The organism is Mesorhizobium sp. P2_C4 (assembly GCF_056404575.1).
In genome coordinates this window covers 393092-614106 of sequence record NZ_JBFUDT010000003.1, presented here as the reverse complement: position 1 = coordinate 614106, position 221015 = coordinate 393092, and the positions used below count along the sequence as shown (strand labels likewise).

The 221015-nt window shown below is 62.0% G+C and carries 230 protein-coding genes, 5 tRNA genes and 1 pseudogene (2 of these 236 running past the window's edge); 75 read left to right on the top strand and 161 right to left on the bottom strand.

Going from position 1 to position 221015, the window contains the following annotated elements; all coding sequences use genetic code 11:
* The 3 genes from AC1DX6_RS15615 to AC1DX6_RS15605 form a co-directional block, all read right to left on the bottom strand.
* Positions 1 to 193 carry the 5' portion of a CBS domain-containing protein gene (locus AC1DX6_RS15615; protein WP_477314749.1) on the bottom strand. The gene continues 506 nt to the left of window position 1, outside the view, so the window shows 193 of its 699 coding nt (coding positions 1–193); it begins with the start codon at positions 191 to 193; its stop codon lies off the left edge, out of view.
* A gap of 131 nt (positions 194 to 324) precedes the next feature.
* Positions 325 to 792 carry a DUF2231 domain-containing protein gene (locus AC1DX6_RS15610; protein WP_477314747.1) on the bottom strand — a complete coding sequence of 156 codons (468 nt, stop codon included), beginning with the start codon at positions 790 to 792 and terminating at the stop codon, positions 325 to 327.
* A gap of 116 nt (positions 793 to 908) precedes the next feature.
* A complete protein-coding gene (locus AC1DX6_RS15605) occupies positions 909 to 1142 on the bottom strand; it encodes a hypothetical protein (RefSeq protein WP_477314745.1) in 234 nt (77 codons plus the stop codon).
* 140 nt (positions 1143 to 1282) lie between these two features.
* On the opposite strand from AC1DX6_RS15605, the gene AC1DX6_RS15600 reads away from it, so the two are divergent.
* The 3 genes from AC1DX6_RS15600 to AC1DX6_RS15590 all read left to right on the top strand — a co-directional run bounded on the left by AC1DX6_RS15600 (position 1283) and on the right by AC1DX6_RS15590 (position 3605).
* Entirely contained in the window at positions 1283 to 1597 is a 315-nt protein-coding gene (locus tag AC1DX6_RS15600) for a PepSY domain-containing protein (RefSeq protein ID WP_477314743.1), read from the top strand.
* Positions 1597 to 2262 carry a response regulator transcription factor gene (locus AC1DX6_RS15595; RefSeq protein WP_477314741.1) on the top strand — a complete coding sequence of 222 codons (666 nt, stop codon included), beginning with the start codon at positions 1597 to 1599 and terminating at the stop codon, positions 2260 to 2262. Before AC1DX6_RS15600 ends, AC1DX6_RS15595 begins: the two co-directional genes overlap by 1 nt.
* Before the next feature lie 80 nt (positions 2263 to 2342).
* A complete protein-coding gene (locus tag AC1DX6_RS15590) occupies positions 2343 to 3605 on the top strand; it encodes a sensor histidine kinase (RefSeq protein ID WP_477314739.1) in 1263 nt (420 codons plus the stop codon).
* A gap of 7 nt (positions 3606 to 3612) precedes the next feature.
* Here AC1DX6_RS15590 and AC1DX6_RS15585 read toward each other — a convergent pair whose 3' ends face one another.
* From AC1DX6_RS15585 to AC1DX6_RS15575, 3 genes are read right to left on the bottom strand one after another with little or no spacing between them, the layout of a single operon-like run.
* Complete coding sequence (locus AC1DX6_RS15585; protein ID WP_477314737.1) at positions 3613 to 5124, bottom strand: RnfABCDGE type electron transport complex subunit D; 1512 nt, start codon at positions 5122 to 5124, stop codon at positions 3613 to 3615.
* Complete coding sequence (locus AC1DX6_RS15580) at positions 5121 to 5843, bottom strand: FAD:protein FMN transferase (protein WP_477314735.1); 723 nt, start codon at positions 5841 to 5843, stop codon at positions 5121 to 5123. Before AC1DX6_RS15580 ends, AC1DX6_RS15585 begins: the two co-directional genes overlap by 4 nt.
* A 25-nt stretch (positions 5844 to 5868) precedes the next feature.
* Positions 5869 to 6639 (bottom strand): FMN-binding protein, encoded by a 771-nt coding sequence (locus tag AC1DX6_RS15575; RefSeq protein ID WP_477314733.1) that lies wholly within the window; start codon positions 6637 to 6639, stop codon positions 5869 to 5871.
* Between the two features lie 167 nt (positions 6640 to 6806).
* Between AC1DX6_RS15575 and AC1DX6_RS15570 the strand changes: the two genes are divergently transcribed.
* The 3 genes from AC1DX6_RS15570 (at position 6807) to AC1DX6_RS15560 (ending at position 8402) form a co-directional block, all read left to right on the top strand.
* Entirely contained in the window at positions 6807 to 7325 is a 519-nt protein-coding gene (locus AC1DX6_RS15570; RefSeq protein WP_477314731.1) for a cytochrome b, read from the top strand.
* A gap of 4 nt (positions 7326 to 7329) precedes the next feature.
* Positions 7330 to 8025, top strand: coding sequence for a VIT1/CCC1 transporter family protein (locus AC1DX6_RS15565; protein ID WP_477314729.1), 696 nt, complete (start codon positions 7330 to 7332; stop codon positions 8023 to 8025).
* 161 nt (positions 8026 to 8186) lie between these two features.
* Positions 8187 to 8402, top strand: coding sequence for a DUF1858 domain-containing protein (locus tag AC1DX6_RS15560; RefSeq protein ID WP_477314727.1), 216 nt, complete (start codon positions 8187 to 8189; stop codon positions 8400 to 8402).
* 3 nt (positions 8403 to 8405) lie between these two features.
* Here AC1DX6_RS15560 and AC1DX6_RS15555 read toward each other — a convergent pair whose 3' ends face one another.
* The gene (locus AC1DX6_RS15555) at positions 8406 to 9107 is read right to left on the bottom strand and encodes a Crp/Fnr family transcriptional regulator (protein ID WP_477314725.1); all 702 of its coding nucleotides are present in this window, start codon (positions 9105 to 9107) and stop codon (positions 8406 to 8408) included.
* Between the two features lie 151 nt (positions 9108 to 9258).
* On the opposite strand from AC1DX6_RS15555, the gene AC1DX6_RS15550 reads away from it, so the two are divergent.
* On the top strand, positions 9259 to 9696 hold the full coding sequence (locus tag AC1DX6_RS15550) for a pseudoazurin (protein WP_477314723.1): 438 nt from the start codon (positions 9259 to 9261) through the stop codon (positions 9694 to 9696).
* 103 nt (positions 9697 to 9799) lie between these two features.
* Positions 9800 to 10975 (top strand): NnrS family protein, encoded by a 1176-nt coding sequence (locus AC1DX6_RS15545; protein WP_477314721.1) that lies wholly within the window; start codon positions 9800 to 9802, stop codon positions 10973 to 10975.
* A gap of 51 nt (positions 10976 to 11026) precedes the next feature.
* On the opposite strand, the gene AC1DX6_RS15540 is transcribed toward AC1DX6_RS15545, so the two are convergent.
* The 10 genes from AC1DX6_RS15540 to ccoN all read right to left on the bottom strand — a co-directional run bounded on the left by AC1DX6_RS15540 (position 11027) and on the right by ccoN (position 21338).
* Complete coding sequence (locus tag AC1DX6_RS15540) at positions 11027 to 11890, bottom strand: SUMF1/EgtB/PvdO family nonheme iron enzyme (RefSeq protein WP_477314719.1); 864 nt, start codon at positions 11888 to 11890, stop codon at positions 11027 to 11029.
* Positions 11891 to 11944: 54 nt separating this feature from the next.
* Positions 11945 to 13051, bottom strand: a complete 1107-nt coding sequence (gene nirK / locus AC1DX6_RS15535; RefSeq protein ID WP_477314717.1) for a copper-containing nitrite reductase — start codon at positions 13049 to 13051, stop codon at positions 11945 to 11947.
* Positions 13052 to 13248: 197 nt separating this feature from the next.
* Positions 13249 to 13404: a cbb3-type cytochrome oxidase assembly protein CcoS gene (gene ccoS, locus AC1DX6_RS15530; RefSeq protein WP_477314715.1), complete on the bottom strand. Its 156-nt coding sequence runs from the start codon at positions 13402 to 13404 to the stop codon at positions 13249 to 13251.
* Positions 13401 to 15689, bottom strand: coding sequence for a cation-translocating P-type ATPase (locus AC1DX6_RS15525; RefSeq protein ID WP_477314713.1), 2289 nt, complete (start codon positions 15687 to 15689; stop codon positions 13401 to 13403). The genes ccoS and AC1DX6_RS15525 overlap by 4 nt, the downstream gene beginning before the upstream one ends.
* Complete coding sequence (locus AC1DX6_RS15520; RefSeq protein WP_477314711.1) at positions 15686 to 16183, bottom strand: FixH family protein; 498 nt, start codon at positions 16181 to 16183, stop codon at positions 15686 to 15688. Before AC1DX6_RS15520 ends, AC1DX6_RS15525 begins: the two co-directional genes overlap by 4 nt.
* Positions 16180 to 17745, bottom strand: a complete 1566-nt coding sequence (ccoG, locus tag AC1DX6_RS15515) for a cytochrome c oxidase accessory protein CcoG (protein WP_477314709.1) — start codon at positions 17743 to 17745, stop codon at positions 16180 to 16182. The genes AC1DX6_RS15520 and ccoG overlap by 4 nt, the downstream gene beginning before the upstream one ends.
* 211 nt (positions 17746 to 17956) lie before the next feature.
* Positions 17957 to 18820, bottom strand: a complete 864-nt coding sequence (gene ccoP, locus AC1DX6_RS15510; protein ID WP_477314707.1) for a cytochrome-c oxidase, cbb3-type subunit III — start codon at positions 18818 to 18820, stop codon at positions 17957 to 17959.
* Positions 18821 to 18822: 2 nt separating this feature from the next.
* On the bottom strand, positions 18823 to 18972 hold the full coding sequence (locus AC1DX6_RS15505; RefSeq protein ID WP_023759205.1) for a CcoQ/FixQ family Cbb3-type cytochrome c oxidase assembly chaperone: 150 nt from the start codon (positions 18970 to 18972) through the stop codon (positions 18823 to 18825).
* 12 nt (positions 18973 to 18984) lie between these two features.
* Positions 18985 to 19716, bottom strand: a complete 732-nt coding sequence (gene ccoO / locus AC1DX6_RS15500) for a cytochrome-c oxidase, cbb3-type subunit II (protein WP_477314705.1) — start codon at positions 19714 to 19716, stop codon at positions 18985 to 18987.
* Positions 19717 to 19727: 11 nt separating this feature from the next.
* A complete protein-coding gene (gene ccoN / locus AC1DX6_RS15495; protein ID WP_477314703.1) occupies positions 19728 to 21338 on the bottom strand; it encodes a cytochrome-c oxidase, cbb3-type subunit I in 1611 nt (536 codons plus the stop codon).
* A gap of 251 nt (positions 21339 to 21589) precedes the next feature.
* Between ccoN and AC1DX6_RS15490 the strand changes: the two genes are divergently transcribed.
* Entirely contained in the window at positions 21590 to 21997 is a 408-nt protein-coding gene (locus AC1DX6_RS15490) for a hemerythrin domain-containing protein (protein WP_477315123.1), read from the top strand.
* Between the two features lie 2 nt (positions 21998 to 21999).
* On the opposite strand, the gene AC1DX6_RS15485 is transcribed toward AC1DX6_RS15490, so the two are convergent.
* A complete protein-coding gene (locus AC1DX6_RS15485; RefSeq protein ID WP_477315121.1) occupies positions 22000 to 22728 on the bottom strand; it encodes a Crp/Fnr family transcriptional regulator in 729 nt (242 codons plus the stop codon).
* 155 nt (positions 22729 to 22883) lie between these two features.
* Here AC1DX6_RS15485 and hemN point away from each other — a divergent pair, with 155 nt between their 5' ends.
* Entirely contained in the window at positions 22884 to 24233 is a 1350-nt protein-coding gene (gene hemN, locus AC1DX6_RS15480; RefSeq protein ID WP_477314701.1) for an oxygen-independent coproporphyrinogen III oxidase, read from the top strand.
* Positions 24234 to 24244: 11 nt separating this feature from the next.
* On the opposite strand, the gene AC1DX6_RS15475 is transcribed toward hemN, so the two are convergent.
* The 4 genes from AC1DX6_RS15475 to AC1DX6_RS15460 all read right to left on the bottom strand — a co-directional run bounded on the left by AC1DX6_RS15475 (position 24245) and on the right by AC1DX6_RS15460 (position 25845).
* The gene (locus AC1DX6_RS15475; protein WP_477314699.1) at positions 24245 to 24676 is read right to left on the bottom strand and encodes a potassium channel family protein; all 432 of its coding nucleotides are present in this window, start codon (positions 24674 to 24676) and stop codon (positions 24245 to 24247) included.
* A gap of 308 nt (positions 24677 to 24984) precedes the next feature.
* A tRNA-Ser gene (locus AC1DX6_RS15470) sits at positions 24985 to 25074 on the bottom strand.
* A gap of 325 nt (positions 25075 to 25399) precedes the next feature.
* Entirely contained in the window at positions 25400 to 25576 is a 177-nt protein-coding gene (locus AC1DX6_RS15465; RefSeq protein WP_477314697.1) for a hypothetical protein, read from the bottom strand.
* A 14-nt stretch (positions 25577 to 25590) separates the two neighbouring features.
* Positions 25591 to 25845, bottom strand: coding sequence for a phage baseplate assembly protein V (locus AC1DX6_RS15460; protein ID WP_477315119.1), 255 nt, complete (start codon positions 25843 to 25845; stop codon positions 25591 to 25593).
* 265 nt (positions 25846 to 26110) lie between these two features.
* On the opposite strand from AC1DX6_RS15460, the gene AC1DX6_RS15455 reads away from it, so the two are divergent.
* From AC1DX6_RS15455 to AC1DX6_RS15425, 7 genes are all read left to right on the top strand, one after another.
* Positions 26111 to 27340, top strand: coding sequence for a septal ring lytic transglycosylase RlpA family protein (locus AC1DX6_RS15455; protein WP_477314695.1), 1230 nt, complete (start codon positions 26111 to 26113; stop codon positions 27338 to 27340).
* 102 nt (positions 27341 to 27442) lie between these two features.
* Positions 27443 to 28609 (top strand): D-alanyl-D-alanine carboxypeptidase family protein, encoded by a 1167-nt coding sequence (locus tag AC1DX6_RS15450; RefSeq protein WP_477314693.1) that lies wholly within the window; start codon positions 27443 to 27445, stop codon positions 28607 to 28609.
* A gap of 67 nt (positions 28610 to 28676) precedes the next feature.
* Positions 28677 to 29351, top strand: a complete 675-nt coding sequence (gene tmk / locus AC1DX6_RS15445; protein ID WP_477315117.1) for a dTMP kinase — start codon at positions 28677 to 28679, stop codon at positions 29349 to 29351.
* Positions 29348 to 30403: a DNA polymerase III subunit delta' gene (locus AC1DX6_RS15440; protein WP_477314691.1), complete on the top strand. Its 1056-nt coding sequence runs from the start codon at positions 29348 to 29350 to the stop codon at positions 30401 to 30403. The genes tmk and AC1DX6_RS15440 overlap by 4 nt, the downstream gene beginning before the upstream one ends.
* A gap of 80 nt (positions 30404 to 30483) precedes the next feature.
* Positions 30484 to 32034, top strand: coding sequence for a methionine--tRNA ligase (gene metG, locus AC1DX6_RS15435; protein WP_477314689.1), 1551 nt, complete (start codon positions 30484 to 30486; stop codon positions 32032 to 32034).
* Positions 32034 to 32822, top strand: coding sequence for a TatD family hydrolase (locus AC1DX6_RS15430; protein WP_477314687.1), 789 nt, complete (start codon positions 32034 to 32036; stop codon positions 32820 to 32822). Before metG ends, AC1DX6_RS15430 begins: the two co-directional genes overlap by 1 nt.
* 3 nt (positions 32823 to 32825) lie before the next feature.
* Positions 32826 to 33644: an MBL fold metallo-hydrolase gene (locus AC1DX6_RS15425; protein ID WP_477314685.1), complete on the top strand. Its 819-nt coding sequence runs from the start codon at positions 32826 to 32828 to the stop codon at positions 33642 to 33644.
* Positions 33645 to 33657: 13 nt separating this feature from the next.
* Here the strand turns inward: AC1DX6_RS15425 and AC1DX6_RS15420 are convergent, their stop codons facing one another.
* The 5 genes from AC1DX6_RS15420 to AC1DX6_RS15400 all read right to left on the bottom strand — a co-directional run bounded on the left by AC1DX6_RS15420 (position 33658) and on the right by AC1DX6_RS15400 (position 36488).
* A complete protein-coding gene (locus AC1DX6_RS15420; protein ID WP_477314683.1) occupies positions 33658 to 34419 on the bottom strand; it encodes a GNAT family N-acetyltransferase in 762 nt (253 codons plus the stop codon).
* A 170-nt stretch (positions 34420 to 34589) separates the two neighbouring features.
* A complete protein-coding gene (locus AC1DX6_RS15415; protein WP_477314681.1) occupies positions 34590 to 34913 on the bottom strand; it encodes a hypothetical protein in 324 nt (107 codons plus the stop codon).
* Between the two features lie 148 nt (positions 34914 to 35061).
* A complete protein-coding gene (locus AC1DX6_RS15410; protein WP_477314679.1) occupies positions 35062 to 35619 on the bottom strand; it encodes a dihydrofolate reductase family protein in 558 nt (185 codons plus the stop codon).
* A gap of 18 nt (positions 35620 to 35637) precedes the next feature.
* A complete protein-coding gene (locus AC1DX6_RS15405; protein ID WP_477314677.1) occupies positions 35638 to 36126 on the bottom strand; it encodes an SRPBCC domain-containing protein in 489 nt (162 codons plus the stop codon).
* Positions 36123 to 36488: an ArsR/SmtB family transcription factor gene (locus tag AC1DX6_RS15400; protein WP_477314676.1), complete on the bottom strand. Its 366-nt coding sequence runs from the start codon at positions 36486 to 36488 to the stop codon at positions 36123 to 36125. The genes AC1DX6_RS15405 and AC1DX6_RS15400 overlap by 4 nt, the downstream gene beginning before the upstream one ends.
* Positions 36489 to 36768: 280 nt before the next feature.
* On the opposite strand from AC1DX6_RS15400, the gene AC1DX6_RS15395 reads away from it, so the two are divergent.
* A complete protein-coding gene (locus AC1DX6_RS15395) occupies positions 36769 to 37161 on the top strand; it encodes a GFA family protein (RefSeq protein ID WP_477314674.1) in 393 nt (130 codons plus the stop codon).
* Positions 37162 to 37195: 34 nt separating this feature from the next.
* On the opposite strand, the gene AC1DX6_RS15390 is transcribed toward AC1DX6_RS15395, so the two are convergent.
* Complete coding sequence (locus AC1DX6_RS15390; protein WP_477314672.1) at positions 37196 to 38713, bottom strand: winged helix-turn-helix domain-containing tetratricopeptide repeat protein; 1518 nt, start codon at positions 38711 to 38713, stop codon at positions 37196 to 37198.
* Positions 38714 to 38848: 135 nt separating this feature from the next.
* On the opposite strand from AC1DX6_RS15390, the gene AC1DX6_RS15385 reads away from it, so the two are divergent.
* Complete coding sequence (locus AC1DX6_RS15385) at positions 38849 to 39103, top strand: DUF1127 domain-containing protein (RefSeq protein ID WP_477314670.1); 255 nt, start codon at positions 38849 to 38851, stop codon at positions 39101 to 39103.
* A 44-nt stretch (positions 39104 to 39147) separates the two neighbouring features.
* On the opposite strand, the gene AC1DX6_RS15380 is transcribed toward AC1DX6_RS15385, so the two are convergent.
* From AC1DX6_RS15380 to AC1DX6_RS15370, 3 genes are all read right to left on the bottom strand, one after another.
* Positions 39148 to 40020, bottom strand: coding sequence for an aldose 1-epimerase family protein (locus AC1DX6_RS15380; RefSeq protein WP_477315115.1), 873 nt, complete (start codon positions 40018 to 40020; stop codon positions 39148 to 39150).
* Between the two features lie 152 nt (positions 40021 to 40172).
* Positions 40173 to 40988 (bottom strand): phosphonoacetaldehyde hydrolase, encoded by an 816-nt coding sequence (gene phnX, locus AC1DX6_RS15375; RefSeq protein ID WP_477314668.1) that lies wholly within the window; start codon positions 40986 to 40988, stop codon positions 40173 to 40175.
* Positions 40985 to 42142, bottom strand: coding sequence for a TIGR03364 family FAD-dependent oxidoreductase (locus tag AC1DX6_RS15370; RefSeq protein WP_477314666.1), 1158 nt, complete (start codon positions 42140 to 42142; stop codon positions 40985 to 40987). Before AC1DX6_RS15370 ends, phnX begins: the two co-directional genes overlap by 4 nt.
* A gap of 179 nt (positions 42143 to 42321) precedes the next feature.
* On the opposite strand from AC1DX6_RS15370, the gene AC1DX6_RS15365 reads away from it, so the two are divergent.
* Complete coding sequence (locus tag AC1DX6_RS15365; RefSeq protein WP_477314664.1) at positions 42322 to 43506, top strand: amino acid aminotransferase; 1185 nt, start codon at positions 42322 to 42324, stop codon at positions 43504 to 43506.
* A gap of 80 nt (positions 43507 to 43586) precedes the next feature.
* Positions 43587 to 44411 (top strand): nucleoside triphosphate pyrophosphohydrolase, encoded by an 825-nt coding sequence (gene mazG / locus AC1DX6_RS15360; RefSeq protein WP_477314662.1) that lies wholly within the window; start codon positions 43587 to 43589, stop codon positions 44409 to 44411.
* A 6-nt stretch (positions 44412 to 44417) separates the two neighbouring features.
* On the opposite strand, the gene hflX is transcribed toward mazG, so the two are convergent.
* The 8 genes from hflX to dusB form a co-directional block, all read right to left on the bottom strand.
* The gene (gene hflX, locus AC1DX6_RS15355; RefSeq protein WP_477314660.1) at positions 44418 to 45806 is read right to left on the bottom strand and encodes a GTPase HflX; all 1389 of its coding nucleotides are present in this window, start codon (positions 45804 to 45806) and stop codon (positions 44418 to 44420) included.
* Positions 45807 to 46052 carry an RNA chaperone Hfq gene (gene hfq, locus AC1DX6_RS15350; protein ID WP_006202172.1) on the bottom strand — a complete coding sequence of 82 codons (246 nt, stop codon included), beginning with the start codon at positions 46050 to 46052 and terminating at the stop codon, positions 45807 to 45809.
* 145 nt (positions 46053 to 46197) lie between these two features.
* Positions 46198 to 47058: a D-amino-acid transaminase gene (locus tag AC1DX6_RS15345; RefSeq protein ID WP_477314658.1), complete on the bottom strand. Its 861-nt coding sequence runs from the start codon at positions 47056 to 47058 to the stop codon at positions 46198 to 46200.
* 91 nt (positions 47059 to 47149) lie between these two features.
* Positions 47150 to 48511: a nitrogen assimilation response regulator NtrX gene (ntrX, locus tag AC1DX6_RS15340; protein WP_477314656.1), complete on the bottom strand. Its 1362-nt coding sequence runs from the start codon at positions 48509 to 48511 to the stop codon at positions 47150 to 47152.
* A complete protein-coding gene (locus AC1DX6_RS15335; RefSeq protein WP_477314654.1) occupies positions 48501 to 50795 on the bottom strand; it encodes a sensor histidine kinase NtrY-like in 2295 nt (764 codons plus the stop codon). Before AC1DX6_RS15335 ends, ntrX begins: the two co-directional genes overlap by 11 nt.
* Before the next feature lie 117 nt (positions 50796 to 50912).
* Positions 50913 to 52373 (bottom strand): nitrogen regulation protein NR(I), encoded by a 1461-nt coding sequence (gene ntrC, locus AC1DX6_RS15330; protein ID WP_477314652.1) that lies wholly within the window; start codon positions 52371 to 52373, stop codon positions 50913 to 50915.
* Complete coding sequence (locus AC1DX6_RS15325; protein WP_477314650.1) at positions 52370 to 53515, bottom strand: two-component system sensor histidine kinase NtrB; 1146 nt, start codon at positions 53513 to 53515, stop codon at positions 52370 to 52372. The genes ntrC and AC1DX6_RS15325 overlap by 4 nt, the downstream gene beginning before the upstream one ends.
* Positions 53512 to 54540: a tRNA dihydrouridine synthase DusB gene (gene dusB / locus AC1DX6_RS15320; RefSeq protein WP_477314648.1), complete on the bottom strand. Its 1029-nt coding sequence runs from the start codon at positions 54538 to 54540 to the stop codon at positions 53512 to 53514. Before dusB ends, AC1DX6_RS15325 begins: the two co-directional genes overlap by 4 nt.
* A gap of 139 nt (positions 54541 to 54679) precedes the next feature.
* Between dusB and AC1DX6_RS15315 the strand changes: the two genes are divergently transcribed.
* Entirely contained in the window at positions 54680 to 55906 is a 1227-nt protein-coding gene (locus tag AC1DX6_RS15315; protein ID WP_477314646.1) for a bifunctional 2-C-methyl-D-erythritol 4-phosphate cytidylyltransferase/2-C-methyl-D-erythritol 2,4-cyclodiphosphate synthase, read from the top strand.
* Complete coding sequence (locus tag AC1DX6_RS15310; protein WP_477314644.1) at positions 55903 to 56391, top strand: CinA family protein; 489 nt, start codon at positions 55903 to 55905, stop codon at positions 56389 to 56391. Before AC1DX6_RS15315 ends, AC1DX6_RS15310 begins: the two co-directional genes overlap by 4 nt.
* On the opposite strand, the gene AC1DX6_RS15305 is transcribed toward AC1DX6_RS15310, so the two are convergent.
* The 11 genes from AC1DX6_RS15305 to eno all read right to left on the bottom strand — a co-directional run bounded on the left by AC1DX6_RS15305 (position 56388) and on the right by eno (position 66600).
* Positions 56388 to 56840 (bottom strand): type II toxin-antitoxin system RatA family toxin, encoded by a 453-nt coding sequence (locus AC1DX6_RS15305; protein ID WP_477314642.1) that lies wholly within the window; start codon positions 56838 to 56840, stop codon positions 56388 to 56390. The two genes, AC1DX6_RS15310 and AC1DX6_RS15305, sit on opposite strands and share 4 nt — an antisense overlap.
* A gap of 12 nt (positions 56841 to 56852) precedes the next feature.
* On the bottom strand, positions 56853 to 57818 hold the full coding sequence (lipA, locus tag AC1DX6_RS15300) for a lipoyl synthase (protein WP_477315113.1): 966 nt from the start codon (positions 57816 to 57818) through the stop codon (positions 56853 to 56855).
* 137 nt (positions 57819 to 57955) lie between these two features.
* Positions 57956 to 58213, bottom strand: a complete 258-nt coding sequence (locus AC1DX6_RS15295; protein ID WP_477246759.1) for a GlsB/YeaQ/YmgE family stress response membrane protein — start codon at positions 58211 to 58213, stop codon at positions 57956 to 57958.
* Between the two features lie 102 nt (positions 58214 to 58315).
* Positions 58316 to 59761, bottom strand: a complete 1446-nt coding sequence (lpdA, locus tag AC1DX6_RS15290; protein ID WP_477314640.1) for a dihydrolipoyl dehydrogenase — start codon at positions 59759 to 59761, stop codon at positions 58316 to 58318.
* A 25-nt stretch (positions 59762 to 59786) separates the two neighbouring features.
* Complete coding sequence (locus AC1DX6_RS15285; protein WP_477314638.1) at positions 59787 to 60425, bottom strand: SGNH/GDSL hydrolase family protein; 639 nt, start codon at positions 60423 to 60425, stop codon at positions 59787 to 59789.
* The gene (locus AC1DX6_RS15280) at positions 60422 to 60838 is read right to left on the bottom strand and encodes a hypothetical protein (protein ID WP_477314636.1); all 417 of its coding nucleotides are present in this window, start codon (positions 60836 to 60838) and stop codon (positions 60422 to 60424) included. The genes AC1DX6_RS15285 and AC1DX6_RS15280 overlap by 4 nt, the downstream gene beginning before the upstream one ends.
* Positions 60839 to 60852: 14 nt before the next feature.
* A complete protein-coding gene (locus AC1DX6_RS15275; protein WP_477314634.1) occupies positions 60853 to 62217 on the bottom strand; it encodes a pyruvate dehydrogenase complex dihydrolipoamide acetyltransferase in 1365 nt (454 codons plus the stop codon).
* 21 nt (positions 62218 to 62238) lie between these two features.
* Entirely contained in the window at positions 62239 to 63627 is a 1389-nt protein-coding gene (locus tag AC1DX6_RS15270) for a pyruvate dehydrogenase complex E1 component subunit beta (RefSeq protein WP_477314632.1), read from the bottom strand.
* Positions 63628 to 63642: 15 nt separating this feature from the next.
* Positions 63643 to 64674 carry a pyruvate dehydrogenase (acetyl-transferring) E1 component subunit alpha gene (gene pdhA / locus AC1DX6_RS15265; RefSeq protein ID WP_477314630.1) on the bottom strand — a complete coding sequence of 344 codons (1032 nt, stop codon included), beginning with the start codon at positions 64672 to 64674 and terminating at the stop codon, positions 63643 to 63645.
* Between the two features lie 195 nt (positions 64675 to 64869).
* A complete protein-coding gene (locus AC1DX6_RS15260) occupies positions 64870 to 65193 on the bottom strand; it encodes an FtsB family cell division protein (protein ID WP_477246744.1) in 324 nt (107 codons plus the stop codon).
* A 132-nt stretch (positions 65194 to 65325) separates the two neighbouring features.
* Positions 65326 to 66600, bottom strand: coding sequence for a phosphopyruvate hydratase (gene eno, locus AC1DX6_RS15255; RefSeq protein WP_477314629.1), 1275 nt, complete (start codon positions 66598 to 66600; stop codon positions 65326 to 65328).
* A gap of 208 nt (positions 66601 to 66808) precedes the next feature.
* Between eno and AC1DX6_RS15250 the strand changes: the two genes are divergently transcribed.
* On the top strand, positions 66809 to 66931 hold the full coding sequence (locus AC1DX6_RS15250; protein WP_477314627.1) for a hypothetical protein: 123 nt from the start codon (positions 66809 to 66811) through the stop codon (positions 66929 to 66931).
* 165 nt (positions 66932 to 67096) lie between these two features.
* Here AC1DX6_RS15250 and AC1DX6_RS15245 read toward each other — a convergent pair whose 3' ends face one another.
* Entirely contained in the window at positions 67097 to 67300 is a 204-nt protein-coding gene (locus AC1DX6_RS15245) for a dodecin family protein (protein WP_027045027.1), read from the bottom strand.
* 139 nt (positions 67301 to 67439) lie between these two features.
* Between AC1DX6_RS15245 and AC1DX6_RS15240 the strand changes: the two genes are divergently transcribed.
* Positions 67440 to 68129, top strand: coding sequence for a hypothetical protein (locus AC1DX6_RS15240; protein WP_477314625.1), 690 nt, complete (start codon positions 67440 to 67442; stop codon positions 68127 to 68129).
* 4 nt (positions 68130 to 68133) lie between these two features.
* On the opposite strand, the gene kdsA is transcribed toward AC1DX6_RS15240, so the two are convergent.
* Positions 68134 to 68967, bottom strand: a complete 834-nt coding sequence (gene kdsA / locus AC1DX6_RS15235; protein ID WP_477314623.1) for a 3-deoxy-8-phosphooctulonate synthase — start codon at positions 68965 to 68967, stop codon at positions 68134 to 68136.
* Positions 68964 to 69842, bottom strand: coding sequence for a VOC family protein (locus AC1DX6_RS15230; RefSeq protein WP_477314621.1), 879 nt, complete (start codon positions 69840 to 69842; stop codon positions 68964 to 68966). The genes kdsA and AC1DX6_RS15230 overlap by 4 nt, the downstream gene beginning before the upstream one ends.
* Positions 69843 to 70087: 245 nt before the next feature.
* On the opposite strand from AC1DX6_RS15230, the gene AC1DX6_RS15225 reads away from it, so the two are divergent.
* The 4 genes from AC1DX6_RS15225 to AC1DX6_RS15210 are packed head-to-tail and all read left to right on the top strand — an operon-like array spanning position 70088 to position 74316.
* Positions 70088 to 71383: a glycosyltransferase gene (locus tag AC1DX6_RS15225; protein ID WP_477314619.1), complete on the top strand. Its 1296-nt coding sequence runs from the start codon at positions 70088 to 70090 to the stop codon at positions 71381 to 71383.
* Entirely contained in the window at positions 71380 to 72357 is a 978-nt protein-coding gene (locus tag AC1DX6_RS15220) for a hypothetical protein (RefSeq protein ID WP_477314617.1), read from the top strand. Before AC1DX6_RS15225 ends, AC1DX6_RS15220 begins: the two co-directional genes overlap by 4 nt.
* Positions 72350 to 73363, top strand: coding sequence for a GNAT family N-acetyltransferase (locus AC1DX6_RS15215; RefSeq protein ID WP_477314616.1), 1014 nt, complete (start codon positions 72350 to 72352; stop codon positions 73361 to 73363). The genes AC1DX6_RS15220 and AC1DX6_RS15215 overlap by 8 nt, the downstream gene beginning before the upstream one ends.
* Complete coding sequence (locus AC1DX6_RS15210; RefSeq protein ID WP_477314614.1) at positions 73360 to 74316, top strand: glycosyltransferase family 2 protein; 957 nt, start codon at positions 73360 to 73362, stop codon at positions 74314 to 74316. The genes AC1DX6_RS15215 and AC1DX6_RS15210 overlap by 4 nt, the downstream gene beginning before the upstream one ends.
* Here AC1DX6_RS15210 and AC1DX6_RS15205 read toward each other — a convergent pair.
* Positions 74286 to 74576, bottom strand: a complete 291-nt coding sequence (locus tag AC1DX6_RS15205; RefSeq protein WP_477314612.1) for a Dabb family protein — start codon at positions 74574 to 74576, stop codon at positions 74286 to 74288. The genes AC1DX6_RS15210 and AC1DX6_RS15205 overlap by 31 nt on opposite strands.
* Before the next feature lie 112 nt (positions 74577 to 74688).
* Positions 74689 to 74823 carry a hypothetical protein gene (locus tag AC1DX6_RS15200; RefSeq protein WP_477314610.1) on the bottom strand — a complete coding sequence of 45 codons (135 nt, stop codon included), beginning with the start codon at positions 74821 to 74823 and terminating at the stop codon, positions 74689 to 74691.
* 291 nt (positions 74824 to 75114) lie between these two features.
* On the opposite strand from AC1DX6_RS15200, the gene AC1DX6_RS15195 reads away from it, so the two are divergent.
* Together AC1DX6_RS15195 and AC1DX6_RS15190 are read left to right on the top strand one after the other, a co-directional pair.
* Positions 75115 to 75333 (top strand): DUF1365 family protein, encoded by a 219-nt coding sequence (locus tag AC1DX6_RS15195; protein WP_477314608.1) that lies wholly within the window; start codon positions 75115 to 75117, stop codon positions 75331 to 75333.
* A 65-nt stretch (positions 75334 to 75398) separates the two neighbouring features.
* Positions 75399 to 76670, top strand: coding sequence for a class I SAM-dependent methyltransferase (locus AC1DX6_RS15190; protein ID WP_477314606.1), 1272 nt, complete (start codon positions 75399 to 75401; stop codon positions 76668 to 76670).
* An 82-nt stretch (positions 76671 to 76752) separates the two neighbouring features.
* On the opposite strand, the gene AC1DX6_RS15185 is transcribed toward AC1DX6_RS15190, so the two are convergent.
* Together AC1DX6_RS15185 and AC1DX6_RS15180 are read right to left on the bottom strand one after the other, a co-directional pair.
* Positions 76753 to 78732 carry a bifunctional 2',3'-cyclic-nucleotide 2'-phosphodiesterase/3'-nucleotidase gene (locus AC1DX6_RS15185; protein ID WP_477314604.1) on the bottom strand — a complete coding sequence of 660 codons (1980 nt, stop codon included), beginning with the start codon at positions 78730 to 78732 and terminating at the stop codon, positions 76753 to 76755.
* Between the two features lie 140 nt (positions 78733 to 78872).
* Positions 78873 to 80138, bottom strand: coding sequence for an NAD(P)/FAD-dependent oxidoreductase (locus AC1DX6_RS15180; protein WP_477314602.1), 1266 nt, complete (start codon positions 80136 to 80138; stop codon positions 78873 to 78875).
* Between the two features lie 165 nt (positions 80139 to 80303).
* Between AC1DX6_RS15180 and AC1DX6_RS15175 the strand changes: the two genes are divergently transcribed.
* Positions 80304 to 80954, top strand: coding sequence for a 5-formyltetrahydrofolate cyclo-ligase (locus AC1DX6_RS15175; RefSeq protein ID WP_477314600.1), 651 nt, complete (start codon positions 80304 to 80306; stop codon positions 80952 to 80954).
* Between the two features lie 152 nt (positions 80955 to 81106).
* Positions 81107 to 81565: a hypothetical protein gene (locus tag AC1DX6_RS15170; protein ID WP_477314598.1), complete on the top strand. Its 459-nt coding sequence runs from the start codon at positions 81107 to 81109 to the stop codon at positions 81563 to 81565.
* On the opposite strand, the gene AC1DX6_RS15165 is transcribed toward AC1DX6_RS15170, so the two are convergent.
* Complete coding sequence (locus AC1DX6_RS15165; protein ID WP_127851891.1) at positions 81562 to 82035, bottom strand: Lrp/AsnC family transcriptional regulator; 474 nt, start codon at positions 82033 to 82035, stop codon at positions 81562 to 81564. The two genes, AC1DX6_RS15170 and AC1DX6_RS15165, sit on opposite strands and share 4 nt — an antisense overlap.
* Before the next feature lie 213 nt (positions 82036 to 82248).
* Here AC1DX6_RS15165 and ald point away from each other — a divergent pair, with 213 nt between their 5' ends.
* The 3 genes from ald to AC1DX6_RS15150 all read left to right on the top strand — a co-directional run bounded on the left by ald (position 82249) and on the right by AC1DX6_RS15150 (position 85962).
* Positions 82249 to 83364, top strand: a complete 1116-nt coding sequence (gene ald / locus AC1DX6_RS15160) for an alanine dehydrogenase (protein WP_477276019.1) — start codon at positions 82249 to 82251, stop codon at positions 83362 to 83364.
* Between the two features lie 364 nt (positions 83365 to 83728).
* A complete protein-coding gene (locus AC1DX6_RS15155; RefSeq protein ID WP_477314596.1) occupies positions 83729 to 84202 on the top strand; it encodes a hypothetical protein in 474 nt (157 codons plus the stop codon).
* 65 nt (positions 84203 to 84267) lie between these two features.
* Positions 84268 to 85962 (top strand): B12-binding domain-containing radical SAM protein, encoded by a 1695-nt coding sequence (locus AC1DX6_RS15150; RefSeq protein ID WP_477314594.1) that lies wholly within the window; start codon positions 84268 to 84270, stop codon positions 85960 to 85962.
* Between the two features lie 59 nt (positions 85963 to 86021).
* Here the strand turns inward: AC1DX6_RS15150 and AC1DX6_RS15145 are convergent, their stop codons facing one another.
* From AC1DX6_RS15145 to sseA, 5 genes are all read right to left on the bottom strand, one after another.
* On the bottom strand, positions 86022 to 86492 hold the full coding sequence (locus AC1DX6_RS15145) for a DUF1203 domain-containing protein (RefSeq protein ID WP_477314592.1): 471 nt from the start codon (positions 86490 to 86492) through the stop codon (positions 86022 to 86024).
* 74 nt (positions 86493 to 86566) lie between these two features.
* On the bottom strand, positions 86567 to 87373 hold the full coding sequence (gene dapB / locus AC1DX6_RS15140) for a 4-hydroxy-tetrahydrodipicolinate reductase (protein WP_477314590.1): 807 nt from the start codon (positions 87371 to 87373) through the stop codon (positions 86567 to 86569).
* A gap of 109 nt (positions 87374 to 87482) precedes the next feature.
* Positions 87483 to 88040: an OmpA family protein gene (locus AC1DX6_RS15135; RefSeq protein ID WP_477314588.1), complete on the bottom strand. Its 558-nt coding sequence runs from the start codon at positions 88038 to 88040 to the stop codon at positions 87483 to 87485.
* 108 nt (positions 88041 to 88148) lie between these two features.
* Positions 88149 to 88712: a GNAT family N-acetyltransferase gene (locus AC1DX6_RS15130; RefSeq protein WP_477314586.1), complete on the bottom strand. Its 564-nt coding sequence runs from the start codon at positions 88710 to 88712 to the stop codon at positions 88149 to 88151.
* 5 nt (positions 88713 to 88717) lie between these two features.
* Positions 88718 to 89569: a 3-mercaptopyruvate sulfurtransferase gene (gene sseA / locus AC1DX6_RS15125; protein WP_477314584.1), complete on the bottom strand. Its 852-nt coding sequence runs from the start codon at positions 89567 to 89569 to the stop codon at positions 88718 to 88720.
* Positions 89570 to 89741: 172 nt separating this feature from the next.
* Here sseA and AC1DX6_RS15120 point away from each other — a divergent pair, with 172 nt between their 5' ends.
* The 3 genes from AC1DX6_RS15120 to AC1DX6_RS15110 are packed head-to-tail and all read left to right on the top strand — an operon-like array spanning position 89742 to position 91862.
* Positions 89742 to 90173, top strand: a complete 432-nt coding sequence (locus tag AC1DX6_RS15120) for a hypothetical protein (protein ID WP_477314582.1) — start codon at positions 89742 to 89744, stop codon at positions 90171 to 90173.
* Positions 90173 to 91039: an alpha/beta hydrolase gene (locus AC1DX6_RS15115; protein ID WP_477314580.1), complete on the top strand. Its 867-nt coding sequence runs from the start codon at positions 90173 to 90175 to the stop codon at positions 91037 to 91039. The genes AC1DX6_RS15120 and AC1DX6_RS15115 overlap by 1 nt, the downstream gene beginning before the upstream one ends.
* 13 nt (positions 91040 to 91052) lie before the next feature.
* Positions 91053 to 91862 (top strand): hypothetical protein, encoded by an 810-nt coding sequence (locus AC1DX6_RS15110; RefSeq protein ID WP_477314578.1) that lies wholly within the window; start codon positions 91053 to 91055, stop codon positions 91860 to 91862.
* Positions 91863 to 91869: 7 nt separating this feature from the next.
* Here AC1DX6_RS15110 and AC1DX6_RS15105 read toward each other — a convergent pair whose 3' ends face one another.
* The gene (locus tag AC1DX6_RS15105; RefSeq protein WP_477314576.1) at positions 91870 to 93123 is read right to left on the bottom strand and encodes a cytochrome P450; all 1254 of its coding nucleotides are present in this window, start codon (positions 93121 to 93123) and stop codon (positions 91870 to 91872) included.
* A gap of 168 nt (positions 93124 to 93291) precedes the next feature.
* On the opposite strand from AC1DX6_RS15105, the gene AC1DX6_RS15100 reads away from it, so the two are divergent.
* Together AC1DX6_RS15100 and AC1DX6_RS15095 are read left to right on the top strand one after the other, a co-directional pair.
* Positions 93292 to 94185 carry an Lpg1974 family pore-forming outer membrane protein gene (locus tag AC1DX6_RS15100; RefSeq protein ID WP_477314574.1) on the top strand — a complete coding sequence of 298 codons (894 nt, stop codon included), beginning with the start codon at positions 93292 to 93294 and terminating at the stop codon, positions 94183 to 94185.
* Positions 94186 to 94204: 19 nt separating this feature from the next.
* Positions 94205 to 95059, top strand: coding sequence for an alpha/beta fold hydrolase (locus AC1DX6_RS15095; protein ID WP_477314572.1), 855 nt, complete (start codon positions 94205 to 94207; stop codon positions 95057 to 95059).
* A 152-nt stretch (positions 95060 to 95211) separates the two neighbouring features.
* On the opposite strand, the gene AC1DX6_RS15090 is transcribed toward AC1DX6_RS15095, so the two are convergent.
* Together AC1DX6_RS15090 and AC1DX6_RS15085 are read right to left on the bottom strand one after the other, a co-directional pair.
* Entirely contained in the window at positions 95212 to 95955 is a 744-nt protein-coding gene (locus AC1DX6_RS15090; RefSeq protein WP_477314570.1) for an alanyl-tRNA editing protein, read from the bottom strand.
* Entirely contained in the window at positions 95955 to 96989 is a 1035-nt protein-coding gene (locus AC1DX6_RS15085) for a cysteine synthase A (protein ID WP_477314568.1), read from the bottom strand. Before AC1DX6_RS15085 ends, AC1DX6_RS15090 begins: the two co-directional genes overlap by 1 nt.
* A 213-nt stretch (positions 96990 to 97202) precedes the next feature.
* Between AC1DX6_RS15085 and AC1DX6_RS15080 the strand changes: the two genes are divergently transcribed.
* On the top strand, positions 97203 to 98024 hold the full coding sequence (locus AC1DX6_RS15080; RefSeq protein ID WP_477314566.1) for an SDR family oxidoreductase: 822 nt from the start codon (positions 97203 to 97205) through the stop codon (positions 98022 to 98024).
* A gap of 98 nt (positions 98025 to 98122) precedes the next feature.
* Positions 98123 to 99097, top strand: coding sequence for an alpha/beta hydrolase (locus tag AC1DX6_RS15075; RefSeq protein ID WP_477314564.1), 975 nt, complete (start codon positions 98123 to 98125; stop codon positions 99095 to 99097).
* A 120-nt stretch (positions 99098 to 99217) separates the two neighbouring features.
* On the opposite strand, the gene AC1DX6_RS15070 is transcribed toward AC1DX6_RS15075, so the two are convergent.
* Positions 99218 to 100642 (bottom strand): DEAD/DEAH box helicase, encoded by a 1425-nt coding sequence (locus AC1DX6_RS15070; protein WP_477314562.1) that lies wholly within the window; start codon positions 100640 to 100642, stop codon positions 99218 to 99220.
* Positions 100643 to 101031: 389 nt separating this feature from the next.
* Between AC1DX6_RS15070 and AC1DX6_RS15065 the strand changes: the two genes are divergently transcribed.
* A complete protein-coding gene (locus AC1DX6_RS15065; RefSeq protein WP_477314560.1) occupies positions 101032 to 102564 on the top strand; it encodes an acyl-CoA carboxylase subunit beta in 1533 nt (510 codons plus the stop codon).
* A 43-nt stretch (positions 102565 to 102607) separates the two neighbouring features.
* On the opposite strand, the gene AC1DX6_RS15060 is transcribed toward AC1DX6_RS15065, so the two are convergent.
* Positions 102608 to 104611, bottom strand: coding sequence for a hypothetical protein (locus tag AC1DX6_RS15060; protein ID WP_477314558.1), 2004 nt, complete (start codon positions 104609 to 104611; stop codon positions 102608 to 102610).
* Positions 104608 to 106119, bottom strand: a complete 1512-nt coding sequence (locus AC1DX6_RS15055; protein ID WP_477314556.1) for an NAD(P)H-hydrate dehydratase — start codon at positions 106117 to 106119, stop codon at positions 104608 to 104610. The genes AC1DX6_RS15060 and AC1DX6_RS15055 overlap by 4 nt, the downstream gene beginning before the upstream one ends.
* Positions 106120 to 106494: 375 nt before the next feature.
* Here AC1DX6_RS15055 and AC1DX6_RS15050 point away from each other — a divergent pair, with 375 nt between their 5' ends.
* Together AC1DX6_RS15050 and glnA are read left to right on the top strand one after the other, a co-directional pair.
* A complete protein-coding gene (locus AC1DX6_RS15050; protein WP_006205430.1) occupies positions 106495 to 106833 on the top strand; it encodes a P-II family nitrogen regulator in 339 nt (112 codons plus the stop codon).
* 76 nt (positions 106834 to 106909) lie between these two features.
* Positions 106910 to 108319 (top strand): type I glutamate--ammonia ligase, encoded by a 1410-nt coding sequence (glnA, locus tag AC1DX6_RS15045; protein ID WP_477281507.1) that lies wholly within the window; start codon positions 106910 to 106912, stop codon positions 108317 to 108319.
* Between the two features lie 130 nt (positions 108320 to 108449).
* Here the strand turns inward: glnA and AC1DX6_RS15040 are convergent, their stop codons facing one another.
* Positions 108450 to 109490 carry a glutamine synthetase beta-grasp domain-containing protein gene (locus AC1DX6_RS15040; RefSeq protein WP_477314554.1) on the bottom strand — a complete coding sequence of 347 codons (1041 nt, stop codon included), beginning with the start codon at positions 109488 to 109490 and terminating at the stop codon, positions 108450 to 108452.
* Between the two features lie 318 nt (positions 109491 to 109808).
* On the opposite strand from AC1DX6_RS15040, the gene AC1DX6_RS15035 reads away from it, so the two are divergent.
* Complete coding sequence (locus tag AC1DX6_RS15035; protein ID WP_477314552.1) at positions 109809 to 110006, top strand: DUF2735 domain-containing protein; 198 nt, start codon at positions 109809 to 109811, stop codon at positions 110004 to 110006.
* 83 nt (positions 110007 to 110089) lie between these two features.
* On the opposite strand, the gene AC1DX6_RS15030 is transcribed toward AC1DX6_RS15035, so the two are convergent.
* The 42 genes from AC1DX6_RS15030 to rpsL all read right to left on the bottom strand — a co-directional run bounded on the left by AC1DX6_RS15030 (position 110090) and on the right by rpsL (position 141722).
* Complete coding sequence (locus tag AC1DX6_RS15030) at positions 110090 to 111976, bottom strand: MFS transporter (protein WP_477314550.1); 1887 nt, start codon at positions 111974 to 111976, stop codon at positions 110090 to 110092.
* A gap of 191 nt (positions 111977 to 112167) precedes the next feature.
* Positions 112168 to 112959 carry an ATP12 family chaperone protein gene (locus AC1DX6_RS15025; protein ID WP_477314548.1) on the bottom strand — a complete coding sequence of 264 codons (792 nt, stop codon included), beginning with the start codon at positions 112957 to 112959 and terminating at the stop codon, positions 112168 to 112170.
* Positions 112960 to 112970: 11 nt separating this feature from the next.
* Positions 112971 to 113846 (bottom strand): DMT family transporter, encoded by an 876-nt coding sequence (locus AC1DX6_RS15020; protein ID WP_477315111.1) that lies wholly within the window; start codon positions 113844 to 113846, stop codon positions 112971 to 112973.
* A gap of 48 nt (positions 113847 to 113894) precedes the next feature.
* On the bottom strand, positions 113895 to 114875 hold the full coding sequence (locus tag AC1DX6_RS15015; protein ID WP_477314546.1) for an RluA family pseudouridine synthase: 981 nt from the start codon (positions 114873 to 114875) through the stop codon (positions 113895 to 113897).
* Between the two features lie 60 nt (positions 114876 to 114935).
* Positions 114936 to 115310, bottom strand: a complete 375-nt coding sequence (gene crcB, locus AC1DX6_RS15010; protein ID WP_477314544.1) for a fluoride efflux transporter CrcB — start codon at positions 115308 to 115310, stop codon at positions 114936 to 114938.
* Between the two features lie 32 nt (positions 115311 to 115342).
* Entirely contained in the window at positions 115343 to 115708 is a 366-nt protein-coding gene (locus tag AC1DX6_RS15005) for a DUF779 domain-containing protein (protein ID WP_477314542.1), read from the bottom strand.
* 77 nt (positions 115709 to 115785) lie between these two features.
* Positions 115786 to 117303: an aldehyde dehydrogenase gene (gene adh, locus AC1DX6_RS15000; RefSeq protein WP_477314540.1), complete on the bottom strand. Its 1518-nt coding sequence runs from the start codon at positions 117301 to 117303 to the stop codon at positions 115786 to 115788.
* Between the two features lie 139 nt (positions 117304 to 117442).
* The gene (locus tag AC1DX6_RS14995; protein ID WP_477314538.1) at positions 117443 to 118426 is read right to left on the bottom strand and encodes a GAF domain-containing protein; all 984 of its coding nucleotides are present in this window, start codon (positions 118424 to 118426) and stop codon (positions 117443 to 117445) included.
* Positions 118427 to 118585: 159 nt separating this feature from the next.
* Positions 118586 to 119416: an aspartyl/asparaginyl beta-hydroxylase domain-containing protein gene (locus tag AC1DX6_RS14990; RefSeq protein WP_477314536.1), complete on the bottom strand. Its 831-nt coding sequence runs from the start codon at positions 119414 to 119416 to the stop codon at positions 118586 to 118588.
* 259 nt (positions 119417 to 119675) lie between these two features.
* Positions 119676 to 120986 carry a replication-associated recombination protein A gene (locus AC1DX6_RS14985; RefSeq protein ID WP_477314534.1) on the bottom strand — a complete coding sequence of 437 codons (1311 nt, stop codon included), beginning with the start codon at positions 120984 to 120986 and terminating at the stop codon, positions 119676 to 119678.
* A gap of 51 nt (positions 120987 to 121037) precedes the next feature.
* The gene (locus tag AC1DX6_RS14980) at positions 121038 to 122528 is read right to left on the bottom strand and encodes a DegQ family serine endoprotease (RefSeq protein WP_477314532.1); all 1491 of its coding nucleotides are present in this window, start codon (positions 122526 to 122528) and stop codon (positions 121038 to 121040) included.
* 194 nt (positions 122529 to 122722) lie between these two features.
* The gene (gene rplQ, locus AC1DX6_RS14975; protein ID WP_477314530.1) at positions 122723 to 123154 is read right to left on the bottom strand and encodes a 50S ribosomal protein L17; all 432 of its coding nucleotides are present in this window, start codon (positions 123152 to 123154) and stop codon (positions 122723 to 122725) included.
* A gap of 104 nt (positions 123155 to 123258) precedes the next feature.
* Positions 123259 to 124269, bottom strand: coding sequence for a DNA-directed RNA polymerase subunit alpha (locus AC1DX6_RS14970; protein WP_013531438.1), 1011 nt, complete (start codon positions 124267 to 124269; stop codon positions 123259 to 123261).
* Positions 124270 to 124377: 108 nt separating this feature from the next.
* The gene (gene rpsK, locus AC1DX6_RS14965; protein ID WP_006205444.1) at positions 124378 to 124767 is read right to left on the bottom strand and encodes a 30S ribosomal protein S11; all 390 of its coding nucleotides are present in this window, start codon (positions 124765 to 124767) and stop codon (positions 124378 to 124380) included.
* 139 nt (positions 124768 to 124906) lie between these two features.
* Positions 124907 to 125275: a 30S ribosomal protein S13 gene (rpsM, locus tag AC1DX6_RS14960; protein WP_006205445.1), complete on the bottom strand. Its 369-nt coding sequence runs from the start codon at positions 125273 to 125275 to the stop codon at positions 124907 to 124909.
* 210 nt (positions 125276 to 125485) lie between these two features.
* Positions 125486 to 126082 carry an adenylate kinase gene (locus AC1DX6_RS14955; RefSeq protein ID WP_477314528.1) on the bottom strand — a complete coding sequence of 199 codons (597 nt, stop codon included), beginning with the start codon at positions 126080 to 126082 and terminating at the stop codon, positions 125486 to 125488.
* Positions 126079 to 127419, bottom strand: a complete 1341-nt coding sequence (gene secY, locus AC1DX6_RS14950; RefSeq protein WP_477314526.1) for a preprotein translocase subunit SecY — start codon at positions 127417 to 127419, stop codon at positions 126079 to 126081. The genes AC1DX6_RS14955 and secY overlap by 4 nt, the downstream gene beginning before the upstream one ends.
* A gap of 257 nt (positions 127420 to 127676) precedes the next feature.
* Complete coding sequence (gene rplO / locus AC1DX6_RS14945) at positions 127677 to 128150, bottom strand: 50S ribosomal protein L15 (RefSeq protein ID WP_477314524.1); 474 nt, start codon at positions 128148 to 128150, stop codon at positions 127677 to 127679.
* Positions 128151 to 128172: 22 nt separating this feature from the next.
* On the bottom strand, positions 128173 to 128370 hold the full coding sequence (gene rpmD / locus AC1DX6_RS14940; RefSeq protein ID WP_023736690.1) for a 50S ribosomal protein L30: 198 nt from the start codon (positions 128368 to 128370) through the stop codon (positions 128173 to 128175).
* A 25-nt stretch (positions 128371 to 128395) separates the two neighbouring features.
* Positions 128396 to 128959 carry a 30S ribosomal protein S5 gene (gene rpsE, locus AC1DX6_RS14935; RefSeq protein ID WP_006333394.1) on the bottom strand — a complete coding sequence of 188 codons (564 nt, stop codon included), beginning with the start codon at positions 128957 to 128959 and terminating at the stop codon, positions 128396 to 128398.
* Positions 128960 to 129040: 81 nt separating this feature from the next.
* Positions 129041 to 129400 carry a 50S ribosomal protein L18 gene (gene rplR, locus AC1DX6_RS14930; RefSeq protein WP_477314522.1) on the bottom strand — a complete coding sequence of 120 codons (360 nt, stop codon included), beginning with the start codon at positions 129398 to 129400 and terminating at the stop codon, positions 129041 to 129043.
* Between the two features lie 87 nt (positions 129401 to 129487).
* Entirely contained in the window at positions 129488 to 130021 is a 534-nt protein-coding gene (gene rplF, locus AC1DX6_RS14925; RefSeq protein ID WP_477314520.1) for a 50S ribosomal protein L6, read from the bottom strand.
* Between the two features lie 89 nt (positions 130022 to 130110).
* Complete coding sequence (gene rpsH, locus AC1DX6_RS14920) at positions 130111 to 130509, bottom strand: 30S ribosomal protein S8 (RefSeq protein ID WP_006205453.1); 399 nt, start codon at positions 130507 to 130509, stop codon at positions 130111 to 130113.
* A gap of 12 nt (positions 130510 to 130521) precedes the next feature.
* Positions 130522 to 130827 (bottom strand): 30S ribosomal protein S14, encoded by a 306-nt coding sequence (gene rpsN, locus AC1DX6_RS14915; protein ID WP_010909282.1) that lies wholly within the window; start codon positions 130825 to 130827, stop codon positions 130522 to 130524.
* Between the two features lie 27 nt (positions 130828 to 130854).
* Entirely contained in the window at positions 130855 to 131454 is a 600-nt protein-coding gene (rplE, locus tag AC1DX6_RS14910) for a 50S ribosomal protein L5 (RefSeq protein WP_111548980.1), read from the bottom strand.
* Positions 131447 to 131761 carry a 50S ribosomal protein L24 gene (gene rplX / locus AC1DX6_RS14905; protein ID WP_013531428.1) on the bottom strand — a complete coding sequence of 105 codons (315 nt, stop codon included), beginning with the start codon at positions 131759 to 131761 and terminating at the stop codon, positions 131447 to 131449. The genes rplE and rplX overlap by 8 nt, the downstream gene beginning before the upstream one ends.
* 12 nt (positions 131762 to 131773) lie before the next feature.
* Positions 131774 to 132142 (bottom strand): 50S ribosomal protein L14, encoded by a 369-nt coding sequence (gene rplN, locus AC1DX6_RS14900; RefSeq protein WP_006205457.1) that lies wholly within the window; start codon positions 132140 to 132142, stop codon positions 131774 to 131776.
* A 71-nt stretch (positions 132143 to 132213) separates the two neighbouring features.
* Positions 132214 to 132453 (bottom strand): 30S ribosomal protein S17, encoded by a 240-nt coding sequence (gene rpsQ, locus AC1DX6_RS14895; protein ID WP_010909280.1) that lies wholly within the window; start codon positions 132451 to 132453, stop codon positions 132214 to 132216.
* An 11-nt stretch (positions 132454 to 132464) separates the two neighbouring features.
* The gene (gene rpmC, locus AC1DX6_RS14890; RefSeq protein ID WP_006205459.1) at positions 132465 to 132665 is read right to left on the bottom strand and encodes a 50S ribosomal protein L29; all 201 of its coding nucleotides are present in this window, start codon (positions 132663 to 132665) and stop codon (positions 132465 to 132467) included.
* Positions 132666 to 132678: 13 nt separating this feature from the next.
* Positions 132679 to 133092: a 50S ribosomal protein L16 gene (rplP, locus tag AC1DX6_RS14885; RefSeq protein WP_006205460.1), complete on the bottom strand. Its 414-nt coding sequence runs from the start codon at positions 133090 to 133092 to the stop codon at positions 132679 to 132681.
* 27 nt (positions 133093 to 133119) lie between these two features.
* Positions 133120 to 133848 (bottom strand): 30S ribosomal protein S3, encoded by a 729-nt coding sequence (gene rpsC / locus AC1DX6_RS14880; RefSeq protein WP_258601606.1) that lies wholly within the window; start codon positions 133846 to 133848, stop codon positions 133120 to 133122.
* Entirely contained in the window at positions 133848 to 134237 is a 390-nt protein-coding gene (rplV, locus tag AC1DX6_RS14875) for a 50S ribosomal protein L22 (protein ID WP_006205462.1), read from the bottom strand. The genes rpsC and rplV overlap by 1 nt, the downstream gene beginning before the upstream one ends.
* A 2-nt stretch (positions 134238 to 134239) precedes the next feature.
* Complete coding sequence (gene rpsS / locus AC1DX6_RS14870) at positions 134240 to 134518, bottom strand: 30S ribosomal protein S19 (RefSeq protein ID WP_006205463.1); 279 nt, start codon at positions 134516 to 134518, stop codon at positions 134240 to 134242.
* A 16-nt stretch (positions 134519 to 134534) separates the two neighbouring features.
* Complete coding sequence (gene rplB / locus AC1DX6_RS14865) at positions 134535 to 135368, bottom strand: 50S ribosomal protein L2 (RefSeq protein ID WP_195174889.1); 834 nt, start codon at positions 135366 to 135368, stop codon at positions 134535 to 134537.
* Between the two features lie 22 nt (positions 135369 to 135390).
* Positions 135391 to 135684 (bottom strand): 50S ribosomal protein L23, encoded by a 294-nt coding sequence (locus tag AC1DX6_RS14860; protein WP_023757976.1) that lies wholly within the window; start codon positions 135682 to 135684, stop codon positions 135391 to 135393.
* On the bottom strand, positions 135681 to 136301 hold the full coding sequence (rplD, locus tag AC1DX6_RS14855; protein ID WP_477246638.1) for a 50S ribosomal protein L4: 621 nt from the start codon (positions 136299 to 136301) through the stop codon (positions 135681 to 135683). The genes AC1DX6_RS14860 and rplD overlap by 4 nt, the downstream gene beginning before the upstream one ends.
* A complete protein-coding gene (gene rplC, locus AC1DX6_RS14850; RefSeq protein ID WP_477246637.1) occupies positions 136301 to 137014 on the bottom strand; it encodes a 50S ribosomal protein L3 in 714 nt (237 codons plus the stop codon). The genes rplD and rplC overlap by 1 nt, the downstream gene beginning before the upstream one ends.
* 63 nt (positions 137015 to 137077) lie before the next feature.
* Positions 137078 to 137386: a 30S ribosomal protein S10 gene (gene rpsJ, locus AC1DX6_RS14845; RefSeq protein ID WP_010909272.1), complete on the bottom strand. Its 309-nt coding sequence runs from the start codon at positions 137384 to 137386 to the stop codon at positions 137078 to 137080.
* Positions 137387 to 137455: 69 nt separating this feature from the next.
* Positions 137456 to 138631, bottom strand: a complete 1176-nt coding sequence (gene tuf / locus AC1DX6_RS14840; protein ID WP_023723394.1) for an elongation factor Tu — start codon at positions 138629 to 138631, stop codon at positions 137456 to 137458.
* Between the two features lie 67 nt (positions 138632 to 138698).
* Positions 138699 to 140789 carry an elongation factor G gene (fusA, locus tag AC1DX6_RS14835; RefSeq protein ID WP_477249865.1) on the bottom strand — a complete coding sequence of 697 codons (2091 nt, stop codon included), beginning with the start codon at positions 140787 to 140789 and terminating at the stop codon, positions 138699 to 138701.
* A gap of 30 nt (positions 140790 to 140819) precedes the next feature.
* A complete protein-coding gene (gene rpsG / locus AC1DX6_RS14830) occupies positions 140820 to 141290 on the bottom strand; it encodes a 30S ribosomal protein S7 (protein ID WP_008875664.1) in 471 nt (156 codons plus the stop codon).
* 60 nt (positions 141291 to 141350) lie between these two features.
* Positions 141351 to 141722: a 30S ribosomal protein S12 gene (gene rpsL / locus AC1DX6_RS14825; RefSeq protein WP_006333356.1), complete on the bottom strand. Its 372-nt coding sequence runs from the start codon at positions 141720 to 141722 to the stop codon at positions 141351 to 141353.
* A gap of 480 nt (positions 141723 to 142202) precedes the next feature.
* Between rpsL and AC1DX6_RS14820 the strand changes: the two genes are divergently transcribed.
* The 3 genes from AC1DX6_RS14820 to AC1DX6_RS14810 all read left to right on the top strand — a co-directional run bounded on the left by AC1DX6_RS14820 (position 142203) and on the right by AC1DX6_RS14810 (position 144657).
* Positions 142203 to 142484, top strand: a complete 282-nt coding sequence (locus AC1DX6_RS14820) for a transcriptional regulator (RefSeq protein ID WP_477314518.1) — start codon at positions 142203 to 142205, stop codon at positions 142482 to 142484.
* Positions 142485 to 142496: 12 nt separating this feature from the next.
* Positions 142497 to 143609 carry a PLP-dependent cysteine synthase family protein gene (locus AC1DX6_RS14815; RefSeq protein ID WP_477314516.1) on the top strand — a complete coding sequence of 371 codons (1113 nt, stop codon included), beginning with the start codon at positions 142497 to 142499 and terminating at the stop codon, positions 143607 to 143609.
* Between the two features lie 112 nt (positions 143610 to 143721).
* Positions 143722 to 144657: a Gfo/Idh/MocA family protein gene (locus AC1DX6_RS14810; RefSeq protein WP_477314514.1), complete on the top strand. Its 936-nt coding sequence runs from the start codon at positions 143722 to 143724 to the stop codon at positions 144655 to 144657.
* 15 nt (positions 144658 to 144672) lie between these two features.
* Here AC1DX6_RS14810 and AC1DX6_RS14805 read toward each other — a convergent pair whose 3' ends face one another.
* Positions 144673 to 145071, bottom strand: coding sequence for a chlorophyllide reductase (locus AC1DX6_RS14805; RefSeq protein ID WP_477314512.1), 399 nt, complete (start codon positions 145069 to 145071; stop codon positions 144673 to 144675).
* 101 nt (positions 145072 to 145172) lie between these two features.
* Here AC1DX6_RS14805 and AC1DX6_RS14800 point away from each other — a divergent pair, with 101 nt between their 5' ends.
* Complete coding sequence (locus tag AC1DX6_RS14800) at positions 145173 to 145745, top strand: DUF2975 domain-containing protein (protein WP_477314510.1); 573 nt, start codon at positions 145173 to 145175, stop codon at positions 145743 to 145745.
* Positions 145746 to 145756: 11 nt separating this feature from the next.
* Positions 145757 to 145969 carry a helix-turn-helix domain-containing protein gene (locus AC1DX6_RS14795; RefSeq protein WP_477314508.1) on the top strand — a complete coding sequence of 71 codons (213 nt, stop codon included), beginning with the start codon at positions 145757 to 145759 and terminating at the stop codon, positions 145967 to 145969.
* Positions 145970 to 146553: 584 nt separating this feature from the next.
* Here the strand turns inward: AC1DX6_RS14795 and AC1DX6_RS14790 are convergent.
* The 15 genes from AC1DX6_RS14790 to tuf (AC1DX6_RS14720) form a co-directional block, all read right to left on the bottom strand.
* Positions 146554 to 147219, bottom strand: a complete 666-nt coding sequence (locus AC1DX6_RS14790) for an O-methyltransferase (protein ID WP_477314506.1) — start codon at positions 147217 to 147219, stop codon at positions 146554 to 146556.
* Between the two features lie 84 nt (positions 147220 to 147303).
* Entirely contained in the window at positions 147304 to 151500 is a 4197-nt protein-coding gene (gene rpoC, locus AC1DX6_RS14785; protein WP_477314504.1) for a DNA-directed RNA polymerase subunit beta', read from the bottom strand.
* Positions 151501 to 151638: 138 nt separating this feature from the next.
* Positions 151639 to 155775, bottom strand: a complete 4137-nt coding sequence (gene rpoB / locus AC1DX6_RS14780; protein WP_477314502.1) for a DNA-directed RNA polymerase subunit beta — start codon at positions 155773 to 155775, stop codon at positions 151639 to 151641.
* A gap of 253 nt (positions 155776 to 156028) precedes the next feature.
* Positions 156029 to 156406: a 50S ribosomal protein L7/L12 gene (gene rplL, locus AC1DX6_RS14775; RefSeq protein WP_477249876.1), complete on the bottom strand. Its 378-nt coding sequence runs from the start codon at positions 156404 to 156406 to the stop codon at positions 156029 to 156031.
* A gap of 54 nt (positions 156407 to 156460) precedes the next feature.
* Positions 156461 to 156979, bottom strand: a complete 519-nt coding sequence (gene rplJ, locus AC1DX6_RS14770; RefSeq protein ID WP_023667437.1) for a 50S ribosomal protein L10 — start codon at positions 156977 to 156979, stop codon at positions 156461 to 156463.
* A gap of 378 nt (positions 156980 to 157357) precedes the next feature.
* Positions 157358 to 158056, bottom strand: coding sequence for a 50S ribosomal protein L1 (rplA, locus tag AC1DX6_RS14765; RefSeq protein WP_477314500.1), 699 nt, complete (start codon positions 158054 to 158056; stop codon positions 157358 to 157360).
* Between the two features lie 4 nt (positions 158057 to 158060).
* Positions 158061 to 158489, bottom strand: coding sequence for a 50S ribosomal protein L11 (gene rplK / locus AC1DX6_RS14760; RefSeq protein ID WP_006333334.1), 429 nt, complete (start codon positions 158487 to 158489; stop codon positions 158061 to 158063).
* A 176-nt stretch (positions 158490 to 158665) separates the two neighbouring features.
* The gene (nusG, locus tag AC1DX6_RS14755) at positions 158666 to 159193 is read right to left on the bottom strand and encodes a transcription termination/antitermination protein NusG (RefSeq protein ID WP_006333333.1); all 528 of its coding nucleotides are present in this window, start codon (positions 159191 to 159193) and stop codon (positions 158666 to 158668) included.
* Positions 159194 to 159219: 26 nt separating this feature from the next.
* A complete protein-coding gene (gene secE / locus AC1DX6_RS14750) occupies positions 159220 to 159423 on the bottom strand; it encodes a preprotein translocase subunit SecE (RefSeq protein ID WP_477314498.1) in 204 nt (67 codons plus the stop codon).
* Between the two features lie 363 nt (positions 159424 to 159786).
* A tRNA-Trp gene (locus AC1DX6_RS14745) sits at positions 159787 to 159862 on the bottom strand.
* Between the two features lie 35 nt (positions 159863 to 159897).
* The gene (locus AC1DX6_RS14740) at positions 159898 to 160407 is read right to left on the bottom strand and encodes a metal-dependent hydrolase (RefSeq protein WP_477314496.1); all 510 of its coding nucleotides are present in this window, start codon (positions 160405 to 160407) and stop codon (positions 159898 to 159900) included.
* Between the two features lie 112 nt (positions 160408 to 160519).
* Positions 160520 to 161005, bottom strand: coding sequence for a group II truncated hemoglobin (locus AC1DX6_RS14735; RefSeq protein WP_477314494.1), 486 nt, complete (start codon positions 161003 to 161005; stop codon positions 160520 to 160522).
* A gap of 91 nt (positions 161006 to 161096) precedes the next feature.
* The gene (locus tag AC1DX6_RS14730; RefSeq protein ID WP_477314492.1) at positions 161097 to 162794 is read right to left on the bottom strand and encodes a COG3904 family protein; all 1698 of its coding nucleotides are present in this window, start codon (positions 162792 to 162794) and stop codon (positions 161097 to 161099) included.
* Positions 162795 to 162896: 102 nt separating this feature from the next.
* Positions 162897 to 164666: a COG3904 family protein gene (locus AC1DX6_RS14725; protein WP_477314490.1), complete on the bottom strand. Its 1770-nt coding sequence runs from the start codon at positions 164664 to 164666 to the stop codon at positions 162897 to 162899.
* Positions 164667 to 164826: 160 nt separating this feature from the next.
* The gene (tuf, locus tag AC1DX6_RS14720; RefSeq protein WP_477314488.1) at positions 164827 to 166002 is read right to left on the bottom strand and encodes an elongation factor Tu; all 1176 of its coding nucleotides are present in this window, start codon (positions 166000 to 166002) and stop codon (positions 164827 to 164829) included.
* A gap of 296 nt (positions 166003 to 166298) precedes the next feature.
* Between tuf (AC1DX6_RS14720) and AC1DX6_RS14715 the strand changes: the two genes are divergently transcribed.
* On the top strand, positions 166299 to 167186 hold the full coding sequence (locus AC1DX6_RS14715; RefSeq protein WP_477314486.1) for a DMT family transporter: 888 nt from the start codon (positions 166299 to 166301) through the stop codon (positions 167184 to 167186).
* Between the two features lie 50 nt (positions 167187 to 167236).
* Here the strand turns inward: AC1DX6_RS14715 and AC1DX6_RS14710 are convergent.
* Both AC1DX6_RS14710 and AC1DX6_RS14705 read right to left on the bottom strand, forming a co-directional pair.
* Positions 167237 to 167310 (bottom strand) — tRNA-Gly (locus AC1DX6_RS14710).
* Positions 167311 to 167455: 145 nt separating this feature from the next.
* Positions 167456 to 167540 (bottom strand) — tRNA-Tyr (locus AC1DX6_RS14705).
* A gap of 202 nt (positions 167541 to 167742) precedes the next feature.
* Here AC1DX6_RS14705 and AC1DX6_RS14700 point away from each other — a divergent pair.
* Complete coding sequence (locus tag AC1DX6_RS14700) at positions 167743 to 168597, top strand: TrmH family RNA methyltransferase (RefSeq protein ID WP_477314484.1); 855 nt, start codon at positions 167743 to 167745, stop codon at positions 168595 to 168597.
* 125 nt (positions 168598 to 168722) lie between these two features.
* Here the strand turns inward: AC1DX6_RS14700 and AC1DX6_RS14695 are convergent, their stop codons facing one another.
* The 3 genes from AC1DX6_RS14695 to gcl all read right to left on the bottom strand — a co-directional run bounded on the left by AC1DX6_RS14695 (position 168723) and on the right by gcl (position 172481).
* A complete protein-coding gene (locus AC1DX6_RS14695; protein ID WP_477314482.1) occupies positions 168723 to 169703 on the bottom strand; it encodes a 2-hydroxy-3-oxopropionate reductase in 981 nt (326 codons plus the stop codon).
* A gap of 171 nt (positions 169704 to 169874) precedes the next feature.
* Positions 169875 to 170672 (bottom strand): 2-oxo-tetronate isomerase, encoded by a 798-nt coding sequence (gene otnI, locus AC1DX6_RS14690; RefSeq protein WP_477314480.1) that lies wholly within the window; start codon positions 170670 to 170672, stop codon positions 169875 to 169877.
* Positions 170673 to 170699: 27 nt separating this feature from the next.
* Positions 170700 to 172481, bottom strand: a complete 1782-nt coding sequence (gene gcl / locus AC1DX6_RS14685; protein WP_477314478.1) for a glyoxylate carboligase — start codon at positions 172479 to 172481, stop codon at positions 170700 to 170702.
* A 211-nt stretch (positions 172482 to 172692) separates the two neighbouring features.
* Between gcl and bhcR the strand changes: the two genes are divergently transcribed.
* Positions 172693 to 173514, top strand: coding sequence for an HTH-type transcriptional regulator BhcR (gene bhcR, locus AC1DX6_RS14680; protein WP_477314476.1), 822 nt, complete (start codon positions 172693 to 172695; stop codon positions 173512 to 173514).
* Here the strand turns inward: bhcR and AC1DX6_RS14675 are convergent.
* The 3 genes from AC1DX6_RS14675 to AC1DX6_RS14665 all read right to left on the bottom strand — a co-directional run bounded on the left by AC1DX6_RS14675 (position 173511) and on the right by AC1DX6_RS14665 (position 175000).
* A complete protein-coding gene (locus tag AC1DX6_RS14675; protein WP_477314474.1) occupies positions 173511 to 173867 on the bottom strand; it encodes a hypothetical protein in 357 nt (118 codons plus the stop codon). The two genes, bhcR and AC1DX6_RS14675, sit on opposite strands and share 4 nt — an antisense overlap.
* A gap of 343 nt (positions 173868 to 174210) precedes the next feature.
* On the bottom strand, positions 174211 to 174516 hold the full coding sequence (locus AC1DX6_RS14670; protein WP_477314472.1) for a BA14K family protein: 306 nt from the start codon (positions 174514 to 174516) through the stop codon (positions 174211 to 174213).
* Between the two features lie 316 nt (positions 174517 to 174832).
* Positions 174833 to 175000 (bottom strand): hypothetical protein, encoded by a 168-nt coding sequence (locus AC1DX6_RS14665; RefSeq protein ID WP_477314470.1) that lies wholly within the window; start codon positions 174998 to 175000, stop codon positions 174833 to 174835.
* A gap of 157 nt (positions 175001 to 175157) precedes the next feature.
* On the opposite strand from AC1DX6_RS14665, the gene AC1DX6_RS14660 reads away from it, so the two are divergent.
* Both AC1DX6_RS14660 and AC1DX6_RS14655 read left to right on the top strand, forming a co-directional pair.
* Positions 175158 to 175233: transfer RNA gene (locus tag AC1DX6_RS14660), tRNA-Thr, on the top strand.
* Between the two features lie 315 nt (positions 175234 to 175548).
* On the top strand, positions 175549 to 176250 hold the full coding sequence (locus AC1DX6_RS14655; protein ID WP_477314468.1) for a class I SAM-dependent methyltransferase: 702 nt from the start codon (positions 175549 to 175551) through the stop codon (positions 176248 to 176250).
* 181 nt (positions 176251 to 176431) lie between these two features.
* Here AC1DX6_RS14655 and AC1DX6_RS14650 read toward each other — a convergent pair whose 3' ends face one another.
* Positions 176432 to 177046, bottom strand: coding sequence for a TetR/AcrR family transcriptional regulator (locus tag AC1DX6_RS14650; protein WP_477314466.1), 615 nt, complete (start codon positions 177044 to 177046; stop codon positions 176432 to 176434).
* Positions 177047 to 177137: 91 nt separating this feature from the next.
* Between AC1DX6_RS14650 and AC1DX6_RS14645 the strand changes: the two genes are divergently transcribed.
* Genes AC1DX6_RS14645 through AC1DX6_RS14625 form a run of 5 tightly spaced genes read left to right on the top strand, consistent with a single transcriptional unit; the run spans position 177138 to position 181698 of the window.
* Positions 177138 to 178208: a polyamine ABC transporter substrate-binding protein gene (locus AC1DX6_RS14645; RefSeq protein ID WP_477314464.1), complete on the top strand. Its 1071-nt coding sequence runs from the start codon at positions 177138 to 177140 to the stop codon at positions 178206 to 178208.
* A gap of 13 nt (positions 178209 to 178221) precedes the next feature.
* A complete protein-coding gene (locus tag AC1DX6_RS14640) occupies positions 178222 to 179088 on the top strand; it encodes an ABC transporter permease (protein WP_477314462.1) in 867 nt (288 codons plus the stop codon).
* Position 179089: 1 nt separating this feature from the next.
* Positions 179090 to 179872, top strand: a complete 783-nt coding sequence (locus AC1DX6_RS14635) for an ABC transporter permease (protein ID WP_477314460.1) — start codon at positions 179090 to 179092, stop codon at positions 179870 to 179872.
* Complete coding sequence (locus AC1DX6_RS14630) at positions 179869 to 180933, top strand: ABC transporter ATP-binding protein (RefSeq protein ID WP_477314458.1); 1065 nt, start codon at positions 179869 to 179871, stop codon at positions 180931 to 180933. Before AC1DX6_RS14635 ends, AC1DX6_RS14630 begins: the two co-directional genes overlap by 4 nt.
* Before the next feature lie 3 nt (positions 180934 to 180936).
* Positions 180937 to 181698 (top strand): MBL fold metallo-hydrolase, encoded by a 762-nt coding sequence (locus AC1DX6_RS14625; RefSeq protein WP_477314456.1) that lies wholly within the window; start codon positions 180937 to 180939, stop codon positions 181696 to 181698.
* A gap of 7 nt (positions 181699 to 181705) precedes the next feature.
* Here the strand turns inward: AC1DX6_RS14625 and AC1DX6_RS14620 are convergent, their stop codons facing one another.
* The 6 genes from AC1DX6_RS14620 to AC1DX6_RS14595 form a co-directional block, all read right to left on the bottom strand.
* Positions 181706 to 182404 carry a TetR/AcrR family transcriptional regulator gene (locus tag AC1DX6_RS14620; protein WP_477314454.1) on the bottom strand — a complete coding sequence of 233 codons (699 nt, stop codon included), beginning with the start codon at positions 182402 to 182404 and terminating at the stop codon, positions 181706 to 181708.
* A 40-nt stretch (positions 182405 to 182444) separates the two neighbouring features.
* The gene (locus tag AC1DX6_RS14615) at positions 182445 to 183872 is read right to left on the bottom strand and encodes an amidase (protein WP_477314452.1); all 1428 of its coding nucleotides are present in this window, start codon (positions 183870 to 183872) and stop codon (positions 182445 to 182447) included.
* A gap of 92 nt (positions 183873 to 183964) precedes the next feature.
* Positions 183965 to 184999 carry an extracellular solute-binding protein gene (locus tag AC1DX6_RS14610; RefSeq protein ID WP_477314450.1) on the bottom strand — a complete coding sequence of 345 codons (1035 nt, stop codon included), beginning with the start codon at positions 184997 to 184999 and terminating at the stop codon, positions 183965 to 183967.
* A 39-nt stretch (positions 185000 to 185038) separates the two neighbouring features.
* On the bottom strand, positions 185039 to 185839 hold the full coding sequence (locus AC1DX6_RS14605) for an ABC transporter permease (protein WP_477314448.1): 801 nt from the start codon (positions 185837 to 185839) through the stop codon (positions 185039 to 185041).
* Positions 185832 to 186752 (bottom strand): ABC transporter permease, encoded by a 921-nt coding sequence (locus AC1DX6_RS14600; protein WP_477314446.1) that lies wholly within the window; start codon positions 186750 to 186752, stop codon positions 185832 to 185834. Before AC1DX6_RS14600 ends, AC1DX6_RS14605 begins: the two co-directional genes overlap by 8 nt.
* A 4-nt stretch (positions 186753 to 186756) precedes the next feature.
* Positions 186757 to 187848 (bottom strand): ABC transporter ATP-binding protein, encoded by a 1092-nt coding sequence (locus AC1DX6_RS14595; protein ID WP_477314444.1) that lies wholly within the window; start codon positions 187846 to 187848, stop codon positions 186757 to 186759.
* 291 nt (positions 187849 to 188139) lie between these two features.
* Here AC1DX6_RS14595 and AC1DX6_RS14590 point away from each other — a divergent pair, with 291 nt between their 5' ends.
* Complete coding sequence (locus AC1DX6_RS14590; RefSeq protein WP_477314442.1) at positions 188140 to 191292, top strand: caspase family protein; 3153 nt, start codon at positions 188140 to 188142, stop codon at positions 191290 to 191292.
* A 27-nt stretch (positions 191293 to 191319) separates the two neighbouring features.
* On the opposite strand, the gene AC1DX6_RS14585 is transcribed toward AC1DX6_RS14590, so the two are convergent.
* The gene (locus AC1DX6_RS14585) at positions 191320 to 191484 is read right to left on the bottom strand and encodes a hypothetical protein (RefSeq protein ID WP_477315143.1); all 165 of its coding nucleotides are present in this window, start codon (positions 191482 to 191484) and stop codon (positions 191320 to 191322) included.
* A 257-nt stretch (positions 191485 to 191741) separates the two neighbouring features.
* Here AC1DX6_RS14585 and AC1DX6_RS14580 point away from each other — a divergent pair, with 257 nt between their 5' ends.
* The gene (locus tag AC1DX6_RS14580; RefSeq protein WP_477314440.1) at positions 191742 to 192515 is read left to right on the top strand and encodes an NAD kinase; all 774 of its coding nucleotides are present in this window, start codon (positions 191742 to 191744) and stop codon (positions 192513 to 192515) included.
* Positions 192516 to 192707: 192 nt separating this feature from the next.
* Positions 192708 to 194306 (top strand): DEAD/DEAH box helicase, encoded by a 1599-nt coding sequence (locus AC1DX6_RS14575; RefSeq protein WP_477314438.1) that lies wholly within the window; start codon positions 192708 to 192710, stop codon positions 194304 to 194306.
* A 65-nt stretch (positions 194307 to 194371) separates the two neighbouring features.
* Here the strand turns inward: AC1DX6_RS14575 and AC1DX6_RS14570 are convergent, their stop codons facing one another.
* The 10 genes from AC1DX6_RS14570 to AC1DX6_RS14525 form a co-directional block, all read right to left on the bottom strand.
* On the bottom strand, positions 194372 to 194980 hold the full coding sequence (locus tag AC1DX6_RS14570) for a hypothetical protein (protein ID WP_477314436.1): 609 nt from the start codon (positions 194978 to 194980) through the stop codon (positions 194372 to 194374).
* A gap of 245 nt (positions 194981 to 195225) precedes the next feature.
* Positions 195226 to 195876 (bottom strand): YiaD family glycine zipper/OmpA-like lipoprotein, encoded by a 651-nt coding sequence (locus AC1DX6_RS14565; RefSeq protein WP_477314434.1) that lies wholly within the window; start codon positions 195874 to 195876, stop codon positions 195226 to 195228.
* A gap of 115 nt (positions 195877 to 195991) precedes the next feature.
* The gene (locus tag AC1DX6_RS14560) at positions 195992 to 196276 is read right to left on the bottom strand and encodes a hypothetical protein (protein WP_477314432.1); all 285 of its coding nucleotides are present in this window, start codon (positions 196274 to 196276) and stop codon (positions 195992 to 195994) included.
* Between the two features lie 199 nt (positions 196277 to 196475).
* On the bottom strand, positions 196476 to 196844 hold the full coding sequence (locus tag AC1DX6_RS14555) for a GFA family protein (RefSeq protein ID WP_477314430.1): 369 nt from the start codon (positions 196842 to 196844) through the stop codon (positions 196476 to 196478).
* A gap of 106 nt (positions 196845 to 196950) precedes the next feature.
* Positions 196951 to 197328 (bottom strand): hypothetical protein, encoded by a 378-nt coding sequence (locus AC1DX6_RS14550; protein ID WP_477314428.1) that lies wholly within the window; start codon positions 197326 to 197328, stop codon positions 196951 to 196953.
* 270 nt (positions 197329 to 197598) lie between these two features.
* Complete coding sequence (locus AC1DX6_RS14545; RefSeq protein ID WP_477314426.1) at positions 197599 to 198006, bottom strand: GFA family protein; 408 nt, start codon at positions 198004 to 198006, stop codon at positions 197599 to 197601.
* Positions 198007 to 198092: 86 nt separating this feature from the next.
* Positions 198093 to 199224 (bottom strand): peptide chain release factor 2 gene (prfB, locus tag AC1DX6_RS14540; RefSeq protein ID WP_477314424.1). Its coding sequence is split into 2 segments (ribosomal slippage): positions 198093 to 199157 and positions 199159 to 199224, totalling 1131 coding nucleotides; the frame shifts between segments, so codons are not numbered across the junction.
* A gap of 125 nt (positions 199225 to 199349) precedes the next feature.
* Complete coding sequence (locus AC1DX6_RS14535; protein WP_477314422.1) at positions 199350 to 201806, bottom strand: penicillin-binding protein 1A; 2457 nt, start codon at positions 201804 to 201806, stop codon at positions 199350 to 199352.
* Positions 201803 to 202018 (bottom strand): hypothetical protein, encoded by a 216-nt coding sequence (locus AC1DX6_RS14530; protein ID WP_477314420.1) that lies wholly within the window; start codon positions 202016 to 202018, stop codon positions 201803 to 201805. Before AC1DX6_RS14530 ends, AC1DX6_RS14535 begins: the two co-directional genes overlap by 4 nt.
* Position 202019: 1 nt before the next feature.
* Positions 202020 to 203282: an N-acetylmuramoyl-L-alanine amidase gene (locus tag AC1DX6_RS14525; RefSeq protein ID WP_477314418.1), complete on the bottom strand. Its 1263-nt coding sequence runs from the start codon at positions 203280 to 203282 to the stop codon at positions 202020 to 202022.
* 653 nt (positions 203283 to 203935) lie between these two features.
* Between AC1DX6_RS14525 and AC1DX6_RS14520 the strand changes: the two genes are divergently transcribed.
* Positions 203936 to 206869 (top strand): Rne/Rng family ribonuclease, encoded by a 2934-nt coding sequence (locus AC1DX6_RS14520; RefSeq protein ID WP_477314416.1) that lies wholly within the window; start codon positions 203936 to 203938, stop codon positions 206867 to 206869.
* A 231-nt stretch (positions 206870 to 207100) separates the two neighbouring features.
* On the opposite strand, the gene AC1DX6_RS14515 is transcribed toward AC1DX6_RS14520, so the two are convergent.
* From AC1DX6_RS14515 to AC1DX6_RS14500, 4 genes are all read right to left on the bottom strand, one after another.
* Positions 207101 to 208030: a glutaminase gene (locus AC1DX6_RS14515; RefSeq protein WP_477314414.1), complete on the bottom strand. Its 930-nt coding sequence runs from the start codon at positions 208028 to 208030 to the stop codon at positions 207101 to 207103.
* An 11-nt stretch (positions 208031 to 208041) separates the two neighbouring features.
* Complete coding sequence (locus AC1DX6_RS14510) at positions 208042 to 209190, bottom strand: pyridoxal phosphate-dependent aminotransferase (RefSeq protein WP_477314412.1); 1149 nt, start codon at positions 209188 to 209190, stop codon at positions 208042 to 208044.
* A 336-nt stretch (positions 209191 to 209526) separates the two neighbouring features.
* Entirely contained in the window at positions 209527 to 210192 is a 666-nt protein-coding gene (locus AC1DX6_RS14505; protein ID WP_477314410.1) for an NYN domain-containing protein, read from the bottom strand.
* A gap of 236 nt (positions 210193 to 210428) precedes the next feature.
* Complete coding sequence (locus AC1DX6_RS14500; protein WP_477314408.1) at positions 210429 to 211442, bottom strand: P63C domain-containing protein; 1014 nt, start codon at positions 211440 to 211442, stop codon at positions 210429 to 210431.
* 558 nt (positions 211443 to 212000) lie between these two features.
* Between AC1DX6_RS14500 and AC1DX6_RS14495 the strand changes: the two genes are divergently transcribed.
* From AC1DX6_RS14495 to aat, 6 genes are all read left to right on the top strand, one after another.
* Positions 212001 to 213398 (top strand): M48 family metalloprotease, encoded by a 1398-nt coding sequence (locus tag AC1DX6_RS14495; protein WP_477314406.1) that lies wholly within the window; start codon positions 212001 to 212003, stop codon positions 213396 to 213398.
* 58 nt (positions 213399 to 213456) lie between these two features.
* Entirely contained in the window at positions 213457 to 214269 is an 813-nt protein-coding gene (locus AC1DX6_RS14490; protein WP_477314404.1) for a DsbA family protein, read from the top strand.
* Positions 214270 to 214413: 144 nt separating this feature from the next.
* Entirely contained in the window at positions 214414 to 214848 is a 435-nt protein-coding gene (gene aroQ / locus AC1DX6_RS14485; RefSeq protein ID WP_477314402.1) for a type II 3-dehydroquinate dehydratase, read from the top strand.
* A gap of 26 nt (positions 214849 to 214874) precedes the next feature.
* Complete coding sequence (accB, locus tag AC1DX6_RS14480; protein WP_477314400.1) at positions 214875 to 215333, top strand: acetyl-CoA carboxylase biotin carboxyl carrier protein; 459 nt, start codon at positions 214875 to 214877, stop codon at positions 215331 to 215333.
* A 7-nt stretch (positions 215334 to 215340) separates the two neighbouring features.
* Entirely contained in the window at positions 215341 to 216684 is a 1344-nt protein-coding gene (gene accC, locus AC1DX6_RS14475; RefSeq protein WP_477314398.1) for an acetyl-CoA carboxylase biotin carboxylase subunit, read from the top strand.
* 25 nt (positions 216685 to 216709) lie between these two features.
* Positions 216710 to 217327: a leucyl/phenylalanyl-tRNA--protein transferase gene (gene aat, locus AC1DX6_RS14470; RefSeq protein WP_477314396.1), complete on the top strand. Its 618-nt coding sequence runs from the start codon at positions 216710 to 216712 to the stop codon at positions 217325 to 217327.
* 12 nt (positions 217328 to 217339) lie between these two features.
* Here aat and AC1DX6_RS14465 read toward each other — a convergent pair.
* The 3 genes and pseudogenes from AC1DX6_RS14465 to AC1DX6_RS14455 form a co-directional block, all read right to left on the bottom strand.
* A pseudogene (locus AC1DX6_RS14465) lies at positions 217340 to 217725 on the bottom strand (hypothetical protein).
* Between the two features lie 71 nt (positions 217726 to 217796).
* A complete protein-coding gene (locus AC1DX6_RS14460) occupies positions 217797 to 218333 on the bottom strand; it encodes a DUF2155 domain-containing protein (RefSeq protein ID WP_477314394.1) in 537 nt (178 codons plus the stop codon).
* A gap of 113 nt (positions 218334 to 218446) precedes the next feature.
* Positions 218447 to 218845, bottom strand: a complete 399-nt coding sequence (locus AC1DX6_RS14455) for an NADH:ubiquinone oxidoreductase subunit NDUFA12 (protein WP_477314392.1) — start codon at positions 218843 to 218845, stop codon at positions 218447 to 218449.
* Positions 218846 to 219051: 206 nt separating this feature from the next.
* On the opposite strand from AC1DX6_RS14455, the gene panB reads away from it, so the two are divergent.
* From panB to AC1DX6_RS14440, 3 genes are all read left to right on the top strand, one after another.
* Positions 219052 to 219888, top strand: a complete 837-nt coding sequence (gene panB, locus AC1DX6_RS14450; RefSeq protein ID WP_477314390.1) for a 3-methyl-2-oxobutanoate hydroxymethyltransferase — start codon at positions 219052 to 219054, stop codon at positions 219886 to 219888.
* Complete coding sequence (gene panC, locus AC1DX6_RS14445; protein WP_477314388.1) at positions 219885 to 220736, top strand: pantoate--beta-alanine ligase; 852 nt, start codon at positions 219885 to 219887, stop codon at positions 220734 to 220736. The genes panB and panC overlap by 4 nt, the downstream gene beginning before the upstream one ends.
* A gap of 214 nt (positions 220737 to 220950) precedes the next feature.
* Positions 220951 to 221015, top strand: the 5' end (the start) of a protein-coding gene (locus AC1DX6_RS14440) for a helix-turn-helix transcriptional regulator (RefSeq protein ID WP_477314386.1). The gene runs 1096 nt beyond the window's last position; 65 of the gene's 1161 nt are visible here — the first part of the coding sequence; it begins with the start codon at positions 220951 to 220953; its stop codon lies beyond the right edge, outside the window.

Sequence of the window (221015 nt, the reverse complement as noted above, 5' to 3'; positions counted from 1 at the left end):
GCTTGCGCTGCGTGCCCAGTTCTCCGCGACGCAGGAAATCGCCCTCGCTGACCATCCCCACCAGGGTGCCGTCGCCGCGAATGACGGGAAAGCCGCTAATCTTTTTGAAGAGCATCAACCCGGCCGCCTCGGCGATCGATGCGGACGGGTCTATGCCGACGACCGGCTTGCTCATTATGGCTTCGGCTTGCATGTTCGCTCTCCGGAGTTTGCCAAACCTCCGGCTTCTTAGAATTCCCGTGCATCAAGCGCCTTGATCTGAATCATTTTGCCATCAAGGCAAATGGTCCAAATGTGGGGTCGCGAATGACGGGCGCCTGCCGGTCAACCAGCGATCGCGGTCTTGGCGACATTCACGCCAAGTTCGTAGACAAGCAGTCCACCGTAGTAGGCCGTCGCAGTGACCAGCACCGCTCCGCAAATTTCAATCAGAGGAATGGCGATCGATACCGTTCGAAACTCGCGATTCCGGATCCAAAGTGCGAGCCTTACAAGTCCCCAAATCAAGAAGGCAAAGGCAGTAATACCCCCCAGGCTTTCGTGGACTTCCGCGATGTCGCTGCTGAAGCCGGCCGCTTCGGCGTGATCCAGGGCCAGACCGCCGAAGAACCAGGTCCCAATGGCGAACACCCCGGCAGCAAGGGCCACAAAAGTAGAGATCGTGCCGGCGCCCGATTTCCTGGTGACGGCGTTGCCGCCAGCCAAAGCCACAAGGTCGATAGCCGCAAGCGTGTAGATCAGAACAATAGGGAAATGAACAAGAACGGGGTGGATGTGTTGAATGGGGATCACGAAGACGCTCCAGAAATTGGTAGGTACTTTGGATAATTGCTAGCCGTGCAGCGAGCCTTGGCCAACGACATTTGCGGGGCTAGGTGCTGTGGCGGGCGGCGCTGCGAGCGAGAGAGCTAATCGTTTTCGTCGGCCTCATCGCCCTGCCGGTCATCGCACGCATCGTCATCCCCCTTGATGGCTTTCGGGGTGGTTGCGTCCTGCATCGGGATGGCCTGCAGGTCGATCGGGCCGGAAGGGGCAACGGACGATGGCGCCCCACATGATCCCTCATCCGATTCGGCGGCCGCCGGCAGGGCAAAGATCGTGAGGCCCGCAAGTGCTGCAAGGGCAAACATGGAATTGCGCATGGTCTGGTATCCTTCTCGGCGCGGCCATGATTGGACGCGATAATGCCTTGATATGGACCCTCTGCTTGCTGCGGACTGAGAATGACTGACAGCAAATTGAAAGCTTCAACGTGCGACATGCCTTACCGATGAAAAGCCGATTGAAGCGTTTGGCGGTGCTGGGTCTCGCTGGACTTGTCCTGGCCATGCCTCTCGTTGCACGTGCCGATGAGGACGATGACGGCGACCATGACCGTGCACGGGATTTGTACGAACACGGCGAAATCAAGGGCCTTGCCGACATACTGGACGTTGTGCGCGCCAAAGCTCCCGGCGATGTTGTTGCGGTCGATCTCATCCGCAGGGCCAACAAATGGGTCTACCGGTTCCAGGTCGTCGGTGCCGATGGCCGGCGAAGGACCGTCGAAGTCGACGCCAGCGCCGGTGTCATCATGCGCGATGGGGAGGGTGACTGATGAAGATCCTCCTCGCAGAAGACGAACCCCGTATCGCTGCCGATATTGCGACCGCCCTCAAGGCGTCCGGAATGGCGGTCGATGTCGTGAAGGATGGTGAAGCTGCCTGGTTCGCAGGCGATGTCGAGAATTATGATGCCGCGATTCTGGATCTCGGATTGCCCAAACTCGATGGCCTCACGATCTTGAAACGCTGGCGAGCCAACGCCCGCCGGTTTCCGGTTCTCATCCTCACCGCAAGGGGGATGTGGACAGAGCGAGTGGAGGGCATCAACTCCGGTGCTGACGACTATCTTCCCAAGCCTTTTGAAATGGAAGAACTGCTCGCCCGGTTGCGCGCCATCCTGCGTCGTTCGGCAGGGCAGGCGGCACCCGTCTTGAAGTCCGGCCCGCTGCTTCTGGACACGCGCCAGATGCGCATTTCGCTTCGCGGCATTCCCGTTTCCCTGTCGCCGTTGGAGTACCGGCTCCTGGCGTTTCTGATGCACCATGCCGGGCGGGTGGTGGCGCCGACCGAACTGGCTGAGCATCTTTACGATTCAGGCAATGACCGCGATCCGAACGCAATCGAGGTCATTGTAGCGCGGCTGCGACGGAAGCTCGGCAGCGATGTCATCGAGACAAGACGCGGGTTCGGGTACCTGATGCCCGATGATCCCGCCTGATGGGCAACTCGATCCGCTTCCGACTATGGTTGGCGGCAACCATCTCGATTCTTGTCGCACTCGGCATCGCCGGCGCGGGTTTGCGCTATCTGTTCGAACTTCACGTCGAGCGGCGCGTGGTGGGCGAGCTGACCGTCGACCTCAACGAACTGATCGGTGCAACGACCTTTACAAGCGATGGCCGACTTGTCGTAACTCCAGTGCTGACCGACCCGCGGTTTGCCAATCCCCTCTCCGGTTACTACTGGCAGGTAGAGGACATCGCCACCGGCAGCCTCGAGCGTTCGCGATCCTTGTGGGACGCACAACTGCTCCTGCCTGCCCGGAGCGCAAGTGGTGGGCTGCGAACGGTCGAGGAGTTCACAGGCCCGGGCGGCGAACTCAGTATTGCGGTCGAGCGTACGATCATCGATGCCGGCGGCCGCTCCTTTCGCGCCATCGTGGCGGAAGATCATCGAACCGTTGAGGCGTCTGTAAGCGAATATGTTCGCGACCTCGCTCCGGCTCTCCTGATGCTCGCTGCAGTCCTCATGGCTGCGTTTTTCATCCAGATCACCATCGGCCTTGCGCCGCTGGTGACTTTGCGGATCGCAGTCGGAAGCGTGATTGCACAGCGAGCGGCACGGCTCGATGTGGTGGCACCAAGCGAGGTGCAGCCGCTCGCGGACGAAATCAATCGTCTTCTCGATGCGCAGGAGAAGGCTCTGGCGCGGGCGCGATCGCGCGCTACCGATCTGGCGCACGGCCTCAAGACGCCGCTGCAAGTGCTGTCGGCCGACATCCGTGCCTTGCGCAAGAAAGGTGAGACGGATCTGGCCGATGAGATCGAGAAGAGCGCGGGAGCGATCCGGCGCCATGTCGAGCGGGAGCTCGCACGCGCCCGCCTCGCACCCGGTGTCTCGGGCAAGGCAGCCTGCCTGGTGTCTGACGTAGCTGCTGGCGTCGTTGCCGTCGTCAAACGGACGCCAAGCGGCAAGCAGCTTTCTTTCACGATGGAGGTCGCGGAAGATCTTATTGCGCCGATCGATGAAGGCGACCTATCGGAAATCCTGGGTAATCTGGTCGAGAACGCCGCGCGCTATGCAGAGTCGACAGTCCGTGTCGATGCATCCGCCACCGCTGGCGAGGTGATCGTCACTGTCGCCGATGATGGCCCCGGCATACCGGATGCCGATCGGGAGTCCGCCTTGTCGCGTGGCGTCCAGCTCGACAGCAAGGGCGGCAGCGGCGGCCTTGGCCTGGCCATCGTTTCCGACATCGTCGAAGCTTATGGCGGACGCCTTGCCATGGCCAACGCCGATCCGGGTCTGGTCGTGACCATTTCCTTGCCGCGACACAGTTGAGCGTGCTTCAGGCAAAACCCGGGAAGTAGTCGACCTTTATCTTCGAGCGGCGAACACCCATGGCCAGAAGTTTCCGGCGCAGCGCCTTGACCATCGCCTGCGGGCCGGAAATGTAGAAAGTGCGCTCGAGGTAGTCGGGTATGGCCAGACGTATCAGGCGCTCGTCGATGTATCCGGGATACTGCCCGCGCTCGCCACCGCGCGCCACAGCGTGGACCGTCTTGATGCCAAGTTCCTGTCCGGCCGCGCCAAGCACGTCGCCATATGCGATGTCCTGCTGTCCCTCCGTTCCGTATAGGATGACGATCGGTCGCCGCTCCTTGCGGTCGAGGAGATATTGCAGCATCGAGCGGAACGGCGTGATGCCGATGCCTCCGGCCAGGAAGGCGATCTTGGTGTCACGTCGGGCGGGCAGCGTGAAGTTGCCCGCCAGTTGTGCGGCGTGGATCGTGCCGCCGGGCTTCATTGTCATCAATTCGCGCTTGAAGGCGCTTGATTGCGGATAGAACTTGACGCCGAGGCGGACCGTTTCCTCCGTGGGCGCCGAGGCCACCGTGAAATAACGGCGGTTGCCGCGATTGTCGGCACGATCGAGGCCAAGCGTCCATTCGAGATACTGGCCGGCCTCAAAGGCGAGCTTGCGCGGCGACCGGAAGATGAAGTCAAAGCTGTCTGCGGCCGATTGCTCGATGCGTTCGAGCGTCAGCACGAAGCGTCCCTTGGGTCCCGCCGCATAAGCAAACAGGTTGCCGGCGAGCAGCGCCAGTTCCGGGGTGAAATAGTATGAGTCGATATGGATGTTGGGAGCAAACAGAAAGCCGACGATGGCGGCAAAGGCGATCCGCGGCCATCGCATCGTCGGTGCCGTCAACGGCTCGGTCAGCATCACAAAGGCAAAGAACAGCAGAGGCGACGAACCCAGTGTCTCCGTAAGCGCGGTCCAGTGCTGCGACGGATCGCTGGTTGCCAGAATGGTCGCCAGCGCCACTGCAACAAAGGTCGAGACAAGATCAAGCCGGCGCAGTTTGCGGACAATGAGCATGCCGCCGAAGAGAACGAGCGGAAGCAACGGCAGATTGCCGCCAACCCACCAGGTGGCTGGTTGGTCGAGCAGCAGCGCGGACAGCGCCACGCCCAGCGCAGCCGGATTGAAAAGGTGCTTCCGGCCGATGGCGAGAATGAATTTGGATGAAATCGCCCAGACGGACGCGAATGCCACCGCCGCGATCCCCTTCATGTCTGTGACCGCTACCGGATCGAAGATGAGCGCTAGGATGAGCGCGGTGATGTAGACGGACTCGTTGTTGGCCGGAACCTCGAATATCCGCGCAAAAATCTTGTTGGTGAGCCAGCAGGCGGCCAGCGCCAAAGCCGTCGTGAAGGCGAACGCAATCGGATCATGTGGCACCAGCTTGGCGAAGCCGAGCACGAGCGCTACGCCGACCAGCGCCATCAGATAGTAGAGGACCAGCCGGTACATGGTCAGGTGATCGAGAAATCGGTCGATGGTTTTGATCATGGCAGGCAAAGGGCTCCGAACCCGGTTGTCGGCGTGGCGCGGCCATTGCTGTCTATGACATAGCCCTCCAAGCCAGGCGTCTGCTCGATGAAAAGAACGCCGTCCCGGCCCATGGCGAAGGCAGCAGTGGCGAAACGATCGGCTTCGAGCACATCGGCGCCGATGACGGTCAGGCTGACGATGTCATGGATCGGACAGCCAATTCCATGCGGGTTGTAGATGTGTTGACCGCGGACATAGGTTCCGGAGGTCGCCACACCGCGGCTGCGGGGATAGACGATCTTTACGATCTCTTGGGTGTTGAAGGGATTGCGGATGCCGACGCTCCAGTGCTGGCCCGAGGCATTCTTGCCGCAGGACTGCACGTCACCTCCCGCCTCGATGAAGAAATCGCTTATGCCGGCTCGCTGAACGATGGCTGCCGCGTTGCGGATGGCCCAGCCCTTGACGATGCCGGAAGGATCGAGCGACCCGTCGGGCTTGCGAATGTCGAAGTATCCGTCCGTCTCGTCTTTCGTCTGCCGCGCGAGAGCAAACACTTCCGCCATCTCACCGCTCCACTCGGCGACCGGAACGTCGCCGCGGTTGATGGCCATGATTTCGCTGTCGGCCCGGTATGTGCTGAAGCGGCGGTCGATATGCTCGAAATAGCCAAAGACCGTCTCGATCAGCTCCCCATTCGACGCGCCGCCTATGTCGACCGTAACGGGCATTCCCATCAAAATGCGCGTTTCACGCATGGACCTAGGACGACGCTTTCTTCAGCGCGCCGCGCAATGACTGAATGAAGGCCCTGCTGGTCAGCGTCGCACCCGAAATAATGTCGACATTGGCGCTTTGGGCGCGGATCGCTTCGTCGCGCAGCATGGGCAACGCCTGCCTGTTGATGTTGATGGAGGTGCGGCGGTCGGATGGGTATTTCAGAACCTTCAGCGCAGTAAGCTGCCCACCTTGGACGAGGGCTTGAATCTGGATGATGCCGTAATAGGCATCGGCGGGCGGGCCGGTGTAGACACCGTCGGCATAGCCCTGTGTGGCGACCTTCATACCCACCGGGACAAGACGTGCGGCCGCATCCGGATAAGTCGGCCTCGGCTGCGGGACTGGTATGTAGACGGCTGGAGTCACGGCGAATGAGAGGGTCGATGACGCCGGATCTGTGACAGTCGGCGCCACTGGCTGGTCCGGTGTGGCCGGCGATGGTTGTGGTGCCACCGGAACCGCTGTCTGCTTGACGGGATTATTTGGCCGCCTGGCGGCAACAGCTATGCCCGCAATAGGGAACCTTGTTCTGAGCTGGGGTGAGGGCGCCGGCAAGGTCCGGAACATCGGCGCCGGCGCGGCGGGCACCTCTGTCGCGTCGGCTGGCAGTACCGAACCAAGCACATCGTCGGCTGACTGTTTGCCGGCCTGATCCCAGACATAGGCGCCGGAGGCGGCGATCACCAAAAGTGACAGGGCAATCTGTTTCATCGGAATTGTGTTTCCACTTTGAAGCTTGCTGAGGCGACCCATCCGGTTCGCTTCGGATGCAATATTTCACGACCAAGCTGACAACTGGCTGTCAGCCGAGGTCGAACAGCAACGGCCGTGAAAGCTCTAGGGGAAATTGACTTGTCCTAGATCAAGATCGTCGCATAAGCAGCGAGGTAGGAAGGTTCTCCCAAACGAGGTGGCTGCTTATGACTGTTGCCAACGAACCGACCGGATACTCCGGAACCCAGATAGTGCTGCATTGGACAATCGCGGTGCTGATCGTCCTGCAGCTTGTAATCGGTGAGGACATCAAGCCGGCTTACCGGGCGTTCTCGCGCGGCACCGAGCCGGCAGTTGGCGACATCTTCAACGCGAACATTCATGTCTATGTCGGTTTGGCCGTTCTGGTGCTGGCGATCTGGCGGATTGCAGTCCGTCTATGGGACGGTGTGCCGGCGGCGCCGCCCGAAGAAAGCGTGCTGCTGAAACGGATTGCCGCGGCCGCCCATTTCCTGCTGTATCTTTTCATTTTCGGGATGCCGATCACCGGGGCGCTGGCATGGTACTTCAGCCTTCGAGCGATGGGGGAGATTCATGAACTCGCCAAGCCGGTGATCATCATCGTCGTCGGCCTCCATGCGGCAGCGGCGCTGTGGCAACATTTCTATGTGAAATCGGATGTGCTGGTCAGGATGCTGCGCCCTGCCGGACGGCGCGCGCGGTGATGTCATGAGCCGACTGCACAACGAAAACCACCTCGTATCCCGCGTCGGCTGGCTGCGCGCCGCCGTGCTCGGCGCCAATGACGGCATTGTCTCGACGGCCAGCCTGATCGTTGGCGTGGCGGCGGCCAATGCCGCAGCCTCCAATGTTCTGGTGGCCGGCGTTGCCGGACTGGTCGCCGGTGCGATGTCGATGGCGGCCGGCGAGTATGTCTCCGTCAGTTCGCAGTCCGATACCGAACAAGCCGACCTTGCGCGTGAAAAAGGGGAGTTGGCGACGCAGCCAGACTTCGAGCGACAGGAACTTGCGGAGATCTATGTCAAACGTGGCCTTGAGCCAACCTTGGCCTTGCAGGTCGCCGACCAATTGATGGCGAAGGACGCGCTTGGCGCCCACGCTCGTGACGAACTCGGCATATCCGAGGTGACGACAGCCCGACCGATACAGGCCGCGCTGACCTCTGCAGCTGCATTTTCGGTTGGCGCGGCCATGCCATTGGCGATGGTGTTTGTTTCGCCGTCCGCCTTGCTTGCCGCAACGGTGTCTGTTGCCTCGCTCCTGTTCCTGGCGGTTCTGGGCGCCATTGGTGCCAAGGCCGGCGGCGCCAATGTGTTGAGGGCAACTGTTCGCGTCACCTTCTGGGGCGCGCTGGCAATGGCGCTGACCGCCGGTATCGGTGCCGTCGTTGGGACTGCCATCTGATAGTCTTGCGACCTTGATCCCGGCCTTTGCCATGGGTGCTTGTCCTCCCGCGAGATAAACTCGAGAGGGCTCGGCGCCAGTTCTACGAAGTTGCGAAAGCGCAACGAAGGCGGCGCGCGCGCGATATATCACGGGGCTTCGCAAATCGCGGAGACGCTATCGTGAAGGAACTCAGTTCGATCAGTCGGGACATGGTCGTCGATGAGATCATGCGGAAATGGCCGGCAACGGTAACGGTGATGCTGAGCTACAGGATGCTTTGCGTTGGCTGCCCGATCGGCACTTTCCATACCGTGGCCGAAGCATGCCACGAACATCGGATCGATGAGACACGCTTCATTCTGGACCTGGAATCGGCTGTTCGAGGCGAACGGTGAGGATCACCCCTTGTTCCGGTTCTCGGCCAGAACCACAAGGCGATGCGCATCCTTCACGGTGACTTTCTGGCGCCCGCTGACAATTATTCCATTGTCTTCCCACTTGCTGAGCAGGCGGCTGACGGTATGCAGCGTCGTTCCCGTCATCTCGGCAATGTCCTGCCTCGAAATCGGGAAATCGATTTCGATGCCGCTTTCTGTCTTTCGGCCGGTCTGGTTTGCCAATCGCAACAAGGCATGCGCGACCCTCTGCTCCACCTGCTCCGTGGACATCTCCACCACTCGCGTCTGGGCCTCTTGCAGCCTGTTTCCGACTGTCCTGTAGGTGCTTGCTCCAAACACCGGAAACCGTCGCACCAGTTCCGGCCAAAGTGCGTTGGACCAGGCCAGCACCACGCAGTCCACCGCCGCGACAGCACTGGCGGGATAGGTCGTCCGGCCAAGTGCTGCGGCGACACCAAAAATTTCGCCTTCGCTGATGTATCTGGCGATGACCTGCTGCCCATCCGGTGTGGTGCGGACGACACGTATGTGGCCAGAGATCAGCACGAAAAACGAATGGGCCTCGGTTTCCTGCTCGAAGATCGCCGAGTCCTTGGCGTAGCGTGACGATCGAGCGCCTTTGAGAATCTCGGTTTGCTCCTCGGGCGCCATCCCCTGGAAGAGCGGCAGCTGCGATATCAGCGATCGGTCCAGTGCAACCAAGCGGATTTCCCCACAGCCCTACAGTCCGCACCAATCGTGCGGCAAACCTTTCTTATCCCGAGTTTGCGCCAGCGCAAATTGTCCCCGGCCACATCAGGCTAGATGGCATGGAACGGCGCAACGCCGCGAAGACGAAACAAAGGATAAATCGATGAAACTCTCCATCCTCGCCGCCGCAGTCTCCATCCTCGCGCTCGCCAGCGGCGCAAGTGCCGCAGAGCATGTGGTGCAAATGCTCAACAAGGGTGAAAAAGGCGCAATGGTTTTCCAGCCAGCCTTCGTTCAGGCGGCTCCTGGCGACACCGTGAAGTTCGTGCCAACCGACAAGAGCCATGACGCGGAGTCGATCAAGGGCATGCTCCCGGACGGCGCTGAAGCTTTCAAGGGAAAGCCCAACGAGGAGATCACCGTCACACTGACCCAGGAAGGTGTGTACGGCGTCAAATGCGCGCCTCACTACGGCATGGGCATGGTCGCACTCATCGTTGTGGGCAAGCCGGTCAACCTCGATGCCGCCAAGGCAGTCAAGCACGCGGGCAAGGCAAAGACGGTGTTCGCGGATCTGTTCACCCAGATTCCCGCCAACTGACCAGCAATCGACACAACCATTCCTGCCCCATGAAAGGGCAGGCGCGGGCCGGATGGACCGAGGACGGCGGTTCATCCGGCCCTGTCGTTTGAGGATGCAAATCATGGGAATTCCCCGCCTTCGGGCCTACACCGGGCCTGCATTTCTTTCCTACGGGTTCAGGCCCTTCTTCTTCCTCGGGTCGCTTTATGCCGCGCTCTCAATCCTGCTTTGGCTGCCGATGTATGCGGGCGAACTCGACGCTCATAGTGTCTTTGTTCCCGTCGACTGGCACATCCACGAGATGCTGTTCGGCTATCTGCCGGCGATCGTCACCGGGTTGCTGCTGACCGCCATTCCGAACTGGACCGGCCGGCTGCCGGTGCAAGGCCTGCCGCTGCTGGCACTGGTTGCCCTGTGGCTTGCCGGCCGCATCGCTGTCTTCTTCTCGGCGGATATCGGCTGGCAGACAGCCGCTATGATCGATGGCTCTTTTCTGCTTGCGGTCGCTGCGGCGGCGGCGCGCGAGATCGTCGCCGGGCGCAACTGGCGCAATCTCAAGGTGCTGCTGCCGCTTGCCGTACTGGCGTGCGCCAACGGCGCGTTCCATGTCGAGGCGCACCTTGAAGGAACATCCGATATCAGCCGCAGGCTCGGCATGGCCTCAGCGATCATGCTTATCTCGCTGATCGGAGGGCGCATCATTCCGAGCTTCACCCGCAACTGGCTCGTTCGCCAAAATCCTGGCAGGCTTCCCGCGCCGTTCGATCGTTTCGACATCGCGTCGCTTGTCATCTCAGCCATGGCGTTGGCAGCGTGGACGCTCGCTCCTGACCACGGCGCGTCAGGAACGCTCATGGCCGTCGCGGCAGCCTGCCAGGCGTGGCGTCTGTCGCGCTGGGCTGGCGAGCGTACATTGCGGGATCGATTGGTGCTGGTTCTCCATCTTGCCTATGCCTTCGTGCCGATCGGTCTTGCCCTGGTTTCGGCGTCGATCTTCTTTCCCGATGCTGTGCCGGCGGCGGCGGGGCTTCATGCTCTCGGGACTGGCGCGGTGGGCTCAATGACGCTTGCAGTGATGACCCGCGCGACGCTTGGGCACACCGGGCAAAAGCTCAAGGCCGGCAAAGGCGCCTTGTTCATCTTCGCCACCATCCTTCTGGCGGGAACGTTGCGAATTCTGGCTGCCTTCACCCGCTATGACGTGGTGATCGAGATGGCCGGCGCCGCATGGGTGGCAGCATTTGCCAGCTTCCTGCTGACCTACGGAACCGCGTTGATGAGGCCAAAGGCTGGGTAAAGCGGGAGAGGCGAAAGGTGGCTCGCGCCGGTCGAACGCCGTTGTTCCTTTTCAGATGGCACCCAGCCGGCCGAGGATCCGGTTTGCCCACCCTCGATGGTCCCTTACCAGCCTGAAACCCAGATTGTCGGGAGGCGTGCCAACGGCACAGCCGCCGCTCTTTCCGTCGCTGACGAAGTTCGACATGTAGGCCCTGTGAAGCCCTTCGAGGACGTGCACGCCGCAATTGTCGACTGAACTCGTCACGCCGGCGCCACCCGCAGCCAACGTGGTGCGAACATAGCAGGTCGATGTCCACTCCCAGACGTTCCCGGAAAAATCAGCGAGGCCTAGGGAATTAACACCAAAGGAGCCACGGCTCCTGGGCAAGGGGTCCGGTTTGCGATTGATGTCCACCTCGGCCTTGTAGCTGGTGAGCCATCGCCTGGCGGGATTCTTGGCATCGATCTCGACACCCTCAAATTCCCCTGCGAATCGCTCGGCCGCCGCAAACGCCCACTCATCGTCGGATGGCAGTCGCCAGTCGTCGCCAGTCGCCTTCGAGTACCATTGGGCGTAGCCTTGGGCGTCGAGATAGCTCACCCCGGTCACGGGAGCATCGGGCGGGACCGCGCGCGTCTCCTGTGCCGGCTGACAACCGCCAGCGGTCACACAGGCAGCATAGTCCGACACGCTGACCTGATAGGTCATGATTACGATGGGTTTGTTGAGCTGTCGGCTGAGCAGGGGATTTGCTTGCGGGCGTCCATTCCTCAGGAACTCGCCCGGCAGGGGATATGTGATCGAACCGGGGACCAGGGTAACTGTCGTGGCGGCTGGGTGGGGCTGCCCGTTCTGGCCGATGGCAAGCAAACCCATCGGAACCGTTGCGGCCGCCATGGCGACCGAGACAACCTTGAGGATCAAAGGAGACATGGCTTTTGTCCGTGCCCGGACAGCGCGTCGCTGCCCGGGCAAATTGGAGTGCCGTCAGTTGGTGGTGATCGGTTTAGGCGCCTCTACCTGTGTCATCAGGTCGTCGTTCCACTCGCCCTCGACCATGAAGTGCGCGGTCGCGCCGAGTTCCACGGCTTCGATCAGATTGTGGTTCACGTAGGCGTAGATGCCCGGCTGCAGGAACGTATAGAGCGCGGAGCCTGCCGAACCGCCGCGGATAAACCAGGTTTCCAGATCCTTGGCCGGCGGGTTAGCGAATTTTCCCTGCTCCCAGACATAGTCGCCATGGCCTCCGATGAGATGTGGCCGCGTATCGCGATTGGCCTGCGAATGGACGATCAGCACGGTTTCGCCTACCTTTGCTTTCATGGCGTTGTCGCCGGTCAGGGATCCGACCTTGCCGTTGAACACAACATGCGTCGGGATCAGCCCGCGCATCACCTTGACGATGTCGTCATAGCCGTCGCCGGCCGATTCGTAGCTCTTGAAGTTGCCCTTCTCGTCGCGCGGAATATAGAAATCGCTCTCGCCGATGTAGAAGATCTTGTCGTAGGTGACTGGTTCGCCCTTGTCGTTCCTGAGCCCGTCGCGCGGCAGGATCATGATTGCGCCATTCATGCCGGAGACGACATGCCACGGGATCATCGGACCGCCGGGCGCGCAGTGATAGACGAACGTTCCGGTTCGCGTCGCCTTGAACCGCAACGTCACCTGTTCGCCGGGGTTGATCAAGGTGAGGGCGCCGCCGCCCAGCGCGCCGGTCGCGGCGTGGAAGTCGATGTTATGGGCAAGCGTGTTGGTGTCGGGATTGATCAGCGTCAGTTCGACATAGTCGTCCTGGTGCACGACCATCAGCGGGCCAGGGATCGAGCCGTTGTAGGTCATCGCGTTGAGCTGTGTGCCATCGGCATCGATGACGACAGGCTTTTCCTCGATCGTCATGGTGAACTCGACGATTTTCGGTCCACCCTTGGCGACCTGATCATGCGGATGCACGAAGGGCGGTGCCACGAGCTTGATCTTCTCTCGGGCGAGCCCCTTAATGTCTGCCTTTGTCACTGTTGCCGAAAATGCCGGCAGTGCCGCCACGGCGGCAGCGCCAATGGCTGCTCCGAAAAGGGCTTCGCGTCGCGTGATCATGTCAATCTCCTGTCTGTCGACCGTTTCTGATGAGCAGAAGATAACTGACGTGACGCAGCGTTTCTTTGCGCTAGAGCAAATTGGCGGAGTTCAGATTAGAAGGTCACCGCCTCAGACACTGCAATCTTGCGTGTCACACTCTGGCGAAGAAAGGCAAGTGTTTGGGAACCAGCGCTCTGATCCCACTTCGTTCAAGATCAGCGGTCGCTCTTTTCTTCCGGATCGATGAGGATCCGCTCCGCAGCTCCATCAAGATCTTCGTACTGGCCACTTTTCAAAGCCCAAAGGAAGCCCCCCAGGCCAAGCGCGCCCAGGAAGAGGGCCACGGGTATGAGGTAGGTGAGGTTTGTCATGACGCACGGGCCAGGTCGTTGAAGTCGGATTGCCTGTTTCGGCCAACATCTTTCGCCGGTGAGTTTGGCATCGCCGCCTGCAAGCGCAGCGCATTTCCAATGACAAGCAGCGATGAGGCGGACATGGCGATGGCTGCTATCAATGGGGTGACGTGGCCAAGGATGGCGATTGGTACGGCGACAGCATTGTAGACGATGGCAATCGCGATGTTCTGGCGGATCAGGTTTCCCGCTTTGCGCGACACGTCAAGCGCCAGCGGCACAGCCAGCAGGCTTTCGCGCAGGAATACGAAATCGGCCGCGTTGCGACCAATGTCGGCGGCGGTGGCCGGTGCGATCGAGACATGGGCCGCGCGCAGCGCCGGCGTGTCGTTTAGCCCGTCTCCAACCATCAAAACCTTGTGTCCGTCTCTCGCCATGGTCTCGATGCGCTCGACCTTGCCGGAGGGCAGGAGGCACGGAACGAAGTCGCCGACGCCCAGCATTTTAGCGACTTCGGCGCAGGCGCCGGCGGTATCACCCGACAGCATTTCCACCGACACTCCGGCGTCATTCAATCGCTCGATCGTCATCCTGGCATCGGCACGCAGCGCGTCCTCGAAATCGAAGGTCGCGACAATGAACCCGTCCCTTGTCAGGACCGTTCCGCCATAGCCATGCTTGCCTTCGCCACCGGTTCGGGCCTTCCATCCAGCCCATCCGCGTCGGCCCAGCCGCCAGGTGCTTCCGGCGTCAGTGGCTTCGATTCCAAAGCCCGGGTGCTCGGTAACGGCATCGAATTTGTGTTGCCCGCCAGGAGCGGCAAAGCCGGCTATGGTCTTTGAAAACGGATGACGCGAATGCGCGGCCATGTCTGCGGCGATTGCCAACATGGCCGGATCGATCGACGACGCATTGACAAGCCGGGGTTGGCCGAGCGTGAGCGTACCGGTCTTGTCGAACACTGCCGTATCAATCGTCGCCAGGCGCTCCATGGCCGAGCCGTCCTTGACCATGATGCCATTCTCGAACAGGCGCCGCGCGGCGACCACCTGAACAATCGGCACGGCGAGGCCGAGCGCGCACGGGCACGTGATAATCAGAACTGCAATGGCAATGGTTATCGCCCGGTGCCAATCACCGGTTGCCGCCATCCAGCCAAGGAATGTCGCGAAGGCGGTGAGATGGACCACCGGAGCATAAAGCGCTGAAACGCGATCGGCGATCCGGCGATAATGCGCGCGACCACCTTCCGCCGCCTCCATCAGGCGAACCATTTCCGCCAGGAACGAATCCTTCGCGGCGGCTGTCGCCTCGATCGTCAGCGGGCCGGTAAGATTGAGGACACCGGCTTGCACGGTTTCGCCCGGCGCCACGTTTCGGGGCGTGCTCTCGCCGGAGGCCAGTGAGCAGTCCAGATCCGACGCCCCCAGAATAATCTTGCCATCGACGGGTATCCTTTCGCCGGCCGCTATCAGGAGTTGCATTCCCGGCTCGATCTCGCCAACCGGCAGATAGTCGCGAACGCCGTCGCCGCGCAGGACCATGGCGCCACGTGCGGCCAACTGCGACAGGCCTTTTACGGCGGTCCGCGCACGCTCCCGCATCACGTGATCCAGCGTGCGGCCGATCAGCAGGAAGAACAGCAGCGATACCGATGCGTCGAAATAGGCGTGATCGCCATGGTTGATCGTCTCATAGAGGCTCATGGCGTAGGCAAGCGACACCCCGACCGCGATCGGCACGTCCATGTTCATGCGACCGTGGCGCAGCGCATTCCAGGCCGAGCGGAAAAAGATGCCGCCGGCGAAGGCGAGGGCAGGGATGGCGATCAGTGCCGAGACCCAATGGAACAGGTCGCGGGTAGCACCCTCAGCGCCGGACCAGACCGAGACCGAAAGCAGCATGATGTTGCCCGCCGCAAAGCCGGAGACAGCGACAGCGCGGATCAGCTCCGAAAGTGTCTTGTCCTTGTCATCGACCTCCGGGTCGAAAAGATGCGCCTGGTAACCCAGTCGTCCCAGAACAGCGACGAAAGGCGGAACCTCATCGCCTCGCCACCTGACCGCGACCCGTTTCGTCGACAGGTTTACGCGAGCGCCCTCAACAGTGTCGAGCTTTCCCAGTGCTGCCTCGATCGCCTGGATGCAGCCCGCGCAATGAACCGTCGGCACTGAAAGGTCGGTCTGGCGAAGATCGTCGCCAAGCGATCGACTGGCCAGCCTGATCTCCTGGCTGGACGGAAGCACCGATGTGGTGCTGGCCAGACCCAGCGCCATCTCAGCGCCCGGCGCACAACAGCTCATTTCAGCGCTCCCTGGGAAATCATGATCCTGCGGACATCGCGGTATGGCTCTGCCAGGCCGGCGTCGGCGTCGACCTCGACGATCCAGACGCCGTCCTTCGGCATGTGCTGCGCGGCAAACTCCTGGTCCGAGGCGAGGGCGAGCGTAACCGCCTTGTCCTCCTTCTCGTAGGCGGGATGACGAAACAGCACCTTGACGCCATGCAAGGGAACCGGCTTGCCGGCGGCATCGGTAAGGCTATAGCGGACTTCGCCCCATGCGATGGTCAGTTTGCCGGTCCAGCCAAGGGCTGTTTGCGCCCGCCCTTCCTCGGCCTTCTTGTTGAACTGCTGGCTCGCCACATAGGTGTTTTCGACGACAAGGCCGGTCCAGCTCGTGTTGGCGAGCGTCGCCATCGTCAGGTTGACCGCGATGACCACCCCGAAGAAGGCAAGGATGATGGCCAACATGTGCCGACCGGTGAATTCCCGGGCTTTTTTTGCATTGGCGGTCATTTGGAGATCTCCGGCGCGTTGAAGGTGGCCGTGTATTCGTCCGCCTCGAAGCTCGCCTTGTCCTCGACACGGAACGTGAAGGTTTGCGCTGTGACATGGATTTGATCGGCGGGCTGGCGCACGAAGACCTTCAGCATTTTCAGGCGGTCGGGTTCGACCGCAATGGCGAAGGAGCGGCCAGCCGGGATGTCGTCGCCGATCACGCTCATTTCACCCCCTTGCAAGCCTTGCATCGTGACGACGATCGTCCGCGGCTCGGGGATCATGTTGAGAAGCTTGACGGTGTAGCCATTGCGGATCGAACCGTCGGACAGCGTGACGAATTGCGGATTGCGGTCATGCAGCACGTTGACTTCGAGCCGGTCGCGCGTCAGCAGAGAATAGAGCAGGCCAAAGCCGATCAGCGTCCACAAAGCCATGTAGACATAAGTGCGTGGCCGAAAGATCTTGCGAATATGGAAATGGGCGACGCCGTCGGAAAACAGGCCATCGGCCGTCCTGACTAGCGACGGACTAATTGCGCTGGAGCCGCCCGCGGTCGCCAGCATCATGTTGGCGTTGTAGTCGGACAGCGTCGCGTAGGAAATCAGCCCGCGCTCCCGGCCGAGCTTGTCCATGACGCCATCACAGGCGTCGATGCAAAGAGCGCAGGTGATGCACTCGAGCTGCTGGCCGTCGCGAATGTCGATCCCCATCGGGCAGACCGCGACGCAGGCATTGCAGTCGACGCAGTCGCCGACGGGCTGCCCGGCGGCAAGAACCTTCTTGGCGTGACGCGAGCGCGGTTCGCCGCGCCAATCATTGTAGGTGACGGTGAGCGAATTTTCGTCGAGCATGGCCGCCTGGATGCGCGGCCATGGGCACATATAGGTGCAGACCTGCTCACGCATCAGCCCGCCGAACGTATAGGTCGTCGCCGTCAACACGGCGACGGTGATGTAGGCGACAGGTGCCGCGGTGCCGTTGAAGAGCTCGCCAGCCAGCGTCGGCGCATCTGCGAAATAGAAGATCCAGGCGCCGCCGGTCGCCGCGCCTATGACCAACCAGATGGCGTGCTTCGATATCCGCAGCACGAGCTTGCGGGTGGTCCAGGGACCGGCATCGAGCTTCATGCGCGCGTTGCGATCGCCTTCGATGGCGCGCTCGACGACAAGGAACAGATCGACCCACACGGTCTGCGGGCATGTATAGCCGCACCAGGCACGGCCGACAGTCGACGTGATCAGGAAAAGACCGACGCCCGCCATGACCAGGAGGCCGGCCACATAGTAGAATTCCTGCGGCCAGATCTCGATGAAGAAGAAGTAGAAGCGCCTGTTGGCGAGATCGAGCAGTACCGCCTGATCCGGGGCAAACGGACCTCGGTCCCATCGCAGCCACGGCGTCAGATAGTAGATGCCCAGCGTGATCGCCATCACGATCCATTTGAACTGGCGAAAGCTTCCCGAGGCTCGCTTTGGGAAGATTTTCTTGCGCGCGGCATACATTGGCTGGCGCACTCGGGCGGAGTTGACCGCCTCGGCCTCAAGCCGTTCTACCTGGGTATCGTCTAGCACCGGCATCTCCAGTTGCGCAGCTTCTCATGTCGCCGGACAATCGGCCTGATTGCTCTCAGGCAGATGTGCGATATGCAGCATTGCGTGGACTTTGCCGCGGACTGGATTGCGCCGCGTTGATGCAGGTCAATCGCGGTGGCCGCAATGCAAGACGAGGCCCGGCAGAACCGGGCCTCGTCGCCTTGGCGGTCGAGGGCAGGAAATAGGCCTCCCGTTCCTATTCCCCACCGCCAAGCGAAAGGATGTAGACTGCCAGTTCCTTGACCTTGGTCTCGCCCAGGCGCGCGCCCCAGGCCGGCATCACGCCCTGTTTCGGCGCGCGGACCTGTGCGGCGATGGCTGTTTCGCCGGAGCCATAGAGCCAGATCGCATCGGTCAGGTCGGGGCCCCCGAGTTCCTTGTTGCCTTTTGCATTGTCGCCATGACAGGCCACGCAATTTTCGGCAAAGACCTTGGCGCCAGGTGCGATCAGACTGGCGTCCTGGACCTTGCCGGAAAGGCTGGCGATGTAGGCGCTGACCTGAGCGATCTGGTCAGCTGTGATGATGTCACCGAAGGCCGGCATTTCCGACAAGCGCGTGTCAGGGTCGGACGCGAAGCGGATGCCGTGAGTGATTGTCTGCTGGATCTGCTCAGCCTTGCCGCCCCAAAGCCAGTCGTCGTCATTAAGGTTGGGAAAGCCCTTGGAGCCCTGGGCGCCGGAGCCATGGCATTGGACGCAATTGACCTTGAAGGCGGCGCCGCCAGCAGCGACCGCGAATTCTCGCAAGGCATCGTCGGCGGCAATCTCCGAGACGGTTTTCGATGCCACCGCAGTGACATATTTGCCCTTCGCAACTTCGGCCGCTGCGAGCTCGTTCCCGACATCGTTGCGGCTGGAATAGCCGAGCACACCCTTGGTTGCCGAGTGCAGCAGCGGCCAAGCCGGGTAGGCGATGGTGTAGCCGATCGCCCAGACTATGGTGATGTAGAACGTCCATATCCACCAGCGCGGAAGCGGGTTGTTGAGTTCCCGAATGCCGTCCCATTCGTGCCCCGTGGTCGAGACGCCAGAGATTTCATCGATATGCTCGTCGCTCATGATCACTCGTCCTCAAGGGGAATCCGGGCAGCTTCATCGGCCAGCTTGCGGCTGCCGGGGCGAAGCGCGAAGGCGATTGCGCCGACAAAGAAAAGCGCCATAGCGACTAGACCCCAGCTGTCGGCAAACTCTCGCATTAGATTGTAATCCATGGATAAAACTCCTCAGCGGTAGCCGGCGGCTTCGTCGTAATTCTTGAAATCGACCAGCGTGCCAAGCATCTGCAGATAGGCGACAAGGGCATCCATTTCGGTGACCTGTTGCGGGTTGCCGTCGAAGTCGCCAATCTTGGCTTTGGGGTAGCGGGCCTCAAGGCCGGATGTGTCGGCGTTGGGATCGGCCTGCGCCATCAGGTCGGCATTGGCGTGCGCGATCATGTCGTCAGTGTAAGGGACGCCAACGCGCGCATTGGCAACCAGATGCGTCGAGAAGTCCTTCACGTCGATCGGCGCGTCTTTGAGGAACGCGTAGCTCGGCATGATCGATTCCGGCACGACCGAGCGTGGGTCGGACAGGTGGTCGACGTGCCAGACATTCGAATATCTGTCGCCAACCCGGGCGAGGTCCGGTCCGGTGCGCTTCGATCCCCACTGGAAAGGATGGTCGTACATCGACTCGGCGGCCAGGCTGTAGTGACCATAGCGTTCAACCTCGTCGCGGAACGGCCTGATCATCTGGCTGTGGCAGAGGTAGCAACCCTCGCGCACATAGATGTTGCGCCCAGCAAGTTCGAGCGGCGAGTAAGGCCGCATGCCTTCCACCTTCTCGATCGTGTTATCGAGATAGAAGAGCGGCGCGATCTCGACGATGCCGCCGACAGTGACCACCAGGAGGGAGCCGACGAGAAGAAGCGTGGCGTTCTTCTCGATCAGTGCGTGTCTGTCCATCAAGCCCATTTTCTGGCTCCTTATTCGGCAGGCTGAAGGGCGGGAACGGAGCCGGGCATCGGCTCCTTCTCGCGCTGGTATCCGAGGATTGTCATGGTGATGTTCCAGGCCATGATCAGGGCGCCGGAGAGGTACATGGCTCCGCCAATGGCGCGCATGACGTAGTAGGGGTGCATGGCGGCCACGGTTTCGGCGAAGGAGTAGACCAGGAAGCCCTGCTCGTCGTATTCGCGCCACATCAGGCCCTGCATGATGCCGGACACCCACATGACTGCCGCGTAGACAACGATGCCGAGCGTCGCCAGCCAGAAGTGCCAGGTGACGAGCCGCAGCGAGTAGAGACGATCACGGTTCCACAGCTTCGGCACCATGAAGTAGATTGCGCCGAACGAGATCAAGCCGACCCAGCCGAGCGCGCCGGAGTGCACGTGGCCAATGGTCCAGTCGGTATAGTGCGACAGCGAATTGACCGTCTTGATCGACATCATCGGACCTTCGAAGGTCGACATGCCATAGAAGGCGATCGCCACCACCATCATGCGGATGATGGGGTCGGTGCGCAGCTTGTCCCAGGCGCCCGACAGCGTCATCAGGCCGTTGATCATTCCGCCCCATGACGGCATCCAAAGCATGATCGAGAACACCATGCCGAGTGTCTGCGCCCAGTCGGGCAGGGCGGTGTAGTGGAGGTGATGCGGCCCGGCCCAGATGTAGAGAAAGATGATCGCCCAGAAATGGATGATCGACAGCCGGTAGGAATAGACCGGTCGGTTAGCTTGCTTGGGCACGAAGTAGTACATCATGCCGAGGAAGCCAGCGGTGAGGAAGAAGCCGACGGCATTGTGGCCGTACCACCATTGCGTCAGGGCGTCCTGAACCCCGGAAAATGCCGAGTAACTCTTGGAGCCGAGGAAGGAGGCCGGCATCGACAGGTTGTTGATCACATGCAGCATCGCGATGGTGACGATGAAGGAGAGGTAGAACCAGTTGGCGACGTAGATGTGCGGTTCCTTGCGCTTCAGGATCGTACCAAGGAACAGGATGAGATAGGCGACCCAGACGATGGTCAGCCAGATGTCCACATACCATTCGGGTTCCGCATATTCGCGGCTCTCGGTGATGCCGAGCAGGTAGCCGGTCGCGGCCATGACGATGAAGAGCTGGTAGCCCCAGAACACGAACCAGGCGAGATCGCCGCCGAACAGTCGAGCGCGGCAGGTGCGTTGCACGACGTATAATGACGTGCAAAGCAACGCGTTGCCGCCGAAGGCGAAGACGACGCCCGAAGTATGCAGCGGCCGCAAGCGGCCGAAGTTGAACCAGGGCTGGATGTTGAGATCGGGATAGGCAAGCTGCAACGCGATGACCACGCCGACCAGCATGCCGACGACACCCCAGAACATGGTGGCGATGGCGCCGTAGCGGACTGGCCCATCCATGTAGGCGGAAGGGTCGATTGGTGCGGGGGTTTCGAAACTCGTGTTGCGGATGAGGATGGCGACAAAACCGAGCAGCACAAAAAACAGCACCCACATATGCTGCCGGAAAGGCTCATCCACCCCGAAGCCAGCGGCCACAAGAGCTGCAAACGTGAACAGGCCCAAAGCGAAGATTTGCGTGCCGAACTTCATGAGATGTCCCCGACGTCGATTCCGATGGCGGACGCCAATCCGCGTCGACACCAATTCAGCAGTCGGCCCATCGCCGCCTTGATTTATGTCAAGGCCATTTCATTTTGGATTGGGCAGCGTCGGTCGCACAAACGATCAGGAGGCTGCCGTTGCACAGGGAAAAGGGGCTGGGATCGTCGCTGGGCGAAACAAGCCGCGAGAATTCGATACTGGCACCCCGATCTGGGAGGGAGGCGGTTCCGGCGGCGGTGATGAAACGTGCGCATCTGGAAAAGCTGCGGCTCTGCGAGGCCCTCGAAACAATCGCGGATACCTTGCCGAAGGTTGATCGTTTGAAATGCCTGAGTACGGCAAACGCGATCGTCCCCCTGTTGCGCAACATCCACCAATATGAAGAGACGGTCATCTTTCCGGCCTACGAAGCCGCTTTGACCGGCGATGCCAACCTTGCCTCAACCCGGCGATTGCGTGCCGAACACGTCGAGGACGAATGCTTTGCCGGCGAGGTGACTGAAGTTCTGTTGGCGATCGGCCATGGCGAGACGGTCGAGAATGCCGAAGCAGTCGGCTTCATGCTACGCGGCTTCTTCGAAAGCTTGCGCCGGCATATCGCTTTTGAACGCGAGCACGTCTTGCCGATGATCGGGGTCGTCGATTGATCCTAGACGCCAGAGCGTCGCTGCAGCCGTGTCAAGTCGTCGACGGTGACTTCCCGATTGTTCTCGATCCGGATCACGCCATCCGATCGCAGCCTGGTCAGCTGACGGCTCACTGTCTCGATCGTCAGACCCAAGAAATCGGCGATGTCGGCGCGGGTCAGCGGCAGATCGAAACGTGTCGACTGGGCAGCTGGATCGAGCGTTGGGTCGATATTCCTGGCGATCATCAGGAGAAAGCTCGCCACCTTTTCCGAAGCGTTCTTGCGCCCCAGCGTCACCATCCAATCGCGGGCTTCGTCCAGTTCGTTCAGTGTCTGCTTGAGCAAACGATGCTCGAGTTCCGGTGATTCTTTCATCATCCGTTCGATGGCGGCCTTTGGAAACGAACACACGGAAACGGCGGTAGCGGCTTCGGCGTTGATTGCGCTTTCCACTTTGAAAGGCCGCCCCAGAAAATCGGGAGCGAACTGGAGGCCGACAATCTGCTGGCGTCCATCCGACAGGCTCTTGGTGAGCTTCACCACGCCCGAAAGCACGTTCGAATAACTATCGACGGTCTCGGTGTCGCCTATCAGTTCTGCGCCCGGTTCAACATTATGCTTCGATGAGGTCTTGGCGAGGCCCACCAGTTGATCGGGATCGAGCGCGCCGCAGACGCCATGGTGGCGCGCTTCGCATGATTGGCAAAGCACGGGAATGCCGGCGTTGTGAACATCCTGACGCATTGTCATCATGATCGTCCGAGGACCCAAAGTGCCGGCAAGATAGCATCGGCGGCAGGAAAATCCTTGCGGCAGTTTGTCCGTAGAAGGCTTTGACCGAAATCAAGGCTGATGGCGTCGAATGTAATCAATGTCGCGCCATGGAAAGTGGAGCGGATAGAGACATGCAGCCAGGATTCGTTGCCAGACTTGGTGAAAACGTGCCGCGCTATACGAGCTACCCGACAGCGCCGCATTTTCATTCAGGTGTCGATGCTGCCGTTTGTCGTGGCTGGCTGCAGGCGCTCGACGAGGGCGACGAAATCTCGCTCTATTTGCACATCCCGTACTGCGACAAGCTTTGCTGGTTCTGTGCCTGCCATACCAAGCAGACACGCCACTACGAGCCGGTGACCACCTATCTTCGCTCACTGCATGCCGAGATCGCCACCGTCGCCGGTCTTGTCGCGGGCAAGGGCCGCGTTCGTGCCGTCCATTTCGGCGGCGGTTCGCCGACGATGCTCAAACCTAGAGATATGGTGGCGCTGGGAACCGCCCTGCGCAACAGCTTCGCCTTTCTGCCCGGCGCCAAAATCAGCGTTGAAATCGAACCCAACGACATGGACGATGCCCGTCTCGACGCGCTTGCCGAAATCGGCATGACAAGAGCGAGCCTCGGCGTCCAGGATTTCGATCCAAAGGTGCAGAAGGCAATCAACCGCGAGCAGAGCTTCCTGCAGACCAAGACGGTTGTTGACGGCGTTCGTTCGCGCGGCGTCGAATCCGTCAATCTCGATCTGCTCTACGGCTTGCCGCACCAGACCAGGCAGAGCGTCGCTTCCACGGTCGCGCAGGCACTGACCCTGGAACCGGATCGGATCGCACTTTTTGGTTATGCGCATGTGCCTTGGTTCAAGAAACATCAGACGATGATCGACGAGGCATGGCTGCCCGGTCCCGCGGAACGGTTTGCCCAATCGCAACTGGCCGCGCAGGCGATCGTGGACAATGGATACGAAGCAATCGGGCTCGACCATTTCGCCAAACCGGGTGATTCGTTAGCGATCGCGGCACGCGCCGGGACTTTGCACCGGAACTTTCAGGGCTACACCGAGGATCGCTGCGAAACTTTGATCGGCCTCGGCCCATCGTCAATCAGCCAGTTTCGGCAAGGATATGCCCAGAACATGCCATCGACCACCGAATATGGGCGCATGGTCGCAGACGGCGGACTGGCTGCTGTCCGTGGGATTGCGTTTTCCGATGACGATCGCGTTCGCGGCTGGATCATAGAGCGCCTGATGTGCGATTTCGGGTTTTCGGCGATCGAGCTGGTGGAACGCTTTGGCGAAGCCGGGCAAAGACTCCTCGCTAAAGCGAGTTCCACGGCGCTTCACGATCCTGCGCGCCTGCTCGAGCTTGACGCCGACCGTTTCGTCGTGCCGGCGGAAAGCCGGCCCTTTGTCAGGGGCATCGCGGCGAAGTTCGACAAATATTTTGAAACCGGCAAAGCCAGGCATTCGGTAGCGGTCTGAAATTGGCCAGTTCAGAAATGCTCGCCGGCCTTGAACGGGCCGATGCGGGTGCCTGCCGCAATCAGATAGGCGGTCGACCAGCCAATGAGCAGGAACCCGTTCACACCCTCTAGCGCCGCCAGGACACGCCACGCATGGGCGGGCACGATGTCGCCGTAGCCAACAGTCGAGAAGGTGATGGTAGAAAAGTAAAGGGCGGTTTCGAAATCTGCGAAGATATCAAGCAACCGGTATAGTCCTGCCCAGAGCCACACCTCCGCGGTCATGACAGCAAATAGCCCCATCACCACGCTGATCATCGCGACGATACGGCTGCGGCGCCCGTGCATGCGAAACCGGGCGACCAAGTGTCTCATCGCGTGTGTGACGGCGATCAGACCAAAGGTATGGATCAACACCGTGAGGCTTATGATGATGGTGCCGATGAGCAGATTGAGGATCATCCGCGGACCGTACCCGATGGTTATCGGTGCTTACATTGTGCAGGATCAAGTTCAATAAACTGATCTATGGATTTTTCTGACATACACCGGCGAGGGGAAGCGTGTGATCGTCAATTAACAGGCACACCCAAGCGAGCACCAGGCACGCACCTGAGCTACTCAATCGAGCTCGATCAGCTCCAAAACCGGACGCCAAAAGTGCTATTGAGAAACCAATACGCAACTGCTGAATTTATGGTGGGTCCAATGGTTGGTCCCAGATAAAGCATGAATTAAGTTACTGTTTTTAATAGATAATATTATAGACATGGCGGAGGGAGTGGGATTCGAACCCACGGTGAGCTTGCACCCACGCCGGTTTTCAAGACCGGTGCCTTAAACCGCTCGGCCATCCCTCCAACGTGACTTTTCAATCACGTCAAGCGCTCGTCTCGACCTCCGCTCTTGCCTTTCGGCGCTGCGGCATCTGGAGATCATCCGCTTGTCATTGCTCTAGTGTGCCCGGCAAAGCCCTGTCAACCGGCACGGGGCGCCTTCTGCCAGCGGCAACGCGCCAGGCCGATTTCGGCCTTGTCGAGATTTTCAGCGTTTCGCAGTGAATCCCCTGTTGGTCGTGGCAAGCTACTGCCCGCATCAATTCAAGCCGGCGAATTGACAATGAGGCACAAGGTTGGCCAACTTGCGGCGTGTTTTCAGACTTTCGGAGGGCTCCGTGAAGAAGACTTACGAGAAGCCGATTTTGACAAGGCGCGGAAAGCTGTCGGAGATGACGGCGCAGCAAGTGGTGTCGCAGACAGACTGAGCGATGTCAGGCGCCCCCATCTTGAGGGCCATGCTGATTGCCGGGCAGACATAGACCTTCAGGCCAAGCCTGATCCGCTCGGCAGCGACAGCCGACATGCCGCGCGCTCAGCCTATCGCCGGTCGAGCGCCGAAAATCCGCATCCGATCCAGACTGGTCGCATTGGGTCGCCGGCGGCGTACATTATCCAAACCTGCGATTGCTTGGGAGGAAGCGCCACTGCTTGGGTGGCGAGCTCCGCGACCGATAGGCACGCGGCAGCCCAACTGCCCTGGTCTGCGCCTATATCGGGCCTGCGGACCTTTATGCGGAACAACGCGTCGGGATCACGGTCGTCAACGACGATGGCTGGGTAGAGCCCGTACATTTTTTGCGGCGGCATTGGCGCGTCTCCGTCGTGTCGCACATCAACACATCGCGAAGTGGAAAGCCATCATCAACCGGCAGGCCGAGGCGAGGGCGCCACAATCTTGCCCGGTTCCGGACATAATCGGTTAATACGCTGATAAACAATTCCTGCGCACAAAGGGATTGGGGATCAGGGCGTTACGGCATTTGTCGGATAAGTGCTCTGGCGTCTTCCGACGCTTTAAATGCGGCCTGTGTCGAGACTGTAGGGGACTTCAGAAAAAATGCAGACCACGGCGCGCCCGCGTCTTCGTCGCGCTTCCACTTTCGTGCTGTTCGCGGCGTCGGCTGCCTTGCTGGCCGCTTGCGCTTCGCAGCCACAGCCGAAAGCCATGGTCGACAGGAAACCCCGCTCCAAGGAATTTTTTGCCGAGACCGAGTACGGCGTGAAAGCCAGTCCGCGCGTTCAATACATGCGGCGCGGCGGCGGCCGCGACCAGCTCGGCAAGCCCTATCAGGTGCGCGGCAAGTGGTATTATCCCAAGGAGGACAAGCACTACGCCAAGGTTGGTTTGGCCTCCTGGTATGGTGACGCCTTCCATGGCCGGCTGACCGCCAATGGCGAAGTCTACGACATGACGCATCTGACGGCGGCGCATCCGACCATGCCGCTGCCGAGCTATGCCCGCGTCACCAACACCGAGACCGGAAGTTCGGTCATCGTGCGCGTCAACGACCGCGGCCCCTACCATGAGGGGCGCATTATCGATGTCTCGGAACGCGCCGCCGAAATGCTTGACTATGCCAAGGTCGGCACGGCCAAGGTCAAAGTGGAATATATTGGCCGCGCGCCACTCGATGGCAATGACGACCAGTATCTGATGGCCTCCTATCACCCCGGCAACAGGGTGCCGGATCCGTCGGACGGCCTGCCGACCGGCGTCATGGTCGCCATGAACGGCCCGTCGCCAAGCCTGCCCGTAGCTGCCACGGCCGTGGCGTTTCCCGGCCAGTTGACGAACACCGGGCAGGCATTCGAGGCGCAGCCGGCTCTGTCGGGTGAGACGCCGGCGTTCAGTGATGTGACGCTGCCTGATTTCGGCCCGATCGTGCCCGAGCGTCCTGACGTCAACATGCCGCGCCAATCGCCGTTTGCCGTGGCGTCATTGGGGTATGCCGACGAGCGCGTGCATCGCGCCGCCGACGTCTTTGCTTCGCTCGATGGCGACGGCATGTCGCCCGCCGACGTGCTGCAGTCGTGGAAGCGGCAAGCCCCGCCAACCGCTTCGGCGACGGACTATGTCGCAGCCGGTTCGTTCGAGGATGCCGCGGAGGCAAAGCGCGTGGCGGCTGAGCTTGCCGGCTTCGGCAAGACCGAAATCCAGCGCTCCGAGCTCGACGGCAAGGACTGGTATTCGGTCAATCTCTATCCCGACGGCCACCGCAGCCTGGACGAGATGCTGCAGGCGGCATGGTCGCATGGTGCGCCTGACGCGCTTGTGGTGCGCAACTGATCCGAAAGCCGGCCGGTTTCCCGATCGGCGGTTGATCCCTCAGGAAAAAGCCTGATAGCCTTGCCAGGCTGGCGTCACGCCGGCTAACGGGTCGAACCTCTCATGCGATTTCGCTTGTCTCAGCCTTTCGCCGGGCTTCTGGGTCTTGGTCTTCTGCTGCTTTCGCTGGCCCCGGCCGACGCGCAGCTCTTCGAGACCAAGGCGACACAGGCCTTCATGATCGATGCCGAAACCGGCACGGTGCTGTTTGCCAAAGATGCGGACAAATTGATGCCTCCGGCGTCGATGGCCAAGCTGATGACCATGGAAGTGGTTTTCAACGCCATCAAGTCCGGGCGCATGAAGCTCGACGACACCTTCGTGGTCTCGGAGAATGCCTGGCGCAAGGGTGGCGCACCGTCCGGAACATCGACGATGTTTGCAAAGCTCAAATCCTCGATCCGGGTCGAGGACCTGATCCAGGGCATCACCGTCCAGGCCGCCAATGATGGCTGCATGGTGTTGGCCGAAGGCATGGCCGGATCGGAAGAGAATTTCGCAGCGCAGATGACCGAGCGCGCCCGTGAGATCGGCCTGCAGAAATCGACCTTCGTCAATTCGACCGGCCTGCCGGCCGACGGCCAGCAGACGACCGTGCGCGAGCTTGCGCAGCTCGCCTTGCATCTCTGGCGCGATTATCCGGACCTCTACCGTTACTATGGCCAGGCGGATTTCACCTGGAACAAGATCGCGCAGAGGAATCGCAATCCACTGCTGGCGATGGGTATCGGCGCCGACGGGCTGGCTGTCGGCATGAGCGAGGCAGGCGGCTTCGGCATCGTCGGCTCGGTCAGCCACAGTGGCTCGCGGGTGATCGCGGCATTGAGCGGACTGGCCAGCGACCGCGAGCGCTCCGAGGAAGCGCGGAAGCTGCTCGACTGGGGTGTGCGCTCCTTTGAGAAGACCGAGATTTTCGCCAAGGACGAAGTGGTTGGCGAGGCCCAGGTTTTCGGCGGCGCCAAGTCCGGCGTGGCGCTGAAGGCCAAGGGGCCGGTCGACATCTTCCTGCCCATCACCAACCGCGACAAGCTGACGGCCAAGATCGTCTATGACGGGCCGGTTGCCGCGCCGATAGAGGAGGGGCAGCCGGTTGGCGCGCTGCGCGTCTGGATCGGCGACACGCTGAGCCAGGAGACGCCGCTTTTTGCCGCCGAGTCGGTTGGCGTCGGCACGCTGCCGCAACGTGCGTTCGATGCCGCCAGGGAACTGGCCGTCGGCTGGCTGCGTTAGCAGCGGCGTAGACCTTTTCTCGGGTCCGGACTAAGACAGTCGCGCAAGCATGGACAAAGGTTTTCGATTGGCGCGCGGTTTTTTCATTACCTTCGAAGGCGGCGAAGGAGCAGGCAAGTCGACGCAGATCGAGCGGCTGGCCAAAAAAATGCGCGCCAAGAAATACGATGTCCTCGTAACCCGCGAACCGGGGGGATCGCCGGGCGCCGAGGCGGTCAGGCATGTCCTGCTTTCCGGTGCCGCCGAACCGTTCGGGCCCAAGATGGAGGCGCTGCTATTCGCCGCCGCCCGCTCCGACCATGTCGAACAGGTCATCCGGCCGGCGGTCGAGCGCGGCTCGGTCGTGCTTTGCGATCGCTTCCTGGATTCCTCGCGGGTCTACCAGGGCGTCACCGGCGATCTCGATCCGGCATTCATGAAGGCACTGGAAGAGGTCGCCATCAACGGCATGGTGCCCGACATGACGCTGATCTTCGACATCGATCCGACCGAGGGCCTGCGGCGCGCCACCGCGCGGCGCGGCGCGGACGCCGGCCCGGACCGTTTCGAAAAGGAAACGCTCGCCATCCACCAGCGCCGCCGCGAAGCCTTCCTGGCCATCGCTGCGGCCGAACCGGAGCGTTGCATCGTCGTCGATGCGTCCGCCGATCCCGATACGGTGGAGCATGTGGTCACCGCCGCCGTGTTCGCGGCGCTCGAGACAATAACGCCGGCGCACAAGAGACAGGCGGCACCGGCATGATCTTCGAACGCATCGCCCCTGAACAGCACGACACGCTGGACGGCGTGCCGGAGCCGTCGGAAACGCCGCGCCTGGTCGGCCATCTGCAGGTGGCCAACATGCTCGCCGCCGCCTATCGCTCCGGAAAACTGCCGCATGCGCTGATCTTTGCCGGGCCGGTTGGCATCGGCAAAGCGACGCTCGCCTTTCACCTGGCGCATCATCTGTTGAAGCATCCGGCGTTCGAGCACGCGCCTGACGTCCTTGCCGTTCCCGACCCCACGTCGTCGCTGTTTCGCCAGATCGCCATTGGCGCGCATCCTTCGGTGCTGCATCTGACACGGCCGGCGAACGACAAGACCAAGAGCTTCAAGACCGTCGTCACCGTCGACGAGATCCGCAAGGTCAGCCGCTTCCTGTCGCTGACCTCGCATGACGGCAGCTACCGCGTCGTGATCGTCGACCCAGCCGACGACATGAACACCAATGCCGCCAATGCCTTGCTGAAGAATCTTGAGGAGCCGCCGGCGCGCACGCTGTTCATCCTCATCGTCCATGCGCCGGGCAGTCTGCTGCCGACAATCCGGTCGCGCTGCCAGATGGTGCGGCTGACGCCGCTTGGCGCCGAGGATCTGATGACCGTTCTGGAAGGTGTCGAACCACCGCCGCCTAGGGATTCGGCGGCGCGCGCTGCACTGGCCGAGCGGGCAGGGGGCAGCGCCCGCAACGCCATCCTGTTGACGCAGTATGGTGGGCTGGAGATCGCCGGCACCCTCGACGCCCTGGTGTCGGCGAGAAAGAGCGATGTCGCCGGCGCCTATCGCCTTGCCGAGGCGGTCGCCGGCCGCGACCAGGCGATCCAGTTCGACATCTTCAACCGCCGGGCGCTCGATCTGCTTTCGACCAGCGCCAGCGAGGCTGCACTTGCCGGCGATCTGGCGCGGGCAAAAACGCTGTCGGATACTTGGCACGAGGCGCTGAACGCTATATCTGAGACCGATACCTACAATCTCGACAAGAAGCAGCACGCCTTGACCATGATCGACCGCCTGAATTCTGCGATGCGAATGTGACGGTTTCCCGGGATGGCAATCGCCGTCTCGATGCGATATCCACCGCCACACCTTCATTCAGACATTCATGACGGTCATTCATGTCACGCGAAAAATACTATCTGACGACACCGATTTTCTATCCGAACGGCAAGCCGCATATCGGCCACGCCTATACGGTCATTGCGACCGACGCGCTGGCTCGCTTCCAGCGCCTTGACGGCAAGGACGTGTTCTTCCTCACCGGCACCGACGAACACGGCCTGAAGATGCAGCAGACGGCCGAGAAGGAAGGCATCACGCCGCTGGCGCTGGCCGACCGCAATTCAGCGATCTTCCGTTCAATGACCGAGACAGTCGGCGGCTCGAACGACGAGTACATCCGCACGACCGAACCGCGCCACTACGCGTCCTGCCAGGCGATCTGGAAAGCGATGGCCGCCAATGGCGACATCTATCTCGACCGCTACAGCGGCTGGTACTCGGTGCGCCAGGAAGCCTACTTCGAAGAGGCCGAAACCACGCTCGGCGATGACGGCGTGCGCCGCGAGCCGCTAGGCTCGCCGGTCGAATGGAACGAGGAAGAAAGCTATTTCTTCCGGCTTTCCGCCTATCAGGACAAATTGCTGGCGCTGTATGAAAACCAGCCCGACTTCGTCGGTCCAGCCGAACGCCGCAACGAGGTGGCGAGCTTCGTCAAGTCCGGCCTCAAGGATATCTCGATCTCGCGCACCACCTTCAAATGGGGCGTGCCGGTACCCGGCGACGACAAGCACGTGATGTATGTCTGGGTCGATGCGTTGACCAACTACATCACCGCCGCCGGCTATCCCGACACCAAGTCCGAGCAATGGAACTACTGGCCGGCCACGCACATCATCGGCAAGGACATCGTGCGCTTCCACGCCGTCTACTGGCCGGCCTTTCTGATGTCGGCCGGCATCGAACTGCCGAAGCGTGTCTTCGCCCACGGCTTCCTGTTCAACCGCGGCGAGAAAATGTCGAAATCGGTCGGCAACGTCGTCGATCCGTTCACCATGGTCGAGCACTACGGCCTCGACCAGGTGCGTTATTTCTTCCTGCGCGAAGTGCCGTTCGGCCAGGACGGCAGCTATAGCCATGATGCGATCGTCAACCGCACCAATGCCGACCTCGCCAATGGTCTCGGCAATCTGGCGCAGCGCTCGCTGTCGATGATCGCCAAGAACTGCGGCGGCGTGGTGCCGCAGCGTGGCGAACTGACCGATGCCGACAGCGCCATCCTCGACCAGGCGGTGGACGCGCTCGGCACAGCGCGCAAGACGATGGCGGAGCAGGGCATCCATTTGGCGCTGGCGGCGATCTTCAACGTGGTGGCGGAAGCCGATCGCTACTTCGCCTCGCAGGCACCCTGGGCGCTGAAGAAGACCGACCCGGCGCGTATGGAAACGGTGCTGTGGACGACCGCCGAGCTCGTGCGGCGCGTGGCGCTGCTGTGCCAGCCCTATATTCCGGGGTCGGCAGCGAAGCTGCTCGACCTGCTGGCGGTGCCGGCCGACACGCGCCAGTTCGCGCATGTCCATGCCGACTATGCACTGGTGCCCGGCACGGCATTGCCCGCGCCGGAAGGCGTCTTTCCGCGCTATGTCGAACAGCCGGACGCGAACGCCTGATGCTGGTCGACAGTCACTGCCATCTGGACTTTCCCGACTTCGCCGAGGAGCGGGCGGCCATCGTCGCCCGCGCCTTGGCCGCCGGTGTAGGCCGCATGGTCACCATCTCGACGCGCGTGAAGCGGTTTCAGCAAGTGCTTGAGATCGCTGAAACTTTTGACGAAGTCTTTTGTTCTGTCGGCACCCACCCGCACAATGCCGCCGAAGAGTTGGATGTGACGGTCGAGGAGCTTGTGCGGCTGTCCGCGCATCCGAAAGTGGTGGCCATCGGCGAGGCCGGGCTGGATTACTTCTACGACAAAGCGCCGCGCGATGCGCAGGCGCAGGGCTTTCGCACCCACATCGCCGCCGCGCGCCAGACCGGCCTGCCGCTGGTCATCCATTCGCGCGATGCCGATGATGACATGGCCTCGATCCTCGAGGATGAAACAGGGAAGGGCGCCTTCCCCTTCATTCTGCATTGTTTTTCCTCCGGGCGCCGGTTGGCGGAAGTCGGTGTGGCGCTGGGCGGCTATGTCTCCTTCTCCGGCATCCTGACCTTCAAGAACTCGGCCGAGCTGCGTGCCATCGCCGCCGATGTGCCACATGACCGGCTGCTGGTCGAAACCGACGCGCCATATCTGGCGCCGATGCCGTTTCGCGGCAAGCGCAACGAGCCTGCCTATGTCGCCAACACCGCCAAGGTGCTGGCAGAAACGATCGGTGTCACCGAGGCCGAGATCGCCACCATCACCACCGACAATGTCTTCCGCCTGTTCAAAAAAATGCCGGATGTGCGGAGCGCCTGACGCATGAGCGACCGGCTGCGCCTTACCATTCTCGGCTGCGGCTCGTCGCCCGGCACGCCGCGCATCACCGGCGATTGGGGCAATTGCGATCCGGCCAATCCACGCAACCGGCGCATGCGCACGGCGGCACTGGTCGAACGCATCGCGGCGAACGGCGCCAAGACCACCGTCGTCATCGACACCGGACCGGATTTCCGCGAGCAGATGCTGCTGGCGTCGGTCAAGCGCATCGACGCGGTCATCTACACGCATCCGCATGCCGACCACATCCATGGCATAGACGATCTGCGCGGCTACGTGCTCGAGCAGCGCCACCTGATCGACGTCCACGCCGACCAGCCGACGATGCAGCGCCTGCGGCAAGCGTTCGGCTATTGCTTCGAGACGCCGCCAGGCAGCTCCTATCCGCCGATCGTGCGGGCGCATCTCATCGACCACGCCAGGCCGGTGGTGATCGAAGGCGAGGGCGGTGCCCTCACCCTCGAGCCGCTGCCGCAGATCCATGGCGACATCATTTCGCTGGGTTTTCGCATTGGCGGGCTGGCTTATTGCCCCGATATCAGCGACTTCCCGGATGCCACCGTCGAGCGTCTGCGCGGACTGGGCGTGCTGGTCATCGACGCGCTGCAGTACAACACCCATCCGAGCCATCTGTCGCTCGGCCAGGCGCTTGGCTGGATTGAAAAACTGACGCCGAAGAAAGCCGTGCTGACGCATATGCACGTGCCGCTCGACTACGCCACAGTGATGGCCGAGACAGCTCACAACGTCGAGCCGGCCTATGACGGCATGACGATAGAAATCCCTTATGAATCAGCATGATACAAATAGCCCTTCACAAGGACGTTCGGCTCTTCGGCCCGAATATCAGCAGCGTTCCAATCCGTTCATAGCCCATGCGGGGATAAAGCAGCGCCCCGGCATGCGTCGCCGTTAGCACCGAGCACCGCGACCCACGGACGCGGTCGTCATGCAGCATCTTAGCCATCAGCGCCTGGCCGATACCGCGACGCCGGTGCGAAGGCTCGACATACATGTCCGCGCACCAGGTGGCGCCGACGGCTTCAACGCTGCGCACACGTCCAACGATAGCGTCGCCGTCGACTGCCACATATTGGCGGAACGGCGCACCGTCGCCGAGCAGATCGTCCGCGATTGGGCGCCTGCGCATGGTCTTTCCCAGTTGCGCCGCGCGCTCGGCTGTCTGCACGCGCTCAATCGGGACCACCGCCTGCGGGCTTGGAATCTGGCGCAGTCGCTGGACGAAAAAGCCTTCGGTCCGTTGCAGCCGGTAGCCCAGAGCCTTGTAAGCGGTTCGCACCGGCTGATCCGGCTCGTCGTCCGCAATGACGACGGAAATGGCAAAACTCGGCCGCGAATGCTGCCGCACGATTGCATCGGCTGCCTCAGCAGCGACGTCATGGACGACCCATTCTTCGCCACGGTAGTCGCGCGCATTCTTGCGCGGCGCATCGCGCATCAGCCACAATGACCCGACGCGGTTGGCCTCGTATGGAAAGATACGGCTCCTGCCGATGCCGTAGCCGTGTACGAACACCTCGATCGCCGCTTCGATCTCACGCTTTGCTGTTGTCATCCGTGCAGCGTAGCGTTGGCCATCAGTTCAAGGCAACATGGATCGATCGTGCCAAGCCTATGGAAATCCGCAGCAATTCCGAGCTGCCGGCCAATGCACTAGTTCCATAATCTATCTTATGCGACTTATGGATGGGCAATCACCGGCACCGTTGTACGCGGCTGCGGTCCTCAGAAATATCCGAGAAGCCCATTGAAGGCAGCTGCGATTGCAACAGCGTGCAGGATGCCAAGCGCCAGCCATCTGATACGGCCTCCTGGAGCAGCGAATGCTCCGTAGGCGGGAAACTGCGCCACAGCCAGCCCCACGGACAGGCTGGTGATGGTGTTGTTGGTCAATAGCGTCGCCAGCATGGGTATCGGATAGAGAAGGCGCGCCAGCACATAGTCGCCATGCCCGGCTCCGGCAGAAAAGAGCGCCAGCAACAACGCGATGGGCGTAGCGCATAGGCCCAAGAGAAGCCCTGCCCGTGACGAGAATTTTGGCAGCGTCATTCCTCCAGAGGCAGCGGTGAGTTTTCACCCTTTCGCAAATCAGGCCTCAGACCCTTTGCGGTCCGACGGCAGCTCTTCTCTCATGATCGCATTCAACGCGTCGAACCAAGTCTCTGCAATGGTTTGTGCGAAGCGGGTGATACGTCTTTCAGGCGGGCTCGTAGCAGAGATAGACGTTCCCGTTTTCGAAGGTGCGCGCCAACGTGCGCTTAAGTGTCGGCTTACCGCTGACGCCTTCGAACAATGTACGACCGCTGCCGAGAACCACTGGCACGACCGCGATCTTGTATTCGTCGATCAGTTTGGCTTCGGTCAGTTGGGATACGATGGTGCCACTTCCGATAATGACGATACCCTCCCCTGGCTCCTTCTTAAGTTGCCGTACATGTCCAACCAGGTCGTCCTTGATAAGGCGAGTGTTATTCCAGGTTGCTTCGTCGAGCGTCCGTGAGAATACAATCTTTGAGAGATTGTTCATCCGTTCCGCAACGGCCGCGTTGTTCTTGGAAGCGGCAGGGGTCGGCCAATATTGAATCATCAGGTCATAGGTGACCCTACCGAAGATCATTGTACCGCCACCCTGCGCATTGCTGCGGGTGAATTCCATCCATTCCGGGTCAAATCTGTGAGCCCAGATCATGTCACCTTGCGCGTCGGTGAAATACCCGTCCAGCGACACATTGTTGAAGACGCTCAGTTTACGCATTGCACAGTTTTCCTTGTTTCATACGTCATTGAGAAAGCCCGAAAGCCGCTCAGCGAGGCGCTCAGTGCTGGCCGCGATCGGCTTTGTGAAGCCCATGCCGACCGCGAAATCGCGCGCGGTAATCGATTTGAAGCGCGTGACCATCTCCCATCCGGTCTGAGCGCCTAAATCTCTAAGTGTCACGGTTGTCACGGAGACCGGCGGCCCTCCCTGACGAAAGCCGTGATCAGCATGCTGCCAAACGAGCCGATGGGGTGGGTCGACCTCGACAAACACGAAATCCATTTCGAGCTCATTGCCGTCGGGAAAGCGCATTACGTGATGCCAGAGCCCTGAAGGTCGTACATCCATCTCACAGACTGGGTTGGTGAAGCCGGGGCCGCCCCACCATTTGGAGACGTGCTCGGCTTCGGTCATCATCTTCCATACGAGCGGCCGCGGCGCGTCGAAGGTCCGGCGCATTACGACGACCGCATCGCCAACAGGGATGTCCGTTACAATATTCATGTTCGATCCCCTGGAAGCTCAATCTGGCCATCGCGATCCTTTTGCTGAAATGCTTTCAAGTAGTCCGCGAGGCTGTCTAGGTTGCGGTCCCAGTAGCGCCGATAGTCATCTAGCCATTCGCTCACCGCCTGCAGAGGCGCGCCTTCAAGATGACAGGGACGCCACTGCGATTGGCGGCCGCGGGAGACGAGACCAGCAGCCTCCAAGACCTTCAGATGCTTGGAGATTGCGGCGAGGCTCATTTCATAGGGCTCGGCCAATTCCGTCACCATCGCATCTCCGGCCGCCAAACGAGCCAGGAGACCCCGACGAGTCGGATCTGCCAGGGCGAAAAGAGTAGCACTTAGGGCGTCGGAAGGCATTGTATTTAACCGATCAGTTGACAACTGATTGGTTAAATACCCCCGTTGAGTTCGACCTGTCAACTCCCGGCTGTTGAAGTGCGCCCGGCGGTCCATCGTTGATCAAGGGCGCGCGGTTACTAAGCTCCGCAAGTGCACCGCAGATCCAAAACAGGGTAATCAGGATGAGCCTCTGCCCCTCATGCGGAGCGAGAAGGATCTCCGCCGCAGCGGTCAATTGCAATGACAGTGCTCTTCGTCGTAGCCATTCCAACCGCTTGATTTCAGAGGAGACGCAAGCATGGAGCGATTCACCGGCGGTTGCCTGTGCGGCAACGTCCGCTTTGTGGCGTCGGGCGCCCCATACCGGGTCGGCATTTGTCACTGTCTCGACTGCCGCAAGCATCATGGCGCGCTTTTTTATGCTGCGGCGGTATTCCCTCAGGATGCGGTGACGATCGAGGGCGAAACACGCGACTATCTCGGGCGGTTTTTCTGCCCCCGTTGCGGCTCGTCCGTTTTCGCACGCAGCGCTGACGAAATCGAAGTGCACCTGGGATCCCTGGATGCGCCTGACCAACTGGTGCCAACCTACGAAAGCTGGACCGTCCGTCGCGAGTCCTGGTTGCCGCCGTTTCCGCTTGCCAAACGATACGAGCGCGGTCGTGACGCCACGGGTCGCTCTGAGGAATAGCTCGTGCGGGCAGCGCCTTCCTACCGCCGGCGCGTCACTCCGGAAGGCCAGCCTTGCGGAAGCCGTCGACGAAATGCTCGAGCATAGCGGCGTCGCGGAACGGCTCAGTCATGACCCAGTGGCGGGTCGTGAAGTGCGGGTTGCTGATCAGGAACATTTCAACCTCGGCGCGCGCCTCGTCGAGCCGCCCCAACTGGGCAAGGCTCGCCGCCAGGAAACGGCGTGAGCTTGTTCGATAGGTCTCGTCCCGGCGCAATGTCTCGATAGCGGCTTCGTAGTCGCGCGCCGCATATTGCGCCTGGCCGAGCGTCAGATAGTACCAACTCGCCGGAAACGGGTTCAGCCGGAACGCCTTGCGGATTTGCTCGAGCCCCTCCTCCACCTGCCCACCCAAGGTGGTGATGTCGGATAGCGTCGCCCAGGCGTCGGCCTCGTTGGGGTCGAGTTCGAACGCCTTGGCGAACTCGACATTCGCCTCGGCGAAGCTGCGCTCGTAGGCAAGCAGGTTGCCGAGCACCCAACGGCAGCCGGCATCGTTGGGATCGATCGCCACGGCTTTCCGCGCCAGCTCCAAGGCCACGCTGCGATTGGATTCAATGGGTTCGCCCCAATGCACCCACCCCATCCAGTGGTTCATGGCGAGCCAGCGATAGGCCTCGGCGTAATCAGGATCGAGCGCAACCGCGCGCGTCAGCATCAGATGCGCTTCGCGCGCCGTCTGCGGCGAATCGTCGATCAGCTTGCGCGCCCGCACGCAGAGATCGTAAGCCTCGAGATTCTTGGGCCGATTGCGTGGCAGTGGCGCGCGCAGCCGGCCGAGCAATGCCTCCACGATCTTGGCCGTCACCTCGTCCTGGACGGCAAAGATGTCCTCCAGGCTGCGATCGAAGCGTTCCGCCCAGAGATGTTCGCCACTCGCGGCGTCGACCAGCTGAGCGTTGATGCGCACGCGCCCGGCGGCGCGTCTGGCGCTGCCCTCCAGCAGATAGCGCACGCCAAGCTCCTCGGCGATCCCGCGCACGTCCCTCGCCTTTCCTTTGTAGGCAAAGGTCGAATTGCGGGCGATGACGAACAGGCCGCCGATCCTTGACAGGTCGGTGATCAGGTCTTCGGTCAGCCCATCCGCGAAGGCCTCCTGCTCGGGATCGTTGCTGAAATTGACGAAGGGCAGCACGGCGATCGATGGTTTGCCGGGCAGCGGCAAAGGTTTTCGTTTCGCATCACCGAGTTCTTCGATGGCCCCCGTAAAGCGATAGCCGACACGCGGAACCGTCGAAATCCACTCACCGCCGTCGGCGGGCGGGCCAAGCAGTTTGCGCAATTGCGCGATCTGGACGGTAAGATTGCCTTCCTCGACGGCCGTGCCCGGCCACGCCGCGTCCATCAGCTCGGCCTTGCCAAGGATTTCGCCAGGACGTTCAACGAGTGCCGCAAGCAGCTTCAGCCCGCGGTAGCCAGCGGCAACAGGGACATCGTTCCGAAGCAGCGTTCCCGCGGCGGAATCAAGCACGAACGGACCAAAGGCAAAGCGCGATCCCTGCATAGGGCGCATCTATAGCCGGTTTGGAACTTTTGAGAACTATTTGGCAGCGCTTAAGTACGACGCCGTCCATATCCGGCAGAGTTCAGCCTCGCTCAGGTCGAGGGCTCCAGGAGAATGAGCCGCTCAAACCATATGGAGGTTGCCATGACCAATACTTTTGCGCCGGCCCCCTGTCAGGCAGCCGGACCAGGAATGCCCGCCGCGCCGGCGTCGCGTCGATACCTGACGACCCTGCGAAGCCATATCGCCACCTGGCGCGATGGGAGCTGGCGCGAGCGGATCTACTTTCGCTGGCAACTCAGGCAAATGGCGAAGGACAATCCGCATTTGATCGACGATATCGGTCTGACGAACCGGCAGGTCGAGGCAGAGATCGCCAAGCCCTTCTGGCAAGCATAAGGCGAATGCTGCAGAGGAGCGTCCGATCGAGCCGCGTGCCGCGGTCATCGCAGATGGATTTGATAGCTCAGCACGCGCTTCTCGGCGGGCGCAATCAGCATGATGCCCGGCTTGTTGGTGAACTCGCCGTCGAAATCCACCGGGCTCGCAATGCCGTGCCAAGGTTCGATGCAAAGGAACGTCGCGCCGCCCGGCTTGGACCAGATGCCCAATTCCCTGAAGCCCTGCCACGACACTTCGATGGCCGGGCCTTGGTCAGCGGCGTAGCGCACGCTGCTGCTGGCCGGTCGATCCATGATAACGGCATCCGCGTCGAACAGCCGTTCGGACAGCGCGAGAACCTTGCCCTCGACAGGGGTCGGCTGCGCTGTCGCCATCAGCAAGCCGTCTTTCAGCCGGCGGATCGGCGCATGCTCGGCATTGGCGAAGTCCAGCCGGTAGGCTTCCTTGGCCATATCCGGCAGCAATGGCCAGTTGAACGCCGGGTGCGCCCCGATCGACGCCGGCAGCGGCTCGTCGCCGGTGTTGGTGATGTCAAAAGTCACGCAAAGTTGCTGGCGCTCGAGCGTATAGGTCACGGCAAGGCGAAAGGCGAACGGATAGCGTGCGCGGCTATCGGCGTCATCGGCGAGAACCAATGTACAGGACCGAGGCCCCCTCTCCGTCCAGTCAAACCGCTTGTCGCGCGCAAATCCGTGCTGCGTCATCGGATAGACCTGGCCCAGATGGCGCAGTTGATCTCCTTTCAGCCGGCCGACGATGGGAAACAGCACCGGCGAATGACGCCGCCAGGCCGGACCCGCCTGCCAAAGGAACTCGAACCCTTCAGTGTTTCGCAGCGAGACCAGTTCGGCGCCCTGCGCGACTATGGTCGCCGAAATGCCATCGGCCTCAAGCGTTTGACTGTCCTGTGACACTTTCCCTCGCGTGGCAGATCTGCGGGCTGGCGTGGCCGGCAGGTTAGCAAAAGCCTCGATAGACTCAAAGCTTGCTGCCTCCTGCGAGGCCTCGTGGCCAACTTCACTCCCTCGGGACGAGAGACTTTGCCCCCTCCTCCCAACACTCCAGTTCAAGGCCTTTCGCCGCGCCTGAGCCGTCCCTCGATCGCCGCGATGGCCGGCATCAGGTCGGCGACGCCATTGACGACATAGTGGGCGCCGGCGGCGGTGAGTTTGGCGGCCGCCGCGGCGCGTTTGGTCCTGAAGGCATCTGCCGCCAGCGCCTGCGTCTCGACCAGCGTATGGCCAAAGACATTGCCGGTCACCGCCACGCCGACGGTCCAGGCGCCGGCATTGGTTCCCTCGGCAATGCCGACCTCGGTGTCGTCGACCTTGACGGCGAGCCATGGCGGATAGACGCCGAGCTCGGTCAGCGCCTTCCACAGCATGAACGGCGTCGGCCTGCCGTCGGGCGTGTCGCCCGTGCAGACCAAGCAATCCGGCGAAAAGCCCTGCCCGGCGGCCACCGGCAGGATTTCGGCCATGATGTCGCGCGTGTAACCGGTGGTCGATCCAATCTTGAACCCGCGGGCGCGCAGCACGGCGACGACATCGGCAACACCGGGGATGACATCCGAGAAGCGCGCCGCAACCGCCCGGTTCTTCGGCACGAACACATCGTAGACGGCGTCGATGTCGGCATCGGTCGGCGCATGTCCGTGCTGCTTTGCCCAGGCCGCGGCGATCCTCGGCAGCGCCATCAGCGCCGCGATGTGTGGGCGCTTGGCCATCCCCATCGGCCCGCGGGCTTCATCGACGCTGATCGCCACGCCGAACTCAGCAAAGGCCTCGACGAAGACGCCCATCGGCGCCAGCGAGCCATGATCGACGACGGTGCCGGCCCAATCGAAGACAACGGCGCGGAGCAGATACTCGTTGGCCATCATGCCATCTTCCTGGCGTCTGCCATGGTTGAACCGAAAAGCTCGTCGACCACCTCTTCGGCGATCGCGAACGAGGTGCTGGCGCCGGTGCCGCTGGTGATCATCACCAGCCGCACATTTTCCTGCGGCGCGTCGGCGAACATCGTCCGCTCCGCCGCCGAGGCATAGATGCCGGTCCAGCGCTCCAGCACGCGCGGCGGCGGCCCCCCAAAAACGGCGCTGAACTCCTCAAGGATGATTTCGTCGACCCGCTCCGAAGCGAACGGATCGGGCGTCGTTGCGTAGTGATGCGAATCGCCGACCACCAGCGTGCCGTCGGCGCCCTGCACCACAATCAGATGCACGCCATTGTCGAGCGCCGGACGTTGATCGACCTCAAGCTTGCGCCGCAGGGCGGCAGCTTCGGGCAGAGCGGCATAGCCGGCATATCGGGCAAGTCCGAGATCCGACATCACGGCTGCCGGCAGCCTAAACCCGGGATCGGCCAGGCGCAGCATCTGCAATTTGCAGCGGGTGACGCCGTATTGCGCAATACGCTCGGGGTAGAGCGTTGCCAGATCGTCGCCGGGGCAGACAATCACCTTGTCGGCATGAATGGGGCCACGGCTGGTCTCGATCGCAGGTGGCTCGACCGACCGCACCGCCGTTTCACGCCGGAACTCGACCCTATGTTGTTCGGCAAGAAACGCCGCAAGCTGCGGGATCGCCTGGCGCGATTCGACGCGCACTTCGTGCGGGCTCCACAGGCCGCCAGCGAAATCTTGCCCGGCAAATTCGGGATGGCGGCTGCGAAGCGCATCCGGCTCGAGCAGCAAACAGCCCTCGCCCATTTCGGTCTGCAGGAAGGCCTCGACCACCGCGCGCGCTTCCGGGCGGCGCGCAACGACGACCACGCCGCGCTGGATGACATCGATGCCGGCCGGTCCGGCCACCTCCAGCCAGATATCGCGGGAGCGCATGGCCCGGCGCCACACCTGCCCGCGCTCCTGGCCGCTGACCGTGACAAAGCCAAAGTTGCGAACCGAAGCGCCATTGGCCTGCGCGTCGCGGTCGATGACGACGACGCGCAGGCCGCGACGGACAGCGGCGAGCGCATGCGCGAGGCCGACAATGCCGGCGCCGACAACCGCGAGATCGAACTTTTCTTGCCGGCTCATTTTTCCACGCCTGGTTCCAAGAGCGCCTATTCAAACTACGACCATGTGACAGGAACGTGTAAGACACAGATATCGGCGTCGATGGCTCCATGGTTGGAACCTTCAGCCTGGCGCACATGAAAGCGCTGGCGGAGCACGGCCGATTTGCGTATCACTCCGCCGCCAACGGAACCACACCGATGTTTGAAGACCTTCAGCCTGCCCCCACAGACAAGATCCTTGCCCTGATCGGCCTCTATCGTGCCGATCCACGCCCCGGCAAAGTCGACCTCGGCGTTGGCGTCTACAAGGATCGCGACGGCAAGACGCCGGTCATGCGCGCCGTGCGCGAGGCTGAAAAGCGGTTGCTGCAAAGCCAGGACACCAAGACCTATCTCGGCCTTGCCGGCGACACGGCTTTCAACACGGTGATGGCGAAGCTGGCCTTTGGCCCCGCGGCCGACCTGACGCGCATCCGCGCCGCGCAGGCGCCGGGCGGCTCCGGCGCGCTGCGGCTGGTGGCCGAATTGCTGAAGCGGACACGCTCCGACGCTACCATCTGGCTGTCGGATCCGACATGGCCGAACCACATGCCGGTGATGCGCGCCGCCGGCCTGCAGATCCGCGAATATCCCTATTTCGACGCCGCCTCCGGTGCTGTTCGCTTCGCCGACATGCTGGCGGCGCTGCGCACGGCAAAGCATGGCGACGTCGTGCTGCTCCACGGCTGCTGCCACAACCCGACCGGCGCCAATCTCGACATCGCACAGTGGGCCGAGATCGCCGATCTTTTGGTCGAGCGCGGCCTGTTACCCTTTGTCGACATCGCCTATCAGGGCTTTGGCGAAGGCCTCGATGCCGACGCTGCCGGCCTGCGCCTGCTGGCCGCAAAAGTTCCGGAAATGGTCGTCGCCTCGAGCTGTTCGAAGAACTTTGCCGTCTATCGCGATCGCGTCGGCGCGGCGATGGTGCTGGCCAAGGACGGCGCGCAAGCCGATGTGGCGATGAGCCAGATGCTGGCGGCGGCGCGCGCCATGTATTCGATGCCGCCGGACCATGGTGCTGCCGCGGTGCGCATCGTGCTTGAAGACGCGACGCTGCGTGCCGACTGGGAAGCGGAGCTGGAAGACATGCGCCTGCGCATGCTCAGGCTTCGCGTCCAGTTCGCCGAGGCGCTGCGGCGGCAGTCCAATTCCGACCGCTTCGATTTCGTCGCCAGCCACCGCGGCATGTTTTCCCGGCTTGGCCTGTCAGAGGCGCAGGTCGAGCGGCTGCGTGCCGAGCACGGCGTCTACATGGTCGGCGACAGCCGCATCAACGTCGCCGGCCTGCCCGAGGACGGCATGGATGAGTTGGCCAAGGCGATCGTTTCCGTACTGGATTGATATCGCGCAACTGTGGACAAGGCGCCCTTGCGGGCTGACGGCATTGGCCGCGCGACCGGGTGCAGGATAGCATCCGGCGCATGAAACCTTCGCAAGACATCTCCCGGCTGATCGAGATCATGGCAGCGCTGCGGGCGCCGAAGACCGGCTGCCCGTGGGACATCGAGCAGGATTTCTCGACCATCGCGCCCTACACGATCGAGGAGGCCTATGAAGTGGCGGACGCTATTGCGCGCGGCGATCTCGACGATCTGCGCGACGAGCTCGGCGACCTTCTGCTGCAGGTCGTCTATCACGCGCAAATGGCTGAGGAAGCTGGTGAATTTGCCTTCGGCGATGTGGTGCAAGCCATCACCACAAAAATGATCCGCCGCCATCCGCATGTCTTCGGCGACGAAGAGGCGCGCAGCGCCGGCATGGCCAAGGGCATGTGGGAAAAGATCAAGGCGCAAGAGAAGGCGGAAAAGCGAAGCGAGCGCCTCGCCCGCGGGCTCAACCCCGAAGACGCTGGTAAGGGTTTTCTCGACAGCGTGCCGGTCGCTCTGCCCGCGCTTACCCGAGCGCTAAAGCTTCAGGAGAAGGCGGCTCGCGTCGGCTTCGACTGGAGCGAAGCAGCCCCCATCCTCGACAAGATCGAGGAAGAAATCGGCGAATTGCGCGAGGCGTTGGCCAAGGGCGATACCGCCTCGATCAAGGACGAGTTCGGCGACATGCTGTTTGCCGTCGTCAATCTCGGCCGCCACCTCAAGCTCGATTCCGAAGCAGCGCTCAGCGGCACCAACGAAAAGTTCCGCTCGCGCTTCCACTATGTCGAGCGGGCGCTGGAAAGCTCCGGCAGCACGCTGGAAAAGGCGACTTTGGACGAAATGGAAGCGCTCTGGCAGCAGGCCAAGAGCGCTAGATAAAAGGCGCTAACCGTTGTTTTTACGGTGCAAACGGCTTTCGATTTCTTGCTTGGCGCTGTGCGTGGCCATGAGCGAGATAGTCGTGCTGCCATCCTCGTTGTCGGCGCGCGAAACGATGTCGCCATTGCGGTAAAGCCAGTCGACGAGCCCGAACTGCGCCGGCTTGATCGTCACCGTCAGCTCCTCCAACTCGCCCGACATCCGCGTCTCGATGATCGCCTTCAGCGCATCGATGCCCTCGCCGGTAATCGCCGATATGGCGACTGGCGGCGCCTTGGCGTCAGCACCGTCGGCAAGCAGCCTGGCACGGTTGCCTTCGTCGAGCCGGTCGATCTTGTTCCAGACTTCGATGACGCGCTTGGTGTCGCCGGCATCGACGCCGAGATCGGCCAGGATGCGCTCGACATCTTCAGCCTGGGCGGCGGTGTCCGGATCCGAGATATCGCGCAGATGGATGACGAGGTCGGCCTCGACCACCTCTTCCAGCGTTGCCCGGAAGGCGGCGACCAGATGCGTCGGCAGGTCCGAGATGAAGCCAACCGTATCCGAAAGGATGATCGGCGTGCCATGCGGCAGGCGCACGCGGCGCAGCGTCGGGTCGAGCGTGGCGAACAGCATGTCCTGCGCCGGCACGTCCGCTCCGGTCACTTTGTTGAACAGCGTCGACTTGCCGGCATTGGTGTAGCCGACAATCGCCACCACCGGGAATGGCACCTTCTTGCGCTTGGCGCGGTGCAGGTCGCGCGTGCGCCGCACCGTTTCCAGCTCTTGCTTCAGCTTGATGATCTTTTCCTGCAACTGCCGCCGGTCGGATTCGATCTGCGTTTCACCGGGGCCGCCGAGGAAGCCGGCGCCGCCGCGCTGCCGTTCCAAGTGGGTCCAGCTGCGTACCAGCCGGCCCTTCTGATAGTTCAGATGCGCAAGCTCGACCTGCAGTGTGCCTTCCTTGGTCCGCGCGCGCTCGCCAAAGATCTCCAGGATCAGCCCGGTGCGGTCCAGCACCTTGGCGTTCATCTCTTTTTCGAGATTGCGCTGCTGCACCGGCGTCAGCGGATGGTCGACAATGACCACTTCCGCGTGCCCCTCTTTGACGATCTCTGCGAACTCCGCGACCTTGCCGCTGCCGAGCAAGGTTGCCGGGCGCGGATCGTTGACGGTCACCACCGCCGTATGGATCAGATCAAGGTTGATGGCGCGCGCAAGGCCGACCGCTTCATCATGGCGCGCCTCGGCCGAACGCGTCAGCCGTGGACGGTTCGTTTCGTCGTCATTGCGCTGGTGGCGGGTAAGGACGGGCACAATGACAACGGCCCGGGTCGGGCCCTTGGCTTCCGTCCCGGGATGATGCGTTGGTTTTCCGCGAACTGTAGCGTCCGCGTCTTTCTCACGTGCCAATCAGGCGCCCTGGCTTTCCTCGCCATCGAACATCTGAACCGGCTGGCTCGGCATGATCGTGGAAATGGCGTGCTTGTAGACGAGCTGAGAATGACCGTCACGCCGTAGCAGGACACAGAAATTGTCGAACGAAGTGACCACACCGGTCAGCTTGACGCCGTTGATCAGGAAGATGGTGAGTGGGTTCTTGCTCTTGCGAACTGAGTTCAGGAACAGGTCCTGAAGGTTTTGCGATCGTTCCGCCATTGTTCTTGTCTTTCGCCGATCCCCTTCGGTTTGCAGGCCAGTGCGCCAAACTAAACGGCACATGTCAAGCGCGCAAACCCCCTCTTGCCGTCAGTAACGACAAGCAGAACGAGATATATTGATGTTCATTCCACCTGTGCGGTTATCAGGCTGGACTTTTTTCCGCAACGTCAAAAAAGGCTTGCCGCAACGAAAGTGTCACAGAACCGGGATGTCCGTTGGCGACCGGATCGCCGTCGATGGCCACGACAGGCATGGCAATTGTCGTCGCTGAACTGATAAATGCCTCGCGCGCGGCCTTGGCCTCGGCGACCGAAAAACCCCGCTCCTCGATCTTCAAGCCGAGCTTGGCCGCCACCTCGAACATGGTCGTGCGGGTGATGCCGCGCAGGATGCCATGTTCGGCCGGCCGCGTCACCAGAATGCCGTCCCGGGTAACGATCCAGGCATTCGACGAGCCGCCTTCCTTGACGTTGCCATCGGTGTCGACGAACCAGGCTTCCTGGGCGCCGGCTTCCTTAGCCTTCTGCTTGGCCAGCACATTGGGCAGCAGGCCGGTGCTCTTGATGTCGACCCGATCCCAGCGATTCTCCGGCACGGTGATGACCTTGATGCCGGTCTCGGCCCGTTTCACAGCGGCCGCCGGGTCGGCTTTTCTGGCCGTAATCACCAAAGAAGACGGCGTATCCATCGGAAAAACGAAGTCGCGGCTGGCAACGCCGCGCGTCACCTGGACATAGACCAGGCCGTTGGCGACATGGTTGCGCCGCACCACCTCGCGCAGGAGGAGCGGCAGGACGCCCTGCGTGACTGGCCAGCCGATCGACAATTCTGTCAGCGAACGGTTCAGCCGCGCAAGATGGCGCGGCATGTCGACGATGAAGCCGCGCGCCACCTCGCAGACCTCGTAGACGCCGTCGGCGAACTGATAGCCACGATCCTCGATATGCACGGCTGCGTCGGCATGGGCGACGTAGCGCCCGTTCACATAGGCAATGCGCGGCATTCAGAAACCCTCGAGAAAAGTCTCGGCTGTCTTAGGCGATTCCGCCGCTGCCGTAACCGACAATTGCGTGGGCCACGGCGAGCTGGGTCGCTTAGACACCCAGCGACTTCAGCTTGCGGTGAAGTGCGGAACGCTCCATGCCGATGAACTCGGCGGTCTTCGAGATGTTGCCGCCAAAACGGTTGATCTGGGCGATCAGATAGTCCTTCTCGAACTGTTCGCGCGCCTCGCGCAGCGGCAACGCCATGATGTGTTGATCCGACTGGTTTGGCGTGCGCGGCATGACATCGCCGATCTCGGCCGGCAAAAGGTCGGCGGTGATCGGCGCATCGACATCGTCGCCGCGCGCCAGGATCATCAGCCGCTCGACATTGTTGCGCAACTGCCGGACGTTGCCGGGCCAGTTGTGCGCCTGCAGCACGGCGAGTGCGTCGTCGCCGATGCGACGCGGCCGGATGCCGGCCTGACGCGCAATCTGCTTCATGAAATTGTCGACCAGATAGGGGATGTCCTCGCGCCGCTCTGCCAGCCCCGGCACCATGACCGGAACCACCGCTAGCCGATGATAGAGATCCTCGCGGAAACGACCGTCGGCGATCATCGCCTCCAGGTTCTGCGAAGTCGACGAAATGATGCGGACATCGACCTTGACCCGCTTGGTGCCCCCTACCCGCTCGAATTGCTGCTCGACCAGCACGCGCAGGATCTTGTTCTGCGTCTCGCGCGGCATGTCGGCCACTTCGTCGATATAGAGGATACCGCGATGCGCCTCTTCCAGCGCCCCGACCTTGCGTTCGACACCGTTGGATTCAGTGCCGAAGAGTTCGATTTCCATGCGCTCGGGCGTGATGTTGGCAGCACTCACCGTCACGAACGGTGCGCCCTTGCGCGCCGACAACGTGTGGATAGCGCGCGCGGCCAGTTCCTTGCCCGAACCGGAGGGGCCGATGATCATGACGCGGCTGTTGGTCGGCGCGACGCGCTCGATGGTCTGGCGCAGCTGGCTCATCGCCGACGACATGCCGATCAGGTCGAAGGTTTCGCCGCTGCGCTGCTTGAGATCGGAAACCTCGCGTTTCAATTTGGAGGTTTCGAGCGCCCGCTCGGCAATCAGGATCAGCCTGTCGGCCTTGAACGGCTTCTCGATGAAATCATAGGCGCCGCGGCGAATGGCGGAGACCGCCGTTTCGATGTTGCCGTGGCCGGAGATCATCACCACCGGCAAGGTCGGATGCATGGTCTTGATCTCGTCAAGCAACGCCAGGCCGTCGAGACGCGACCCCTGCAGCCAGATGTCGAGGAAAATCAACCGTGGCGCCCGGTCAGCGATCGCCGCCAGCGCGCTGTCGGCATCGAATGCCGTGCGGGTTTCATGACCTTCGTCGCTCAGAATGCCCGCGACGAGTTCACGGATGTCTTCCTCGTCATCGACGATGAGAATATCAGACGCCATTACCGACCTTTTCAGTTTCTCTTTCGTGTTCCGTCCTGCCTTCGCCGCGCGACGGCGCGGCAGGAGTGGCGGCGGCAGGCGGCAGAATGATGCTGATCATCGCGCCGCGCCCTTCGTGGAAATCCTTTGGTGCGTCATGCAGTTCCAGCCGTCCGCCATGGTCCTCCACGATCTTCTTGACGATTGCCAGACCGAGCCCGGTGCCCTTCTCGCGTGTCGTCATATAGGGCTCGAGCAGCCGTTGGCGATTCTCGCGCGGCAAACCTTTGCCATTGTCGATCACATCGATTCGGATTGCCCCATTCTGGCGCCCGGCTTGAATCCGGATTATGCCGTGCGGGCGGTCTTTTTGATCAAGTCCGTCAATGGCCTCGGCGGCGTTCTTGATGACGTTGCCGAAAGCCTGTGCCATCAGCCGGCTGTCGAAAGTGCCCTTCAGTGGCTCGTTACCGAACACGCGTTCGAAAGCGATGTCGGCACGGCTCACTTCGACCAGGAACGAAGCCTCGCGCAACGATTCGCGCAAGTCGATGGCCTTCATTTCAGGCTTCGGCATGCGGGCGAAAGCCGAGAACTCGTCGACCATGCGGCCGATATCCTCGACCTGCCGGATGATCGTGTCGGTGCACTGATCGAAAATCTCGCGGTCCTCGGTGATGACCTTGCCGAAGCGGCGTTTGATGCGCTCGGCCGAAAGCTGGATCGGCGTCAGCGGGTTCTTGATCTCGTGAGCGATGCGCCGCGCCACGTCGGCCCAGGCCGACGAACGCTGCGCCTGGACCAGGTCGGTGATGTCGTCGACCGTCACCACGTAGGATTTTTCTTCCGAACCGTCGTCACCCGCCTCGATGGTGATCTGCACGTTGAAGGTCCGCTCGGCGCCGGCGCGATAGAAGGTCACCTGCTCGCGATAGACCGGCTTGCCCGACTTGCGGCCGATTTCGAAGACACGGCCGACATGGGGCAGCACGGCGGAAAGGTTCTGCCCGAGCGCGGCCGTCGCCGATATGGCCAGCATCGTCTCGGCCGATTTGTTGACGATGGTAACGATGCCGTATGGATCGACGCCGATGACGCCGGCGGTGACGCCGGCAAGCACCGCTTCCGAAAAACGCCGGCGCTCGTCGATCAGGTCCTTGGCCGACAGGATCTCATTGCGCTGCGATTTCAGCTCCAGCAGCATCTTGTTGAACGTGTCGCCAAGCGATGCGACATCGCCGTCGGAGGGTCGAACCGGCACGGCGACGTCGAGATTGCCAGTGGCGACCTCGTCGGCAGCACCGATGAGCTGGCGGATCGGCCGCACCAGGCGGTCGGCGACCGCAATGCCGGTCCAGATGGCGGACAGGATGATGATCAGCGTCAGGGACAGATAGGGAAGCGCAAACGCCACCTGCGACGTCCGGCGATTTTCTTCCAGGCCGCGATATTCGGCGGTGTTGGACTGAACGATCTGCCGCGCCTTGATGACTTCGGGATCGACGAGGCGAATGGTGTAGAGATAGAGCCCTTCGATCTCGCGCAACTTGACGATGGCGCCCATGATGTTGCGCGTCTTCGGCTCGATCAGCACCGGCTTGCCATCGGCCGCACTGGCCACGGCGCCTTCCGGCGGCTCGGGCATGGCAAAATCGGTGTCGGTCTTGGCGCTCATGACGAACGAGCCGTCGGGCTTGATCAGCGCGGCATGGGCCAGCGTCCGTCCTACGGCTTCCTTGTTCATCAGGTCGAGAAAGCCGGTGCGATCGAGGCCGTAGAGTGAGCGCGACGCATCGAGGTCATAAGCCATCGACAATGTCGTGCCCTGCAGGTTGCGGGCGTTTTCCTGCACATAGGCATCGGCGATCGACAGCGACGAATTAACGATCGTCTTGGTGCGAATCTCGAACCAGCGGTCGAGGCCGATGTCGAGCGTGATCGAGGCGATGATGGCCACCATGATGGCGGGGATGGCGGCGACCAGCGCAAACATCGCCACGATGCGCACATGCAGCCGCGACGCCGCCTTGCCGTGCCGGCGCGCCATAGCGATGCGATGCACCTCGCGGCCGACCAGCGCAATCAGGAACAGGACGAAGGTGGCATTGAGCGCAATAAGCGCCAGCGTCGTCTTCTCGTCCGGTGTGATCGGTGTGGCGCCGACGAGAATGGCAAACGAGATCGCGGCCGTAATCAGCGCACCGACAATCGCAACCACGCCGGGCAGCGCAAGCAACCGGCGCCCATCCCTCGCGCCGGGTTCGCTGAAAAGCGGTTCGTTCAGTGTCGGAGCCTGCAGAGCCATGTCGCCGTCTGGAGCCATTGATTGCGTCGGATGTATGCAACGCATTGTGGCGATTATGCAACAAGTGTGGCCGAGACGGAAATCTTTCGGCGCTCGATCCCCGGAAAAGAGCCTGCCCTACACCTGCCGCGACGACTTGTAGACGTTGACGCCGAGTTCGCGGATCTTCTTGCGCAGCGTGTTGCGGTTCAGGCCCAGCAGTTCCGCGGCCTTGATCTGATTGCCTCGCGTTGCCGTCATCGAGGCCAGCACCAGCGGATATTCAACCTCGGAAAGAATGCGCTGGTAGAGACCGGCAGGCGGCAATTCGCCGGCGAATGACGTAAAATAGCGCTGCAGGAAATGCTCCACCGCCTGGCCGATGGACAGGTCGTCCGGGATGAGGTTGCCGCCGCCAGGAACCACCGGCCGCTCGCCGGTCTTCAGTTCGGCTTCGATGATCTCGGCCGAAATCTCGTCCTGGGAGTAGAGCGCGGCAAGCCGGCGAACCAGGTTTTCCAGTTCGCGCACATTGCCAGGCCACGGGTAGCGCTTCATCAACTCGATGCCGCCAGAGGAAATGCGCTTGGTCTGCAGGCCTTCCAGGGCGCCAAGCTTGAAGAAGTGGCGAACCAGATCGGGAACATCCTCGGACCGCTCGCGCAGCGCCGGCAGCCTCAGCGGCACGACGTTCAGGCGGTAGAAAAGATCCTCGCGAAACAGCCCCTGGTTGATCAGCGTTCGCAGGTCCTTGTTGGTGGCCGCGACAATGCGCACATCCGTCTTGATCGGCGTGCGTCCGCCGACCGTGGTGTATTCGCCCTGCTGCAGCACGCGCAGCAGCCGCGTCTGCGCTTCCATCGGCATATCGCCGATCTCGTCGAGGAACAGCGTGCCGCCTTCAGCCTGTTCGAAACGGCCGGTGGAACGGTTCTGTGCGCCGGTGAAGGCGCCCTTCTCGTGGCCGAACAGTTCCGATTCGATCAGGTCGCGTGGGATCGCCGCCATGTTGATGGCCACGAACGGGCCGCCACGGCGGCGGCCATATTCGTGCAACGCCCGGGCGACGAGTTCCTTGCCGGTGCCCGACTCGCCTGAGATCATCACCGTCAGGTCGGTCTGCATCATGCGCGCCAGCATGCGGTAGATGTCCTGCATGGCCGCCGAGCGGCCGACCAGCGGCATCGTTTCCAGCTGCTCGGCCGGTCCCGTGTCAATCTTCGGCCGCTTCGGCTCGGACAGCGCCCGGTTGACGATGTTGAGCAGCTCGGTCAGGTCGAACGGCTTCGGCAGATACTCGTAAGCGCCGGTTTCGGAGGCGCGAATCGCGGTCATAAAGGTGTTTTGGGCACTCATGACGATAACCGGCAGTTCCGGCCGTGCCTTCTTGATGCGCGGCAGCATGTCGAAGGCGTTCTCGTCGGGCATCACCACGTCGGTGATCACCAGATCGCCCTCGCCCGCCGCCACCCAGCGCCACAGCGTCGAGGCGTTGGAGGTCACGCGCACCTCATGGCCGACGCGCGACAGCGCCTGATTGAGCACGGTGCGGATGGCTGCATCGTCGTCGGCGACGAGAATATTGCCGCGAACCGTCATTTGCGGTCTCCTTCGCCTTCATCATCGGCAGCGTCGTAGGGTGTTTCTTTCCAGGCCGGCATCAGGATGCGGAAGGTGGTTCCGCGCGGCGTCGAATCGCATTCGATGATGCCGCCATGCTCGCCGACGATTTTCGCCACCAGCGCCAGGCCGAGGCCCGAACCATTCGGCTTGGTGGTTATGAACGGGTCGAACAGGATCGGCAGGATGTCTTCCGAAACACCCGAACCATTGTCGCGCACGCAGAATTCCAGCGGCAGCGAGACGCGATCCTGCGTCCCCGGCACGGAAACGCGGATGCCTGGCCGGAAAGCGGTCGACAGGATGATCTCGCCTTGCGGGTCGCTGCCGATCGCCTCGGCGGCGTTTTTGACCAGGTTGAGGAACACCTGGATCAGCTGGTCGCGATTGGCGAACACCGGAGGCAATGATGGATCATAATCCTCCAATATCTTGATTCGCTTGGCAAAACCGTTCTTGGCGATCGCCTTCACATGGTCGAGCACGACATGGATGTTGACGGGGTAGCGGTCGATCGGCCGCTCGTCGGAAAACACCTCCATGCGGTCGACCAGCGAGACGATGCGGTCAGTCTCGTCGGTAATCAGCCGGGTCAGCGCGCGATCTTCGTCGGAAGCCGAGAGTTCGAGCAGCTGGGCAGCACCGCGTATGCCCGACAGCGGGTTCTTGATCTCGTGCGCAAGCATGGCGGCAAGGCCGGTGACCGAGCGCGCCGCGCCGCGATGCGTCATTTGCCGGTCGATCTTGTCGGCCATCGACCGTTCCTGGAACATCACCACGACCGAGCCCGGGAATTCCGGCACCGGCGCAACGTAGAGGTCGACGACCTTTTCGATGCCAAGCCGTGGCGATGACACGTCCACCCGGTATTCGTTGACCGGCGCTAAGCGCTCACGCACCTGGTCGACAAGCGTCAGCAGCGGACTGCCGAAAGGAATGAGCTTGGGCAGCGTATTGCGAGCCAGCATGGTCGCGCTCGAGCGAAAGAAGTCTTCGGCATCGGCATTGGCGTAGGTGATGAAGCCTTCCGCGTCGACCATGATCACCGGCCGGCGGATGGTGTTGAGCACGATATGGGCGGCGTTCGCCTTGTCGGCACCCTGTGGCACAGTGGCGTTCATGCCGCGCTCCGCAGCTTCACCGCGTCGGCAGCGCTTGAAAACACATCGCGCAGCTCAGCGATGACACGTGCGGGTTCGAACGAGGTGAGGATCGCCTTTCGCCGGTCGTCGGCAACGCCGGCGGCGTGGCGGTCGAGATACCAGCCGAGATGCTTGCGTGCCTGACGCAGGCCGCTCTCGACGCCATAGAGGGTCAGCATGTTCTCATAGTGCGAGATGATGTAGTCGGCCATGGCTGCCGGGCTTTCCGGGATGCCGGAGGCTGGATTGCCCGCTGCCGCCGCCGCGATGCTGCCGGCCGTCCATGGCGCGCCATAGTGAGCGCGGCCGATCATCACTGCATCGGCGCCCGACTGGTCGAGGATATCGGCGGCCTCTGCCGGCGAGCCGACATCGCCATTGGCGACGACCGGGATCGACACAGCGTCCTTGATGCGGGCGATGGCGCGCCAGTCGGCCTTGCCTTGATAGAACTGGCAGCGCGTGCGGCCATGCACCGTCACCATCCTGACACCGGCCTGTTCGGCCCGGCGCGCCAGCATTGGCGCGTTGAGCGCGCTTTCGTCCCAGCCGAGCCGCATCTTGACCGTGACCGGGACCTCGACGGCGCCAACCACGGCCTCGATCAGCGACAGAGCGTGGTCGAGATCGCGCATCAGCGCCGAACCGGCATAGCCGCCCGTCACCTTCTTGGCGGGGCAGCCCATGTTGATGTCGACAATGTCGGCGCCCTCGCCGGCAGCGATTCGCGCGCCTTCAGCCATATGCGCGGCCTCGCGGCCGGCAAGCTGGACCATGTGAACCGGCAGACCGGAGTGACGGATGCGCAAGTCGCAGCCCGCCCTGCCCTTGGCAAGCTCACCACTGGCCACCATTTCGGAGACGACGAGGCCTGCGCCATGCGCATAGGCGCGCTGCCGGAAGGGTTCGTCGGTGATGCCCGACATCGGCGCAAGAAAGACGCGATTGCGGATTCTCACACCGCCCACGTCCAGTGGCGAAGCCAATTTGGTCACATCAGGCATGCACAAAAACCAAGCATGTTCAATTGCTGCACATTCTCTAGCCAGAACTGCGGCAATGTGCAACGCGGAATGACGCCACATTAAGGCGCATTTGGGAAAATGCTGGCCTTCGGCCTTGGCCACGACTAAGCGTCTCGACATGACAGATGCAAGCGAAAACCAGGCGTTGGGAGACGACAAAGTTGGCGTGGTCATCGTCGCCGCCGGCCGCGGCGCGCGAGCCGGCCAGGCCGATGGACCAAAGCAGTACCAAAGCATCGGCGGCAGCGCCGTCATTGCGCGCACGCTGGATACATTTCTCTCGCACCCGAGAACCGGCTCGGTCGTGGTCGCCATCCACGCCGACGACCGCGCGCTTTTCCGCCGCGCCGCCGGCGCAAATGCCGACCGGGTCACAGCCGTCATCGGCGGAGAATCAAGGCAGGCCTCGGTTCGGCTCGGCCTGCTTGCCCTGAGGGAACATGCGCCGAGCCGGGTTCTCGTTCATGACGCCGTGCGTCCCTTCGTCGATGCCGCCTTGATAGACCGCACGATCGAGGCGATCGGCGAGCGCCAGGGCGCCCTGCCCGCCCTGCCCGTCGCCGACACGCTGAAGCGCGAGTCGGCCGCCGGCATGATCGAAGAGACGGTTTCCAGAAATGGTCTTCATGCCGCGCAGACGCCGCAGGGTTTTCCGTTCTGGCCCATCCTGGCCGCGCACGAAAAGGCCCATCATCTGGGCAAGACGGATTTCACCGACGACGCCGCGATCGCCGAATGGGCGCATATTCCGGTAAAAATCGTTCCGGGATCACCGGAAAATGTCAAACTGACCTGGGCAAGGGATATTGCGATGGCGGATCAGCGGCTTTACAGCGAACGGCCGCGTTTTCCCGACATCCGCACCGGCAATGGCTATGACGTCCATGCCTTCGAACCCGGCGACCATGTCACGCTCTGCGGTGTTGCCATTCCGCACGGCCAGAAACTGTCCGGCCACTCAGATGCCGATGTCGGACTGCATGCCTTGACCGACGCGCTGCTCGCCACCTGTGGCGCGGGCGATATCGGCACGCATTTCCCGCCCTCCGACCCGCAATGGAAGGGCGCGGCCTCAAAAATCTTCGTGGAGCACGCGGCAAAGCTGGTGCGCGCGCGCGGCGGGCGCATAGCCAACGCCGACATCACGCTGATTTGCGAGGCGCCGCGCATCGGCCCGCACCGCGATGCCATGACAAAAGCGCTTTCTGAAATGCTGGGAATTTCCAGCGACCGCATCTCGATCAAGGCGACAACCAACGAAAAGCTCGGTTTTGTCGGCCGCGAGGAAGGCATAGCCGCGATTGCCACTGCCAGCGTGGTGTTTCCGGGCGAGGTCCCCGCATGAGCAACGCCGAACTCGCAAACGCCGTGCTCCTGGCGTGCCAACAACGCGGCATCATGCTGGCGACGGCCGAAAGCTGCACCGGCGGCCTGATCATCGCAGCGTTGACCGACATCGCCGGCTCGTCCGCGGTCGTCGATCGCGGTTTCATCACCTATTCCAACGAGGCCAAGATGGAGATGCTCGGCGTATCCGCCGCCACGCTCGACGTTCATGGTGCCGTCTCGCGCGAAACGGTGCTGGAGATGGCGGCCGGCGCGCTGGAGCATTCGCGCGCGAGCCTTTCTCTGGCCGTTACCGGCATTGCCGGCCCAAGCGGCGGCTCGGCCGACAAGCCGGTCGGTCTTGTCTGGTTCGGCCTGGCGCTCGCCGGCCAGCCGGTTGTCGCCGAGCGTCAGCTGTTTGGCCACAAGGGTCGCGAATTCATCCGCCACGAGACAGTAAGGCATGCGCTGCAACTCGGGTTGCGAGCGCTGGGCGCAAATTAGGCGGGCCTTCCATAGATGACGTCGGCGCGCTTCTCGAAAGCCTCGGCGAACATACGAAAGGCGCGATCGAACATCGTTCCCATCACCGCCCCCAGAATGCGGCTCTTGAACTCGTAGTCGATGAAGAAGCGCACGTTACAGCCGTCAGCGGCCGGCTCGAAGCGCCAGACATTGCTTAGATATTTGAACGGGCCGTCGATGTATTTGACGTCGATGGCGTTCTCGTCGGGCTTCAACAGCACCTGCGTCGTAAACGTCTCGCGGATCGCCTTGTAGCCGATGGTCATGTCGGCGACGAGAATGGTACGCCCGTCGCGCTCCTTGCGCGAACGAACCGTCAGAGCTTCGCAAAGCGGCAGAAATTGGGGATAGGTCTCGACGTCCGCGACCAGCACGAACATCTGCTCCGGCGTGTGGGAAACGCGGCGAGTGGCTTCAAATTTCGGCATGAAACCAGCGTGTTAGGCTGATTTCTTGAGCAGCGCTTCACGCGCCGCGCGCAGCCTGGCGAAATCGTCGCCGGCATGATGCGAAGAGCGCGTCAGCGGGCTCGACGCCACCAGCAGGAAACCCTTGGTTCGGCCGATCGTCTCGAAGGACTTGAACTCCTCCGGCGTCACGAAGCGGATGACCGGATGGTGCTTCTTCGACGGCTGCAGATACTGGCCAATGGTCAAGAAGTCGACATTGGCCGAACGCAGATCGTCCATCAGCTGCAGGATCTCGTTCCGCTCTTCGCCGAGCCCAACCATGATACCGGACTTGGTGAAGATCGACGGGTCGAGCTCCTTGACCCGCTGCAACAACCGGATCGAATGGAAGTAGCGCGCGCCCGGACGCACCGTCAGATAGTTCGACGGCACGGTTTCGAGATTGTGGTTGAACACGTCGGGCTTGGCCGCCACCACGATCTCCAGCGCGCCTTCCTTGCGCAGGAAGTCGGGCGTCAGGATTTCGATGGTCGTCAAAGGCGTCGCTGCGCGGATGGCGCGAATAACCTCGGCGAAATGCTGCGCACCGCCGTCGGCCAGATCGTCGCGGTCGACGGAGGTGATGACGACATGGGTCAGACCCATCTGCTTGACCGCGTGCGCGACACGCGCCGGCTCGTCGGCATCAAGCGCGGTCGGGATGCCGGTGGCGACATTGCAGAAGGCGCAGGCGCGAGTGCAAATCTCGCCCATGATCATGAAGGTGGCGTGCTTCTTCTCCCAGCACTCGCCGATGTTGGGGCAACCCGCCTCTTCGCAGACCGTGACCAGCTTGTGCGACTTCACGATTTCGCGTGTCTCGGCATAACCCTTCGACATCGGCGCCTTGACGCGGATCCAGTCGGGCTTGCGCAGCACGTCCTGATCGGGCTTGTGCGCCTTTTCAGGGTGCCGCAGGCGCGGCGCGTTGGCGATCGTGTCGAGAACAGTGACCATCTTGAACCCGGTTCGTTCGCGATCGCCTTGCCGGCTTTCGCTTTTCACAAGTCATCTAAGGCTTTTCGGCACAAAGAAAAAGGCCGTGGCGGCGCATGCCGCCACAGCCCTTTTCGCATAGCAGGTGTTGGTGCGGACTAACGGCGCACCATGCGTCCGACCGCGATCAGTAGGCAGGCGCCGATGAAGCCTGTGATCAGGAAAGCGAACCAGCCGACACCGAAGGGGCCGAAATGCAGCGCCTGCAGGATGGCATTGAGCACGATCGCCCCGACAATGCCGAGAACGATGTTCATCAGGATGCCGGTGTTGCTCTTCATGAACATCTCGGCGAACCACCCCGCCAGCCCTCCGATGATGATGGCTGCGACCCAGCCCACGCCATTCACGTCCATATGCTCTCTCCTCTGGTGACAGGTGAAAATGCATCCGGAAACGAACTACCTTGCCTTTAGGTTCCCTTGGCTCCGGCGTCTGACTCTCGCGGCACCAATTTATCATGCGTTGAGCGCGCGGCCATAGGCATCCAGCACACTCTCCTTCATCATCTCCGACAGCGTCGGATGCGGGAAGATCGTGTGCATCAGCTCTTCCTCGGTGGTTTCGAGGTTCATCGCCACGACAAAACCCTGGATCAGCTCGGTCACTTCGGCGCCGACCATATGCGCGCCGAGCAGCTGGCCGGTTTTCTTGTCAAAAATGGTCTTGATGAAACCCTGGTCCTCGCCGAGCGCGATCGCCTTGCCGTTGGCGGCGAACTGGAAGCGGCCGACGCGGATGTCCTTGCCTTCGGCCTTCGCCTTGGCTTCGGTCAGGCCGACGGAGGCGACCTGCGGGTTGCAGTAGGTGCAGCCGGGAATCTTCAGCTTGTCGATGGCGTGCACGCCGGGGACATTGGCGATCTTTTCGACGCAGATCACGCCCTCATGCTCGGCCTTGTGGGCAAGCATCGGCGGTCCGGCGACATCGCCGATGGCGTAGATGCCGGGCACATTGGTCTTGCCATAGCCGTCGACGACGACGCAGCCGCGATCGGTCTTCACGCCGAGCGTTTCCAGCCCAAGGCCCTCGATATTGCCTTGCACGCCAACGGCCGAGATCATGCGGTCGGCGGTGATCTTCTCGACCTTACCGTCCTTCATCTCGACATGCGCGGTGACCGAATTGGCTGATTTCTCGACCTTGGTTACCTTGGCTTCGAGGATGATCTTCATGCCTTGCTTCTCGAACTGCTTCTGCGCAAATTTCGAGACCTCGGCGTCCTCGACCGGCATCACCGCCGGCAGCAATTCGACCACAGTCACCTCGGCGCCCATGGTGCGGTAGAACGAGGCGAACTCGATGCCGATGGCGCCGGAGCCCATGACCAGCAGCGATTTCGGCATCTCCTTCGGCACCATCGCCTCAAAGTAGGTCCAGATAAGTTTGCCGTCCGGCTCGATGCCGGGCAACGCGCGCGGACGGGCGCCTGTTGCCAGGATGATATGCTTGGCGGTGTAGGTGCCCTCGCCCTTGACGCCCTTCGGCACCGGCGGCTGCGGCTCCATCGGCTTCTTGGCCGTCTGGGAGACGATGATTTCACCGGGCTTGGACAACTTGGCCTCACCCCAGATGACGTCGACCTTGTTCTTCTTCATCAGGAAGGAAACACCGCCATTCAGCCGCAGCGAAACCTTGCGCGAGCGGTCGACCACGGCAGCGGTGTCGACGCTGACCTTGCCGTCGAGCTTCAGCCCATAGTCCTTCAGATGATCCGAATAGTGCATGATCTCGGCCGAGCGCAGCAGCGCCTTGGTCGGAATACAACCCCAGTTGAGGCAGATGCCGCCGAGATGCTCACGCTCGACGATCGCCGTCTTGAAGCCGAGCTGCGCGGAACGCACCGCCGTGACATAGCCGCCGGGACCGGAGCCGATGATGATGACGTCGTAGGATTCAGCCACGGGTTTTCTCCCTGATTTTCTTTGCCTAGAGTTCCAGCATCACGCGCAAAAGCGGCGCCAGCGCGTTGCCGATGTTCCGCGTGTTTTCTGCGTCGAGATGCACGCCGTCGAGGGGCGTGGTCACGGCCACCGTACCGGCATCGAAGAAGCCGCAGCCGGCCTCGTCGGCAAGCGCGGAATATTGCGGCGCCAGCCGCTTTGACGCTTCGTCGCCGCCGGCAAACATTTCCCTGAATTCGGCATTATCGGTGCGGCTGACCGCGGGCGGCGCGACGATGAGGATCGGTGGCGCGGCCCAGCCGAACGGATAGTCATGGCCGCGCACGATGTCGATCAGCCGCTGGATGCCTTGCTTGGCCGCCAGCGGATTGCCGTGGATCCACGGCTTCATGTCGTTGGCGCCGAGCATGATGACGATCAGGTCGAGCGGCGCATGCGTCGTCAGGATAGTCGGCAGCACCCTTGCGCCGTTGCGGTCGGCCCCCGCCAGAAGATCGTCGAACGCCGTGGTGCGGCCGTTCAGGCCTTCGGCGATAACTTCGACTTCGCCGCCCAACGCAGCCTGCAACACGCTCGGCCAGCGATCTTCCAGCGCATGGCGGCCGAGGCTCGCCGCGTCATAGCCCCAGGTCAGCGAATCGCCGTAGCAGAGGATGGTTTTCATGCGCTTGCCTCCGCCTTCATCAGTCCGCGCTTTACCCGCCAGCGTACGAACAGCCATTGCACCACGATTGTCACCAGACCCGGCAGGCCAAGGCCGGCAACCATCGGAATATCCTTGTTCACCACCGCAGCACTGCTGTCGGCGTACAGGATCAAGGCGACCAGCAGGGCAATCAATACCGCAAAGACGATCAGCGACCACTTGCCCGTCCGTGCCACGGCCGCCACCGGATCGGTCATGAACTGCGCCACGAAGAAGACAAAGCTGACGATGCAGGTCACCAACACCGAAGCCATGAAGACGAGGATGTATTCTTCCTGCGCATTGGTGATCACGGCCAGCTCCTGAGCCACCAGCCCGCCGGCCAGGCCGGAAAGGATCAGGGCAAAAAGGCTGGTGACGAATTTCCGCACCGCCCTTTTCCTTCCTAGACCAGCATGCCCATTGGGTTTTCGATCAGGCGCTTGAAGGCGACCAGAAGTTCGGCGCCGAGCGCGCCATCGACGGCGCGGTGATCGGTCGACAGCGTCACCGACATCACGGTGGCGACCTTGATCTCGCCGTTCTTGACCACGGGGCGCTGCTCGCCGGCACCCACCGCCAGGATCGTCGCATGCGGCGGGTTGATGACGGCGGCAAAGTCCTTGATGCCGAACATGCCGAGATTGGACACCGCCGTCGTGCCGCCCTGATATTCCTCAGGCTTCAGTTTGCGGCTGCGGGCGCGGCTGGCCAGGTCCTTCATCTCATTGGAAATGACCGACAGCGTCTTTTCGTCCGCATGCCGGATGATCGGCGTGATCAGTCCGCCCGGGATCGACACGGCAACGCCGACATCGGCATGCTTGTGCTTGACCATGGCGCTGTCGGTCCAGGACGCATTGGCATCCGGCACCGCCTTCAGCGCCAGCGCCATCGCCTTGATCACCATGTCGTTGACCGACAGCTTGTAGGCGGGCACCTCGCCCTTCTCGGTCTTCTTCACCGGGGCCGCGGCATTGAGTTGCGTGCGCAGCGCCAGAAGCGCGTCGAGCTCGCAATCAAGCGTCAGGTAGAAATGCGGAATGGTGCTCTTGGCCTCGACCAGACGCCGCGCGATCGTCTTGCGCATATTGTCGTGCGGGACGAGGTCGTAGGAGCCTTCGGCAAACAGTTTCAGCACCTGTTCGTCCGACATCGCCTTGGCCGCAGGTGCCGCAGCAGCAGGCGCTGGTGCACCAGCAGGTGCTGCTTTCGCAGCCGGCGCCGCCTTGGCACCACCACCGGCAATTGCCGCCTCGACATCGGCCTTGACGACGCGACCGTGCGGGCCGGTGCCCGTCACGGCAGACACATCGACGCCGGCGTCCTTGGCGATGCGACGGGCCAGTGGCGAGGCGAAGGAGCGCTCGCCGCTTGCATGACCATTGGCGGCCGGAGCCGCCTTCGCCGGCGCAGCCGCCGCCGCAGCTTCCGGCTTCGATGCTTCAGCCTTGGGCGCATCGGCTTTCGGCGCCTCAGCCTTGGGCGCGGCACTGCCACCGCCCTTTGCCGCGGCACCGGCGTCCTCGCCTTCGCCGGCAAGAATGGCGATCAGCGCATTGACCTTGACGCCTTCGGTGCCGGCGGGGACGACGAGCTTGGCAACCGTGCCTTCATCGACGGCTTCGACTTCCATCGTCGCCTTGTCGGTCTCGATCTCGGCGATCACGTCGCCTGGCGAAACCTTGTCGCCTTCCTTGACCAACCACTTGGAAAGATTGCCTTCCTCCATCGTGGGCGACAGGGCCGGCATGGTGATGTTGATCGGCATCTTTTTGTCCTCCCGACCGGCTCAGCGATAGGTAACGGCTTTGACGGCCTCGACGACCTCGCCAATATTGGGCAAGGCCAGCTTTTCGAGGTTTGCCGCATAAGGCATCGGCACGTCCTTGCCGGCGATGGTGATCACCGGCGCATCGAGGAAATCGAAGGCGCGCTGCGACACCTGGTTGGCGATGTGGTCGCCGACCGAGCTCTGCGGATAGCCTTCTTCCACCACCACCAGGCGGTTGGTCTTCTTGACCGAGGCGATGATCGTGTCGAGGTCGAGCGGACGGATGGTCCTGAGATCGATGATCTCGACGTCGATGCCCATGGCGCGCAATTCGGCTTCCGCCTTGACCGCATAGGTCATGCCGATCCCGAACGAGACGATTGTGACGTCCTTGCCAGTCTTGTGGATGCGCGCCTTGCCGATCGGCAGCACGAAATCGTCCAGCTTCGGCACGTCGAAGGACTGGCCGTAGAGGATTTCGTTCTCGAGGAAGATGACCGGGTTGGGGTCGCGGATCGCGGCCTTCAGCAAGCCCTTGGCGTCAGCCGCCGTGTAGGGCATCACCACCTTCAGGCCAGGAATATGGCTGTACCAGGCTGCGTAGCACTGCGAATGCTGGGCGGCGACGCGGGCAGCCGCACCGTTCGGTCCACGGAAGACGATCGGCGCGCCCATCTGGCCGCCCGACATGTAAAGCGTCTTGGCGGCCGAGTTGATAATCTGGTCGATCGCCTGCATGGCGAAGTTGAAAGTCATGAACTCGACGATCGGCCGGAGACCTGCCATCGCAGCACCAACGCCGACGCCGGCAAAGCCGTGCTCGGTGATTGGCGTATCGACGACGCGCCGTGGTCCGAATTCCTGCAGCAGGCCTTGGGTGATCTTGTAGGCGCCCTGGTATTCGGCAACCTCCTCGCCCATGACGAAGACGTCGCCGTCGCGGCGCATTTCCTCGGCCATGGCGTCACGTAGCGCCTCGCGCACCGTGGTCGAGACCATTTCGGTGCCGGCAGGGATATCCGGATCGGCGGCGATTTCCGTCCTCGGCGCTGCGGCGACAGGTGCCGCAACCTCGCTTTTGGCTGCAGCGGGCGCCGGCGCAGGCGCTGCTTCAGCTTTGGCGGGCTCTTCGCCGATGCCTTCGCCAGCCTTGTCGACGTCTTCGCCTTCAACCGCAAGCACGGCGATGACTGCATTGACCTTGACGCCTTCGGTGCCGGCGGGAACCACGATCTTGGCCAGCGTGCCTTCGTCGACGGCTTCGACTTCCATCGTCGCCTTGTCGGTCTCGATCTCGGCGATCACGTCGCCGGCGACGACCTTGTCGCCTTCGTTCTTCAACCACTTGGAAAGATTGCCCTCTTCCATGGTCGGCGAGAGAGCGGGCATGAGAATTTCGATCGGCATGTCCTTGCCCTCCCGTTACAATACGATGTCCGTCCAGAGCTCGGACGGATCCGGCTCTGCGTCGTTCTGGGCAAATTCGGCGGCGTCGGCGACGATGTCGCGGACCTCCTTGTCGATGGTCTTGAGCTGGTCCTCGTCGGCCCACTTCTTGGCGATCAGGCGCGCCTTGACCTGTTCGATCGGGTCATGGTCGGAGCGCATCTTCTGCACTTCTTCCTTGGAGCGGTATTTGGCCGGATCCGACATCGAGTGGCCGCGATAGCGATAGGTCTGCATCTCGAGGATGATCGGTCCATTGCCGGCGCGGCACCATTCGGTCGCCTGATCGCCGGCGGCTTTGACCGCACGCACGTCCATGCCGTCGACCTGAATGCCGGGAATCTTGAACGAGGCGCCGCGATGCGAAAAATTGGTTTCGGCCGACGAGCGCGACACCGAAGTGCCCATGGCGTAGCGGTTGTTCTCGATGATGTAGATCACCGGCAGCTTCCACAGCGAGGCCATGTTGAAGCTTTCATAGACCTGGCCCTGATTGGCCGCGCCATCGCCGAAATAGGTCAGCGACACATTGTTGTTGTCGCGGTAGCGGTTGGCGAATGCCAGGCCCGTGCCGAGCGACACCTGCGCGCCGACAATGCCGTGGCCGCCGTAAAAATGCTTCTCCTTGGAGAACATGTGCATGGAGCCGCCCTTGCCGCGCGACAGGCCGCCACGGCGCCCGGTCAGCTCGGCCATGACGCCGCGCGGCGAAAGCTCCATCGCCAGCATGTGGCCGTGGTCGCGATAGGCGGTGATCATCTGATCGCCGTCGATTAGCGCCATCTTCATGCCGGTGACGACCGCTTCCTGGCCGATATAGAGGTGGCAGAAGCCGCCGATGAAGCCCATGCCGTAGAGCTGGCCGGCCTTTTCCTCGAAGCGGCGGATGAGCAGCATGTGCCGGTAGGCGGCAAGCTCCTCGTCCTTGCTGAAATCAGCTGGCTTGGGGGCGGAAAGCCCCGAAATTTTTGTCGATTTGGCAGGCGCTTTTCTGGCGGCGGTGGCCATGCATCACTCCCTGTTGGCGTCTCTTTGTGGACACTGGAGCAAGATGAAATCTGCTCCGGGGGAGATCAGCTCTCCCCACCGATTTGAGTGAGGCTAACACGCGGGAAAGTGTTTCGCCATGCAGAAAAATGCATGGCTGTCATGCGTCTAAGAGATTAAAATCATTGAAAATAAACACGATTAACTGAAATCGAGTTATTTGGAAGAAGCCGGCAACATGATGGTGATTTCGTCGGCCTGGGACAGATTGAGCGCCTTGCGCGCCTGCTCGTCAAGCATGTCCTTCTCAAGCGTGCCCTCATGCATCAGCTGCACGCGCCGCTCCAGATCGACCCGGCGCGCCTTGATGGCATCCAGCTTGCCCTGCAGTTCGACGGTCTGTGCTTCCAGCTGATATTTGGAGTAGATGCCGAACTCGCCATGATAGGCATGGAAGCCGAAATAGGCGAGGAACGCCACGCAAAGCGAGGGGATGATCAGCCGGCCGGTGTTTCTCTGCTTGTGCTGACGTGTCCACATGATCCCATCCTCTGCCGCCCCATCTCGCCCGATTGTGCTTAATGGACGGTTACGGACGACCGGATTTGGCGTGCCCGAAACGAAAAAGGGCGGGAATGTTCCCGCCCTCGTCATTCCTGAAATTTTCGCGGATCAGCTTTTCACAACCGACTTGCCGGCATAGCGCGCCTGCTTGCCGAGTTCTTCCTCGATGCGGATGAGCTGGTTGTATTTGGCCATGCGGTCGGAGCGCGACAGCGAACCGGTCTTGATCTGCCCGCAATTGGTGGCGACGGCGAGATCGGCGATGGTCGAATCCTCGGTTTCGCCCGAGCGGTGCGACATGACGGCGGTGTAGCCGGCCTTGTGCGCGGTCTCGACGGCGTCGAGCGTCTCGGTCAGCGAGCCGATCTGGTTGACCTTGACCAGAATCGAATTGGCGACACCCATGCGGATGCCGTCGCGCAGCCGCGCCGTGTTGGTGACAAACAGATCGTCGCCGACCAGCTGCGTCTTCTTGCCGATCAGGTCGGTCAGGTACTTCCAGCCTTCCCAGTCGTCCTCGGCCAGGCCGTCCTCGATCGAGATGATCGGATAGTCGGCGGCAAGCTTGGCCAGGTACTTGGCCTGCGCCTTCGGATCGCGGCTCTTCTTCTCGCCTTCATAGACGTAATTGCCGTCCTTGAAGAACTCGGTCGCAGCGCAGTCGAGGCCGAGCGCGATGTCCTCGCCCGGCTTGAAGCCGGCCTTCTCGATCGATTCCATGATGAAATCGAGCGCCACCGGCGCGCTCTTCAGATTGGGAGCGAAGCCGCCCTCGTCACCGACATTGGTGTTGTGGCCGGCGTCCTTCAGCTTCTTGCGCAGCGTGTGGAAGATCTCCGAGCCCCAGCGCACACCCTCGCGCAGCGTCGGCGCGCCGATCGGCATGATCATGAATTCCTGGAAATCGATCGGGTTGTCGGCATGCGCGCCGCCATTGATGATGTTCATCATCGGCACCGGCAGGATATGCGCCTTGGCGCCGCCGACATAGCGATAGAGCGGCAGTCCGGAGGCGCCCGCGGCCGCCTTGGCCACCGCCAGCGACACACCGAGAATGGCGTTGGCGCCGAGCCGGCTCTTGTTGGGCGTGCCGTCGAGCTCGATCATCGTCTGGTCGATATGGATCTGGTTTTCGGCTTCCATGCCGCCGATCGCCTCGAACAGCTCGCCATTCACGGCCTCGACGGCCCCAAGCACGCCCTTGCCGAGGTAGCGGGCGCCGCCGTCGCGAAGTTCAACGGCTTCATGGGCGCCGGTGGAGGCGCCTGACGGTACAGCTGCACGGCCCATCGAGCCGTCTTCGAGCACCACGTCGACCTCGACGGTCGGATTGCCACGGCTATCCAGGATTTCACGCCCGACAATGTCGATGATGGCGGTCATTGCGATGTCCCCGATTGATCGATTGAAAGCGTCGCGCCCCTCTTAGCCAAAGTGCTGCAAAACGCAATCGGGCACTCGCAAATATTGCCGTCACGTTTGCTCGACCGATTCACGAAGCGCAAATCGCTGTCATCATAAGTCATGCACGGCAGGCTGGTTTGTGGTCTAAGCTCGCACCTGCGCGGGGCGAAACAGGAGGAGTTTCGCCATGTCCCAGTTGAGCGGTATCGTGAGTTTGTTCCTGATCGCGGCGGCGTTCCTGACGTCGTGCGACAGTCAGCAGTCGCCGCAGGGCGCCATGCAGCTATCAACCCTCCGGGCGGCTGAGTAGAGCCCCCGCCCAGAAGAAAGGCCCCCGGTTTGCCGGGGGCCTTTTCGATTCCGGCTGGCGGTCGGTCAGCCGGTCAATGCCAGTAGGGCATGACCTTGTAGTAGTCGTAGGACCGACAATGAGGGGCGCAGGCGAAAGTTCCCGACTTTTTTAAGCGCTAAGCGCTCATTCGGCGAGGATGAACGTGACCTTCATGTTGACGCGGTAGGCGGCGATCTTGCCGTCCTCGACGACGATCTTCTGGTCCTGGATCCAGGCGCCTTCGACGTTTTTCAAAGTCTTCGAGGCGCGCGCAATTCCCTTCTCGATGGCGTCCTGAAAGCTTTTCTTGGATGACGAGGTGATCTCGGTGACGCGGGCGACAGACATGGCTTCCTCCTGCCAAGACGCTTATTTGCGAGCCAAGCGTACAGCCGGCTTTTGCCGACCACAAGCCGGCGGCAGCCATTGTCACGCCGCCACCCTGCGTGGCATTAAATGGCAGTCCGGTCGTTTCATGGGGGTGGCAATGACCAAACAGCCCGATACGCCGACCATGGCGGAGCCGCCAGTCCCGGTGGCCGACGCCAATGCGGCCAACGCCTCCAGCGGCTATTTCTTTGCCGGCGCCATGGGCCTGATCGCGGTCCTGCTCCCTTGGTATTTCGAGCTGCCGCTCAACTTCAATGTTAACGACCGCGAGTTCAATCCGCTCGTCTTCGTCCCGGTCGTGTTCGCCGTCATCGGCCTTTACGCGTTGCTGAAAGCGATCCGCGACACGCTGCGCGTCCGCAAATTCGGCGCCACGACGCTGCTTGCCGGCCCCGCCAACCCGGGAACGCGCTTCGAAGGGTTGATCCGCTCGAGCCGCGACCTGGCGCCCGACGGCGACTACTCCGTGCTGCTCCGATGCATCCGCACCTACCGCGTCGGCGGGCCGATCGCGAATGCGACGGCAGGGACCAAATCCACCTACAAGGACGAGCTCAAATGGCAGGAAAAAATCGTCGTGCCGCGCGGTTCGGTGCAATCGAGCGCCGGCATTCCTTTCACCTTTGCCATCCCGGCCGATGCGCTGCCGTCGGTGGGACCGCCGATTTTCGAACACCAGCATGGCAATGTGCGCTGGATCCTGACCGTCACCGCACCGATGCCCGGCGTGGATTACTACGCGGTCTTCGCGGTCACTATGAGAAGACCTGGCGAGGACGACGACTGAGGGCTTAGCGCCCCTTCGCCACGCGGTCGAACGCCATCAGCCTTTCGAGCAATGCCGGAAGATCCTTCAGCGGCACCATGTTGGGGCCGTCGGAAGGTGCGTTGTCAGGATCCTGATGGGTTTCGATGAAGACGCCGGCGACGCCGACCGCCACCGCCGCCCGCGCCAGCGTCTCGACAAAACGCCGATCGCCGCCGGTGGAACCGCCCTGCCCGCCGGGCTGCTGCACCGAATGCGTGGCATCGAAAATCACCGGCGCACCGATCTCGGCCATGATCGGCAGCGCGCGCATGTCAGACACCAGCGTGTTGTAGCCGAAGGACGCACCACGCTCGGTGACCAGCACATTGGCATTGCCGGAGTCGGTGACCTTGGCGACGACATTCTTCATGTCCCAGGGCGCCAGGAACTGGCCCTTCTTCACATTGACCACCTTGCCGGTCGTTGCCGCAGCGATCAGCAGATCGGTCTGGCGGCTGAGAAAGGCCGGTATCTGCAGGATGTCGACGTGCGGCGCAACAATTGCACACTGCTCCTCGGTGTGAACGTCGGTCAGGATCGGCAGCGAAAACGCTTTCCGCAAATCGTCGAAGACCGGCAGCGCAGCCTCAAGCCCAGCGCCGCGCGTGCCGCCAAGCGAGGTGCGGTTGGCCTTGTCGTAGCTTGTCTTGTAGACGAGCCCGATGCCGAGCTTTTCGGTCAGCTCCTTCAGCGCACCGGCCATGTCGAAAGCATGCTGGCGCGATTCCAGCTGGCACGGGCCGGCGATCAGCGACAGCGGCGCGCTGTTGGCGAAGACGACCTTGCCAGCACTTACGGACGGATTTGGCTTGCTCATGCGATCTCCCGGAAAATGAACCCCGTGCCCTGTCCGGGCGCCGGTGGCACGACAATCTGATTGCCGCGTATGTCGTGCGCGATGGCGCCGGCTGCAAGCAGCTTTGCAACGACGCTGATACTGCGGACCGAAAAGACCACTCCCGCAAAGCGCAGTTCTGACGGCGCGCCGGCTGAAATGCCGAACCGCGTCACGAAATCCGCCGGTTCGAGCACCGTCAAGGTCGCATTCGACAGCTCAAATGCCGTGCCGCTCCCCGCCTCGGTGCCCGCCGCGATCGAAATCAAGCGGCGTTGTTGCGCAGGAGCCGCGCTGACCGCCACGATTTCGACGATGCCGGTCACGCCATTGGCGTGGGCTTGCAGCGCCGTACGGTCGATCTTCGGCGCATTGATCCGCTCGCATGCAAACAGGAACGCATCCGTCGCCTTGCTGCCAGCGGCGAAGGCCAGTTTGAAAGATGCCGTTTCGCTCTTTCCCGTCGTATCGGTGAAGGCGCGCGAAAAGCTCAGCTCGTCGCCGGCCGACAGGCCCGCCTCGACAAAGCGCGCGTGATCCGCATCGGCATCGGCAGTCCCCAGAACCACGGCAGAAAAGCCCTCATCGCCACGATTTTCGCGATAGAGACGATCGCGCGCGACAAAGACGTTGCCCTCGGCAATGGCCTTCGCCGCTGCCGGTTCGTTGCCGACCGCGAGCGGTTCGAGATAGGTGCCATCGGCGAGGAAAACACAGCAGTTTTCCGTCCCGAAAGGATGGACGCCGGTCGGTGCAACGACAAAGCCGAGCGAGTTGAGCCGGGCTCGCGCCACATCGAGGCTCTGCGTAGGCAGCACCAGATGATCGAGCGGGCCGGCAGCTATGGTTCGGGTCATGCAGGCGCGATGTGCATCATTCCGCAAATCGGTTCAAGACTTGATCGCAATCCCTGCCGCCGGCGACAGCGCAACTACACCCGGAAATGGTCCCGATTTTCCCTTCTGCCGCCAAGCGATTTGACGTAGGGCATCCCCCGCGCGGGGGATGCCCCGAATTTCGCGTTGGATGAATGTCGTCAAAGTTGCGATTCGATTTCGAGCCGCGACCACTGCCCTTTATAGCGGCTGGAACAGAGCAACTGATGACGGGCAGCGGCATGCTCAGGATTTTGCGGATCACACCGCATTTCTATCGGCCGGGCATCTGGCCGGCCGCGTTCGACCCGGTTGGTGGATTGCAGAACCAGACCTGGACCATCGCCGAAGGCATGGACAAGGCCGGCACCATGCAGACCGTGCTCACCACCTTTATTCCTGGCAGCCCGAAGCACGCGCAACTATCCTCCCGCTTGGGCGTCAAATGCGCCGGCTTCTGGTTGCCCAGGTTCGCGGCCGGCCCCTTGCTCTGCTTCACATGGTTTCTGGCGGCGCTGCCCGAGCTTTTTCGCGCCCGCGGCCGCTATGATGTCGTTCATATCCATTTCAACCATTCCGTCTGGTGCAGGGTCATCGCCATTGTCGTCAGCCGGCTCAAAATACCGCTTGTCGTCTCGATGAACACGCCGCTGTGGTCCGGGTTGCAGGAAGCGCTGCGGCTCAAGGGCAAGCCCTATGACCTCACCCGCTGGCTGGAACGGGCAGCCTTGCGGTGCGCCGACCGGGTCGTCGCGCTGACCGAACGATATGGCAGGAACGCGGCCAGCGAGATGGGACTTGATCGTGGTCAGGTGACGGTGATTGCCGACGCGGTCGACGCAGACGCCTTTCGGCACCCGATCGCGCCTGAGATGGTCCAGGCATTTCGCGCCGAGCATGGCATTCCGGCCGGACGACCCATCGTCAGTTTCATCGGCCGCATTAGCGCTGAAAAGGGCTGGCAGGATTTGCCGGCCCTCGTCGAGCGGCTGTCCGCAAAAGGCGCCTTCCTGCTGATCTGCGGCGACGGACCCGATCGGCGTCGGCTGGAGGCAGCACTCGCCGCGATTTCGCGGCCCGACTGGTGGACCATCACCGGCTTTGTCTCGCCGGCCGAGGTCAAGAAGGCGCTCAGAATTTCCGATGTCATGATCTTGCCGTCGCGACGCGAAGTGCTGGGCAGCGTCTTGCTCGAAGCGATGGCCGCCGGCGTCCCCGCTATTGCCTATGCCGTGGGCGGTGTCGTTGACGTTGCCGGCAATCCTGAGGCGTTGGCGCTGGTGCCCGAAGGACGGCGCCAAGACATGATTGACCGCACGCTTAAACTCCTTGCCGACGGCGAGGCGTGGCGTGTCCTGATCGAGCGGGGACAGCAACGGGCGAGGGATTTCTCGCTGCGTTCGGCGGTTGCCCTCAACCTAGACCTCTACGCTTCCATTCTTTCGGGTTCACAGAGCCAATCACCAAGCCGGCCCAAGGCACTGGCGCTGCAGGAGGGCGGCGGTTCGCCGGACGCTGCTTGATCAATTTCGTCACGACCCGCAGCCACGCCTACACCGTCCGCCATCTGGTCCGTCAGTTGCGCGACGCGCGCTCATGGAGCTACGAACGCCTGTTCCGGCAGAAGGAATTGCGCTCCGGCACATGGGTCTTCACCGATCACGAGCGGCTGTCGAATTTTGAAATCGCGCTGGCCGCCAGGGTCGCCAACAAACTCGAGCAAGGCGGGGCCCGCGTGCTCAACCACCCTGCCCGCGTGCGCAGCCGCTACGACCTGCTGAAAGCCTTGAAGCAGGCCGGGATCAATCGCTTCTCGGCATGGCGCTGCGAAAACCAGCCGCAGCCGGACTCCTTCCCGGTTTTCATTCGCAATGAGTTCGACCACATCTCGTCCGATTTCGAGTTGATTGCCGACCAGCAGGCACTCGATGCAACGATCGGCCGAATGAAGGCCAACGGCATCCCGCTGGCCGGCAAGCTGGTGATCGAATATGCCGGCCAGGAGGTCAGCCCCGGCGTCTGGCAGCGTTTCGCCACCTATCGTGCCGGCTACCGCCTGATCGCGCATCACAACGTCGTCGACTTCCGCTGGGTGGCCAAGGACGTGCAGGACGAACAACGTGTGCTCGAGCATCCGATGTTTGAAACCTTCGTCGAGAATGAGCGCCGTTTCGTCGTCGACAATCTCTATGAGGGGGTGCTGCGGCAGGCTTTCGATCTCGCCGGCATAGACTATGGCCGCGCCGACTTTTCACTGGTCGACGGGCGTCCGCAGATTTTCGAGATCAACACCAACCCGGCCCACGCCTCGCACAAAACGCTCTATCGGGAGACATTCCCCGCCAGGGTCGAGACCCAGCGGTTGAGTGAAGACCGGCTGTATGGGGCGCTGCGCGCCATCGCCATGCCGACCGGCCGCCGCATCATGCTTGACGATCCGGCACTTCTGCCGCAGCAAGTGTTCAGGCGGCTTTTCCTGGGGCTGAAGCGTGCTTGATTTTGTCCGGCGAGAGATAAACGCTGCGGATAAACCGATCGCTCTCGATGCGACCGACCGCTTCGATTTCAGCTCAAGCGAATTCCACCGGCTTTTCAGCGACGCACGGGCGACCGCCTTCCAGCATCCGGACTGGCTGCTCGCCTTCTATCGTCACATCGCGCCTGCGCACGACGCCGAACCGCTGGTGGTGACGGGCCGCGACACCGACGGCCAGCTGCGCCTGGTCGTGCCACTGGTTCAGCGCAAGACGCATGAGGGATTGGACACGATCGAATACGCCTTTCTCGGCGTCACCGACTACGCTTGCCCGGTCGTCGCCGAGGGCACCTGGCTTGGCGGTGAAACCGGGCGGCGTTTTCGTGACATCCTCGGCCCCCATGTCGGGCTGAATATCGGCCCGGTTCATCATGACCATTTGCACCAGTGGCGCTCATTGCTGGGGGCTGAACCCCGGCCGCTCGGCTTCGGTGCACATACGGTGGACTATGGCTTTCCCTATCCCGAATGGCGACGCACCAATCTACGCGCCCGCCACGCGGCAGAGCTTGACGGCAAGGCGCGCAAGCTGACCGAGGCAGGCGGGCTTTGGCTGGAACTGGTGGAACCTGACGATGTGCGTGACGTCATGATTGCCGCCCGTGATTTCCGCGCCGGGCGTTTTCCGGACGATCCGCTGCAGACGGCACATGGCCTGCAATTTTACATCGACGTCGCCACCAACGGAGCGCGTTGCGGGCTGACGCGAACCTGGCGCCTCGCGTCCCGCAATGGCACCGTTGCCATCGTCTTCGGCCTGATCGACGGCGCGCGCTTCTGCTACATTTTGCTCGCCTGCGACTACGCCGCATATGCCCGATTTTCGCCAGGCCGCGTCGCGCTCGACCGTGTCATGGCGGCCTGGGCCGCCGATGGCGGCACGATGTTCGACTTCACCATCGGCGACGAGGCGTTCAAGGCAGGCTTTGGCTGTACCCGCACAAACATGTATGAGTTTGCCCTGTGACAGTCTTGCCAACCTCCTTTCCAGCCGCACAAGAGGGCTTCCCGGGCCCCAGGCTTGCCGTCGTGGTTCCGGCGAGGGATCGGCGGGAAAGCCTGCCCCGCACGCTGGCATCGGTTCTGTCCAGTTCAAGGACGGACATCGAACTGATCGTTGTCGACGACGGTTCGCTGGATGACACCGAAAGCTATCTGGCTTCGCTCGACGATCCCCGCCTGGCCTGGCGCCGCCTGTCGGCACCGGGCGGCGCCAACCGGGCGCGCAACCAAGGGGCTGCATTGAGCAGCGCGCCGCTCATTGCCTTTCTCGATTCCGACGATGCCTTCTGCCCCGGACGCATCGACAGGCTGATCGCCTTCTTCGATGCAAATCCCGACATCGCCTGCACCATCGACGGCTTCAGTGATGTTGCGAAGGAATATCGACGCCTGCACAAAATGCCCGGCCGCACACCCGAAGGAGAAAGGCTGCGGCAGCTCTTGTTCTGCCATTGTGTTCCCCTGACCAACTCGACCGTCACCGTTCGCCGGACCGCTTTTGCGTCGGTCGGCGGATACGATCCGGATCTCAATCGCCATCAGGACCGCGAGTTCCTGATAAGGCTGAGCAGGCAGCATCGTATCGCCTTCGGCAATGCGGCCGATGTCATCAAGTATCGGGAGGCCAACTCGATATCACACGCTCATGCCGGCTACATCGAAGGACTGGATGATTTTGTCGCTCGCTGCCCGGACTATCAGGCACCCGGCTACCGCTCCATTCTCAGCTACCTTACGGTTCGCGGCGTCGTGAAGGCGGTGGCTCAGGGGCATTTCGGCACGGCCCTGGCGGAAATGAAAGCCTGGCGCAAAGCCGGCAACCTGCCCGGAGGATTTGGCGTGCTGCCCGGCTATTTCGCCGGGCGCAAGCAAAGGCAGGCGCTCAGTCAGGCCGCCGACACGACATCGGCCGAATAGCGCAATTCGCGCAATGGTTTGACCTTGCTGGTCGTCTCGGCATAGAGCGGGTGGGCCTTGTAGGCGGCAAGAGCCGCGTCATCCCTGAACTCGGCATAGACAACCACGTCGATCACGTCTGAAAGCGGATCGACCTTGGTGTTGAGCGTCACTTCGAAGAGGCTGGAATGCGGGATGCTGCCCAGCGCCTGCAAGCCTGTGCGCACGGCTTCCACATCCTCTGTGCGTCGCGCGCTGAAGAAAACGATGTGCCGGATCAACCCAGCCTCCTCGATCGGTTTTGCCACGTCTTTTGTGTCAGCAAGACCGTCGCGTCAACCAGCAACGATGTCGCGCCCGGCGGCCTTCAGAGGGGTCTTCTGGATGGAAAAACTAGACCACGCCGGTGACATAGCGCACGACGCGAGACATCTCCCTGACCGTCGTGTCGAGATAGTGGCCCTGATTGTAGAGGCCGTCCCAGATCAGGAAGAAGGTGATGGCGACGATGACGATAACATAACGCATGGCTAAAACTATCGCATGGAGCCGGCGGCAACCATAGCGATTTTGACGCCGGCCGGCACCTTCCTCTGAAATCCGTTTCGTTGGCTTCAAGTCGGCTTGCGAAACACTGAGAGACATTTTTGTCGCGTGGCGCCGTGAAACTCAGCGCCGATTGCCCGTCCGGCTGGCGCGCACCAAGGTCTTCCACGTCTCGACGTTCATCGACATGGGCGCGCTGCCACTTCCACATCATGCCGCCGGGAAAGGTGGTGCGCCCGCGCATTCTCGAGACGGAAAGCGGCGAAGCGCTGCTTGTCAGCCACCTTTGCCGGCCAGGCCCAACCGCTTGGCACAGCCCGGCTCGCTGCTTGCCTCTTGAAGTTCCCGTTAATGACGTGGAAGATTGTGGCGGGAATTCACTGGGAAGCGCTGAAGCTCTGGTTAAAGGGCGAGCGTTTTCGTTCGAGCCCGCCCGCTCCCGAACCGGCCAGCACCCGGGATCAGGCAGCGGCGGCCGAACCTGGCGAATGAACTGCGAGAGGGTGTGGGAGCCGGAGGATTTTTGTGCCGGTCCCGCAGAAGTGCAGGGACGTGAAATGGCATACAAGGAACACAAGGGCGCAGCATCGGCCGGCATGGTGTTGAGCGATGCGGTCAAGCTCGACGAATTCAATTTCGCCGAGATCGTCAAAGGCCTGCCGGCCAAGGCGCGCATGGTGCTGTCGGCGGCGATGAACCTGCCACGCGGTTCGCTGAAGGTGAGAATGCCTGACGGTCGCGCCGTTCTCGTCGGCGGCAAGGGTCCCGGTCCCGACGCCGAACTGGTGCTCAAGAACTGGCGCTTGCCCGGCCGGGCCTTCACCGGCGGCACCATCGGCGTTGCCGAATCCTACATGGACGGCGACTGGGAAAGCCCTGACGTCACCAGTTTCCTGGAACTGTTCGTCATCAACTCGGCCATCGGCGAACGTGTCGCCGGCGGCGCCAGCTGGCTCATCAACACCGTCCAGCGCATCCGCCACTGGTTCAATGAAAACACCCGCACCGGCTCGCAACGCAACATCTCGGCGCATTACGATCTTGGCAACGCCTTCTACAAGGAATGGCTCGATCCGAGCATGACCTATTCGTCGGCGCTCTATGCGACCGGCGCCAATGATCTGGAAAGCGCCCAGGCTGCCAAATATCGCGCACTGGCCAAGGACACCGGCATTGGCAAGAAGGACCATGTGCTGGAGATCGGCTGCGGGTGGGGCGGCTTTGCCGAATTTGCCGCGCGCGAAATCGGCTGCCGCGTCACCGGATTGACGATCAGCCGCGAGCAGCACGATTTCGCCAAGGCCCGCATCCAGAAGGCAGGCCTTGCCGACAAGGTCGACATCAAGCTGCAGGACTATCGCGACGAGACCGGCACCTATGACCGCATCGCCTCGATCGAGATGTTCGAGGCGGTCGGCGAAAAATACTGGCCGGTGTTCTTCGCCAAGATGAAGGCCTGTCTGAAGCCCGGCGGCACTGCCGGCCTGCAGATCATCACCATCAACGAAGCTGCCTACGACACCTATCGCGCCCGGCCCGATTTCATCCAGCGCTATGTTTTCCCCGGCGGCATGCTGCCGACGCCGTCGATCCTGAAATCGCTCGGCGCCGACCACGGCCTTGCCCATCTGCGCGAGCGCGTGTTCCCTGACGACTATGCGCGCACACTCGCCGAATGGCGTCAGCGCTTCTGGGCGTCATGGGAAAAGATCGTTCCGCTCGGTTTCGACGACCGCTTCAAGAAACTCTGGGAATTCTACCTGCACTATTGCGAAGCCGGCTTTAGGGCCAGCTACATCGATGTCCGTCAGGTGGTCTACAAGGCGTAGGGGCGGCCTCAACGAAATCCCGGCAGGCGGCCTGCGCCGCCTTGCCCTTCTGCCCATTGCGCGACGTCTCGCGAACCGATTTTCAGAGGATGATGCGGTATTTCGCAAACCCCGCTTCGCCCTCGCCCGCCGGTTCGATCTTCAGCGACGTCACCTCAGCAATGAAATCCTTGGCCTTGGCGCCGGTCTCGAACACGACGCTGGTTCCAGGCAATGGCGCAAACGACCAGTTGCCGTCCGCCGAGGGATTGATGGTGCCCTCGCTGATAATGTAGCGAACGATCACATCGCGGTTGGTGTCGGGCGCCTCATAGATGATCTTCGAGGCATTGATATCAGGGAAATTGCCGCCGCCGCCGGCGCGGTAATTGTTGGTGGCGACGACAAATTTCCCCGCGGGATCAATTGGTTTACCGTCGAACATCAGGTCGACGATGCGGTTTGAACCGGCATTCGCCAGCCCGCCCTTGGCATCGTATTTGGGTGGCTGCGACAGGTCGATCCTGTAGCTGACGCCATCGATTACGTCGAAATTGTAGGACGGGAAATCGGTGTTGATGAGCGCCTGGTCGGCTTTATCAGGCTCGATCCTGTTGAAGATGCCGGCCGACATTTCCAGCCATTCCTTCACCTGCGCGCCGGTGATTTCGACGGCGCGCACGGTGTTCGGATATAGATAGAGATCGGCGACATTTTTGATCGCAATATCGCCGACCGGCACGTCGGTATAATAGTCGGCGCCGTTGCGCCCGCCCGCCTTGAAGGGAGCCGCCGCCGACAGCAGCGGCACGTCCTTCCACTGCGTATTCCTAAGGATATTCTTGAGATACCAGGTCTGCGCCTGGCTGACGATCTGCACCGACGGATCGTCAGCGACCAGCGCAAAATAGGAATAGAGCGGCGCAGAAGTCTTGCCGACGGGACGGCGCACATAGGCAAGCGTCGCCTCGTGGTCTTGCTTCAGCGCGTCGACGATGCGCTGATCGTCCTCGACCGTCGGCTTGTTCGCCTTGTCGACCCGCTCGTAAATCGGCCGCGCCTCCGAGGTCGCCGATACCACCTTCCATTTCGACCCATCGCGCTCCAGCATCAGGTCGATCAGGCCCATATGCGAACCCCAGAAGCCGCCCATGACGGCAGGCTTGCCTTGCAGCGTGCCCTTTTGCGTATCGACGGCCTCAAGCGACTGAAAGTCCTTCTTGCCGGGGAAGACCAGATGCTGGTGACCCGTAAAGACCGCGTCGATACCCTCGACTCCAGCGACGAAGAACGAGGCGTTCTCCATCATGTCGCCCTGCTTGATGTCGATGCCGGAATGCGAGAGCGCAATGACGATGTCGGCGCCCGCCTCCTTCATCTCAGGCACCCAGGCCTTGGCCGCCTCGACGATGTCGCGCGTCTTGACGTTGCCCTCCAGGTTCTTCAGGTCCCAGACCATGATTTGCGGCGGCACGAAGCCGATGATGCCTATCTTGATCGGCTGCTCGGCGCCCGACCCGTCCTTGATCTTCTTCTTCAGGATGACATACGGCTTGAGGTAAAGCTTGTCGTCGCGTGGGTTGGCGGCAAGCTCGGTGCCTCGGATCAAATTGGCGCAGACGAAGGGGAAATTGGCGCCGGCCAGCACTTTGTCCAGGAACGACAGGCCGTAGTTGAACTCATGGTTGCCGAGCGTCGAGCATTCGTAGCCGAGCAGGTTCATGCCCTTCATGATCGGATGCAGGTCGCCCTCTTTCAGCCCCTTCTCATAGGCGATGTAGTCGCCCATCGGATTGCCTTGCAGGAGGTCGCCATTGTCGATCAGCATCGCGTTGGTGGCTTCCTTGCGCACCGCTGCGATCAGCGACGCCGTCCGCGACAGCCCCATCGTGTCGTTTGGTTTGTCGGCGTAGTAATCGTAGGGCAGCACATTCACATGGATGTCGGTGGTTTCCATAATCCTGAGATGCGCCTGGTTGGCCTGCGCGCGAGCGGAGAACGGATGGAGCATGATCAGCGCGCCTGCCGCGGTGGCGCCGGCGAGAAAGCCACGGCGGGAGACGGGGTGGAGCAGTTGGGGCATTGTTTTTTCCTACTTCGACAAAGTGACAAGCCCAGACCCGAAGCAGAAACTTCGCGCCGAAATCCGGCCATGTCCACCGGGAAGTCAATCGATCAGGAAAAGGTGACGGGCGGATGAAACATCCTCACCGGAACGAAAAGTCAGCCCTTGTCGTCATCGCCTTGGGTGATCAGCCGCGCGCTGCGCTGACCCGTCAGGTAGATCCATAGCCAGCTTAGCGAGACCGCAAGCCGGTTGCGAAAGCCGATCAGGAAGTAGATGTGCGCAATTCCCCACAGCCACCAGGCGAGCCACCCGGTGAGCTTGATCCAGCCGAAATCGATGGCGGCGGCGCGCTTGCCGATCGTCGCCAGATCGCCGGCATGCCTGTAGTGGAAAGGACGCGCGGTCCTGTCACCGTTAAGCCGGGCCTTGACGGTAGCCGCAACATGTCGGCCCTCCTGCTTGGCGGAAGGCGCCACGCCGGGGACCGGCCGTCCGTCGGGCCGCAGCACAAGGGCGGCGTCGCCGATGACAAAAATCTCGGGGCTGCCGGGCACGCTGAGGTCAGGCTCGACGAGCACCCTGCCCGCCCGGTCTGCCTTCGCTCCAAGCCATTCGGCGGCGGGCGAAGCGGCAACGCCGGCTGCCCAGAGGATCGTTCGGGCCGCCAGTTGCTTGTCGCCAAACACAACACCTTCGGCGTCGCAGCGCGTCACGGCCCGGCCGAGCTCGATCGTCACGCCCAGCCGCTCGAGCGCCTCGCCAGCGTAAACGGAGAGTTTTGGCGCGAAATTGGCAAGGATGCGATCACCGGCCTCGATCAACACCACGCGCGTTTGCCGCGTATCGATGTTGCGGAACTCGCCGCGCAGCGTGTCATGCGCCAGCTCGATGATGGTGCCGGCAAGCTCCACACCGGTCGGCCCGCCGCCGACAATCGCAATGATCAGAAGCGCTTGGCGTTTGGCAGGATCGGTTTCGCGCTCGGCCTGCTCGAACGCCAGCAGAATGCGCCGCCGAATGGTGGTGGCGTCCTCCAGCGTCTTTAGCCCCGGCGCAAAAGGCTCCCATTCGTCGTGGCCGAAATAGGCGTGACGCGCGCCGGTGGCCAGCACCAGCGTGTCATAGCCGACGGCACTGCCGTCATCGAACAGCACGCGTTTGCCGGCGCGGTCGACGCCGGTGACATTGGCGAGCAGCGTCGTCACGTCCTTGCGCTTGCGTAGGAGATGGCGGACCGGCCAGGCGACTTCCGAGGTGGCCAGCGCCGTGGTCGCCACCTGGTAGAGCAGCGGCTGGAACAGATGATGGTTGCGCTTGTCGATCATGGTGATGCGCACCGGCGCGCCGGCCAGCGCGCGGGTGAATTCGAGACCGCCGAAACCCGCGCCGACAACGACGACATGATGACTGGCTTCGTTCATCTCATTCACCCTGATCTATCGAGTTGGATGTAGGTATTTTTGTGCACCGCAACAATGTCCCGTCCTGGCAATTGCCCGGGAGTCGCCGTTCGATGTCGTGAATGCACATGTCGCACACCATGGCCGGGTATAGCCTTTGCCGAAACAGCACGCCGAGGGTGAAGCATGGCCAGCGATCATGACGACGAAGCTTTGGCGCAATACGCTTCGCCGCCCTGCTTGATGCATGAACTCGATCCGGAGTTTCGTGCGCCCTTGAGCGATTGGACCGACGTAAGACGCTGGCGCAAGGCCGAGCGCGAGCGGCTCATCGCGGCCCGTCTCGCCGTTGCCGCCGACGCGCGGGCAGCGATGTCGCAGCGCATCGCCGAAGGTCTCGACACTGTCATCGGCGAGATCGCCGGCCGCATGGTCAGCCTCTACTGGCCGTTTCGCGGCGAACCGGATTTACGGCCCTGGATGGCGTCCATCAACGAACGTGGCGGCCGCACCGCCCTGCCCGTCGTCATCGAGAAAGGCCAACCGCTGGTCTTTCGCGCCTACGTGCCGGGCGACCGTTTGGAAAAGGGCGTCTGGAACATCCCGATCCCGGCGGAAGGCGACCCGGTGCTGCCCGACATCGTCATCTCGCCGATCGTCGGTATCGATCCCAGCCATTACCGCCTGGGTTACGGCGGCGGCTTCTTCGACCGCACGCTGGCGGTGATGCCGTTCAAGCCGCTGGTCATCGGCGTCGGCTACGAACTGCAGCGCATTCCCACCATCTACCCGCAGCCGCACGACATCCCAATGGATCGGATCGTCACCGAGGCCTAAGAGTACGGACCAACGTGTTTCAATCGAGCCATACGCCCGCCGTGTAGCAACGCAAATGTTACGTGACAAAAATCCGACTTGGTCGATAAATAATCTTCAAGGAGACCATGCCGCGGCGGACCGTTTCGACATCACTCTGGGCGGATCCAACAGTGTCCAGTCGCGCCTGGATTGATTGCTTCGCAACGGGTGACAAGATGATCGGACGAATTATAGCGGCGGCCCTCGCAATTGCGTTTTCCTGTTCGCCTTCGCATGCGCTACCAAAGCATCGTTTGCCCAGCGGTTATAAATGGGGCCGCTGCCTGCTTGTTGTTGACGGCCAAACTCGCATATCCGGAAGATGCTCCTATCAAATCGAGCAGGGCGGCGATTTCAATATCCAAGGGCCCCGGCAGGTTTTTGCAGGGATCGACTATCCCGATACGCATAGTGGCGCTGGTGAAATGTCCGAAGATTACTGGGCGGTTGTCTACAAGGACGAGGATGTCTGGGCGGGCTATGGGAACTCGGACATTCGCGCAACGCACGGTGATGAACGCTGGGAAGAACTTCGCCGCGAAGGCGCGTGCTATATTGGGAAAGACGTCCGCGTGTGCCTTTGGCGCTAGGCCAGTTCCGGCTTCATCCCCATCGCCGTGCGGTCGACAATCTCGCGCAAGGCGAATGACGAGTTGATCTTCGTCACATGCGGCATCGCCGACAGCCATTCCTTGTGGATGCGCTCGTAATCGACGAGATCCTTTGCCGCGATGCGCAGGATATAGTCGTATTCGCCCGACATCAGATGGCAGGACAGCACGTTCGGGCAGCGTTTGATCGCCGCCTCGAAATCCGACAGCGTCTTCTCGAACTGTCCCGACAGCGATATATGCACGATCGCCGTCATCTGGTGGCCAAGGGCGGCATTGGAAAGCCGGGCGTGGTAACCGCGAATGGTTCCGGATTTCTCCAGATTGTCGAGCCGCCGCGAACAGGCCGACTGCGACAGGCCGACCTTCTCGGCGAGCGCTGCATTGGGAATCCGGCCATCCTTCTGCAAAGTCTCGAGAATAGCGATATCAATCCTGTCGAGTGGCATTTTTCGTGATTCCTGCGACTATTCGGCTATTTCGCGCAACGATTATCGAAAACGCCCCTCTCACGCAAGCGCATTCGCAAGCACTTTCGGAACGATTCGTGGTTCACTGCCTTCAATGCATGTCGCCCAAAAGTGTGCAGCGGTTTTGGGACAACGACATGCACGAAAACAACAGGGAACGAGCCCAAAAGGGCCGGATCAGGAGATAAAAAGATGCGCGTCGGCTGCCCCCGGGAAATCAAGAACCACGAATACCGCGTTGGCCTCACACCAGGCTCGGTTCGCGAATATGTTGCTCACGGCCATGAAGTGCTGGTCGAGACCGGCGCCGGCGCCGGCATCGGCGCCGATGACAACGCCTACCGCGCCGCCGGCGCCACCATCGCCAAGACGGCCGCCGACGTGTTCGCCAAGTCCGACATGATCGTGAAGGTCAAGGAGCCGCAGCCCAACGAATGGGTGCAGCTGCGTGACGGCCAGATCCTCTACACCTATCTGCATCTCGCTCCGGATCCGGAGCAGACCAAGGGCCTGCTAGCCTCCGGCGTCACGGCAATCGCCTACGAAACCGTCACCGACGATCGCGGCGGTCTGCCACTGCTGGCGCCGATGTCGGAAGTCGCCGGCCGCCTGTCGATCCAGGCCGGCGCCACCGCGCTGCAGAAGGCCAATGGCGGCCGTGGCGTGTTGCTCGGCGGCGTGCCCGGCGTGCTGCCCGGCAAGGTCACCGTGCTCGGCGGCGGCGTCGTTGGCTTGCATGCCGCCAGAATGGCGGCCGGCCTTGGCGCCGACGTTACAATCATCGACCGCTCGATCCCGCGCCTGCGTCAGCTCGACGACCTCTTCGCCGGCCGCGTGCACACCCGCTACTCCACAGTCGAGGCGCTGGAAGAAGAGTGCTTTTCGGCCGATATCATCGTCGGCGCCGTGCTGATCCCGGGTGCTGCCGCGCCGAAACTCGTCTCGCGCGAAATGCTGTCCGGCATGAAGAAGGGCGCGGTGCTGGTCGACGTCGCCATCGACCAGGGTGGCTGCTTCGAGACCTCGCATGCCACCACCCATGCCGATCCGACCTACGAAGTCGACGGCGTCATCCACTACTGCGTCGCCAACATGCCGGGCGCGGTGCCGGTCACCTCGGCGCATGCGCTCAACAACGCGACGTTGCATTACGGCCTGCAGCTCGCCGACAAGGGCCTGAAGGCGATGATCGACGATCATCATTTGCGCAATGGTCTCAACGTCCACAGGGGCAAGATCACCAATCGCGCTGTCGCCGAAGCACTCGGCTACGAACTGGTCGAGCCCAAGGCGGTCCTGGCCGCCTGATTTCACCAAACAAGAGTTTCCTCCTATCTCGCCCGCCGGTTCGTTCCGGCGGGCTTTTTCTTGGCGCGGAAAAATGCGGGCAACAAAAAAGCGGAGCCAAAGCCCCGCTTCCTAGGTCATCGAGATTTCCCGCCGGTTCATCCGCGGTCGGCAAATCGATCGACACTCACTCTCTAGCGCGACTATGCGACGGCAGTACGACAGCCGTAACCGACTTCGGTGCGCTTGATCAATACTTGCTGCGACCGGCTGGCCGACGCCAGAGCAAGTGTGAGCGACTTCACATTCGCAATTCGAAATATGCCTAGACTGACGCTGCTCTGTGGCGGCAGAGGCCGCCTTCCCACCATTCGAGGAGACCGCAATGGTCAAGGCACCGAAGGAAATTGGGATATCCGAAATAGCAGCCAAACTGGATGACCTGCATGGCAGATTGTCCGCGATCGAGACTGGTCTTGGCCGGCGCCCCGGCGGACCCGTTACCGATCCCGCGCCCTACCCTGGCGGGGTGATCATCGATCCGGCGCCCTACCCATACCCCTATCCGTTCCCGCATCCATTTCCCTGGCCCCGGCCGCCCATCCCGTGGCCATGGCCCGGCCCCCATCCGGGTCCAAACCCGGTCGATCCGCCTCCCTTCTGGGATCTGCGCGGCCAGTTGGCTTCGATCGCAGATCTCATCGGCAAGCTGCGTGGTCCGATCTTCGACCCGCCGCCGATCGACTTCTCGCGCATGTCTAAGGAAGCGCTGCAGTCGCAACTGCACGAGATGAACGCTTCCAAGGTGCGCCTGGACGCAGCGATCGCCCAGGTCGAAAAACAGCTCGGCCAGAAGTGAGCAGCCGGATTGCGGGGGTCCGCCAGCGGACCCCCGTTCCTGCCCCAGCCAACGGAGGAACCGCAATGCTTCAAACGGTGCAGACGGTGCGGTTCGAGCCAGAGACCTATGCGTCGGCGCGGCCGGCGCGGGTTCTGCTCGTCGGCTACGAAGACCAGGACAATCTCGGCCTGCGCTATCTGATGTCGGCGCTGGCGCAAGCTGGCCATGAAGCGCAAATGGTCGAGTTCTCTGTCGATACATCGGGGCTGATTGCCGCCGCAAAGGCGTTCCATCCGGACATTGTCGGCTTCTCGCTGATTTTCCAGTACATGACCGCATCCTATATCGGCGTCATCGACGCGCTGCGCGGTTCCGGCTACCGCGGCCATGTCACGATGGGCGGGCATTACCCGAGCTTTTCCTATGCCGAGGTGCTCGACAAAGCTGCGGGTCTTGATTCGATCGTCCGTTTCGAAGGCGAATCCACGCTCTGCGCTCTGGCCGCCGCGGTCGCCGACGGCAAGGACTGGACCAGCCTCGACGGCATTGCCTGCCGCAAGGCCGGCCGCGTCCAGGCCAATTGCTTGCGCACCGTCATCGACGACCTCGACAGTCTGCCCCGGCCCGACCGCAGCACCATCCACTACAGCGACGATCCGCTGGAAACGGCCTCGGTGCTCGGCAGCCGCGGCTGCCCGTGGAAATGCAGCTTCTGTTCGATACGCCCCTTCTACGAGAAACAAGGCGGAGCACTGCGCCGGCTGCGCGACCCCGAATGCGTGGTCGACGAGCTTGAACAGCTCCATGAAACCGAAGGCGTGCGGCTGTTCCTGTTCCAGGATGACGATTTCCTGGCAACCGGAAAACGCGCCCGCGATTGGGCAACCGCCATCTCTGCCTCGGTGCGGCGCCGCGGGCTTGCCGGTCGCATCGCCTACAAGATCAGCTGCCGTTCCGACGAAATCCGCGACGACGTGCTCGCCGATCTTATCTCGGGCGGCCTGACCCACGTCTACATGGGCGTCGAATCCGGCGACGAGCACGGCCTCAAGCTGATGGAAAAGCTGATCGTGCCGGAAACCCACCTCAAGGCCGGCCGCATTCTGCGCCAGCATGATTTGTCATTCGACTTCGGCTTCATGCTGCTCGATCCCGATTCCACATTCGAGCGCATTCGCATCAACATCGACTTCCTGGAAAGTTTTATCGGCGACGGCTGGTCGGTGGCCCCCTTCTGCCGCATGCTGCCCTATGCCGGGACGCCGATCCGCGACCGGCTGCAGCGCGAGGGCCGCCTGCGCGGCACCGAATTCGAGCCTGACTACGTCTTTCTCGATCCCAAGATCGATGTGTTCTACGAGTTCATGCTGACTGCCTTTCACCGGCGCAACTTCACCAGCGATGGGCTGAGCCATCTGTTCCGCGCCATGCTGTTCGAGGCCTGGGCCAAGCTCGACGGTCTTCCGGTCTACACAGATGAGCAGAAAATGCGGCTGCGCTATCTTGCCGCCGTCTGCAATGGGCTTGCCGCCTACACGCTGCGCAGCGCCATTGCCATTATCGAAGCGACACCCCTGGAAGAGCTCTCGGCAAACATGCCGTCGCTTCGCTCGCTGGCCGAGAATGAACTCAAGCAGGAACTGTCGATCGAGCAGGAATTGCTGTCGATCTACCGCGCTTCACGAACGCCCGCGAATGTCCGTCTAGCCGGCGGCTTCGACCGCAGCTGGACCTTTGCCACCGCCACACAACCTTTAGCGGCAATGGCCGACTGCTGAAATTCGCGGACACGCTCCCCAACTGCCCGCCAGACCATCGGCGGGCTCTTTTTTTGGAGCTAGTCGGCCCGCTCGATACGGCACTGATAGCAATTGTTGCGCGCCGAGCGGACATGGACATAGGCGATGTCGACGCGTTCGAACAAGGTTTGCGCCCGCGCCGGGATGGCATCTGTCGGGATGACGCCGCCGCTGCCGTAGACGATGCGGTCATCGCTGCCATAGCCGCGCACGATGTAGTCGCTGCTCTCGAGCATTTCGGGAATCGCCTCAGCCTCGACGGCGCGCTCGCATTCATCGGCATGCAGGAAGATCGGCCCGGTCTCGGCATAGGGCTGCAGTACCGGGAACGGGCGGTAGGCCAGAACGAGATAAGGTTCACCAGCGGCAACGTTCTTCAGGCAGTGCCGGCAGGGCACGCCGTCGCCATCGGATATCTGCCGCTCCGGTGTGCGGCCGTAGGCATCAGCGGCGCGGCGCTGCAAGGCTCTCACATCTTCGGTCGGCAAGGCTTTGAACTGGATGGGCATGGCTAAATCTCCGGTGTTCGTTGACCGGAAATTATGCCGTGATCTGAGCTCGTCCCACCCGAATCCTGCCAACCTCAATCCATCAGCGCGTCGAGACCCCGCACCAGTCCGGTGATCTCTTGCACCCGCCTGATGGCAAGCAGCGTGCCGGCCACGTAGGGAGCGGCCGACGAGCCGGCGTCGTGGCGGATGGTTAGCCGCTCGTCGGGCAGGCCGAACAGCGCCTCGCAAGACAGGATGTAGGATGGCAGCCGAAGCGCATGCACCTGCACCCCCTCGCCGGCGCCGACCGCAGCACCGCGTGTTCCCGGCACGCCGGAGACCTCGGCGATTGGCCGCGCGGTCGATGCCTGGCGGATTTCGGCCAGCGCCTCCGCAAGCTCGCGTGCGGTGCCGGACGGCGCGTCAGGCTTTCTGGCGCTGGCATAGTCGATGACCTCGACATCCGGCACGTATTTCGCCGCCATCAGCGCAAAGCGCTTCATCAGCGTGGCGGTGATCGAGAAATTGCCGGCTGCGAGCACGCCGACCCGATTGGCGCGCGCCGCGGCATCGATCTCGGCATAGTCGGCGGCCCCCAGTCCGGACGTGCCGATCACCACATGGCGTCCCTTTTCGATGGCCAGCAGCGTGTGGTCCTTCACCACATCCGGCTTGGTGTAGTCGACCAGCACATCGGACGACGCTTCCAGCGCTTGCGCCAGCGAAGCGGAAACGATCACACCGTTAGCCGGCACACCAACCAGCAGGCCGCAATCCTGTCCGGCGCCGCTGCGCGAAACCGCGCCCGCCAGCGTCATGTCGGCTTGCGCCCCGATCGCCGGCACCAGCGCCTTGCCGACCCAGCCGGTCGCGCCGGCCATCACCACTCGTATCGCCATCGTCCGATCCTTCCATCGCCATGAGCTCCGAATGACCAGCGATATGGAAAGAGCCTGGCTCATTCAAGCCGGGCTCGTTTTCAGTGTCGCTCCAGGATGCTGGAACGGCCTATCGAATAAAATCGTCGAAGCGGCGAAGCGTCACCCGGCGATTGCGCCAGTTCTCGTCCTGCGTCTGCACCAGCAGAAACTCCTCGCCATAGCCGACGGTTTCGAGCGCGTAGCCCGGCACGCCGAATTCGCGCACCAGGGTCCGCTTGAGCGAGGCGGCACGCTGCTCCGACAGGATCTGGTTCGACTGGAAGGAGCCGACGGCGTCGGTGTGACCCTCGATCAGCACGCGGGCGCCGGGATCGCGGCGCAGGATGCGCTCAAGCGCATCGGCGATGTTTTCGATCTTGCCGTATTGCGTCTCGGAGATTGCCGCCGAGCCGAAGGCAAAATTGATCGACTGGATGTCGATCGAACGCGCCATGCGACGCAGATCCGGCCGCTTCTTGAATTCGCGGATGGTGACGCGCTGGTTGGGGCGCAGCTTCACCCGGGGCGCCGCCTCCAACTGGCGCTCGATCGTTGCCGCCGATGGCGTGGTCGCCTGGGCGAGAGCAAGGGTCGGCATGGAAAGGGCTGCGATCAGTGCCGCGGCAAGTGTGCGTCGGGTCAGCATGTCTTGTTCTCCTTCGGCCTCGATCCGATGGCCGCATTGGTCGTGTCGCCAACATGGCAAAACCAGTCTGAAGCGCCGATGAACGGACAGTTCAGTGTGGAGGAGAAATCAAGGTCGCATGACGCTGGCAGAGCGCTCCAGGAAAGGCAGCGGATGCACCACCTCCTTCTTTTGCGCCACCGGCGTAAAGCCGAGTTTCTGGTAGAGCGGCAAGGCTGCCGGATGATCGAGCGTACAGGTCTGCACCGTCACCCGCTTCGGCCCGTGCGACCACGCTGCAGCGATCGCCGCCCCCAGGAACCAGCGGCCGATGCCTTGCCCGGTGGCGTGTTCCATCATGCCGAAATAGGCGAGCTCGACTTCCTCCGGCAGATGCGGCTTGAGGTCGAAGAATCCGGCCGGCGCACCGTCGACATAAAGCACCCTGATGTCGCGGTCCTCGCGATGGATGCCGGCCGCAAGCTCGTCATCGTCCAGCCTGAGCACGTTGACCCAGTGCCATTTGCGCCCCACCCGATCCATCAGGTAGCGGTAGAAATGCAGCGGAATGTCCTTGGTCTTCAACAGCGCGATCTGCCTGTTGTAGGGTAGCGGCGGCGAATAGGCCGGCGGCACATGCATTTCGAGAAACGTCACCGTCACCTCGATGTCGTCCAGCGCGCCGTTTTCCATCAGAATCATTCCTTGCCCATCACCACGGGCGTATCGCCGAGCCCGCCCCATTCCGTCCATGAGCCGTCGTAGAGCCTGTTGTCCGTATGGCCAAGCGTTTCCAGCGCCAGCGTGATCGCAGCCGCCGTGATACCTGACCCGCAAGAGGTGACGACAGGCTTCGACAGGTCGATACCGGCGTCCTCGACTACCTTGCGCAAGCGGTCCCTGGACAGAAGCTCGCCATTTTCCGAGAGCGCCGATGCCGGCACGTTGCGCGCACCCGGCATATGACCGGAGCGGATACCGGCGCGGGGCTCGGGCTCGACGCCGGTAAAGCGGCCTGCTCCGCGGGCGTCGGCGATCTGGCTCTCATGCGTCTCGACGATACGGCGCATGTCGGCAAGGCTGGCGACACGTGCGGCGTCAAAATCGGCATGAAACACGTTTGGAGCGATCCTGGTCGGCTCAGCCGTCACCGGCCGACCTCCTGCTTTCCAGCGATCGAAACCGCCATCCAGAATGTAGACCTGGAAGACGCCCATCACCCTGAACATCCACCACCCCCGCGGTGCGGAGAAAAAACCCGGACCGTCATAGATGATGATGGTGTCGTCGGCCGAGATGCCCATCGCGCCGACATACTGCGCGAAATGCTGCGGCGATGGCAGCGTGTGCGGCAGCGGTGAATCCGGTTCCGAGATCGCGTCCTGATCGAGGAACCGCGCGCCCGGAATGTGCGCCGCCTCATATTCGGCGCGCGCGTCGCGCTTCTGTGCCGGCAGATACCAGGAGGCATCGACGATCGTCAGGCCGGGCTCGCCGAGACGCTTCTGCAACCAATCCGCGTCGACGGTGAAAGGACTGTCTTCGGCCATTTTTCTTCTCCTGCTCCGCCCTCGGCAAAACTTGTTTGGCTTGACAATCTGGATGCGTTCCGAGCGCGCGACATTCGCTGCCGCAGTCCGTTGATACCGATTGTTTTCGTGTTTCGTGGCGAGTACGGATTGATCGTTATGATCTGGGGTAGGCGGGGTCAATAATCTAGGCATGAGCAATCTTCTGTTTTCCCGCATTCCCAGCAATCCGGTTTCGCTCGGACTTGTCTGCAACTTCATTGCGCACTATCCGCCTTTTGACGGCTACGAGTTCGGCCTCATGGTGAAGTCGCTTCGTTACCAGCTGGATCAGCAGACACACATGATCGGCTCGATCGACGATGCCATCGTCGCTTATGTCGGCTGGATCCAGACCAGCCGCGAGATAGCCGAGGCCTGGGCAATAAATGGCGGGCCGCTTAATCCCTTCCCCGATGGCGATGCCACAGCGGTGACGGTGCTGGCGACGCGATCCTCGTCCCATATCCTGCCGCTGATCAAAAAAGCCAAACTCATCAACCTCGACAAATCGGTATTCTGGAAACGCGACTTCATCGACAACCGCGGCTCGGTCAAGCGTGCCGTCCGCAAGCGCGACGCCTGATGCAATCGGTCGAATCCGCCGAGGCGCTGACGCAGGAGATTCTCATCCGGCTGGATGACCGTTATGCCGCAATGTTCGTGCGCATCTGGCGGCCTGCCGGCACGCCGCGTGCGACAGTCTTCTGCCTGCACGGCTTCACCGGCAACGGCGCCGACTTTGACTACCTCGCCACTTTCCTGTGCCGTAACGGCTTCCTGGTGATCTGCCCGGACCTGTTGGGACGCGGGCGCAGCGCGTATCTGGGTTCAGGATACGACATCAACGTCTACTCCAAATGCATGCGTGCACTCGGTGAGTTCGCTGGTACGGAGAACCACTTCATCGGTACTTCGTGGGGCGGCACGATTTTGCTTCTGTTTATGCACATGACACGCTCCAAGGCCGCGAAAATCGTTCTCAACGACGTGCCAATGCTCGGCGGGCCGAAGGTCGACGCGATGAGAAACGAAGTCATGAAGGAAAGTACGCTGGTGTTCGAGACCCACGCAGCGGCGAAGGATTATCTGGGCGCCACCAGGGCCGTCATGGGCTCAGTCGAGGAAGCGGTATTTAACCGCTATGTCGAGAACAGGATCTCGGCCAGTCAGGATGGTTTCCGGTTGGCCTACGACCCGGCCACGACTGGAAATTTCGGGGCTATGACCGGACGCGAATATGATCTTTTTCCGATCGCGGCAAAGATCGATGCCCGCATTCTGCTGATGTACGGCCGTGACAGCCATTTCATCGACAGGCAGGCCATTGACCGCACGCGGGTGATACGGCCAGATCTGGGACTTGTCGACAATATCGGTGCGGGCAATCCGCCATCGCTGATGACACTGGACCAGGCCCTGCTCATCCTGGGTTTTCTGTCTGCCGTCTGAAACTGGATCCGTCGTGGCGGGGATGATTCCGGAAATGCAATTCGACGATTTATACAGCAAGTTCATCGCCGAGACTTACGACCGCCAAAGCTTGGTCGAAAATCCCGCCAAGATCCTGGTTTGCACGACTCCGCGAACGGCCGGGCATTCCTATTGTCGGGTCCTGCAGCAGTTCGGTCTGGGAATACCCACTGAGTATTTTCAGTGGCAGTATGCCTTGCCGTTGATGAGACGGTGGTCGATCGACGGCACAATGGACCTTGAAAAACTCAATCAGCAGGCGCCTGCCTACGGTCGCCATCTCCTGGAGAAAAGGACCGAGAACGGCGTTTTCAGCGCCAAGATCTTCTATGAGAACCTGCCATTCGCACACAGTTCAATCGGCGATGACGACGACAACTCGTTCTACGTTTTCCTCTCGAGGAGAAACAAGACAGATCAGACCATCAGTCTGCTTTCGATGCTCCACACGGGCCAGCCGTTCGACAGCCAGGAGAAGCTGCCTGGGATTCCCACGGTGACAATTTTGAGCGAGAAAGTTGCGCGGGACACCGCACAGTATATTTTCGATAGCGAAATCAGGTGGAAAAATTACCTGAACACAGTTGATCGCCGTAGGGTGGCTCATGTCTTCTACGAGGACTTTATCGCGGACCAGCAGGAAAACGCATCCGCCACAATAAGCACCTGGTTCCCGCGCTTGGCGCTGAAGTCAAAAGCCATATCGACAAGCAAGCGCTATGCGCATGATGTCGAGTTCAAGACCATGATCGGAAGGCAATTCGGGGGTTATATCCGGCGGTTCTGGCAGGAACATGCCTGACTTGGCGTCATCGACGCGAAACACCGACCGAAGCCCCCTCCGCCGGCCGTAGCGCCAACCCATAGTCGAACCGGATCACATCGTCGGCACGGCTGAAGGCGAACTGACGGATTATCGCGAGAACAGCCTCTTTGACTTCCAACCGGCCGAGACGCGCGCCACCACACATGCGCGGTCCGGTTAGGAACGGAATAAAAGCCCGTCGGTCGAAGCTGTTCTCGATGAACTCTTTCCTGCTGGCGTCGAAGGTGCGTGGGTTTTCCCAGAAGGCTGGATGCTGGTGCACGCCGATGATCGACACCATGATCAGCTGCCCGGCGCGTAGATCGCGGCCGTCGAGCGTCGTGTCGGCGGCGACTTCGCGGGTCAGAAACGGTATCGGAGGGAAATAACGCATCGTCTCGTTGATCAAGCAATCGGTGTACGGCGTGTGCGCCTCGCCTGAGAGGACCTCGGCATGGATGCGCTCCTGCACCTGCTGGTTGGCCCCCAGCCGATCGATTACCCAAAGTACGGTCGTTACCGTGGTCTCGACGCCGGCGAAGAAATTCATGACGAACTCCTCCACCGGCGAAAAGCCTTCAAGGTCGCGGGCCTCGCTTCTAAAGCGGTCCATCTCGGCCGCCGCCCGGGAATCCGCCATCAGCAGCGATGCGAAATCGGCGATCACCGCGCGGGCATCCTGGATGGCGTTCGCGCGCTCGGCGGTCGTCGGGGTCACCCAGGAATAATATTGGAGACGCCTCAACACATCGCGCACCCTGTCGAGCAGCAAGAGTGTGGCCGCCATATCGGGAACAAGGCCGAAAGCCCGGTAAAATATCGTCATCGACGCCGCGAACAGGGCTTGCTGGATCGCAGGTAGCGTCGCGTTGGTGCCGGAAAGACCGGCAGCATAGACTTCCGCCACGGGATGCTGCTGCGCCGGCCTGGCGGCCGCCAGGTAAATATCCTGGGTGATGGCGCGCCGGACAGACCAGTCCTCGTCATTGGTGTTGAAGCGGCTGAACCCGAGGGCCGAGATCAAGGAGAAGTTCTTTCGGAAGAGCTCCGGCGCCTTGACGATCAAGTCGACGGCCTCGGGATTGTCGAAGACAGTCAGATTGCCGAGATCTCGGGCCTTGCCATTCGGCCCCACCTCCCCGCTCTGAGCGAAAAGCGCATAGACAAGGTTGTTGAGCACGCTTTCGATTTGCGCTGGATTGTCCACCAAACCCCCTGTCCGCCGAGGCTCGGTCAGCCCCTGGGCGACGCTTACCACATCTGTCCACCGGCGCTACCGAGGCACCGTGGCAAAGCAGCAACACCACCCTGCAAAGTTGCTGGCCGTACTTGCTGCAATGTACCGTTAGGTTATGTCTGTAATGTTGGTTTTGGGGCAGGATTCTAGACGGGGGTAAGTATGCGGGCTCGGGCACCTGGTAAACTGTTGGCGACTGTAGCGGCGTCTGCTGCTTCGGTGACTTCCGCGGGCGTGGTTGCCGCGCACGCGGAGGATGCGAAGATCACGGACCCGTCGGTGATCGATTCACGCGTCAAGATCGCCTTTGAGGGCGCGTTTTTTCAAAACAACGTCCACCAGGACGACAAGACCGGCGGCACCGACAAGCTTGGAAACAGCAATGGTGACTTCTCAGGTTCGATCGCGTTGACCAAGCAGATTTCTTCCGACATGGACTGGCGCCTTGCAGGCGCGTTTCACCTGGGCAAGAACCGCTCCTGGGACGTGGGTGGCCAGATAAATGGCGGCACACCGGGCTTTTTGACGGTAGGCTACGGCGACGACTACAACTTCCAGGCGTTCGATTTCGATGTCGGCAAGCACGTCAAGGTTCAGGCCGCCGATATCCGCTTCTTTGGCGGTCTGCGTCTGGTGCATTCGGATGAAAGAGTTGTTTTCTCCGAAGGCTTCGTCCCGGACAATCCGGCCGACAAGGGCGGTACCTTCGACAAGATTGGATCGTCGGAATATTGGGGCATTGGCCCGCGTATTGGCGCCGAAGCATACTACCCGGTGGGCGAAACCTGGGGGCTGACAGGCGCGGTTTCCGGTTCCGTCATGTGGGGCCGTCGCGAAAACCGCGAGGGATACAGATACGACTTCACAACGGGTGCACAGGGCTCCGGCACGCTGTTCAGCGAGTCCTCCAGCCAGACAGTCACCAATGTCGACGCCTCTGCCGGCTTGAGCTGGACGCCCCTCCAGGGGGCCACCTTTACGGCCGGGTACAAGATCGAGCAGTGGCATAATCTGCTTATCAATGCGGACAGCAGCACCCAGACCTTCCACGGACCGTTCCTTCGCCTCGAAGTCAAGATGTGACGGCGGCGGCCGGCATCCGGTGAGCTTGGGGGCGGAGTTCGAATCCAGGACCGCGGTCAACGGCGGGGTCAAACTGCACTACACGGCGGCGGGCTCTGGCCCGCCGATCGTGTTTCTGCATGGCTTTCCCGATCACGGCATGGGCTGGCGTCGGCAGATGCAAGCGCTTTGCGGCCGCTATCGCGTCATCGCGCCGGACCTGCGGGGTTTCGGACAAAGCGATGCGCCGCAGGGTTACGGCAACTATGTGCTGACGCATCTGGTCAATGACGTGCTGGCCGTTCTCGCGGCTGAAAAGCTGACCCAGGCCGCGATTGTCGGCCACGACTGGGGCGGCATCATTGCATGGTGGCTGGCCATACGCGTGCCGCAGGTCGTACGCCATCTCATCTTGTTGTCGACGCCGCACCCGCGCAATCATCTGCGCGCCATTGCCGATCCGGCCAATGCCGAGATCACGGGGTACATACGCCGTTTCCAGGTCCCGGGCGCGGCCCAGATGCTGAACATAGACGAACTCGCCAGCTGGGTCACCGATCCGCACGACAGGCAGGCCTTGATAGACGCGCTCAGGCGATCCGATCCGGAAGCAATGCTGGGCTACTACAGGGCAAACATACCGCTTGGCAGAGTGCCCGATATCGGGCAGCTGCCTCTCGTCAAGGCGCCAACCCTGGTCCTGTTCGGCACCGACGATCCCTATGTTCCAGCCAGCGCCTTTGACGGCACGTTCCGCGAGGTCGACAATGTGAGCTCACTGGTGGCGTTGCCCGGCGCCGGTCACTTCATCCACCATCAGGCAGCCAAGTTCGTCACGGAGCAGATCGAAGCGTGGGTGGCGCGACCGCCTTCCAGTTTCCGCCATCTTGCCTAGAGCATGATCGCGAAAAGTGGAATTTGGTTTTCTCGGACAAAAACGGGAACCGTTTTGTCCAGAGATCATGCTCAAACAAGAAGATAGAGCCCCATCCTGATTCCATCGGGATGGAAGGCTCTAGATTGGGCGTTCGGCGAAAGGTAGCCGCCTTAGCCCGCCGGCATCGGTCCAAAGCGTATGCGGAAGCGCCGGTTCTCGCGGCCCTTCTTCTCGATCTTGCCGATATGGATTTCGCCGACTTCGCCGGTGCTTTTTACATGCGTGCCGCCGCAAGGCTGGCTGTCGATCGAAGCGTTGTCGCCGATGCAGACCAGGCGGATCTTGCCGGTACCGACAGGCGGGCGGACATTCTTGGATTTCACCAGCCCGGGATTGGCGGCCAGCTCCTCGTCGGTGATCAGCCTGACAAAGATCGGATGATCGGCCCGCACCAGTGCCATCAAACCGGCGCTCACCTCCTCTTTGGTGAAGCCGGCATCCGGAGCGTCGAAGTCGACACGGCTGTCGTCTTCGGAAACCGAGGCGCCGGTGATCGGGAACGGGCAGACGACGGTGAGCAGGTGGCAGGCTGCGTGCATGCGCATCAAAAGGTGCCGACGTTCCCAGTCGATGACGAGTTTCGCCCGCTCGCCAACGGCAGCAACCGCCTGTTCAGGCGCCGGCACGTGGATGATCTCGTCCTTGGTCTCGCCGGTGATGGTCGCGGCAATGGCGATGCGGCTGCCGTCGGCGCGCTCCAGCGTGCCCGTATCACCCGGCTGACCGCCTGAGGTGGCGTAGAAGATCGTCTTGTCGAGGATGATGCCGCCGCGATCGTTGATGGCGACGACCGTTGCCTCGGCTGTCCTCAGATAGGCGTCGTCGCGAAACAGCGCTTCGGTCTTGTGCGCCATCAGACGACCTTCTCGAACGGCACCGAAATTGTGCTGCGCTGCTCCATCCAGCCCGGCACCGGCAAGTTCTTCTCGCGCAGGAACTCCGGGTTGAACAGTTTTGACTGATAGCGCGTGCCGTAGTCGCAAAGCATGGTCACGATGGTATGGCCGGGGCCCAATTCGCGGGCCAGGCGGATGGCGCCGGCAATGTTGATGCCGGTCGAGCCGCCGACGCACAGACCTTCTTCCTGGACCAGGTCGAAGACGATCGGCAACGCATCCTCGTCGGGAATCTGGAAAGAGAAATCCGGCGTAAAGCCCTCAAGGTTGGCGGTGATCCGCCCCTGCCCGATGCCTTCGGTGATCGAGCTGCCTTCGGATTTCAGATCGCCGCTGGTGTAATAACTGTAGAGCGCGGCGCCCAGCGGGTCGGCGAGCGCAATCTTGACGTCCTTGCTCTTGGCTTTCAGCCCGAAACCGACGCCCGCCAACGTGCCGCCGGAACCGACCGCCGATACGAAACCATCGACCTTGCCACCGGTCTGGTTCCAGATTTCCTGCGCCGTGGTGCGGATATGGCCGTCGCGATTGGCGACGTTGTCGAACTGGTTGGCCCAGATCGCCCCGTTCGGCTCCGACCGCGCCATCTGCTCGGCCAGGCGTCCCGACAGTTTCACGTAGTTGTTGGGGTTCTTGTAGGGCACGGCCGGCACTTCGATCAGCTCGGCGCCGAGCAGTTTGATCGTGTCCTTCTTCTCCTGGCTCTGTGTGTCGGGAATGACGATGACGGTGCGGTATCCCAGCGCCTTGGCAACCAGCGTCAAGCCGATGCCGGTATTCCCAGCGGTTCCCTCGACGATGACGCCGCCCGGTTTCAACAGCCCGCGCTGTTCGGCGTCGCGGATGATGAACAGGCCGGCGCGGTCCTTCACCGACTGGCCCGGGTTCATGAATTCGGCCTTGCCCAGTATCTCGCAACCGGTCTCTTCCGAGGCCTTGTTGAGGCGGATCAAGGGCGTGTTGCCGATCGCTTCGATCACAGAACGGGGCATCCAGGAATCCTTATGTAGCGTGCGGCGAACCCTAGAAACCCAAGGCTTCGGTTTCAAGGCAAGAATCGACTGGCACAGTCGCATTTCGGGCACTGCAATTTTCCGAAACAGCAGTTGCGTCCCGGCATTCATTTCAACCGTGTGCCGAAAAGCGCTCTTTTCATTCAATTCCTTCGCCGCTAGAGCACTAGCAACAGTCTCGCAGGGCGCAGCATGACACTCTATCGGGCCAACCCGAAACACGGCGTCGCCTGGATCACCGGCGGCAGCAGCGGCATTGGCCGTTCGCTGGCCAAGGATCTCGCCGCGCAAGGCTATGCCGTCGCGGTGACCGCGCTTGACGACGACCCGATCGACACGCTTGTGGTCGAGACGGCGCAGATGCCGGGTCGCGTCACGGCCTATCCTTGCGACGTCACCGACGAGAAGCGCATGGCGAGGACGGTCGCGGCAATCGAGAAAGATCTCGGCCCGATCGTGCTGGCCGTGTTCAACGCCGGAAATTACATCGCGACCCCCGGCGAAGACCTCGCCATCCGCGATTTCCACCGGTCTTTCGACGTCAATTATTTCGGCATCATAAACGGCCTGGTGCCGGTCATCGAGTACATGCGCGTGCGCGCCCGCGGCCATGTCGTCCTCGTCGGTTCGGTCACCGCCTATTTCGGCTGGCCGACCACCGCCGCCTATGGCGGCACCAAGGCGGCGATCAACATCCTGGCCGAATCGCTGAAATACGATTTCGACAAGATGAACGTCCGCATCCAGGTGATGAACCCGGGCTTCATCGATACACCGCTGACGGAAAAGAACATGCTCCCGATGCCCGGACTGATGCCGGTCAACCGGGCTTCGCGGCGCATGGCCAAAGGCATCAAATCCGGCGGGTTCGAAGTCACATTTCCGCGCCGGCTGAGCTGGGGTCTGAAGTTGCTCAGCATCCTGCCGAGGCCGTTTTGCCGCTGGTTCATCAGCACCGCGATCCGCTGGCCGGCGCGACCGCTCAACTACGACCGCAAGCCACCGAGCGAATAGAGCCGTTCGTAAAATTTGGCGACCCCGTCATCGGCGGGATGCCGGTTGTCTGTTTGCAATCACAGCCATAGGCTGACAAGTCTTGCGTGGAGTCTGCGATGGGGCGACGGATCGTGCTTGCGGTACTGGGCCTGCTTGTCGTCCTCGCTTTGGCCTTCGTGCTTGGCCCGCGCGTTCCGGTCGACACGACGATCCGTTTCGATCCCAAGGGGATCGGCGACGATCCGCAGGCCTATCTCGCGCGTGAAGAAGCGGCGGTGCCCAATATCCGCGACGGGCTCGAGAAAGAGATCATCTGGGCCAATCCGATGGTTCACGCCAAAACACCGCTGGCGATCGTCTACATCCATGGGTTTTCGGCATCGAGGGGCGAAGTTCGTCCGCTGCCCGACGACGTCGCCGACCAGCTCGACGCCAATCTCTTTTACACCCGCCTCACCGGTCACGGGCAGGACGGTGCGGCGATGACGCAAGGCAGCGTCAATGCGTGGATCAACGACTACGAGGAAGCACTCGCCATCGGCCGGGCGATCGGCGACAAGGTGATCGTTATCTGCACCTCGACCGGCGGTTCGCTGGCGGTGTGGGCCGCGACGCAGCCGGGCGCGTCTAACGGCGTTGCCGCGATCGCGTTCATTTCGCCGAACTTCGGCGTCAAGGCGTCGGGCGCCGAAATCCTGACCCTGCCGTGGGGCCGGCAGATCGCCAGGCTGGTCGCCGGCAAGGAGCACAGCTTCGTGCCGCGCAATGCGTTGCACGAAAAATTCTGGACCTACCGCTACCCGATCGAAGCGACTTTGCCGATGCAGGCGCTGACCGAGCTTGCCTATGGCGCGCCGGTGGAGAAGGCGACCATCCCGGCTTTGTTCATTTTTTCGGATTCCGACAAGGTGGTGCGCGAAGATCGTACCCGAGAAATCGCCGGACGCTGGGGCGCTGCGCACGAACTGGTGCCGGTCGATGACAACGGCGATCCCGACGACCACGTCATTGCCGGCGACGCGATGTCGCCCTCGACCACGGCCTTCCTGGCGCAGCGGATCGTCGTCTGGGTCAAGGCGATTACTGAGTAGCGATCCGGCACGTCGAACGATGCGCGCCCCGCCAAACGAAAAGGGCGACCGAAGCATCGCTCCGGTCGCCCTTTTTTCTGTTCAGCAAAGCCAAGCCTGGCCAGCCGGAGCTCGTTCTGCTTACGCAGCCCGCGCCGCGGGCCGTTTGCCGCCGAAGCGGCGCTTGTTGTTGCCCTTGAAGGGCTTGGCGCCTTCCGGCTTGCGCTCGCCGGCATACGCCGGCTTGTCGCCAAAGCGCGGCTTGCCGCTGTTCTGGCCGCCGGGCCGCCTGCCGTCACGACGGCCATTGCGGTCGTTGCGATCGTTGGCCGGCTCGAAGCGCTCGTTCTTTTCAGCCGGGTTGCGCTGCGGATCGGGGCTGCCGAGATGGTCGGCAACGATCGGCAGCTTGCTGCGGATGATGCGCTCGACCTGGCGCAGCTTGCTGTTCTCGGACGGATCGCAAAGCGTGATCGCGATGCCGTCCATGCCGTTACGGCCAGTGCGGCCGATGCGGTGGACATAGCTCTCCGCTTCGTCCGGCAGGTCGAAATTCACCACATGGCTGATGCCGGGCACGTCGATGCCGCGCGCCGCGATGTCGGTCGCCACCAGAATGCGCACCGAACCCTCGCGGAAATCGTTGAGTGCCTTCTGGCGGGCGTTCTGCGACTTGTTGCCGTGAATGACGGCGGCCTTGAAGCCGTCGCGCTCGAGGTCCTTGGTCACCCGATCGGCGCCATGCTTGGTGCGCGAAAAGATGATGACGGACTTCATTGCCTCGTCGGCGAGCATCGTCGACAGCACCTGGCGCTTCTGCTTGGTGCGGGCAAACACGACGCCCTGCACGATCTCGGCCGCCGCTGTGCTTTGCGGTGCAACTTCGACGCGGATCGGGTTCTTGAGCAGGCCCTTCGCCAGTTCGGCGATTTCATTGGGCATGGTCGCCGAGAACAGCACGGTCTGACGGTCGGGCGCGGTCGCCTTGGCGATGCGCTTGACGTCGTTGATGAAGCCCATGTCAAGCATGCGGTCGCCTTCGTCCAGCACCAGCCATTTGGTGTCGGCAAGCATGAGGTCGCCTTCACGCACCAGGTCGGTCAGCCGGCCGGGCGTTGCGATCAGGATGTCGACGCCGGGAGCAACCTTCTTCACCTGGCTGAAGCGAGAGACGCCGCCAAGCACGAGCGCGGTCGAGACATGTGCACCCTTGGCGAGGATCTTGATGGTGTCCTCGATCTGCACGGCGAGTTCGCGCGTCGGCGCCAGGATCAGCGCACGCGCCGTCTTCGGCCGGCGCTTGGTGCCGAGAGCGATGATCTTCGACAGGATCGGCAGCGCGAAGGCTGCCGTCTTGCCCGAACCGGTTTGGGCGATACCGAAAATGTCACGGCCTTCCATCTGCGGCGGGATCGCCTGCATCTGGATCGGCTTCGGCTCGGTGAAGCCGGCGCCATGCGTCGCCTTGAGCAGCGCGCCGGAGATACCAAGGGCTGCGAAACCGGTGAGTTCAGCAGTGTTGCCGGTCGAAATGGTGTTACCGGCAGAAGTGTTTTCGTTGGTCAAAATAGTCTTCTTTCACGCGGCCTTAGCCGCAAACATCGATGCGGCAGGGCGCAACCTGCCGTCGAAAAAATTGATATGAAACGACAAGGCGGGCGGACGGTATCGTCCACTCGGCTGCGCTGTCGTGCCCGCAGGCATCATGCCACGGGGCTTTTCCGCCACCTTGCCGAACAACCGGAAAGAGGGAAAACAGACGCAACCAGTCTCATTTCGTCGAGAAGGCCGGAATCTCCCGGCCCAAGCGCCTATGGGCTGCATATGGCTGAGTTCGCCCCGGAATGCAAGGGGCGTTATGTTGCAGCGCAGCAAATCGACTGCGAAAGCGACGCTTGCGCTCCCTTGCGGGCATCATTACCACAAAACACAAGCTTCCGTTTTGGGGACCGACCATGAAGGACGTGCTGAAGGAACTCGAGCGCCGCCGCGAGATCGCCCGCATGGGCGGCGGTCAGGCCCGCATCGATGCCCAGCACAGCAAGGGCAAGCTCACCGCGCGCGAACGCATCGATGTCTTTCTCGACGAGGGCTCGTTCGAGGAGTTCGACATGTATGTCGAGCATCGCTCGACCGACTTCGGCATGGAGAAGACCAAGATAGCCGGCGACGGCGTCGTCACCGGCTGGGGCACCGTCAACGGCCGGCCGGTCTATCTCTTCGCCAAGGATTTTACCGTGTTCGGCGGCTCGCTGTCCGAGGCCCACGCCGAAAAGGTCATCAAGGTGCAGGAGATGGCGCTGCGCAACCGCGCGCCGATCATCGGCCTTTACGATGCCGGGGGCGCCCGCATCCAGGAGGGCGTCGCCGCACTCGGCGGCTATGCCGAGATCTTTCAGCGCAATGTGCTTGCCTCCGGCGTCATTCCGCAGATCTCGCTCATCATGGGCCCATGCGCAGGCGGCGACGTCTATTCGCCTGCCATGACCGATTTCATCTTCATGGTGCGCGACACCTCCTACATGTTCGTCACCGGGCCCGATGTGGTGAAAACCGTCACCAACGAGACGGTGACCGCCGAGAGCCTTGGCGGCGCCTCCGTGCACACGACCAAATCCTCGATCGCCGACGGTGCCTACGACAATGACGTCGAGGCGCTGCTGCAGATGCGCAGGCTGGTCGACCTGTTGCCGGCCTCCAACACGTCTGAACTGCCCGAGATCGAGTGCTATCAGTCGGTGACCGATCACGATCTGTCGCTCGACCGGCTGATCCCCGACAACGCCAACAAGCCCTATGACATCAAGGAGCTGATCCTGAAGGTCGCCGACGAAGGCGACTTCTTCGAGATCCAGCAAAACTTCGCCAAGAACATCGTCACCGGTTTTGGCCGCGTCGAGGGCCGCACCGTCGGCTTCGTCGCCAACCAGCCGATGGTGCTGGCCGGCGTGCTCGATTCCGATGCCAGCCGCAAGGCCGCGCGCTTCGTGCGCTTCTGCGACTGTTTTTCGATTCCCCTCGTCACTTTTGTGGACGTCCCCGGCTTCCTGCCCGGCACAGCGCAGGAATATGGCGGCCTGATCAAGCACGGCGCCAAGCTTTTGTTTGCCTATGCCGAGGCGACCGTACCGAAGATCACCGTCATCACCAGAAAGGCCTATGGCGGCGCCTATGACGTGATGGCCTCAAAACATCTGCGCGGCGACATGAACTATGCCTGGCCGACGGCGCAGATCGCGGTGATGGGCGCTAGGGGCGCGGTCGAGATCATCTACCGCAAGGACATTGGCGATGCCGAAAAGATCGCAGCCCATACAATGGCTTACGAGGATCGCTTCCTGTCGCCCTTCGTCGCAGCCGAGCGCGGTTATGTCGACGAGGTGATCATGCCGCATTCGACCCGCCGTCGCATCGCGCGGGCGCTCCGCATGCTGCGCAACAAGGACATGCAGAACCCCTGGAAGAAGCACGACAACATCCCGCTGTGACGCTTGCAGCACCTTGCCAGGGCGGGTGCCGCAATGGAGATGCTCACTCCTCCTCCGCCGCGCCGAAGCCCGCGCCCATGGTGGCGCCGGTAGCGCTTGCCCATGGCGTCGCATGGTTGTCGATGCGCATCTGAAAAATGAAATAGGTCGGCGAGCAGAAGCCGACGCCTTTCACTTTCGAAATGCCGGGCGTGTCGGGCGGTAGCGACTGGCACATATAATCCTCGCGGCAGAAATGCTCGGCATCGCAGGCCGGCCGGTTGCCGCGATTGACCGCGCCTCCAAGGCACTGGTCGAAATTGTTGGTCGCCACGCACGTGTCGAACTTTTTGCCGCCGACCAGCCCGCAAATCTCGTTCGGCATTGACTTGCCAGCCTTGAAGGCGGCAAAGCTGCGATCCTTGTCGTCGCAGCCGCGATAGGCAATGCCCGCCGGCACGCCGATCTTCGGCGGCCGGCAGGTATAGGCGGTGCGCGAGACATCGGTCGCGAAGGCGGCGAACTGGCCGGTGATTTTGTAGCGGTCGTTGAAAGGCTGTGTCTCATTGCTGGCAATCGAACCGGTCAGGCAGGGATGGCCGGAAAACATCTGCTTGCTGTCCTTGGGCAGCAGGCATTGCGCCAGCTTGGTCCGCACCCCGGATGCCGTCGCCAATGGCGTACAGACAGTGCCGCCGCCGCATTGCCAGGTCGCGCCAAAGCGGGCTGCGTCCTCCGGCGTCAGGCAGGGCATCGTCATCCCGGCCGGCGCGTAGTCGACCTCGCCGGCGTCCTTCCATGCGGCCGGCGGCGCGAAGGACAGCGGACGAAAACGGTTCGGCTCCTTGCCCTCGATCGTGGCACGCAGCCAGGCTTCGCGCCGCGGAATATCGGCATGCAGATGCGGCGAGATGCCTACCTCAATGCGGTTGAGCGGCGAGGTCGTCTTGTCGTCGCGGCCGATGAAATGAAAGCCGGCGGTGGAACCGGCCTGATGGCATCCTTGGCAGGCGCCATTGTCCAGCCGCTCGACCAATGCCTCCGGCGTGCGCACCAGCTTCAAGGCGGAATAGTCGAGCCCCGCGAAATCCGCGGGCTGATAGAGCGGCGTGAACGGGTGGTTGGCCTGTCTTGCGCTGCCGAAGGTCGACCAAGAGATGACCTTCCTGGCCAGGAATTCGTCGGGGATTTCGTAGACGCCGAGATCGATCGCCGCGACATTGGAGCTGACATAGGCGGCGAGTTTTGCCTTCAGCGCCGCATCGCCCGAGAGCCTTGCCACATCGGGCGTGTTTTCCAGCGGCTTTTCGCTGACCGTCTCGCCATCTATGCCGAAAATCCGCAGGAGATAGGCCGCCTGCCCGCCGAACTCGGTCTCCTGTCCGGAGGGAAAGCGCACGACCTGTGCGTTAAGCTCGAGCTGCTTGAAGGTCAGTTCCTCCGGTGCCAGAGGACCGCCGGCCAGCCAGCCGGCATCGACCTTCTCGTCGAGCTGCGGTGTCCAGCGTCCGGCAACGCCGACGCAGCCGCCATCGGCATCGGGCGCCACGCTATAGACGGCGTTGAAATTGAACGGCAGCCGCGAGGCCAGAACCTTGCCGCCCTTCTTGAAGCTGTAGGCAAGGCGGTAGATGAAACGCACCTCGCCGCAATTCTTGTCGCCGGTCAGCGCGGCGAAATCACGCCGGTCGAGCCGATTGACGACGCCGACCAGGCGAAAGCGCGCGGCATCGGTCTTCAGCCAGCGCATGTCCATGATGCGGCCGACATTGCCGTCGGTGACCTCGTAGAGCGTTCGCCCGCCGGCCTTCATCTCAGCCCGTAGTGTGGCGATATCGGCGGCGACCATTTCGGTGATCGCGAGATAGGCCGGCGCCTTGTCGTACAGCGTTTTCAGGTCGCCGCTGCCATCGATGCCGAAAATGCCGGCGAAGCCAAAACCCTTCGCGTCGAGGGTGGCGAGAACCGCCGGATCGTCGACGATGGTCACCGGCCCTTCGGCGCGTGCGGCGTGCGCCGTGAAGACGGCAGCCAAGAGCGCGGCAAGCAGCGCGAGCCAGCGGTTCATGCGACAGCTCCACGGTGACCATCGACCAGTTCGCGCAACACCGGCACCAGCGCCAGCGGCAGGTCCTCGGCGATCAGCCCAGGACCGAACCGGCTGCCGGCCTCGGCGTGGATCCAAACCGCCGCGCAGGCGGCTTCAAACGCTGGCATGCCTTGCGCCAGAAGCCCGGCAATAATGCCCGCCAGCACGTCACCCGACCCGGCGGTGGCGAGCCATGGCGCGCCATTGCTGTTGATCGCCGCCCGGCCATCGGGTGATGCGATGACCGTATCGGCGCCCTTGTAAACGAGTATGGAGCCGGCGCGCTCGGCAGCCACGCGCGCCTTGGCCAATTTGGACAGGCCTTTGGCCGCGATGTCGGGAAACAAACGGGCAAACTCGCCCTCATGCGGGGTCAACACCAGCGCCGGAGCGTTCGGTCGACGCGCCGCCTCGAACAGCGCTTGCGGCTGGTGCGCCAGCGACGTGATGGCGTCGGCATCCAGAACGACGGCGCCGTCCGTCAAGGCCGAAATCAACTGCAACGCGAAATCGCCCACCTTGGGTTTTGGTCCGAGCCCAGGCCCGAACACCAGCGCTTCGGGATGCCGCGCCGCGAGGAATTCCTGCACCTCCTCGAGCGAGCCAGCCTCGCGCAGCATGATCGAGGTCAGATGCATGGCATTCACCTGCATGGCATTCCCTGGGGACAGCACGGTCACCGCGCCTGCCCCGCTCCGGGCCGCGGCCATGGCCGACAATCGTGCCGCACCCGTCGCGCTCGGTCCGCCGGAAAAGACGCCGACGTGGCCGCGCTTGTATTTGTGGGCATCGACGGCCGGCATGGGAAAATCCTTGAGCCACAATGCCGGCGTGTTCTCGAAAGTCTGCAACGTGAGCTGCGCAATGACCCCGTCGCCGATACCGATGTCGGCCAGCACCACCTCGCCGCATCGTTCGCGTCCCGGCAACAGCAGATGGCCTGGCTTTTTTCGCGCAAACGTCACCGTAACCTGAGCCTTGAACGCATGGCCGAGAACGTCGCCGCTTTCGCCGGAGACACCCGATGGTAAATCGACGGCGACGACAGGTAGGTCCAGTTCTGTCGCAATTTCGATCGCCCTGGCGTCATCGCCGGACAGCGGTTTGGACAGCCCTGCCCCGTAAAGCGCGTCGACTATGACCGAACCGACCTCGGCGGCAAATTGCGACAGGGGCCGAGGTTTGACCGAACATTCGGCTGCGGCAAGCGCGGCATCTGTTCCCGGCCTTAGCGCGCCGGATGCCCAGATGGCCGTGTCGACGCCACTGGCTGCCAGGATACTGGCGATGACATAGCCGTCGCCGCCATTGTTGCCTGGCCCACACAGCACGTGCACGCGGCTCGCCTGGGGATAGCGTGCCAGCACCACCTCGGCGACCGCTTCGCCGGCGCGCCGCATCAGGCCGATGCCGTCGAGCGGCCCAGTGGCAATTGCCAGCCGGTCAGCCTCGGCCATTTCGGCCGGGGACAGAAGTTCGTTGCTCATGAATTGCCGATCCGCATTTCTGTTCAGGCCCCCGCCCCTTGTGCAATCGAGCATTGTCCAGTTTTCGGTTCGAAGCAAACGGCGAGCGCAACAAGTAGAGTTAGCCGCCGATCCTTTCAGGGCAGTCCGCAACTGCCTGCAAAATGCGCGATCTGCCCAATTATTGTGCGGACGCCAAGGCCGGCAATGTGTAGGCTCTAAACACCCGTGCCGCATCCAAAGCAGCGGATGACGCGAAAGTGCAGCCCTGTGCGGCATGGTGTTGAAATCGCGTGACAGCGCCTTGTTTCAGCTGAAATTGGCACAGTTCGTGCTTGATGGAGGCGCAAGCGGGGCGCACAACCCGTCTTTTTGGCAGTGGAGGCCACTTTTTACATGAAAAAGATCGAAGCGATCATCAAGCCGTTCAAGCTCGACGAAGTGAAGGAAGCGCTTCAGGAGGCCGGCCTGCAAGGCATCACCGTGACCGAAGCCAAGGGCTTTGGCCGCCAGAAGGGCCATACCGAACTCTATCGCGGCGCCGAATATGTCGTCGACTTTCTGCCCAAGGTGAAAATCGAAGTTGTGCTCGGCGACGATGCGGTCGAAGGCGCGATCGAGGCCATCCGCAAGGCGGCCCAGACCGGCCGCATCGGCGACGGCAAGATCTTCGTTTCCAACATCGAGGAAGTCGTTCGCATCCGCACCGGTGAAACGGGGATGGACGCCGTCTGAGGTTTCTGATTTCAGATATCTCGGTATCTGATTTCCGATAACTCCTCGAAACGTCATCAGACAGGGAAGAAATGACATGACGACAGCCAAAGACATCATGAAGCAGATCAAGGACAACGACGTGAAATTCGTCGACCTGCGCTTCACCGATCCGAAGGGCAAGCTGCAGCACGTGACGATGGATGTCATCGAGGTCGAGGAAGACATGTTCGCCGATGGCGTCATGTTCGACGGCTCGTCCATCGCCGGCTGGAAGGCGATCAACGAGTCCGACATGGTGCTGATGCCCGATCCTGATACCGTGCACATGGACCCGTTCTTCGCCCAGTCGACCATGGTCATCCTGTGCGACATCCTCGATCCGGTTTCGGGCGAATCCTACAACCGCGACCCGCGCGGCACCGCCAAGAAGGCCGAGGCCTACATGAAGGCTGAAGGCATCGGCGACACCATCTATGTCGGCCCGGAAGCCGAGTTCTTCGTCTTCGACGACGTCAAGTACAAGGCCGATCCCTACAACACCGGCTTCAAGCTCGACTCCACCGAATTGCCGTCCAACGACGACACCGATTACGAGACCGGCAACCTCGGCCACCGTCCGCGCGTCAAGGGCGGCTACTTCCCGGTGCCGCCGATCGACAGTGCCCAGGACATGCGCTCCGAAATGCTGACCGTGCTTGCCGAAATGGGCGTACGCGTCGAGAAGCACCACCACGAGGTGGCGGCTGCCCAGCACGAACTCGGCATAAAGTTCGACACGCTGGTGCGCAACGCCGACAAGATGCTGATCTACAAATACGTCGTGCATCAGGTTGCCAATGCCTATGGCAAGACGGCCACCTTCATGCCGAAGCCGATCTTCGGCGACAATGGCTCGGGCATGCACGTCCACCAGTCGATCTGGAAGAACGGCAAGCCGACCTTCGCCGGCAACGAATATGCCGGCCTGTCGGAGAGCTGCCTGTTCTACATCGGCGGCATCATCAAGCACGCCAAGGCCATCAACGCCTTTACCAACCCGCTGACCAACTCCTACAAGCGCCTGGTGCCGGGCTATGAAGCACCGGTGCTGCTCGCCTATTCCGCGCGCAACCGCTCGGCGTCGTGCCGCATTCCGTTCGGCTCGTCGCCGAAGGCCAAGCGCGTCGAAGTCCGCTTCCCCGATCCGGGCGCGAACCCCTACCTCGCCTTCGCCGCCATGCTGATGGCCGGCCTCGACGGCATCAAGAACAAGATCCATCCGGGACAGCCGATGGACAAGGATCTCTATGACCTGCCGCCGAAGGAGTTGAAGAAGATCCCGACCGTCTGCGGTTCGCTGCGCGAAGCCCTGCAGAGCCTCGACAAGGACCGCGGCTTCCTGAAAGCCGGCGGCGTCTTCGACGACGACCAGATCGACTCTTACATCGAGCTCAAGATGGCCGAAGTGATGCGCTTCGAAATGACCCCGCATCCGGTCGAATACGACATGTACTATTCGGTCTGAGCGGACCGTCTCAGAGACAAAGAAAAAACCCCGGCGGAAACGCCGGGGTTTTTTCTTTGACCGATGGTGGCCATCAGATTTATCAACCAGGTCGCGGCGCAGGCACTCAAGCCTACGCCGCGATAAATGCTCAGGCCGCCGCCGAAACCTGGGCGCTGGCCGGAACTTCCGCAATCGTCTTCAGGATCTGCGAAGCGATCTGGTAGGGGTCGCCCTGCGAGTTCGGACGGCGGTCCTCCAGGTAGCCCTTGTAGTCGCCCTTGATGAAGGAGTGCGGGACGCGGATCGAGGCGCCGCGATCGGCGATGCCGTAGCTGAACCGGTTCCACGGCGCGGTCTCGTGCTTGCCGGTCAGACGCTTGTCATTGTCCGGGCCGTAGACGGCGATGTGATCCATCAGGTTCTTGTCGAAAGCCGCCATCAGCGCTTCGAAATAGGCCTTGCCGCCGACTTCGCGCATATGGGTGGTCGAGAAATTGGCATGCATGCCCGAGCCGTTCCAGTCGGTGTCGCCGAGCGGCTTGCAGTGATACTCGATGTCGATCTCGTATTTTTCGGTCAGGCGCTGCAAGAGATAGCGTGCCATCCACATCTGGTCGGCGGCCTTCTTGGAGCCCTTGCCGAAAATCTGGAATTCCCACTGGCCCTTGGCCACTTCGGCGTTGATGCCTTCATGGTTGATGCCTGCGGCGAGGCACTGGTCGAGATGCTCCTCGACGATCTGGCGCGCAACCGAGCCGACATTCGAGTAGCCGACGCCGGTGTAGTACGGGCCCTGCGGCGCGGGATAACCGCTCTCAGGGAAGCCGAGCGGGCGGCCGTCCTTGTAGAAGAAATACTCCTGCTCGAAGCCGAACCACGCGCCCTCGTCGTCGAGGATGGTGGCGCGCTTGTTGGACGCATGCGGCGTGACGCCGTCGGGCATCATGACTTCGCACATCACCAGCACGCCATTGGTGCGGGCCGGATCCGAATACACGGCGACCGGCTTCAGCACGCAGTCGGAGCTGTGGCCTTCGGCCTGCTGGGTCGAGGAGCCGTCGAAGCCCCACAGCGGAAGCTGTTCGAGCGTTGGGAACTCGGCATAGTCCTTGATCTGGGTCTTGCCGCGCAGATTGGGGACCGGGGTGTATCCATCGAGCCAGATGTACTCGAGCTTGTATTTCGTCATTCTAGAGCCTCTCGTTGCTTGATCACCGAAGCTGGATAGCGCCGGCGCATGCCGAGCCATCCGGCAGGCCGGCTGCCGGTCCATAAAATGCAAGTCATGTGCCATTTCCCCTGCGCGGGGTGCGTCAAAAATGCCCATTCATCCCGGCGATGCGGCCAAGCCGTCTAAGCAATGCGGCGCGATCGATCAAAAGCCAAATCTGCTTAAATAACAGGCAAATACTGATCTTTCTTTAGGCATCTTGCCTAAACGGATTGCAGGACTTATCTTGCTGGAAAGCTGAATCGACAAGCTTCGGCAAAAGAAAGGAGCCTGACCATGGAAATCGTTTCTGCCCGTCCGTCGGCCAAAATCCTGATGTTCCCGGTGGCAGTCCGTCTTTCTGCCTCAAATTTAAGCGGAAAGGCTAAGTTCGCGGCAGAGCTTGCCTCCATGCGCGATCACCTCACGGATTTCGGTAGCGGCTGGTACCACGAGGCAGCCATCGAGGAAGCGCAACACGACCGGAAGAGCTGAACTCTTCGTTCGATTCTTGAGAAATTGGAAAGCCCGGCGTGATCGCTCGCGCCGGGCTTTTGCGTTGGTATCGGCCAATGACTCTAGGTCTTGGCGTGCAGGTCGGTTCCCAGCGTATCTTTGACGAAGATCATGCCGATGATTAGCGTCATCGCCGCGATCACGATCGGGTACCAGAGACCATAATAGATGTCGCCCTTGGCCGCGCTCAAGGCGAAGACTGTCGCCGGGAGCAGGCCGCCGAACCAGCCATTGCCGATGTGATAGGGCAGCGACATGCCGGTGTAGCGGATGCGGGTCGGGAACATCTCGACCAGAATCGCCGCGATCGGCCCGTAAACCATCGTCACGTAGAGGATCAGGATGAACAGAATGCCGACGACCTTTGTCCAGTTGACCTGCGCGGGGTCGGCAAACATCGCAAACGCGCCGGACGCTGGAATGCTGTAGACGGTCACGTCGGTGGCACCAGCGGCTTCATCGGCCGTCAGCACCTTGTCCTTGATCGCCTGGGCGGCCGGCACCGTCGCCTTCTCGCCGGCGCGAATGGCGACGGCATCGAGCTTCAGTTCAGGGTTGGCCGCGACGAAGGCATCAAGCTTCTGGTCGGCGACCTTTGAAGCGGCACGCTTCAGCGGATAGCCGCCATCCTTGAGTGCCATGTTGACCGCCTTGGTGAAGGCACCATCCTTGGCTTTGGCCTGATCGCCGGCAGCGATGGCGTCGTAGGATTCGACCGTCTCATTGCCGACCTTCACCGTTGCCGAGGTCCCAGGCGCCGCACTGGTGACGATTTCATACGGCACCGAGCTCTTGGCAAGGAACGACGTGGCGATGTCGCACGACGTGGTGAACTTCGCCGTGCCGACCGGGTTGAACTGGAACTTGCAGTCGCCGGGCGCCACGGTAACCGTCGCACGCGTGTTCTGCTGCGCTGCGGCCAGCGTTGGATTGGCCGCCCAGGTCAATGCCTTGAACAGCGGGAAGTAGGTGAAGATCGCCAGAGCCAGCCCCGCCATGATGATCGGCTTGCGGCCGATCTTGTCGGAGAGCCAGCCGAACACGACAAAGAAGATGGAGCCCAACGCCAAGGCGATGGCGATCAGGATGTTGACCGTCTGCAGGTCGACCTTGAGCACGTTCTGCAGGAAGAACAGAGCGTAGAACTGGCCGGAGTACCAGACCACAGCCTGGCCGGCGGTGAGGCCGAGAAGCGCCAGGATGGCGATCTTGGCATTCTTCCACTGACCGAAGGCTTCCGTCAGCGGAGCCTTGGAGCCCTTGCCCTCGTCCTTCATCCGCTGGAAGGTTGGCGATTCGCTGAGCGTCAGCCGAATCCAGACCGACACGCCGAGCAGGATGACGGAGACGAGAAACGGAATACGCCAGCCCCAGGCGGCGAAGTCTTCCTTGCTCAACATCGCCTGAACGCCGAGGATGATGATCAGCGACAGGAACAGGCCGAGCGTTGCCGTCGTCTGGATCCACGAGGTGTAGAAGCCACGGCGGTCGTCGGGGGCGTGTTCGGCGACATAGGTTGCCGCACCACCATACTCACCGCCGAGCGCCAGGCCCTGCAGCATGCGCAGCCCAACCAGGATGATGGGCGCCGCAATGCCCCAGCTCGCCGAGCCGGGAAGCAGGCCGACCAGGAACGTCGAACTGCCCATGATCAGGATGGTGACAAGAAACGTATATTTGCGGCCGACGAGATCGCCGATACGGCCGAACACCAGCGCGCCGAACGGGCGCACCAGGAAGCCCGCGGCGAAAGCCAGCAGGGCGAAGATGTTGCGCGTCGCTTCAGGATACTGGCTAAAGAAAGTGGCGCCGATAAAGACTGCCAGCGAACCGTAGAGATAGAAATCGTACCATTCGAAAACGGTGCCGAGCGAGGAAGCGAAGATGACTTTCTTCTCTTCCCGCGTCATGCCACCGCTTGCTCTGCCGGCGGTCGATGCCATTGCCATTTGATATGTCCTCCCTTGAGATCCCGTCTGCCTTGAGGCTGCGCGTCACCGTCCGTGTTCTCCTCCAAACACGGACTCGGCGCATGCAACGCGGGAAAAATGACAGAAAGCACCGCCCAGAGGCAGACCGACCTTGGGTTTATGACTTTGGTATTAGGTGCAGTGCGAAACGGGTCGGTAGACGTCAGCCGTCAGCCTTTGAGCGCCTCAAGCAGGCTCACAGCAGCCATCATCTCGTGCTTGCGGGCCGAGCGACGCGCGACGGCCTCCGCATCGTGGCCCCAGTGCTCGACCTGCCAATCCTCGTCGACATGGCCGGCCACCCATGCCGCATCGCCGTCGAGTTCGCCGAAATCGACTGCCAAAGCCAGCAGTGCCGATCCCGTCAGCGAGGTCATGACATGGATGGCTGCAAGCCGCAGCGGATCGTTGCGCTGGCTGAGATGGACACCGAGCACAGCGATGCTCTCGCGCGGCTGCTCGACATGGATGATGCCCTCGGCGAGGTTGAAGCGGGCGCCAAGCGTGCCGCGCGCCCAGTCGATCACCGGGTCCCAATGCTGGTTCTGCCGGTCGACCAGCCCTTGCGGCGCGTCGGCCCGGTAGCAGAGAAGATCGGATGAGGCGAAGCGCAATATGTCCTCCAGCACCGCCTGCGGGTCGCTGGCAACGCCGTCGATGGCCGTGTTGACCAGGCGCAGGACCGGCATCGTCACCGGGTTGATGGTTTCGCCTTGCGCGGCAAACTCGTCGGCGATCAGGCCGGCCGCCTTTTCGGTCGGCAACGCCAGCAGCGCCTTGCCCGGCGTGCGCACCGGCTTGCCGTCAAGATGAACGGCAAATCCATCCTCGAGCGGTGCGACCGAGACGGCCTTGTAGAAGCGTTTCGGCAGATGCGTCTTCATCTGGATCTGGGCGCGGCGCACCGGATCCGGGTCGGAAAGCTGCTTGCCCGCTTCGAGGTCGTTGAGGATATCGCGCATGCCAGAACTTTCTATCCGGGGATCTGCTTTCGCGCCGGCCGGTTGACGATGATCAGCCCGGCGGCGATGAGGCCGAGTGCCAGGAAAATACGGACGGTCAGCGGCTCGTTCAAGATCACGGCGCCGCACAGCACACCGAACACGGGCGACAGGAAGGTGAAGCTCGACAGGCCCGAAGCCGGATAGCGCCTGAGCAGCCAGAACCACAGCACATAGGTGAAGGCGACGACGTAGATGGCCTGGAAAAGCAGGGCCAATGTCGGCACGGCGGAAAAATTGCGGATGGCGGGTCCGGTGAAAGGCAGCACCAAAGCGCCTACGACGATGGCACCGGCCAGTTGATAGAGCAGCAGTTTTTCGGCGCTGGTGTCGGCCAGTTTCGACCGTTTGATGACGATGCTGGTCAACGCCCAGAGAATGCCGGCGCCGAGGCTGAGCAGGTCACCGGTCAATGCCGCGCCGTCGCCGGCGCTCATCTTGTCGGAGAACACGCAGACCAGTCCGGCGAAAGCCAGGAGAAGACCGACGATCTTGAGCGCGGTGATGCGCTCGCCCAGCAGGAAATGACCGCCGACCAGCACCCAGAACGGCATGGTGTTGACCAGAAGCGTGTTGCGGGCGACCGTCGTGTGTTCGAGCCCGACATAGAGACACAGGAACTCGACGCCAAACAGCCCGCCCACGAGAATGCCCGCGACAAGAGTTTTGTCTGGCTTGAACAGCGCAACGCCGCGCCAGCGGCACCAGCCGAGAACGCACAGGCCGCCGATGACCGAGCGTGCGATGGACAGGAAAACCGGGTCGTAGCCGGCATAGGAGATCTTGGCGGCAACGTAGTTCAGCCCCCAGGAAAACGTCAGCCCGACCATGATGAATGCTGCCGCCATGTCGACCGTATCGCGACGGTCGAGCGCATCGGTGGCGCCGCTCAAACCCTAGTCCTCCGCGCTGGCGTCGTCGAAGCCGATCAGGTTCCAGCTCTGGCGCATATGCGGCGACATCGGCGCGGTGACATCGATGACACCCTTGTCCGGGTGCGGAATGATGATGCGGCGCGCATGCAGGTGCAGGCGATTCTGCATGCCGCCCGGAAAGTCCCAATTGGTGTCAGCCTCGAAATATTTGGGGTCGCCGATGATCGGGCAGCCGATATAGGCGGCATGGACACGAAGCTGGTGGGTGCGGCCGGTGTAGGGCTCCATCTCCAGCCAGGTCATCGTCTGTGCGGCCTGCTCGATGACACGGTAGTAGGACACGGCGTGGTCGGCGCCCTTTTCGCCATGCTTGGCGACGCGCACGCGGTCGCCATCGGGCGTCGGTTCCTTGATCAGCCAGGTCGAGATCTTGTCCTCGCGCTTCGGCGGCACACCCTTGACCAGCGCCCAATAGGTCTTCTTGGTCTCGCGGGCGCGAAACGCTTCGGCGAGCTTCATGGCGGCGAGCCTCGTGCGGGCGACGACCAGCACGCCTGACGTGTCGCGGTCGAGGCGGTGCACCAGGCGCGGCTTCTCGCCCTTCTGGTTGCGCCAGGCTTCCAGCATGTCGTCGACATTGCGGGTGACGCCGGAGCCGCCCTGCACGGCCAGGCCTGCCGGCTTGTTGAAGACGAAGACTTTCGGATCCTCGTGGATCAGCATCTTGGCGAGCACATCGGCGTCGCCCTGGTTGCGGATCGAGTGACCGGTAAGCGCGCTTTCGCCTTTCTTGTCCACTTCCAGCGGTGGCACGCGAACCATCTGGCCCGGCTCGACGCGCGTATCGGCCTTGACCCGGCCGCCATCGACGCGAATCTGGCCGGAGCGCAAGAGCTTCTGCAGATGGCCGAAGCCAAGGCCCGGGAAATGGGTCTTGAACCAGCGATCGAGCCGCATGCCCGCCTCGCCGGCCTCCACCGTGATCTGTTCAACGCCTGCCATATTTTTTTCGCTTATCCGTTTCCGAGCAGGGCTCAGCCCTGCTTTTGCGCGGCAATAGCACTATGAAACGGTTCTTGCGAGCCAAAGTCCCAGAAACAGGGCGATAATTGCCCCGACAACACTGGCAAGGGCATATCCGAATGCGGGCAGCGTGGCGCCGCGCTCCCACAGCGTCGCGAAATCGAGCGAAAAGGCGGAGAAGGTGGTGAAGCCGCCAAGAATGCCGGTGGCCACGAACAGCCTGAGTTCATTCGATCCGCCGCGCCGCATCAGAATGGCGATGAACAGACCCATGGCAAAGGAGCCGACGATGTTGATGGCCATCGTGCCCCACGGGAAATTGGGGCCAACAAGGCGCAGCGCGCCGATGTTGGTGAAATGACGGATGCCGGCGCCGATACCACCACCGACGACAACGAGAAGCAGATTGAACATGGAAGTTTACTGCCCTCACAAGGGCGGTTCGGTCAATCCCGATTGTTGGCCGGGACAGCACAGACCGTTGAACGCGTCAAAAACCGTCTCTCGCGCCCATTGTCGAGCGAGAACATGCCGCCCCTGCCCGGCACGACGTCGATGATCAGATCCGTGTGCTTCCACACCTCATATTGCGAGCCGCTGATATAGACCGGCGTTTCGCCGATCTCGCCCAGCATGACGTCATTGTCGCCGACGATGAAGGCGCCTTGCGGATAGCACATCGGCGAGGAACCGTCGCAACAGCCGCCAGACTGGTGGAACAGCACCGGACCGTGATCGGCGATGATCTCGGCCAGGAACGCCACGGCTTCGGGCGTCGCGGAAACCTTGCCCATGGACACCTTGTCGAGCATCAAAATCCTCCCAGGAAGCCGGTACGGCGGCGCGGCCTGTTGGGCCGCACCGCCTGATGGTGCGCCTTTGCTGGCGATCAGAAGAAGCCGAGCTTCTTCGGGCTGTAGCTGACCAGCATATTCTTGGTTTGCTGGTAGTGGTCGAGCATCATCTTGTGCGTCTCGCGGCCGATGCCTGATTGCTTATAGCCGCCGAAGGCGGCATGCGCGGGATAGGCGTGGTAGCAGTTGGTCCAGACGCGACCGGCCTGAATGGCGCGACCGAAGCGATAGCAGCGGTTGGCGTCGCGGCTCCAGATGCCGGCACCCAGGCCATAGAGCGTGTCGTTGGCGATCGACAGCGCCTCGTCGTCATCCCTGAAGGTGGTGACCGAAACCACCGGCCCAAAGATCTCCTCCTGGAAGACGCGCATCTTGTTGTGGCCCTTGAACACGGTCGGCTTCACGTAGTAGCCGCCGGCAAGGTCGCCCGGCAGGTGGTTCTGCTCGCCACCGATCAGCACCTCGGCGCCTTCCTGGCGGCCGATGTCGAAGTAGGAGAGAATCTTCTCCAGCTGCTCGCTCGACGCCTGCGCCCCGATCATCGTTGCCGGATCGAGCGGATCACCCTGCACGATCGCCTCGACGCGCTTCAGCGCCTTTTCCATGAACCTGTCGTAGATCTTCTCATGCACCAGCGCCCGGCTGGGACACGTGCAGACCTCGCCCTGGTTGAGCGCGAACATGACAAAACCTTCGATCGCCTTGTCGAAGAAATCGTCGTCTTCGGCGGTCACGTCTTGGAAGAAGATGTTGGGCGACTTGCCGCCAAGTTCGAGCGTCACCGGGATGAGATTCTGGCTGGCATATTGCGAGATCAGGCGGCCGGTCGTGGTCTCGCCGGTGAAGGCGATCTTGGCGATGCGGTTCGACGATGCCAGCGGCTTGCCGGCTTCGAGGCCGAACCCATTGACGATGTTGAGCACGCCGTCCGGCAAGAGATCGCCGATCAGGTCCGCCCACAACATGATGGTCGCAGGCGTCTGTTCAGCCGGCTTCAAGACGACGCAGTTGCCGGCGGCGAGTGCCGGAGCCAGCTTCCACACCGCCATAAGCAGCGGGAAATTCCAGGGGATGATCAGGCCAACGACGCCGAGCGGCTCGTGGAAATGATAGGCGACGGTGTCGTGGTCGATCTCCGAAATGCCACCCTCCTGAGCGCGTACCGCCCCGGCGAAATAGCGGAAATGGTCGATGGCGAGCGGCAGGTCGGCGGCGGTCGTCTCGCGGATCGGCTTGCCATTGTCCCAGGTTTCGGCGAGGGCCAGCAGATCGAGATTGTCCTCCATGCGATCGGCGATCCGGTTCAGGATCAGCGCGCGCGCGGCGGCACTCGTCTTGCCCCAGCCATCCTTGGCCTTGTGCGCGGCGTCGAGCGCAGCCTCGATATCGCTGGCGTCGGAGCGGGCAATCTCGCCCAGCGGACGGCCGGTCACCGGCGAGATGTTCTCAAAATACCTTCCGGATTTCGGCGCCACCCACTTGCCGCCGATGAAGTTGTCGTAGCGCTTGGCAAAGGGGATCTTGGCCGTGCGAGAAAATTCAACCTTGTTCATTGTCTTCCTCCCAGGAAACGGCCGCGGGATGCGGCACGTAATGAGGAAGCTTTGCGGATGGCGGCGGGCTTGTCAGCACCGGCCAGACAGTCGCCGGCGCCGACTGTCGCAGTTCTGCGACAGGTTAGGGTCTGAAAACTCAATGCGGGCGACGGATGCCCAGTCGCGCGAGTTTTCGATGCAGCGTGGCGCGGGAAATACCGAGATTGTGCGCGGCGGCCGAGACGTTGCCTTCGGCGCGGGCGAGAGCGCGCTGGACCACGCCACGCTCGGCCTCGCCCAGTTCCTCGGTGGCTTTCGCGCAGTCGCCGAGGACATCGGCGGCCGGCAAGCCCTTGGTCAGCGTTTGTTGCGTGATGCCGAGAGCCTGTCGCGCCGAGCGTGTCGCACCGACCACGAGATCATCGGCATCGACAGCTATCAGCGCGCCGGCGCTGCGCTCGCCCACCGGCGCCAACAGAATGCGGGCGCTTGAAAAAGCCAGGCGAAAATTCTCCGCCTCGATGCGGCGAGCGGCGTCGCCGACCGCCATGGCGATCAGGTTGACGAAGTCTTCGGTCAAATCCGACCGGCAGGACGACACATCGAGCGCAGCCGCCAGGTTGCCCTCGTGATCGTAGATCGGCGCCGTCGTGCAGCTGAGCAGCGTGTTGCGCGAGAAGAAGTGCTGGTCGCGGTGAATGGTGAGGGAGCGCTGATCGGCAAGACAGGTACCGATGCCGTTGGTTCCTTCGCTGTCCTCGCTCCACACCGTGCCTGTCCAAAGGCCCCATTCGTCGAACGTATCGTCATCGGCGGAAGCACCCCGGCGCTCTAACGGAATGCCTTCACGGTCGGCAAGCATCACGCAGCAGCCGATGCCTCCGACGGCCAAATAGAGCCGATCGAGGCTCGCATCCGCGGCGCGCAGCAACGGCTCCATTCGCTGCCGCGCCTGCCTGAGCTCGCTTTCGGTCAGGCGTCTCGGCGCCTTTCGCTCGGCTGGGTCGAGCCTATGCAATGTAAGGGAACGCCGCCAGGAGGCGATCAATGCCGAGCGGGCGGCATCGCTGGTGGCGATCGCTGCCTGCACGACATCGGCATGATGGGCCGGCTGTCCGCTCACCTCATCCTCCCGGAGCATGGTGCGCTTCAATCCCCTGGCGCCGTGCTCGCATCACCGCCTTCTACGGGATCGGTGGCCGATGCCGCTATAAGACAATGGTTCAAGAGCAACCGAGATGCGCTGTGCAGGCTATTCGCCACCTGCTGAGAGGTAGAGCAATGTCGCCTGTCTGAGGGTTCAGGTCGTCTCGACCTTCTTCGCCTTGCTCGAGCCGATCATCTTCCAATTCTTGTAGAACATGGAATTGATGCGCTCGACGCTGACCGAAACGATGGCCAGAAGAGCGGAGATGAAACCGGGGAATGGCGACGGCCGGATGATGTCCATGAACACGCAGTAGCGGCGTCCATCATATTCGTTGACCGAGCGGTGCAGCAGCGTGTCGTCGAAAATGTACAGCGGATTGTCGTGCCAGTAGTTCTTGACGTTGTTGCACTCGACGAAAACCTCGGCCTTCACCGGGATCAGATTGTAGAGAATGCGCAGGCTGAGCCGCAGCGGCCCGAAATGCCAGGAGGTCGATTCCTGTCCCCTGAAAACCGATACGGCAATCGTCTTGATGTATTTGAAATCCTTGTTGAACTCGGCGACGTTGTCGATCTTGTGCTTGCCATACCATTGATAGACATACATGCCGCGCCGGCCGGTGCCGAAATTGGCGTCGATGTCGGCGATGATCTCGTCCTTGCGCGCCTTGAAGACGTCGAGAACCTCGTTGACCTCGCGTTGATAGTCGGCGGGAAACTGCTCCAGCTTCCACACGCCCGGGTTCCTGTAGCAAAGCAGGTCGACCAAAAGGTTGAAGGGCGATAGCAGCCAGGTGAAGATGCCGTTGCCAAGGAAGTAGCCGCGAAACAGCGACAAATCCTTGTTGGCGTTGCGCAGCACGTCGATCAGGCCACAGACGATGAAAATCGTCGTCAGGGTCGGAATGAAGTAGAAGCCAAGCGCAAGCAGCGGAACCGCTATGACCAGCTGGCGAAGGGTTTTGCGAAGCGTTTTTGTCATTTTTTGTTCGCGCCGGGCGCGATTCCTGTTTTGAATGATTATCGCCAAAGGTTCTGGCAGCGACCACCGCCCGATCGTGCGCCTAGATAAGGTTTTTTGTCCCCTCGCACAATGTCCATCGCATATCGGCCGATTGGCCGGCGGCCGTTGCCAACAATGTTTGGAGGACACCGCTCCACTTCAGATCAGTGCTCGGCAAAGCCGTGCCCCATGGCAATATCTCGTCCCGAAGGGTGAGGACCACCGGGCTGCGCAAAGCCTACCTTTCCCGCTCGGCGCGCAGCTTTGCCCAATAGTCCAGCCGCTTCCTGATATCGCGTTCAAAACCGCGCTCCGGAGGATCGTAGAAGGTTTGCCGGCCCATCTTTTCGGGAAAGTAGTCCTGTCCGGAAAACGCGTCGGGCTCGTCATGGTCGTAGCGGTAGCCCGAGCCGTAATCTTCCTCTTTCATCAGCTTGGTCGGCGCGTTGAGGATGTGCTTGGGCGGCAGCAGCGAGCCGAATTCCTTGGCTGCCTGCGTGGCGGCTTTGAAGGCGGTGTAGACGGCGTTGGATTTGGGCGCCGTGGCGAGATAGACTGTGGCCTCGGCGAAGGCCAGTTCACCCTCGGGCGAACCCAGATAGTCGTAGGCGTCCTTGGCGGCGTTGGCGACGACCAGCGCCTGCGGATCGGCGAGCCCGATATCCTCCATCGCCATGCGCACCAGCCGGCGGCCGAGATAGAGCGGATCCTCGCCGGCATCGAACATACGGGCAAGATAATAGAGGGCTGCATCCGGGTCGGAACCGCGCACCGATTTGTGCAGCGCCGAGATCAGATTGTAGTGGCCATCCTGGCCCTTGTCGTAGATCGGCGCGCGGCGCTGGACGATGCGCTGCAGGACATCTGTCCCGAACACCTCGCCGGGCTTGGCGGCGCGCCAGACTTCCTCGGCCAGCGTCAGCGATGCACGGCCGTCGCCGTCGCTCATGCGGACCAGCATCGCCCTCGCCTCGTCATCGAGCGGCAGCGCCCTGCCCTCCGTCTCCTCCGCCCGCGCCAGCAATTTGGCGATGCTCTCCTCGCCAAGCGAATGGAACACCAGCACCCGCGCGCGGGACAGCAGAGCGGCATTCAGCTCGAAGGACGGGTTTTCCGTCGTGGCGCCGACCAGGACGACCGTGCCGTCCTCCATGACCGGAAGAAAAGAATCCTGCTGGGCGCGGTTGAAGCGGTGGATCTCGTCGACGAACAGCAGCGTCTGACGGCCATTGGAGCGGCGCAGCTTTGCTGCCTCGAACACCTTCTTCAGGTCGGCGACACCGGAAAACACCGCCGATATCTGCTCGAAGGCAAGGCTGGTTTCGCCGGCAAGCAACCGCGCCACCGTGGTCTTGCCGGTGCCGGGCGGGCCCCAGAAGATCATCGAGCCGAGCGAGCCGGAGCCGATCAGCCGCGTCAGCGCACCATCCGGTCCGGTCAGATGCTCCTGGCCGACGACCTCGCCAAGGTTTTTCGGGCGCAGCCGGTCGGCCAACGGCCGCCCGGGCGGCGCTTTTTCCGGTTCATCGACGCTGAACAGATCGGCCATGCAGTTCTTTTGGTTGGAGCACGACCTCTTCGGAAATGCCGGAGATCGAACTCAGTAGCGCAACACCTGGCGCAGTATCTGCCCGCCGCGCTCGACGGTAAAGCGCCACCAGCGCGTATCCTGCTGGGCGAGTTGCGCCAGCGTCGCTGCCGTGTCGACGGTGGTGCCGTTCACTTCACGCACGATATCGCCTGGCTGGAAGCCAAAATCGGCGGCGGGCGAATCGCGGTTGATGTCGACCACGGTGACGCCCTTGAGGTCCGTGCGCAGGCCAAGCCGCTGGGCAAGCCGGGGCGACAGTTCCGCAACCTTGGCGCCGGAGAAGGGGCTGCGGCCATGCAGCGTCACTTCCGAGGCCTTGGCGCCCTCCGGCGCGCGCTCCAGAGGGATGTCCATCGTCGCCTGCTGGCCTTTGCTCAAGATCCCGAAGCTCGCCTTGGTGCCGATCGACAGCGTTGCCATCCGGTAGTCCAGCGCCTCGATGCTTTCGACAGGCGTGCCGTTGAGCTGCAGCACGACGTCGCCGGGCTTGAGCCCCGCCTTGGCCGCCGGCCCGGCCTCTTCGACCGACGAGACCAGCGCACCGGTCGGCTTTTCCATGGCCAGCGATTCGGCGATCTGCGGCGTCACCGCCTCGAATTCGGCGCCGATATAGGGCCGCTCGAAGAAATCGAGCCCGGCCTTGGCCGCATCGGCGAAGGCGCGCACCATGTTGGACGGAATGGCAAAGCCGATGCCGATGGAGCCGCCGCTGCGACTGTAGATCGCCGTGTTGATGCCGACCAGCTGGCCGCCCATGTTGATCAGCGCGCCGCCGGAATTGCCGGGGTTGATGGCGGCGTCCGTCTGGATGAAGTAGCCGGAATCCGAAACGCCGATATGGCTGCGGGCAAGTGCTGAAACGATGCCGCTGGTGGTGGTCTGGCCGACGCCGAACGGATTGCCGATGGCCAGCAGCAGATCGCCGACCTCGAGCGCGTCGGAATCGCCGATGGCGATCACCGGAAACGGCTTGTCCGAGGTGATTTTGAGCACGGCGAGGTCGAGCGTCTCGTCCTTGAGCATGACCTTCGAGGTGAATTCGCGTCCGTCCGCAGTCGCCACCTTCACCTCGTCGGCATCCTTGATGACGTGGTAATTGGTGACGATGACGCCACTGGGATCGACCAGCACGCCGGAGCCGAGCGAGGACTGTGCGCGCGGCTGCGCCCGGCCGAAGAACTCCTCGAAGAATGGATCGCCTTCGAAAGGCGATGTCACCTTGGCCGTCTGCGAGGCATAGACATTGACCACCGCCGGCGCCGTCTGCTTGACCAGCGGCGCGAAGGACAGCTGCACCTCTTCACGGCCGAACGGCACGCGCTTGTCGGGACCGGAGGTGGAGTTTTCGCCCTCGACGCCGTGCAGCAGGTCGGTCAGCACATCGGAGAGGCCCGGATCCGTCTTGGCGGCGTCTTCGGCCAACGCCTGCCTGGCCGCCGGCACGACTGCCAGCGCCATCACGGCGCAGAGCAGAACAAGGGACAACCGTGTGAAGCGCATTCCGAATCCTCCAGATCGGGCGCCATCTGTCCCGACGATTGTGCAAAATAAAAGGCTAAGCCGCTGAAATCCGATTATTTTGGTCGAAACCCACGCGGTTTGAAGCGCGAAATCGGCATGACCGCCCGTTGCTGCTTCCAGAACATAAAAAAGGGGCCGGCAGGCCCCTTTTGAATCGCTTGGAATAGACGGGCTTATGCAGCCGCGGCTTCCTCGTTGGTGCCTTCGGCCTCGATGCGGGCGCGGTCGCCGGCGCCCTTGGCGTCGACGTCACGGTCGACGAACTCGATGACAGCCATGGCTGCATTGTCGCCGTGGCGGAAGCCCGCCTTCATGATGCGCAGGTAGCCGCCATTGCGGTTGGCGTAGCGCGGCGCGATCGTGTCGAACAGGCGCTTGACGACGCCTTCATTGCCGATCTGGGCAATGACCTGGCGGCGGGCGTGCAGGTCGCCGCGCTTGCCGAGCGTCACCAGCTTCTCGACGATCGGACGCAAATCCTTCGCCTTCGGCAGGGTGGTGACGATCTGCTCGTGCTCGAGCAGCGACACGGCGAGGTTGGCGAACATCGACTTGCGATGGCTAATGCTTCGGGCGAAGCGGCGGCCTTTGAAACCGTGGCGCATGGCTCTTTTCCTTCTTCAGTTGTTCAAGAGGCCAAGGCCTCTGATGGTTTTCCGCATGACCGTCGGATCGAGCGGCTCACGCCGCCGATCCTTGGAATTCATGCTCAATATTGGTCTTCGTAACGCTTGGCGAGGTCTTCGATGTTTTCCGGCGGCCAGTCCGGCACTTCCATGCCGAGGTGCAGGCCCATCGCCGCGAGAACTTCCTTGATCTCGTTCAGCGACTTGCGGCCGAAGTTCGGGGTGCGCAGCATCTCGGCTTCGGTCTTCTGGATCAGGTCGCCGATGTAGACAATGTTGTCGTTCTTCAGGCAGTTGGCCGAACGCACCGAAAGCTCCAGCTCGTCGACCTTCTTGAGCAGCGCCGGGTTGAAGGCGAGCTCGGTGACGGCCTCGGCGGCGACTTCCTTCTGCGGCTCGTCGAAGTTGACGAACAGGCCAAGCTGGTCCTGCAGGATGCGGGCTGCGAAAGCCACCGCATCTTCGCCGGTGATCGAACCGTCGGTCTCGATCGTCATGGTCAGCTTGTCATAGTCGAGAACCTGGCCCTCGCGGGTGTTCTCGACCTTGTAGGAGACCTTCTTGACCGGCGAGTAGAGGCTGTCGACCGGGATCAGACCGATCGGCGCGTCTTCGGCGCGGTTGCGGTCGGCCGGCACGTAGCCCTTGCCGGTGTCGACGGTGAATTCCATGCGGATTTCAGCGCCTTCGTCCAGCGTGCAGATGACGTGGTCGGGGTTGAGGATCTCGACGTCGCCAACCGTCTGGATGTCGCCGGCGAGAACCGCACCTGGTCCCTGCTTGCGCACGACCATGCGCTTGGGGCCGTCGCCTTCCATGCGGATGGCGATTTCCTTGATGTTGAGCACGATGTCGGTCACGTCCTCGCGCACGCCGGCGATGGACGAGAATTCATGCAGAACGCCGTCGATCTGCACGGCGGTCACAGCCGCGCCACGCAGCGAAGACAGAAGCACGCGGCGCAGCGCGTTGCCGAGCGTCAGGCCAAAGCCACGCTCGAGCGGCTCGGCGACCAGCGTGGTCAGCGTCTTCTTCTTCGACGAGAATTCGATCTTGTTTGGCTTGATCAGTTCCTGCCAATTTTTCTGGATCATATGATGCTTTCCTTCCGTTGACCCGCCACCATCCAATCGTGGCGGGCGACCTGGAATGCCGTGGAGGAGCGCCCCATGGGACGCTCGCGCGGCGTTCGGTAATTCTTTTTAGACGCGGCGCTTCTTGCGCGGGCGGCAGCCATTGTGCGGGATCGGCGTCACATCACGGATCGAGGTGATGGTGAAGCCGGCCGCCTGCAGGGCGCGCAGCGCCGATTCACGACCCGAGCCAGGTCCGCAGACCTCGACTTCGAGCATGCGCATGCCGTGTTCCTGGGCCTTCTTGGCAACGTCTTCGGCAGCCATCTGGGCAGCGAACGGGGTCGACTTGCGCGAACCCTTGAAGCCCTGGGCACCGGCCGACGACCAGGCAATCGAATTGCCCTGCGCGTCGGTGATGGTGATCATCGTGTTGTTGAAGGTCGAATTGACGTGGGCAACGCCCGACGAGATATTCTTGCGTTCGCGACGGCGAACACGAGCGGCTTCCTTGGCCATGATAGTCCTTTCAGTTGATCTCTACACCGCCGTAATGCCAGCGGCTCCACCTAGGAGAAGGCAGTAGGGGAATATGGCAGTAGGGCAGTATGTCTGCCGATCCTATTGCCTTACTGCCCTACTCCCTTGCTGCCCTAAATTACTTCTTCTTGCCGGCGATCGACTTGGCCGGGCCCTTGCGGGTGCGCGCATTGGTATGCGTGCGCTGGCCGCGAACCGGCAGCGAGCGGCGGTGACGCAGGCCGCGGTAGCAGCCGAGGTCCATGAGGCGCTTGATGTTCATCGACACTTCGCGGCGCAGGTCGCCCTCGACCTGGTAGTCGCGGTCGATCGTTTCGCGGATCTGCAGCACTTCCGCGTCGGTCAGCTGGTTGACACGACGCTCGGCCGGGATGCCGACCTTGTCGACGATCTCCTGGGCGAACTTTTTGCCAATGCCGTGAATGTACTGAAGCGCAATGACGACGCGCTTGTTGGTCGGAATGTTGACGCCGGCTATACGAGCCATATTCTTCTCTTCTCCATGTGGGCCGGACAACCTTTAGAAACAAGGCAGGCCCGGCGCTGTCTAAGTTGCCCCGCGTCCGGTGGAGACCGGCCCATGCGGGAGTTTCCAGTTCAAAGCGGCTGCCTTGCCCTTGCGGACAAGCAAGCCTCATGCCTGATAGGAAGACGGGCCGCCATACCCCAGCGAGCCGCTCCCGTCAAGCGCAATCGTTTATTTCCCGTGTGCCGCCGCCGCCAGCACCGCTTCGATCTGTTGCGTCACCGCATCGATGTCGGCCATGCCGTCCACGCCTTGGAGCTTGCCCTTGGCGTAGTAGTAGCCGATCAGCGGCGAGGTCTTCTTGTAGTACTCGCGCAGGCGCTCTTCGAACACCACCGGATTGTCGTCCTTGCGCACGGGCTGGCCGGCGGCCTGGGCCTCTTCGGCGCGCTTCACGATTCGACCAACCAGCGCCTTGTCGTCGACGACAAGCTCAATGACGACGTCGAGAGCCTGACCACGATCCGCAAGCATCGATTCAACCGCATCGGCCTGCACCAGGGTGCGCGGGTATCCGTCAAGGATAAAGCCGTTTGAGCAATCGGCCTGGTCGATGCGCTCGGCCACGATGGCGTTGACGATGGCGTCGGAAACCAACTCGCCGGCATCCATCACCGCTTTGGCGCGCTTGCCGACTTCCGTGCCAGCCTGGACGGCAGCACGCAGCATGTCACCCGTGGAAAGCTGGGGTATGCCGTGTTTGTCTACCAGTCTTTGTGCTTGCGTCCCCTTGCCCGCCCCCGGCGGCCCAAGCAATATCAACCTCATCTGGCTTTCTTCCCCCCGCGCAGCTTCGACTTCTTGATCAGGCCCTCATACTGATGGGCGATCAGGTGACCCTGAATCTGCGCCACCGTATCGAGCGTTACACTGACCACGATCAGAAGCGATGTGCCACCGAGGTAGAATGGTACGCCAGTCGCTGAAATCAAGAACTCGGGCAACAGACACACCAGCACCAGATAGACGGCGCCGACGACAGTGATGCGGGTGAGAACGTAGTCGATGTAATCGGCGGTGCGCTCACCTGGACGGTAGCCCGGGATGAAGCCGGAATGCTTCTTGAGCTGATCGGCGGTGTCCTTCGGGTTGAAGACGATCGCGGTGTAGAAGAAGGCGAAGAACACGATCATCGCCGCATAGAACGCCATGTAGAGCGGCTGGCCATGGCCGAGCGAGGCAAGGATGGTGCTTGCCCAGGCCGGCATGTTGGTCGTCTGCGAGAAGCCGGCGACGGTTGCCGGCAGCAGCAGCAGCGACGAGGCGAAGATCGGCGGAATAACGCCCGAGGTGTTGAGCTTCAGCGGCAGATGCGAGGTATCGCCCTGGAACATGCGGTTGCCGACCTGGCGCTTCGGATACTGGATCAGCAGGCGGCGCTGGGCGCGCTCGAAGAACACGATGAGCGCAATGACGATGATCGCAAGCACGATGATCGCCAGGATGAGGCCCGTCGACAGCGCACCGGTGCGGCCAAGCTCCAGCGTGCCGGAGATGGCGCGCGGCAGGCCGGCGACGATGCCGGAGAAGATGATCAGCGAAATGCCGTTGCCGATGCCGCGTGCGGTGATCTGTTCGCCCAGCCACATCAGGAACATGGTGCCGCCGACCAGCGTCACGACGGTCGAAATGCGGAAGAACACGCCGGGATCGTTGACGATGCCGTTGCCGCCTTCCAGACCGACAGAAATGCCGTAGGCCTGCACCAGCGCCAGCAGCACGGTGCCGTAGCGCGTGTACTGGTTGATGATCTTGCGGCCCTGCTCGCCTTCCTTCTTCAGCGCTTCCAGTGACGGGATGACCGAGGTCATCAGCTGCATGATGATGGAGGCGGAGATGTAGGGCATGATGCCGAGCGCAAAGATCGCCATGCGCTGCACGGCGCCGCCGGCGAACATGTTGAACATGCCAAGCACGCCCTTGCTCTGCGACGAGAAGGCCTGTGCAAAAGCGTCGGGATTGATGCCGGGCAGCGGAATGTAGGTGCCGAGGCGATAGACGAGCAGCGCGCCAATGGTGAACCAGATGCGCTTCTTCAGGTCCTCCGCCTTGGCGAAGGCCGAGAAATTCAGATTCGAGGCTAGTTGTTCAGCAGCCGAAGCCATGCCTGATTCTCCGCTAGAGCATGATGCCGAAAAGTGTGAAGCGGTTTTCGGACAACATCATGCGCTACTTTTTGATTTCCATGTCACGCTCGATGCCCGCAGCTCAGGCGGCGCGTGTCACCGAAGCTCACGAGATAAGCTCCGGACTGTAAACATGCAAGCGGCCGCGTTGACGCGGCCGCCATATTGCTTGGGATGAAAGTGCGATCGAAGGCAAAAACGATAAACATCCTTGCTGATCGCGCTTCAAATTGTCGTTACTCGGCGACTGCCTTTTCCGGCAGCTTCACCGAACCGCCGGCCTTTTCGATCTTCTCGATCGCGGCCTTGGAGGCGCCGGCAACGTCAAAGGCGAGCTTTGCCTTGATCTCGCCGTCGGAGAGGATGCGCACGCCGTCCTTGACGCGGCGGATGACGCCGGCAGCGACCAGCGCTTCAGCCGTCACGGTTGCCTTGGCATCGAGCTTCTTGGCGTCGAGCGCAACCTGGATGCGAGCCAGCGACACGACCGTGAAGCTCTTCGCAAAGATGTTGTTGAAGCCGCGCTTCGGCAGACGCCTGTAGAGTGGCATCTGGCCACCCTCGAAGCCGTTGATGGCAACGCCGGAGCGCGCCTTCTGGCCCTTGACGCCGCGACCGGCGGTCTTGCCCGAGCCGGAACCGATGCCGCGGCCGAGACGCTTCTTGGAGTGCGTCGCGCCGTCCTTGTCACGCAGATCGTTGAGTTTCATCTTCGTTCTCCTGCGCTTGTGTTCAGCCCTCGTCCACGACGCGGACGAGATGCTGGACGGCAGCGATCATGCCGCGCACGGAAGGAGTGTCCTCCAGCGTGCGCTGCTTGTGCATCTTGTTGAGGCCGAGGCCGACCAGCGTTGCGCGCTGCTCCTTCGGCCGGCGGATCGGCGAACCGATCTGCTCAACGGTGACGGTCTTGGTTGCTTTCTTGGCCATGGTCAAAATCCCTGGTCAGCGTCGACTATTCTTCAGCCGCAACGGCGGTGCCGCGGCGGGCCTGAAGGGTCGAGTACTTGATGCCGCGCGCAGCAGCCACATCCTTTGGATGCATCTGGCTCTTCAGCGCGTCGAAAGTGGCGCGAACCATGTTGTACGGGTTCGACGAACCCATCGACTTGGCGACCACGTCATGCATGCCGAGCGTCTCGAAGACAGCGCGCATCGGGCCGCCAGCGATGATGCCGGTACCCTGCTTGGCAGCGCGCAGCAGCACGCGTCCCGCGCCCCAGCGTCCTTCGACGTCGTGGTGCAGCGTACGGCCCGAGCGCAGCGGCACGAAAATCATGTCGCGCTTGGCCGATTCAGTTGCCTTGCGGATCGCCTCAGGCACTTCGCGCGCCTTGCCGTGACCAAAGCCGACGCGGCCCTTCTGGTCGCCGACGACGACGAGTGCTGCAAAACCGAAGCGACGGCCGCCCTTGACGACCTTGGCGACGCGGTTGATGTGGACGAGCTTATCCACCATGCCATCGTCGCGCTCTTCGCGATCACGGCCGCGGCCGCCATCCCTACGTTCCTGTGCCATATCCTGTTCCTTGTTTTTTTCCGGAAGCACGGTTGCTGATAAGATCCGGCACCTCTGTGGGTTGGCCGGGGGCGAAAGTTTTTAGAAGCTCAGGCCACCTTCGCGGGCAGCCTCGGCCAACGCCTTGACGCGGCCGTGATAGATGTAGGCGCCGCGGTCGAAGACGACTTCCTTGACGCCGGCCTTCGCAGCCCGCTCGGCGATCAGCTTGCCGATCGCAGCGGCTGCCGCGGTGTCGGCGCCGGTCTTGAGCGAACCCTTGAGATCCTTCTCCAGCGTCGAGGCGGCAACGATGGTGTGGCCCTTGGCGTCGTCGATGACCTGCACGTAGATGTTCTTCGACGTGCGGTGAACCGAAAGACGCGGACGCTCGCCGGCGACCTTCTTGATCTGGCGACGGACGCGCTGCGCGCGGCGCTGGATGGATTCTTTGTTAGCCATGATAGTCTTCCTTGCCTTCAAAAAACGGGGGCCGCCATATGCGGTAGGCGAAAGCGCCTCCCGCGACCGCTCCCCGCGGCGTTACGATTACTTCTTCTTGCCTTCCTTGCGGACGATCTTCTCGCCGGCGTAACGGACGCCCTTGCCCTTGTAAGGCTCGGGGCCGCGGTATTCGCGAATCTCGGCGGCAACCTGGCCAACCTGCTGCTTGTCGATGCCGGCCACGGTGATTTCGGTCGGCTTCGGCACGGTGATGGTGATGCCAGCCGGCGTCTGATAGACGACGTCATGGCTGAAGCCAAGAGCCAGCTGCAGGTTCTTGCCCTGGAGTGCTGCGCGATAGCCGACGCCGGTGATCTCGAGCTTCTTCTCGAAACCGTCCTTGACACCCTGCAGGATGTTGACGATCTGCGTGCGCGACATGCCCCACTTGGAGCGGGCGGTCTTGGTCTGGTCGCGCGGCTGGACAGCAATCTCGCTGCCTTCCATCTTGACCAGCACTTCGTCGTTCACCACGAACTTCAGCTCGCCCTTGGGGCCCTTCGCCGTCACGGTCTGGCCGTTGACGGTCGCGGTCACGCCCTGCGGCAGCGAAACGGGTTTCTTACCAATACGAGACATTTTGTTGTCCTCGTCACTTCTCTTGTTTCAGGTCTCTGTCTTCGGAAACGATCCGAAGACCGGATTCCAGTTTGCGGTCAGCTGCCAGATCAGAAGATCTGGCAGAGGATCTCGCCACCGACATTCTGTTCGCGCGCTTCGTGGTCGGCCATCACGCCCTTCGGTGTCGAAAGGATGGCGATGCCGAGGCCGTTGGCGACGTGCGGGATCGACTTGGCCGAGACGTAAACGCGACGGCCCGGCTTCGAGACACGGGCGATTTCGCGCACGACCGGAGCACCGTCGAAATACTTCAGCTCGATCTCGATTTCGGACTTGCCGTTGTCGAAGTCGGTCTGGCTGTAATCGCGGATATAGCCTTCAGCCTTCAGCACGTCGAGGACGCGGGTACGCAGGCGCGAGGCCGGCGTCGAAACGCTCGACTTCTTGCGGCCATAGGCGTTGCGGATGCGGGTCAGCATATCGCCGAGAGGATCGCTCAATGACATGTTATGTCCTCCTTACCAGCTCGACTTGACCAGGCCCGGGATCTGGCCGTTATTGCCGAGATCACGAAGCGCGATGCGCGATACTTTGAGCTTGCGATAGTAGGCGCGCGGACGGCCGGTAACTTCGCAGCGGTTGCGGATGCGGATCTTGGCCGAGTTGCGCGGCAAGGCAGCAAGCTTGAGCTGAGCGCGGAAACGCTCTTCCATCGGCTTGGACTGATCCATGATGATCGCCTTGAGGGCAGCGCGCTTGGGACCGTACTGGTCGGCAAGCTTGCGGCGCCTGTTGTTCTTCTCGACTGAGCTGGTCTTTGCCATTTCAGATTTTTCCTTTTCTCGCTGCCGTTACTGGCGGAAGGGGAAGTTGAAGGCCTTGAGCAATGCCCTGGCTTCGTCGTCCGTCTTCGCAGTCGTACAAACGATGACGTCCATGCCCCAGATCTGATCAACCTTGTCGTAGTTGATCTCCGGAAACACGATGTGTTCCTTGATGCCCATGGCATAGTTGCCACGGCCATCGAAGCTCTTCGGATTCAGTCCGCGAAAATCGCGGACGCGCGGCAGCGCGATGTTCACGAGACGGTCGAGGAACTCGTACATGCGTTCCTTGCGCAGCGTGACCTTGGCGCCGATCGGCATCTTTTCGCGGACCTTGAAGCCGGCGATCGAATTGCGAGCCCGGGTGACGACGGCCTTCTGGCCGGCGATCATCGCCAGGTCTTCGGCAGCGATCGAAGGCTTCTTCGAATCGCCGGTCGCTTCGCCAACGCCCATGTTCAGCACGATCTTGTCGATGCGCGGAACCTGCATCTCGTTCTCGTAGCCGAACTGCTCCTGCAGCGCCTTGCGAATGGTCTCGTTGTAGACCTGCTTCAGACGCGGCGTGTTCTGGGCCTTGGACTGCTTGCTTTCAGCCTTGGGCTTCGTGGTTTGAGCCTTAGCCATTGATGACTTCTCCCGAGCGCTTGGCGACGCGCACCTTCTTGCCGTCCTTCTGGAAGATGAAGCCAACGCGGGTCGGCTTGCCATCCTTGGGGTCGGCCAGCGCGATGTTCGACAGCTGGATCGGCGCTTCCTTGGTGATGATCCCGCCCTCTTGGGACTGGGACTGCTTCTGGTGACGACGGATCATGTTGACGCCGCGCACCAGCGCGGTGTCTTCCTTCGGCTGTACCGAGAGGACTTCGCCCGAACGGCCCTTGTCCTTGCCGGCCAGCACGACGACCTTGTCGCCTTTTCTAATCTTCTGCATTGGTCCGGCTCCTTACAGCACTTCAGGCGCGAGCGAGATGATCTTCATGTGGTTCTTGGCGCGGAGTTCGCGCGGAACCGGTCCAAAGATACGCGTGCCGATCGGCTCTTTCTTGTTGTCGACCAGAACGGCTGCGTTCTTGTCGAAACGGATCACGCTGCCGTCCGGGCGGCGGATGTCCTTGGCCGTGCGAACCACGACCGCCTTCATCACATCGCCCTTCTTGACGCGGCCGCGCGGAATGGCTTCCTTGATCGACACCACGATGATGTCGCCCACGGAAGCGTATTTCCGCTTCGAGCCGCCCAGCACCTTGATGCACATGACACGACGGGCGCCGGAATTATCCGCGACGTCGAGGTTTGTTTGCATCTGAATCATGACTGGCCGCCTTCTTCTTTTCTAACGGGACAGGCTCAAAGCCCCTCCCCGGTCTGTCCAAAATTCGTTGTTTACGCCTGATCCGAAGATACGACGATCCAGCGCTTGTCCTTGGAAATCGGCTTCGATTCCTGGATGAACACCTGATCGCCAACCTTGTGGGCGTTGTTCTCGTCGTGCGCCTTGTACTTCTTGGTCATGCGCACGGTCTTCTTCATCACGGGATGCGTGAAGCGCCGTTCGACCTTGACGACAACCGTCTTCTCGTTCTTGTCGCTGACGACGGTGCCCTGCAGAATGCGCTTTGGCATGGTTTTCGTCCTTAAGCCTTCTTAGCCGCGGACTTTTCCGCAGCGATGGTCTTGATACGCGCAATGTCCTTACGGACCTGTCTCACGCGCGCGGTCTTCTCGAGCTGGCCGGTGGCCTTCTGGAAGCGCAGGTTGAACTGCTCCTTCTTCAGGCTGGCCAGGTCGTCGGTCAGCTGGTCCTGGGTCTTGGTCCGGATGTCTTCGGCTTTCATGATCAGCCCGTCCTTATTCTGCGATGCGCTGTACGAAGCGCGTCCTGACCGAGAGCTTGGCCGCGCCGAGACGCAGCGCCTCACGGGCGGTTTCTTCGTTGACGCCGTCGATCTCGAACATGATGCGGCCCGGCTTGACGCGAGCTGCCCAGTAATCGACCGCGCCCTTGCCCTTGCCCATGCGGACTTCGGTCGGCTTCGAGGTCACCGGCACATCCGGGAAAATACGGATCCACACGCGGCCGGCACGCTTCATCTCACGAGTGATCGCGCGGCGGGCCGCCTCGATCTCGCGCGCGGTGACGCGGTTCGGCTCAAGCGCCTTCAGCCCGAAACCACCGAAATCCAGGTTGGTGCCGCCCTTGGCGGTACCATGGATGCGGCCCTTGAACTGCTTGCGGAACTTTGTGCGCTTTGGCTGCAGCATCGTTCTAACTCCAAATTCTCAACTGTCTTAGGCGTTTTCGCGACGGCGACCGCGTTCGCGCTCGCCACCACCACCGCCATGCGCATGATCGCCCTCGGTCGCGCGACGCTCCGAAGCCATCGGGTCGTGCTCGAGGATTTCGCCCTTGAACACCCAGACCTTGACGCCGCAGATGCCGTAAGCCGTGTGCGCTTCGGCCGTGCCGTAGTCGACATCGGCGCGCAGCGTATGCAGCGGCACGCGGCCTTCGCGGTACCATTCCATGCGCGCAATCTCGGCGCCGCCGAGACGGCCGGCGCAGTTGATGCGGATGCCTTCTGCACCAAGACGCATCGCCGACTGAACGGCACGCTTCATGGCACGACGGAACGCGATACGACGCTCGAGCTGCTGGGCGATCGACTGGGCGACCAGGGTCGCGTCGATCTCCGGCTTGCGCACTTCAACGATGTTGAGGTGCGTCTCGGACTTCGTCATCTCCATCAGCTTCTTGCGAAGCTTCTCGATGTCGGCGCCCTTCTTGCCGATGATCAGACCCGGACGCGCCGCATGGATGGTGACGCGGCACTTCTTGTGCGGACGCTCGATCACGACCTTCGAGATGGCTGCCTGCTTGAGCTCCTTCTCGAGATACTTGCGGATCTTGATGTCCTCATGCAGCAGCTTGCCGTACTCGCCGGTGTTCGCGAACCAGCGCGAATCCCACGTGCGGTTGATGCCGAGGCGCAGACCGATCGGATTGACTTTCTGGCCCATTATGCGGCCTCCCCTTTTTCTTCGACTTCACGAACAACGATCGTGAGGTGCGAGAACGGCTTCTCGATACGGCTGGCGCGACCACGGCCACGGGCATGGAACCGCTTCATGACGATCGACTTGCCGACATAGGCTTCCGCCACGATCAGCGCATCGACATCGAGGTCGTGGTTGTTTTCCGCGTTGGCGATCGCCGATTCCAGCGTCTTCTTGACCGTGCCGGAAATCCGCTTGGCCGAGAATTCGAGATCGGAAAGCGCTGTCGCGACCTTCTTGCCGCGGATCAGCGCGGCAACGAGGTTCAGCTTCTGCGGGCTGATACGGATCGTGCGCAATACGGCGCGCGCTTCGTTGTCAGCAAGCCTGCGCGGAGCTTTGGCCTTGCCCATGATTATTTCCTCTTCGCCTTCTTATCCGCGCCGTGACCGTAATAGGTCCGGGTCGGAGCGAATTCACCGAACTTGTGACCGACCATGTCCTCGTTCACCGAGACGGGAACATGCTTCTGGCCGTTGTAGACACCGAAGGTGAAGCCGACGAACTGCGGCAGGATGGTGGAGCGACGGCTCCACATCTTGATCACCTCATTGCGACCACCTTCACGAACCTTGTCCACCTTCTTGAGAAGGTAGCCGTCAATGAAGGGGCCTTTCCAAATCGAACGAGTCACTTGGCGTTACCTCTTCTTAGCTCTTGCGCTGATGGCGCGAGCGCAGGATGAACTTGTCGGTCGCCTTGTTGGACCGCGTCTTCTTGCCCTTGGTCGGCTTGCCCCAGGGCGAAACCGGATGGCGGCCACCCGAAGTGCGGCCTTCGCCGCCGCCGTGCGGATGGTCGACCGGGTTCATGGTCACGCCGCGATTGTGCGGGCGCTTGCCACGCCAGACGGTGCGACCGGCCTTGCCGTCATTGATGTTGCCGTGGTCCGGATTGGACACGGCGCCGACAGTGGCCATGCACGAACCGTGCACGACACGCTGCTCGCCCGAGTTGAGGCGAAGGATCGCCATGCCCTGGTCACGACCGACCAGCTGGCCGTAGCCGCCGGCCGAACGAGCGACCTGAGCGCCCTTGCCCGGCTTCAGCTCGATGTTGTGGACGATCGTGCCGACCGGCATCGAAGCCAGCGGCATCGCATTGCCCGGCTTCACGTCGACCGATTCACCGGCAACGATCTTGTCGCCGGGAGCCAGACGCTGCGGGGCGATGATGTAGGACAGCTCGCCATCGTCGTACTTGATCAGCGCGATGAAGGCGGTGCGGTTCGGATCGTATTCGATGCGCTCGACCGTGCCGACAACGTCGAACTTGCGGCGCTTGAAGTCGATGATGCGGTACGAACGCTTGTGACCGCCGCCGATGAAGCGAGCCGTGATGCGACCGTAATTGTTGCGGCCGCCCGACTTGGTCAGGCCTTCGGTCAGGCCCTTGACGGGCTTGCCCTTGTAGAGGCCCGAGCGGTCGACGATGACCAGCTGGCGGGTGCTCGGCGTTACCGGGTTGAATTTTTTCAGTGCCATGTTTCTGTCCTCGCGGCCTTGCTCAGAGACCCGTCGCGACGTCGATCGACTGGCCATCGGCCAGCGTCACAATCGCCTTCTTGACGTCGCTCTGGCGGCCAACCGTGCCACGGAAGCGCTTGATCTTGCCCTTGCGGACAAGCGTGTTCACGGCCATCACCTTGACGCCGAACAGCGCTTCGACGGCGGCCTTGATTTCCGGCTTCGACGCCTTCTTGGCGACGTTGAAGACGACCTGGTTCTGCTCGGAGGCCATGGTCGACTTTTCGGTGATCGCCGGCGAGACGATCACGTCGTAGTGACGAAGGTCGGTCATTTGAAGCGCTCCTCGAGAGCCTCGACGGCGGCCTTCGAAAGGACCAGCGTGCCGCGGCGCAGAATGTCGTAGACGTTGATGCCCTGGATGGGCAGCACGTCGATGTTCGGGATGTTCGTCGCTGCCAGCTTGAAGTTCTTGTCAAGCTCGGCGCCGCCGATCAGCAAAGCGTTGGTCAGGCCCAGCGTCGCGAAATTCGCGATCAGCGCCTTCGTCTTGGCCTCGGTCAGCTTCAGCTCGTCGATGATGATGATCGACGCGCTCTTGGCCTTGGCTGAGAGAGCATGCTTGAGGCCGAGTGCGCGGACCTTCTTCGGCAAATCGTGCTCGTGGCTGCGAACGACCGGGCCGTGAGCCTTGCCGCCGCCGCGGAACTGCGGAGCGCGTGCCGAATGGTGACGGGCGCGGCCCGTACCCTTCTGCTTGTACATCTTGGCGCCGGTGCGCGCGATTTCGGCGCGGCCCTTGGCCTTGTGCGTGCCCTGCTGCTTCTTGGCGAGCTGCCAGCGCACGACGCGCTGCAGGATGTCTTCGCGCGGATCAAGGCCGAAAATCTCCTCGGAGAGTTTCACCTTGCCGGCGTCCTTGCCGCCCAGCGTTGTGATCTTGATGTCCATTATTCCGCTCCCTCTGTGGCCGGGGCATCGTTCTTGGCGACAGCACGGATTGCGGCAGGCTTCGGCGCATTGGCCGGCAGCGCCACCTTGGCGGCGTCGCGAACCAGGATCCAGGCGCCCTTCGAACCGGGAACCGCACCGCGGATCAGGATCAGGCCGCGATCGGCATCGGTCGAAACGATCTCGACATTCTGCGTGGTGACGCGGGTGTCGCCCATGTGGCCAGCCATATGCTTGCCCTTGAACACCTTGCCCGGATCCTGGCGCTGGCCAGTCGAACCGTGCGTACGGTGAGACACCGAGTTACCGTGCGTCGCACGGCCGCCACCCATGTGGTGGCGCTTGATGACGCCCTGGAAACCCTTGCCGATCGTCGTGCCCGTCACATCGACCTTCTGGCCGGCGACGTAATGCTCGACGGTGATCTCGGCGCCGACATCGATCATGTTGTCGGCCGAGACGCGGAACTCGGCAACCTTGGCCTTGGGCTCGACGGAAGCGGTCGCGAAATGGCCGCGCATCGCCTTCGACGTATTCTTCACCTTGGCAAGGCCAACGCCGAGCTGGACGGCGGTATAGCCGTTCTTCTCCTGCGTGCGCTGCGCCACGACCTGGCAGTTCTCCATCTGGAGAACGGTGACGGGAACATGTTCCCCGGCATCGTTGTAGATGCGGGTCATTCCCACCTTCTTTGCAATCACACCTGAACGCATCGGTTCAATTCCTTTAGAGTTCCGGGCCAGGGGCACCGCCCCTTCCTCGCTCGCTCTCGTTCCTTAGAGCTTGATCTCGACGTCGACACCGGCGGCCAGATCGAGCTTCATCAAAGCATCGACCGTCTGCGGGGTCGGATCGACGATGTCGAGCAGACGCTTGTGCGTGCGCATCTCGAACTGCTCGCGGCTCTTCTTGTCGACGTGAGGCGACCGGTTGACCGTGAACTTTTCGATCCGCGTCGGCAGCGGAATGGGGCCGCGGACGTTGGCACCGGTGCGCTTAGCCGTCGACACGATTTCCTTCGTCGAGGCGTCGAGCACGCGGTGATCAAACGCCTTCAGGCGGATGCGGATATTCTGTCCGTTCATGCGTCACTTCCTTGTTCTGGCGCGGCGCGGGCATATCCTGCGCCCGCGACAGATCGGTTTAAGTCCAAGTTACTCTTTGATGGTGACGACGATGCCGGCACCGACGGTGCGGCCGCCTTCACGGATGGCGAAGCGCAGCTTCTCTTCCATGGCGATCGGCACGATCAGCTCGACATCGACCGTGATGTTGTCGCCCGGCATCACCATCTCGGTGCCTTCCGGCAGCGACACGATGCCGGTCACATCAGTCGTGCGGAAATAGAACTGCGGACGGTAGTTGGTGAAGAACGGCGTGTGACGGCCACCTTCGTCCTTGGTCAGGATGTAGGCTTCGGCCACGAACTTCTTGTGCGGCTTGACCGTACCCGGCTTGGCCAGAACCTGGCCGCGCTCGACACCTTCACGGTCAACGCCGCGCAGCAGCGCGCCGATGTTGTCGCCGGCCTGGCCCTGATCGAGCAGCTTGCGGAACATTTCGACACCCGTGCAGGTCGTCTTGGTCGTCGGACGGATGCCGATGATCTCGAGTTCCTCGCCGACCTTGACAATGCCGCGCTCGACGCGGCCGGTGACGACCGTGCCACGGCCCGAGATCGAGAACACGTCTTCGATCGGCATCAGGAACGGCTTGTCCAGCGGACGAACAGGGGTCGGGATGTAGGCATCGACCGCCGCCATCAGCTCGCGGATCGCGTCTTCGCCGATCGTCTTGTTCGAATCTTCAAGAGCGGCAAGCGCCGAACCCTTGACGATCGGAATGTCGTCGCCGGGGAATTCGTTCTTCGACAGAAGCTCGCGCACCTCGAGCTCGACCAGTTCGAGCAGTTCCGCGTCGTCGACCTGATCGACCTTGTTCAAAAACACCACGATCGACGGCACGCCGACCTGACGGGCAAGCAGGATGTGCTCGCGGGTCTGCGGCATCGGGCCGTCGGCGGCCGAAACCACCAGGATCGCGCCGTCCATCTGCGCAGCACCGGTGATCATGTTCTTCACATAGTCGGCGTGGCCGGGGCAGTCGACATGGGCATAGTGGCGGGCAGCCGTCTCGTATTCGACGTGCGCCGTCGAGATGGTGATGCCGCGGGCCTTCTCTTCCGGCGCCGCATCGATCTGGTCGTAGCGCTTGTATTCGCCAAAATACTTGGTGATCGCCGCCGTCAGCGACGTCTTGCCATGATCGACGTGGCCAATCGTGCCAATGTTCACATGAGGCTTGTTACGCTCGAATTTACCTTTTGCCATGTGATGTCTCCATTCCTGCTCGCCCGTGCGGGCTTTGAATTTAAGTTACTGCAGCAACCCTTGCGGGTTACGCGTATTTCTTCTGAATTTCCGTCGCCACCGCCGTGGGAACCGGCTCGTAGTGATCGAACTGCATCGTGTAAGCCGCACGGCCCTGGCTCATCGAGCGCAGGTTGTCGACGTACTTGAACATGTTGGCCAGCGGCACCATCGCGTTGATAACCACCGCCACGCCGCGAGCTTCCTGGCCCTGGATCTGGCCACGACGGCCGTTCAGATCGCCAATGACGTTGCCGACGTAATCTTCCGGCGTCACGACTTCGACCTTCATGATCGGCTCGAGCAACTGCACACCAAGCTTGGGCGCCGCTTCCTTGAAGCAGGCACGACCGGCGATTTCGAAGGCGAGCACCGAGGAGTCGACATCGTGGTAGGCGCCATCGATCAGCATCGCCTTGACACCGATCATCGGGAAGCCGGCGAACGTGCCGTTCGTCATGACGCTCTTGACGCCCTTTTCGACGCCCGGGATGTATTCCTTCGGCACGGCGCCGCCAACGATCTTGGATTCAAACACGAACTCGCTGCTTTCCGGGTTCGGCTCGAAGAGGATCTTGACGCGAGCGAACTGACCGGTACCGCCGGTCTGCTTCTTGTGCGTGTAGTCCTGCTCGTGCTTGCGGGTGATCGTCTCGCGATAAGCCACCTGCGGCGCGCCGACATTGGCCTCGACCTTGAACTCGCGACGCATACGGTCGACGATGATGTCGAGGTGAAGCTCGCCCATGCCGGAAATGATCGTCTGGCCGCTTTCCTCATCGGTCTTGACGCGGAAGGACGGATCCTCGGCGGCCAAGCGGTGAAGGGCGAGGCCCATCTTTTCCTGGTCGTTCTTGGTCTTCGGCTCGATGGCGATCTGGATGACCGGATCGGGGAATTCCATACGCTCGAGGATGACCGGGTGCAGCGGATCGCTGAGCGTGTCGCCAGTGGTCGTGTCCTTGAGGCCGGCCAGAGCGACGATGTCGCCGGCAAACGCCTCTTCGACGTCGGCGCGCGAATTCGCATGCATCTGCAGCATGCGGCCGATGCGCTCTTTCTTGCCCTTGACGGTGTTGTCGAGCGAGACGCCCTTGGTCAGCTTGCCCGAATAGATGCGGGCGAAGGTCAGCGAACCGACAAACGGGTCGTTCATGATCTTGAAGGCGAGCATCGACAGCGGCTCGTTGTCATCCGCATGACGCTCGATCTCGGCATCGGTCTTGGCGTCGACACCCTTGATGGCCGGAACATCGGCCGGCGACGGCAGATATTCGACGACGGCGTCGAGCAGCGGCTGCACGCCCTTGTTCTTGAAGGCCGAGCCACAGAACATCGGGTAGAACTTGACCGCGATCGTGCCCTTGCGGATGAGCGAGCGGATCTCGTCATTCGACGGCATCTTGCCTTCGAGGTAATTCTCGAGAGCCGTCTCGTCCATTTCGACGGCGGCTTCGATCATCTTCTCGCGGTATTCTTCGGCACGGGCCTTGAGGTCGGCGGGGATCTCGACGACGTCCCAGGCAGCGCCCAGCGTCTCGTCGCGCCAGACCAGCGCGTTCATCTCGACGAGGTCGACGACACCCTTGAACTCGGTCTCGGCGCCGATCGGCAGCTGCATGACAACAGCCTGCGCACCGAGGCGCGAGCCGATCATTTCGACCGAGCGATAGAAGTCGGCGCCGATCTTGTCCATCTTGTTGCAGAAGATCATGCGCGGAACGCGGTACTTGTCAGCCTGGCGCCAGACGGTTTCCGTCTGCGGCTCGACACCGGCATTGGCATCGAGCAGCGCGATAGCGCCGTCGAGAACGCGCAGCGAACGCTCGACTTCGATGGTGAAGTCGACGTGGCCGGGAGTGTCGATGATGTTGAAGCGGTACATCTTGCCATCACGACCCTTCCAGAAGGTCGTGGTCGCGGCGGACGTGATCGTGATGCCGCGCTCCTGCTCCTGCTCCATCCAATCCATGGTGGCAGCGCCGTCGTGGACTTCGCCGATCTTGTGCGACTTGCCCGTGTAATAGAGGACGCGCTCGGTGGTCGTCGTCTTGCCGGCGTCAATATGCGCCATGATACCGAAATTGCGGTAGTCTTCGATTTTATATTCGCGGGCCATCTTGGATGCCTTCTCAGTCTCGTACGCGCTTTACCAGCGGTAGTGCGCGAAAGCGCGGTTGGCTTCTGCCATCTTGTGGGTGTCTTCACGCTTCTTGACGGCGGTGCCGCGGTTGTTGGCCGCATCCATCAGCTCGCCGGAGAGGCGGTCGACCATCGTGGTCTCGTTGCGGTTGCGCGCAGCGGCGATCAGCCAGCGGATGGCCAGGGCCTGACGGCGCTCGGGGCGCACATCGACCGGAACCTGGTAGGTGGCGCCGCCGACGCGACGCGACCGGACTTCCACATGCGGCGCGACATTGTCGAGCGCCTGATGGAAGACGGTGACCGGCTCCTGCTTGGTCTTCGACTGAACCTGGTCGAGCGCACCGTACACGATGGTCTCGGCAACCGACTTCTTGCCGTCATACATGACGGCGTTCATGAACTTGGTAACGATCAGATCGCCGAACTTGGGGTCCGGATTGATCTCACGCTTTTCTGCACTGTGACGACGGGACATGGCTTTTGTCTCTCAATCTCGTAGCCGGGCGCATTGAAAAAGCGCCGCGGCCGGAAAACCTTACTTCGGACGCTTGGCACCGTACTTCGAACGGCGCTGCTTGCGGTTCTTCACGCCCTGCGTGTCGAGCACGCCGCGGATGATGTGGTAGCGAACGCCCGGAAGATCCTTGACGCGGCCGCCGCGGATCATCACCACGGAGTGTTCCTGAAGGTTGTGGCCTTCACCGGGGATGTAACCGATCACTTCAAAACCATTGGTCAGGCGGATCTTGGCCACCTTGCGCAGCGCCGAGTTCGGCTTCTTCGGCGTCGTTGTATAGACGCGCGTGCAGACGCCCCGCTTCTGCGGGTTCTGCTGCATGGCCGGGACCTTGTTGCGCTTCACCGGCGCAATGCGCGGCTTGCGGATCAGCTGGTTGACGGTAGGCATTAAACCCTCTTGTCTCTCAATTCCGTGTCTCGCCCGGTCAGGGCCGCTCAAAGCGTCATTTCCATACGCAAATTCGGGCCATAAACCGCGCCTCGCGGTCTTGCCCGAACAAATGGCAGAGGAAGCGGAAGCCGCTTCGTGCACGCCGGAAATGTCTTTTCGCTCGTAAAACGAACCCTGTTTGAGGCAAACTCCAAAGCGTGTCGCTTCGGAAGGGAAAGCCTCACATCGGTTCTGACTGGGCGGCTTCTACTCGTAAGACCGCGAACCGTCAACCCCGGGGCGCCAAATATTGCGCGCAAACCAAGGCTTGGCAGCCATGCGAAAAACGCATGTAATTTTGTTTCGCCATTTTGCGAGGCCGAGGAAGAAAGTGACCGGCTTTTGGCTGTTGCGCGGCCATGCTTCATGCGAAAAGGCGGCATGAATGGTGAAAATCCCCTCGCCCGCCCCAATCCCTTTGCCAAAAGGAATCAGCCAGTGAACGACAATGACGAGCGCCCGGTCACCATCATCACCGGCCGGGTGTGGAAGAAAAAGGGCGGCAAACCGGAAGGCGTCCACGTCATGCTGGTGGCGCCCGACGACGATTCGGCGGTGCGCCGGACACTCGAATCGCTTGCAGCCGAAGGTTACGCAGAAGTCGAGCTCGACCAGATCGGCGACATGGACGGCGCGCCCGACGACGAGCCGCATCTGTCGGCCTTCCAGGGCGCGCTCGAAGGCGAAGTGTCGATCGTCACTTTCGACGTGCCGATCTGAAGCGGAGGCAGCATGGTCAACTCAGCAGCGGCGAAACCCGCTTCCCGCGCCTGGGCCGACCGGGCGGTCGCCGCCATCGAGGCCGATCAGCACCGCTCGGCCGACACCCATCTGTGGAAGCTCGATCTGCCGCGGCTTGCCGGCATCGACTTCTACCTCAAGGATGAATCGACGCATCCGACCGGCAGCCTGAAACACCGGCTGGCGCGCTCGCTCTTTCTCTATGCGCTGTGCAACGGCCTTGTCCGCGAGGGTGCTGCGGTGATCGAGGCCTCCTCCGGCTCGACCGCCGTGTCGGAAGCCTATTTCGCCCGCATGATCGGCGTACCGTTCTATGCGGTGATGCCGCGCTCGACCTCGCCCGAAAAGATCGCCGCCATCGAGCACTATGGCGGCAACTGTCACTTCATCGACGATGGCCGCCGCATCTATGCCGAGTCCGCCGAACTGACCGCCAGGCTCGGCGGCCATTTCATGGACCAGTTCACTCATGCCGAGCGGGCGACCGACTGGCGCGGCAACAACAACATCGCCGAATCGATTTTCGGACAGATGCGCGAGGAGCGGCATCCGATCCCGGCCTGGATCGTGATGAGCGCCGGCACCGGCGGCACTACGGCCACGATCGGCCGCTATCTGCGCTACAAGCAGCATGCGACGCGGCTGTCGGTCGCCGATGTCGAGCGCTCCGCCTTCTTCGATGGCTTTGCCTCCCATGACCCCAACAGAAGCTGCGAGCAGCCGTCGCGAATCGAAGGCATCGGCCGGCCGCGCGTCGAACCGTCTTTCGTGCCGGGCGTCATCGATCACATGCTGCGGATACCCGACGCCGTGTCACTGGCTGCCATGCGGGTCCTGTCGCGCCGCCTCGGCCGCCGTGTCGGCGGCTCGACCGGCACCAATTTTATCGCCATGTGCTTTCACGCCGCGCGCATGATCGCCGCAGGCGAGACCGGTTCGTTGATAACGCTGATCTGCGATTCCGGCGAACGCTACGCCAACACCTACTATTCCGACGACTGGCTGAAGGCGAACGGCCTTGATCCTTCGCCGTTCGAGCCGGCGATCGAGGCGTTTCTGGCGGGCAAGGAACTGGCGCTGGAGTTCGACGAGAGCTGGGGCTGACGAACCGAACAGACTTTCTATGACGGGCCTGCTGCGGCTTGCCCGGCTTCGGTTCTCTGCTAAGAACCGTTTCAGCTGACAAACAAGCGCATTTCCAATCTGCGGAGTTCCCATGTCTGTGAATAGCGGTCCCATCAAGCTCGGCATCGTCGGCGTCGGAAAGATCGTCCGCGACCAGCATTTGCCGGCCGTGGCGAAGGACCCGGAGTATCGCCTCGTCGCCGCCGCCAGCCGGCACGGCAAGGTGGAGAACATTTCGAATTTCCCAACCATCGAAGCGATGCTCGACGCCGTGCCGGAGCTTGAGGCCGTCTCGCTCTGCATGCCGCCGCAGTTCCGCTATGACGCAGCGCGGACGGCATTGATGGCGAAGAAGCATGTGTTTCTGGAAAAGCCGCCGGGCGCCACGGTCAGCGAGGTCGAGAACCTGAAGGCGCTGGCATCGGCCAACGGCGTCTCGCTCTTTGCCAGCTGGCATTCGCGCTATGCGCCGGCGGTGGAAGCCGCGCGCGCCTTTCTCGGCGCGACCACCATCAGGTCGGCGGCCATCAACTGGAAGGAAGACGTGCGCCGCTGGCACCCGAACCAGGAATGGATCTGGGCGCCAGGCGGCTTCGGCGTCTTCGATCCCGGCATCAATGCGCTGTCGATCGTGACCCACATCTTGCCCGCGATGTTCATCACTTCGGCCGTCCTCGATTTTCCCGAGAACCGCGCGGCGCCTGTCGCTGCCCACGTCGTCTTTCGCACCTCGAACGGCTTGCCGGTGACGATGGAGCTCGACTGGCTGCAGACCGGCCCGCAGAGCTGGGACATCCTCGCCGACACGGAAGCGGGACAGATGGTGCTTTCGGGCGGTGGCTCGAAGCTCGCCGTCGACGGACGCATCGTCCACGACGAGCCGGAAGCCGAATACCCCTCGCTCTACAAGCGGTTCGCCGAGATCGTGCGCGCCGGCGCCTCGGACGTCGATTTGGCGCCCCTCCAGCACGTCGCCGACGCCTTCATGCTCGGCAAGCGCAATGTCGTCGAGGCGTTTTTCGACTGATCCGGGCGGGCCTTCTCAATTCTTGACCCGGCAACCGGCGCGCTTGACCATATCGGCAATGATCAGCGGCGTGGCCGGGGTTTCGGCCCATGTGCTTTGATGCGGTGCCCCTGTTTGCAGTGCGGCGCGCACCGACCCCGTGTCCAGCTTGAACGCGGTCTTGCAGGCAAATGAGCCACCATTGCCGATGGTCTCGACCACCACGCCGGCCGCTTCGCCAACGCCGGCGACATAGGCCACCAGCGTTTGCCTGGCCACCGGGTTCGTGCCGGCCTTTTCGATCATTTCCATGACCTGTCCAACCGAGATCTGGCCTTTCGCGGTCGATGGCAGGGCGGCAGCCGCAAAAGGCTGCATGAATATGGCCGCGGCGCCGACAATGGCGAGTGCAGTCTTGCGATAAATGAAAGGCATTTCGATCTCCTGTTTCGGTGTCGTCTTGACAGGAAGCATCATTGCGCATAAATTAATTATTGTAAAACGATAATTTCATATTGAGGCAAGCGAGACTGTCCATGGTTGAATCCGTCATCGAGACCGCTGATCCGACCCGCCTGGCGAGGCTGAACCGCATCCGGCTTTTCAGCCTGGTGCTGGGAAGATGCTGTGTCGTCCTGGCCATCCTGCTGACCATTGGCTTGCTGTTCTTCTGGTTCACCGCATCTGCCGGCTCGATCGCAGCGGGCGCACAAATCCCTCAGGAATGGCTGACCAATCTCGGCGCCGGACGAAGGGCGGCCGGTTTCGTGATGAGCTTTGCGCCCCTCGCCTGCCTGATTGTGGCGCTATTGGCGGCCAGACGCTGCTTTGGCGCCTTTGCCGCCGGCAATTTCTTCGGACAAGCGGCCGTCAAAGGGCTGCGCAACTTTGCGCTTGGCCTGTTTGCATCCGCACTTGTCAAACCATTCTCGGCCGCCGCGCTGTCAGTGCTGCTGAGTTGGGACGCGCCTGCCGGCCAGCATCGGCTGATGTTTGGCTTCGGGAGTGATGGGGCACTCACGCTACTGGCGGCAGGCATCGTCGCCTTGATTGCCCTGGTGATGGCGGAGGCGTCCGCGCTTGCCGAAGAAAACGCTCAATTCATCTGAGGATCGGTTTCATGCCCATACGGGTCAGGCTAAACGTCGTCCTCGCCGAACGAAACGTGAAGTCCAAGGACCTCGCCGAATATATCGGCATTACCGAAGCCAATCTGTCCCTGCTGAAACAAGGCAAGGTCAAAGGCATCCGCTTCGAGACGCTAGAACGCATCTGCGACTATCTCGACTGTGAACCGGGTGACCTGCTCCGGTTCGAGAAACCGACCCCGTAACGACACAGACGAAAAAGCCGCCGGGTTGCCCCCACGGTCTCCTATCGCTCCGGCTTATTATTGGAGTTGGGGAATTCTCCCGGTTGCGGAGAAGAGACGCGGGGCGCTGTGGGTATCCGATTTCAAGATCGTTCAGAATATGCTGAACCGCCACTTCGAGATCGGCCTGCCCCCAGCCAAGCTCGGCAATCTCGCCGTATCGGATGAAACCTGAGTGATCAAACCCGTGTTCAAAGTCGTTGTACGAGACGACACTGCGTCCAATCAAACCAACAACCCAGACGCCTTGTTCGCTGTCTTCAAGGGAGCGATGCGTCCATTTCTCTGGACTGATCCTGATCAAATCCCAGAGCTTTTTCTGCGCAAAGTTCATGCGATCCCGGCCCGCGTTCATCAACTCCCAAAGCGCAGCCTCGTCCATCCCGGACTCCTTTGACCCACACGGCCATGAATACCAACGTCGACGGGTTCCGGTAAACGAAAAAGCCGCCGGGTTGCCCCGACGACTTCGGTGCCTGAGATATTAGTGCCGCAGCGCTTAACGCGCGGCGGCAATCATGTCGGTCGCATCGGCCGCCCGACCCTCAGTTTACGATCGCTATTGCAAAGCCGTCATAGCCCTTGGCGCCGACGGTCTGGATGGCGGTGGCCCGCAGCCGCTTGTCGCCGCCCATGAAGGAGAACGCAGCGCGTGCGCCTTCGACATTGGCATCATGGCCATCCTCGTCGAGCACCGCGCCATCGCGGATGACATTGTCGCAGATGATGACGGTTCCCGGTCGCGACAGGCGCATGGCCCAGGACAGATAGTTCGGATTGTTCGGCTTGTCGGCGTCGATGAAGATGAGGTCGAACGGTCCGGCATCCTCGGCGTTCAATGCGGCAAGCGATTGAAGCGCCGGTCCAACCCGCAGGTCCACCCGCTCGGAGACGCCTGCCCGCTCGAAATTCATCCGCGCGACCTTGGCGTGGTGCGGATCGAGCTCAAGCGTCACGATCTTGCCGCCCGCAGCCAGCGCCCGCGCCATCCAGATGGTCGAGTAACCGCCCAGCGTGCCGATTTCGAGAATTTTCTTCGCGCCCTGCATTCCTGCAAGAAGTGAAAGCAACTTGCCTTGCGCCGGCGAGACGTCGATCGCCGGCAGACCGTGGTCGTGATTGGCCGCCAGAACGGCATCGAGGACGGGATCCGCCTCGAACAGGGCGTCAACGATGTAGTCGTCGACTGCCGCCCAGGTTTTCTTGCTCATCGGTTTCTTCTCCGATCAACGGGGGAACCAAAACGCGAAAAGGGGCCACTCGGGCCCCTTTTCCTTCTTCTCGTCTTTCCGCGCTTACTGCGCGGCGGTGACCATGTCGGTCAGCATCGGTTCGGCGACCTCGACGCCCGACGCCTTGCGGCGCTCGTCGATGATCAGCTCGTCGCGCGAAGTGGCGATGCGCCGGATCTGGCTCATCGTGCCGCCGGTACCGGCCGGGATAAGCCGGCCGACGATGACGTTTTCCTTCAAGCCCTGCAGCATGTCGGTCTTGCCGGCAACCGCAGCTTCCGTCAGCACCCTGGTCGTCTCCTGGAAGGAGGCGGCCGAGATGAAGGACGGCGTCTGCAGCGAGGCCTTGGTGATGCCAAGCAGAACCGGCAGACCTTCGGCCGGCTTCTTGCCGTCCTCGACCAGGCGCTCGTTGACCTCTTCCAGCTCGATCACGTCGACGTGGTCGCCCGGAATGTAGGTCGAGTCGCCCTGCACCGTGATCTCGACCTTCTGCAGCATCTGGCGAACGATCACCTCAATGTGCTTGTCGTTGATCGACACGCCCTGCAGACGGTAGACTTCCTGGATCTCGTTGACGAGGTAGGAAGCAAGTGCCTCCACGCCCTTGATCGCCAGGATGTCGTGCGGCGCCGGATTGCCGTCGAGGATGTAGTCGCCCTTCTCGATGACGTCGCCGTCCTGGAGATGGAACGGCTTGCCCTTCGGGATCAGGTATTCGACCGGCTCAAGCGTCGAGTCATGCGGCTCGATGATGATGCGGCGCTTGTTCTTGTAGTCGCGGCCGAAGCGGATCGTGCCGTCGATCTCGGCGATGATGGCGTGATCCTTCGGACGACGTGCCTCGAACAGCTCGGCAACACGCGGCAGACCGCCGGTGATGTCCTTGGTCTTGGCGCTTTCCATCGGGATACGCGCCAAAACGTCGCCGGGGCGAACCTGTGCACCTGGCTCGACCGAAAGAATGGCCTCGACCGAGAGCAGGAAGCGGGCGTCGCCGCCCTTCGACAGCTTGCCGACCTTGCCCTTGGCGTCCTGGATGGCGATCGCCGGCTTGAGGTCGTTGCCGCGTGGCGTCGAGCGCCAGTCGATGACCTCACGCTTGGTGATGCCGGTCGACTCGTCGGCCGTTTCCTGAACGGAAATGCCGTCGACCAGATCCTCGTACGACACCTTGCCCTCGATTTCGGTGAGGACCGGGCGGGTATAGGGATCCCACTCGGCGATACGCTGGCCGCGCTTCACCTTGTCGCCATCGTCCACGAAGATACGCGAACCATAGGTGAGACGGTGCGTGGCGCGCTCCTTGCCGGCTTCGTCGAGGATCAGCACCGCCATGTTGCGGCCCATGACCATCTGCTGGCCGTCGGAGTTGCGCACCACGTTGCGGTTGCGGATCTCGACCTTGCCCTCATACGAGGCTTCAAGGAACGACGAGTCCACCACCTGCGCGGTACCGCCCATGTGGAAGGTACGCATGGTGAGCTGGGTACCTGGCTCGCCGATCGACTGCGCCGCGATGACGCCGACAGCCTCGCCCTGGTTGACAGGGGTGCCGCGGGCCAGATCGCGTCCGTAGCAGACCGCGCAGACGCCGATCCTGACTTCGCAGGTCAGTGCCGAGCGAATGCGGACCGACTGCACGCCGGCCTTTTCGATCTTCTCCACGTCACGCTCGTCCATCAGCGTTCCGGCCTTGACCAGAATCTCGCCAGACACCGGATGCGTGATGTCGTCGAGCGACGTACGGCCCAGCACGCGCTGGCCGACGGAAGCGACGACCTGGCCGGCATCGACGATCGGCTGCATGGTGAGGCCCTTGTCGGTGCCGCAATCCACGGAGTTGACGATGCAGTCCTGCGCCACGTCGACCAGACGACGGGTGAGGTAACCCGAGTTCGCCGTCTTCAAGGCGGTGTCGGCCAGACCCTTGCGGGCGCCGTGGGTCGAGTTGAAGTACTCGAGCACGGTCAGGCCTTCCTTGAAGTTCGAGATGATCGGCGTCTCGATGATTTCACCGGACGGCTTGGCCATCAGGCCACGCATGCCGGCGAGCTGGCGCATCTGGGTGGGCGAGCCACGCGCACCGGAGTGCGACATCATGTAGATCGAGTTCATCGGCTTTTGACGGCCATTGTCCTCGAACTCGACCGCCTTGATGCGGGCCATCATTTCGTCGGCGACCTTTTCCGAGCACTTGGCCCAGGCGTCGACGACCTTGTTGTACTTCTCGCCCTGGGTGATCAGGCCGTCATTGTACTGCTGCTCGTATTCCTTGGCCAAAGCCTCGGTGTCGGAGACCAGCTTGATCTTGGCGTCCGGGATCAGCATGTCGTCCTTGCCGAACGAAATGCCGGCGCGGCAGGCGTGGCTGAAGCCAAGGGCCATGATGCGATCGCAGAAAATGACCGTCTCCTTCTGACCGCAATGGCGGTAGACGGTGTCGATCATCTTGGAGATGTTCTTCTTGGTCATCTCCTGGTTTGCGGTCTCGTAGGGCACATTGACGTTCTTCGGCAGAAGTTCGCCGATGATCATGCGGCCAGGCGTGGTGTCATGGATCTTCGACACGACCTTGCCGTCGGCGTCGACCGTGCGGAAACGACCCTTGATCTTGGAGTGCAGCGTCACCGCCTTGGTCTCGAGCGCATGCTGGAGTTCGCCCATGTCGGCAAACACCATGCCTTCGCCCGGCTCGTTCTGGTTGACGATCGAGAGGTAGTAGAGACCGAGAACCATGTCCTGCGACGGAACGATGATCGGCGCGCCGGAAGCCGGATGCAGGATGTTGTTGGTCGACATCATCAGCACGCGGGCTTCAAGCTGCGCTTCCAGCGAAAGCGGCACGTGAACGGCCATCTGGTCGCCGTCGAAGTCGGCGTTGAAGGCCGTGCAGACCAGCGGATGCAGCTGGATCGCCTTGCCTTCGATCAGGATCGGCTCGAACGCCTGGATGCCGAGGCGGTGCAGCGTCGGTGCGCGGTTGAGCAACACCGGATGCTCGCGGATGACCTCGTCAAGGATGTCCCAGACTTCCGGACGCTCCTTCTCGACCAGCTTCTTCGCCTGCTTGACGGTCGAGGAGAAACCCTTGGCGTCGAGGCGGGCGTAGATGAAGGGCTTGAACAGTTCGAGCGCCATCTTCTTCGGCAGGCCGCACTGGTGCAGCTTGAGCTCCGGACCGGTGACGATGACCGAGCGGCCGGAATAGTCGACGCGCTTGCCGAGCAGGTTCTGGCGGAACCGGCCCTGCTTGCCCTTGAGCATGTCGGACAGCGACTTCAGCGGACGCTTGTTGGCGCCGGTGATGACGCGGCCGCGGCGGCCGTTGTCGAACAATGCGTCGACGGCCTCCTGCAGCATGCGCTTTTCATTGCGCACGATGATGCCTGGCGCCCGCAGCTCGATCAGCCGCTTCAGGCGGTTGTTGCGGTTGATGACGCGGCGATAGAGATCGTTCAGGTCGGACGTCGCGAAACGACCGCCGTCCAGCGGGACGAGCGGGCGCAGGTCCGGCGGGATCACCGGAACCACCTTCATGATCATCCATTCCGGACGGTTGCCGGACTCCATGAAGTTCTCGACGACCTTGAGCCGCTTCAGATACTTCTTCTGCTTCAGCTCGGACGTGGTCGAAGCCAACTCCGAACGCAGGTCGCCGGCGATCTTCTCCAGGTCCATGCCGGCCAGAAGGTCGTGGATGGCCTCGGCGCCGATCATGGCGGTGAAGCTATCCTCGCCATACTCGTCGACGGCGATCATGTACTCTTCCTCGCTGAGGAGCTGGTGCTCCTTCAGCGCGGTGAGGCCAGGCTCGGTGACGATGTAGTTCTCGAAGTAGAGAACCCGCTCGATATCCTTCAGCGTCATGTCGAGCAGCGTGCCGATGCGCGACGGCAGCGACTTCAGGAACCAGATGTGAGCGACGGGTGCCGCCAGCTCGATATGACCCATGCGCTCGCGCCGCACGCGCGACAGCGTGACTTCGACGCCGCACTTTTCGCAGATGACGCCCTTGTACTTCATGCGCTTGTACTTGCCGCACAGGCACTCATAGTCCTTGATCGGACCAAAAATGCGCGCGCAGAACAGGCCGTCACGCTCCGGCTTGAAAGTACGATAGTTGATGGTCTCCGGCTTCTTGATCTCGCCGAACGACCAGGACAGAATCTTCTCAGGGCTGGCGAGTGAGATCCGGATGGAATCGAACACCTGCGCAGGCGCCTGGGGATTGAAGAGATTCATGACCTCTTGGTTCATGCCGTTCTCCTTATCGGGGTCCTCGAAAACCCCTTGCATCTAGCGCGGGCCAAACGCCCGCCGTCTGTATCGGCCACTGGCCGTAGAATTGGTGCATCTGGTCGCGAGAGCCCTCTCCCGCGACCGGATGTCTTGTTTTTACTCGGCTGCGTCGGGCAACCGGACAGGGTTGTCGTCGAGCTTGGTGTTTTCCAGCTCGACGTTGAGGCCGAGCGACCGCATTTCCTTGACCAGCACGTTGAAGCTCTCGGGGATGCCGGCTTCGAACGTGTCGTCGCCGCGCACGATCGCCTCGTAGACCTTGGTGCGGCCGGCGACGTCGTCCGACTTCACCGTCAGCATCTCCTGCAGCGTGTAGGCGGCGCCGTACGCTTCGAGCGCCCAGACCTCCATCTCGCCGAAGCGCTGGCCGCCGAACTGCGCCTTGCCGCCCAGCGGCTGCTGGGTAACGAGCGAGTACGGTCCGATCGAACGCGCGTGGATCTTGTCGTCCACGAGATGGTGAAGCTTGAGCATATAGATGTAGCCCATCGTCACCTTGCGATCGAACGGCTCGCCAGTGCGTCCGTCATAGAGCTGCGACTGGCCGCTGGTGTGCAGGCCCGCCTGCTCCAGCATGATGTTGATGTCGGCTTCGTGAGCGCCGTCGAACACCGGGGTCGCGATGGAAACGCCGCGGCGCATCTGCTCGCTGAGGCGAACGATGCTCTCGTCGTCATAGTCGCGGACCGGCTCGTTGCGGTCGTTGGCCGGGATGAAGCTTTCGAGCGTCTTGCGCAGCGGCTTGATATCGCCGGCTGTCTTGTACGCGTCGATCAGATCACCGATCTTCCTGCCCATGCCAGCGCATGCCCAGCCCAGATGCGTTTCCAGGATCTGGCCGACATTCATGCGGCTCGGCACACCCAGCGGGTTGAGCACGATATCGGCATGCGTGCCGTCCTCGAGGAAAGGCATGTCCTCGACCGGAACGATGCGCGACACGACACCCTTGTTGCCGTGACGGCCGGCCATCTTGTCGCCCGGCTGCATCTTGCGCTTCACAGCCACGAAGACCTTGACCATCTTCATGACGCCCGGAGGCATCTCGTCGCCGCGCTGCACCTTCTCGACCTTATCCATGAAGCGCTGTTCGAGCGCCTTCTTGGAATCGTCGTACTGGCCACGCAGCGCTTCCAGTTCGCTCTGGAGCTTTTCGTTCTCCACTGCAAACTGCCACCACTGCGAACGCGGATAGTCGTCCAGCGTGTCCTTCGACAGCGTCGAGCCCTTCTTGAAGCCCTTCGGTCCGGCAATCGCTTCCTTGCCGACGAGAACGTCGGAAAGGCGCGAATAGACGTTGCGGTCGAGGATCGCCTGCTCGTCGTCGCGGTCCTTGGCGAGGCGTTCGATCTCCTCGCGTTCGATCGCCATGGCGCGCTCGTCCTTCTCGACGCCGTGGCGGTTGAAGACGCGCACTTCGACGACGGTGCCGAAGGTGCCCGGAGGCATGCGCATCGAGGTGTCGCGCACGTCCGAAGCCTTTTCACCGAAGATGGCGCGCAGCAGCTTTTCTTCCGGCGTCATCGGGCTTTCGCCCTTCGGCGTGATCTTGCCGACCAGGATGTCGCCCGGCTGCACTTCCGCGCCGATATAGACGATGCCGGCTTCGTCGAGGTTCTTCAGCGCTTCTTCCGAGACGTTCGGAATGTCACGCGTGATTTCCTCCGGTCCGAGCTTGGTGTCGCGGGCCATGACCTCGAACTCCTCGATGTGGATCGAGGTGAAGACGTCGTCGGCCACGATGCGCTCGGAGAGCAGGATCGAGTCCTCGTAGTTGTAGCCGTTCCACGGCATGAACGCGACCAGCACGTTACGGCCGAGCGCCAGATCGCCGAGCTCGGTCGACGGACCGTCGGCAATGATGTCGCCCTTGTTGACCCGGTCACCCATACGCACCAGCGGACGCTGGTTGATGCAGGTGTTCTGGTTCGAACGCTGGAACTTCATCAGCCGGTAGATATCGACGCCCGACTTGCCGGGATCGAGATCTTCAGTGGCGCGAACGACGATACGCGTGGCGTCCACCTGGTCGACGATGCCGCCGCGGCGGGCGCCGATGGCAGCGCCTGAGTCACGGGCAACGATCGGCTCCATGCCGGTGCCGACGAACGGCGCTTCGGCGCGCACCAGCGGCACGGCCTGACGCTGCATGTTCGAGCCCATCAGCGCGCGGTTGGCGTCGTCGTTCTCGAGGAACGGGATCAACGCCGCGGCCACAGACACCATCTGCTTGGGCGACACGTCCATCAGATCGACGTTTTCGCGCGGCGCCATCATCACTTCGCCGGCACTGCGGCAAATGACGAATTCGTCGACGAAGCCGCCATTCTTGTCGAGCTCGGCATTGGCCTGCGCGACGTGGTGCTTGGCCTCTTCCATCGCCGAGAGATAGACGACGTCATTGGTCAGCTTGCCGTCGACGATCTTGCGATACGGGCTCTCGATGAAGCCGTACTTGTTGACGCGCGCAAAAGTGGCCAGCGAGTTGATCAGACCGATATTCGGGCCTTCCGGCGTCTCGATCGGGCAGATGCGGCCGTAATGCGTCGGGTGCACGTCGCGCACTTCGAAGCCGGCGCGCTCGCGGGTCAGACCGCCCGGTCCAAGTGCCGACAGACGGCGCTTGTGGGTGATCTCCGACAGCGGGTTGGTCTGATCCATGAACTGCGACAGCTGCGAGGAACCGAAGAACTCACGCACGGCGGCAGCCGCAGGCTTGGCGTTGATCAGGTCCTGCGGCATCACCGTGTCGATCTCGATCGAGGACATACGTTCCTTGATCGCGCGCTCCATGCGCAGCAGGCCGACGCGGTACTGGTTTTCCATCAGCTCGCCGACAGAACGCACGCGGCGGTTGCCGAGATTGTCGATGTCGTCGATCTCGCCCTTGCCGTCGCGCAGTTCGACCAGCGTCTTGACCACGGCCAGAATGTCGTCCTTGCGCAGCACGCGCACGGTGTCCTCGGCCTTGAGCTCGAGGCGCATGTTCATCTTGACGCGGCCGACGGCCGACAGATCGTAGCGCTCGCTGTCGAAGAACAGCGAGTTGAACATGGCTTCGGCGGTCTCGAGCGTCGGCGGCTCGCCCGGGCGCATGACACGATAGATGTCGAACAGCGCGTCCTGGCGGCTCTCGTTCTTGTCGACGTTGAGCGTGTTGCGGATATAGGCGCCGACATTGACGTGGTCGATGTCGAGAACCTTGATCTCGTCCTCGCCGGTGCCAAGCAGCACTTTCAGCGTCTTTTCGTCGATCTCGTCGCCGGCTTCGAGGAAAATCTCGCCGGTGCCGTAGTTGACGATGTCCTCGGCCAGATAGTTGCCGAGCAGATCCTCGTCGGTCGCCTTGATCGCCTTGAGACCCTTTTCGCCAAGCGCCCTCGCCTGGCGGGCCGTGATCTTCTTGCCGGCTTCGACAACGACTTCGCCGGTGTCGGCGTCGACCAGGTCGCCGACAGCCTTGAGGCCGCGGAAACGCTCGACGTTGAACGGAATGCGCCAATGGTCGCCGGCGCGCTTGTAGGTGATCTTGTTGTAGAAGGTCGACAGGATCTCCTCGCCGTCCATGCCGAGCGCCATCAGCAGCGACGTCACCGGAATCTTGCGGCGGCGGTCGATACGGGCGTGCACGACGTCCTTCGAGTCGAACTCGATGTCGAGCCACGAGCCGCGATAGGGAATGACGCGCGCGGCAAACAGCAGCTTGCCGGACGAGTGCGACTTGCCCTTGTCATGGTCGAAGAAGACGCCCGGCGAACGGTGCATCTGCGAGACGATGACGCGCTCGGTGCCGTTGACGATGAAGGTGCCGTTCAAGGTCATGAGCGGCATGTCGCCCATGTAGACGTCCTGCTCCTTGATGTCCTTGATCGACTTCGCGCCGGTATCCTCGTCAATATCGAACACGATGAGGCGCAGCGTCACTTTTAGCGGCGCTGCATAAGTCAGGTCGCGCTGACGGCATTCGTCAACGTCGAATTTCGGTCCTTCGAACTCGTACTTCACGAATTCCAGCATCGAGGAGCCGGAAAAATCGGAGATCGGGAAGACCGACTTGAAAACGGCCTGCAGTCCCTCGTCCGGACGCCCACCCTTGGGCTCCGCCACCATCAGGAACTGGTCATAGGATGCCTTCTGAACCTCGATCAGGTTCGGCATCTCCGCAACTTCCGGGATCTTTCCGAAGAACTTGCGTACGCGTCTGCGGCCATTGAAAGTCTGGGTCTGGGCCATCGTCGCTCCTTAGCTCAATTCTCGGGACGAGCCTCGCCGCGGCTCGCCTTGCATTCGAGGCCACCTCGCCGGCGGCCCTCTTGTCTGTTCACCGTCGCCTGTCGGCGGTCGGCCAAAACGGGAGAAAACCCGTTTCCTGAAGGCCGGCTTTCGGCCCTCAGGAAAGAGGTTTTCGTACTCTTCGCGTTACGCAGCCTCTCTTCGCGAAAAGAGAGCGGCGGACGGCGCGAAGCCGCCCGCCGATACCAAACGCTTACTTCAGTTCAACCTTGGCGCCAGCTGCTTCCAGCACGGCCTTAAACTTCTCCGCGTCGGCCTTGGAAACGCCTTCCTTGACCGGCTTCGGAGCCGCCTCGACCAGGTCCTTGGCTTCCTTGAGGCCAAGACCGGTGATGGCGCGGACTTCCTTGATGACGTTGATCTTCTGAGCGCCTGCCTCGGTGAGGACGACGTCGAATTCCGTCTTTTCCTCGGCCGGAGCAGCAGCGGCTGCGCCACCGCCAGCGGCGGCAACAGCCACCGGAGCAGCGGCGGAAACGCCCCACTTTTCTTCCAGAAGCTTCGACAGCTCGGCCGCCTCGAGGACGGTCAGCTTCGAAAGGTCGTCTACGATCTTTGCGAGATCAGCCATTGCAATATTCCTTCATAAGGTTCGAACGTGTGTTTGTGATAGCGAGGAACGGCCTCATGCCGCCTCGTCCTTCCGGGCGTAAGCGCCGATGACGCGCGCGACCGAAGCCGCTGGCGCATTGACGATCTGGGCGATCCGGGTTGCCGGCGTGGCGATCATGCCAACCAGCCTGGCGCGCAGCTCATCGAGCGACGGAAGTGTGGCGAGTGCCTTCACACCGTCGGCGTTGAGCGAGGTTGTGCCCATTGCGCCACCGAGAATGACGAGCTTGTCATTTCCCTTGGCGAAATCGGACGCGACCTTCGGCGCCGCAATCGGATCCTCCGAATAAGCGATCAGCGTCTGTCCCTTGAACAGGTCGATGATCGATGCGGAGTCCGTGCCCTGAAGAGCGATTTTGGCGAGACGGTTCTTCGCGACTTTGACGGTGCCACCGGCAGCGCGCATTTTCGACCGAAGGTCGTTCATTTGCGCGACGGTGATACCGGCGTAGTGGGCCACGACGACTGAACCAGCGCCTGCAAAAGCACCGTTCAGGCCCGTGACGAGTTCGCGTTTTTCCGCTCTGTCCACTGCCTATCTCCAGTTGACCCCTGCCCCAATAAGGGGACAGGCGTCGGGTTGCCTTTTTGCCGGCCGGGCCATCCAGTAACGGATCTCCCGAACGACGCTCGAGGATCCTGCCCCCTTTCGCCACATCGACGGCCAAGCCGACGATGCGCAGACAAAAGGCAAACACGGTTCGAACCTTTCATTGGAGCCAAGTCGCTCCGTTGTCCGGTTTTCACCCGTCTCATGCAGGCCCAATTCAATTAAGGCTTCTGGGCCGCCTGCAATCTCGGACAGGATGTCCGGAAGCCTCTCGACTTCCGGTACCGGGCCGCCGACAAGTCGGAGGCCCGGAATTCACTTGCGGATCAGCGCTTTAGCGGCCGATCCGAATTGTTCTTATCAGGACGCTGCGAGCGTCGAGACGTCGACCTTGAGGCCAGGGCCCATCGTCGAGGTGACCGACACCTTCTTGACGTAATTGCCCTTGGCACCCGCAGGCTTCGCCTTGTTCACCGCGTCGGTGAAGGCGCGGACATTCTCTTCCAGCGCCTTGACGTCGAACGAGACCTTGCCGACGCCGGCATGAACGATACCGGCCTTCTCGACGCGGAACTCGACGGCGCCGCCCTTCGACGCCTTGACGGCGGCGGCGACATCGGTGGTCACCGTGCCGACCTTCGGGTTCGGCATCATGCCACGCGGGCCGAGCACTTTGCCCAGACGGCCGACAAGCGGCATCATGTCCGGCGTGGCGATGCAGCGATCGAAGTCGATCGTGCCCTTCTGGACGATGTCCACCAGGTCCTCGGCACCGACGATATCGGCGCCGGCGGCCCGTGCTTCATCGGCCTTGTCGCCACGAGCGAACACGGCGACGCGAACCGAGCGGCCGGTGCCGTTCGGCAGGTTGACCACGCCGCGGACCATCTGGTCGGCATGGCGCGGGTCGACACCGAGATTCATCGCAACTTCGATGGTCTCGTCGAACTTCACCGACGAACGATCCTTGAGCAGCTTGAGCGCATCACCCAGGGCATAAGCCTTGTTGGGGTCGATGCCGTCGCGGGACTTCGATACACGTTTTGCGAGTTTTGCCATGATCTCAGCCCACCACTTCCAGACCCATCGAGCGGGCGGAGCCCTCGACCATGCGCATGGCCGCTTCGACGTCGTTTGCGTTCAGATCCTTCATCTTCTGCTCGGCGATGGCGCGCACCTTGTCGCGGCCGATCGTGCCGGCCTTGATCTTGCCCGGCTCCTTCGAACCCGACGTCAGATTCGCTGCCTTCTTCAGGAAGTAGCTCACCGGCGGCGTCTTCATGACGAAGGTGAAAGACTTGTCCTGGTAGTAGGTGATGACGACCGGAATCGGCGATCCCTTTTCCATTTCCTGGGTCTGCGCGTTGAACGCCTTGCAGAATTCCATGATGTTGATGCCGCGCTGACCAAGCGCCGGGCCGATAGGCGGCGACGGCGTAGCCGATCCCGCTTTGACCTGGAGCTTGAGCTGGCCTGCAATTTTCTTAGCCATCTCTTTTCCTGCCTTTGTCTCATGCCGGCCCCACTATCGGGGAAACACCGGCGGTTGCAGTCTGGTGGTGCGGTTCCTGCGGCCGGCTAAAGCCGCATTCGCCTCCCACCGTTCTCAAAGCCGCGCGTTTCCGCGCCGCCACCCCTTGCCGGCGAACCGGCGCAGGGATTTTCGGATCAGCCCTTTTCGACCTGCCCGAATTCCAGATCGACCGGCACGGCGCGCCCGAAGATCGAAACTTCCACCTTGAGCCGCGCCCGCTCTTCGTCCACTTCCTGGACGAAGCCGTTGAACGAGGCGAACGGACCATCCGAAACCCGGATCGCCTCGCCGATCTCGAACGTGACCGAGGGCTTGGGCCGCTCGACGCCTTCCTGAACCTGGTTCAGGATGCGCTGGGCCTCGGCCTCGGTGATCGGCACCGGCTTCGAGTCACCCAGAAAGCCGGTGACCTTCGGCGTATTCTTCACCAGCGAGAACACCGCGTCGGTCAAATTGGCCTTCAGCAGCACGTAGCCCGGGAAGAACTTGCGCTCGGCGTCGACCTTGCGGCCGCGACGTATCTCGACGACCTTCTCGGTCGGCACCACGATCTGCTCGATGTCAGCGGACAGGCCCTTCTGCTTGGCCTTGTTCTCGATGTCCTCGGCGACCTTCTTTTCAAAGTTCGAATAGGCGTGGACGATGTACCACCGCGCTGTCATTTCAAGACTTCTCCGTAATCGCCGGACTAATGTCCAAGGCCAAGTAGTTTCTCGACCCCAATGCCCATAAGCACATCGGCGGTGAAGAAAAAGATCATCGCGATGACCGCAAACACAAGGACCATCACCGTCGAGATCACCGTTTCGCGACGCGACGGCCAGGTAACCTTGGCGGTCTCCGCGCGAACCTGCTGGAGAAAAACGAAAGGATTTGTGGTTTTCGAAGCCATATGCCGCTCTGTCTTCAAGACCCGTTGGCCGGGTCTCCTGGATGATCCCGCTGGCCGGGACGTGCCGCCTGGGTTTCACGTTCGCGCCGAATCAGCGCAACCATTTCGCCCATGCAAATCGGACGCGTAAAGCCGGCTTCCCAGCTCCACGCGTCGCGTGTCTGTTTCGTCTACATAAAACCGATTCTTGATCCACGCAAGTGGCAAGTGTCCGCTTTATGACCAAACGCCGCCTCGGAACCATCCAGTCGTCCCGTCCCGGCTATGAAGCCCTTATGCCTCAGTCGAGCTTATATGGCAAGTCACCCGCCGGTTTTCAAACCCCGGCCTGGGAAACTGGTCTCATGTCGCCATTTTGAAAAATGGCACGGGCAGCAGGGCTCGAACCTACGACCTGCGGTTTTGGAGACCGCCGCTCTACCAACTGAGCTATGCCCGTATCGCGGGCTGCTATTTCACAAAGCAGGCGAGAACTCAAGTGTCCTTTTGAGACGCAGCCATCTCGGGCGGCGATCGTCCCGGGGCAAGCCACAACGCCCATGCGCAGATCAGGATTTCGATCACAAAAGTCCAATGGAGAATAAAGCTCAGTACCCAACTGCCATAGGACGCTGGAACGGTCACGAGTTCGAATCGATGACGGGCAAACGGCATTAGCCACAGGATCGGCGATGCCACCGTATCCAGCACCATATGCAGCATGGCACCGGTGAAAAAGACGGCGACGGCCGCCAGATGCGGCCGACCGAACAAGCTGACGACCGACAGGCTCACCATCCCGCTTGCCAGCCAGAACAACGGCCAATGCGTGATGTAGTCGTGGTGGTGCGTGCGTCCGCCATCGACGAAGTGGAAATAGAGCATGTCGACATCGGGAATGACGCTGCCGATCAGCGCGGCAGTCATGATGCCAGGCGTGGCGCGCCGGCGCTTTTGCGCGAACCGTCCCAGAATGTAACCCGACGGCAGATGGGCAATCAGCATCACAAAAAGCCTTGATGGAGCGGACACACCACCGTCCCATTTTTTTGTGGCGCCATCTTTGCCGGAGTTTGCAGGAATTGCGCAGCTAGGCAGCGTGTTGGTGCATGGCTTTCTACGATTTCCCGGCCGGCGGCTTGTACGGCCCGCCCGGCACGCCCCAGCCCCAGGCCGGCATCGGCTCGGTCTCGGGGTCGCAGGTCTCGCCGAGATTGGAGTTCATCTTGGCCAGCCGCGATCCCCATTCGACATAGCCCATGAAGGCGGAGCGGAATTCCGGGTCGTCCGGCAGCCCAACGGCGTCGGCGGCATCGGCGAGCAGGTTGATCCAGCGGCGGCGCTGTTCCTCGCTCAAATGCTTGCCCAGGTGGTGCATCACCATCTCGCGATGACCGCCATGCTTTTCGCTATAGGTCTTCGGCCCGCCGAAAACCTCGCCGATGAAGGCCGCGACATGGGCGGGGTGGTCCGGCGACATGTTCTTGAACACCGGGCCGACGACCGGGTCCTGAAACACCTTGTCGTAGAACGTCCTGGTCAGGCGGTTGAGCGCCTCGGCGCCGCCGGCCCATTCGTAGAGTGTCGGGATATCCTGGCTCATTCTCGATCCTCCGCCGGGCGACGCCTGCCACGACGATAGCTGAGGAATCGAGCATGCCTCAACCTGCCTCGATGGCCAGTTTCTGCGATGCCTACAATTTGGCGGGCGACTCGGCCTTGGCGGTCGGCGGAAGCAAACAGTTGTCGGGCTTGGGTGAGGTTTTGCAAATAGCGGGGCCGGTTAGCGCCTCCACCGACTCCGGCCCGGTCGTCAGCCCGACTTTGAGCATCATGTCGGGCTCGAGCTGACGCTCGACCGAGCCTATCGCGGCGAACAGAGCTGGGTCCATCTCCATCTCCTCCAGGTAGGCTTTAACCAACTGCGTCTGTCCCCTCGAGGACATGCTGAGCCTCGCCTTGGGATCGACCAGCCTTTTGGCGCCGGCGGCAAGCATGAGCGCGCAGGCCGAATCGCACTCCACTCCATAATCGCTAATCAGCCCGACATAGGCACCGTTATCGGCCAAGCAGCCTGCCTCGGGCGGGTCGCAGCCGACGATAGTGGTGCGGCCGACGGCGACGTCGAGCTTCCGTTCATGGATAAGCCTTCCCGCGGCCAGAGCGCTGAACAGGCTGCCCCCCTGTGAGCTGATCACCACCGGCAGCCGCCGGTTGCCAAGGGTGTCGAGCAACTGGCGCAACTTTTGCGGAGTCTGAGGCGTCATCGCGCCTTCCGCCGAGATCCATTCCGGGCAATCGGGATTGCAGAGCGAGTCTCTGCCGCGAACGACAACGAAGCGCATATCTGGCGTCGAATTCCCTGGCGCTGCCTGGAACGGCTTGGGAGCAGGAGCCTTGGCCGGCTGAGAAAGTGGGGGGCCGGTCTTTGCCTTGATCGCAGCCACCACGGCCGGCTTGGCCGCGGGCGTTTGTCCGCCGGCTGGCTTCGCCGGCATTTCCCGGCAATTCGGTGCCAACTTATCGCGCATGCACAGGCTTGCGCTGGTAAACAGCTCTACGGTGTCCGTGCTGGTGGCTAATTTCATCGTCAGCATATCGTGGAGGGTGATTTGCCGGATATCGCTGGCCGGCGTCGCCTTCATCAAGTCCAGCACGCCCTGTCCGACACCCATCTCCCTGAGATAGGCCGAGAGCTTCCTCGCGAAAGCCTTGCTCATTTCATAGGTCTTGTAACTCTCGCCCTCGGTGACGGTTTCAGTGGTGATCTGGTATCGTTTGCCCCGTATGGTCCGATAGGTGGTTCGATAGTGCCGTGTGCTGGGGAAAAAGGTGGTGGTGATCTGATGGACACCCAGATAGGCCCAGCCACCGGCCACGCGGCGGACGCCCCCAGCAAACATCAGCGGACAGGCGGAGTTGCACATGGCGCCGCCATCAGACGCAACGCCGAAATAGGCGGTACCCTTGCCGTAACTGGCTCCACACCCCTCCGTCCCGGGCCAACAATCGGAAAACTCGGTCTTGCCGATTGCGATATCGAGCTTGTTTTTACGAATTATCCGGCCGAGCTGGAGCGCAGCGTCGACACTGCCGCCCGGGGAACTGACGATGATCGGCAGTTTGCGGCTGCCAAGCTTCTTTAAGGTAAGTTTGAGCAGAGCTGGCGTGCCGGCTGCGATGGCGCCTTCAGCCGATATCCATTCTGGACAGTTGGGCTCGCAGCCGCCTGCGCTGCTGCGCGCGATGACAAACCTCATCTCCGACAAATCATCCGAGAATATCGTCGGAGCGGTCCAAAGGACCGGATCTTCCCACTTCGGCGCAAGCGCCGGATTTTCCCATTTCCAAAGGACATCATCCGCTCTTGCCGCGAAGGCAACCATCACCATCACAAGCACCAGCACCGGCCGAACCAGCCCGCGCCACCACCTTGCCGTACTGTCTGAACCGCGCCCCGAAACCACGCTTGGCAAAAGCCCCCTCTATGCGACCTATGATAGTTGCGGCAACGACGCTTGCAATGGCCTCGAAACAACCGCGCGAGACTTATTGTGCACAGCGCAAGTACATGGCTGAACCTGCCTCGATGGCCAGCGATGCCTACAGTTTGGCGGGCGCCTCGGCCTGGGCGCTCGGCGCCGGCAGCACGCGGCAATTCTCGGGCCTCGGCGTCGATTTGCAAATGGTGGCACGGTTTGACGCCCCGTCGTCAGTCCGACTTTCAGCATCATGTCGGGCTCGAGCTGGCGATCGCTTGAGCCCGACTGCATTGCCACAAACAGGGCGGGACCGACCGCCATGTCTTCGAGATAGGTCCTGACCTTCTGCTCAAGCCCTAGCGAGTGCACGCTCAAGCGTGCTTGCGGGCCGACAAGACGCCTCACACCGCCGGCAAGCACCATCGCACAGGCCGAGTCGCATGCGCCCACCGCATCATTGGTCAGCCCGACATAGACGCCGCCCTCGGCCTTGCAATTCGCCTCCTCCGGCACGCATTCGACGAAGTCCGTCCCTGCAACCGCCACGTCGAGCTTGCGTTCGCGGATCAGCCGGCCAGTGGCCAGAGCGCCGAGCACATCGCCTCCCGGCGAACTGATCACCACGGGCAACCGCCGGTCTCCGACGGTGTCGAGCAGTTGGCGCAATCTCTCCGGCGTCCCGAGCGTAATCGTGCCTTCCGCCGAGATCCATTCCGGACAATCGGGATCGCACAGGAAGCTTCTGCCTCGAACCAGAGCGAAGCGCATATCGCCGCCACCACTCTCCTGCTTCACGGTTTCGGGTTCGACAGGTGTTACAGGATTGACTCTGGCTTCGGTGGTCACAGCATTGGCCGGCTGCTTGGTTTTCTTGCCCGGCGGCGTTACGTCCCTGCAATTCGTGGGCAGCGGATTGGCGTTGCAGATGCTTCCAGCGGTCAGCAGGTCGAGGGAATCCAGGCTGGTAACGAGCTTCATCTGAAGCATGTCTTGCGACTCAAGTTGCTGAATGTCGCTGGCAGCCGTTTCCTTCATCGCTTCGAGCACGCCCTGGCCGACGCCCATCTCATTGAGATAGGCCGCCAGCCTTTTCTCCACAGCCTTGCTCATCTCGTAGGTCTTGTAGCTGCCGGCGTTTTTTCGGCTGATGATTTTTGTGTTGAGGATCTTCTTCTTGCCGCCCACCACACGATAGGTGGTCCGGTATTGCAGCTTCGTTCGGATATAGGTCGTGGTGATCTGATGGACGCCGAGAAAGGCCCATTCACCGACCACGCGCCGGATGCCGCCAGCAAACATCAACGGACAGGCCGAATTACAGATGGCGCTGCTGGCAAAGGGATTGCCGAAATAACGAGCGCCTTTACCCTCATTGTCCCTGCAGTCCTTCTCATCGGGCTGACAGCCGATGAACCAGGTCTTGCCGACGGCGATATCGAGCTTGTTCTTGCGGATCAGCCGGCCAAGCGCGAGAGCCGCTTCGACGTTGCCGCCGGGCGAATCCACGACGATGGGCAATTTCCGGCCGCCAAGTGCCTTGAGCGTGCGTTTGAAAAGCGCCGGCGTCCCGGCTTCTATCGAGCCTTCGGCCGATATCCACTCCGGGCAGATCGGCTCGCAGCCCGGCGCATAGCTGCGAACGACGACAAACCGCATGGTCGGCCCAAGGTCCGGGGCCGCATCCGCAGCAACAGCTATGGTGCCCGTGGCAAGCAAAGCCAGCAGCCAGACCAGCGCTGGCAGCCACCATGCCCGACCAAGCCAACGGTGCCGTGCAACCATTTGAACAAGCCCCCTCGATGCAACCTATACTAGTTGAGGTCTGGGGGCTTGCAACAGGGTTCGCGCTCGATGCTGACGCGCTATGGCGTTGGGCGAAAAAGCAAAAAGGGCGGCCCGAAGACCGCCCTTTCCTTGTCGATCCGGCGGAGGCCGGGCTCGATTACTCTTTGATGGTGACGACGATGCCGGCACCGACGGTGCGGCCGCCTTCACGGATGGCGAAGCGCAGCTTCTCTTCCATGGCGATCGGCACGATCAGCTCGACATCGACCGTGATGTTGTCGCCCGGCATCACCATCTCGGTGCCTTCCGGCAGTGACACGATGCCGGTCACGTCCGTCGTGCGGAAATAGAACTGCGGACGGTAGTTGGTGAAGAACGGCGTGTGACGGCCACCTTCGTCCTTGGTCAGGATGTAGGCTTCGGCCACGAACTTCTTGTGCGGCTTCACCGTACCCGGCTTGGCCAGAACCTGGCCGCGCTCGACACCTTCACGATCAACGCCACGCAGCAGCGCGCCGATGTTGTCGCCAGCCTGGCCCTGATCGAGCAGCTTGCGGAACATTTCCACGCCCGTGCAGGTCGTCTTGGTCGTCGGACGGATGCCGATGATCTCGAGTTCCTCGCCGACCTTGACGATGCCGCGCTCGACGCGGCCGGTGACGACCGTGCCACGGCCCGAGATCGAGAACACGTCTTCGAGCGGCATCAGGAACGGCTTGTCAAGCGGACGAACCGGGGTCGGGATGTAGGCATCAACCGCCGCCATCAGCTCGCGGATCGCGTCCTCGCCGATCGTCTTGTTCGAATCTTCAAGAGCGGCCAGCGCCGAACCCTTGACGATCGGAATGTCGTCGCCGGGGAATTCGTTCTTCGACAGAAGCTCGCGAACCTCGAGCTCGACCAGTTCGAGCAGCTCGGCGTCGTCGACCTGGTCGACCTTGTTCAAGAACACCACGATCGACGGCACGCCGACCTGACGGGCAAGCAGGATGTGCTCGCGGGTCTGCGGCATCGGGCCGTCGGCGGCCGAAACCACCAGGATCGCGCCGTCCATCTGCGCCGCACCGGTGATCATGTTCTTCACATAGTCGGCGTGGCCGGGGCAGTCGACATGGGCGTAGTGGCGGGCAGCCGTCTCGTATTCGACGTGCGCCGTCGAGATGGTGATGCCGCGGGCCTTCTCTTCCGGCGCCGCATCGATCTGGTCGTAGCGCTTGTATTCGCCAAAATACTTGGTGATCGCCGCCGTCAGCGACGTCTTGCCATGATCGACGTGGCCAATCGTGCCAATGTTCACATGAGGCTTGTTACGCTCGAATTTACCTTTTGCCATAGTCTCTTTCCTTGGACGGCCTGGACCTTCAGTTCAGTCGAATGCGGGGCGATTAGCGACTACGGCTGAAAAACACAAGTGCCTTGTGGCCGGGAGTGCGCGCACTCGGTCCGAACCGATGATCCGATTTCGGGGATGTGACGCGGATATAGGAACGCGCGACAGAAAATGAAATGGCGAAGGCTCGCCTCAGTGATTGTCGGCATGTCGCCGGTCGCCCCCTGCCTGTCCCTGCCGGATTTGCCGGCGGCGGCTGGCCCATTGCCGCCGCGGTGCCAGTCTGATTTGCTCATCCCATGCATTTCATCCCGATCACCATCCGCGGCCCGCTGTTCATGATCGTTTCAACGGGGTCATACCTCGTCAACGACACCATGATGAAGCTCGCGACGACAGGGCTGCCACCTTATGAAGTGCTGTTTCTGCGCGGGGTGGCCGCCTCGCTCTGGGGCTTCCCCTTGTTGTTCCTGCTCGGCTACGCCAGGCAGGTTCCGCTGATCCTCGACAGGCGGGTGTTGCGGAGAAACCTGCTCGAGCTGGCGGCGATCCTTTGCTACGTGGTGGCGTTGGCCAACATGCAGATCGCCGATTCCACCGCGCTCGGGCAGATCACCCCTCTGCTGATGCTGGTCGGCTCCTCGATCCTGTTTGGCGAACGGATCGGCGGCGTGCGCATGGCGTTGATCGGGCTCGGCTTCATCGGCGCACTGATGGTGGCACAACCGACGATGCAAGGCATTTCCGTCTATGCCTTGCTGGCGCTCGGCAACGCCGCACTTTCCGCCGCGCGCGATCTGGCCGGGCGTAGGGTCGCGGCCGAAGTGCCCGGCATGATCGTCGCCATTTCCGCGGTCGTGGTGGTGCTGGCCGGCGCCGGCATTGCGCATCTGGTTTCCGAGCAATGGGTGATGCCGGAAACCCGTCACCTGCTGCTGATAGGCGGTGCCGGACTGTTCCTGATCTTCGGCCACTTCTTCATCTTCATGGCCTATCGTGTCGGGCCAACCAGCCTGGTGGCGCCGTTCTACTACTGCTTCACGGTCTGGGCCGTCATTTCAGGCCTGGTTGTGTTCGGGCAGTTCCCCAATGCGCTGGCCGTATGCGGCATTCTGCTGGTGGTGGCCAGCGGGCTAACCATCGTGTCGCTGGACGAGCGCAGGCGCCGGCTGACGGTCGTCGCGTAGCCGCTACAGGCAGGCCGGTATCGAAACGGAGATATTCGCGGAGATTTGACTGGAGCGGGTAGCGGGAATCGAACCCGCATATTCAGCTTGGAAGGCTGCTGCTCTACCACTGAGCTATACCCGCGCCTTTCAGTGAAGTATCGGATTCACCCGAAAACCGCCATGCATTTTTCGGTTCGATGCTTGTTAGTTAAGCATCGGAGTCGCCCGAAAACCGTTATCCACGTTTCGGTCCGATGCTTTGCGTTTCAGGGCTTCCGGGCCGGCAGTGGTGGAGAGGGTTGGATTTGAACCAACGTAGGCATAGCCAACGGATTTACAGTCCGTCCCCTTTAACCACTCGGGCACCTCTCCAGTCTGCCGCCGGAGCCATGCAACAAGGCATCGACGCGTCGGGGCCGCCTCAACAGCCCGTCCGCGAAGCGCCTTATGGCGGCACCGCCCAAAACTGTCAACCGCAACAACCAGGCAAAACGCCCTGAATTTCACATGCCGGGCAGCGGGCAGCTTTCAGGGCTGTATCCATGACCGGACGACACGTCTATAGAAGCCGGCCATGAGCAACGACAACAGTTCCAAGACCCCGAAAGACACCCACTACGCCAAGCTGCGCCGTGCGCACCGCGACGAGAAGGCTGGCGGTGCGCCTGCCTTCCGGCCGCGCCAGCCAGTGCCGCCCGGCGAGCACGCTGCGGACGGTCTGGTGCGGCTTTACGGCTTGCACACGGTGCGTGCCGCGCTCGACAACCCGCGCCGGCGGATCAAAAGAATGCTGGTGACCCGCAACGCGACCGAGCGTCTGGAAATAGCCGACCTCGCCGCCTTGCCCTTCAAGACCGAACTGGTCGAGCCCAGGGACATCGACAAGATCACCGGCTCCGACGCCGTCCATCAGGGCGTGCTGATCGAGGCCGAGCCGCTGAAACCGAAGCGCCTCGATGCGCTGGGCGATGCAAGACTGGTGCTGGTGCTCGACCAGGTCACCGACCCGCACAATGTCGGCGCCATCCTGCGCTCTGCTGTCGCCTTCGGCGCCGGCGCGCTGATCACTACCGCGCGCCACAGCCCGCAGGAATCCGGCGTGCTGGCGAAATCGGCATCGGGTGCGCTGGAGCATATCGACCAGATCGAGGTGAAGAACCTGGCCGACGCGCTCGGCCAGTTGCACGAGGCCGGATTCCAAACCATCGGGCTCGATTCGGACGGACCGGCGGAACTGGAAAAGAGCTTTTCGGGCGACAAGATCGCGCTGGTGCTCGGCGCCGAAGGCAAGGGCCTGCGCCAGAAGACGCGCGAGACGGTCACAGCGCTCGCCCGCCTCGACATGCCCGGCGCCATCCGTTCGCTCAACGTGTCGAACGCAGCGGCGGTGAGCCTTTATGCGGCACAGGCATTTTTGAAGCGCGGCTGATCCCGCAGCGGCCGTTCGCTTCCCGAGAAGCAAGACGAGAAACGGGCTCCGGCATCAACGCAGGAACCCGTTCTCCGAAAGGAAAGAGCAGGCGGCTTTGGAACGTTGCGCCGCCCTCTCCTGACCTACGCTGCTTTGCCTTTGGTTTTGGCCGCGTTGCCGCCGACCTCGAAATTGGCCATCCGCTCCAGCGCGCGAACCAGCGCCGAGTGATCCTCCTTGGCGCCGCCATTGGCCGCGCAGGAGTTGAACAATTGCTGCGTCGTAGACGTGTTGGGCAGCGACACGCCGAGCGCCTTGGCGCCTTCCAGCGCCAGGTTAAGATCCTTCTGGTGCAGTTCGATGCGGAAGCCCGGCGCAAAGGTGCGCTTGACCATGCGCTCGCCATGCACTTCGAGGATGCGCGACGCCGCCAGCCCGCCCATCAGCGCCTGCCGCACCTTGGCCGGGTCGGCACCGGCTTTCGAAGCAAAAACAAGCGCTTCGGCGACCGCCTCAATGGTCAGCGCGACGACGATCTGGTTGGCGACCTTGGTGGTCTGGCCGACACCATTGGGGCCAACGAGCGTGATGTTCTTGCCCATCTTCTCGAACACAGGTCTCGCGCGCTCAAAGGCCTTGTCCTCGCCGCCGACCATGATGGTCAGCGACGCCGCCTTGGCGCCGACCTCGCCGCCGGACACCGGCGCGTCGAGATAGTCGCAGCCGAGATCGTTGACCTTCTTGGCGAAAACCTTGGTTTCGATCGGCGAGATCGAGCTCATGTCGATGACAAGCTTGCCCTTCGACAGCCCTGACGCGACGCTGTTGTCACCGAACAGAACATCGGCCACCTGCGGCGTATCGGGCACCATGGTGATGATGATGTCGGCAGCCTTCGCCACGGCGGCATGGCCGGTGACGGTCTTAAGGCCCTTGGCGACGAGATCGGCTGAGGGTTTGCTGCGATGGTCGCTGGTGACGACCTTGTAGCCGGCGTCCAAGAGATGTCCCGCCATCGGCGCGCCCATGATGCCGAGGCCGATAAAGCCGATGGTGTCCATTGTTGTTCTCCGTCTTTTGTTAGGGCCGCGTTCTGTCGCGCCCCCCTCTGTCCTGCCGGACATCTCCCCCATCGAGGGGGGAGATTGGATGTCACCGATGCCTTCGCCAAGTTTCGAAGTCAGAAAGGTGCAAGCCGGCGCCAATGCTGCCGATCTCCCCACCTGTGGGGGAGATGGCCGGCAGGCCAGAGGGGGGCGCGAAGGAACTCGAACTCAGTAGTTTACGCCCGGCAGCTACGCTGCCGCACTGCCCTGCCCGGCGAGCTCCTTGAACCACCCGAGACCTGACTCCGTCCCCGCCTTCGGCTTGTACTCCGCCCCGATCCATCCGGCATAACCGAGGCGGTCGATGTGCTCGTAGAGGAAGGGATAATTGATCTCGCCCGTCCCCGGCTCGTGACGGCCGGGATTGTCCGCAAGCTGGATATGCGCGATGCGGCCGAGGTTTGCCTCGATGGTACGGGCGAGATCCCCCTCCATGATCTGCATGTGATAAATGTCGTATTGCAGGAACAGGTTTTTCGAGCCGATGCGGTCGATCAGCGCCAGCGCCTGGTCCGAGTAGTTGAGAAAGAAGCCCGGAATATCGCGCGTGTTGATCGGCTCGATCAGGAGGCGAATACCGGCCTGCTCCAGCTTCTCCGCCGCGAAAGCCAGGTTTTCGGCAAAGACGTTCTCCAGCACCGTGCGATCGGCGCCTTGCGGCGCGATGCCGGCGAGGCAGTTGACCTGCTCGCAGCCCAGCGCATGCGCATAGGTGATCGCCTTGGCCACGCCTTGCCGAAATTCCGGGACCCGCTCCGGCAGCACGGCAATGCCGCGCTCGCCCTTGCCCCAGTCGCCGGCCGGCAGGTTGAACAGCACCTGTGTCAGGCCGTTCTTCTTCAGTCTGGCAGCCACCACATCGGGCGCATGGTCGTAAGGGCCGATATACTCGACCCCCTTGAAGCCAGCGCGGGCGGCGGCATCAAAGCGGTCGAGAAAGTCATGCTCGCCAAAGAGCATCGAAAGATTGGCTGAAAAACGCGGCATTCTTTTTCTCCTTCTTCTCCGCCGGGCTCAATCCAAGAGAACGATCGCAGTCGGGGCGTCTTCATTGTGTTCGGCAAGCTCCTCGAATTCGGTGATCTTGTCGATCTCGGTGCCCATCGAGATGTTGGTGACCCGCTCGAGGATGAATTCGAGCACCACCGGAACCTGGTGTTCCTTCATCAGCCGCTGCGCCTCCTTGAAGGCGCCGGCGAATTCCTCGGGTTTGCGCACCCTCACCGCCTTGCAGCCCATGGCTTCGGCGACAGCAACGTGGTCGACGCCATAGCCGGCCTCGGGTTCGTTTGCGCAATTGACATTCTCGAAGGCCAGGCTGACCTCGAAATCCATGGCAAAGCCGCGCTGCGCCTGGCGGATCAGGCCGAGATAGGCGTTGTTCACGACGACATGGATGTAGGGCAATTTGTGCTGCGCCCCGGCCGCCAGTTCCTCGATCATGAACTGGAAATCATAATCGCCCGAAAGCGCCACGATGGTGCGGTTCGGGTCGGCGGCGCGAACGCCAAGTGCCGCCGGCAGCGTCCAGCCGAGCGGGCCGGCCTGGCCGCAATTGATCCAGTTGCGCGGCTTGTAGACATGCAGGAACTGGGCGCCAGCGATCTGCGACAGCCCGATCGTGGTGACATAGGTGGTGTCGCGGCCAAACGCCTTGTTCATCTCCTCATAGACGCGCTGCGGCTTCAGCGGCACCTGGTCGAAGTGCGTCTTGCGCTTCATCGTCTTCTTGCGGGCCTGGCATTCCTTGGCCCAGCCCGACCAGTCGCGCAGCTTTCCCGCCGTCTTCCATTCGGTGGCGACGTCGAGCAGGATTTTCAGCGCAGCACCCGCATCCGAGACGACGCCGAGATCAGGCGCGAAGACACGGCCAATTTGAGTTGGCTCGATATCGACATGGATGAACTTCTTGCCCTTGGTGTAGACATCGACCGAGCCGGTGTGACGGTTGGCCCAGCGGTTGCCGATGCCGAAGACGAAGTCGGCTTCGAGCATGGTCGCATTGCCGTAGCGGTGCGACGTCTGCAGCCCGCACATGCCGGCCATCAGCCGGTGGTCGTCGGGGATCGCACCCCAACCCATCAACGTTGGGATGACGGGAACGCCAGTGATTTCGGCGAATTCGATGAGCAGATCAGAGGCATCGGCATTGATGATGCCGCCGCCGGCGACAATCAGCGGCTTATCGGCCGCGTTGAGCATCGCCAAAGCCTTCTCGGCCTGGCCGCGCGTCATCGCCGGCTTGAACGGCACCATCGGCTCATAGGCATCGATATCGAACTCGATCTCGGCCAGTTGCACGTCGACCGGCAGGTCGATCAGGACCGGACCCGGCCGCGACGAGCGCATCAGATGAAACGCCTTCTGCAGCGCCATCGGCACCAGATAGGGCTCCATGACGGTGACCGCCCATTTGGCGACCGGTGCGGCAATCGCGGCGATGTCGACGGCCTGGAAATCTTCCTTGTTCAGCCGAGCGCGCGGCGCCTGGCCGGTGATGCACAGAATCGGGATGGAGTCGGCAGCCGCCGAATAGAGCCCGGTGATCATGTCGGTGCCGGCCGGGCCCGACGTGCCGATGCAAAGGCCAATATTGCCTGCCTTGGCGCGCGTATAGCCTTCGGCCATATGCGAGGCCGCCTCGACATGGCGGGCAAGGATGTGGCGAACCGTGCCCCTCGCCTTCAGCGCCGAGTAAAAGGGATTGATCGCCGCACCCGGCACGCCGAAGGCGCAGGAAATGCCTTCCTTTTCGAGAACGAGAACCGCTGCATCGACCGCGCGCATCCTGGCCATTTCAAGCCTCCACCGGAATTGTCATTGTTGGATGTCGCGATAATGCTCGCGTCCGTGCTATTTTTCAATTTTTTCAGAATATTTTTTCATTTATAGAAAACGGCCACTACGCAATGATTTCATTGATGTTTCCGTTTTCCATGATTTGGCCGCCCAAACTCGTGAAAAACTTTTTCATTGCTCATTTGGGAAAATCTGGAAGAATGGCGCTATGGAAACGACCGAAAAACGCCAGCGCGGCCGGCCGCGCTCCTTCAACGGCCCGTCCGAGGCCGCTTCGGTGCAGTCACTGGACCGGGCGCTGCGCATCCTGGCCCTTGTTGCAGAAGGCAGCGGCCTGTCGCTGAGCGAGATATCAGCGCAGAGCGGCCTTGCCGCCTCCACCGCCTACCGCATGCTGACGACGCTGCAAAACCACGGCATGGTCGAGTTCGATACGAGCGACCAGCTTTGGTCGATCGGCGTCGAGACCTATCGCATGGGCGCCGCCTTCCTGCGCCGCCGCAAGCTGGTCGACCGCGCCCGCATCGTCATGCAGGAACTGATGGAAAAGACCGGCGAAACCGCCAATCTCGGCGTCGCCGAGGATGATTGTGTCGTCTTCGTCAGCCAGGTCGAGACCCATCAGGCGATCCGCGCCTTCTTCCGGCCAGGCACGCGCAGCCCGTTTCATGCCTCCGGCATCGGCAAGGCGGTGCTGGCACATCTCGAACCGGAGCGTGTCGGCGCCATCCTGCGCAAGGCCGGGCTGGAGCGCTTCACCGGCAACACGCTGTCCGACATTTCGGCGCTGGCCCACGATCTAGTGGCGATCAAGCAGCGCGGCTGGTCGGTCGACGACGAGGAACGGCATCCCGGCATGCGCTGCGTCGCCGCTGCCATCTTCAACGAGTTCGGCGAACCGATCGGCGGCGTTTCCGTGTCCGGCCCGACCGTGCGGGTGACGCCGGAGCGGCTGTCCGAGATCGGCCCGCTGGTGCACGACGCGGCGGCGGCGGTGACCAAAATGATCGGCGGCGTCAGGCTGACCTAGCCAACAGGCAGCGCGCTCCCCGCCGAGACCTCGAAGACATCGAGCAGGATCGCCAGCCCGACGCCGCAGGCGGTCAGAATGATGCCGGCCATAAAGATGCGGTTGGCGCGCTCGTAGATCTTCCGGCGCAGCGACTCCACGTCGAGCAACAGCGACAGCGCCCGCATCTGCAGGGCGATGCCGACCAGGATCGGCACCACGGCAAGCAGATGATGGAGTTTCCAGGGTATCGGATTGGCCGCCCAATGCGTGACAAAACCCAGCGAGAACGCCAGCAGGATGCCGACGGTGGTGATCGTGCCGTTGCGGAAAACCGGCTCGATCAGCTTTTCCCCAGGATCGTGCTCGTCCAAGCGCCCCTCCTCTGCTGGCATCGGATGATCAGATTAGGGACTTTGGAAATCGCTGTACACCGCTAGACAATCGCTTGAGGTTCGCGCCGCCCCTCATTGCCCTGCCGGGCATTTCTCCCCGTAGAATGGGGCGAAAACCGCGGTCTCGGAGCCGAGGCTGGTGATTGGCGAAAGGGTCGACGAAAGCGTCCTTCTCCCCGTTCACGGGGAGAAGATGCCGGCAGGCAGATGAGGGGCAGCGCCGACATCGACAGCCGATCGATTCAAATGCGACGCAAACCACCTCACACAACGAAAAAGGGGCTGTGGGAGCCCCTTCTTCCTGTCTGAAACGGTCCTCCTCTCAGAGCCGGCAATAGTGGCGATAGCCGTCGTAGCCGACATAGGTATCCGAGTCCGGATCGTAGCTGGCGTAGCGGTTGAAGCAGCGGCGGACGTGGTATGAGCCGCCGTCTTCTTCGACATAGACGGTGCGCGGCTGCTGGGCGAGCAGGCTGCCCAGGACGAAACCGCCAACGCCGGCGGCGATGCCGATGCCGATTTCGCGGTTGTGATGGTTGTGGGCGGCCGAAGGCTGCACGGTGCCGACCAGCGAGGTGGCGGCAACAGTGGTGGCGATAAGGCCAGAAACGAGTGTGCGCTTGAACATGATGATCTCCTTGCTTCGTTGAGAGAGGCGATCCATCCGCCTCTTGACCATCAGTCGTTGCGGCGAAGAAAAAGGTTCGAAGGATTTTTCGATTCTTTTTCGAGGGCTGGAAATCCACAGGTCGGAAGGCCGTGATCGGATCGATCGGCGGCCTCCGGCGCTCAACGCAAAAGGGCGGCCGAAGCCGCCTTTTTTTGCGGATTCAGTCGCGGGCGGCGAAAGTTCGAAGGTTTTGTGAGTGAATAGTGAGTAGTCAACAGTGAGTAGGGGAGCTCGAACGCTGGCCGGAAGCTTGCCTACTCCCTACTCACTCCCTTTACCCCATCCCCGTGACATGGCGCAGCCAGAACGCCAGCGCGATGAAGCCAATGATGGTGGTCACCCCGGTCCAGTCGACATTGGCGCTCCTCACATCCTTGATGAGCTTCACCAGGAGCAGCCAGGCCACGATGACGAGCGGCAGAATGATGACAAGTCTGATCATGCGACACCCCCGTTGAGGCGATTGCACCTTCAGATCATATAGGAAGCGATTTGGCCGTTTTCAGGATGGCCACGCCGGCGCCCCGGCGCGCCCGCCGCCAACTGAAAACGGAGTTTTGTCTTTACTGGCGCAACAAATATGCTAACCGGAGCGCCGTGCCCTTGTAGCTCAGCTGGTAGAGCAGCGGTTTTGTAAACCGAAGGTCGGCGGTTCGATTCCGTCCGGGGGCACCAGTTTCCCGCCGGAACACTCCATACCCGTTGGCGGATCATCAAACCACTCCGGTTCCATCGGCTCGATGAACTTCAGCCGCTCGCTGGCGTTACGCATTGCGCTCGCTACTCCCAACCGCGATTCAAGCCAGGCAAGGCCATACGGTTCCAGGTATTTTAGCAAAACTGCATATAAGAGCTGTAAGCCCAAGGCGTTCGCGATAAGATGTTCAAAGCTACCACGGTCGACGCGAGTGGCCGAAACTCATTGACCAGGGCTCGCTGACGACCTGCACTTGACCCAAGGCCTGCCGCGCGGATGATTTGGGGGGATTTATGTCCTACGAAGGTTACCACGAGTGGAAAGGCTGGGACAAAGATCAATTCGGTAGCTACGATAAAGGAGAGGACATCTTCTATAAGCTTGAGGTTGCGACGCTGATTCCGAACTCTAGAGAAAACGTGTCGTCGATATTTGAAATTGGATTCGGCAATGGGTCTTTTCTCGGATGGGCACGCGAGAAAAAATATAACTTATTTGGGTCAGAGGTGCAGCCAGAGTTGATTGGCCGGGCTCTGGATATGGGCATCACAGTGAAAGATGGCATTGAATGCATGCCGGATAGTTCTTTAAGCGCTGTGGTGGCATTCGATGTTTTCGAGCATATCCCTTACACAGAACTAGTGAAAATATGTAGATCCGCCTTTTCTGCTCTGAAGCCGGGCGGCTATTTAATAGCTAGGTTTCCGAACGGCGATAGCCCATTCTCCCTTCCGATCCAGAATGCAGACGCAACCCATGTGCACGCCCTTGGTTCTGGTATTATACGTGAATTGATGCGTTCGGCTGGCTTTGTGATACAAGAGCTTCGCGCGCCCAAAGAAACTCCCGTAACATTGAAATCTAAAATCGCGCTGCCGATTAAAAAAGCAATGCGTTCGCTGTTCGCATACTACGCGCGGTTTGCATATTTAGGCGGTGCAACCCCATCAACATTCGCGCTGAACTATCTTCTAGTAGCTCGAAAACCGCACTAGCTGTGGACCGCTCCGTTCGATCCCGAAATAAAGTCGATGTAACCTCCTTGAGGACATCAATGCGAATGCGGTGGTTGGTGCGGACGCGTTCCATCTCAGGTGCGGCGCATCAAGGGGCTGTTGACAGCTAACTTCGGCGGTTGCTGGAAACGGCTACTTCTACTGCCTTCTTCTGACGTCCTCACACCCCAATCGCCGCCACCAATATCCGGTTCTGCCTTCGTATCGCCGCGCGCAATTCCGGTATCCTCGCTTCGTCGCGCTTCACGAACTCAATAAACATCATGTTCATGTTGTTGAACACCAGCTCGCCCAGCGCCTCCCCGTCGATATCGCGCCGCACCAGGCCGATCGCCTGCAGCCGGGCGATCAGCGCGCGGATCTGCTCGGTCAGCGAGCGGTCGAGCTCGGTATAGGCCTGGCCGAAGGGACTGTCGGGCAATTGTGTCGAGATCGCCATCGCCTGCCGCCACATCTCCTTGCTGAGGTAATGCAGCGAATGCTCGATATAGATGCCGAGCAGCGTATCCAGCGCGTCGCCGACATTGGCCGGCGGGTTGGCAACGACACCGCGTCCGGCATTGAGCACCTCGTTGACCTCCAGCGAGACGATGGCGCCAAGAATGTCGCCCTTGTTCTCGTAGTAATTGTAGATGGTGCCGACCGAGACTTCAGCCTGCGCGGCGATCGCCTCGATCTTGGCGCCTTCATAGCCGGCCTCGCGGAACAGCTCTGCCGCCGCCTCGATGATGCGGCGGTGCCGATCCGCCTTTTGCCGTGCCCGCAATCCGCTCATATCAGCCTCTTGCCACAAAAACAGAATTGACTCAATTTTAGAATTGGTTCAATTTTTTGCAAGAAGCCAAAAAGGCAAGGGAGAACACTCTATGTCCACGACCCTCACGTCCATCCTGAAAGCCCATCTGCGCGCCGCAACCGCTGTCACCGCACTGTTGCTCGCCACCGGCGCCCAGGCCGCCGATCTCAACGCCCTGATCTGGTGCGATCATGCCGACCCGGCGCTGCTGCAGCCTTTCGAGGAGGCCAATGGCGTCAAGGTCAATGTCAAGGAATTCGAGGGCACCGGCGCCGGTCTCGCCATTGTCGACCAGTCGCAGCCCGCCGACTGGGACGTGATGGTGATCGATAGCATCGACGTGCCGCGCGGGGTCGAAAAGGGCCTGTTCGAACCACTGCCGGAAGATAAATTGCCCCTCGCCGATTTGTTTCCCGAGGTGAAGATGGACAGCTCCACCGTCGTCGGCGGCAAGCGTTACGGCATCACCGAAAAATTCGGCTACAACACCATCGGCTTCAACAAGAGCAAGGTCGACCCGGCCGACATGCAGTCGATGGCCGCACTCACCGGCGACAAATACAAGGGCAAGATCGCCATCTACGACTATTATTTGCCGGTCATCGGCATGGCGGCGCTGGCGATCGGCAAGAAGACCGCGGATCTCACCGAAGCCGACCTGCCCGCCATCAAGGCCGAGCTTCTCAAGATGAAGGCCAATGCCAAGCTGGTCGGCGAAGTCACCGCCAGCCAGACCGCGCTGGCGACCGGCGAGGTCGACATTCTGGTCGGCGGCGGCGAATGGGTGACGGCGGGCCTCGCCAAGGAAAACCCGGCGCTGGACTTCTCCATCCCGAAAGAGGGTGCGGTGCTGTGGTCGCAGTCGCTGGCCATGTTCAAGGATTCCAAGAACAAGGATCTGGCGCTGAAGTTCATCCAGTACATTATGAGCCCCGAGGGACAGGCGCGGCTTGCCACCTCGTCCTGCTACTGGGGCATGCCGGCGAACACCAAAGCAGCGCTGACCGACGACCAGAAAAAGATCCTGCGTTTTGACGAGCAGCCGGCCTTCCTCGCGCGGGCCCAGTCCTACCCGGCGCCGAATGCTGATCTCGACAAGAAGATGCAGGACGTCTGGACCGAAATGCTGCAGGCGCAGTGACCGGTAGCCGGTGATGACCACTGTCACCAACAGCGGGGGTGCCCTGCCCCGGGCGGGCAATGCCCTTCCCTGGGCGCTGGTCACGCCGGCGCTCGGCTGGACCTTGCTGTTCTTCGTGCTGCCCTTCGTCGCCATGGGGCTTTCGAGTCTGACGGCGCATGAGGGCGGCGGCTTCACGCTGACGAACTACAGCCAGTTCTTCGCCAACCCTTCCTACTGGCAGGCGATGGTCAACTCATTGCAAGTGACCGCCATCGTCACCGTTATCTCGGTGCTGCTCGCCTACCCCTTCGCCTGGATCCTGGCCGAACAGGTGCCGGAGCGCTGGCAGCGGCTCGCGCTGATGCTGGCGGTGCTGCCGTTCTGGACCTCTTATGTCGTGCGCTCCTATTCCTGGCTGCTGGTGCTGGCGCAGAACGGCGTCATCAACCGCGCGCTCACCGGCTCCGGCCTGGTCGCCGAGCCGGTGCAGTTGGCCAACACGCGTTTCGCCACCGTCACTGGCTTCGTGCATTTCTTCGTCATGCTTTTGACACTGACGATCTTTGCCAATCTCAAGCAGCTCAGCCCCAGCTACCGCAAGGCAGCCGCCGATCTCGGCGCCGGACCGGTGCGCACCTTCCTGCATGTCGTGCTGCCGCTGACGCTGCCCGGCATCATGGTCGGCGCCTTCCTCACCTTCGTACTCTGCTTCGGCGACTACATCACGCCGCAGATTCTCGGCGGCAACAACGAGCTTTTGATGCCGCAACTGGTGATGATGCAGATCGGCCGCCGCGGCGACTTTCCGCTGGCCTCGGCTCTGTCGATCATCCTGATGGCGGTGGTCACCATCGCCTACCTCGCCTGCGCCCGCTGGCTGAAGATCGAGCGGGCCTGAGATGCGCCAGCTCGTCCGCATCGTCTCCTGGCTCTACGCCCTTGCCGTCTACGCCTTCATCTTCCTGCCGGTGGTCGTGCTGGTGCTGTTTTCGCTGCAGGCGACCTCGTTTCCGATCCCGCCCTTCACCGGCCCGTCGTTGCGCTGGTACGATGCGGTGCTCTCAGACACGCGGCTGACTTCGGCACTGGTCAATTCGCTGCTCGTGGCGGCCATCTCGTCGCTCGCCGCCGTAACGCTCGGCTTTCTCTCCGCCTGGGGGTTTGCGCGTTTCACGCTGCCTTCTTCGGCCCTGCTGCGCGGGCTGATCACCCTGCCCTTGACGGTCAGCTACCTCATCATCGGCATGGGGCTGCTGGTGCTGTTCAACTGGGCCGGCTTGCCGAAATCGCTGCTTGCCGCCGGCATCGGCCATGTCGTGATCAATCTGCCGCTCTGCTTTGCCATCATCTACAGCCAGATGGGCGACCACCAGATCAACATCGAGCGCGCCGCGCGCGACCTCGGCGCTCCCGAATGGAAGGTGCTGCTTTTGATCACCGTGCCGGTCATGGCGCCGGCCATCTTCGCCGGCTTCTTCCTGTCGATGACCTTCTCCTGGGACGAGTTCGTGATTTCCTTCCTGCTGACCCGTTTCGACACCACGCTGCCGGTCGAGATCTGGAACCTCCTGCGCTCCGGACTCAATCCAAAAACCAACGCCGTTGGCTCGCTGGTCTTTGCCGTCTCCATCGTCCTGGTGGTGTTTTTTGAACTGACATTGCTGCGGAGAAAGCCGTCATGACCGCCCCCCTGGTCGACATCCGCGCGGTCTCGCACCGCTTTGGCCAGCAGACGGTGCTGAAGAACGTCTCGCTGCAGATCGAACCCGGCAGCTACACCATCCTGCTCGGCCCCTCCGGCTCCGGCAAGACGACGCTGCTTTCCATTCTCGGCGGTTTCGTCAGCCCCAGCGAAGGCAAGGTGTTCATCCGGGGTGAGGACTGCACCTCGGTGCCACCGGCCAAGCGGCCGACGACGACGGTGTTTCAGGACTATGCGCTTTTTCCGCATATGAGCGTCGGCAGCAATGTCGGCTTCGGCCTGCGCATGCAGGGTGTCGATGGTGCGACGCGAGCGGTGAAGGCGCGCGAGGCGCTGGCGCTGGTCGGCCTGGCCGCCGCCTTCGACAAGAAGCCGCACCAGTTGTCCGGCGGTCAGCGGCAGCGCGTGGCGTTGGCGCGTGCGCTGGTCATCGAGCCGGCGGTGCTGCTGCTCGACGAACCGCTCGGCGCCCTCGACCTCAAATTGCGCCGGCAGATGCAGGATGAATTGAAGGCGATCCAGAAGCGCGTCGGCACCGCCTTCATCCACGTCACCCACGACCAGGAAGAAGCCATGGCGCTGGCCGACCATTGCGTGGTGATGAATGACGGCCGCATCGAGGACGAGGGCCCGCCCGAGCGCGTCTATGCCCGGCCAGCGACGCGCTTTTCCGCGACCTTCATGGGCGAAAGCACGATCCTTGCCGGCACGGTCATGGCGGCGACGGACAGGACAAGCGCTGTCGCGACGCCGGTCGGGCCGGTTTCACTGCCCGGCGCGTTGCCGCAGGGCTCAGCCGTTGCGCTGGCCATACGGCCGGAGCACCTTGTCTTCGGTGCCGCCGCGGGCAACGTCGCGCTCGGCTCTGCCAAGGTAGGCGACGTCGTCTTCCAGGGCAGCTTCAAGCGTGTGCTCGCGGTTTCCGCTGAGGCCCCCTCGCTGCACTTCATCGCCAAGCTTCCGGCCGCAGCCACCGTCCAGCCCGGCGACACGGTCGCGGTTTCGTGCAACGCTGGCGACATCATTCTTTTGACAGACTGAGCGATGAGCACGCTTCCCATCATCGACGCTCCCGACTGGTACGAAACCATCCGCATGAGCGATGGTGTGACGCTCATCCACGAACCGTGGATAAAACCGTTCTTCCGCTGCAACATGTGGCATGTGCGCGGCCGCGACCGCGACCTGCTGTTCGACACCGGCCTCGGTCATTTCAGCCTCAGGCGACACGTGCCGTTGGTAAGCGAGCGCAAGCTGACCTGCGTCGCCAGCCACACGCATTTCGACCATATCGGCTGCCATCACGAATTTCCTGACCGTTGCGTACACCAGGCCGAGGCCGAAATCCTCGCCGATCCGCGCAACGAATGGACGGTCGCCGACCGCTATGCGACCGACGAGATGTTCGACGGCATGCCCGATGGTTGGGATACGGCGCGCTACGGCATTCTGCCGGCGCCGGCCGGCCGTCTGCTGGAACAGGGCGATGTCGTCGATCTCGGCAACCGTGCCTTCGAGGTGATCCACACCCCTGGCCATTCACCCGGCGGCATCGCGCTCTACGAAAACAGGACGGGCATCCTGTTATCCGGCGACATCATCTATGACGGCCCGCTGATCGACGATGTCTACCATTCCGTTATCGATGACTATGTCGCCACGCTGCTGCGCCTGCGCGACCTCGATGTCTCGGTCGTGCATGGCGGCCATTTCCCCAGCTTCGGCAAGGTGCGTTATCGCCAGCTTGTCGACGAGTATCTGGAACAAAAGCGGCAAGCCGGCTGCCATCTGCGGCAGAGCCCGTAACCGCGCGTTAGCGCATCAGTTCGAAATGCCGCGGAAACGCCTGGTGCAGCAGGAGCAGCATGGTCTTGCGCAGCACGTTGGTGTCACGGCTGGACGGATTGAGGTGATCCCAATACCAGGCGCCATGAACCAGATAGTTCAGGCTCTCTGACAGCGTGTCGATGTCGACCCCGGTATAACCGCCGCTGCGCGAAATCTCGATCAGCAGCTCGCGTGCTTCGGCGGTGTAGGCGAGATCGCTGGGCAAGCCGATTTCATTGTAGATCTGCATGCTCTTGCGGTCGCTGGAGAACACGACGAAGACCGAAACCCAGTTCGGGTGCTGCCGGGCGAAACGCTGCGCGCAATCGACCGCGCCCAAGGCTCGCTCCACCGGCGACAGGCCGGGCGCCCGCACCAGCGTCACCCACAGGGCGTCATATTGATCGGAGAGATACTGCAGGACGGCCCGGAACAGGTTCTCCTTGCTGCGAAAGTGGAAAACCACCAGCGCGTTGGAGGAACCGACATGCTCGGCGATGCGCTGCATGGTGACGCTCGCCAGGCCTTCCTCGGCGATGAGCTCGATCGTGGCGTCGATAATACGCTGCACGCTCGCTTCGCCGCGCTCACGCCGACGGTCCTTGGGAGCGGCATCGTTCGCCACCCTGCCCTTGGTTGTTGCAGCCGTGTCTTTCTCGGCTGCGATTGCCTTGCGTTGCGCCATCTTCGTCCAGCCTTTTCGGCCTTGCGGCCTGCGTCAGATATCAAAGCGACGGGCGTGTCGCCGCACTCTCATACCATTGTCCCTGAGCCGTTTCATAGGCGAGCGCGGCCCGGAACACATCGGCATCGCAATAGGTGCGACCAACGATCTGCAGGCCCGTCGGCACGCCATTTGCCGCCCTGCCCGACGGTATGGACAGAACCGGACAACGGCTCAGCATGTTGAACGGCGTCGTCATCACCCAGCCAAGCGACGGGTTCACCTGTTTTCCATTGATCGCGAGCGTCTCCTTGGTGTGGTCGAATTCCGCCGGCACGGCGGGCAGAGCGTTCGTCGGGCAGATCAGCACGTCGTATGTTTCCAGCAGCGGCCCCAGCGTCTGGTACATCCTGGCGGCAACCTCCAGGGTGCCAACATAGTCTGTGGCTTTCGACCTTTTCCCGTCCTCGGCGAACTGCCTGGCATAGCTGGTCATGTCCTCGCCGTGCTCCTCGAGCAGTTGCGCCAGCGAAGCGCCGAAGAGATGCTCGAGATAGGCGATGCCGGCCTTCAGCACCTCATCGCCCCAGCCCAGATCGACCTCCTCGACCGTGGCGCCGAGCGAGCGGAACACATCGCAGGCGGCCAGCGTGTTCTTGCGCACGTCCGCATCGACTTCAAACGAGCCAAGGTCCATCGAGAAAGCGATCTTCCAGCCCTTGATCGGCTTGTAGTCGAGCGGCAGGCGCAATTTTGGGCGCAGCGTGGCGATGTCGAGCGGGCTCGGCCCCGCCATGACATTCTGCAGCAGGATCGCGTCCTTTACATTTCGCGCCAGCGGTCCGGTGTGGCAGTAGAAATCGAGATTGAAGGGCGGCTCGTCGGGATTGCGCCCGTAAGGCGGCTTGAAGCCGACGAGACCGCAGGCCGAGGCCGGGATGCGGATCGATCCAGCGATGTCCGAACCGGTGGCGATCGAGGACGTACCCGAAGCCAGCGTTGCCGCGGCCCCGCCGGACGAACCGCCCGGCGTGAACTCTGGGTTCCACGGATTGCGGGTGACGCCCCATCGCCTCGACCAGGTGAAGCCGGCGCAGCTGAATTCAGGCGTTGCCGTGCGCGCATGCACGATGCCGCCCGCCTTGATGACGCGCTCGTTCATCGTCGAGGTGTGGCCGCCAATGGCATCCTTGGTCAGCAGCGAGCCATGCGATGTCGGCTTGCCCTTGATGTAGCTCTCATCCTTGATGCCGATCGGCAGGCCCTCGAGCGCGCCGGTCCGGGCACCTTTGGCGTATTTCGCCTCGGCTTTTTTGGCCAGATCCATCGCCTCGTCGAAATGTTCGAAGGTAAAGCAGTTGATCGTCGCCTTCGTCGCCTCGGCGCGATCGATGGTCGCCTGCATCAGTTCGACGGGCGACAATGTCTTCGCCTTGAACTGCCGCAACGCCTCGCTGGCCGGGATATAGCAGAGGTCGAGATCGGTCATGAAAAATCTCCTGCGATCGCCAGATCGCCTTTTGGCTTGATGGTCGAGAGGCGCCGCGCCGCATGTCGCGGCGCGGAAAACAGCGGATCGGGTTATTTCTGCAGGTCGGTCCAGATCTTGGTGTAGAGCGCCTGCACGTCCGGCGGACAGGCCGCCATGAACTGGCCCTTGGCGGCGAATTCCGCGGGAACGTTCACTTCCGGCGCATCCTTCATGTCGGCCGGCATGAAGGCTTCCGAGCCCTTGATGCCGTTTGAATACCGCGCGAAGGCCGAGATCAGCGCGGCGTTCTCAGGATCCATGATAAAGTTCTGGAACAGTTTGGCATTGTCGACGTTCTTGGCGTCCTTGAGCACCGCCACATTGTCCATCCAGATCGGATACCCCTCCTTGGGGTAGCCATAGGCGATCTTGTCGTTCTGCAGCCGCTGGCGCAGCGATATGCCGTTCCAGTTGACGCCGGCCGCGATGTCGCCCTTGCCCAGTCCGTCGACGGCGCCGTAGTCGAAGGACAGCCATTTCGCCTTGGCCTCGACCAGCTTGTCGCGCACCTTCTTCAGCAGCACCTTGTCGTCGGTGCAGTACCGGCCGCCTTCGTAGGCGATGGCGAGGAACATGATGTCCCCCATTTCGGGAACGACATTGATCTTGCCGACGAGTTCGGCCGGTGGGTCAAGGAAGATGGCTGAGGTGTTGATGTCGCCGGAATAGACCGACTTGTTCACCGAAACACCGGTCGTTCCCCACTGCCAAGGAACCGTGTATTTGCGGCCCGGATCGAAAGGCACATCGACCCATTTCGGGTCCATATTTCTAAAGTTTTCCATGGTGTTGGGATCGGTCTCCAGCAGCAGTCCTTCGCTGATCCAGATCGGAACGACGCTGGCCGAAGGAACGACGATGTCGAAGCCGGCGCCGCCCTGGCGGATCTTGGCCAGTGCTGTGTCGTTGGAATCGAAATCGGTGACGGTGACCTTGACCTTGTAGGTCGCCTCGAACTTCTTGATCAGGTCCGGGCTGGTGTAGTTGCCCCAATTGTAGATGTTGAGTTCGCCATCGGCGCGGGCGACACCCGTTGCGGCCAGCAGCGACAGGCCGACAGCCGTCGCGGTCAGTTTCCAGTTCATGCACTTGCTCCCATTGTTGGGACCGGCGGCAATGCTGCCTCAGGTCCGTTTCCTGCTGACGAAAAAGAAAGCGGTGACGATGCCGATCGACAGCACCAGGAAGACTGTCGAGATGGCGTTGATTTCCGGCGTCACGCCGCGCCGGAGCTGGCCGAGCATGTAGGTGGGCAGCGTGTCCTGGCCGCCCGATTTGACGAATTCGGTGATGACGACGTCGTCCAGCGAGACGACGAAGGCCAGCATCAGCCCAGCGAGGATGCCGGGCCACAGCAGCGGCAAGGTCACATGCAGGAATGTCTGCCATTTGGTCGCATAGAGGTCGGCCGCCGCCCTTTCGAGCGATAGGTCCATGCTTTCCAGCCGCGCCCGGATCGGCAAATATGCGAAGGGGATGCAGAAGGCGGTGTGCGCGGCGATGAGGTAGCCGAGGCCCGAATAGCCGGTCCAGATCTTGATGCGCGAAAACACGATCAGCAGCGCCACTGCGGTCACGATCTCCGGCACCATCAGCGGCTGGTTGATGAAGGCGTATTTGAAGGTCAGTCCGCGATATGGCTTGGTCCGCGTCGTCGCCAGCGCCGCCATCGTCGCGCAGATGGTCGCCAGCACGGCAGCGACGGCCGCGATCTGGGCCGAGCGGATCGACGATTCGATGACCAGCGTGTTGTTCCAGGCGACATGGAACCAGCGCAGCGAAAAGCCCTTCCAGATCGCCAGCGACTCGTTGTCGTTGAAGGCGTAGACGACCAGCGTGGCAATCGGCAGATAGAGGAGGAAGAAGCACGCCATCGCCATCGAGGCGAAGCCGGTTTGCCGCCTCACGTCAAAGCGCTCAGCCATGGCTGCCATCCGATCTGCTCGTGTTGCGGACGTAAAACAGCAGCGCCACCATGACGATCGCCATCAGCGTTATCGACAGCGCCGCACCCAGCGGCCAGTTTCGGCCCTGGCCAAATTGCAGCTCGATCAGATTGCCGATCATCAGATTGGTGCCGCCGCCCAGCACGCGCGGCGTCACATAGGCGCCGAGCGACGGAATGAAGACGAGGATCGAGCCGGCGACCATGCCCGGCGTCACCAGCGGCACGATGATGCGCCGCAACACCTGGAACCGCGTCGCGTAGAGATCGTAGCCCGCCTCGACGAGGCGAAAGTCGATCTTCTCCATGCTGGCATAAAGCGGCAGCACCATCAGCGGCAGGAACACATAGACCATGCCGAGCAGCACGGCGAAATTCGTATACATCAGCTGCACCGGATGGTCGGTAATCCCAAGCCACTGCAGCACCCAGTTGATGAGGCCGTCATTGCGCAGCACCTCCTGCATGGCGAAGGTGCGGATCAGAAGGTTGGTCCAGAACGGAATGGTGATCAGGAACAGCCAGATATCGCGCCGGTGTTCCGGCCGCGTGGCGATGAAATAGGCGGTCGGAAAGCCGAAAATCAGGGTCAGGACCGTGGTCATGGCCGACAGCGACACCGAGCGCCAGAAGATCGACAGATGCGCGCCGGCAAGCGACAGCGTGTCGTCGAAAACATCGCGCTCGAAAAGCACGCTCAACCAGGCGTCGGGGGATAATTGCCATTTCACGTCGCCATAATTGCCGGGCGTCAGGAAGGAATAGACGACCACGATCAGCAGCGGCCCGACAGCCGCGAGGAAGACGATCAGCAGCGCCGGGGCGGACAGCAGCCAGCGCGACCTGATATCGTCGCGCTCAGCCTTTTCGGCGACGTCTTTCGCACTCGCCATCGGCCTAGTCCTTCAACAGCTGGGCGGCGTCGTCGCCGATCGCAATGCCGACCTTGGCCCCATTCTCGAAGCCGCAACTGGCGCTACGCGAGTTCTGCTGGCGCACGATGAAGGCTTCGCCGCCATCCAGTCGGACATGGATGTGCGTGTCGGTGCCGAAATAGACGATGGTCTCGATCGTGCCGGCGAGGTCGCCTGGGCCCTTGACGAGCTTCGCGTGTTCAGGCCGCACCATCAGTGTTGCCTTGCTGCCCGGCTGGAAATCCCGCGCGGTGGTTGCAAGCAATTTAGCGCCCGAGCGCAGCGCGACCCGCGCCTTGCCGTCGCCGCCACTTTCGACCGTGCCGCTCAGGAAATTCGTCTCGCCGATGAAATCGGCGACGAAACGCTCGGCTGGATGGTCGTAGATGTCCCATGGCGTGCCGACCTGCAGGATGTTGCCCGACGACATCACCGCGATGCGGTCCGACATGGTCAGCGCCTCGTCCTGGTCGTGGGTGACGAAGATGAAGGTAATGCCGGTCTCGTGCTGCAGCCGCTTCAACTCGATCTGCATCTCCTTGCGCAGTTTATAGTCGAGCGCCGAGAGCGGTTCGTCGAGCAGCAGCACCTTTGGCTGCGGCGCCAGCGCCCGGGCCAACGCCACGCGCTGCTGCTGGCCGCCGGAGATCTGGCTGGTGCGCCGGTTCTTCAAGTCCTGCATGTGGACCAGCTTCAGCATCGCCTCGACGCGCGCCTCGATCTCGGCCTTCGGCCTGCCCAACATCTTCAGGCCAAAGCCGATGTTTTCGGCCACCGTCATGTGCGGGAAAAGCGCATAGGACTGGAACACGGTGTTGACCGGCCTCTTGAACGGCGGCAACGGCGCGATGTCCTGGCCGTAGAGCAGGATCTCGCCATCGGTCGGATAGTCGAAGCCGGCGATCAGCCTGAGCAGCGTCGTCTTCCCGCAGCCGGACGGGCCAAGCAGCGTGAAGAACTCGTTTTCGCGGATCGAGACGGAGACATTGTCGAGCGCCTTGACGGCGTCGTGGCCGGTTCCCTGAAAGATCCTGGTGACGCCCTTCGCCTCAACGGCTGACCGGTTGGCTGTCAAAATAGTTCCCTCTCTCGGTGGCCATTCACCGGCAAACGCCGGCTGGCCAACTCGTCCTCGGCAACAGGAATAACTATGACTAACTATACAGTCAATATCTTTTTATCGAATGCGACTCGTTCGCGGTCACCCCGAAAACCCGCGCCTTGAGGGCATACTGCCGCCGTCAAAGCGGACATTCGACGCCGATGCGCCAGCGATACCGTCATGGTATGGTCACGGACGAGGCCACTGATGAATTGGGGCAAGCCTTGGCGTCATCGCCGTGGCTTGCAGGTTTGGGTCGGGTTCATGCGCCTTCTGGCGGCTGTGCTGCTGATGACCATGGCTCTCTTCTCCGCCGCGCGCGGCGAGGAGCGTATCGCACTGGTCGTCGCCAACCCGGCCTATGAGGGCGCACCGTCCATCGCCAACGCCGACCTCAGTGCCGAACTCGTCGCAACGAGCCTGCGGTCACTTGGCTTCAGCGTCCAGCAAGTGTCCGACGGCGACCGCGCCGACGTGGCGCACGCCATGTATGATTTTGCCAAGTCGCTGAGTGCTGCCGATTCCGTCGGCATCTTCTACTATGTCGGCCATACCGCTCAGGCCAACAACCGGAACTATCTGCTGACGCGCGGCGCCCGCACCGATTCAACTGAAGCGGTCGACCAGACGGCATTGCCTCTCGATCTGTTCATGCAAGCGCTTGAGGCGACGCCGACATTCAAGCTGGTTTTGCTGGATAATCCCGGCGATGCAAACAACCCGACGCCGGGCGTGACGCAAGGTCTGGCGGCGGTCGATCCGCCGTCCAGCGCCATCGTCGCCTTTTCCGCCAAGCCGGGAAGCGTCGCGTTGGACGAAACCAAACCGGTCACGGTGTTTGCCGATGCGCTCACCGCTGCGCTGACCAGGCGGGACATGAGCATCGGCGCTATGCTCGCTTCGGTCACACAGACCGTTGCCGACAATACACTCGGCGCTCAATCGCCCTGGGTGGCCTCTGGCCTCGCAGCGGATGGTCAATTGGTGCTGACGCCCGACCGGCCGGTCGCCGCCGCCCCGGCGCCGACCGAGGTGCCGCCCCTCGGGGCGCTGCCGCAATTGCCAGCGCCAGAGCCCGCGCCACCGCCGCCATCGATGCAGAGCGGGTCCAGCGGCTACGACAGCCCACCGGGCAGCACCGATTTCGGAAGTGACGGATCGAGCTTCGGCGAAAGCAGTCAGGAGCCGCCGGCGATGGACGTCGCACCGGGCTCTGGAAATCCAGACGCCTGGACGGGCAACAGCACCGATGAGGCTGCGCAATACGAGGAATACAAACGCCAGGAGCAGCAGCGCCTGCAACAGGAGCAGCAGGCGCAACAACAGCAGTATGAAGAGGAGGCGGCCAAGTCATCAGCCGCGGCACAGAACAATCTTGGCGAGGCCTATCCGAAGGACGGCGAAGCCGCCGGCGTGGAGCCCGCGCCGCCGCCGGACGCACAATCAAGCGCAGAGCCGCCGCCCGTCGATCAGGCGGAGATTGCTCCCGGCGGCGGTGATGGCGCGCCATTGCCCGCACCGCCACCGGCTGCAACCGAAGCCGAAAGCCCGACAGAAGCCGCACCGCCGGCGGACATCGAGCCCCCGCCACCACCCATCGATCAGGCGGAAATTGCGCCCGGGGACGCCGCCGGCTCGCCGCAGCCGACCCCTGCCCCGCCACCGGCGATCGAGCCCGCTTCCCCGGCCATGCCGCCGACGGCCGAGGCGCCTCCCGGCGTAGTGTCTCCACCCGTCGACAACAATGCAATTGAAGTGGTGCGCCATCCCACCATCGACGCGCCCGACGAAGTCGTCGCCGGCGAGACGGTGACCATTTCCATCGCGCTGACCGAGGAACAATTGACGGCCGAGGTGAAGGTCAAGGCGGCGCCCGGTTCGTCGGTGACAGCAGACGGCGCCCTGGCCATGGCGATGCCGGCCGGAGCCGATTCCTGGCCGATCGACATCGATCTCTTCGCCAGCGGTTTCGATCTCGCCGACGGCGGCAAATGGAGCCGGCAGACGACGCTCTATCGTGAGGGCGACAGCGATGTCGTCCGCTTTGACCTGAAGGCGCGGCCGATCGCCAAGGACAGCAAGCCAGCCCAATTCATCGCCCGCATTTACAACGCCGGCCGCTTTCTCGGCTCCGCATCGCGGCCCGTTGTCGTCAAGCGTCTGCAGCCGGCCGCACCGTCTGTCGAAGCCACCGCCGACGCTGCCCCTGCGGTCATGTTGCTGGCCTCGGCCCCGCCGCAGCCGGCGGTGACTGGCAAGGTCGAGCTCGGCGCCGGCGGCATGGATGATGTGCCCGACCTCGACGTGACCATTCTCTATGATGATCCGAGCGGTCTGGGCGCCGGGCAGATCATCATCCATTCGCCGCATCTGGCCGGCCCAATCACCGATGCGTTCTCGACCCCACCGGAAATGGCGGCGTGGCTGGACTCCGAATACCGCGTGCTGCTGCAGCTTGGATTGGGCCTGCGCGGAGCGACCTCGCTGCAACAGCCCGCCGCGAGCAGCGATCCCGACGCGCAAAAGCGTTTTGTCACACTCGCCGCCGAAGGCTTTGGCGACGCACTCTACCGGGACTATGTGCCAAAAGCCTTCAAGGACGTGTTCTGGTCGTTGCGCGACAAGGGCGAACTGCATTCGATCCAGATCACCTCGAACAGTCCGACGCTGCCATGGGAGTTGATCCGCCCGCAAAGCGAGGATGGCGCAACCCGGGACGGCTTTCTCGGCATGAGCTACCGGCTGGCCCGCTGGGCGCCGCGCAGCATTTCCTCTCAGGTCGACAATCCGCTCGACCGCATGGCCTTCACCGGCGTCGCCGCAGTCGCTCCCTCCTATGTCGACAAGCAGTCGCTGCCGTTCCAGCAGGTCGAGATCGATGCGCTGAGCAAGCTCGCCGGCTATCGCCGCTTCGACGGCGATTTCGTCTCCTTCGAAAAACTGGTCGGCGAGGTCTCGACCGGGTTCATCCATTTTTCCGGCCACGGTGAGGTCAACCAGCCGAGCAGCGGCAGCCCGGTCTTCGCCATCGACCTCGTCGACCAGTCGCTCGATCCGGACACATGGCGCGCGCTGGTCACCGCCGCACACGGCAAGGGCAACCCGTTCTACTTCTTCAACGCCTGCGACACCGGACGCTCGCAAATGCTCGGCGGCTTCGTGCAGGGCTGGGGTCCGGCGGTGCTGGCGGGTGGTGCGTCCGGCTTCATCGGCGGCATGTGGCCGCTGACCGACCGTGCGGCCGCGGCGTTCTCGACCAGCTTCTACGGCGACATTACCACCCAGCTCAAGGACGGGCCGGTCTATCTGGCCGAAGTCCTGCAAAGCGTGCGCAAGCGGTTCTACGAAACCGGCGACCCGACCTACTTGGCCTATACGTTCTACGGCAACGCCAATCTTCAGGTCGTCACGCAGTAGAAGTGGAAATGACTGGGAAAGCTCGCCTCACAGCGCCCGTTGCGGGCACGGCGTTCCGGCCGCGTCGCCGCAGCTCGAAGCAGTGGGTAGCGATCTGAAACTCGTCGCCTCGGACTGGCGCACCAGTTCGGCGAAGAGAAGGGCAAAACTTCCCAGCATCAGGACGACAATGATCAGGCGTGTCACCGGCAATAGATAGGTCTCGACTGGCTAGCCCCCCAGCCACCCATCCTCTGCCGGCTAACATGATCGCTTCGGCTTTACGAGTGTTTAAGCTCCGTCTTAACCATCACATTCGCCTCACCCGCGACACGAACCGCGAGCCGGTGGCTGGCATTTTCGCCCGGCGCTGCGTCGCCGGGCGGGACAACACCTCCCTTTGCAGAAAAGCCCGCCCATGCTACCCCGGCGCTGGCGCGGCCCAAGCAACCGGTCGCCATCCGGGAGCCATGAGCAAAGCCGCCAGCCGTTTCGCCTTCGTCTCGTCCGATACAGCCGATGCCAAGGCAGCGCTGGAAAGCCTGTCGGCGCGCTATGGCCACACATCCAACGGGGATGCCGACGTCATCGTGGCGCTCGGTGGCGACGGTTTTCTGCTGCAAACGCTGCGCGATACGATGGGTACGGGCAAGAAGGTCTACGGCATGAACCGTGGCACCATCGGCTTCCTGATGAACGAATACCGCGTCGGCGGCCTGGCCGAGCGCATCGCCGCCGCGGTCGCCGAAACGATCCGCCCGCTGGAGATGCTGGCAGTGACGCATGAGGGCGAAACGGTTTCGGCGCTGGCCATCAACGAGGTGGCGCTGTGGCGCCAGTCCTACCAGACGGCGAAGATCCGCATCACCGTGGACGATCAGGAGCGGCTGGCGGAATTGAATTGCGACGGCGTGATGATCGCCACCCCGGCGGGCTCGACCGCCTACAATCTGTCCGCGCACGGGCCGATCCTGCCGCTTGATGCGCCGCTGCTGGCGCTGACCCCGGTCAGCCCGTTCCGCCCGCGCCGCTGGCGCGGTGCGCTGCTGTCCAACAAGGCGACCGTGCGCTTCGATATACTGGAGCCGGAAAAGCGGCCGGTGAACGCCGCCGCCGACCACACCGAGGTCAAGGCGGTGGCCTCGGTCACGGTGCGGGAATCGCCGACGGCGACAGCGACGCTGCTGTTTGATCCCAACCATTCGTGGAACGAGCGCATTCTTGCCGAGCAGTTTCGGTACTGAGCCGGCGCAACGACCGGCGGCAGGATTAAGCATCGCGATTAAGGTTACAACTTCACAATCGTGCCTTTCCCGCCCGTTTCTGTTGACAAATCGCGGGCTTGCGCCTAATCGCAATACCAATCTTGCAGGCGCGTGGCGCTTGCCGCGACGGATGCCGTTGCGCTTCCCCGAACCAGCCAAAGACATCAACACTTGTCCTCAGACACCACGACCGCTCAAGAAGCGTTGACCTTCGCAGACCTCGGCCTGTCGCCCAAGGTCCTTTCCGCAGTCACCGATGCCGGCTACACCGAGCCGACGCCGATCCAGGCTGGCGCCATCCCGCATGCCTTGCTGGGCAAGGATATTCTGGGCATCGCCCAGACCGGCACCGGCAAGACGGCTTCCTTCGTGCTGCCGATGCTGACCCGCCTTGAAAAAGGCCGGGCCCGCGCCCGCATGCCGCGCACGCTGATTCTGGAGCCGACGCGCGAGCTTGCCGCGCAGGTCGAGGAAAATTTCATCCGATACGGCAAGAACCACAAGCTCAACATCGCCCTGTTGATCGGCGGCGTGTCGTTCGACGAGCAGGACAAGAAGCTGGAGCGCGGCGCCGACGTGCTGATCGCGACGCCAGGCCGCCTGCTCGACCATCGCGAGCGTGGCAAGCTGTTGCTCAACGGCGTCGAGATCCTCGTCATCGACGAGGCCGACCGCATGCTCGACATGGGCTTCATCCCCGACATCGAACGTATCTGCGAGATGATCCCGTTCACCCGGCAGACGCTGTTCTTCTCGGCGACGATGCCGCCCGAAATCACCAAGCTCACCGAAAAATTCCTGCACGCGCCGATTCGCGTCGAGGTTTCCAAGGCCGCATCCGCCGCCACCAACATCACCCAGCGGCTGGTCAAGTCTGGCTCCAAGCCGTGGGACAAGCGCGAGACGCTGCGCAATCTGATGAAGGCCGAAGACGCCGAGCTGAAGAACGCCATCATCTTCTGCAACCGCAAGGTCGAGGTCTCGGAGCTGTTCCGCTCGCTCTTGAAATATGATTTCGATGCCGGCGCCTTGCATGGCGACATGGACCAGCGCGCCCGCATGCAGATGCTGGCCAATTTCCGTGACGGCAAGCTGCGCTACCTCGTCGCTTCGGACGTCGCGGCGCGCGGTCTCGACATCCCCGATGTCAGCCACGTCTTCAACTACGACGTGCCGATCCATGCCGAGGACTATGTCCACCGCATCGGCCGTACCGGCCGCGCCGGCCGCTCCGGCAAATCCTTCACCATCGCCACCAAGTCGGACACCAAATACATCGACGCCATCGAGCGGCTGATCGGCAACAAGATCGAATGGCATGACGGCGACCTGTCGACGGTCGTCGCCAGCGAGGGCGGTGAGGACGAGGCTCCCCGCCGTGGCCGCGGTGCGCCGCGCCGCGCCGGCCGCAAGGACGATGACCGCAAGGCCCATGATCGCAAAGACAACGGCGAGCGCAAGCCACGCGAGCGCCACGCCAAGCCCACCGAGGAATCGGCACCGCAAGCAGCCCTCGAGGACGTGCCGGTCGTGGCCGAGGCCGCGGTTGCCGATATTGGCGAGCGGCGGGCGCGCAAGGAATCGATCCGTTCCGAGAACAGCGAACGCAAGGCTTCCGATCGCAACGAGCAACGCGCACCGGAGCGCGGCGACACCAGGCCGCAGCGCGAGACCAATCGCCCTGCCCGCCACCGTCAGGAAGACAACGATTCGACCATCGGCTTCGGCGACGACATGCCGGCCTTCATGCGGATCGTCGCCAAGGTCTGATCCCCCGACCGCAAGCCGGCCGTCCGGCTTGCCTTTTTTGCCAAGCTCCAAGCCCGGCTCGCCCGTTACATCGGCCCAGGCATCATCTTGGTCGGTTTCTCGAGCATGGGAAACTCGGCCTTGTTGCATTTCACGTTCGGGTTCGTCGGACTGAACAGGCCGTTCGGATTGTCCTTGAACCAGGCGTGAAGATCGTAGTGGACGAACTCCCTCGGGATGAGCGGATAGTGTCCCTCCATCGGGCCCATGAACGTTTGGCCAAACAGCTTCGGCGGCGCTTTGATGTCCGGCGTCAGCGGCACCAGCCATTCCACCCCGACCAGACGCAGGCCCTTTTTCGTCGGTTCGTAGATCAGCACATTGGGGTGCATCGGATCGAGTTTTTGGCCGACGCTTGGGACGTTGACGAAATGGATACCCATGGCGCCTTTCGGGTAATCCATCGCGCCCGCTATCTTTTCTCCGCTGTAGTAGACGCAGCCGACTGTCGACAGATAGAGATCGCGGACGGCGGCGGTGTAGTCCTCATATTTGGCGAGCGATTTTTTCAAGGCATCGATGTCCGCCTTGTTCGCATCCTCGGCCCGAGCCGTAGCGACGCCTAACCATGCGCCTAGCAGAAGGCTTGTCGTAGCAAGGATGGCGGAGCGCCCAAGGCTGGTTGTTGTTGTCATGCATTCCTCCCAGATTTTCTGATCTGGCCGTGCAAGACCGAGGCGAAAAAATGCTGATAGCGCGGCCAGTTGTACCGCCTCATCCCCTCTGGAACAGCGACGATGCTATTCCTTTCCATGGCTACGGGAAAGCAGCTCTTTAGAGGTAGCTAATTCTCTGGCGCGGCAATCTGAAGCGCCGACGTCCGCACAAACAAAAAACGGCCCCGAAATGGGGGCCGTTTCGCATTCGCCTGCCGAAGAGATCAGGTGAGCGGCGACAGCTGGATCTCGACGCGCCGGTTCTGTGCGCGGCCGGCCGACGTCGCGTTGGACGCCACCGGGCGCGTCTTGCCGAAGCCGGTGACGGCGAAGCGGCGGGAATCGACGCCCTGGCCCGAGAGATAGTTGGCGACCGCCAGCGCGCGGCGCTGCGACAGGTCGAAATTGTGCTCGTCGCCGCCGGTCGAATCGCTATGGCCGAACACGTCGACCGTGGTCTGGCGGAATTTGTTCAGCACCAGGGCGACCGAATTCAGCACCTGGTAGAAGCCGGGCTTCACCGCGTCCTGGTCGACGTTGAAGGTGATATCGGACGGCATATTGAGAATGATCTGGTCGCCGGTGCGGGTGACGCTGACGCCAGTGCCCTGAAGCTGCCGGCGCAGTTCGGCCTCGTTCTGGTCCATCGTGGCGCCGATGGCGCCGCCGGCGAGCGCGCCGATACCGGCGCCGATCAACGCATTGCGGCGATCATTGCCGCCGGCAAGCAGGCCGAGACCCGCACCCGCCAGGGCGCCAAGGCCGGCGCCGGCTGCGGTGTTGGAAACCTTCTGCTCTCCGGTGTACGGATCGGTGGTGGTGCATGCGCTCACGAGCACGGCCGTCGCCACGACGACGAGCAAAGTCTTTTTCATAGGATCGTCCCTCTCCAATCGGCGGTCGCGCCACAGGCGCGCCGTGTCAGCCCTTCCCGCGACTTGTAACATGAAATGCGGCAAAAAACGGAACGGCAAAAGCGCCGGTAGTGTCTCAATTTGAAATAAGCGGAATGATCAGCACGACGACGACTTCGATGATGGGGATTGCCACGTAGATGGCAAGAAAGCCGGCAATCGACATCCCGATTTTGACCGGCCAGGACGTATGAGGGGTCGCCTTCCAGGCGAAAAATGCGCTCGCGACACCCAAACCCAATGCGACAATGCCAATGACCGGAGACCGCGTCATTGGAAGCATTAGATCATCAAAAAAAAGAAAGATCGCGCCGATGAAGACTAGCTGGGCCGCGAGCCCGAATAGAAACGCGCGTTTCACGTGGCCCGCCCGGTGCTATCTTCTATCGGCATCAGACTACGTCTTTCGTTTTGTACGGCCCGCGTTTCGGTGCAACCGCATCATCTTCTCGCAAAGATTGTCCATTGACCAGAGCATTTTTTGGAGACGCCGCTACCAAAGCGCAATCAGGGCTTTTCCCGGTGCAATTCCGCGCCGCCTGCCGGACAGGATTGGCCGGCTACCAGAGATTCTTGCCGTCGATGACGACCACCTCGACCTTGTCGAGGTCGAAATCGTCAAACAGCCGTGAATTGACGCTCACCCTAGGATTGTCGAAATCCGGCTCGCCGGTCGACCAGTCCGGCGTCTCGGTGAACGTGCCGCAGCCACAGGTGGCGCAAAAACCGTGCTTCACGGTTTTCGACCCCCAACGGTAGAAAGAGACATTTTCGATCGGGCTGGTGAGCTTGAACTGCGAGGGCGTGTAGTAAGCCCACAGCGACCCGCGCTTCGAGCAGAAGGAACAGGTGCAGTGCGTCACGGTTTGCGGCGCCTCCGAAACCTCGAACGTCGTCGCCTTGCAGTGACAGCTTGCCTTGATGGTCATAACCGCATTCCTCTCCATTGCCCGCCGCCTGTGCGACAAGGCAGCATAGAGAAGTGCTCCTGACAACTGTCTGTCAGCAGGCTTTGCTCGAACGAGCCGAGCAACCCTAATAAGAGCGCGGCGGCACGAACAGGCAGATCGTCTTGCCGGCGTCGAGACCAGCCTGATGGGCGCACCAGTGGAACTCGCCGTCCGGGCTGTCCTTGACGCGCTTGTCGCTCATCGGAACAACCTCACCCGTGCCGGCTATCACGTAACCCTCGGGCTTTTCCAACACTTCGCCTGTATGGGTCGTGCGGCAATCATAGTTGGCACAGCATGCGAATGGATAAGACCAGCCTTGCGGCAATGCCGCCGTAGGCTTGGCGTCGTGCGCCAGGGCGGGTGCGGTCAGTACCGCGATCGCACCGGTCGCCAACAGGGAAAAGAGAAGTCGGCTAGCCGGTTGAACGGCTCTGGCCGATCGGAATGTGGCAGCAGACATGGAAACGTTCCTTTCAAACGAGCATCAAGCGTTTCGCTTGCCCGTTCCCGGAACGTGTCTTCCCAGTGGCCGATCGTCAGCTCGCAGATATGCCGCGTCCGGCCATAAATGCTTTTTCACCCCTCAGCCCGAGATGCTGGGCTGATTCCTTGGCCGGCGCAAGAAGTGCATAGGTACTACAGTGCCGCACCCCGCGCGCCGACATCTGCCGTCCAAAGGGTGCGCCGCCTTGGTTAACGAGAGGTTAACGGCGCCCGTACCCAAGAGTAGCTAGCCGTCGGAGGCATGCCCTTCATATTGCGGCAGGTCGTCGGCGATGGTGAACCATGGCGCCTTGGAGCCGACGAAGATATGCGCCGTCGGCCGGATCGTCGGATCGTCAACCAGCGTGCCCATGGCGACATGCACATAGGCACCCTCGCGGACAAGCGAATAGAGCAACGAGCCACAGCGGCTGCAATGCGCATCGTGGCCGCTGTCGTCGCCGAAATGGATGAGCCCGTGATGCCCTTCAGCAAGGGCAAATTTCTTGCGCTCGATGCCGGCGAAGGGCTTGAAGGCCGAACCTGTGGTGCGCCGGCAGTTCGAACAATGACAGTTCACGGCATAGACGAATTCGTCCGCCACCTCATACTGGATCGCGCCGCAGAAGCATTTGCCGGTGAGCGTGCGAGCCATGGTTCCTGCTTCCCTCCCCACCTAAGGATATGTTCAGGTCCGGCCGAAACTCCTCGTGCCGGCCGATCCCGCCCAAGCCTGCAGACCTAATCGATATCCGCCACCACTTCGCCGGCGCCACCCTCGATGCGCTGCGACAGCGACGCCTCCATGAAATCGTCGAGGTCGCCGTCGAGCACGCTCGACGGGTTGCTGCTCTCGACGCCGGTGCGCAGGTCCTTCACCATCTGGTAGGGCTGCAGCACGTAGGAGCGGATCTGGTGGCCCCAGCCGATGTCGCTCTTCGACGCCTCGGTGGCGTTGGCCACCGCTTCACGCTTCTTGAGCTCTTCTTCGTAGAGCCGCGAGCGCAGCATTTCCCAGGCCTTGGCCTTGTTCTTGTGCTGCGAACGTTCGGCCTGGCAGGCGACCGCAATACCGGTGGCGATATGGGTGATACGGACCGCCGAGTCGGTGGTGTTGACGTGCTGGCCGCCCGAACCCGACGAGCGGTAGGTGTCGATGCGCACGTCGGATTCCGAGACGTCGATCTCGATCCTGTCATCGACGACCGGATAGACCCAGATGCTGGAGAAGGACGTATGGCGGCGCGCATTGCTGTCGTAAGGCGAGATGCGCACCAGACGGTGGACGCCGGATTCGGTCTTCAGCCAGCCATAGGCATTGTGGCCCTTGATCAGCAAGGTCGCGGACTTGATGCCGGCCTCTTCACCGTCATGCACCTCCAGCACTTCGACCTTGAAGCGGCGGCGCTCGGCCCAGCGCGTGTACATGCGCAAAAGCATCGAGGCCCAGTCCTGGCTCTCGGTGCCGCCGGCGCCGGCATGGACTTCGAGATAGGTGTCGTTGGCGTCCGCCTCGCCCGACAGCAGCGTCTCCACCTGGCGGGCCTTGGCCTCGCCCTGCATCGAGCGCAGTGACGCTTCCGCCTCGGCGATGACGCTCTCGTCGCCCTCTTCCTCGCCAAGCCCGATCAGGCCGATATTGTCTTCCAGCGCCTGGGTCAGGCTCTTGACGCCTGCAATGCCGTCCTCGAGGCCCTGGCGCTCGCGCATCAGCTTCTGTGCTTCCAGCGGGTCGTTCCAGAGGCTCGAATCCTCGGCGCGCACATTGAGGTATTCAAGCCGCTTTATGGCCTGATCCCAGTCAAAGATGCCTCCTCAGCAGGGTTATCGCCTGCCTGATTTCGTCGACAATATTCTGCGTTTCCGCGCGCATGGCTGGTTGTTCTGTCCTGTTGCTGGAATGGCGCTTTGGTCGGCGCGATACATAGGCACGGCACCGCCGCCTGTAAAGCGAAATGGGCTGGCGCGAAAGCCAGCCCCGTTTCGGGTGTCAGCGTGTCAGAACAGGCCGCCGCCGGTCGACTGGATGGCTTGCGTGGCTTGCGGCGACAGCGGGCCACCGGCGCCGTTGGAGCCGTCGGCGCCCATGCCGATCACCCAATAGCTGTCGGCGGGGCCGGTGCCCGGCTTGAAGGCTTCGATGATGGTGCCCGCCTCGCCCTCGCCCGCCCGCATGCCGGTCTTGCGATTGATGGCGATGAGGTTCATGCCCTCCGGCACCTTGAAGTCGACATTGGGCGTGCCGTCCAGCGCCACGCGCATGAAATTCTTGAAGATCGGCGCCGCGAGACCGCCGCCGGTCGCGCCATGGCCGAGGCCGCGCGGCGTGTCGTAGCCCATGTAGAGCCCGACGACCAGGTTCGGCGTGTAGCCGATGAACCAGGCATCCTTCTCGTCGTTGGTCGTTCCCGTCTTGCCGGCGATGTGGCGGCCAAGTTCGGCGATGGTGGCGCCGGTGCCGCGCTGGACGACGCCTTCCATCATCGAGGTGATCTGGTAGGCGGTCATCGGGTCGAGCACCTGCTCGGCATTGTCGACCAGTTCCGGTTCGGGCTGGTTCTGCCATTCGGGCGCGTTGCAGCCCTGGCAGCCGCGCTCGTCCTGCTTGAATACGGTCTTGCCGTAGCGGTCCTGAATCCGATCGATCAGCGAGGGTTTGATCGCCTTGCCGCCATTGGCCATGATCGAATAGGCCGACACCATGCGCATGACGGTCGTCTCGCCCGAGCCCAGCGCCATCGGCAGATACGGCGCCAGATGGTCATAGACGCCGAAGCGCTCGGCATATTCCACGACCAGCTTCATGCCCATGTCGTTGGCCAGCCGCACGGTCATCAGGTTGCGCGACTTTTCGATGCCGGAGCGCAGGGTCGCCGGCCCCGCCGCCCCGCCATCATAGTTCTTCGGCGTCCAGGTCGTGTTGCCGCTCTGGATGGTGATCGGTCCGTCCATGATCACCGAGGCCGGCGTGTAGCCGTTGTCGAGCGCAGCCGAGTAAACGATCGGCTTGAACGACGAGCCCGGCTGACGCATGGCCTGCGTGGCGCGGTTGAATTCCGACTGTGCGTAGGAGAAGCCGCCCACCATGGCCAGAACACGGCCAGTATGCGGATCCATGGCGATCATGCCGCCTTCCACTTCCGGAATCTGGCGCAGGCTGTAGGCGCCCTCAGTGCCGTCATTCTTCTGCACGAAAATGACGTCGCCCGGCTTCAGCACGTCGGCCGGCGACTTGGCCTTGACGGTCTTGCCGTCGACCATATGGCGCATGGCAAAGCCCATGTCTTCCTTGCTGACCGTGCCTTCGACGCGCTCCTTTACGATCTCACCCGAGACCTGCCGCGTCGGTTGCAGGCCGATCGACAGGCCGTCGTCAGAGCTGTCGAGCACGACGGCGAGCGACCATTCGGGCACGTCCTCCAGCCCCTTGACGTTGCCGAGCGGCACGCCCCAGTCGCCGGAGACATCGATGTTCGTCACCGGGCCGCGATAGCCGCGCAGCGTGTCGAACTTCATCAGGCCGTTCTGCATCGCCGTGCGGGCGATAAGCTGCATTTTCGGGTCGAGCGTGGTGCGCACCGACAGGCCGCCCTCGTAGAGCGCATTCTCGCCGTAGCGCGCGATGATCTGGCGGCGCACTTCCTCGGTGAAATACTCACCCGCGAACAGATAATTGCCGGTGCGGCGCGGCGTCACGCCAAGCGGCTCAGCCTTGGCCTTGTTGCCCTCTTCGCGGGTCACGTAACCGTTCTCGACCATCTGGTCGATGACCCAGTTGCGGCGCTCGAGCGCACGGTCGGCATGCTTGAACGGATGGTAGTTGTTGGGCCCCTTGGGCAGCGAAGCCAGATAGGCCGCTTCCGCCACGGTGAGCTCGTTCACCGACTTGTCGAAATAGGTGAGTGCCGCGCCGGCGACGCCATAGGCGCCGAAGCCGAAGAAGATCTCGTTCAGGTAGAGCTCGAGGATGCGGTCCTTCGAGTAGGCCTGCTCGATGCGGAAGGCGAGGATCATCTCCTTGATCTTGCGCTCATAGGTCTGGTCCGAGGACAACAGGAAGTTCTTCGCCACCTGCTGGGTGATCGTCGAGGCGCCGACCTGGCGCTTGCCCGAACCCAGATTCTGCAGATTGACGATGACCGCGCGGCCGAGACCCGTCACGTCGATGCCGGGATGGTTGTAGAAATTCTTGTCCTCGGCCGACAGGAAGGCCGCCTTGACGCGATCCGGAATGGCCTGGATCGGCAGATACAGGCGCCGCTCGCGCGCATATTCGGCCATCAGCGCGCCATCGGATGCATGGATGCGGGTCGTTACCGGCGGTTCGTACTTGGCCAGCACTTCGTAGTCGGGCAGGTCCTTCGCCAAATGGCCGATATAGATCGCCACGCCCGCCGCGACCAAAAGGGCCAGCGTCGTGCCAATGCCGAAGAAATAGCCAATAAGACGAATCATGCCCGCTCCAGTCCGTGGTTCGGGAATTTCCTAGACGAAGCCGCCTTTCGCGCAAGCTTTCGAAACGGTCCCAATCCGTAATCGAAAATCCATGTCGCCACCATGTGGACAAAATACGGCAGCGCGGGATTTCGACCACCAATGCCGGAAATAAATGCGCCTGGTGTTGTCGTCGTGCAACGCTGCCTCAGGTTGTGGGCGGCGGCAATCATGTCAGCCCCCGGCGCCGGTTCCGCTCTTTGCTGAGGCAAACAGCGCCACGGCGTTGGTTATGCTCTGCGCCGCCTTGCCGCGCCAATCGGCATCGAGCAGCTGCGCCTCGTCCTTGGCATTGGAGAGATAGCCGAGCTCGACCAGCACCGACGGAACGTCCGGCGCCTTCAGCACCTTGAAGCCGGCCGAACGCTGCGGATTGTTGATCAGGCCGACGCTGGTCGAAAGCTGGCCGACCAAAGTGTGCGCAAAACTCATCGAGAAATTGTGGGTCTCGCGGCGGATCAGGTCGATCAGGATGTCGGTGACTTCCTTGTTGTCGTCCTTGATCACCATGCCGGCGAACTGGTCGGAGAGATTTTCACGGTCGGCCAGCGCCTGCGCTTCGGGGTCGGACGCCTTGTCGGACACCGTGTAGACGGTAGCGCCGCGAATGCCCTTGACGCTGATCGTGTCGGCGTGGATCGAAATCAGCAGGTCAGCCTCGTGCTGTCGGGCAATGCGCACGCGGTCGTCGAGCCGTAAGAACTCGTCCGTCTCGCGCGTCATGAACACATCGTATTTGCCTATTGCGGCAAGTTTGTCGCGCAGCTCCGTGGCAAAAGCGAGCGTGACGTTCTTTTCGATCGTGCCGTTGAGGCCCTCGGCGCCGCCGTCGATGCCGCCATGGCCGGGATCGATGACCACCGTGAAGCGATGGCCTGGATTGGAGATCGGCCCGGTGCCGACCCTGCCGCCCTTGTCGCTCGAAACCGTCGAGCCGGTGGTCAGCGCCTGATCGGCAAGAGCAGCGTCGAATTCGCGTTCGGATGCCGCCGACATGTCGATGGCGATGCGGTAACCATTGCCGTCCTCGTTCTTGAGCACGTCGAGCTTGTCGACCGAAAACGGCCCCTTGCCGGTAAGGATCAGCCGCGAAGCACCCTCGCCAAGGTCGCCGTAGCGCACGCCCTTGACCAGACCACGCGCTTTCACATCCTTGGCATTGATGGCGAACACGGTGCGTGGCAGGTCGATGACCAGACGGTTGGGACCGCGCAGCAGAAACCATTTGATCTCTGGCTCGCGGTCGAAGGTCATGACGATGCGCATCTTGGTGGCATCGCCCGCCATCTTGTAGCTGGTCGCACCGAGCGGCGCGTCGGCGGCGCGGCAAACCGGCGCAAAAACCAGGCAAGCCGCCATCAGCAGAAGAACACAGGCGGCGCGGGCCAACCCCCCCCCGCTGCAACGCCCCTTGTCTGTGCTGCCTGCCAGTCCCATCTTTCTCCAGTCGCTCCCGGTTTGGCGCCTGGCGCCGGGTCGTTTCGTCGAAGTGCCGGTTAGGCCGCGAACTCGATTAACGATTGGTATATAGAGAAGGTTAACCAAGCCTTTTCATCAAGGGATAGAGGCCTGAGCTTCCCTAAGGGCACTGCTTTTTGCCGGCATCCGAAATCGGGGTTGCCTTCCACCCCGCCAAATCATAAAAGCGATGGTGGATCACTGCAATCCTGGAACCGCTTCTCCCGCAGCTTCCTGCTACAGGTCAGATGAAAGGCGGCTCCTTTCGCTTTCAGCGAAAAGGGTTCAGGTGATCGCGACGAATTTCGCAGGTGTGCGCCCGTGGCGGGGGAATCGCCTGCGTGAGGAAAACGGCCGGGTTCGTCCCGTGCCGGCTCTGTATGAGCAAACAAGCTGGTCCGGTTTTTTCCGGGCTTTGGTTCAAAAGGTTCTGCTGGTGACGATGGCTTCAAGCGCAATCATGGAAAGGTCCGCATCAAACCGCGCCATTTTGGCTGCGGGCGGCACCGCCATGGCGCTCAGCCGGCGGCCGGCGGACGTTCAAATGTCCGGCACCCATAATCTTCCAGACACGCAGCGGCGGGCTCTGCCACGCAAGCTGCAGCTGGCGGCTGCCGGGGGGAAACGAAATAATGCCCAACAAGATGCTGATAGACGCCTCCCACCCGGAGGAAACACGCGTTGTCGTCGTTCGCGGTAACCGTATTGAAGAATTCGACTTTGAATCCCAGGACAAGAAGCAACTAAAAGGTAACATCTACCTCGCCCGCGTAACGCGCGTCGAACCTTCCCTGCAGGCAGCCTTTGTCGAATATGGCGGCAACCGTCACGGTTTCCTCGCCTTCAGTGAAATACACCCCGACTACTACCAGATCCCGGTCGCCGACCGTCAGGCGCTGCTGCGCGCGGAAGCGCAGGAAGCCCAGGACGAAGAGGACGAGGACGGCGATGGCGACGACCGCCAGAACCGCGACCGCGGCCGGCGCGGCCGCCGGCGCGGCGGCAAGAGCCGCGAGCGTGGCGAAAACAAGCGCGATGCCGGTGCTGCCGATTCTGAGGACAGCGGCGAGAACGGCGACACCGGTGGTGACGCGGTCGCCGAAGGCTCCGCTCCCGAACATGCCGACAATTCGTCGGATACGGCCGGGCACGAAGCCGATCACGAAGAGGCCGCCGATCATGGCGAGACCGTATCAAGCGAAGGCGGCCCCACCTCGATTGCGGCAAGTGTCGAAGCGGATGTGATTTCCGAAGCCCGGCAGACAGAGCCGAGCGGCGAAGCCACGTCCGGCGACGCAAGTGGCGAAGCCTCGTCCAGCGACCCAAGTGGCGAAGCCACGTCCAGCGACAATGACCGCGGCATGCTGGAAGAGGTGCAGTCCTCGCATCCTGACGACCACGAGATCGAATCGGTCGGCGCCGAGGATGCGCTGGAAGAGGTGCGCAACCGCCGCAAGCCGGTGCGCCGCCAGTACAAGATCCAGGAAGTCATCAAGCGCCGCCAGATCCTGCTGGTACAGGTCGTCAAGGAAGAGCGCGGCAACAAGGGTGCTGCACTCACCACCTATCTGTCGCTGGCCGGCCGCTATTCGGTGCTGATGCCGAACACCGCGCGTGGCGGCGGCATTTCGCGCAAGATCACCAGCGCCGTCGACCGCAAGCGCCTGAAGGAGGTCGTTGCCGATCTCGAAGTGCCGCAGGGCATGGGCGTCATCCTGCGCACCGCCGGCGAAAGCCGCACCAAGGCAGAGATCAAGCGCGATTACGAATATCTGATGCGGCTTTGGGAAAACGTCCGCAATCTGACGCTGCAGTCCACCGCCCCTGCCCTCGTTTACGAGGAAGGCAGCCTGATCAAGCGCTCGGTGCGCGACCTCTACAACAAGGATATCGACGAGATCCTGGTCTCCGGCGAGGAAGGCTATCGCGAAGCCAAGGACTTCATGCGCATGCTGATGCCGAGCCACGCCAAGGTGGTTCAGCCGTTCCGCGACACGACGCCGATCTTCGTGCGCAATGGCATCGAGGCGCAGCTCGACCGCATGCTGCAGCCGCAGGTGACGCTGAAGAGCGGCGGCTACATAATCATCAACCAGACCGAAGCGCTGGTCGCCATCGACGTCAATTCGGGCCGCTCCACCAAGGAGCACTCGATCGAGGACACCGCGCTTCACACCAATCTGGAAGCGGCCGAGGAAGTCGCGCGTCAGCTTAGGTTGCGCGATCTCGCCGGCCTGATCGTCATCGATTTCATCGATATGGAGGAGAACCGCAACAACCGCTCTGTCGAAAAGCGGCTGAAGGATCACCTCAAGAACGATCGCGCCCGCATCCAGGTCGGCCGCATCTCGCATTTCGGCCTGATGGAGATGTCGCGCCAGCGCATCCGCGCCAGCGTGCTGGAATCGACGATGAAGCCTTGCTCGCATTGCGGCGGCACCGGCCATGTGCGCTCCGATTCGTCGGTCGCGCTGATGGTTGTCAGGGCGATCGAGGAATTCCTGCTCAAGGATTCGCGCAGCCACATCACGGTGCGGACGCCGGCGGCGACTGCGCTCTACGTGCTCAACCACAAGCGCGGCACTCTGGTGGAACTCGAAAGCCGTTTTGGCCTGACCATCACCGTCGAGGCCGACGATACGGTCGGTGTGCAGCACTATGCGATCTTCCGCGGCGCGCTGGCTGAAAAGCCGGAGGGCTTTGTCGAAGCACGCAGCTTCCCGGCCTATGTCGAGCCGGAAGAGCCCGAGGACGAGATTGTCATCGAGGCGGAAGACGACGAGGCACCGGTGCAAGCCGAACAGCCACGCCAGCAGCAGCCGCAGCAACAGCAGCCACGGCCTGCCAGCGGAGAAGAAGGCGGCGAAGGCCGCGACCGCAAGCGCCGCAAGCGCCGCAGACGGCGTGGTGGCAAGGATCGCGATCGCGAGCATGGCGCCCATGCGGAAGGTGCTTCTGTTTCGGCGCCAACCGATGGCGTCACCGAGACGGCGGCCCATGACGACGCGGACACTGGCGACGAGGCACCGGTCGGTGTTGTCGAAACGGTGGAAGCGTCGGACGACGCCCAGGGCAAGAAACGCCGGCGCGGCAAGCGCGGCGGCAAGCGCAATCGCCGCGAGGACGGTGATGGCACTGAGACCGAGGCCGGCGAATCCGCTGACGTTTCGGTGGTGGATGCTTCAGAAGCTGAAGCGACTGCCAGCGAGCCGGTAGCGGTTGAAGAGGCTGCGGCTCCTGTACCGGCGAACGACGACGAACCGGTTGCCGAAAAGCCAAAGAAGAAGCGCGCATCGAGGGCGAAGAAGGCCACAGCCGAAATCGCCGCCGAGACGGTGGCCGAGGCTGCACCGGAAGTTGCCGCCGAGCCTGTGGCCGATGCCCCTGTCGCGGCCGAGCCGGCCGTGGCCGAAGAGGAAACGGCGAAAGCCCGCCCGTCACGGCGCAAGCCCGTCGCGGCCGATGCTCCGGTCGTGCCGGTTGTCTCCTCGACCGTCGCCGACGAGCCTAAGGCCGAGGAAAAGCCGAAGCGTGCCGGCTGGTGGCAGCGGAAGGGCTTTTTCTAAGCTTTTCAGCTACTTAAACTGGTTTTCTGACCAATAAAAATCCCGCGCCGCTCGGAAGACGGCGCGGGATTTTTTGCCTGTGCCGCCGTGGGGACTTGCTGAGATTCAGGTCAGGCCGAGTCGAAAATGGCTGATACCGAGAACCGGAGCGGAGCGTACTTAAGTACGTGAGCACCGGAAGCGCAGATATCAGCCATTTGCAGGCCGGCCTCACCTGAATATCAGTAAGTCCTAAGGAGCGAAGATCGACCAGTTCATCATCCTCGCCAGTTTCTCCAACGCGATCGAACCCAGCTTGGAATTGCCGTTGGCGTTGAGGCCGGGCGACCACACCGCAAGCGAAGCCGCGCCCGGCACGATGCCCAAAATGCCGCCGCCGACGCCGCTCTTGCCGGGAATGCCGACGCGGAAGGCAAAGTCGCCGGACCCGTCATAATGGCCGCAGGTCAGCATCATCGCGCCGATGCGGCGCGCGCGCTCGGCCGACACTACGGAGTGTCCGGTCGCCGGGTTCTTGCCGCCATTGGCAAGGAAGCGCCCGGCCAGCGCCAATTGCCGGCAGCTCATGGCGATGGCGCAATGGTGGAAATAGACGCCCAGCGCCAGTTCCGGTGCGTGGTGGAGATTGCCGAAGGATTTCATGTAGTTGGCTAGCGCAAAGTTGCGAAAGCCGGTGGCGCGTTCGGACGCGGCGACTTCGCGGTCGATGATGATCGTCTCGTCATCGGCGAGGAACTGGATGAAGCGCAGGATCTCGCCGATCGCCTCGCGCGGCTGGTGGCCGGCGAGCAGGATATCGGAAATGACGATGGCGCCGGCATTGATGAACGGATTGCGCGGAATGCCGTTCTCATGTTCGAGCTGGACGATCGAGTTGAACGGATTGCCCGAGGGCTCGCGCCCGACGCGCTGCCACAGCGCATCGCCGACATTGCCGAGCGCCAGGGTCAGCGTGAACACTTTCGAGATGCTCTGGATCGAAAACGCCTCGTCGGCGTCACCCGCCATGAGCACGCGACCGTCATTGGTGACGGCAGCGATGCCGAACTTTTTCGGATCGACCTTGCCAAGCTGCGGAATGTAGGTCGCGACATCGCCGCGATCGCTGCGCGCCGCCATCTCGGTGGCGACTTCGGCCAGGGCCTGTTCGAGTTCCGGCATTCTCGTCCTCGTTACTTCAGCCAGCGCTCGATGCGCGCCATCGCCTCGACCATGTCGTCATGGCTGCCGGCATAGGAAAAGCGCATGGTGCGGTGCCCTTGCAGCGGGTCGAAGTCACGGCCCGGCGTTGCCGCCACATGCGCCTCGGCCAGCATTTTTCGGGCAAAGGCCATGCTGTCATTGGTGTGCCTGGTGACATCGCAAAAGGCATAAAAGGCGCCGTCCATCGGTGCGGCCAGCGCAAAGCCGAGCTCCGGCAGGCGTTGCATCAGAAGCTCGCGATTCCAGGCATAGCGCGCCTTCACGGCTTCCAGTTCCTGCGTCGCCTTGAACGCCTCGATCGCGGCGATCTGCGACAGTTCCGGCGGCGAGATGTAGAGGCTCTGGGCGATGCGCTCGACCGGCCGCACCAGCTCCTGTGGCAGCACCATCCAGCCGATGCGCCAGCCGGTCATGCAGTAGTATTTCGAAAACGAATTGATCACCGTCACGCTCGAGCTGTAGGCGAGCGCTGTCGTGTCCGGCTCGGCATAAGCCAGCCGGTGATAGATTTCATCGGAGATCACCGCAATGCCGAGTTCTTCGGCGGTCTTCACCAGCGCCGATAGTTCATCGGCGGGAATGACGGCGCCGGTCGGGTTGGCCGGGCTGGCAAACAGCACGCCCTTCAGCGGTTTTTCCCGGTGCGCGGTCTTCAGATGCTCGGCATGGAGATAGGCGTCACCGTCGAGTTCGATCTCGACGACCTCGATGCCGAGCGCCGCCATGATGTTGCGGTAGGCGGGATAACCGGGCGCGGCAATGGCGACGCGGTCGCCCGGGTCGAACATTGCCAGAAAGGCCAGATTGAAGGCTGCGGACGATCCGGTGGTCACCGCGATGCGGCTGGGCGCGACATCGATCCCATAGTGCTCGCCATAATGCTCGGCGATCGCCTTGCGCAGACCGGCAAGTCCCAATGTGTCGGTGTAGCCAATGCGGCCGATCTTCAGCGCATTGGCCGCGGCCTCTCTCACGCCGATCGGCGCCGGATCCGACGGCTGGCCGACGGCCATGGAAACGACCGGCACGCCCGTGGCTTTCAGCCGGTTGGCCTCGGCCAGAATGTCCATGGCGTGGAACGGCTCGACCTCACCGCGGCGCGAAAGCGAAACAACCATTTGACCTCACTGTTGCCGCCCCACCTTGCCGCCAATCCTGCCGCCGCAGGCAGCACGGCTTTAACGGCCGCGCCGCACAAATGCCCGATTGATGTGAGGATCACAAGAAGCTCACACCTCACGACTGCACTATTTGTCTAAAACACCTATAAAATCATATAGTTATGAAACTCAGTTTTATACGGCCAGATCGCTAAGAAGGCGATTAATTGGGGGGATTATTGATAGAGAACGGCGAAAAACCCCGTGAAAAACCCCGTGAAACTTGCGCGAATGATGTGTGCGTCATTCGAGCATTAGCGATTGGTGAGAAGACCCGCGCGCTGGGTTTGAAATTTAGGCCTCAGCCGTCTTCTTTGGCCGATTGTCGGGATGAACCCAGTTGGCAGGCGGGTCATACTCTTTCGGCCTACGAGCAGCCGGATTCTTGCCATCCATAACCACCTGTGGAAAAACGCAGCGGTCTAGGTGGTCGCGGTTAATGCCAATCCGGTTCTTTGTGTATTTATCGATGTGAACCGAAAAGTTCCGGGCAGGTGGCGCAACCGTTACAAACTCCTTCTTTGGAAAGTGATCTTTGAAGAAGCGCGCCGTCGCCGCTTGATCGGAGTCACCGGATACCAAATAGGCTTTATCGTAAACGTCTGTCCATGCGTCGTGGTAGAGGCTCAAAGCGACGTTGATGTCGGTTTCTTTTTCCGTAGGCTTTTGATAGCTGACGCCACAATCACTGCACACTTTTGGCTCTTTAACGAAATGCCCCATCACAATTTCTACGCCAGCAATTCGTTGGGCTTTTATCAATTCCCCGTGTCGAAATCGCTTGCGCTCGTCACCGGGATAGTAGGCGGTGCAGAATACCACTTTGACAACCTTCTCGGTTTTCGACGGGATGAGAAGCTCTGCCAACTTCCAAAAATTACACCACTTCAAGAACGGTTCATTTAGGTCAGCCACGGCGTGATAGAGGTTAAAACCATCGATATAAAAAGCCGACCGCATATCGAAATATCCTTGACAAAAAGAAGCTCATAGATCATATAACTTCCCATCAACGCGATGCGGTACGCCGCTAGCACCCCCCAGGTTTCGGCCTGGGGTTTTGCGTTTTAGGCCTTAGTTTTGCACGGCCCGCTTGCCTAGCTTCGGCGTCACGGCATCCAGCTTCCCACAGATCGTCAGTCAAACAAGTTCTACGACTGAGGCGTTGCCACCGCGACCGAAGCGTCGCATTCGGATCAATCATCGAACAAACTGAATTGCGTTCCGGCTTGCGGAAACCGCTTCCCGAACAGTTTCTTAAATTGGCCGGTCGTGTCGGAGACCTTCATGAGAGTAAGTACTTCTTGAACTTGGCGCTTCAATTTTTCGATGCCGTAGCCCTTGGTAAGGTGCTGGTGGAAGCGATCCCGCCGCGTGCCCTTGGCGTTGATCTGCGGATTGATCCGGTCCAACTCTTCCAGCACCGCACCATTTTCTAGTGGATGATAAACATACGATCTGGTGAACTTCGCGAAGTGCTGTGGGCGGTTCTGAATTACCGCCCCATTTGCGGTCATGGTTAGCTTGCGGCTCCCATACATGCGGTTCAATTCATCATAATAATCGTCTGGAAACTGTTTTTCCCACTCCCGCTTCTCGACCTCGATATATTGCTGGACGAGAATGCGAAGTGCGTCAGGCCTACGAATTTCCTGAAAGCCGGTCGCCTCATCGATTAGGGCGGTGACGCCAACTTTGGCAAAGGCGTTGAGTAGTATCCTGGCTTGAGATGCCAAAGCTATTTGAGATGCGGTGAGCTTCCCGGCGTCATCGGCTCGAATGATGGCCTTGCAAACCTCGACCAAAACCTCCGCGTCATACCCATGCCCCAGATCCTGTGTCAAGGGCTTGAAATTAATGGGGTTTTCTATCTTTTGGATCAATTTTTGGTCGAGTTCGGATCCTAGCCCTTTTCGGCGCATAGCTCGCATAAAGACGTTGCCACCGGCAGACTTCATATCCAGCGCCCGCGCCATGCCGCGCTTATGGAAAAGACGGCGGCCATCTTCCAGAACATAGCAATCGAGATCCAGCGCGCCGACGGTCATCTTACCTTGATGGGTGGCCAGTGGGAGTGACGGATCCACCGGCGCCGTATTGGCTGGGCGCCAGCGAGCTTGAGCCCCTTGCCTCGCTATTTCACGCCGTTCCTCTGCGCTAAGCTGATTTGCGCGGGCAGTACCGCCTTTGCTCTGGGGAGTGTCGTCCATTTGGAATCACCTCATGCTTGCTGCATGGAATGCCAATAGGCATGCTTGCTGAAAATAGCAAGCACCAAGATCAACTTTCTACAACACAATGCTTGCTCAGAGGTTGGCCTAGCTCTTGCAACTGCCCTTCCTCAACCTCGGCGCGCCGGTCTGCCGTTATGCTCTCAGCCGCTTTTTCCTCCTCTTCGCCAAGTGCCTTGGTGGCTGTGTTTTGCCGTCGGCAACACAAACAACATCGAAACTTTCGTGAGTCTCTCGCTTTGGTACCGTCATCACCAACACGGGCCGCAACGGTCCACGGAACCTCGGTCATGATGTGGACAAATTTTCAGCCTTGGTCAGCTCTTGCGGAGGTTCTCAGAGCTATTCGCTAACCGCATCAATGGCTTACAGGAAAAGCCCCGTGAAAAACCCCGTGAGCCCATCCTAGACGTCTGCTAACCGATTGACGTTGAAGGGTAATTCAAAATTGCCCTATTGATGTGAGGATCACAAGTTCAGGAAGTTTCCGGTGCCGACTCTTTTCATCGTTCGCCCGCTCGTTTACCAGTGGACCTCATGCTGAGCCGACCCAAATCGACGATTGCCAAGGCAGCGCGCGTCTTTGCGACCCTTTCGCTTGCCGCCGCGGTCGCCCTGTCCGGCTCGGTCAATGCCTTTGCCCAGAACGTGCCGGTGGTGCGCGACGCCGAGATCGAGGCGCTGGTGCGCGACTATGCGCGGCCGATCTTCAAGGCCGCCGGCCTGGCAGGTGACGGCATCGACATCGTGCTGGTCAACGATCAGAGCTTCAACGCCTTCGTTGCCGGGCGCCGTCTGTTCATCAACACCGGCGCACTTATGATGGCGGAAACGCCCAACGAGATCATCGGCGTCATCGCCCACGAGGCCGGCCACATCGCCGGCGGCCACCAGCAGAAATTGCGCGAGCAGCTGGAGCGCGCCAAGACGATGGCAATCATCGCCACGCTGCTTGGCGCCGGCGCCATCGTTGCCGGCGCCTCCACCGGCAGCCGCGGCCTTGCCGGCGCCGGCATGGGCGTTGCAGCTGGCGGCGGCGAGATGGCGCAGCGTAGCATCCTCGCCTATCAGCGCACCGAAGAGACCACCGCCGATCGCTCGGCGATCACCTATCTCAACGCCACCGGTCAGTCCGGCATGGGCATGCTGAAGACCTTCGCCCGCTTCCAGAGCGCGCTGTCGCTATCCGGCGCGCAGGTCGATCCTTACCGGATCAGCCATCCGATGCCGCAGGAGCGCATCGCCAATCTCGAAGTGCTGGTGAAGCAGAGCCCCTATTTCGACAAGGTCGACCCGCCGGCGCTGCAGCAGCGGCACGACATGATGCGCATCAAGATCGCTGCCTATATGGGCGGCCAGGCCGCCGCGGCGCGGTTGATACGCAAGAACCCGGGAAGCCTGGCCTCGCAATATGGCGAAGCGCAGACGGCCTATCTCTATGGCAATCTGGCCACCGCGCTCGCCAGGACCAATGCGCTGATCAAGACACAGCCGAAAAACGCTTATTTCCAGGAATTGCGCGGCGATATCCTGATGAAGGCCAACAAGCCGAAGGACGCGGCGGACGCCTATGCCAAGGCGGTCAGCCTCGATCCGGCAAGGTCGGGACTGCTGCCGGTCTCGCTCGGCCAGGCGCTGATGGCCGTCGGCACGCCCGATTCACTGAAGAAGGCGGTGGTGCAGATCAACAATGGCATCGGACGCGACAAGGAAAATGCCGAAGGCTACCGCTATCTGGCGCAGGCCTATGGCGAGCTCGGCGACATTGCGGCGGCCGAACTGGCGACAGCCGAAGGTCACTTCTATTCCGGCGACTACAAGAATGCGAAGATCTTCGCCATGCGCGCCCAGCAGACTATGAAGCGCGGCGAGCCGGGCTGGCTTCGCGCCCAGGATATAATAAACTACGCGCCATCAGGCAAAATCAAGAAATGAACCTTCCGGCCGCAAGCGGCGACAAAAGCGGACGAAACAGGCAAGAGGATCGAGGATTATGAACAAGGCGGTGTTGCTGGGAACGACAGGAGCGGCGGTGGCTCTTGCCATGCTGGCTTTCGGCTTCGTCGCTGGAAGTCCGCAAGCGGCAAAGGCCGGTACAGCGGCGGCGGCGCAAGTCGTGCAGACGGCGTCCTCGGACACCAAGATCGACCGCGCCGAGGTTGAAGGCATTATCCGCGATTATCTGTTGAAGAACCCGGAAGTGCTGCTCGAGGTGCAGGATGCGCTCGAGGCCAAACAGAAAGAAGAGCAGCGCATCGCCGCCCTCGGCGTCATCACCAAGGCCAAGGAACAGATCTTCAACTCCACCTTCGACGGCGTTGTCGGCAATCCGAACGGCAAGGTCACCATTGTCGAGTTCTACGACTACAATTGCGGCTTCTGCAAACGCGCCATCGAGGACATGCGGGCGTTGACGAAAGCCGATCCGGATCTGCGTTTCGTGCTCAAGGAATTCCCGATCCTTGGCCCGGATTCGCAAAAGGCCAGCGTCGTCTCGATGGCTTTCCACATGATGATGCCGGAGAAATACGGCGAGTTCCACAATGCGCTGCTTGGCGGCCAGGGCCGCGCCACCGAGGCTGCGGCCATCAAGGTGGCGCTGTCGCTCGGCGCCGATGAGGCAAAGTTGCGCGAAAAGATGAAGGACCCGACCATCACCGAGACCTTCTCCAAGACCTATGACCTTGCCAACAAGCTGGCCATCACCGGAACCCCGTCCTACGTGGTCGGCAACGAGGTGGTGTTCGGGGCGCTTGGCCAGGAAGTGCTGGCGGAAAAGATCGAAGCGGCGAAGGCCGCGCTCTGATCGGCCGGGGATTTGGCGGGCGGCGGATTTTCGGCTGTTGTGGACAGCAAAAGAACGCACTTGCGCTCTTTTCGCAGGCGTCTATGCCCATTATAGAGGCCCAGTGTGCCGGCTTGCCGCCGGCACCGGGAAAGGTCGGCATTTTTGAAAACTGTTTTCGTCCTGAACGGCCCCAACCTTAACGCGCTTGGCAAGCGCGAACCTGGGATCTATGGCGGCAAGACGCTTGCCGCCATCGCCGACGATTGCAAGCAGGCAGGCGCGGCCCTTGGGCTCGAGATCGATTTCCGCCAGTCGAACCATGAGGGCGATCTCGTCGACTGGATCCAGGAGGCCGGTGACAAGGCCGCCGGCATCGTCATCAATCCGGGTGCCTACAGCCACACCTCGATCGCCATTCACGACGCCATCCGCTCTATTGCGCCGCTGCCCGTCGCCGAAGTTCATCTTTCCAACATCCATGCGCGGGAATCGTTCCGCCACGTCTCCATGGTCGCGCCGGTCGCTGTCGGCATGATCTGCGGGTTCGGGCCGCTTGGCTACACGTTGGCGCTGCAGGCGCTGGCGGCACGCCTATGACCGGCCAACAAACAGAAGGCTCGAAAATGTCGATAAAGAAGACCGGTGTTGACCAGCAGCTTATTCGCGATCTGGCGGGCATACTGAACGACACCAACCTCACCGAGATCGAGGTCGAACTGGGCGACCTCAAAGTGCGCGTGTCGCGACAGGCGCCGGCCGTCCATGCGATTGCAGCACCACAGCCCGCCTATGCGCCGGCCGTGGCCCAGCCCGCCGCGGCCGCGGCGCCGGCGGTCGCCGACATCTCCAAGAATGCGGTGCCCTCGCCCATGGTCGGCACCGCCTATCTGGCGCCGTCGCCCGACGCCAACGCATTCATCGAGATCGGCACGAAGGTCAAGGAAGGCCAGACGCTGCTGATCATCGAGGCGATGAAGACGATGAACCAGATCCCCTCGCCGCGCGCCGGCACGGTGACGGCGATCCTGTTCGAGGATGGTCAGCCGGTCGAATACGGCATGCCGCTCGTCGTGATCGAGTAAAACAGGAATGTTTCAGAAAATCCTCATCGCCAATCGCGGCGAAATCGCTCTGAGAGTGCTGCGCGCCTGCAAGGAGCTCGGCATCCAGACCGTGGTGGTGCATTCGACCGCCGATGCCGACGCCATGCATGTGCGACTTGCCGACGAGAGCGTCTGCATCGGCCCGCCGCCGTCGCGTGACAGCTATCTCAACATCCACCAGATCGTCGCCGCTTGCGAGATCACCGGCGCCGACGCCGTGCATCCGGGCTACGGCTTCCTGTCGGAAAACGCCAAGTTCGCCGACATTCTGGCCGCGCACAACATCACCTTCATCGGCCCGTCCGGCGACCATATCCGCATCATGGGCGACAAGATCGAGGCCAAGCGCACCGCAAAGCGCCTCGGCATCCCGGTGGTGCCAGGTTCCGACGGCGCCGTCACCGATCAAAAGGAAGCCAGACGCATTGCCGCCGAGATCGGCTATCCCGTGATCATCAAGGCATCGGCCGGCGGTGGCGGGCGCGGCATGAAGGTCGCTCTTACCGAGGCTGACCTTGAGATCGCCTTGCAGACGGCGAGCACGGAAGCAGGTGCGGCCTTCGGCGACGATGCCGTCTACATCGAGAAATACCTGGAAAAGCCACGCCACATCGAAGTCCAGGTGTTCGGCGACGGAGCGGGCCGCGGCGTGCATTTCGGCGAGCGCGACTGTTCGCTGCAACGGCGTCACCAGAAGGTCTGGGAAGAGGCGCCTTCGCCGGCCCTCAATGCCGAGGAGCGCGCCCGCATCGGCGGTATCTGTGCCAAGGCCATCGCCGACCTCGGCTACTCCGGCGCCGGCACCATCGAATTCCTCTACGAGAATGGCGAGTTCTACTTCATCGAGATGAACACGCGCCTGCAGGTCGAGCATCCAGTGACCGAAGCGATCACCGGCATCGATCTCGTGCACGAGCAGATCCGCGTCGCCTCCGGTGGCGGCCTTTCGGTGCGGCAGGAAGACATCAAGTTCAACGGCCACGCCATCGAATGCCGCATCAACGCCGAGGACCCACGCACCTTCACGCCCTCGCCCGGCACCATCACCCATTTCCACACGCCCGGCGGCCTTGGCATTCGCGTCGATTCCGGCGTCTATTCCGGCTACAAGATCCCGCCCTACTACGACAGCCTGATCGGCAAGCTGATCGTGCATGGCCGCAACCGGGTCGAATGCATGATGCGGCTGCGCCGGGCGCTCGACGAATTCGTCGTCGACGGCATCAAGACGACGCTGCCGCTGTTTCGCGATCTCGTCGGCAATGCCGACATCGCCAATGGCGACTACGACATCCACTGGCTGGAAAAATACCTGGCCAAGGACGAATAGCCCGACTTGCCGCTATGATGACGCGATGACCCGTCCCTATGCGCCCGGCTATCGCATCCCGACCGACCTTTTGCTCAAGGCCTACGCTTCGGGCGTCTTTCCGATGGCTGAAAGCGCCACCGACCCCGAAGTGTTCTGGGTGCGGCCGGAGACGCGCGGTATCATTCCGCTCGACGGCTTTCATGCGCCGAAGAGCCTGAAGAAGACGATCCGCAAGAACCCGTTCGACATCCGTTTCGATTTCGATTTCGAGGCGACGATCGATGGCTGCGCCGAACGGCGCGAAGAGCGGCGGTCGACCTGGATCAACGCGCCGATCCGCGAAGCCTATGTGCAATTGCATCGGCTCGGCCATTGCCATTCGGTCGAGGCCTGGCGCGAGGAGCGGTTGGTCGGCGGCCTCTACGGCGTCTCGCTCGGCCGCGTGTTCTTCGGCGAGAGCATGTTCGCCAGGGAGACCGACGCTTCCAAGACCTGCCTTTTCTATCTCGTCGAGCGGTTGAAGGCGCGCGGCTTCGCGCTGCTTGACACCCAGTTCACCACCGAACACCTCAAGCGCTTCGGCGCGGTCGACGTACCGCGTGGCAAATATGAGAAGATGCTGGCCGACGCGCTGAAGGGTGAAGCGGTCTTTTTTCCCTGACGGTGAGACTTTTCAGCCCTTCGCGGCAGTCTCCATCGGCGTCTGCGCGTGGAACATCATCTTCCAGCCATTGACGCGGTGGACATAGCCGGTGCTCACCAGCGCCGCGTATGGCTCGCCGTTTTCCCTGATAGCGCGGGCCTCATAAGTCATCATGATGATGTCGCTGCCCGGCTCGATAATGCCTTTCAGATCGATTTGCAGATCGCGCCAGCGGTTCGGCTTGGTAGCGGTCTTGGCCAGATCGGCATTGTCCATGGCTTGCGCCATTTTCGGGAACGCCACGAGGCATTCGCTATCGACGTTGGCCTCATAATAGGCCGCGTCGCCGTCCAGAACCCCTTTTCGAGGTCGAGCAGGTCTTTCTTATTGGCAGTGATCCGCTTGCTGTCTGACATCGGAAAATCCTCCGGCGCATCGATGCGCCCTCGCCTTTCCAACGTGTGGCCAGCCAAGCGGTTCCGAAGGATCAGTTGGCGTCGGTGCTGTCGGGGTCGGTCGCTTCCGGAGCGGCGGCGGCCTTCGGCTTGGACGTATCGACCTTTGGTGTGCCGGCCTTGGCGGCATCGGGGGGCGGCACGTCCGACTTCTGCTTGCAGCCCTTCAGCCAGACGTCATAGACGGCGTGCTCGACCGCATTGAGGCCGGGGCTTTCGGCAAACATCCAGCCGGTGAAGATGCGGCGGATTTTGCGATCCAGCGTTATCTCGTCGACCTCGACAAAGGAATCAGTCTTCGGCTCTTCGGTTTCCGGTCGCGAATAGCAGATGCGCGGCGTCACCTGCAAAGCACCGAACTGCACCGTCTCGTCGATATAGACATCGAAGGTGATGATGCGGCCGGTGATCTTGTCGATGCCGGCGAATTCGGCAACGGGGTTGGTGATCCGATCGGACGCCGCTGGCGCCTCCGGCGTCTGTGCGGCGGCAAACGCCACCGTGCATGCGGCAACACTTACGGCTGCCGCCGTCAGTCCACCCATCGCGATTCGGCTGAAAATGCTCATCTGGGAATACCGGTGGTTTGCGCCCGGGTGATTCTCTCACCCAAAGCTAGTCGCCGCTGTCATATCAACAAGCAGCTAAACGCCAATTGTGGCGACAAAAGACCGGCAGCCGGTCAAGAACCGGGCGTCCAGGCGTCGTAGTCGCCGGTCACCTGCGGGCGGTGCTGATTGGTCAGCACCGAGCCCTTCGGACGGTAGGCCGCGGCACTACCGGTGAGGTTCGGTTCATGCGGCTTCTGCCAGTCGCGCGCGCGGTAGTCGTCGCTCGGCGGTGCCACATCGACACGGTGATGCATCCAGCCGTGCCAGCCAGGTGGGATCGCCGAAGCTTCGGAGTAGTTGCGGTAGATGACCCAGCGGCGCGTGCGGCCTTCCGAATCGGTGCCGCCCTCATAGTAGGTGTTGCCGGTCTCGTCCTGACCGACTTTCGTGCCGTAGCGCCAGGTATGCAAACGCGTTCCCAGCGTCTGGCCGTTCCACCAGGTGAAAAATTGCGTAAGGAAAGTTTTCATCCAGATCCTCGCGGCGGCAGCTGCGGCGCCCGTTCCCTGCTTATGGCGTCAGCCCATCGCGAAGGCAAGAGTTTTGGCGCGGTTGCGGCACTAGGTCGTCTCGCGAAGCCACCAACGTCACGCTTGCCAAGCCCCCATCGTCTTTCTAAAGCTCTGCGCGCCCTGTACGGGTATCCGGCCTGATTGCCGGTCGAGGGAGGTGACGATTGGCCCCATACGCATCCGACCCTGATGTCCGGATCAGCGCCGAGACCATTCGTCGTCGCAAGGGCGGCGTGCCGATCGTCTGCCTCACCGCCTATACCTATCCTGTCGCCCGCCTGCTCGACGACCATGTCGAACTGCTTCTGGTCGGCGACAGCGTCGCCATGGTCCTGCATGGCCACAAGACCACGCTCGGCGCCTCGCTGGAGATGATGATCGCCCACGGACAAGCGGTGATGCGCGGCTCTACCAAGGCCTGCGTGGTGGTCGACATGCCGGCCGGCAGCTACGAGAATTCCGCAGCGCAAGCCGTTGCCTCGGCCCGGCGCATTGTCGATGAAACCGGCTGCCAGGCCGTCAAGCTGGAGGGCGGCGTCGACATGGAAGGCCAGATCGCTGCCATCGTCGCCGCCGGCATTCCGGTGATGGGGCATATCGGCCTGCTGCCGCAATCGGTGGAAAAGGATGGCGGCTACAGGATCAAGGGCCGCAGCGAGGAGAATGTCGCGGCACTCTATCGCGACGCCGACGCCGTCGAAAAAGCCGGCGCGTTTTCTGTTGTCATCGAAGGCACGGTCGAAACCGTCGCCGCCGCCCTCACCCGGCGCATTTCCATCCCGACCATCGGCATCGGCGCCAGCGGCGACTGCGACGGCCAGATCCTGGTCATCGACGACATGGTCGGCCTGACCGTCGACCGCGTGCCGAAATTCGTCAAGGAATATGCCGACTTGCGCAGCGTCGTCGCGGGGGCCGCAGCCCGCTACGCCGCCGAGGTCCGAGACCGCAGTTTTCCCGGCCCGGACCACGTCTTTTCAGCCAGCAAGGATAGGGCATGAGCCGGCCAATCGTCGTCGACAGCGTCGCAGCCCTTCGCGCGCAAATCCTGGACTGGCGGCGCGATGGCCTGAGCGTCGCCATGGTGCCGACCATGGGCGCGCTGCATGATGGCCATATCTCGCTGGTCAGGATGGCGCTCGAAAGCGCCGATCGCTGCGTTGTCTCGATCTTCGTCAATCCGACCCAGTTCGCGCCGACCGAAGACCTCGACAAATACCCGCGCCAGCTGGCCCACGATCTCGACCGGCTGGCGCAAGCCGGCGCGCAGCTCGCCTTCACCCCTGATGCCTCCGTGATGTACCCGGCCGGTTTTGCCACAAGGATTTCCGTTGGCGGCCCTTCGTCCGGGCTGGAATCGGATTTCAGGCCGACCTTCTTCGATGGCGTCGCTATAGTGGTGGCAAAACTCTTTCTGCAAGCGTCTCCAGACCAGGCGATCTTCGGCGAGAAGGACTACCAGCAGCTTTGCGTCGTCAGGCAGCTCTGTCGCGATCTCGACCTGCCGGTTGAAATCATCGGTGCGCCGACCGTGCGCGACGCGCACGGCCTCGCCATGTCGTCGCGCAATGCCTATCTCGGCGCGGCCGAGCTTGAGATTGCACGCCAGCTCAACGCCATCCTGTACAAATCGGCAGCAGCACTTGCAGCCGGCGCCGATGAAACCAGCGTGACCGGCGAGGCCAGCAGCGCTCTTCTCAGCGCCGGCTTCCGCAGCGTCGATTACGTCGCCGCGCGCGCCAGCCTGACGCTTGGCCCGTGGCGGCGAAACCACGACGGACGCCTGCTCGCCGCCGCCTGGCTTGGCAAGACCAGGCTGATCGACAATGTGGAAGTTCCCTCCGCCTAGCGCGTAGGCCACAACCGCCAGCGCCACTCAGGCAATGTTGAGAGAACCGCTAGATGCCGCTCCACGCGGCACAGTGATACAGCCTGGACACAACCAGAAGCCGATGTGAACCAGTTCACATACATCGAGAGGTCGAAGAGGTTGTGTGCGACCTTCCGCAAAACTAATGTGGAAGTTAGCACTGAATCACGCCTGTTGCGGCAAACGAGAACCCATGTCTCCCCTCACAAACACGATCGGTCGCACACTGCCGCAGGTCGTCGAGGCAATTTACGATTC

What these genes read in the sequence shown, in the direction of transcription:
- AC1DX6_RS15605 (WP_477314745.1), bottom strand. Translation starts at nt 1,142, where the DNA reads ATGCGCAATTCCATGTTTGCCCTTGCAGCACTTGCGGGCCTCACGATC.
- AC1DX6_RS15595 (WP_477314741.1), top strand. Translation starts at nt 1,597, where the DNA reads ATGAAGATCCTCCTCGCAGAAGACGAACCCCGTATCGCTGCCGATATT.
- AC1DX6_RS15585 (WP_477314737.1), bottom strand. Translation starts at nt 5,124, where the DNA reads ATGATCAAAACCATCGACCGATTTCTCGATCACCTGACCATGTACCGG.
- AC1DX6_RS15580 (WP_477314735.1), bottom strand. Translation starts at nt 5,843, where the DNA reads ATGGGAATGCCCGTTACGGTCGACATAGGCGGCGCGTCGAATGGGGAG.
- AC1DX6_RS15575 (WP_477314733.1), bottom strand. Translation starts at nt 6,639, where the DNA reads ATGGGTCGCCTCAGCAAGCTTCAAAGTGGAAACACAATTCCGATGAAA.
- AC1DX6_RS15570 (WP_477314731.1), top strand. Translation starts at nt 6,807, where the DNA reads ATGACTGTTGCCAACGAACCGACCGGATACTCCGGAACCCAGATAGTG.
- AC1DX6_RS15565 (WP_477314729.1), top strand. Translation starts at nt 7,330, where the DNA reads ATGAGCCGACTGCACAACGAAAACCACCTCGTATCCCGCGTCGGCTGG.
- AC1DX6_RS15550 (WP_477314723.1), top strand. Translation starts at nt 9,259, where the DNA reads ATGAAACTCTCCATCCTCGCCGCCGCAGTCTCCATCCTCGCGCTCGCC.
- AC1DX6_RS15545 (WP_477314721.1), top strand. Translation starts at nt 9,800, where the DNA reads ATGGGAATTCCCCGCCTTCGGGCCTACACCGGGCCTGCATTTCTTTCC.
- AC1DX6_RS15540 (WP_477314719.1), bottom strand. Translation starts at nt 11,890, where the DNA reads ATGTCTCCTTTGATCCTCAAGGTTGTCTCGGTCGCCATGGCGGCCGCA.
- nirK (WP_477314717.1), bottom strand. Translation starts at nt 13,051, where the DNA reads ATGATCACGCGACGCGAAGCCCTTTTCGGAGCAGCCATTGGCGCTGCC.
- ccoS (WP_477314715.1), bottom strand. Translation starts at nt 13,404, where the DNA reads ATGACAAACCTCACCTACCTCATACCCGTGGCCCTCTTCCTGGGCGCG.
- AC1DX6_RS15525 (WP_477314713.1), bottom strand. Translation starts at nt 15,689, where the DNA reads ATGAGCTGTTGTGCGCCGGGCGCTGAGATGGCGCTGGGTCTGGCCAGC.
- AC1DX6_RS15520 (WP_477314711.1), bottom strand. Translation starts at nt 16,183, where the DNA reads ATGACCGCCAATGCAAAAAAAGCCCGGGAATTCACCGGTCGGCACATG.
- ccoG (WP_477314709.1), bottom strand. Translation starts at nt 17,745, where the DNA reads ATGCCGGTGCTAGACGATACCCAGGTAGAACGGCTTGAGGCCGAGGCG.
- ccoP (WP_477314707.1), bottom strand. Translation starts at nt 18,820, where the DNA reads ATGAGCGACGAGCATATCGATGAAATCTCTGGCGTCTCGACCACGGGG.
- AC1DX6_RS15505 (WP_023759205.1), bottom strand. Translation starts at nt 18,972, where the DNA reads ATGGATTACAATCTAATGCGAGAGTTTGCCGACAGCTGGGGTCTAGTC.
- ccoO (WP_477314705.1), bottom strand. Translation starts at nt 19,716, where the DNA reads ATGGGCTTGATGGACAGACACGCACTGATCGAGAAGAACGCCACGCTT.
- ccoN (WP_477314703.1), bottom strand. Translation starts at nt 21,338, where the DNA reads ATGAAGTTCGGCACGCAAATCTTCGCTTTGGGCCTGTTCACGTTTGCA.
- AC1DX6_RS15490 (WP_477315123.1), top strand. Translation starts at nt 21,590, where the DNA reads ATGAAACGTGCGCATCTGGAAAAGCTGCGGCTCTGCGAGGCCCTCGAA.
- AC1DX6_RS15485 (WP_477315121.1), bottom strand. Translation starts at nt 22,728, where the DNA reads ATGACAATGCGTCAGGATGTTCACAACGCCGGCATTCCCGTGCTTTGC.
- hemN (WP_477314701.1), top strand. Translation starts at nt 22,884, where the DNA reads ATGCAGCCAGGATTCGTTGCCAGACTTGGTGAAAACGTGCCGCGCTAT.
- AC1DX6_RS15475 (WP_477314699.1), bottom strand. Translation starts at nt 24,676, where the DNA reads ATGATCCTCAATCTGCTCATCGGCACCATCATCATAAGCCTCACGGTG.
- AC1DX6_RS15465 (WP_477314697.1), bottom strand. Translation starts at nt 25,576, where the DNA reads ATGTCGGCTGTCGCTGCCGAGCGGATCAGGCTTGGCCTGAAGGTCTAT.
- AC1DX6_RS15460 (WP_477315119.1), bottom strand. Translation starts at nt 25,845, where the DNA reads ATGTACGGGCTCTACCCAGCCATCGTCGTTGACGACCGTGATCCCGAC.
- AC1DX6_RS15455 (WP_477314695.1), top strand. Translation starts at nt 26,111, where the DNA reads ATGCAGACCACGGCGCGCCCGCGTCTTCGTCGCGCTTCCACTTTCGTG.
- AC1DX6_RS15450 (WP_477314693.1), top strand. Translation starts at nt 27,443, where the DNA reads ATGCGATTTCGCTTGTCTCAGCCTTTCGCCGGGCTTCTGGGTCTTGGT.
- AC1DX6_RS15440 (WP_477314691.1), top strand. Translation starts at nt 29,348, where the DNA reads ATGATCTTCGAACGCATCGCCCCTGAACAGCACGACACGCTGGACGGC.
- metG (WP_477314689.1), top strand. Translation starts at nt 30,484, where the DNA reads ATGTCACGCGAAAAATACTATCTGACGACACCGATTTTCTATCCGAAC.
- AC1DX6_RS15430 (WP_477314687.1), top strand. Translation starts at nt 32,034, where the DNA reads ATGCTGGTCGACAGTCACTGCCATCTGGACTTTCCCGACTTCGCCGAG.
- AC1DX6_RS15425 (WP_477314685.1), top strand. Translation starts at nt 32,826, where the DNA reads ATGAGCGACCGGCTGCGCCTTACCATTCTCGGCTGCGGCTCGTCGCCC.
- AC1DX6_RS15420 (WP_477314683.1), bottom strand. Translation starts at nt 34,419, where the DNA reads ATGACAACAGCAAAGCGTGAGATCGAAGCGGCGATCGAGGTGTTCGTA.
- AC1DX6_RS15415 (WP_477314681.1), bottom strand. Translation starts at nt 34,913, where the DNA reads ATGACGCTGCCAAAATTCTCGTCACGGGCAGGGCTTCTCTTGGGCCTA.
- AC1DX6_RS15410 (WP_477314679.1), bottom strand. Translation starts at nt 35,619, where the DNA reads ATGCGTAAACTGAGCGTCTTCAACAATGTGTCGCTGGACGGGTATTTC.
- AC1DX6_RS15405 (WP_477314677.1), bottom strand. Translation starts at nt 36,126, where the DNA reads ATGAATATTGTAACGGACATCCCTGTTGGCGATGCGGTCGTCGTAATG.
- AC1DX6_RS15400 (WP_477314676.1), bottom strand. Translation starts at nt 36,488, where the DNA reads ATGCCTTCCGACGCCCTAAGTGCTACTCTTTTCGCCCTGGCAGATCCG.
- AC1DX6_RS15395 (WP_477314674.1), top strand. Translation starts at nt 36,769, where the DNA reads ATGGAGCGATTCACCGGCGGTTGCCTGTGCGGCAACGTCCGCTTTGTG.
- AC1DX6_RS15390 (WP_477314672.1), bottom strand. Translation starts at nt 38,713, where the DNA reads ATGCGCCCTATGCAGGGATCGCGCTTTGCCTTTGGTCCGTTCGTGCTT.
- AC1DX6_RS15385 (WP_477314670.1), top strand. Translation starts at nt 38,849, where the DNA reads ATGACCAATACTTTTGCGCCGGCCCCCTGTCAGGCAGCCGGACCAGGA.
- phnX (WP_477314668.1), bottom strand. Translation starts at nt 40,988, where the DNA reads ATGATGGCCAACGAGTATCTGCTCCGCGCCGTTGTCTTCGATTGGGCC.
- AC1DX6_RS15370 (WP_477314666.1), bottom strand. Translation starts at nt 42,142, where the DNA reads ATGAGCCGGCAAGAAAAGTTCGATCTCGCGGTTGTCGGCGCCGGCATT.
- AC1DX6_RS15365 (WP_477314664.1), top strand. Translation starts at nt 42,322, where the DNA reads ATGTTTGAAGACCTTCAGCCTGCCCCCACAGACAAGATCCTTGCCCTG.
- mazG (WP_477314662.1), top strand. Translation starts at nt 43,587, where the DNA reads ATGAAACCTTCGCAAGACATCTCCCGGCTGATCGAGATCATGGCAGCG.
- hfq (WP_006202172.1), bottom strand. Translation starts at nt 46,052, where the DNA reads ATGGCGGAACGATCGCAAAACCTTCAGGACCTGTTCCTGAACTCAGTT.
- AC1DX6_RS15345 (WP_477314658.1), bottom strand. Translation starts at nt 47,058, where the DNA reads ATGCCGCGCATTGCCTATGTGAACGGGCGCTACGTCGCCCATGCCGAC.
- ntrX (WP_477314656.1), bottom strand. Translation starts at nt 48,511, where the DNA reads ATGGCGTCTGATATTCTCATCGTCGATGACGAGGAAGACATCCGTGAA.
- AC1DX6_RS15335 (WP_477314654.1), bottom strand. Translation starts at nt 50,795, where the DNA reads ATGGCTCTGCAGGCTCCGACACTGAACGAACCGCTTTTCAGCGAACCC.
- ntrC (WP_477314652.1), bottom strand. Translation starts at nt 52,373, where the DNA reads ATGACGGTTCGCGGCAATATTCTCGTCGCCGACGACGATGCAGCCATC.
- AC1DX6_RS15325 (WP_477314650.1), bottom strand. Translation starts at nt 53,515, where the DNA reads ATGAACGCCACTGTGCCACAGGGTGCCGACAAGGCGAACGCCGCCCAT.
- dusB (WP_477314648.1), bottom strand. Translation starts at nt 54,540, where the DNA reads ATGCCTGATGTGACCAAATTGGCTTCGCCACTGGACGTGGGCGGTGTG.
- AC1DX6_RS15315 (WP_477314646.1), top strand. Translation starts at nt 54,680, where the DNA reads ATGACAGATGCAAGCGAAAACCAGGCGTTGGGAGACGACAAAGTTGGC.
- AC1DX6_RS15310 (WP_477314644.1), top strand. Translation starts at nt 55,903, where the DNA reads ATGAGCAACGCCGAACTCGCAAACGCCGTGCTCCTGGCGTGCCAACAA.
- AC1DX6_RS15305 (WP_477314642.1), bottom strand. Translation starts at nt 56,840, where the DNA reads ATGCCGAAATTTGAAGCCACTCGCCGCGTTTCCCACACGCCGGAGCAG.
- lipA (WP_477315113.1), bottom strand. Translation starts at nt 57,818, where the DNA reads ATGGTCACTGTTCTCGACACGATCGCCAACGCGCCGCGCCTGCGGCAC.
- AC1DX6_RS15295 (WP_477246759.1), bottom strand. Translation starts at nt 58,213, where the DNA reads ATGGACGTGAATGGCGTGGGCTGGGTCGCAGCCATCATCATCGGAGGG.
- AC1DX6_RS15285 (WP_477314638.1), bottom strand. Translation starts at nt 60,425, where the DNA reads ATGAAAACCATCCTCTGCTACGGCGATTCGCTGACCTGGGGCTATGAC.
- AC1DX6_RS15275 (WP_477314634.1), bottom strand. Translation starts at nt 62,217, where the DNA reads ATGCCGATCAACATCACCATGCCGGCCCTGTCGCCCACGATGGAGGAA.
- AC1DX6_RS15270 (WP_477314632.1), bottom strand. Translation starts at nt 63,627, where the DNA reads ATGCCGATCGAAATTCTCATGCCCGCTCTCTCGCCGACCATGGAAGAG.
- pdhA (WP_477314630.1), bottom strand. Translation starts at nt 64,674, where the DNA reads ATGGCCACCGCCGCCAGAAAAGCGCCTGCCAAATCGACAAAAATTTCG.
- AC1DX6_RS15260 (WP_477246744.1), bottom strand. Translation starts at nt 65,193, where the DNA reads ATGTGGACACGTCAGCACAAGCAGAGAAACACCGGCCGGCTGATCATC.
- eno (WP_477314629.1), bottom strand. Translation starts at nt 66,600, where the DNA reads ATGACCGCCATCATCGACATTGTCGGGCGTGAAATCCTGGATAGCCGT.
- AC1DX6_RS15250 (WP_477314627.1), top strand. Translation starts at nt 66,809, where the DNA reads ATGTCCCAGTTGAGCGGTATCGTGAGTTTGTTCCTGATCGCGGCGGCG.
- AC1DX6_RS15245 (WP_027045027.1), bottom strand. Translation starts at nt 67,300, where the DNA reads ATGTCTGTCGCCCGCGTCACCGAGATCACCTCGTCATCCAAGAAAAGC.
- AC1DX6_RS15240 (WP_477314625.1), top strand. Translation starts at nt 67,440, where the DNA reads ATGACCAAACAGCCCGATACGCCGACCATGGCGGAGCCGCCAGTCCCG.
- kdsA (WP_477314623.1), bottom strand. Translation starts at nt 68,967, where the DNA reads ATGAGCAAGCCAAATCCGTCCGTAAGTGCTGGCAAGGTCGTCTTCGCC.
- AC1DX6_RS15230 (WP_477314621.1), bottom strand. Translation starts at nt 69,842, where the DNA reads ATGACCCGAACCATAGCTGCCGGCCCGCTCGATCATCTGGTGCTGCCT.
- AC1DX6_RS15225 (WP_477314619.1), top strand. Translation starts at nt 70,088, where the DNA reads ATGACGGGCAGCGGCATGCTCAGGATTTTGCGGATCACACCGCATTTC.
- AC1DX6_RS15200 (WP_477314610.1), bottom strand. Translation starts at nt 74,823, where the DNA reads ATGCGTTATGTTATCGTCATCGTCGCCATCACCTTCTTCCTGATCTGG.
- AC1DX6_RS15190 (WP_477314606.1), top strand. Translation starts at nt 75,399, where the DNA reads ATGGCATACAAGGAACACAAGGGCGCAGCATCGGCCGGCATGGTGTTG.
- AC1DX6_RS15185 (WP_477314604.1), bottom strand. Translation starts at nt 78,732, where the DNA reads ATGCCCCAACTGCTCCACCCCGTCTCCCGCCGTGGCTTTCTCGCCGGC.
- AC1DX6_RS15180 (WP_477314602.1), bottom strand. Translation starts at nt 80,138, where the DNA reads ATGAACGAAGCCAGTCATCATGTCGTCGTTGTCGGCGCGGGTTTCGGC.
- AC1DX6_RS15175 (WP_477314600.1), top strand. Translation starts at nt 80,304, where the DNA reads ATGGCCAGCGATCATGACGACGAAGCTTTGGCGCAATACGCTTCGCCG.
- AC1DX6_RS15165 (WP_127851891.1), bottom strand. Translation starts at nt 82,035, where the DNA reads ATGCCACTCGACAGGATTGATATCGCTATTCTCGAGACTTTGCAGAAG.
- ald (WP_477276019.1), top strand. Translation starts at nt 82,249, where the DNA reads ATGCGCGTCGGCTGCCCCCGGGAAATCAAGAACCACGAATACCGCGTT.
- AC1DX6_RS15155 (WP_477314596.1), top strand. Translation starts at nt 83,729, where the DNA reads ATGGTCAAGGCACCGAAGGAAATTGGGATATCCGAAATAGCAGCCAAA.
- AC1DX6_RS15150 (WP_477314594.1), top strand. Translation starts at nt 84,268, where the DNA reads ATGCTTCAAACGGTGCAGACGGTGCGGTTCGAGCCAGAGACCTATGCG.
- AC1DX6_RS15145 (WP_477314592.1), bottom strand. Translation starts at nt 86,492, where the DNA reads ATGCCCATCCAGTTCAAAGCCTTGCCGACCGAAGATGTGAGAGCCTTG.
- dapB (WP_477314590.1), bottom strand. Translation starts at nt 87,373, where the DNA reads ATGGCGATACGAGTGGTGATGGCCGGCGCGACCGGCTGGGTCGGCAAG.
- AC1DX6_RS15135 (WP_477314588.1), bottom strand. Translation starts at nt 88,040, where the DNA reads ATGCTGACCCGACGCACACTTGCCGCGGCACTGATCGCAGCCCTTTCC.
- AC1DX6_RS15130 (WP_477314586.1), bottom strand. Translation starts at nt 88,712, where the DNA reads ATGGAAAACGGCGCGCTGGACGACATCGAGGTGACGGTGACGTTTCTC.
- sseA (WP_477314584.1), bottom strand. Translation starts at nt 89,569, where the DNA reads ATGGCCGAAGACAGTCCTTTCACCGTCGACGCGGATTGGTTGCAGAAG.
- AC1DX6_RS15120 (WP_477314582.1), top strand. Translation starts at nt 89,742, where the DNA reads ATGAGCAATCTTCTGTTTTCCCGCATTCCCAGCAATCCGGTTTCGCTC.
- AC1DX6_RS15115 (WP_477314580.1), top strand. Translation starts at nt 90,173, where the DNA reads ATGCAATCGGTCGAATCCGCCGAGGCGCTGACGCAGGAGATTCTCATC.
- AC1DX6_RS15090 (WP_477314570.1), bottom strand. Translation starts at nt 95,955, where the DNA reads ATGGCGCACAAGACCGAAGCGCTGTTTCGCGACGACGCCTATCTGAGG.
- AC1DX6_RS15085 (WP_477314568.1), bottom strand. Translation starts at nt 96,989, where the DNA reads ATGCCCCGTTCTGTGATCGAAGCGATCGGCAACACGCCCTTGATCCGC.
- AC1DX6_RS15080 (WP_477314566.1), top strand. Translation starts at nt 97,203, where the DNA reads ATGACACTCTATCGGGCCAACCCGAAACACGGCGTCGCCTGGATCACC.
- AC1DX6_RS15075 (WP_477314564.1), top strand. Translation starts at nt 98,123, where the DNA reads ATGGGGCGACGGATCGTGCTTGCGGTACTGGGCCTGCTTGTCGTCCTC.
- AC1DX6_RS15065 (WP_477314560.1), top strand. Translation starts at nt 101,032, where the DNA reads ATGAAGGACGTGCTGAAGGAACTCGAGCGCCGCCGCGAGATCGCCCGC.
- AC1DX6_RS15060 (WP_477314558.1), bottom strand. Translation starts at nt 104,611, where the DNA reads ATGAACCGCTGGCTCGCGCTGCTTGCCGCGCTCTTGGCTGCCGTCTTC.
- AC1DX6_RS15055 (WP_477314556.1), bottom strand. Translation starts at nt 106,119, where the DNA reads ATGAGCAACGAACTTCTGTCCCCGGCCGAAATGGCCGAGGCTGACCGG.
- AC1DX6_RS15050 (WP_006205430.1), top strand. Translation starts at nt 106,495, where the DNA reads ATGAAAAAGATCGAAGCGATCATCAAGCCGTTCAAGCTCGACGAAGTG.
- glnA (WP_477281507.1), top strand. Translation starts at nt 106,910, where the DNA reads ATGACGACAGCCAAAGACATCATGAAGCAGATCAAGGACAACGACGTG.
- AC1DX6_RS15040 (WP_477314554.1), bottom strand. Translation starts at nt 109,490, where the DNA reads ATGACGAAATACAAGCTCGAGTACATCTGGCTCGATGGATACACCCCG.
- AC1DX6_RS15035 (WP_477314552.1), top strand. Translation starts at nt 109,809, where the DNA reads ATGGAAATCGTTTCTGCCCGTCCGTCGGCCAAAATCCTGATGTTCCCG.
- AC1DX6_RS15030 (WP_477314550.1), bottom strand. Translation starts at nt 111,976, where the DNA reads ATGGCAATGGCATCGACCGCCGGCAGAGCAAGCGGTGGCATGACGCGG.
- AC1DX6_RS15025 (WP_477314548.1), bottom strand. Translation starts at nt 112,959, where the DNA reads ATGCGCGATATCCTCAACGACCTCGAAGCGGGCAAGCAGCTTTCCGAC.
- AC1DX6_RS15020 (WP_477315111.1), bottom strand. Translation starts at nt 113,846, where the DNA reads ATGGCGGCAGCATTCATCATGGTCGGGCTGACGTTTTCCTGGGGGCTG.
- AC1DX6_RS15015 (WP_477314546.1), bottom strand. Translation starts at nt 114,875, where the DNA reads ATGGCAGGCGTTGAACAGATCACGGTGGAGGCCGGCGAGGCGGGCATG.
- crcB (WP_477314544.1), bottom strand. Translation starts at nt 115,310, where the DNA reads ATGTTCAATCTGCTTCTCGTTGTCGTCGGTGGTGGTATCGGCGCCGGC.
- AC1DX6_RS15005 (WP_477314542.1), bottom strand. Translation starts at nt 115,708, where the DNA reads ATGCTCGACAAGGTGTCCATGGGCAAGGTTTCCGCGACGCCCGAAGCC.
- adh (WP_477314540.1), bottom strand. Translation starts at nt 117,303, where the DNA reads ATGAACAAGGTTGAATTTTCTCGCACGGCCAAGATCCCCTTTGCCAAG.
- AC1DX6_RS14995 (WP_477314538.1), bottom strand. Translation starts at nt 118,426, where the DNA reads ATGCTCCGGGAGGATGAGGTGAGCGGACAGCCGGCCCATCATGCCGAT.
- AC1DX6_RS14990 (WP_477314536.1), bottom strand. Translation starts at nt 119,416, where the DNA reads ATGACAAAAACGCTTCGCAAAACCCTTCGCCAGCTGGTCATAGCGGTT.
- AC1DX6_RS14985 (WP_477314534.1), bottom strand. Translation starts at nt 120,986, where the DNA reads ATGGCCGATCTGTTCAGCGTCGATGAACCGGAAAAAGCGCCGCCCGGG.
- AC1DX6_RS14980 (WP_477314532.1), bottom strand. Translation starts at nt 122,528, where the DNA reads ATGCGCTTCACACGGTTGTCCCTTGTTCTGCTCTGCGCCGTGATGGCG.
- rplQ (WP_477314530.1), bottom strand. Translation starts at nt 123,154, where the DNA reads ATGCGCCACGGTTTCAAAGGCCGCCGCTTCGCCCGAAGCATTAGCCAT.
- AC1DX6_RS14970 (WP_013531438.1), bottom strand. Translation starts at nt 124,269, where the DNA reads ATGATCCAGAAAAATTGGCAGGAACTGATCAAGCCAAACAAGATCGAA.
- rpsK (WP_006205444.1), bottom strand. Translation starts at nt 124,767, where the DNA reads ATGGCCAAGGAAGCCGCTCGTGTTCGCCGTCGCGAACGCAAGAATATC.
- rpsM (WP_006205445.1), bottom strand. Translation starts at nt 125,275, where the DNA reads ATGGCTCGTATAGCCGGCGTCAACATTCCGACCAACAAGCGCGTCGTC.
- AC1DX6_RS14955 (WP_477314528.1), bottom strand. Translation starts at nt 126,082, where the DNA reads ATGAGGTTGATATTGCTTGGGCCGCCGGGGGCGGGCAAGGGGACGCAA.
- secY (WP_477314526.1), bottom strand. Translation starts at nt 127,419, where the DNA reads ATGGCTTCGGCTGCTGAACAACTAGCCTCGAATCTGAATTTCTCGGCC.
- rplO (WP_477314524.1), bottom strand. Translation starts at nt 128,150, where the DNA reads ATGAAACTCAACGATCTGCGTGACAAGGACGGCGCGACGCACTCCAAG.
- rpmD (WP_023736690.1), bottom strand. Translation starts at nt 128,370, where the DNA reads ATGGCCAAGAAAGCAACCAAGACCGTCACCGTTGAGCAGATCGGTTCG.
- rpsE (WP_006333394.1), bottom strand. Translation starts at nt 128,959, where the DNA reads ATGGCACAGGAACGTAGGGATGGCGGCCGCGGCCGTGATCGCGAAGAG.
- rplR (WP_477314522.1), bottom strand. Translation starts at nt 129,400, where the DNA reads ATGGCTAACAAAGAATCCATCCAGCGCCGCGCGCAGCGCGTCCGTCGC.
- rplF (WP_477314520.1), bottom strand. Translation starts at nt 130,021, where the DNA reads ATGTCTCGTATTGGTAAGAAACCCGTTTCGCTGCCGCAGGGCGTGACC.
- rpsH (WP_006205453.1), bottom strand. Translation starts at nt 130,509, where the DNA reads ATGTCATTGAGCGATCCTCTCGGCGATATGCTGACCCGCATCCGCAAC.
- rpsN (WP_010909282.1), bottom strand. Translation starts at nt 130,827, where the DNA reads ATGGCAAAGACCAGCTCAGTCGAGAAGAACAACAGGCGCCGCAAGCTT.
- rplE (WP_111548980.1), bottom strand. Translation starts at nt 131,454, where the DNA reads ATGGCTAAGGCTCAAACCACGAAGCCCAAGGCTGAAAGCAAGCAGTCC.
- rplX (WP_013531428.1), bottom strand. Translation starts at nt 131,761, where the DNA reads ATGCAGAAGATTAGAAAAGGCGACAAGGTCGTCGTGCTGGCCGGCAAG.
- rplN (WP_006205457.1), bottom strand. Translation starts at nt 132,142, where the DNA reads ATGATTCAGATGCAAACAAACCTCGACGTCGCGGATAATTCCGGCGCC.
- rpsQ (WP_010909280.1), bottom strand. Translation starts at nt 132,453, where the DNA reads ATGCCAAAGCGCATTCTGCAGGGCACCGTCGTCAGCGACAAGAACGAG.
- rpmC (WP_006205459.1), bottom strand. Translation starts at nt 132,665, where the DNA reads ATGAAAGCCGAAGACATCCGGACCAAGACCCAGGACCAGCTGACCGAC.
- rplP (WP_006205460.1), bottom strand. Translation starts at nt 133,092, where the DNA reads ATGCTGCAGCCAAAGCGCACAAAGTTCCGCAAGCAGTTCAAGGGCCGC.
- rpsC (WP_258601606.1), bottom strand. Translation starts at nt 133,848, where the DNA reads ATGGGCCAGAAAGTCAATCCGATCGGTCTGCGCCTCGGCATCAACCGC.
- rplV (WP_006205462.1), bottom strand. Translation starts at nt 134,237, where the DNA reads ATGGGCAAGGCCAAAGCTCCGCGCAGGCTTGCTGACAACGAAGCGCGC.
- rplB (WP_195174889.1), bottom strand. Translation starts at nt 135,368, where the DNA reads ATGGCACTGAAAAAATTCAACCCGGTAACGCCGAGCACCCGCCAGCTG.
- AC1DX6_RS14860 (WP_023757976.1), bottom strand. Translation starts at nt 135,684, where the DNA reads ATGACCGACCTTCGTCACTACGACGTGATCGTCTCGCCGGCGATCACC.
- rplD (WP_477246638.1), bottom strand. Translation starts at nt 136,301, where the DNA reads ATGGACATCAAGATCACAACGCTGGGCGGCAAGGACGCCGGCAAGGTG.
- rplC (WP_477246637.1), bottom strand. Translation starts at nt 137,014, where the DNA reads ATGCGTTCAGGTGTGATTGCAAAGAAGGTGGGAATGACCCGCATCTAC.
- rpsJ (WP_010909272.1), bottom strand. Translation starts at nt 137,386, where the DNA reads ATGAACGGACAGAATATCCGCATCCGCCTGAAGGCGTTTGATCACCGC.
- tuf (WP_023723394.1), bottom strand. Translation starts at nt 138,631, where the DNA reads ATGGCAAAAGGTAAATTCGAGCGTAACAAGCCTCATGTGAACATTGGC.
- fusA (WP_477249865.1), bottom strand. Translation starts at nt 140,789, where the DNA reads ATGGCCCGCGAATATAAAATCGAAGACTACCGCAATTTCGGTATCATG.
- rpsG (WP_008875664.1), bottom strand. Translation starts at nt 141,290, where the DNA reads ATGTCCCGTCGTCACAGTGCAGAAAAGCGTGAGATCAATCCGGACCCC.
- rpsL (WP_006333356.1), bottom strand. Translation starts at nt 141,722, where the DNA reads ATGCCTACCGTCAACCAGCTGATCCGCAAGCCGCGCATTGCGCCGGTG.
- AC1DX6_RS14815 (WP_477314516.1), top strand. Translation starts at nt 142,497, where the DNA reads ATGGTCAACTCAGCAGCGGCGAAACCCGCTTCCCGCGCCTGGGCCGAC.
- AC1DX6_RS14810 (WP_477314514.1), top strand. Translation starts at nt 143,722, where the DNA reads ATGTCTGTGAATAGCGGTCCCATCAAGCTCGGCATCGTCGGCGTCGGA.
- AC1DX6_RS14805 (WP_477314512.1), bottom strand. Translation starts at nt 145,071, where the DNA reads ATGCCTTTCATTTATCGCAAGACTGCACTCGCCATTGTCGGCGCCGCG.
- AC1DX6_RS14800 (WP_477314510.1), top strand. Translation starts at nt 145,173, where the DNA reads ATGGTTGAATCCGTCATCGAGACCGCTGATCCGACCCGCCTGGCGAGG.
- AC1DX6_RS14795 (WP_477314508.1), top strand. Translation starts at nt 145,757, where the DNA reads ATGCCCATACGGGTCAGGCTAAACGTCGTCCTCGCCGAACGAAACGTG.
- AC1DX6_RS14790 (WP_477314506.1), bottom strand. Translation starts at nt 147,219, where the DNA reads ATGAGCAAGAAAACCTGGGCGGCAGTCGACGACTACATCGTTGACGCC.
- rpoC (WP_477314504.1), bottom strand. Translation starts at nt 151,500, where the DNA reads ATGAACCAAGAGGTCATGAATCTCTTCAATCCCCAGGCGCCTGCGCAG.
- rpoB (WP_477314502.1), bottom strand. Translation starts at nt 155,775, where the DNA reads ATGGCCCAGACCCAGACTTTCAATGGCCGCAGACGCGTACGCAAGTTC.
- rplL (WP_477249876.1), bottom strand. Translation starts at nt 156,406, where the DNA reads ATGGCTGATCTCGCAAAGATCGTAGACGACCTTTCGAAGCTGACCGTC.
- rplA (WP_477314500.1), bottom strand. Translation starts at nt 158,056, where the DNA reads ATGGCAAAACTCGCAAAACGTGTATCGAAGTCCCGCGACGGCATCGAC.
- rplK (WP_006333334.1), bottom strand. Translation starts at nt 158,489, where the DNA reads ATGGCTAAGAAAATTGCAGGCCAGCTCAAGCTCCAGGTCAAAGCGGGA.
- nusG (WP_006333333.1), bottom strand. Translation starts at nt 159,193, where the DNA reads ATGACAGCGCGGTGGTACATCGTCCACGCCTATTCGAACTTTGAAAAG.
- secE (WP_477314498.1), bottom strand. Translation starts at nt 159,423, where the DNA reads ATGGCTTCGAAAACCACAAATCCTTTCGTTTTTCTCCAGCAGGTTCGC.
- AC1DX6_RS14740 (WP_477314496.1), bottom strand. Translation starts at nt 160,407, where the DNA reads ATGCTGATTGCCCATCTGCCGTCGGGTTACATTCTGGGACGGTTCGCG.
- AC1DX6_RS14735 (WP_477314494.1), bottom strand. Translation starts at nt 161,005, where the DNA reads ATGAGCCAGGATATCCCGACACTCTACGAATGGGCCGGCGGCGCCGAG.
- AC1DX6_RS14730 (WP_477314492.1), bottom strand. Translation starts at nt 162,794, where the DNA reads ATGGTGATGGTTGCCTTCGCGGCAAGAGCGGATGATGTCCTTTGGAAA.
- AC1DX6_RS14725 (WP_477314490.1), bottom strand. Translation starts at nt 164,666, where the DNA reads ATGGTTGCACGGCACCGTTGGCTTGGTCGGGCATGGTGGCTGCCAGCG.
- tuf (WP_477314488.1), bottom strand. Translation starts at nt 166,002, where the DNA reads ATGGCAAAAGGTAAATTCGAGCGTAACAAGCCTCATGTGAACATTGGC.
- AC1DX6_RS14715 (WP_477314486.1), top strand. Translation starts at nt 166,299, where the DNA reads ATGCATTTCATCCCGATCACCATCCGCGGCCCGCTGTTCATGATCGTT.
- AC1DX6_RS14700 (WP_477314484.1), top strand. Translation starts at nt 167,743, where the DNA reads ATGAGCAACGACAACAGTTCCAAGACCCCGAAAGACACCCACTACGCC.
- AC1DX6_RS14695 (WP_477314482.1), bottom strand. Translation starts at nt 169,703, where the DNA reads ATGTCCGGCAGGACAGAGGGGGGCGCGACAGAACGCGGCCCTAACAAA.
- otnI (WP_477314480.1), bottom strand. Translation starts at nt 170,672, where the DNA reads ATGCCGCGTTTTTCAGCCAATCTTTCGATGCTCTTTGGCGAGCATGAC.
- gcl (WP_477314478.1), bottom strand. Translation starts at nt 172,481, where the DNA reads ATGGCCAGGATGCGCGCGGTCGATGCAGCGGTTCTCGTTCTCGAAAAG.
- bhcR (WP_477314476.1), top strand. Translation starts at nt 172,693, where the DNA reads ATGGAAACGACCGAAAAACGCCAGCGCGGCCGGCCGCGCTCCTTCAAC.
- AC1DX6_RS14670 (WP_477314472.1), bottom strand. Translation starts at nt 174,516, where the DNA reads ATGTTCAAGCGCACACTCGTTTCTGGCCTTATCGCCACCACTGTTGCC.
- AC1DX6_RS14665 (WP_477314470.1), bottom strand. Translation starts at nt 175,000, where the DNA reads ATGATCAGACTTGTCATCATTCTGCCGCTCGTCATCGTGGCCTGGCTG.
- AC1DX6_RS14655 (WP_477314468.1), top strand. Translation starts at nt 175,549, where the DNA reads ATGTCCTACGAAGGTTACCACGAGTGGAAAGGCTGGGACAAAGATCAA.
- AC1DX6_RS14650 (WP_477314466.1), bottom strand. Translation starts at nt 177,046, where the DNA reads ATGAGCGGATTGCGGGCACGGCAAAAGGCGGATCGGCACCGCCGCATC.
- AC1DX6_RS14645 (WP_477314464.1), top strand. Translation starts at nt 177,138, where the DNA reads ATGTCCACGACCCTCACGTCCATCCTGAAAGCCCATCTGCGCGCCGCA.
- AC1DX6_RS14640 (WP_477314462.1), top strand. Translation starts at nt 178,222, where the DNA reads ATGACCACTGTCACCAACAGCGGGGGTGCCCTGCCCCGGGCGGGCAAT.
- AC1DX6_RS14635 (WP_477314460.1), top strand. Translation starts at nt 179,090, where the DNA reads ATGCGCCAGCTCGTCCGCATCGTCTCCTGGCTCTACGCCCTTGCCGTC.
- AC1DX6_RS14630 (WP_477314458.1), top strand. Translation starts at nt 179,869, where the DNA reads ATGACCGCCCCCCTGGTCGACATCCGCGCGGTCTCGCACCGCTTTGGC.
- AC1DX6_RS14625 (WP_477314456.1), top strand. Translation starts at nt 180,937, where the DNA reads ATGAGCACGCTTCCCATCATCGACGCTCCCGACTGGTACGAAACCATC.
- AC1DX6_RS14620 (WP_477314454.1), bottom strand. Translation starts at nt 182,404, where the DNA reads ATGGCGCAACGCAAGGCAATCGCAGCCGAGAAAGACACGGCTGCAACA.
- AC1DX6_RS14615 (WP_477314452.1), bottom strand. Translation starts at nt 183,872, where the DNA reads ATGACCGATCTCGACCTCTGCTATATCCCGGCCAGCGAGGCGTTGCGG.
- AC1DX6_RS14610 (WP_477314450.1), bottom strand. Translation starts at nt 184,999, where the DNA reads ATGAACTGGAAACTGACCGCGACGGCTGTCGGCCTGTCGCTGCTGGCC.
- AC1DX6_RS14605 (WP_477314448.1), bottom strand. Translation starts at nt 185,839, where the DNA reads ATGGCTGAGCGCTTTGACGTGAGGCGGCAAACCGGCTTCGCCTCGATG.
- AC1DX6_RS14600 (WP_477314446.1), bottom strand. Translation starts at nt 186,752, where the DNA reads ATGGCGAGTGCGAAAGACGTCGCCGAAAAGGCTGAGCGCGACGATATC.
- AC1DX6_RS14590 (WP_477314442.1), top strand. Translation starts at nt 188,140, where the DNA reads ATGCGCCTTCTGGCGGCTGTGCTGCTGATGACCATGGCTCTCTTCTCC.
- AC1DX6_RS14580 (WP_477314440.1), top strand. Translation starts at nt 191,742, where the DNA reads ATGAGCAAAGCCGCCAGCCGTTTCGCCTTCGTCTCGTCCGATACAGCC.
- AC1DX6_RS14570 (WP_477314436.1), bottom strand. Translation starts at nt 194,980, where the DNA reads ATGACAACAACAACCAGCCTTGGGCGCTCCGCCATCCTTGCTACGACA.
- AC1DX6_RS14565 (WP_477314434.1), bottom strand. Translation starts at nt 195,876, where the DNA reads ATGAAAAAGACTTTGCTCGTCGTCGTGGCGACGGCCGTGCTCGTGAGC.
- AC1DX6_RS14555 (WP_477314430.1), bottom strand. Translation starts at nt 196,844, where the DNA reads ATGACCATCAAGGCAAGCTGTCACTGCAAGGCGACGACGTTCGAGGTT.
- AC1DX6_RS14550 (WP_477314428.1), bottom strand. Translation starts at nt 197,328, where the DNA reads ATGTCTGCTGCCACATTCCGATCGGCCAGAGCCGTTCAACCGGCTAGC.
- AC1DX6_RS14545 (WP_477314426.1), bottom strand. Translation starts at nt 198,006, where the DNA reads ATGGCTCGCACGCTCACCGGCAAATGCTTCTGCGGCGCGATCCAGTAT.
- AC1DX6_RS14535 (WP_477314422.1), bottom strand. Translation starts at nt 201,806, where the DNA reads ATGATTCGTCTTATTGGCTATTTCTTCGGCATTGGCACGACGCTGGCC.
- AC1DX6_RS14530 (WP_477314420.1), bottom strand. Translation starts at nt 202,018, where the DNA reads ATGATTGCCGCCGCCCACAACCTGAGGCAGCGTTGCACGACGACAACA.
- AC1DX6_RS14525 (WP_477314418.1), bottom strand. Translation starts at nt 203,282, where the DNA reads ATGGGACTGGCAGGCAGCACAGACAAGGGGCGTTGCAGCGGGGGGGGG.
- AC1DX6_RS14520 (WP_477314416.1), top strand. Translation starts at nt 203,936, where the DNA reads ATGCCCAACAAGATGCTGATAGACGCCTCCCACCCGGAGGAAACACGC.
- AC1DX6_RS14515 (WP_477314414.1), bottom strand. Translation starts at nt 208,030, where the DNA reads ATGCCGGAACTCGAACAGGCCCTGGCCGAAGTCGCCACCGAGATGGCG.
- AC1DX6_RS14510 (WP_477314412.1), bottom strand. Translation starts at nt 209,190, where the DNA reads ATGGTTGTTTCGCTTTCGCGCCGCGGTGAGGTCGAGCCGTTCCACGCC.
- AC1DX6_RS14505 (WP_477314410.1), bottom strand. Translation starts at nt 210,192, where the DNA reads ATGCGGTCGGCTTTTTATATCGATGGTTTTAACCTCTATCACGCCGTG.
- AC1DX6_RS14500 (WP_477314408.1), bottom strand. Translation starts at nt 211,442, where the DNA reads ATGGACGACACTCCCCAGAGCAAAGGCGGTACTGCCCGCGCAAATCAG.
- AC1DX6_RS14495 (WP_477314406.1), top strand. Translation starts at nt 212,001, where the DNA reads ATGCTGAGCCGACCCAAATCGACGATTGCCAAGGCAGCGCGCGTCTTT.
- AC1DX6_RS14490 (WP_477314404.1), top strand. Translation starts at nt 213,457, where the DNA reads ATGAACAAGGCGGTGTTGCTGGGAACGACAGGAGCGGCGGTGGCTCTT.
- accB (WP_477314400.1), top strand. Translation starts at nt 214,875, where the DNA reads ATGTCGATAAAGAAGACCGGTGTTGACCAGCAGCTTATTCGCGATCTG.
- accC (WP_477314398.1), top strand. Translation starts at nt 215,341, where the DNA reads ATGTTTCAGAAAATCCTCATCGCCAATCGCGGCGAAATCGCTCTGAGA.
- aat (WP_477314396.1), top strand. Translation starts at nt 216,710, where the DNA reads ATGACCCGTCCCTATGCGCCCGGCTATCGCATCCCGACCGACCTTTTG.
- AC1DX6_RS14460 (WP_477314394.1), bottom strand. Translation starts at nt 218,333, where the DNA reads ATGAGCATTTTCAGCCGAATCGCGATGGGTGGACTGACGGCGGCAGCC.
- AC1DX6_RS14455 (WP_477314392.1), bottom strand. Translation starts at nt 218,845, where the DNA reads ATGAAAACTTTCCTTACGCAATTTTTCACCTGGTGGAACGGCCAGACG.
- panC (WP_477314388.1), top strand. Translation starts at nt 219,885, where the DNA reads ATGAGCCGGCCAATCGTCGTCGACAGCGTCGCAGCCCTTCGCGCGCAA.